Below are 221895 nucleotides of genomic sequence, written 5' to 3'. Positions count from 1 at the left end.
CGGGCCTTGATGTCGGCGGCGGGCAGGGTGCGGCCATCGGGCTGCACCATGTCCCAGGTCAGCGTGGCATCCACGACATAGTCCACCTCCCAACCCAGGTCCGAGGCATGGCGCGTGGTGGTCTCGCAGCACTGTTCTGTGCGGATGCCGCTCACGATGAGGCGCTGGATGCCATGGCGCGTGAGCCAGACATCCAGGCCCGTGCCCACCAGCGCGCTGTGGCGCGACTTGGTGAAGGTGGCCGCCGCGTCGAAGGCGGCCAGCCCGTCGAGCGCCCGCACATGGCCGGATTCGATGGCGAAGGCATTGCTGGCATCGGCCGGGCCTTCACTGTGGAACACGCGCACCACGGGGATGCCCTGCGCAACGCAGCCCTCGATCAGCGCGTTCTGCGCCGCCAGGTAGGCTGGCAGATCGTCCGCCGTGAAATAGGGGCGCTGGCGGAAGGATTCCTGCACATCAATCACAATCAGACAGTTTTTCATGGGAGTGGCCTTCGGCTTCGGGTTGCAATCCACGTATCTTCCGCCTGAAAAATCGTACCGTCCCAACAGGCCTGGACATCTATCGATCAATTTCCGCCATGACTTAGGGGTGAGCGGCGATGGTGGAGGTCGTCCATCTGCCAAATACCCCGGTTTTCAGGTCGAGTGGCTTCAAGGCAAAGGCCTGCTTGCTATTGATTGGATAGCGTCAGGCGGGTGAAGCCATAAGCTGCTATGGTGTATAGGGTTTTCCCTATATATGGATAGCACCCGCACATCTGCCCATGGCCCGCCGCTCTCGCCTCTTCTCGCTGTCCGCGCTCACCCGCGCCTACCAGCGCAACCTCAAGGCCTTCGAGAAGGCGGCCAAGCCCATGCGCAAGCAGGCCGCCAAGGCCCTCAGGGCCGTGCCCAAGCTGGCCACGGCGGCCCAGCCCATGCCGCGCTTGCGCACGGTGGCACCCCGGCCGCGCAAGCCCCGGCCGGTGGCGGGCGAGTGGCTGGCCGGCATTGCGCCCGGGCCTGCCGGTGCGCGGCGCTTTCACCTCTACATTCCCCCCGGCCTGGCACTCGGCAAGGGTGAGACCCTGCCGCTGCTGGTCATGCTGCATGGTTGTGGCCAGACCGGGCGCGACCTGGCGCTCAGCTCGCGCATGAATCGGCTGGCGGCGCGCAAGCGCTTTCTGGTGCTCTACCCCGAGCAGGAGCGGCTGGCCAATGCCCATGGCTGCTGGAACTGGTTCGAACGCCGCAATGGCAAGGCCGACGCCGAGGCCGCCACCCTGCTGGCGGCCGTGGACCAGGTGGCGCGCCGCCATCCGGTGGACCTGGACCGCGTGGCGGTGGCGGGCCTGTCGGCCGGCGCCAGCATGGCGGCCCTGCTGGGCGCCACCTACCCGGAGCGCTTTTGCGCCGTGGCCATGCACTCGGGCGTGGCCCCCGGCACGGCCGAATCGGCTGCCACGGCCATGGCCGCCATGCACGGCAAGCGCGAGGCGCACCTGCCCGATCCGCCGGGTGCCAGCGCCCTGGTGCCAGGCCTGCGCATCGACGGCACGCCCTTGCCGCGGCTGCCGCCCCTGATGATCCTGCACGGCGATGCGGACAACGTCGTGTCCTCGCGCAATGCCGCGGCCACGGCTGCGCTCTGGGCCGAGTCGCTGGGCGCGCGCGAGGGCATGGCGCGCACGCTGCAGCGCGGCAAGCGCCATGCCATGCGGGTGACGGAATACCGGGCGCGTTCGCGCAGCGTGGTGGTGGTGCGCGAAATCCTCGGCCTGGGCCACGCCTGGAGCGGTGGCACGGCCGATCTACCCTACAGCGATCCGGCGGGGCCGGATGCCTCGGCCCTGGTCTGGGCCTTTGTTTCGCGCCAGTTCATGCAAAAGTGAGCGATTGCTCACACCAGGCGCGCTGCAACCAGTTCCTTCTTCAGGTAGGCGTAGAACAGCGGGGCCGCTACCAACCCGGCGGGGCCGAATACTGCCTCGGCCACGAACATCACGCTGAGCAATTCCCACACGCCCATGTGCGTGCGCCGGCCCACGACCTTGGCGTTGATCACGTACTCGGCCTTGTGGATCAGGATCAAAAAGCCCAGGCAGGCCGCGGCCGCCAGCGGCGACACCGACAGGCCCACGATGGTGATCACCGCATTGCACAGCAGGTTGCCGACGATGGGCACCAGACCGGCCACGAAGGTCAGCGTGATCAGCACCGGGGTGTAGGGCAGCTCCAGCTTCCAGATGGGCAGCACGAACAGCAGGAACAGCGCCGTGAGCAGGGTGTTGAAGCTGGCGATCCAGAACTGCGCCGCGACGATCTGGCGGAAGGCCTCGCCCAGCAGGGTGATGCGCTGCTGCAAGGCGATGGCCAGGGGCCCGCGCGGCGGGGCCGGCGGCCGCACGGCCGCGAGCGCGCCGATCAGCAGGCCCACATAGGCAAACAGCAGCCCGGCCAGCCAGGCGCGCCCGGCCATGGCCAGGGCGCCGGCCTTGGCCCCCAGGTAGCTGGCGATGATGCGCTGGATCTCTGCTGCGCCCTCGGGCAGGTGGCTGGCCATGTCGGCCGGCAGCTTCAGGCGCAGCTCCAGCACCGTGCGCGCCATGTAGTCGAGCAGTTCGCGGTACTGCTGGGGCGCCTCCACCAGGTAGCCGCGTGAATGGGTGACACCGATGGCCAGCAGCACCAGGGGCGAGAGCATCACCACGGCTGCGGCGGCCAGTTCGGCCATGCGCGGCAGCACCGTGGCCTGCGGCGCCCCGCGGCGCTGGGCCAGTCGCGCCAGCCAGCGCGCCAGCGCCCGGGTGGCCAGGAAGCCCAGGCACACGCACAGCAGGCCAGGCAGCAGGTTGCGCCACATCACCAGCAGCAGCGCGCCGGCCATCAGCAGGTAGCTGGCCAGGGCCACGCCGCGGGGCAGCGGGCCGAAAGGGAGCGGACGGTCTGCCCCGGACAGGGTGGCCGGCACGGCAGGCGTGTCGGGCAGGGGTGCGGGCACGATGTCGGTGCCCGCTTCAGGCGGTTCCAGCGGTGGCTGCGCCATGGCGCTGGGCCGTCTCAGGCAACGACCACGGCGGCGCCGTCACCACGCGGTGCGATGGCACCGATGGTGTAGACCTTCTCGCCGGCAGCGGCCAGCGTGGCGGCCGTGGCGGCGGCGTTGGCGGCATCCACCACCACCACCATGCCGATGCCGTTGTTGAAGGTGCGGTTCATCTCGATGTCGTCGATGCCCGCGGTCTTCTGCAGCCAGGCGAACAGCTCGGTCTGGGGCCAGCTGCCCTTTTGCAGGTGCGCGGCCGTGCCTTCGGGCAGCACGCGCGGGATGTTCTCGAGCAGGCCGCCGCCAGTGATGTGGGCCAGCGCCTTGATGGGGTGGGCGGCCAGCGCGGCCAGCACGTTCTTCACGTACAGGCGCGTGGGCTCCATGATGGCCTGCTTGAAAGGCTTGCCGTCCAGCGTGGCAGGGGTGTCGGCGCCGGCGCGCTCGATGCACTTGCGCACCAGGCTGAAGCCGTTGGAATGGACGCCGTGGCTGGCCAGGCCCAGTACCACGTCCCCGGGCTGCACGTTCTGGCCCGTGAGGATCTTCGATTTTTCGACCGCGCCCACGGCAAAGCCGGCCAGGTCGTATTCGCCGGCGGGGTACATGCCGGGCATCTCGGCGGTTTCGCCGCCGATCAGCGCACAGCCGCTCAGTTCGCAGCCCCGGGCGATGCCGCCGACCACGGCGGCTGCCGTGTCCACGTCGAGCTTGCCGCAGGCGAAGTAGTCGAGGAAGAACAGCGGCTCTGCGCCCTGTACCAGAACGTCGTTGACGCTCATGGCCACCAGGTCGATGCCCACGGTATCGTGCATGTTCCACTCGAAGGCCAGCTTGAGCTTGGTGCCCACGCCGTCGGTGCCGGAGACCAGCACGGGTTCCTTGTAGCGCTTGGGTACTTCGAACAGCGCGCCGAAGCCGCCGATGCCGGCCAGCACACCTTCGCGCATGGTCTTCTTGGCCAGGGGCTTGATGCGTTCGACCAGCGCGTCGCCTGCGTCGATGTCAACGCCGGCGTCTTTGTAGGAAAGGGGAGTGGGGGTCGCGGAAGAGCTCATGGAGGGTGTGGGCTGGTAGGCCCGCAGGGCGGGCTGGAATCCGGGGATTTTAAGGGGCATCGCCGCGCCGGTCGCTCAGCCCTGCCCGGCCGGGGGCTTTGGCGCACGTGCGGCCCGGCGCGCCTGCAGCAGCACGCCGGCCAGCGCCAGGGCGGCAAACAGCATTCCGGCGGCAAACGTGGCGCCCGGGCCCCACCGGTCCCACAGCAGGCCCGCCAGCACGCTGGCCACCAGCAGTGCCCCGCCGCTGACCAGGTTGAACATGCCAAAGGCCGTGCCGCGCAGGTCGGCCGGGGCGGTGGCGGCCACCATGGTGGCCAGCAACCCCTGGGTCATGGCCATGTGCAGCCCCCACAGGGCAATGCCCAGCCAGGCCAGCACGCCGTGGCCGCGCCAGGCCAGCAGGGCGTCGGCGGCGATCAGCACCACCAGCCCCCAGGCCAGCAGCGTGGTGTGGCTCATCCGGTCGGACAGCCGGCCCAGTGGATAGGCACCGAGCGCGAACACCAGGTTCATGAGCACCAGCACCAGGGGCGTCCACGCCAGCGGCAGTCCGTCCTGCTGCAGGCGAAGGAGCAGGAAGGCCTCGCTGAAGCGGGCCAGGGTGAACACGGCGCCCAGCGCCACCACCCACCAGTAGCGTGGCTCCAGGCGGCGCAGGCTCTCGCGGCGAATCGGGTTGGTGCGGGGCGTGCCCGCGGGGCGCTCGGGCTCCCGCACGCCGACCAGCAACAGCAGCACGCACAGCACGGCAGGCAGCACGGCCACCCAGAACACGGCGCGAAAATCGTTGGCCCAGAGCAACATCAGCCCCATGGCGATCAGCGGGCCCAGAAAGGCCCCCACCGTGTCGAGCGACTGGCGCAGGCCGAAGGCGGCGCCCTGCATGCCGGGCGGCGCGAGGTCGGCCACCAGGGCGTCGCGCGGTGCGCCGCGAATCCCCTTGCCGACGCGGTCCAGCAGCCGGGCCGCCACCACCCAACCCACGGTGGAGGCCAGGGCAAACAGCGGTTTCGCGAGGGCACCCAGCCCGTAGCCGAGCACCGCCAGGGGCTTGCGGCGCCCCCACCAGTCGCTCAGCGCCCCCGAAAACACCTTGAGGACCAGTGCCGTGGCCTCGGCAACCCCTTCGATGATGCCCACGGTGAGCATGCTCACCCCGAGTGCCGCGACCAGGAAGACGGGCAGCAGGCTGTGGATCATTTCGGAGGAAATGTCCATGAGCAGGCTCACGAATCCCAGGGCCCAGATGCTGGCGGGAAGGCGTCGGGGGCGGGGCGGAAGGTCGGCCATGGGGGGCTTGGTGGATGGCAATGGAGGTGCGCCGCGTGGCGACGCCGACAGGAGACTAAAATCGGCCATATTGTCGCTGCCGGGATCTTTCGCCGAAGGACCCCCGGGGCAACGCATCGGCCTTGTGCCGCTACCTCCGCCGCGTTCCGCCGCAGTCACCTACGGCCGGACACTTTCAATGCCACCTGTGATGCCGCTGCTGATCCTTTCCCTGCCCGCCGCTCTTGCACCCACCGCCACGGGTTGGCCCCTGCCGCCCGGGTGCCGCGCATGAAGCAACTGGCGCTCGACATCGGCCTGGCCACGGGGCCTACGCTTTCCCGCTTCTTCGCCGGCCCGAACGAGGCTGCCCTGCAACACCTGCGCCTGGCCGCCGGCGTGGGCAGCAGCAACCCGGCCAGCCGCTCGCCCGTGCCCACCTATATCTGGGGCGAATCGGGCAGCGGCAAGTCGCACCTGCTCAATGCCGTGCGCCAGACGCTGCGTGAGCAGGGCGACGCCGTGGGCTGGCTCGACCCCTCCGTGGGCGAGCCACCCGAGTTCGACGAGGCCTGGTCCGCCGTGCTCATGGACGACGTGCACCTGTACAGCACCGCCCAGCAGGCCATGGCCTTCAACTGGTTCGTCAACGCCATCAGCCCGGCCAGCGGCAGCCAGCGCTGGGTCCTGGCCGCAGGCGACCTGCCTCCGGCCGACCTGCCGCTGCGCGACGACCTGCGCAGCCGCCTGGGCTGGGGCCATGTGTTCCAGCTGCAACTGCTGGGCGAGCCCGAGCGCCGCGCCGTGCTGCGCCAGGAGGCCGACGCGCGCGGTGTGTTCCTGAGCGACGATGTCATGGACTACATGCTCAACCGCTTCTCGCGCGACCTGGGTAGCCTCATGCAGCTGCTCGACCAGCTCGATGCCTACGCCCTGCGCGCCCAGCGCGCCATCACCATCCCGCTGCTCAAGGCGATGCTCGAGTCCGAATGAGCACGCACAGCCACCTGCCGGCGCCGGCCGGCACCTGACCGAATGACCACCCCCGATTCCCCGGCCACCCGCCACCGGCTCGCGCTGTTCGACCTGGACCACACGCTGCTGCCGCTCGACTCCGACTACGAATGGGGTGAGTTCACCATCCGCATCGGCTGGAACGATCCCGTCGAGTTCGCGCGCCGCAACGGCGAGTTCTATGCCCACTACCAGGCCGGCACCCTCGACGTGCACGACTATGTGCGCTTTGCCACCGAGGCCGTGCGCCTGCGTGGCCCCGAGGCGGCAGCCGCCGCGCACGAGCAGTTCATGCGCGAGGTCATCACCCCGGCGATCAAACCCCAGGCCCTGGCCCTGGTGCAGCAGCACCTCGCCGCCGGGGACGAGGTGCTGATCGTCACCGCCACCAACGAGTTCGTCACCACGCCGATCGCCCAGGCGCTCGGCGTGCAGCAGCTGCTGGCCGTGCAGCTGGCGCGCGGTGCGAACGGCTGGTACACCGGCGAGATCGACGGCGTTCCCACCATGCGCGAGGGCAAGGTCACGCGCATGGAGCAGTGGCTGGCCGAGCGCCGGCTCACCTGGGGCGATGTCGAAAGCACGTTCTACAGTGACTCGATGAACGACGTGCCCCTGCTCGAAAAGGTCGACCACCCCGTCGCCACCAACCCCGACCCGCGCCTGCGGGCGCTGGCCCAGGAGCGCGGCTGGCGCATACTGGACCTGTTTACTGCACACCCATGATCAAGAAGTTCATCGACAAACTGCTGGGCAAATCGACGCCCGGCACCTCGGGCGGCAAGCCGCATTTCGGCAAGCGCGAAGAGGTGCCTGCCACCGTGCACGGCATCAACCCCGAGCTGGTGGACCGCCGGGCCGCCGAGGTCGTGGCCACGCTCAAGCAGGCCGGCTACGAGGCCTACATCGTGGGCGGCGCGGTGCGCGACCTGCTGCTGGGCCTGCGCCCCAAGGACTTCGACGTGGCCACCAATGCCACGCCCGAGCAGGTCAAGGGGCTGTTCCGCCGCGCCTTCATCATCGGCAAGCGTTTTCGCATCGTGCACGTGGTGCACGGCCGCGGCCGCGAGCACGAGGTGATCGAGGTCTCGACCTTCCGTGCCTACCTGGACAACGCCGCGGCCGGCCAGGTCGCGGGCAACGAGAAGACCAGCAAGCAGCAGCTGTCGGGCATGCAGCATGCCGTGGACGCCAGCGGCCGCGTGCTGCGCGACAACGTCTGGGGCCCGCAGGACGAGGACGCCACGCGCCGCGACTTCACCGTCAACGCCATGTACTACGACCCGGTCAGCCAGGTCGTGGTGGATTACCACAAGGGCATCCAGGACGCCAAGAAGAAGACGCTGCGCATGATCGGCGACCCGGCCACGCGCTACCGCGAAGACCCGGTGCGCATCATCCGCGCCGTGCGCTTCGCGGCCAAGCTCAGCGCGCTGGGCTTCACCATCGAGGCCAAGACGGCCGCGCCGCTGGTGCAGTCGCAGACCCTGCTGGCCGACGTGCCGCAAAGCCGCATGTTCGACGAGATGCTCAAGCTGCTGCAGACCGGCCATGCCATCGCCACCATCGCCCAGCTCAAGAAGCTCGGCATGGCCAAGGGCATCTACCCGCTGCTGGACGTGGCGGTGGAGCGTGCCGACACGCCGTTCGTGAGCGCCGCCCTGGCCGATACCGACCGCCGCGTGGGCGAGGGCAAGCCCGTCGCGCCGAGCTTCCTGCTCGCCTGCGTGCTGTGGGAAGACGTGCGCAACGGCTGGGATGCACGCATGACCAACCAGCGCCAGCATGCCCTGCCCGCGCTGCAGGAGGCCATCGACGAGGTGTTCGACAAGCGCATCGGCGACGTCTCGGGCCGCGGCAAGCTGGCGGCCGACATGCGCGAGATCTGGGTCATGCAACCGCGCTTCGAAAAGCGCGTGGGCAGCACGCCGTTCGGCATGGTCATGCAGCCGCGCTTCCGTGCCGGCTTCGACTTCCTGCGCCTGCGCGCTGACGTGGGCGAGATCGGCGAGGCCCTGGCCGAATGGTGGCAGGACTTCCAGGCCGCCGACGATGACCGCCGCGAAGACCTGATGGACCAGGCCCGCGAAGAACAGAAGGCGCGCCAGCGCGTGGGCCAGCCCACGGCGCGCCGGGTGCCCAAGGCGGCGCCCACGGGCGAAGGCCAGGCGCCGCAAGCACCGAAGCCGCGTGCACCGCGTGCGGCCTCCGCCGACGGCGGGCAGGACGAGGGAGACGACTTCGGGCCGGACCACGGCGGCGATGCCGTGCCACCCGATGGCAGCGCCCCCAAGAAGCGCCGCCGCCGTCGCCGCAAGCCCACGGGCGGTGGTGGCGGTGAAGGCTCTGCCGCGCCTGCGGCCCAGTGAGCGCGCACGCCGGCATGGCTGTCGCGGCCTTCATCGGCCTGGGCGCCAACCTCGGTGACCGGGGCGCCGCGCTGCAGCAGGCGCTGGCCTCCCTGGCCGCCCTGCCGCAGACAGCAGTGCGCCAGGTCTCCTCGCTGTACCGCAGCGCGCCCGTGGATGCCGACGGCCCCGACTACCTGAACGCCGTGGCCGAGCTGGCCACCGGGCTGTCGCCCACGGCCCTGCTGCAGGCCCTGCAGGCCATCGAGGCGGCCGCGGGCCGCGAGCGCCCGTACCGCAATGCGCCGCGCACGCTGGACCTGGACATCCTGCTCTATGGCGACGAGGCCATCGCCACCCCCACCCTCACCGTGCCACACCCGCGCATGGACGAGCGTGCCTTCGTATTGCTGCCGCTGTCCGAACTGGCGCCTGCGCGCGTTGCGCCAAGCCAGCTGGCGGCCGTTGCCGACCAGCGCATCGAGCGCACAGACACCCTGCTCTGGCCAGTGGCAGGCGCCAGCCGCTAAACATTGCGGGGCAGCCGCGCGGCCAGCCCCTGCACCACCACCTCCGTCCAGGCCTCGAAGCCCGCATCCAGCGGGTGCGTGCTGCCGCTGCTCCAGCGCACCACGAAGGCCCGGTTGGCCATCTGCGGCAGGTGCCTGGCCAGGGTCGGGCAGGTCGCGCCGTCGACCTGCGCCAGGCGCTGCTGGTGGCCTGCGGCCCAGCCGTCGGGGTCGTCGTCGGGCTGCGGCGCCAGCTCCAGGGTCACGAAGCTGACCATGGCGGCAATCACCACGTTGTAGGCATCGAACAGGCCCTGGTCCGTGAAACCGGCCGATTCGAGCAGCGCCAGGATGCGGTCCAGCAGCAGCGGGTCCAGGCTGGCGTTGGAGACCAGCTGCGCACCCAGCACCGGGGCGATGCGCGGGTGCCGGTGCACGGCCAGCCGGTAGCGCGCGAACAGCGCGCGCAGCTCTGCCTGCCAGTCGCTGTGGGGCGCGGGTGGTTCCAACCCGCCCACGGCGGCCGTCACCGCACCGGCGATCAGCGCATTGCGGCCCCCGGGCACATGCCAGTACAGCGCCGTGGGGTACACGCCCAGCGACCGGGCCAGGTCGCGCACGCTGAACCCCTCCACCCCCCGCTGGTCGATGAGTGCCAGCGCGGCTGCCAGCACACTCTCGCGCGACAGGGGCGCGGCGGCTGCGGTCTCGGGGGCTACGGGGTTTTTGGTGCGGGCGCGGGGCATCGGCAAGGGGGCGAAGGCAGTTGTTGGCGGATTGTCGGGCATCCGGTGGCGCCGAATGCACCGCTTGCCAGATCGGCATCGCGGATCCATAATTTCTTGTACACCGTACAGGAAATCGCATGAACGCCACCCCCGCACCCTTGGACCACGCCCTGTTCCAGGCCGTGGAGAACTACCGCACACGCAACCCGCGCAGCGCTGCCCTGCTGGCCGAGGCCGAAACGGCGCTGCCCGGTGGCAACACCCGCAGCGTGCTGTTCCACGGCCCCTTCCCGCTGAGCATGGCGCGCGGCGCGGGCTGCAGGGTGTGGGATGCCGATGGCCACGAATACATCGACGCGCTGGGCGAGTTCACGGCGGGGCTCTACGGCCACTCGCACCCGGTGGTGCTCGCAGCCATCGAAGAAGCACTGCGCGGCGGCATCAACCTCTCGTCCCACACGGCGCGTGAAGGCCTGCTGGCGCACGAGATACAGCGGCGCTTTCCGTCCATGGAGCTGCTGCGCTTTGCCAACTCGGGCACCGAGGCCAACCTGCTGGCCCTGGCCGCCGCCAAGGCGCACACGGGGCGCAGCAAGGTGGTCGTGTTCGATGGCGCCTACCACGGCGGCGTGCTCACCTTCGCGGGCGGGGGCTCGCCGATGAACGTGCCGCACGATTTCGTGCTGGCGCGCTACAACGATGCCGACAGCGTGCGCGCGCTGGTGGCCGCGCACGGGCCGGACGTCGCCGCCATCCTGGTCGAGCCCATGCTTGGGGCCGGCGGCTGCATCCCCGGCGAGCCGGCCTTCCTGCAGGCGCTGCGCACCCTGGCCGACGAATGCGGCGCGCTGCTGGTGTTCGACGAGGTGATGACCTCGCGCCTGTCCTTCGGTGGCCGGCAGGCGCTGTTGTCCCTCCGCCCAGACCTCACCACCGCCGGCAAGTACCTGGGTGGGGGCATGTCGTTCGGGGTGTTCGGCGGGCGCCGCGACGTGATGGAGCGCTTCGACCCGCGACGCCCCGATGCGCTGGCCCACGCCGGCACCTTCAACAACAACGTGCTCACCATGGCCGCCGGCCATGCCGGGCTGATCCAGGTGCTGACCGCCGAGGTGGTGCAGGCGCTCAATGAGCGCGGCGAGCAGCTGCGCGCGCGCTTCAACGCCGTGCTGGAGCGCCATGGTGTGGACATGGCTTTCACCGGCACCGGATCGCTCATGACCCTGCACGCCACGGCCGCGCCGGTGCGCTCCCCCGCCGATCTGCAGGGCACCGACGGGCGCGCCAAGGACCTGGTGTTCTTCGGCCTGCTGGAAGAAGGTGTTTTCATGGCGCGGCGCGGGCTGATCGCGCTGTCCCTGCCGGTGGGCGATGCCGAATGCGATGCCCTGGTGGCCGCGCTGGAGGCTGTGGTGGTGCGCCACCGCGCCGTGCTGCCGGCCCGGGCATGAAAAAGGGCCCCGAAGGGGCCCTTGCAACAGAGACGCCGGGAATCAGTCGACCTTCGCACCCGAGGCCTTGACGACCTGCTGGTACTTGGCGCGCTCGCTGGCCATGAAGGTCTCGAACTGCGCGGGCGTGGTCGCCACCGGCTCGGCCAGCAACAGGCCGAAACGGGTCTTGGTTTCGGGCGCATTCAGCGCCGCGACGAAGGCCTTGTTGAGCTTGTCGATCACCGGCTTGGGCGTGGCCGCAGGCGCCACCAGGCCCCACCATGTGTCGATGGAGAAGCCCTTGAAGGTGTCCGACAGCGGGGGCACGCCCGGCAGGTTGGGGCTGGCAGCCAGCGAGGTCACTGCCAGGGCCTTGAGCTTGCCGGCGCGGATGTTGGGGGCTGCGGCGGCCAGGTTGTCGATGTTGAAGTCCACCTCGCCGGCCAGCAGGGCCAGCTGGGCGGGGTTGGCGCCGCGGTAGGGGATGTGCAGCGCGAAGATGCCGGCGCGCTGCTTGAACATCTCGCCGGCCAGGTGGCCGGCGCTGCCGTTGCCGCCGCTGCCGTAATTGAGCTTGGCGGGGTTGGCCTTGGCGTAGGCGATCAGGTCCGCCAGGTTGTTGATCTTGAGCTGCTCGGCCTTGGCGGCGTTGATCACCAGCACGTTGGGCACGCGCACCATCTGCGTGATGGCCGCGAAGTCTTTGGCCGCGTCGTAGGGCATGCGGCTGTACAGCCAGGGGTTCACGGCGTGCGTGGCGGTGGCCGAGATGCCGATGGTCAGGCCGTCCGGCGCCGCCTTGGCGATCGCATCGGCACCGATGTTGCCGCCGGCGCCGCCCTTGTTGTCGATGATCACCGTGCCCAGCGAATCGCGCACACGCTCGGCCAATGCACGCGCCGTCACGTCGATGGGGCCGCCCGGTGCATAGGGCACGATCAGGCGGATCGGCTGGCCCGAGTCCTGGGCCATCGCAGCGAGGGGAAGGGCAGCGGCCATGACGGCAGCGCTGGCGAGAAGGGTGGTGAGATTTCTGCGGTTCATGGCGCCATTGTGCAAAAAATGGAGTGTCCACTCCAGAATGGGTGGTCTTGGCGGCCGTGTCAGCCGTGCTTGTCGGCCTCGGAGGTGAAGGCGTCGGCAAAGAACTCCTCGGGCGGCAGGCCGCGCCGGGCGCTGTAGGCGTCGCGTGCCGATTCGACCACGATGGGCGCACCGCAGGCATACACCTGGTGGCCCGAGAGATCGGCAAAATCGTCCATCACGGCCTGGTGCACAAAGCCCGTGCGGCCGGTCCAGCCGTCTTCGGGCTGGGCGTCGGAGACCACGGGCACGTAGGTCAGGTGGGGCATCTCGGCCAGGCGCTGCTGTATCCAGTCGGCCATGTACAGGTCCTGCGGGCGGCGCCCGCCCCAGTAGAGCACCGTGGGCCGCGTGCTGCCCTTGAACTGCAGGTGCTCAATCAGCGCCTTGGTGGGCGCAAAGCCCGTGCCCGAGGCGAGCAGCACGATGGGCTTGTCCGAATCCTCGCGCAGGAAGAAGCTGCCGAACGGCCCCTCCACGCGCAGGATCTCCTTTTCCTTCATGGCGCCGAACACGTGGTCGGTGAAGCGCCCGCCCGCCATGTGGCGGATGTGCAGCTCCACTCCCGGGGCCTCGCCCTGGGTGTGCGGCGCATTGGCCATGGAGTAGGCGCGGCGCGCGCCGTCGCGCAGAATGAACTCGATGTACTGCCCCGCGTGGTAGCGGAAGGTGTCGGCCGCCGGCAGCTGCAGGCGCACCTGCATCACGTCGTGCGACTTCTTGATCAGGGTGGACACGCGCACCGGCATCTTCTTGACCGGGTAGGCGCTCTCGTCCGTGACCTGGCGCGATTCGAGCACCACGTCGGAAAGGGGCTTGGCGCAGCAGGTCAGCACGAAGCCGGCGGCCTCCTCGTCGGCGCTGAGGGCCTTGGACTGGTGATTGGCGTGGAACACCGCGCCGCTCAACTTCTTGCACTTGCAGGAGCCGCAGGCGCCATCCTTGCAGCCGTAGGGCAGGCCGACGCCGCTGCGAATGGCAGCGGACAGGATGGATTCATCGCCCTGTGCGGCAAAGGCGCGGCCGCTGGGCTGCACGGAAATCTGGAACGTGGACGTGGGGGCCGCCTCGGCGCTGGTCATGTTGTGGGTATCCTTGGGACGTATCTTCTTCGCGGACCCGATTTTGCCCTCAAACCAAAACCCCCTCGGCGCCCTGCCGGCGCGCTTTCGCCGTGAACGCCTGCTGATCGTGGGCTGCGGTGACGTTGGCCAACGCGTGGTGCGCCAGCTGCAGGCGCACGGTACGGCGGCTCCGCGCCTGCGCGTGCTGGCACTCACCTCCAGTCCGGCACGTGTGGACGGCCTGCGTGCGCGCGGCATCACGCCGCTGGTGGGCAACCTCGACGACGGCGCCACCCTGCGGCGCCTGTCGGGCGTGGCCACGCGGGTGATGCACCTGGCGCCGCCCCCCGGCGAAGGCGCCGGCGGCGACGCCTGGTGGCGCGACCCGCGCACCGTGGCGCTGGCGCGCGCGCTGCGCCTGCGCAGCCAGCCGGCCTCGCTGGTGTATGCCTCCACCAGCGGCGTGTATGGCGACTGCCAGGGCGCCCTGGTGCCCGAGACCCGGGCCCTGGCGCCCGCCACCCCGCGTGCACAGCGCCGCGTGAATGCCGAGCGCGCCGTGCGCCACCTGGGGCGCACGGGCGTGCGCGCCAGCATCCTGCGCATTCCCGGCATCTATGCGCCCGACCGCGAAGGCGGCACGCCCGAGGCGCGGCTGCGCAAGGGCACGCCGGTGCTGTTGGCCGAGGACGATGTCTACACCAACCACATCCATGCCGACGACCTGGCCCGTGCCTGCCTGCGTGCGCTGTGGAAGGGGCGCGCGCAGCGCATCTACAACGTGTGCGACGAAAGCCACATCAAGATGGGCGACTATTTCGACCTGGCGGCCGACCTGTATGGCCTGCCGCGTCCGCCGCGCCTGCCGCGCAGCACGGCGCAGGCCCAGTTGCCGGTCGTGCTGCTGAGCTTCATGAGCGAGTCGCGCCGGCTAGACAACCGGCGCATGCTGCAGGAGCTGGGCCTGCGGCTGCGCTACCCCACGGTGGCCGAGGGCCTGCGCACTTAGGTTCTCAGGGCCTTTCCAGGCTGTTCGACTGCTGGCGCGCACGCCAGTCGGTGGGGGCCGGGCCGGGACCATACTGCACCGGGCGCTCGTTGCGGGCCCGGTCGGCGGCAGCGCGGCGGTCGCGCTCCATCTGGTCACGCCGCGCCTGCTCGCGTTCCCGTTCCGCTTGCTGGTCGCGGCGTTCCTGGTCGCGCCGGGCGTTGTCTCGATCCCGTTCACGGCGCTCGCGGTCGGCCTGGTCGCGCTGCGCCTGGTCCCGCTGTGCCTGCTCGCGGTTGCGTGCATGGTCGTGCCGCTCCTGGTCGCGGCGGGCCTCTTCACGTTGCCGGTCGCGCTCCCGCTCCCGTTCCCTTTCCCGTGCCGACTCACGTTCCTGGTGGTAGCGGCGGTCGCGTTCCATCTGGTCGCGCAGGGCCGCTTCGCGGTACTCCTGGTCCCGCTGGTCCTGCTCGCGCTGGCGCTCGCGTTCCTGGCGGTCGCGCTCCATCTCGCGCGCCATGGCCTCCAGGCGCCATTCGCTGTCGCGCCGCGCGTCTTCCTCGATGCGGCGCATGCGGTCCATGGCCTCCGCATAGGTGGGGCGGATGATCGCAGGCGGCGTGCTGCCGGGGTGGGGCCGAACGGTCGCGGGCGGCGGGGCAGCCGCCTTGGATGGCGCCGCTTTCGGGGCAGCTCCCGCCGTGGCGGACCCGGGTGGAATGGGCGAGGGGTAGCTGGCCAGGTCGACGTGCTGCAGGCCGGGCAGGCCCGATGGGCGGTGCGCACCCACCGAGGTCGTGGTGGAAGACAGGGGCGCCGCCACCGTCGAATCCTGCACGGGTGCAGCGGCAGGGCCGGGTAGAGCCGCCGGGGTTGGCAGCGGCTGTACGGGAGAGGGCTGGCTGGCCAGACGGGCGTACTGCAGGGCGAGGGGATGTGCCGGGTAGGTGCCGCGCGGGGCGCAGGCGGCCAACGCCGCAGCGATCAGGGACAGGCATGCCAGGCGCACGGGCAAAGGGGTCATGGAGCTCCTTGGGCAACCGCCAAACGACGGCGGTGTTCGCTCTAGACGCGCGATGGGGCCGGGCGGTTGACGCCAGCGCCTGCGGTATTTGGGTGAGTGCCAGGGCCGCGCAGTGCCGTGCGGCGGGCGTGCCTGGGAGGAGGGGAAACAGCGCAGGACCGGGCTGCCCCGCAGGCCTCAGCAGGGCGCCTGTCCGCCGTTGGATCTGCAGACCCCGCCGGGGCCCGGGAAGCGCCCCGGGCCGCTGCGCGGATAGGTATTGCCCTGGTTGTCCGTGCAGCGGTAGTCCGAGCACTGCGTGAGCCGCGGAGGCTGCGGCTGGGGTGTGGTGGGGAAGGGCTGGGGAAACACGGCGGGCGGGTAGCCAGGGCCGTAGCGTGGTGGCACCACCACCACGCGCGGTTGCGCGGCGCGGGCGCGTTCGACCTCGGCATAGCCCTGGGGGCCCAGGCAATCGAGGTCCATCTGGCGCTGGGCGGCCTCCAGGCGCTGCCCTTGCTCCTGCGTGGAGCGTGGGCCCTCGCCAGCCAGCATGTCGTAGTTGCGGCGTGAGCGCGCGCACTCGGGCGAGCGCGCATAGTCCTGCGGCAGCGGGGCGTTGGCGGCGCGCGCACGGTTGCGATCTTCGGCACGCCGGGCCTCGGCCTGGGCCGCATCGTTCTCTGCCTGCAGGCGCTGCTGCTTGCGCTCCAGCGCCTCGGCGGAGAGCTGCCGGTCGAGCAGGATCTCTTCGGGCGTGCGGCGGGGCTCCACTTCACGGGTCGCCTCGCCGCTGCTGCAGGCCCCGTCGGTGTACGTCACCTTGCCGGTGCGCGCATCGGTACAGCGGATGACCTGGGCCTGCGCGCCCAGGCACAGCCAGGCCGTGCAAAGGCCAAGTACAAGGTGGCGGGCCAGGATCATCTCGCGTCCTGCGGAGCAGCCAGCCATTGCTCAGGGCTGTTCCTTGCTGTTCGATTGCTGGCGGGCACGCCAGTCGGTGGGTGCCGGGCCGGGGCCGTACTGGCGGTTGTCGCCACGCGACCGCTCTGCGGCTGCGCGCCGGTCGCGCTCGATCTGGTCGCGGCGTGCCTGCTCGGCCTGGTTGCGGCGGTCCTGGTCAGCCTGGTTGCGGCGCTCCTGGTCGCGGCGGGCGTTGTCGCGGTCGCGATCACGGTCCCGATCGCGGCGTTCACGCTCGGCCTGTTCGCGCCATTGCTGCTGAGCGCGCTCACGTTCCCGCTCGCGCGCCCAGTCGCGCTCGTCGCGGCGGTTGCCGTAGTACGCCGGCGGCGGCGCCACGTACACGGGCTGCGGCGAATGGTAGACCGGCGGCGAATCGTAGATGATCGTCGACGAGCTCGGCGGGTAGTAGGTGGGGGCGGGTGCGTAGTACGGGTCACCCGGTACCGTGGCACAGCCGGTCAGCACGGCGCCCAGGACCGTGGCGGAGAGAACGCGGGCGATGGTATTTGTCATATGGATTCAGACTCCCGGCGCACGGGGCGCGTTCCGCGTTGCAGGTAAAGGCCCGGAAAACAACACCACGATGGTGTTACATCCGCCAGGCCGCTTGCAACTTGACGTTTGAGCCCCGCATTTGGTTGACCGGACACCAGTTTGCCGCAGACAGGCGTGCCGCGATAGCCCTTGCGGGTAGGCCAAATGCCACTGGCCGGGTAGGTGCGTGACATCGTTCACGCCCCAAGGCCCGCGTTGCCGCTGGTTGCGCCGCCGCAGCAGCGCAGCGGCCCGGCAACGGGCTGTTTTCTTACTTGGGCAGCACGCGGCGGATGGTCTCCGCCAGGTCTTCGGCCACGAACTTGGCCACGTAGCCATCGGCGCCCACGCTGCGCACGTGGTCTTCGTTGGCCGAGCCCGACAGCGAGGAATGGATCACCACCGGCAGTCCGTGGAAGCGCGCGTCCTGCTTGATGTTGCGGGTCAGCGTGAAACCGTCCATCTCGGGCATTTCCAGGTCGGTCAGCACCATGGCCACGCGGTCCAGCACCGTCTTGCCTTCGGCCTCGGCACTCCGGGCGATCGCGTTCAGCCGGTCCCAGGCTTCCTTGCCCGACTTGACCATCTCGTAGGGCGCGTTCAGGGCCTTGAGCTCCTGCTCGATGAGCGAGCGCGCCACGAAGGAATCGTCGGCCGCCAGGATGATGCTGCCGGGCTTGAGCTTGAGCTTGGCGCCCACCTTCTCCTCGGTGACCTCGTGGCCGTCCGAGGGCGAGACCATCTGCAGGATGGCCTCCACGTCCAGCACCTGGGCCAGGCGCGACTCGTCGGTGTTGCCATCCAGGCGGGCAATGCTGGTCACCAGCTTGCCCTTGGCACCGCTGGTTTCGGCCGAGAGCACCTGCTTCCAGTCCAGGCGCACGATGTCTTCCACCGATTCCACGGCGAAGGCCTGCGTGGTGCGTGCGTATTCCGTCACCAGCATGATGTTCAGGCCGGTCTGGGGCTTGCAACCCACGATGGAGGGCAGGTCCAGCACGGGAATCACCTGGCCGCGCAGGTTGACCACGCCCAGCGAATGCGCCGTGGTACCGGCAATGGGCGTGATGCTGGGCATGGCCACGATCTCGCGGATCTTGAACACGTTGATGCCGAACAGCTCGGACTTGCCCAGCGCGTTGTCGGTGCCCAGGCGGAACAGCAGCAGCTCGAACTTGTTGGTGCTGGTGAGGTTGGTCCGCTCGTCGATGTCCTGCTGCACTGCTTTCATGGGAATGTCCTTTGCGCTGATACGCGCGTTTACAAATTCTAGGATCAGAACGGTGTGCGCAGCACGTTAAATTGTCAGGGCGTACCCGAATGGGGTCTGCCCACCCCCCAACGTCGCGGCGCCGAGACACTGCAGGTGCATGTTCCGTGCCGGCCTGCTGTTGTTGCTGTTACATATCGGCGAAACGCTGCGCACGGGCCCTTGGTGCCCTGGGAATGCCCTGGACATTTTGCTACAGGCCTGCCACCGGTCCATAGTGCAGCACGGTGGGAAAAGGGTCATAGAAATGGTGCAGCAGCGCCTTCCATTCCTGGTACTGCGGCGATTGGCGAAAGCCCACCTCGTGGTCCTCCAGGGTGTTCCAGCGCACCAGCAGCACATAGTCGTCCGGGCGCTCGATGCAGCGCTGCAGTTCGTGCGACTGGTAGCCCGGCATCGAGGCGATGATGCGCCGGGCCTGGGCAAAGGCCTGCTCGAAGGCACTGGTCTGGCCGGGGCGGATGGTGAGTTGGGCGATTTCCAGGATCATGGGACGGTCTGTTGGGGGTGGTGGGTGCAGCCTCGGTTGTACCCCAGACTCCCCGCTGGACTGCCCTGGGTCCAGGTTTTCTAGGCCGCGCTCGAGAGCGCGGTCGGTGCCGCCGCCCCTGCCGCGATCACCCCCAGCAGCGCCAGCATGGGTGCGTCCGAGGCGTCGCAGGCCAGGCCCATGTGCCGATCGAAGGCCAGCGCTCCGTCCAGCGGCCGTACCACCGCGTGGCGCGCATGGGCAGCGTGCGATTGCGGCACCACCGCCAGGCCGATGCCGGCATCGACCATGTGCAGCAGCAATTCCTCGCGGTCGGCGCTGGCGCGCACCGTGAGCGCAATGCCCCGCTCGGCCAGCAGGCGGATGAAGGACTGGTGCAGCGGGCAGTGGGGCCATTCGATCAGCGGCAGGCCCTTGAGGTCGGCCACGCCAAAGCGCTTCCTGAAGCGCAGCGGGTGCTGGCCGGGTACCAGCATCACATAGGGTTCGCGCCACAGGGGAAAGAAGGTGTCGCCGGGTGCCTTGCAATGCTCGGCCACCAGACGCAGCCGGGAGTCCTCGGCACTGGCGGTCAGGCGGACCAGGGCGTGGGGCAGGTGCTGCTCCAGCTGCGCCAGCAGCGGCGCGGCCGGGCCCACGAGCAGGGTGTCCTGCAGGAAGATGCGCAGGGTCTCGCGCGGCGCCTCGCGGAAGTCGCGCACCATGGCGCTCGCGTCCGCCAGCAGGCTGCAGGCGCGCGGGTACAGGCGGTGGCCCTCGGGCGTGGGCGCCAGGCCGCTGCGGCTGCGCTCGAACAGCATCGCGTCGAGCGCATCCTCCAGCCCCTTGATGGCCATGCTGATGGACGGCTGCGCCACGAAGCAGCGCCGCGCGGCCGCCGTCACCGAGCGTTCCTCGTAGGCGGCCACGAAGTAACCGAGCGCGCGCAGGTCAAACAGCATGCTGGCGGAAGGCTCTGCTTCCCACGGCGTTGTACTTGGTCGCCATGCGTCGAACGAGCGCGGCCTGGGCCAGCGACCGCCGCGCAAGGGCCGCCCCGCCGCGCTGGCGGTGTCCCCCTTCCCGAATGGCGCAGCCATTCGAGAGAAGGGGGAAGGCGCGAAGCGACTCAGGGGGTTGTTGTCTCATGCGATGGTGGTGACGTTTTCGCGGAAGTAGTCCACCTGGCCATCCCGTGAGTGGCTCACGATCCAGGTCAGGCTTTCCACCTCCCGCTGTTGTACCGCATAAAAGAAGCGCTGGTGGAACTGCGTGAGCACCCAGTCGTTGCCCAGCGGCTGGCTGTGGGTGTGCAGGATCTGCGTGCCCCGGGGAAACACCTCCACCGCCAGGCGCTGCAGCAGGGTGATCAGGCCCTGCTTGTCGCCGGCCACCTGCCAGCTGGTGTCGGCGCCGTCGCGGTAATGGTCGATGCGCAGGTCCACGTCGTCGGCCACCTGGGCCAGCAGGGTAGGCACGTCGCCGCGCGCAAAGGCGGCGATCACCTGGTCGATGGGGTAGGTGGGGGTGGCGGGGTTCGTCGTCATGGCAAGGCTCCTTGGGGGAAGAAAGAAGCCGCGACTGTAGGCAGGCCACTGCGCCCGCACAACGATGGAATTTATGGCCCGTGGCGATAAAAAACCGATGGATGTCCAGGGGCCCCTGCGGGGCTCAATCCAGCATGCCGGGGACCTGGCGCAGGTAACTGTGCAGCGCCGCAATCGCCTGGCGCACCTTGGCGGGCTGCGCGTCGCGCTGGGGCGTCACGGCCCAGACGTCGAGCGTGCCCAGATCCCACTGCGGCAGCAGGCGCACCAGGCGGCCCGATTGCAGTGCATCGTGCACGTCGCTGCTGCCCAGCATGGCCACGCCCAGCCCAGCTTCGCACATCTGCTGCAGCGAGAGCTGGTTGTTGCTGGCGATGCGCGGCTCCATGCGCAGCGCGCGCGCCTCGCCGTGGTGGTTGCGCAGCTCGGCGAACATGCCCTCGCCATCGCGCACCAGGCCCAGCCAGGCGTGCGAGAGCAGGGCGTCGGGGTGCTGGGGCAGGCCGTGGCGCGCCACCCAGTCGGCCGAGGCGCAGAGGTAGACGTTCATCGCGCACAGGCGCCGTGCCGCCCAGCTCGAATCCTGCAGCCGGCCAAAGCGCACGGCCAGGTCGACGCGGGCGTTGATGAGGTCGATGGGCGCGTCGTCCACCAACAGGCGCAGGCGCAGCGCCGGGTGGGCCGCCAGCATGTCACCCAGTGCCGGTGCGATGTGCCGGGCAAAGCCCACCGTGGCCGACAGGCGCAGTTCGCCGCTCGGTGCATCGCGCGAGGCCGCCAGTTCGGCCCGCGCCTGCTCGGCCGCCGCCCACATGGCCGCGCAGCGCGCGTGGTAGCGCTGGCCGGCCTCGGTCAGCGCCAGCTGGCGCGTGGAGCGGTGCAGCAGGGTCACGCCGCCATCGCTTTCGAGCTTGCGCACCTGCTGGCTCACGGCCGAGGTGCTCATGCCCAGGGCGCGCGCCGCCCCGCTCATCGAGCCGTGCTGCACCACGGCGGCGAACACGGCCATGCGTTTCAGGTCGTCCATAGGGTCTTTGTGAAGCTGTACTTCAAGGTGAAGGTGGTTTTTGGGCTCTACCGCCTTCTTTGACAAGCTCATATTCTCACTTCATCGCTTCAACCAACGGAGAATCCTATGAAAATCGCCCTGATCGGCGCCACCGGCTTTGTCGGCTCGGCCGTGCTCGAAGAACTGCTGCGCCGCCAGCACCAGGTGACCGCCCTGGCCCGCAACCCCGGCAAGATCGCCGCCCGCGAAGGCCTCACCGTGGTGCAGGCCGACGCGCAGGACGCCGCCCAGGTCGCCCAGGCCGTGGCCGGCCAGGACGCCGTGGTCAACGCCTACAACCCCGGCTGGACCGTGCCCGACATCCACGACCAGTTCCTCATTGGCACGCGCGCCATCTATGCGGGCGTGAAGCAGGCGGGCGTCAAGCGCCTGCTGGTGGTGGGCGGTGCGGGCAGCCTGTACGTGGCGCCCGGCGTGCAACTGGTGGATACGCCCAACTTCCCCGCCGAGTACAAGCCGGGCGCCCTGGCCGCCCGCGAGGCGTTCAACCTGATCCGCAATGAGAGCACGCTGGACTGGACCTTCCTCTCGCCCCCCATCCTGCTGGCCCCCGGCGAGCGCACCGGCCAGTACCGCCTGGGCACCGATGCACCGCTGATGAACGGCGAAGCCCCCGGCGGCATCAGCGTGGCCGACCTGGCCGTGGCCATCGCCGACGAGCTGGAGAACCCGCGCCACGTGCAGCAGCGCTTCACCGTGGCGAGCTGATCGCCTTCGGCCAGGGGGCTGAAAGGCACACGCCCGGCATCGCCGGGCGTTTTGCATTGTGCGCAGTGCATACACTCCCTGCTCCGTGTTGCCCCCTTCCTCCTGATGCAAGCCCTGTTGAACGCCATCGCCACGATGGCCCCCCTGCCCACCGACGCCCAGCGCGTGTTCCATGGCCGCGGCGGCCTGTACCCGGGCTGCGAGCACTGGGTGCTGGACGTCTTCCCGCCCGTATGGGTGCTCACCAGCTTCCAACCCGTGGCCGAGGAGGACCTGGCCACCGTCGGCACCGCCCTGGCCGCGCGCTGGGAGCAGTTGCACCCGGGCGAGCCGCTGAACTGGGTCTTCCAGACCCGGCACGAGGGCCGCAGCGAGACCCGGCTGATGGCCGGCAGCGTGCCCGACCCGCATGTGGTGAGCGAGCAGGGCGCGCGCTTTCGCGTGCACGTGGCCCGCGGCCAGAACCATGGCCTGTTCCTCGACATGGCCGAGGGCCGCCGCTGGGTGCGCGACTACGCCGCCGCGCGCAGCACCGACCGCTATGGCCTCAAGGTGCTCAACCTGTTCGCCTACACCTGCGCCTTCTCGGTGGTGGCCCTGCAGGCCGGCGCCAAGCAGGTGGTCAACGTGGACATGGCCCAGGGCGCCATCGCCATCGGCCAGCAGAACCACCAGCTCAACGGCCTCACCACCGGCGCGAGCTTCCTCGCGCACGACATCTTTTCCACATGGGGCAAGATCACGCGCGGCGGGCCCTATGGCCTGGTGATCGTGGACCCGCCGAGTTTCCAGCGCGGCAGTTTCGTCGCCACCAAGGACTACGCGCGCCTGATGCGCCGCCTGCCCGACCTGCTGATCCCGGGCGGCCATGCGCTGCTGTGCCTGAACGCGCCCGAACTGGACACGGCCTTTTTGCAGGACCAGATGCGCGAGATCGCGCCCGAACTGGAGTTTGTCGAGCGCGTGGCCAATCCGGCCGTGTTTGCCGATGTATCGGAGGAGCGCTCGCTCAAGGTGCTGGCCTACCGCATGGCGGACTGATCAGCCGCCGCTCACGTGGGAGTGTTCAAGGCGTGGTGTCGCCATCGATTCCCAGAATGGCACCGACCGAGCGCTCCAGTTCTGCCACCAGATCCGGGTCCATGTACTGGTACTCGTCGGGGATGTCGAGCACGTGGATGGGCTTGTGCGCAAGGACGCTGCCGAACTCTGCCAGGAGCCGGGATTTGTGCTTTTCTTCCATCACGAAGATGGCCTGGGCCCACTGCAAGTCCCGTTCGGACACGGGGTGCCGTGCGTTGGGGCTGGTGCCCGCAGACCGCACGGACAGCTGGGGATGGTTGCGCCAGACTTTTTCGGCGGTAGGACTGCGCCACTGGTTGCGGCTGCAGATGAACAGTACCTGCAGGCGCGGTTCGGGTGGTACCTCAGGATGGCGCTGGCGGTCTTGCAGCAGTGGGCCGGGAGGTGGTTCGCCAGCGGCGGCGAGCTGTTCAGGGCTGGGCGCCCGCGCGCGTTGCACGGCCTGGCGGTAGCGGATTTTCCAGTCCCGGTCGCGCTGGGGGTCAGGGGGCATGCACAAGAGGTCGCAGTGGGGTCATCGGCGGACTGTAGCGCCACTGCGACGTGTTTCCAAGCCGGGTGTGCGGCGCCTGCAACATCCCGGCAGGGTCATTGGATGGCGCGGGCGTGGCGCTCCTTGAGCTTCGCCACTTCCTTCACCTGCATTCGGAAGGCCGCCACGGCGTCTTTCGACTCTTCGTCCCAGGAATCGGTCTTCATGTGCTGCAGCACGGCCAGGAGTGCGTCGCTGAGCTGCCCGATCTGGCGGCCGTAGCTGCCCACGTCCTCGATGATCTTTTGCTCGAGCGCAGGGTCCGAGGACTTGCCCATGTTGATGTTGATGAGGCCCACCTGGCCCATCGTCATCTTCGTCCAGTACTGGAAGGCCTGGTTCACGGGGCCGGACAAGGGCATGTGGAAATCGGGCATGGCGCATCTCTCCTCTGAGGTTGGTGGCCGCAGAAGAAGGGATTGCAAGCCAAAAGCCGGCCAGCAGCCAGAAAATTCTGGCAATCCCCGGCCCGAGGCACGCCTCAGCCTGTGAACCAGCGCAGCGGCGCCAGCACCGTTTGCGGAAACAGCACCATGATGAACATCACGGCAAACTCGGCTGCCATGAAGGGCAGCACGCCGCGCGTGACCTCGTCCATCTTCATGCGCCCCACGCCGGCCACCACGTTCAGGATGGTGCCCACCGGCGGGGTGACCAGGCCGATCGAGTTGTTGATGATGAACAGCACGCCGAAGTAGACCGGGTCGATCCCTGCCGCCTTGATCACGGGCATCAGCACCGGCGTCAGGATCAGGATGGTGGGCGTCATGTCCATCGCGGTGCCCACCAGCATCACCAGCACCATGATCGCGATCAGCAGCAGGGTCTGGTTGCCCATGAAGGGCTTGAGCAGCTCGACCATCTGGGCCGGCAGGTTGGCCACCGTGATCAGCCAGGACGACACCATGGCCGCAGCCACGAGGAACATCACCACGGCGGTGGTCTTGGCCGCGGTGGTGAAGATCGGCAGCAGGGCGGACAGCGGCAGCTCGCGGTAGATCACGCTGGCCACGAACAGCGAGTACACGGCCGCCACCACGGCTGCCTCGGTCGGCGTGAAGACCCCCATGCGCAGGCCCACCAGGATGAACACCGGCAGCGTCAGGGCCCAGACCGATTCGCGGGCCGCGCGCCAGATCTCGGCCGCGCTCTTCTTTTCGGGCAGGGCGAGGGCCTCCTTGCGCCCCACCCACCACCAGGTGACCGCCAGGCCCATGCCGATCATGATGCCGGGAACAATGCCGGCGATGAACAGCTTGCTGATCGAGACATTGGCCGCCACGCCGAAGATCACGAAGCCGATGCTCGGTGGAATGATGGGGCCGATGACGCCCGAGGCCGCGATCAGCCCGCCCGACACCTCCTTCTTGTGCCCGGCCTTGACCATCATGGGCAGCAGCAGCGCCGTCAAGGCCGCAGCGTCGGCCACGGCCGAGCCCGACAGCGAGGACAGCAGGCACGCCGCCAGGATCACCACATACCCGAGGCCGCCCTTGACGTGCCCCACCAGGGCCAGTGCGAAGTTCACGATGCGCTGCGACAGGCCGCCCACGTTCATGATCTCGCCGGCCAGCATGAAGAAGGGCACGGCCAGCAGCGGAAAGCTGTCCGCGCCGTTGATGAAGTTCTGCGCCAGGATCTGGGCATCGAACAGGTCGAGCTGCCACATCAGCCCGACGCCCGCCGCCAGCAGCGCATAGGCGATGGGGATGCCCAGGGCCATGGCGCCGATCAGGCCGCCGAGAAAAATCAGCACGGTCATGCTCTTGCCCCTGGCTTGTGGTTGGCAGCGTTCTCGCGGGCGAGTTCGGCCTGCAGGGCCTCCAGCTCCGCCTGCTCTTCGGATTCCTTGACCATCACCAGGTCGTCCTCGCGGACCTTGCCGGTCAGTACCCGCAGCAACTGCAGCACCAGCAGGAAGCCGGCGCACACGGAGAACACCACGCCAGATGCATAGAAGAAGGCCATCGAGGCCCCGGTGACCGGTGCCTCCACGTCCCAGTTGATCACCATCTGCTTCCAACTTCCGACAAGGAAGAGCCAGGTGAGGTAGAGCATCAGCACCTGCCCGAGCACCATGCAGACTTTCTTGCCCTTGACGGGCAGCCGGGACACCAGCATGTCCGTGCCCAGGTGGGCGTTCTCCTTGAGGGCCGCCACAGCGCCCAGGAAGGTGATCCAGATGAACAGCCAGCGTGAGAGCTCTTCGCTGACCGTGATGCCGGAGTTGAAAACGTAGCGCAGCACCACGTTGCCGAAGACCAGCACCACCATCACGGCAAGCGCCAGCGCGATGAGCAGGTTGATGGCCCGCACGTAGCGGTCGATAAAGCTGTCGAGCATGCTTGGCTCCTTGTTGGCCGTGCTTCAGAGCTGCGTTGGGTTCAGCAGGCCGCGCGCCGCCAGGTTGGCGATGAAGGCCCTGATCCCGAAGCGCCACGGCGGGGCCGTCTCGCTGTGGGTCACAGTGTTGTGCAGGGCACCGAGCCAGGCGCTGTGGATGGTGACCTTGTCGCCCAGTTGGTGGGTGAAGCCGCCGCCGGGCTGGTCGCGGTCCTCGATGGGGGCGAACAGGGTGCCCAGGAACAGCATGAAGCCATCGGGGTACTGGTGCGCGGCCAGGGTCTGGGCCACCAGATCGGCCGGGTCGCGGCTGATGCTGGCCATGGTGTTGATGCCGCGCAGCGTGAAACCGTCCAGGCCCTCCACGCGCAGGTGCACGGTCTCGCTGCGCACCTGGTCCAGGCCGAAGCTGGCATCGAACAGGCGGATGAACGGACCGATGGCGCACGAGGCGTTGTTGTCCTTGGCCTTGCCCAGCAGCAGCGCGCTGCGGCCCTCGATGTCGCGCAGGTTGACGTCGTTGCCCAGGCTGGCGCCCACGATGTCCCCGCGGCTGTTCACCGCCAGCACCACTTCGGGTTCGGGGTTGTTCCAGGCCGAGTCGGCGCGGATGCCGATGTCCTCGCCCGTGCCCACCGAGGCCAGCACCGGGGCCTTGGTGAAGACCTCGGCGTCGGGGCCGATGCCCACTTCGAGGTACTGGGACCACAGGCCTTTTTGCTGCAGCAGGGCCTTCAGCGCCATGGCCTGGTCCGAGCCCGGCCGGATGTCGGCCAGGCTGTCGCCGATCAGGCCGACCACCTGGCTGCGCAGGCCTTGCGCGCGGCTGGCGTCGCCCCGGGCCTGCTCTTCGATCACGCGTTCGATCAGGCTGGCCGCAAAGGTCACGCCCGCGGCCTTCACCACCTGCAGGTCGCAGGGCGCCAGCAGCCAGGGGCGTGCGGTATCGCGCAGGCCAGGCTGGCTGTTGGCCAGCAGGTCGGGCACGCTGCACAGGTACTGGCCCGGGGTGGTCCGTGCTGCTTCGGCGGGGTCGGGCATGTCCAGCAGGGTGCTCATGGTGGGGTAGCGACCGCTCAGGTCGTAGACGCCATCGGCGCGCAGCGCCACCACGGCAGGGCCGGGGGGGCGGCCCGGCGTCCAGGCGCGGCCCACCAGGGTGCCGGCCAGGCCGTCGTCGGGCAGGGTATGGGCGTGCGTCGCCGCACCGGCCACGGCGGCCGCTGTTGTGTCACTCATCGGTAGTCCTTGAAAAGTTCGAGATCGGTGCCAACCCGCCTCGGGGCTGGTCAGTGGTTGTGGCGCGGCGTGTTCTCGGCAATGCGGCGGTAGTCGAGGGCAAAGTCCAGCGTGGCGCCGTCGACCAGTTGCCCGGTCTTCTCGCGGTACAGCGCCTCCCAGGGGGACTGGCTTCGGGGCACCGGCGGCGGTGGCAGCTCGCGGCGGCGGCGTGCAATCTCTTCGGGCGCCACCAGCGCATCGCAGCGGCCGGCCGCCAGATCGATGCGCAGGGTGTCGCCGCTCTGCAGCCAGGACAGGCCGCCGCCCACCGCGCTCTCGGGCGAGGCGTTGAGGATCGAGGGGCTGTCGGCCGTGCCCGACTGGCGTCCGTCCCCCAGGGTCGGCAAGGTGGTGATGCCGCGGCGGATCAGGGCGTCGGGCGGCTGCATGTTGACCACTTCGGCCGAACCCGGCCAGCCGATGGGGCCGGCGCCGCGCATCACCAGGATGCAGCCCTCGTCGATGCCCAGCGCCGGGTCGTTGATGCGTGCGTGGTAGTCGTCGGCACCATCGAACACCACGGCGCGGGCCTCGAAGATGCCTTCGGCACCGGGCCGGCTCAGGTAGCGCTGGCGAAAGGCCTCGGAAATCACCGAAGTCTTCATGATCCCGAAGTCGAACAGATTGCCCCGGAGCACCAGGAAGCCGGCCTTGTGCATCAGGGGCGCCTCGAAGGGGAAGATCACCTCGCGGTCGCGCGTCTCGCGGCCCTGCAGGTTGTCGGCCACGGTCTTGCCGGTCACGCTCAGGCAATCGCCGCGCAGGCGCCCGGCCTGCTGCAGCTCCCACATCAGTGCCGGCACGCCCCCGGCGCGAAAGAAGCGCTCGCCCAGGAACTTGCCGGCCGGCTGCATATTGAGCAGCAGCGGCAGGTCGTAGGCGTGTTCGGTCCAGTCCTCTGCCCGCAGGTCCACGCCGGCATGCCGCGCCATGGCCATGATGTGCACCTGCGCGTTGCTGGAGCCGCCGGCCACGCTGACCACCGACAAAGCATTGAGAAAGCTGTCGCGGGTCAGGACGCGCGAGGGCCGCAGGTCCTCGAAGGCCATCTCGACGATGCGCCGCCCGGTCTCGTACGCCATCTGGCCGCGTTCGCGGTAGGGCGCGGGGATGGCGGCACAGCCCGGCAACGACAGGCCCAGGGCCTCGGCCACCGCGTTCATGGTGGAGGCTGTGCCCATGGTGTTGCAATGGCCCGCAGAGGGCGCGCTGCTGCAGGCGCGCTGCAGAAATTCCTCCTCGCCGATCTCGCCGGCAGCCAACTGGCGGCGGCTGCGCCAGATCACGGTGCCCGAGCCCACGAGCTCGCCATCGTGCCAGCCATCCAGCATGGGCCCGCCCGACAGCACGATGGCCGGGATGTCCACGGTCGAGGCCGCCATGATCCCCGCCGGCGTGGTCTTGTCGCAGCCCGTGGTCAGCACCACGGCATCGATGGGGTAGCCATACAGGATCTCGACCAGGCCCAGGTAGGCCAGGTTGCGGTCCAGCGCGGCGGTGGGGCGGCGGCAGTTCTCGAAGATCGGGTGCACCGGGAATTCCATCGGAATGCCGCCAGCATCGCGGATGCCGTCGCGCACGCGCCGCGCCAGGTCCACGTGGATGCGGTTGCAGGGCGACAGGTCGCTGCCGGTCTGGGCAATGCCGATGATGGGGCGGCCCGAGCGCAGTTCCTCGGGCGTGAGCCCGTAGTTCATGAAGCGTTCGAGGTACAGCGCGGTCATGTCCGAGCGCGCGGGGTCGGCGAACCATTCGCGCGACCGGAACGGGCGGCGGGGTGTCTTGTGCATGGCGTGGCTTGAAAGGGGAAAGACAGGAGAGGCTTCGCGCCGGCGCGCGGCAGTGCCCGCGCCGGCCGGGACCGGATCACTTGGCGGTGCCGCGCACCTTGGCCAGCTCGGCGTTCAGCTCGCCGGTGGTCTCTTCACCGAACTCCTTGCCGTACTTGGCCAGCACCGGCTGCAGCTTGGCGCGCATGCGGGCCTGCTCGGCCGGGGGCAGCTCGGTCACCTGCATGCCCGCTTTCTTGAGCTCGCCCAGGGCCTTGTCGCCGAAGGCGCGGATGGTCTTGCGCTCGAACAGGGTGGCCTCGCGCGCGGCCTCCTGCATGATCTTCTGCTCCTGGGCCGAGAGGCCGTCCCAGGCCTTCTTGGAGATCAGCAGCACCCAGGCACTGTACATGTGGCGCGACAGCACCAGGTGCTTTTGCACCTCGTAGAACTTGCTCGACAGGATGGTAGCGGGCGGGTTCTCCTGGCCGTCCACGGCGGCCTGCTCCATCGCCGAATACAGCTCGGTGAAGGGCATGGGCGTGGCGTTGGCGCCCAGGGCGTTGAAGGTGTCCAGGAACAGCGGGCTCTGGATCACGCGCAGCTTCAGGCCGGCCAAGTCGTCGGCCTTGGTGATAGCGCGGCGCGAATTGGTGACGTGGCGAAAGCCGTTCTCCCAGAACCCCAGGCCCACCAGGCCTTTTTCCGGCAGCTTGGCCAGCAGCTTCTGGCCGAAGGGGCCATCGAGCACGGCATCGGCCTCCTGCTCGTTGTTGAAGGTCAGCGGCAGGTTCAGCACGCCGAAGGGCTTGATCAGCGACATCAGGGTCGAGCTGTCGGGCACCGTCATCTCCAGGGTGCCGCCGCGCAGCGCCGAGGTCATGGTCACATCGTTGCCCAGCGAGCCGCTGGCATACAGCCTGGCCACCAGCTTGCCGCCGCTCTTGGCCGACAACTGCTCGGCAAAGTGCTTGACGGCCAGTGCCTGGGGGTGGTCGTCGTTCAGGCCGATGCCGACCTTGAACACGTGTTCCTTGGTCTGCGCAGATACCGGGGCGGCCAGGGCGGCCATGAGCGTGGCCGCCAGGGCCAATGTTGTGAACTTCATGAATGTCTCCAAATATGGAATGGCTTGGACACGATGGGATGGCCCATCGGCACCTTCAGGTCTCTGGCGGACCCTCCTGGACGCAGGGCAGAGATTAGGTTTTGGGCCTGCCCGGGTCCACTCACTTTTTTGCTAGCATCCATTCCAAATGCTTATGACTTCAGGTCCGTTCCCGGGCAAGCCCCTGTCCATGGCCCAGGCCTGCGCGCGGCTGCGCTTTCGGCACCTGCAGTTTCTGGACATCCTGGGCCAGACACGCAACCTGCGCCTGACGGCCGAGCAGATGCACATCACCCAGCCGGCGGCCACCAAGATCCTGATGGACATCGAGGAGATCCTGGAGTCCCGCCTGTTCGAGCGTCTCTCGCGCGGCATGCGGCCCAACGAGCTGGGCCTTTTCACCTTGCGCTATGCCGCGTCCTCGCTGGCCGGGCACCGCAAATTCGTCGAGGAGTTCAATGCGCTCAAGCAAGGCGGGCATGGCCACCTCACGATAGGCGCCATCACGGGGTCCGCCGCGCACGTGCTGATCGCCTCCGTGGCCGAGATACAGCGGCTGCGCCCGCTGCTGGTGCTCAAGGTGCTGGAGCAGAGCAGCGACCAGCTCGTCGCCTGGCTGGAAGAGCGCAAGATCGACCTCATGATCGGGCGCTTCACCGACGATGCGCAGAGAACGCAGTTCCAGTACGAGCGCCTGTCCAGCGAGCCGCTGCAGGTGGTGGCGGGCGTGCACCACCCGCTGCGCGGCGCGCGCGACCTGGGCATGGCGGAGCTGTCCCACTGGCCCTGGATTCTCTACCCCGCTTCCACGGCCTTGCGCAAGGTGTCCGACGACATCTTCGGGCGCAACGGGCTGGCCCTCGCCTCGGGCGTGGTCGAGACCCCTTCCTTCCTGTTCGCGCTGGAGATGATGCAGGCCACCGACATGCTCTCGCTGCAGCCTTCGGCCCTGGTGGAACGCTACATCCACAAGGGGCTGCTGGCGCGCATCCCGGTGGAACTGCCGGACCGCATGCCGGACTACGGCCTCATCACGCGGCTGGGCGAGTCGCCCACGCCGGCCGCGCAGGCGTTCATCGACGTGCTGCGCGAAGCGGCGGCCCCGCCCACCGAGGCTGCACCGTGAGCGAGCCGCCTGCAGTACCCCAGGCGCTCCATCGATAACAAAAGGTTATTCGAAAATGGACGCGGCCACCGGCCAGTATGCTCTGCGCCCTTTCTCCCATTGAATCCTTGCGGGACCTCCCCCATGCCAGACGACCAGGACATCCCCGAACCCATCAACGAAGCGCGCCTGTGGAGCGACGAGCGCTGGATGGCGCGCGTCATCAAGAACGAGGACGACGATGGCTGGGCCGTGTCCATGACCCTGCACGGCGAGGCCGAGCCGGCGCTGGTGGGGCCCTGGACCATGGGGCGCGACAAGAAGAACCCCAAGCCGCTCGACGTCTCGGCGTTCAACACCCTGGTGAAGACAGCCAGCGAAGTGCTGCGCCGCCACGAGCAGCAGCTGCACGCCCAGCTCAACAAGAACCTCGCCATCACCACGGCGCAGGGCCAGCGCCTGCGCGTGGCGCTGGCCATCGTGCCCGACGAGGAGGGCGCCACGGCGACGCTGAGCGCACAGGACGAACTGGGCGAGGAGCTGGCGCGCGTGCCCGTGTCGCCCGGCTTCAAGCTCACCGTGGCGACTGCCACGGCCTGGGTCGAGGGCGGGTTCGAGAAGCCACGTTGACGGCGCTGCAGGTCCTGCAGGCGACTGCACGATCTCAGGGTTTGCCCTAGAATAAATCCGTCGGACTGAAAACCTTCGGTCCGGCAGCGTTCTCAGGGCGGGGTGCAATTCCCCACCGGCGGTATCTGTGCAGTCTTGGGCCATTCAGGGCAGTGCAGGAGCCCGCGAGCGCCTGCAGCAACTGGCTGGTGTCTTCGGATGCATGCCAGGAGCGGCGGGGTCAGCAGATCTGGTGCGATGCCAGAGCCGACGGTCACAGTCCGGATGAAAGAGATCGCGAAGCCATGGGCCCTGCCGCCGGTGTGGGCGCCCGCGTGGATGCATTGCCGCTTCGGTGCGGCCGGCCTTCGGGTCGGCGGGTGCTGCAGGTGCGGGCCCGCGCGTGCGCCATGCCGTGTGCAGACGCCTTGTTCGCGCGCGCCCTGATTCTGGTAATCCTTTTCTTTCGTACGAGAAAATCCATGAATCAGCCTCTCCCTCCCCATGCAGTCACGGCCATTGCCGGCAGCGGCGCCCCTCGCGGCGAACGCGTCGCGGTGATCTGCGCCAGCTGGCACCGGGACATCGTCCACCAGGCCCGCGATGCGGCCGTGGCGGAATTCGGCCGCAATGGCCTGCCTGCGGGCCAGGTCGAGCATTTCGACGTGCCCGGCGCCTTCGAGATCCCGCTTCTGGCCAAGAAGCTTGCGCAAAGTGGGCGCTATGACGCCATCGTGGCCTGCGCCCTGGTGGTCAACGGCGGCATCTACCGCCACGAGTTCGTGACCACGGCCGTCATCGACGGCCTGATGCGCGTGCAGCTCGACACCGAGGTGCCGGTGATGTCTGCCGTGCTCACGCCGCGCGACTTCCATGAGCACGAAGAGCATGTGCGCTTCTTCCGCGAGCACTTCGTGAAGAAGGGCACGGAAGTGGCCCAGGCCTGCCTGGCCACCATGGCCCATCTGCGCGCGCTGGAGCCAGCGCACGGGGATTGATGAACGGGTAGGCGGTCCGCTCCTCAGCCTGCTGCCAGCCTGGGGATCCGCTGCGAGGGCGCGATCTGGGCCCCGCTGCCCTGGGCCTGGCCTGCACCCGGGTGCAGGCGAAACACCGCCACGGCCTGCACCAGTTGCTGGGCCTGCACCTTGAGGCTGTCGGCCGCAGCCGCGCTTTCCTCCACGAGGGCCGCGTTCTGTTGCGTGGCCTGGTCCATCTGCGTGATGGCCTCGCCCACCTGCGACACGCCCAGGCTCTGCTCATTGCTGGCCGCACTGATCTCGCCCACGATGTCCGTCACGCGGCGGATCGATGCCACCACCTCGGTCATGGTGGCCCCCGCCTTGTCGACCAGGGTCGTGCCCAGCTCGACCCGCTCCACGCTGGCGTGGATCAGGCTCTTGATCTCCTTGGCCGCCTCGGCACTGCGGCCGGCCAGGCTGCGCACCTCGCTGGCCACCACGGCAAAGCCGCGGCCTTGCTCTCCGGCTCGGGCGGCTTCCACCGCCGCGTTCAGCGCCAGGATGTTGGTCTGGAACGCAATGCCGTCGATCACGCTGATGATGTCGGAGATCTTCTTGCTGCTGTCGTTGATGCCCTTCATGGTCTTCACCACCTCGGACACCACGTCACCGCCCTGCACGGCCACGGTGGAGGCATTGAGCGCCAGCTGGTTGGCCTGGCGGGCGTTGTCGGCATTGGCCTGCACGGTGGAGTTGAGTTCTTCCATCGAGGCTGAGGTCTCTTCGAGCGCACTGGCCTGCTGCTCGGTGCGGGCCGACAGGTCGTTGTTGCCCTGGGCGATCTCGGCACTGGCCAGGGCCACGCTGTCGGCATTGGTGCGCACATTGCTCACCACGCTGGACAGGCTGCCCTGCATGGCATACAGGGCGTTGAGCAACTGGGCGATCTCGTCCCGGCCGCGCACCTCGGTGGCCACCGTGAGGTCGCCGCCCGCCACGGCCTGCGACACCAGAACGGCATTGCCCAGCGGCTGCGTCACGGTGCGGCTGAACACGATGGCGCCGCCGATGCCCAAAGCGCACACCACCAGCATCACTGCCAGGCTGATGGTGGTGGCCTGCGATGCGGTAGCGGCCGCGCGGTCGGCCACACCGGTACTGGCCTTGCCGATCAGCTCGCCCGCCTGGTCGAGCAACTGGGAGGGCTCGCGGTCCATGCCCTGCACGGCCTTGTCGCCGGTTTCCACATCCTGCCCGGCGGCCTTGAAGGCCTCGAAACCCTTGCGGTAGGCCGCACCCATGCGCTCGTGGGCCTGCACGAACTTCGCCACATGCTCGCGTCCCTCGCCCGGGGGCAGGGCGGCCAGCAGCTTCTGCGCCTGGTCGCTGACCGACTTTTCCTGCTTTTCAAAGGCAGCCCAGTAGCGCGTGAGCTGGGCCGGGTCCTTGCCGCGGATCAGCACGTTCTTCCATTCCTGCACCTGCACCTTGAAGCCATTGAGCACATCCGACGCCATGCGTTCGTGCTGGAAGCTTTGCGCCACGGCGGTCTGGTAGGTATCGAGGGCCTGGTTCAGGCGGCTGATGCCGAACATGGCGGCTGCAAACAGCAGCAACAGCGACGCGGTAAAGGCCAGGGGGAGCTTGAGGCTGAGCTTCATGACGGGACTCCTTGGATTCCACAGATCACCGCAGCCTGGCAGTCGGGATGCCAGGGCACTCCACTGCATTATGGGCGTTGTAAATGTTTGTGTCCGGCTTTTTTGCGGGACTGGCCGGTATCTGGCCTGTGCCCCGGAATGCAAAAGGCCTGGCTTGCAAGGCCAGGCCTGGGAGGGTCGGGCGTGCGCCGTGGTTACAGAACGCCGGCCGCCCGGAGCTGCGCAATGCGCGCCGCATCCAGCCCCAGTTCGGCCATCACCTCGTCCGTGTGCTGCCCCAGCGCCGGTGGCGCATTGCGCAGCGTGGGCGGGTTGGCCGACAGGCGCAGCGGGCTGGCAACGCCGGTGATGTGGGCCACGCCGTCGCCAGCCTCGCCGTCCTTCCAGCGCGGCAGGGCCACGGCCAGGCCGCGTGCCTTGACCTGGGCATCGTCGAAGGCCTGGGCAATGGTGTTGATCGGGCCACAGGGCACGGCCTTGTCTTCGAGCAGGGCGATCCAGTCGGCCGTGGTGCGCGTGCGCGTCAGGGCTTCCATGGCCGGGATCAGCTCGGCGCGGTGCTTCACGCGCAGCGTGTTGCTGGCAAAGCGCTCGTCGCTGGCCCACTGGGGCTGGCCGGCGGCGGCGCAAAAGCGCGCGAACTGGCCGTCGTTGCCGATGGCCAGCAGCATGGCGCCGTCCTGCGTAGGGAAGTCCTGGTAGGGCGCCAGGCTTGGATGGCTGTTGCCCTGGCGCGTGGGTGCATTGCCCGTGGCCAGAAAGCCCGCGGCCTGGTTGGCCAGGATGGCCATGCCCACGTCCAGCAGCGACATGTCGATGTGCTGGCCTTCGCCGGTGCGGTGGCGCACGTTGAGCGCGGCGACGATGGCCGTGCTGGCGTAGACACCGGTGAACAGGTCGGTCAGTGCCACGCCCACGCGCAGCGGGCCGCCGCCGGGCTCGGCGTCGCCCCGGCCAGTGATGCTCATCATGCCGGTCATGGCCTGGATCATCAGGTCGTAGCCTGCACGCTCGGCGTACGGCCCGTCCTGCCCGAAGCCGGTGACCGAGCAGTAGACCAGGCGCGGGTTCAGCGCGCGCAGGCTGGCGTGGTCCAGGCCGTATTGCTGGAGGCCTCCCACCTTGAAGTTCTCGACCACGATGTCGCTTTGCAGCGCCATGTCGCGGATCAGCTGCTGCCCCTCGGGCGTGGCCATGTCGATGGTCACCGAGCGCTTGTTGCGGTTGCAGGCCGTGAAGTAGCTGGCCTGCGTGGTGTCATTGCCCTGTGCATCCTTGAGGAAGGGAGGGCCCCAGTGGCGCGTGTCGTCGCCCGCGCCGGGGCGCTCCACCTTGACCACGTCAGCCCCCAGGTCTGCCAGGATCTGCGTGCACCACGGGCCCGCCAGCACGCGCGAGAGGTCCAGGACTTTGATGCCATCAAGGGCGCCGACAGGAGGTGTGCTCATAGGATTCGATCAGGAACTGCAAATCGTGAAAGGACAGACGGCCGCCGCACAGGGTGCAGCGGCCGCGGTGGGACAAGGGGCGCTTGCGCGCCCTTGTCTTAGTTGCTGAAGGCGGCGATGCCGGTTTGGGCGCGGCCCAGGATCAGCGCATGCACATCGTGCGTGCCTTCGTAGGTGTTCACCACTTCCAGGTTCACCAGGTGGCGGGCCACGCCGAACTCGTCGCTGATGCCGTTGCCGCCCATCATGTCGCGGGCCAGGCGGGCGATGTCCAGCGCCTTGCCGCAGCTGTTGCGCTTGATCAGGGAGGTGGCTTCCACGGCAGCGGTGCCCTCGTCCTTCATGCGGCCCAGGCGCAGGCAAGCCTGCAGGCCGATGGCGATCTCGGTCTGCATGTCGGCCAGCTTCTTCTGGATCAGCTGGTTGGCGGCCAGGGGGCGGCCGAACTGCTTGCGGTCCAGCGTGTACTGGCGCGAGGTGTGCCAGCAGAATTCGGCCGCGCCCAGGGCGCCCCAGGCGATGCCGTAGCGCGCGCTGTTCAGGCAGGTGAAGGGGCCCTTCAGGCCCTGCACTTCGGGGAAGGCGTTTTCTTCGGGCACGAACACGTCGTCCATCACGATCTCGCCGGTCACGCTGGCGCGCAGGCCCACCTTGCCGTGGATGGCCGGGGCCGACAGGCCCTTCATGCCCTTTTCCAGCACGAAGCCGCGGATGGGGCCCACGGCGCCGCCTTCGGACACTTCCTTGGCCCAGACGACGAACACGTCGGCCACGGGGCTGTTGGTGATCCACATCTTGCTGCCCTTGAGCTTGTAGCCGCCGTCCACCTTGTAGGCGCGCGTGGCCATGCTGCCGGGGTCCGAGCCGTGGTCGGGCTCGGTCAGGCCGAAGCAGCCGATCCACTCGCCGCTGGCCAGCTTGGGCAGGTACTTCTGGCGCTGGGCTTCGGTGCCGAATTCATAGATGGGCACCATCACCAGCGAGCTCTGCACGCTGGCCATGGAGCGGTAGCCCGAGTCCACGCGCTCGACTTCGCGGGCGATCAGGCCGTAGGCCACGTAGTTCAGGCCGGGGCCGCCGTACTGCTCGGGGATGGTGGGGCCGAGGAGGCCCACTTCGCCCATCTCGCGGAAGATGGTGGTGTCCATCTTCTCGTGGCGGAAGGCCTCGAGCACGCGCGGGGCCAGCTTGTCCTGGCAGTAGGCCGCGGCTGCATCGCGCACCATGCGCTCGTCGTCGCTCAGTTGCTGGTCGAGAAGAAAGGGGTCGTCCCAATGGAAGGCGGCGTTTTTGGCCATGGTGTGTGTCTCCGTGAAGATGCAGGTGAAAGAGGAGGGCACGGTGCGGGGCCGTGCTGCGAATGGATGCCATGGTAGGCCTGCACCGGCCTGGCAGCAAGCGAGTTCTTTTCATCCAGAAATGCGTTTTTGGAATGTATGGAATACTGGATACCTGGGCGACTCGCCTGTGGATCCCTGGCACCACGGTTTCTAAAGTTCCTCTTCAGCATGCGCCGTAACATCCCCTCCACCCAGGCCCTGGCCTGTTTCGAAGTCGCCGCCCGGCACGAGAGCTATACCCGTGCCGCGCAGGAGCTGTCGCTCACGCAAAGCGCCGTGTCGCGCCAGATCCAGGCGCTGGAAGAGTTCCTGGGCGTGGCCCTGTTCCGGCGCACGCGCCATGGCGTGGTGCTCACGCCCGCTGGCGCGCACTACGGCCGCCAGGTGGCGCGCTGGCTGCAGGGGCTGGAGCGCGACACCCTGGACGTGATGGCCCACCAGGGCCAGGGCGGCACGCTGTCGCTGGCGGCGGTGCCCACCTTTGCCACGCGCTGGCTGATACCGCGCCTGCCGCAACTGGCCCAGCAGCACCCCGACATCGTGGTCCACATCGAGACGCAGACCCGCCCCTTCTTGTTCGCCGACACCCCCTTCGATGCCGCGTTGTACGCCGGCACGGCCGAGCAGGTGGCCAACTGGCCCGGCATCACCGCGCAGTTGCTCATGACCGAGGACGTGGTGCCCGTGTGCAGCCCGCGTCTGCTGGAGGCCGCCGCCCAGCGCGGCCTGGGCCGCGCCTACCAACCCGTGGCCCCCCAGGTGCTGACCGAGCTGCCGCTATTGCAGCAGAGCACGCGCCCTTATGGCTGGCGCCAGTGGTTCGAGGCCATGGGCGTGGACGCACCGCATGCGCTCGATGGCCCGCGCTACGAGCTGTTCTCCATGCTCGCCGTGGCCGCCACCTGCGGCCTGGGCGTGGCGCTGATCCCTCCTTTGCTCATCGAGGCGGAGCTGGCGCGCGGCGAACTGGTGGTGGCGTGCAACCAGCCGCTGCAGGGCGAGCGCGGCTACTACCTCATCCGCCCCGCGCACGCGCAGTCGCCGGTACTGGCGGCGTTTGCGCAGTGGCTGCGCGAGGCGGCGGGCGCGCAGGACTCCTAGGACTCTGTCCCTGGGGCTGCCACCGCTTGCGACTTCCTGCGGACAGGTCTACGCTGGCGGTGCGGGCAATAACGAGCAACCACAGTAGGGCAGGGGCCACGTCCTCCCGGGTCCTACAGGCCGATTGGAAAGATGGACGGAACGTATGCGCGGTGCGCGGGTCACACCCAGTGTGTGGCGTCGGGGAGGCATTCCCGCGCCATGCAGGCACCTCATACCTTCACTATTTCATCAAGGAGCCGTCATGACATTGAACGCGAACTACAGCCCCGTCTACCATGCCCCCCATTTCGAGCCCACGGTGGACGAACTCGCCGCCTTGAAGCACCTGGAGATGGAGAACATCAGCGTCACCTCGGCGCTGAAGGAGCATGTGTCCGGGCGCTTGTACGAGCACGGCTTCATTGCCAAGAATGCACACGGCCAGCTGACCATCACCGACACCGGCCGCCACCTGGTGCGCCGGCAAAACAACTGATTGCCCCCCTTAGGCGCTTCGCGCCTCGGTGCCTCCGCCAGAGGCGGCGGCCCTTGCGCGGCGGCACTGGCACAGGCCGCGTCAGTGGCTTCGGCTGGGGTGTTGCGCCACGGCGTACTGCGCCTACATACCGGGGCTGAAGGTCGTCGCACAATGGCAGGCACAGGAGGCCATGATGCAAGACCCGCAGGAAGAAAACGTTTTCGGTGAGTACGACGGATCCACCTACTCGGCCACGCTGCGCGAGCAGGCGGGCCGGTACTACTGCAGCAACCTGGTGATCGATGGGCACAACACCCTCGTGACCAACGATGGCTGGGCCAGCCGCGAAGAGGCCATGCAGGCGCTGGACGAGATCGCCTCGGGCGCGCGCAAGCCTTAGCCCGGCGTCTCGGGCCGGCTGCAGCGCCCATGGGCCCGGGGTGTCGCATCCTGTGGCGATGCCTCGGTTCGTCCCCGTTACTGGTCCATTTCCTTGAAAACCTCCGCCGCCGTGCGGAAGGAGTCGATCGCGGCGGGCACCCCGCAGTAGATCGCTGTCTGCAGGAACACCTCCTTGATCTCGTCGCGCGTCACCCCGTTGTTGAGGGCGCCGCGCACGTGCAGCTTCAGCTCGTGCGGCCGGTTCAGCGCCGTCAGCATGGCCAGGTTCAGGAACGAGCGCGTCTTGCGGTCCAGCCCCGGCCGGTTCCACACATCGCCCCAGCAGTACTGGGTGACCATCTCCTGCATGTCGATGTTGAAGTCGGTCGCATTCCGGATCGCGGCGTCCACGTACTCGGCGCCCAGTACCTCGCGGCGGGTGGACAGGCCCTGTTCGAACAGGGTGGGGTTCTGCGGTGCTAAGGCTCGTGTCATGAAAGAAGCTCCTGAATTGCTGGCGAGGGACTGGAAAAAACAGCGCAGATGGGCGCCGTGATTAAAATACAATAAGATTGTCAGACAATCATATGGCAGATCCGTGCAAGAAGGCAACCACCGTATGCTTGTCCGACAATCTGTTTGCAGGAGGATCCGCTAGGATGCCGCGATGACCGCCATGCTCCGTGTGCCCCGTGAAGAGACCTCCCTGCGCGAGCGCGCCACCAGCGCACTGCGCCAGGCCATCCTGGACGGGGAGTTCTCGCCCGGCCAGAAGCTCTCGGAGCGCGAGCTGTGCGAAAGCCTGGAGGTCAGCCGCTCCTGCGTGCGCGAATCCTTGCAGCACCTGCAGGCTGAGGGGCTCATCACCATCGTCCCGCACCGCGGTCCCGAGGTGAGCACGATCTCGCCCAAGGAAGTGCGTGACATCTACGACGTGCGCGCCCACCTCGAAAGCCTGGCCGCCAAGGCCTTTGCCCTCCAGGCCTCACCCGAACAGGTGCGTGCCCTGCGCGCCAAGCTCAACGAACTGGCCAAACCCGCCCTGGCGCAGGACCGGGCCCGGCTGCTCCAGGCCAAGAACCAGTTCTACGAAATCCTCGTCGACGGCTGCGGCAACCTCGTCGCCGGCCAGATGCTGCGCCAGCTCAACAACCGCGTGACGGTGCTGCGCCGCATCTCCATGGCCCAGCCCGACCGGTTGCCGCACACGCTGCAGGAACTCAATGCAATGGTGGCGGCCATCGAGCGCGGCGATGGCGAGGCAGCAGCCCGGCTGTCGGCCGCGCACGTGCAGAAGGCGGGGGAGAACGTGCTCCGGAGCATGGAGCACAAGCCGTAGCAGGCGGGCTGGTCCGCCTGTCTATTCTCTGGTGAAACGCAGCAGCAGTGAGCTGGTCGCAGGCGCGATCACCAGCTCGCCCTCGATGAAGCCGTACAGCCGCCCCTCGGGTCCGGCGGAATAGAGTTCATTGCCGTCGATGCGGTAGAGCTGGTGCTCACCATCGCGCACATACTCGTCGCCATCGACCACGCCCACCAGTCGCCCGGACGGGTCGGTCACATTCCATCGGCCTGTTTCGAACATTGAAAGACCTCCCGGTTGCCGGCTTCGCGGCGCCACAGCAGCATTCATGTCAGGAAGGGGGACGTCTCCAGCCCTGTCTGACGCCGCAGGGTGGGGAACCGTCGCCACAGCGATGACTCTGGGCGGACTGTAACAGTCCCTGGTACGTGTGCAAAGGGCAGAAGCTGGACGGCCAGGTGTGCTGCCCTGATGGGGGCGTGGGTATCAATACACCGAGATCTTACCCGCGGGGTACCAGCGCCAAGCTCCCTGCACAAGCGTGGGCCGTTCGCTATCGAGCTCCCACACCTGCTGCCGCTCCAGCGACTCTTCGCTGCCGGTGCGCAGTTTGCAGCGCGCCTCGAAGCGGATGTGAACGAGGTGGAACCGCGCGCCCACGGAGTCTGGCTGGCGCTTGGGCGGGTGGACCTTGCTCAGGGTGCAATTCGAATCCCGGTACTCGGCGTTGAACCGCTCGGCCACTTCCTGCTGGGTGGGATAGTCTGGCTCGCCGCAGCCTGCCAACAGCAGTGCGGCCAGCGCCAGCAGCCCACTGCGGCGGATGGATCGTTGGATGGTTTTCACTGTTCGCCCTCTCTGTGCGCATGCTACCCGGTTGGCCGTATTCAGGTCGCGGAGCCAGATGGGGAATGTGGCGGAATGCTGCAGCCCGCTTATTCGACCTTCGTGGCGGTGGAAGGGTCTAAACCACCGGGTGCAATCTCCCCCGGAATCGGCGGCGCGGGGATCTCCACAGCGGATGTCATTGGGCCAATAACTTGGCCGAGGGTTGAGTTCACCATGAGCGCCAGCCGTTGAACCCGGCACGCTGCCGGATGCGCCACGCGGGCCCGACCAGCAGCGCCATCAGAGGCGTGATCATCAGCAGGACGATGAACCAGTGTGTGGGGCTAACGTTCCCATGTTGACTCCTCTTTCAGACAATGTATCAGGTGCTCTCTCGCCCCCCTTGTGTGAAACATTCCGGTACCCAAATATGGACCAGACTGGTAGAATTTCCAGCTGTTTACTGTATTTTTATGCAGTATTTTTACCAACTGGAGGATTTGACATGGCGTATTCTGCGTTTGCAGTCGCGAATGCCTTCATCCAGCGGGCGAAGGAGAAGGGGTTCAACTTGTCGCCCATGAAGCTGCAGAAGCTCATGTACTACGCTCAGGTGTGGCATTTGAAGGTAGCGGGCGAGCCGCTGCTCGACGACAACTTCTGCCGTTGGAAGTTTGGTCCTGTCGTGCCTTCCGTGTACCACGAGTTCAAGGATTACGGATTTCGCTCCATCGGCTCGATGGCTACTACCCTGGTAGACGACGAAGATGGCGAAAGCTATGCAGTGATCCATCCCAAAATTCCCCTAGAGGACACGGCGTCGTGGGGACTGATCGATGCGGTTGTAAAGCGCTACGCGCGAGTCGATGCCCAAACGTTGTCGCAGATGACGCATAAGGAAGGCTCCGCGTGGTTCGTCGGGCTGCACGAGGGTACCGCTGATGGAAGCGTCATCACGCACACGCAGATGCGTGAGGAAACTTCGCTTTGAGTTCGTCTGAGGGGATTGATGAACCGCCAGAGGTCTCGCGCTCTGGCAGCGTCCCTCAAACGGAAGCTGATTGGCTTTCAAAATTTCCTTCCACCCGCGTCCCGCAGACTACTCCGGCCGAACCAACTGAGCAAGAAGACGCTCCTCCCGACGCCAAAGGTGGCCCAAGGAAGGTTGATTCTCTTGAAGAACAGCAAATTGAAGACCAGAAGCAGAATCGTGAGCTTCGTGAGGTCTTCGCTCATAAGGCCTATACATTGGCCTTTTGGTGTCTCTGGTGCTGGGGATTAATGATCACAGCCGTGGGCCTCGTGAATGGCGTTCGAGGCAAGGACCTGTGGAGCGACCAAGTCATCATTGCGGTCACCACCGGCGTGACCGTGAGTGTGCTGGCCGCTTTCCTGGGTGTGATCCGGGGCCTGTTTCCGAACGGCCAGCCCAAAGAGTCGTCGAAGGATTCGAAGAAGGACGACAAGTAGAGCCCGCCGCGCGCGGGCTTTTTCACGCCTATAAACCTGCGGAGAGAGAGGGGGCCCTGATGAGCTACCAAGCTACTGTTTTCAATGTGATGATCGCTTCACCAGGAGACGTCGCGTCTGAGCGTGCGATAGCCCGCGAAGTGATGCATGAGTGGAACGCAGTGCATGGCGGCTCTAGGCGCATCGTGTTATTACCTGTTGGCTGGGAATCCCATTCCTCGCCCGAGATGGGTAGTTCGCCACAGGCGATCATCAATCGACAAGTGCTTGAGAGGTGCGATCTTTTGATGGGGATTTTTTGGACGCGTCTGGGTACGCCGACCGCTGATCACCAAAGTGGAACTGTCGAAGAAATTGAAAAGCACATCGCCGCGGGTAAGCCAACCATGCTGTATTTCTCAAGTCAGCCAGTCGCGCCTGACAGCGTTGACTTGGAGCAGTACGCGAAGCTGAAAGCTTTCAAGTCATCCTGCCAAAGCCGCGGGCTCTACCAAGCCTATGACAGCCATGGTGACTTCAAAGAAAAGTTTTATCGTCACCTCCAGTTGAAAGCCAACGAAGATCCGCTTTTTTTGTCTGTGACGGCAGCGACTGAGACTACAGTCAAGTCTTCTGACACTACGCTGCCGTCACTGACCGCTGAGGCTCGAGTGCTTTTGAAGCAAGCGAGCTTGGACCCGAATGGCTTGATTCTGTACGTCCAGAGCAACACCCATGTGACGTTCATTGCCAAAGGGACGGAGTTGTTGAACACAAATTCACGTCGTGAAGCAGCGGTATGGGAGGAAGGTCTTACGCAGTTGTTGCACCACGGTTTCGTAACCGCTAAAGGTGTGAAAGGCCAAGTATTTGAAATCACTGCCATGGGGTACAGGGTCGCCGACATGATCGAACTTTAGTAGGAGTGGTAAGCGCAAGCCGTACTAAGTTAAGGATTACGCCTACGCTGGACAAGCGTTCTAGGCCGCCCAATGTCTCCTTTTCCCAAGGAGCAAGCCATGGCCACCGACCCCAAAGACCACCCCCTGCACCAAGTGCCGGACAACCTGCCCCGGCCGCCGGGCGACCTGCCTCCCAGCCCAGCACCGGAGCACCCGAACGAGCAGCCCGACCCAAAGGCGCCTGACACGGCGCCGTAGGAGCGGATGCCTCTCAGGACGGTTCGCCCTCTTCAGGGAAATGCTGGGCCGCCAGGGCGTTGCCGAGCTGCTGGCGAAATTCAGCCAAAACACGAGCGCTGTGTAGCGTACTGTCGAAGTCGAACTCTGCCGGCTTGCCGTTTCCGGGCTGTCTCGACGGATTAGGTTTTGTGACGAGAGCTTCAGGGTTGGTGGCGAGGATGATGCTGATCCACTCATCCGCGAGTTCGTAAGCGCGGGAGGCGTTGTCTTGGGCCATGGTGTCGTCCTCTCTCAACTGTTGAAGGACGACCATGCTATCCCGCTACCGTGATGCACCCTAGTGGTGTTTGTCACCAGCACGGGGACGGGGCAACCTCTGCTGCATGAGGCCACTACTACACGTTCCCGCCATCGCGCCGCGCTCGGGCGTCCTCGATCTGCTTGGGCAGGGTGTAGAGGTAGGTGAGCAGGAAGTACGTCAAGTTGTGCATCTGATCGGTGACCTCCTGGGTCGCATCGTCGTCCCCGTGCACCGCATCATTTCCGTCCAAGCGCAGATCGTGTGCCCACGCTTGAATCTCGGGGGTAATAAGGTGCTGCGCCGCCATCTTGTCGATCCGCTTCTCGATCTTCCACGCTTCAATGTCAGGAGAGAGTTCTTTCAGTGCGAGTTCCATGCATCGGCGATAGGAGCCGCATGCTGCGTTCCAGAGCTCAGCTCGACGAGCTTTAGCAGCTTCAATGTAGGCCTTCGCCACCCGATCAGGAACATTTGGCGGAGCTTCCAAGACTTCAGGCTTAGGCCACAAGCCCAACTTCCCGTATTTCTGCACTTCAAAAAGATTTCCTTGAACTTGGAGTATTGCCCCTGCATTACCAAAAGAGTTACCCGCCTCGAATTTGGCAATAACCGGCTCGTCGCACCTGCCGCAAAGTCCAACAACTGTGGACCGCGTAGACTTTTTGTGCAGCAGGCTGGCGTGCAAGTTGAAAGTCATATTTTCTGCGCCGCAGTGCGGGCAAGTCATCACAAGGACAGCCATGAACAACACCCTCTCAAGAATCTTTTCTGACGATCAGGCTATCACGGAGACCCTGGAAGGGCCAGAAGGATTCCGCCTGCAGCGCCTGGTGGACCTCTACCGAACCAGCGGCGACAAGGATGCTTTCGTGTGCACCTTAGCGGCAAGGGCCATGCTCGAGCATCAGCAACTGCAGATCACCAAAAGGCAGGCGTGCAAGCCGCGCCGGCAGAGTTAGCGATCTGTTTGGCACTCCGCCGATCTAATGGCATTTAGGAACTATCACGCAACGGGGGGTGATCCCGAAGTGATGGCCTGCCCCAGCAATGTGTATCCGCTCATGCCGAGCTCGTAGATCTCCTTCCCGAACTTCACGATCTTCGAGCCACTTTCCGCTACCTTCGCAGCTTTCGAAATAAGGTCCATCCCCTTGGCTACAGCGCTCTGCACCTCAGGTCCGGCTTTCGCGACTTCGGCCACCAACTCCTCTGGCACATTCCTCATTTCACCAGACTGCTTGTTCACCGCGTCGACGATGGGTTGCACTCCGTTCACTCGATAGAGCATTAGGGCGATGCGCAGTTCTTCCAGTTGGCCTTCGAGCAAAGCTCTCAGCGCGGCAGGCAGCTCGGCGCTCTGCAGCAGAGCCTCCTGATCCGAGATTGCCTGTACTAAACTGGCTAGGACATCGGGGTCAACGTCGTTCTCGTCGAGCTTACCCAGAGCCCAAGCCATCCAACCAAGACTTGAGCGGACTTCAGCAGCGGTGACCCTTGCGTGAACCGTTCCCCATTGCTGATGCAAATAAGCGGTTTGAAATGCGTCTGCAATGCCAACGGTCGCTCTTCGATAGAGTGTTTCTGGAACGTTCAACTGTTTTAGCTTGGCTTCCAGCGTTCGTATCTCTCTGCGGACTGCCTGAAGCGCAAGCATGACGGTGTCATCGCCTGCCGCAGTGCCCCCACTCTCCAGCCACGCATTCCAGCCCTTGATTTGGGGGTCGGTGTGAGCCACAGAGCTAAAGGTTTCCACCACTGTCAATACTCGGGATGCCGGGTTCATAAAACTCCTCCTCTTTGTACTCTAGCAGGGCGCACCTCAAGCCCCTGTAGGGTTTGCCGCCCCTCCGCCCTGGGGGAAGACTGCGGGGCATGGCCCAAAATGCTTTCTCCGATCCCAGCTACGGCGCTGACATGGCGCCGCCTCCCGCCCAGTCGGCGAACCCTTTTGCGGACCCGAACTATGGGGCGCCGCCCAAGAAGCGCAACCTCGCCGCTTTCGCCAACGACACGGTGATCGAGGTCGCCAATGCGGCAGCCGGCGGCGTGTCGGCTGCGGCCAACTTCATCCAGCCCGGCAACCAGGTTTCCAACTGGATCGACAAGAACATCATCCAGGAGGGCGAGGCCAAGCAATCGGACGCCACCAAGGCCGCCAAGCAGCAGTTTCGCCATGAGGTGGCCAGCGCCGAGGGCGTGGGCGACGAACTTGGCGCCGTGGGCCGCTGTTTGGCGCAGAACCCGATCCTGTCGGGCGCGCAGGCCGTGGGCAGCTTCGTGGGCCTGGGCGTGGCGGTGAAGGGCGGCAATGCCCTCACATGGCTGACCGGCGCCAGCGCTCAGAACGTGGCGCGTGGCGGGCTGGCGGGCGGTGCGGCGGCGGGCGCGACCAAGCGCCATGCCAGCGTCATTCTTTCCGTTGTTGGTGGTGTCGGTGGAATGGTGAGCGCTGAGTGCTTGATGGGAGGCGCCAAAGGCTTCGGCGGCAATGCACTGTGGCGCGCAGTTGCCGGCCGGCGAGATGCGCGACGACGCCACAGGCTGCCACCACGACTTGCCGCGCTGCAAAAAATCTCAAGATGAAGGTAAAACAGCCACCAGAGGGGCGGGCGGTGGCGCATTCCGGAGGCTTCGCTATTTCCATTTTGCGGAACTGAGCGCGGAATACATTCCTAAAACCATAGCAAGCAAGCCATGGTGCCCGGGGCCGGAATCGAACCGGCACGCCTTGCGGCGGGGGATTTTGAGTCCCCTGCGTCTACCAATTTCACCACCCGGGCAGGGAATTCGTGAAGACTCAAATTATGGCACAGTAGGGCGCATGAAATATCCGACGATTGAAGACGCGATTGGCAAGACGCCGCTGGTGGCGCTGCAGCGCATTGGGGCCGCAGACAACGCCGCGCGCGGCAATGTGATCCTGGGCAAGCTCGAAGGCAACAACCCCGCAGGTTCGGTGAAAGACCGGCCGGCGCTGTCCATGATCCGCCGTGCCGAAGAGCGCGGCGACATCCGCCCCGGCGACACGCTGATCGAGGCGACCTCGGGCAATACCGGCATCGCGCTGGCCATGGCGGCCGCGATCAAGGGCTACCGCATGGTGCTGGTGATGCCCGAAGACCTGTCGGTCGAGCGCGCCCAGACCATGAAGGCCTTTGGCGCCGACCTGGTGCTCACACCCAAGAGCGGCGGCATGGAGCATGCGCGCGACCTGGCCGAGGCCATGCAAAAGCGCGGCGAAGGCAAGGTGCTCGACCAGTTCGCCAATGCCGACAACCCGCGCATCCACTACGAGACCACGGGCCCCGAACTGTGGGAGCAGACCGACGGGCGCATCACCCACTTCGTGAGCGCCATGGGCACCACGGGCACCATCACGGGCGTGTCGCGTTTCCTCAAGGAAAAGAACGCCGGCATCCAGATCATCGGCGCGCAGCCGCAGGATGGCTCGCGCATCCCCGGCATCCGCAAGTGGCCGCAGGAATACCTGCCCAAGATCTTCGACCCGCGCGCTGTGGACGAAACCGTGAACGTGAGCCAGGACGATGCCGAGGACATGGCCCGGCGCCTGGCGCGCGAAGAAGGTATCTTCGGCGGCATCTCGGCGGCAGGGGCCTGCTGGGCGGCGCTGCAGCTGTCGCAGCGCGTGAGCAATGCGACCATCGTCTTCGTGGTCTGCGACCGGGGCGACCGCTACCTCTCCACCGGTGTGTTCCCTGCGTGAAGCAGCAGGACTACCCCCTGAGTCGCTTCGCGCCTTCCCCCTTCTCTCGAATGGCTGCGCCATTCGGGAAGGGGGACACCGCCAGCGCGGCGGGGCGGCCCTTGCGCGGCGGTCGCTGGCTTCGGCCGCGCGCTGTTTGACGGTGTGGGCACTTTGATGAATAGTTGATGCTATAAAATAAAGAGCAAAATGCACTACGAAACCCGTTTCTGCACCCACTGCGGCACGCCGCTGGCACTGATCACCGTGGCCGAGGACGGCGGGGACAAGCAGCGCCTGCGCTGCCCCGCCTGCGGCTGGACGCACTGGAACAACCCCACGCCGGTGCTGGCCGCCATCGTGGAGGTCAATGGCCAGGTGCTGCTGGCGCGCAACGCGGCCTGGCCGGCCAAGATGTTCGCGCTGATCACCGGCTTCATGGAAGCGGGTGAATCGCCGATGGAAGGCATCGCCCGCGAGGTCAAGGAAGAGACCAATCTCGACGTGACCGCCACCACGCTGGTGGGGGCGTACGAGTTCCTGCGCATGAACCAGGTCATCATCGCCTACCATGTGGTGGCCCAGGGCGAGGTGAAGCTCTCCCCCGAACTGGTGGACTACCGCATGTACGACCTGGCGGACCTGAAATGCTGGCCTGCGGGCACCGGCTATGCGCTGGCCGACTGGCTGCGCACGCGCGGGCACGAGCCGGTGTTCTTCAGCGCCGAAGAAAATGCCGAGCGACGCCGCGGCCTGGACCTGCCGCCAAAGGACTGACGACCATGGACATCCACAAAGAAATCGACACGCGCGGCCTGAACTGCCCCCTGCCCATCCTCAAGGCCAAGAAGGCCCTGGCCGACCTGGCCAGCGGCCAGTTGCTCAAGGTGGTGGCCACCGATGTGGGCTCGGTGCGCGACTTCCAGGCCTTTGCCAAGCAGACCGGCAACGAGCTGGTGGAGCAGAGGACCGAAGGGGCCGACGACACCAAGGAGTTCATCCACGTCCTGCGCCGCAGGTAACGGCGACGGTAGGGAGGGAGCGAAGCGAGAACCTCGCTCCCCCACAAAAAGTCCTCCAGCTGCGTTTGCGGCGGGAGGACTTTTTTCATGGGGTCTGCCGCATCGGTTGCGGCACGGGGATCCGCCTTACAGGCTCAGCCCCTTGAGGTATTCACGGAAGTGGGCGCCCACCTGCGGGTGCTCCAGCGCCAGTTCCACCGTGGCTTCGAGGAAGCCTTCCTTGCTGCCGCAGTCGTAGCGCTTGCCTTCGTACTGGAAGGCGTAGACGGCCTCGTGCTGCATCAGGCGGGCGATGCCGTCGGTGAGCTGGATTTCGCCGCCCACGCCGCGCGGCTGGTTGCGGATCTCGTCGAACACGCCGGGGGTGAGGATGTAGCGGCCGGCCACGCCCATGCGCGAGGGCGCCACATCGGCCTTGGGTTTCTCGACGATGCGGTCGATGCGGATCAGCGGGCCCCCGGCGGATTCACCGGCCACGATGCCGTACTTGTGCACCTGGTCCTCGGGCACCTCCTGCACGGCGATGACCGAGCGGCCCTGCTGGCGGAAGGCCGCGGCCATCTGCGCCAGCACGGGCTGGCCGCCCTTGGGGCCGACCATCAAATCGTCGGCCAGCAGCACGGCGAACGGCTCCTTGCCCACCAGGGGCTCGGCGCACAGCACGGCATGGCCCAGGCCCAGCGAGCGCGGCTGGCGCACGAAGGCGCAGTCCATGTCGTCGGGCTGCACCGAGCGCACCAGGCTCAGCAACTCCTGCTTGCCGGCGGCTTCGAGTTCGCTTTCGAGCTCGTAGGCGGTGTCGAAATGGTCCTCGATGGCGCGCTTGCTGCGCCCCGTCACGAAGATCATGTGGCGGATGCCGGCGGCATAGGCCTCTTCCACAGCGTACTGGATCAGCGGCTTGTCCACCACGGGCAGCATCTCCTTGGGCGATGCCTTGGTGGCAGGCAGAAAGCGTGTCCCCAGGCCGGCAACGGGGAAAACGGCTTTGCGGATGGCGGATGCAGCGGTCATGGGGCTCCTTGCAAGAACAATGGTGGAAAAGAAAGAGGGCAGGGCCCGGCGTGGAGCCGGGCATTCTGCCCTCAGTATGGCCGGGTTTTTACCCCAGTCGTGTCAGCTGATCGCGCAATCGGCCCAGCGTGGCGGTGAAGTCGGCGATGCGCTTCTTGGCCTCGTCGATCACCGCGGGCGGGGCCTTGGCCACGAAGGCCTCGTTGCCGAGCTTGGCGTTGGCCTTGGCCAATTCGCCCTCCAGGCGCGCGATTTCCTTGGAGATGCGGGCCTTCTCAGCCGCGACGTCGATCTCCATGTGCAGGCACATGCGCGCCTCGCCCACCACGGCCACGGGTGCCGCCTGTGCGGCGCCGGCCCAGGCGGCCTCGTCGTCGAACACCTTGACCTCGCTGAGCTTGGCCAGCGACTGCAGCACCGGGGCCACGCCGCGCATGAAGTCGGTGTCGCCCACGGTGTACAGCGGCAGGCGCGTCGATGGCGAGACGTTCATCTCGCCACGCAGCGTGCGGCAGGCGTCCACCAGGCCCTTGACGCGCTGCATGTGCGCGATGGCGGCCTCGTCGATCTTGCTCGGCTGGGCCTCGGGGTAGCGGGCGATGCTCACCGAATCACCGGGCAAGCCGGCCACGGGCGCCACCGTCTGCCACAGGGCCTCGGTGATGAACGGGATGATCGGGTGGGCCAGGCGCAGGATGGCTTCGAGCGTGCGGATCAGCGTGCGGCGCGTGGCGCGCTGCTCGGCCTCGGTGCCGGTCTGGATCTGCACCTTGGCGATCTCCAGGTACCAGTCGCAGAACTCGTTCCAGACGAAGTCATAGATCGTGTTGGCCACGTTGTCCAGGCGGAACTCGGCAAAGCCCTTGGCGACTTCGGCCTCGGTCTTCTGCAGCAGCGACGCAATCCAGCGATCCGCCTGGCTGAAGTGCATGTAGCCGTGGGCGGGGCCGCCGGGCTGGCACTCTTCCTTGGTGTGCTCCTTGAGGCCGCAGTCCTGGCCCTCGCAGTTCATCAGCACGAAGCGGCTGGCGTTCCAGAGCTTGTTGCAGAAGTTGCGGTAGCCCTCGCAGCGCTTGCTGTCGAAGTTGATGCTGCGGCCCAGGCTGGCCAGCGCCGCGAAGGTGAAGCGCAGCGCATCGGCACCGTAGGCGGGAATGCCCTCGGGGAATTCCTTTTGCGTGTTCTTGCGCACCGTGGGTGCGGTCTCGGGCTTGCGCAGGCCGGTGGTGCGCTTGTCCAGCAGCGGGTCGAGCGCGATGCCGTCGATCAGGTCCACCGGGTCGAGCACGTTGCCCTCGGACTTGCTCATCTTTTTGCCCTGCGCGTCGCGCACCAGGCCGTGGATGTACACGTGCTTGAACGGCACGCGGCCCGTGAAGTGCGTGGTCATCATGATCATCCGGGCCACCCAGAAGAAGATGATGTCGTAGCCCGTCACCAGCACGCTGCTGGGCAGGTACAGGTTGTAGTCGTCCGTGGGGCCGTCGCCTTGCTCGGGCCAGCCCATGGTGGAGAAGGGCACCAGGGCGGACGAGTACCAGGTGTCCAGCACGTCCTCGTCGCGGCGCAGGTTGGCCGTCCCAGTTAGGCGAGCTGTGTTCGCTTTGGTGTCCTCGCCCGCCGCTCTTTTGGCTGTGATGTACTTTTCTAAAGCCTCTTGCTCGTTGCGGGCCACGATCACATTGCCGTCTTCGTCGTACCAGGCTGGGATCTGGTGGCCCCACCACAGCTGGCGGCTGATGCACCAGTCCTGGATGTTGTTCATCCACTGGTTGTAGGTGTTCACCCAGTTCTCGGGCACGAACTGCACCTCGCCCGTGGCCACCGCGTCGATGGCTTTTTGCGCAATGCTCTTGCCCGTGGGGTCCTGCTCGCTCACCTTGCTCATGGCCACGAACCACTGGTCCGTGAGCATGGGCTCGACCACCTGGCCGGTGCGGGTGCAGATGGGCACCATGAGCTTGTGCTTCTTGGTCTCCACCAGGGCGCCCGAGGCTTCCAGGTCGGCCACGATGGCCTTGCGCGCCACGAAGCGGTCCAGGCCGCGGTACTTTTCAGGGGCGTTGTCGTTGACGGTGGCCTGCAGCGTGAGCACCACGATCATCGGCAACTGGTGGCGCTGGCCCACGGCATAGTCGTTGGGGTCGTGCGCGGGCGTGACCTTGACCACGCCGGTGCCGAACTCCTTGTCCACATAATCGTCGGCAATGATCGGGATCTCGCGGCCCACCAGGGGCAGCACCACGTTCTTGCCGATCAGGTGGGTGTAGCGCGTGTCCTCGGGGTGCACCATCAGCGCCACGTCGCCCAGCATGGTTTCGGGGCGGGTGGTGGCCACGGTGAGGCTGCCGGAACCATCGGCCAGGGGGTAGGCGATGTGCCACAGCGAGCCATCCTTCTCCTCGTTCTCGACTTCCAGGTCGGACACGGCGGACTGCAGCTTGGGGTCCCAGTTCACCAGGCGCTTGCCGCGGTAGATCAGGCCCTGCTCGTAGAGCTTCACGAAGGTGTCGGTCACCACCTTGGAGAGCTTGTCGTCCATGGTGAAGTACTCGCGGCTCCAGTCCACGCTGTCGCCCATGCGGCGCATCTGCGTGGTGATGGTGTTGCCGCTCTTTTCCTTCCACTCCCAGACCTTGGCGACGAAGTTCTTGCGCGCCTCGGGCGGGGTGGGGCCCATGTCGTGGCGGCTGATGCCCTGCTCCTGCAGCTGGCGCTCCACCACGATCTGCGTGGCGATGCCGGCGTGGTCGGTGCCGGGCACCCAGGCCGTGTTGAAGCCGCGCATGCGGTGGTAGCGCGTGAGGCTGTCCATGATCGTCTGGTTGAACGCATGGCCCATGTGCAGCGTGCCCGTCACATTGGGTGGCGGCAGCTGGATGGAGAAGGCCGGCTCGCCCGCCTGCGCCGTGCCGGTGCCCCGAAAGCCCGCTACACCGTAGCCACGGCGTTCCCATTCGGGCCCCCAGTGGGCCTCGAGGGCAGCGGGTTCAAAGGACTTGGAAAGGCTGTCGAGGCCGGTTTGTTGCAGGGGCGAGCTCATGGGTGGGGCTGGTGGTGGAGGCTGCCCGGTCGGGCCGCCTTCCGCTTTCGAGAGGGTGGACCGGCCATTTTAAGGCAGCGGCAAGGGCCGTCCGGCAGGCGCCCGCGCAGGCAGCCGACGGGCGGGTTTTGGCGGGTGTTCGCCTTTCAGCCGGGCCTTGCCGCCACTTATCCAATTGTTACCTTGTGCGACTGGCAGAAAGCAGGTGTTTATTGATAATCCGGCGCGAAGGGGTGGGGAAGTGGCGCGCTGCGGGCGTGCCTGGCCCCCTTTTTTGCTTCGCCGGATCCCACAAAACCATTCCAACTGTCCGCTCCCGTATGAACATCTCCTCCGCCCTGCGCCTGGGCCTGGCCAAGGTCTTTGCCTATTCGCTGCTGTCGCTGTTCCTGATCCCGCTGGCCGCCTACCTGTTCACCGGCTACGCGCAGCGCGACGAGGACACGCAGTTCATCACCCGCATCGGCCAGCGCATCGACGCCGAAAAAGGCATGCCGGCGGCCGAAAAGCAGGCCCGCAAGGACTTCTACCGTGCCAACCCGCCGTCCCGGGTGTGCAGCAACCCCGCGGCCGAGGTGCAGGAGTACCGCGAGGCGGTGTGCGAGCGGTACGGCGAGCTGTGGCAGTTCAACCTGGTGCGCAAGGCCTCGCTGTGGACCCTGGTCGCCGGCGTGGTGCTGCTGGCGGCGGTGCTGGGCCTGGGGGCGCTGGCCTTCGTGGACCGCAAGATGCAGTACACCAGCTTCGTCACCGGCTGGCACCTGACCACCTGGTCCAGCGCGGCCTCGCTGGTGGTGCAGGGGGCGCTGGCGGTGTGGCTGTCGTTCTGGCTCACCGCCTTCTTCTTCCAGAAATACTCGCCCAAGCTCATCATCTTCGTGGGCATCGCGGTGGCCATCGGCGTGCTCATGGCGATCAAGAGCATCTTCACGCGGGTGCAGCTGCACAACGGCGTGGACGGCGAACTCGTGGCCGAGGCCGATGCGCCCATCCTGTGGAAGCGCATCCGCCACATGGCAGAGCGCTTGAAGACCGAGCCGCCCAAACACATCGTGGCCGGCATCGACGCCAATTTTTTCGTGACCGAGGCGCCGCTCACCGTGGGCAACCGGCAGCTCACCGGGCGCACCCTGTTCGTGAGCATCCCCCTGCTGCGCCTGCTGGACCAGCAGGAGGCCGATGCCGTCCTGGGCCACGAACTGGCCCACCTGCGCGGCGGCGACACGAAGAGCAGCGCCCTGCTCGGCCCCAAGATCAGCCAGTACGACCACTACCGCCATGCCATGCGCACGGGCGGCCTCTCGGCCGTGGTCTCGCCGCTGCTGGACATGTACCGCATGATCTTCGAGGTCGCGCTGGCGCGCGAGAGCCGCGAGCGCGAGTTCAAGGCCGACCGCATTGCCGCCCGGCTGATCTCGCCCAACGCCATCGCGCAGTCGCTGGTGAAGATCGCGGCCTATGCGCAGTACCGCTCCAAGATCGAGCACGAGCTGTTCGGCCAGAACCGCCGGCACGATGCCGCACTGGGCATTGCGAGCTACGTGGCCCAGGGCCTGCCGCCCTATGCCGCGTCCACCGATTTCCTGTCGGAGATGAAGACGGCCAACGTGCCGCACCCGTTCGACTCGCACCCGGCCATGACCGAGCGCATGCGCGCCGTGGGCGTGAACCTGCCCGAGAGCGCCTACGGCGCCATCGTCGTGCGCCAGCCCGCCAGCACCTGGGCGCAGCAGATCCTCACCGCCGATGCCATCGAGCAGCGCATGTGGGGCGCCTACGAGCAGGCCTTTGCCGCCGACCACGAGCGCAGCCTGGCCTACCGCTACGAGCCCGCCACCGACGAAGAGCGCGCGCTGGTGCTGCAGTACTTTCCGCCCGTGGTGTTCGCCTTGAAGGGCAGCGACACGGTCACGGTGAGCATCGACGGCATCAGCACCTCGGCCGACGGCACCACCATGTTCTGGGATGCCGTGAAGGCGCTGGAATTCAAGGAAAGCAGCTTTGGCAACGCGCTGGTCGTGACCCACCCCGAGAAAAATGCCCTGGGCCTGGGCGCCAAGACCAGCAAGATCAAGCTGGCCGGCCTGAAGAAGGAAAAGGACGACTTCAACGCCACCGTGGGCCACTACTGGCAGCGCCACCAGATCATGCGCGCGCACCAGACCGAGGGTTGAGCCGGAGCGAACCAGAGCCCGCCAGGGCGAAGGGGCGGGGCGCCGCGCCCTGCACAGCACGGCCACGGCACAGGGTATCCACCCATGGCCGCCCCACCGGCACGGCGCAGCATCGTGCTGCCCGCCACGGCATATGCATATACCCAGGAAATCCCTGACGTTCCACGTTCACGGAATGCGTGATGCGAGTGAACTTGTGCAGTGTGCCACGCTCTATCCCTGCATGGGCAGGCCCTGAAAAAAGCGTTGCGCACCTACACGAATTCCCTGTTCAAAGGCAGGCCGTGGTGCTACAAAGGACCGGAGCCGTTAGCGATTACTACTGCAACACCGTGGCACCACCGAGCACGCCGGGGGCCACCACAGGAGGTCGTATGGATGCCATCAGCAGTTTCGCCTCGCGTTACGCCCGTAGCCGCGAAGAGGAAATGTCGATCGACGAATACCTCGCGGAATGCAAGCGCGATCCCATGGTCTATGCCACGGCCGCTCAGCGCATGCTGGCCGCCATCGGCGACCCCGAGATGGTGGACACGCGCAACGACCCGCGCCTGTCGCGCATCTTCGCCAACAAGGTGATCAAGCGCTACCCCGCGTTCGCCGAGTTCTACGGCATGGAGGATGCGATCGAGCAGGTGGTGAGCTTCTTCCGCCATGCCGCGCAGGGGCTGGAGGAGCGCAAGCAGATCCTCTACCTGCTGGGACCTGTGGGCGGTGGCAAGAGCTCGATCGCCGAGCGGCTGAAATACCTGATGCAGAAGGTGCCGTTCTACGTGCTCAAGGGCTCGCCCGTGAACGAGTCGCCGCTCGGCCTGTTCGACGCGGTGGAGGACGGTGCGGTGCTCGAAGAGCAGTTCGGCGTTCCCCGGCGCTACCTGCAGCGCGTGCTCTCGCCCTGGGCGGTCAAGCGGCTCGAGGAGTTCGGTGGCGACATCCGCCAGTTCCGCGTGGTCAAGCGCTACCCCAGCATCTTGAAGCAGGTGGGCGTTGCCAAGACCGAGCCCGGCGACGAGAACAACCAGGACATCTCCAGCCTGGTGGGCAAGGTCGATATCCGCAAGCTCGAAACCTTTGCCCAGGACGACACCGACGCCTACAGCTACAGCGGTGGCCTGTGCCTGGCCAACCAGGGGCTGCTCGAATTCGTGGAAATGTTCAAGGCGCCCATCAAGGTGCTGCACCCGCTGCTCACCGCCACGCAGGAGGGCAACTACAAGGGCACGGAAGGCTTCGGTGCCATCCCGTTCGATGGCGTGGTGCTGGCCCACAGCAACGAGAGCGAGTGGAAGGCCTTTCGCAACAACAAGAACAACGAAGCCTTCCTGGACCGCATCTACATCGTCAAGGTGCCGTACTGCCTGCGCGTGAGCGAGGAGATCCGCATCTACGACAAGTTGATCCGCGAGTCCTCGCTGGGCAATGCCGTGTGCGCGCCGGGCACGCTCAAGATGATGTCGCAGTTCGCCATCCTGACGCGCCTGAAGGAGCCTGAGAACTCCAGCATCTTCAGCAAGATGCAGGTGTACGACGGCGAGAGCCTCAAGGACACCGACCCGCGCGCCAAGAGCTACCAGGAGTACCGCGACTACGGCGGCGTGGACGAGGGCATGACCGGCATCTCCACGCGCTTTGCGTTCAAGATCCTGTCCAAGGTGTTCAACTTCGACAGCGCCGAGGTCGCCGCCAACCCGGTGCACCTGATGTATGTGCTGGAGCAGCAGATCGAGCGCGAGCAGTTCGCCGCCGAGCTGGAGACCAAGTACACCAGCTACATCAAGGAGTTCCTCTCGCCGCGCTATGCCGAATTCATCGGCAAGGAGATCCAGACGGCCTACCTGGAGAGCTACAGCGAGTACGGCCAGAACATCTTCGACCGCTACGTCACCTACGCCGACTACTGGATCCAGGACAACGAGTACCGCGACACCGACACCGGCGAGGTGTTCGACCGCGGCGCGCTCAACGCCGAGCTCGAGAAGATCGAGAAGCCCGCAGGCATTGCCAACCCCAAGGACTTCCGCAACGAGATCGTCAACTTCGTGCTGCGCGCGCGCGCCAACAACCAGGGCAACAACCCGAGCTGGACCAGCTACGAGAAGCTGCGCCTGGTGATCGAGAAGAAGATGTTCTCCAACACCGAAGAGCTGCTGCCGGTCATCAGCTTCAACGCCAAGGGCAGCGCCGAGGAGGCGCGCAAGCACGAGGACTTCGTCACCCGCATGGTGGAAAAGGGCTACACGCCCAAGCAGGTGCGGCTGCTGTGCGAATGGTACCTGCGCGTGCGCAAGAGCAGCTAGCGCCACCGCAGACAGACAAGCGCTTGAAGGTTTTGCCAGTGCATCCCACCGGGGCGCTGGCCCATGATGGGGGGCAAGGGATGGCATTGCAAATCATCGACCGCAGGCTCGCCGGCAAGAACAAATCGGTGGGCAACCGCGAACGCTTCGTGCGCCGCTTCAAGGAGCAGATCGCAGAGGGCGTGCGCCGGGCTGTGTCGCAGCGCGACATCCGCAACATCGAGCAGGCCGAGAACATCACCATTCCGAAGAAGGACATCGGCGAGCCCGCGTTCCACCATGGCCGGGGCGGCATCCACGACCGGGTGCACCCGGGCAACGCCGAGCATGTGCGCGGCGACCGCATCCAGCGGCCCCAGGGCGGCGGGGGCGGCGGGGGCGGTTCGCAGGCCAGCGACAGCGGGGAAGGGGAGGACGATTTCACCTTCACCCTGACCAAGGAAGAGTTCATGCAGCTCTTCTTCGAGGACCTGGCACTGCCCAACCTGCTGCGCACGCACATCGGCGAGACCCCCAAGTACAAGCCGCGCCGCGCCGGCTACAGCCAGAACGGCATTCCCAACAACCTGGCGGTGCTGCGCACCATGCGCGGGGCGCTGGGCCGGCGCATCGCCCTGGGCCAGTCGGCGCACCGCGAGCTGGCGGCGCTGCAGCTGCAGCTCGAGGCCCTGGTGGACGCCGGCGGCGGCAGCGGCGACGAGGCAGGTGCGCTGCGGCTGCGCATCGACGAGCTCAAGGCGCGCACCGGCCGCATCCCCTACCTGGACCCCATCGACCTGCGCTTTCGGGCCCGGGTGCAGGTGCCCGTGCCCAACAGCCAGGCGGTGATGTTCTGCCTGATGGACGTCTCGGGCTCCATGGACCAGGCGCGCAAGGACCTGGCCAAGCGCTTCTTCATCCTGCTGTACCTGTTCCTCACGCGGCACTACGAGAAGATCGACATCGTCTTCATCCGCCACCACACCCAGGCGGCCGAGGTCAACGAGGAGCAGTTCTTCCACTCCACCGAGAGCGGGGGCACGGTGGTCAGCAGCGCGCTGGTGCTGCTCGACCAGATCATCCGCGCGCGCTACCCCGCAGGGGACTGGAACATCTACGTGGCCCAGGCCAGCGATGGCGACAACTTCACCAACGACAGCGGCAACTGCCGCAACCTGCTGGTGGACCGCATCCTGCCGCTGGCGCGCTACTTTGCCTACGTGCAGGTGGCCCAGGAAGAGCAGAACCTGTGGGAGGAGTACAGCCAGCTGGTGCCGCTGTTCCCCCACTTCGCCATGCGCAAGGTGTCCGAGCAGGGGGATATCTACCCCGTGTTCCGCGACCTCTTCAAGAAGGAGGGGGTGCAGGTATGAACCACTCCATGGCCCAATACCCGGTGCTGGAACGCCGCATGCGCGACAACCCGTGGAAGACTGCCATCGTCGGCGAGCGCCGCCACCGCACCGTGCCCGAGCAGCCCCTGCCTGCCGGGGCACGGCCCGCGCAGCCCCTGCCCGATCCCAGCGACTGGACCTTCGAGCTGATCGATCGCTACCACGCGGCCATCGCCGCCACCGCCGAGCGCTTCGGCCTCGATACCTACCCCAACCAGCTCGAGGTCATCACCGCCGAGCAGATGATGGACGCCTATTCCAGCGTGGGCATGCCGGTGAACTACCGCCACTGGAGCTACGGCAAGGAGTTCCTGGCCACGGAGCGGCGCTACCGGCGCGGCCACATGGGCCTGGCCTACGAGATCGTCATCAACTCCAACCCCTGCATCAGCTACCTGATGGAGGAGAACACCACCGCCATGCAGGCGCTGGTGATCGCCCATGCCGCCTACGGGCACAACAGCTTCTTCAAGGGCAACTACCTGTTCCGCATGTGGACGGATGCCTCCTCCATCATCGACTACCTGGTGTATGCCAAGGACTACGTGGCCCAGTGCGAGGAGCGCTACGGCTTCGACGAGGTGGAGCGGCTCATGGACTCCTGCCACGCGCTGGCCAACTTCGGCGTGGACCGCTACCGCCGCCCGTCCAAGAAGAACCTGGCGCGCGAGCGCCAGGAGCGCGAACAGCGCGAGTCCTATGCCCAGCAGCAGGTCAACGAGCTGTGGCGCACCCTGCCCACGCGCCCCGGCAAGGACGGTGCGGCGCAGGAGAGCAACCGCTTTCCGAAGGAGCCGCAGGAGAACATCCTGTACTTCATCGAGAAGAACGCGCCGCTGCTGGAGCCCTGGCAGCGCGAGATCGTGCGCATCGTGCGCAAGATCGCGCAGTACTTCTACCCCCAGCGCCAGAGCCAGGTCATGAACGAGGGCTGGGCCACCTTCTGGCACTACACACTGCTGAGCACGCTCTACGACGAGGGCTACCTGAGCGACGGGGTGATGGTCGAGTGGCTGGGCTCGCACACCAACGTGATCTTCCAGCCCCCCGTGGGGCACCGCGCCTACAGCGGCATCAACCCCTACGCGCTGGGTTTTGCCATGTACCGCGACATCCAGCGCATCTGCCAGAACCCCACGCCCGAAGACAAGCGCTGGTTCCCCGACATCGCGGGCGCCCCCTGGCTGCCCACGCTCGACCATGCCATGCGCAACTTCAAGGACGAGAGCTTCGTCGGCCAGTACCTGAGCCCGCACCTGATGCGCGAGATGCGCCTGTTCGCCCTGCACGACGACGCCCGCGTGAACGAGCTGGTGGTCAGCGAGATCCACGACGAGAACGGCTACCGCAACCTGCGCCAGATGCTGTCGCAGCAGTACGACCTGGGCACGCGCGAGCCCAACATCCAGGTGTGGAACGTGAACCTGCGCGGCGACCGCAGCCTGACCCTGCGCCACACCCAGTACCAGGGGCGCCCGCTGGGCGAGGACACGCAGGAGGTGCTGCGGCACGTGGCGCGCCTGTGGGGCTTCGGCGTGCAGATTGAGAGCGTGGACGCCTACGGCAACCACCCGATGCTGCTGCACTCGGTGCCTGCACCCACCGAATGAGCGCGCACTAGGCGGCCAACTCCTCGTACCCAAACATGGACTTGGCCTCCAGGTACTCCTCGAAGCCCATGCGCCCCCATTCGCGGCCGTTGCCCGACTGCCGGTAGCCGCCGAACGGCGCCGCGTGGTCGGCCCGGGCCCCGTTGATATGCACCATGCCGGCACGCAGGCGCCGGGCGATGCGGCGGGCATGGTCCAGGTCGGGCGCGCTCACACCCGCCGACAGGCCGTAGACCGTGTCGTTGGCGATCGCGATGGCCTCTTCCTCGCTGCCATAGGGCAGGATGCAAAGCACCGGGCCGAAGATTTCCTCGCGCGCGATGGCCAGGGTGTTGCGCACGTTGGCAAACACCGTGGGCTGCACGAAATAGCCTTGCTCCAGGCCTGGGGGCCGCTCCAGCCCGCCGGTGGCGAGCTGTGCGCCTTCGTGCAGGCCGGTGGCGATGCATTCGCGCACCTTGCCGTACTGCACGGCGTTGGCCACCGGGCCGAGCGTGGTGGCCGCGTCGCGCGGATCGCCCATGCGCAGCGACTGCGCCACGTCCACCGCGATGGCCGTGGCGGCATCGTGCAGGTGCGCGGGCACCAACAGGCGCGTGGGCGCATTGCACGACTGGCCGCTGTTGCGAAAGCACTGCAGCGCCGCCTGGCGGATCGTGGCCGGCAGGTCGACGCCGTCCACCACGATGTGGGGCGACTTGCCACCCAGTTCCTGCGCCACGCGCTTGACGGTGTCGGCCGCCGCCTTGGCCACGGCCACGCCGGCCCGCGTGGAGCCGGTGAAGGAAACCATGTCGATGTCGGCATGCGCCGCCATGGCCGCGCCCACGCCCGGCCCGTCGCCGTTCACCAGGTTGAACACGCCCGGCGGCACCCCCGCCGCGTGCAGCACCTGCGCGAACAGCAGGGCCGACAGCGGTGCCGTCTCGCTGGGCTTGAGCACCACGGTGCAGCCCGCGGCCAGCGCGGGCGCCACCTTGCAGGCGATCTGGTTCATGGGCCAGTTCCAGGGCGTGATCAGGCCGCACACGCCGATCGGCTCGCGCGCCACGCGGGTGCGGTTCACCACCTCGTCGAAGGCATAGCCCGCCAGCACCCGGGCCGCCTGCTTCAGGTGCGACAGGCCCGCCACCGCATGCGCCTGGCGGGCCAGCGTGATGGGGGCCCCCATCTCCAGCGAGATGGCCATGGCGATCTCGTCCATGCGGCTTTCGTAGGCGGCGATCACGGCGTGCAGCACGGCCAGGCGCTGCTCCCGGCCCTGGGCGGCCCAGGCCGGGAAGGCGCGGCGCGCGGCAACCACCGCATGGTCGAGGTCGCGTGCATCGCCCAGCGCGATGCGCGCCACGGGCTGTTCGGTGCTGGGGTCGATGACGTCCTGCGTGCGCGTGCCCAGGGCGGGTACCCAGGCGCCATCGATGTAGAAGTTGCGGTGTTCCTGCATGGTGCTCAGGCGATGGTCTGAAGCGCCGCGCGGATGCTGTTCGCCACCTCGTGGATCTGTGCCTCGCTGATCACCAGCGGGGGCGAAAGCACCAGCGTATCGCCCGAGTTGCGGATCAGCACGCCGGCCTCGAAGCAGGCCGCATGCACGGCATTGCCGCGTGCACCGGCGGCGCCAGCGCGCGGCGCCAGGTCCACGGCACCCAGGAGGCCGATGTTGCGCACGTCCACCACGTGCGGCGCATCGCGCAGGGCGTGCAGCGCGGCCTCCCACACCGGGGCGATGGCCTGCACGCGCGCGTCCAGACCCAGTTCCTCGTGCACGTCCAGCGTGGCCAGGCCGGCCGCGCAGGCCAGCGGATGGGCCGAGTAGGTGTAGCCGTGGAACAGCTCGATCATGCTGGCCGAGCCCTGCATGAAGGCCTCGTAGACCGCATTGCCCGCGACCACGCCGCCCATGGGCACGGCACCGTTGGTCATGCCTTTGGCGCAGCAGATCAGGTCCGGCGTGACGCCGAAGGCCTGGGCACCGAAGGCGGCGCCCACGCGCGCAAAGCCGGTGATGACCTCGTCGAAGATCAACAGGATGCCGTGCTGCGTGCACAGCTCGCGCAGGCGCTGCAGGTAGCCCACGGGCGGCGGGTACACGCCGCCCGAGCCGGTCACGGGCTCGACGATCACGGCCGCGATGGTGGCCGGGTCGTGCACCAGGAACAACTGCTCCAGCGCATTCGCGTAGTGCGCGCCCGTGGGCGGCTGGCCGCGCGAGAAGCGCGCGTCCGCGTCGTAGGGCAGGGGCAGGTGGGCGGTGTCGGGCAGCAGCGGGCCGAAGTCGCGCTTGTGGCGCCCGATGCCGGCCACCGACAGGCCGCCGAAGCCCATGCCGTGGTAGCCCTTGGCGCGGCCCACCAGCAGGGTGCGGCGCGCATCGCCGCGCGCCTGGTGGTAGGCGCGCGCGATCTTGAGCGCCGTGTCCACCGCCTCGGAGCCCGAGTTGGTGAAGAACACATGGTCCATGCCATCGGGTGCCAGGTCGGCGATGCGCCGGGCCAGCGTGAAGGCGGCCGGGTGGCTCATCTTGAACGACGAGACGAAGTCCATGCGGCCCGCGGCCTCGCGGATCGCCTCGGTGATGCGCGGCTGGCCGTGGCCGGCGTTGCAGCACCACAGGCCGGCCATGGCGTCGAGCACCTGGCGGCCATCGTCGGTGGTGTAGTGCATGCCCTGGGCGGCGGTGAACAGCATGGGCTGCTGCTGGAACTGGCGCTGGGCGGTGAAAGGGAGCCAGAAGGCGGTGTCGTTGGGGGCGCTGGGGTGGGGGGCGGAGGTCATGGGGCTTTCGGTGAGGGCTGCAATTTCCGTCATTATGTTTTTTGTTTAAACAAAAATCAATGCGGGTGGGTTGCAATAACTGACGCGATCCAGCCCAGTGCCCCCGCGCAAGGGCCGCCCCGCCGCAAAGGCGGCGTTTCCAACCTGGGGAGGCGTCCCCCTCAGGGGGGGGAGGCGCGAAGCGCCTCAGGGGGAGTCAATTTAGGAGGTCGCAAACGGCTGGCCACGTCCAGATGGCGCAGCATCAGCAAGGCAGCCAGTTCCTGGTCGCCCGCCTGCATGCGGTCCAGCATCTCCAGGTGCTCGCGGCAGTTCACCTCCATGCGCTCGCGGCCGTATTTCCAGTCGTAGTTGGACAGGCGGCGCAGGCGGTTCTGGCGCTGGATGTCCATGTGGAAGAAACGGTTGCCCGAGGCGGCCGCCACGCCCTCGTGGAAGGCCGCATTCATCTCGAAGAAGGCGATGCTCGACGACTCCTCCGACAGCGTGCGCAGAAACGCCTCGTGCTGCTGGCGCATGTCCTGCGCCCAGGCGGCAGGCAAGGCAAATCCGGGCTCGCGGATGGCCGCGGGCTCGATCACCATGCGGTAGCGGTAGCTCTCGTGGCGCACGCTGGCGTCCCAGGCGCCCGTGGCAAAGCGCCAGCCGTAGCCAAGCTTGGGCTCGATGGCGCCGAGGTCGGCCAGGCGCTCCAGCGCATTGCGGATGGCCGGGCGGCCCAGGTCGTAGGCTTCCATCAGCTCCTTCTCGGAGACGTATTCGCCCAGGTTGCCATGCTGGCGGTCGTAGGCGATGCGCCTGAGCAGTTCGTCGCTGCCGTCGGCCGCCTCGCGGGCGGGCGCGGGCAGGGGCGGTACCTGCAGCAGTTCCACCCCGCGGTGCGGCTTGCGCTCGGCAAAGCCCTGCTGCGCGAGGTGGTCAAGCGCGGCGCGCACCGGCGTGCGCGAGACGCCCAGGCGCTCGGCGAGCTGGTTTTCATTGAGGCGCGCACCGGCTGCCAGGCCGTCCTCGTGGATGAGGCGGCTGATGCGGTCGGCCAGCTCCAGATGCAGGGGGGTAGAAACCATAGCTTGAAACAGTTGATGTTTTTTATTCTACAAAATACAATTCAATCCATCGATCGATGATCGCTCACTCCACCCATCGCCATGGACCAGACTTTCCCTTGGGGCGCCCAGCAGCCCATTCCTTCCTGCCCGCTGATCGAGGTCCGCGGTGCACCGCGCGAGCGTGGCCGCCAGTATGGCGAACAGGCCAAGGCGCGCATCCTGCGCGGCATCGAACATTACTCCACCCAGCTGGAGGGCAGCCAACTCGGCTGGCCCGAGATCGGCACGCTGGTGAAGACCTTCGAGCCGACCATCGAGGCCTTCGATGCCGCCTACCTGGATGAGATGCGTGGCATCGCCGAGGGGGCCGGCGTGTCGTACGAGGCCGTGGTGATGCTCAATGCGCGCACCGAGATCCTCAAGCTCGCCGACCGCCGCCGCAAGGGCCAGCCCGCGCAGATCGACCCCGATGGCTGCACCGGCGTGGTGGCCATGCCCGAAGCCACGGCCTCAGGCCGCGTGATCCATGCCCAGAACTGGGATTGGAAGGCCGAGTGCGCCGAAACCGCCGTGGTGCTGCGTGTGCTGCGCGACGATGGCCCGGATATCCTGACCTTCACCGAAGCCGGGGGGCTGGCCCGCTCGGGCATGAATTCTGCGGGCATCTCCATCACCGCCAACTATCTGGAGTCCGACCGTGACTACCGCCAGCTCGGCGTGCCGCTGGCCCTGCTGCGCCGCAAGGCGCTGGAGCAGGTGCAGCTGGCCCTGGCCATGCGCATCGTCTACTGCACGCCCAAGTCGGCGTCCAACAACGTGATGGTCTCGCACGCCACCGGCGTGGCCATCGACTTCGAGTGCGCGCCCGACGAGACCTTCCAGATCCACCCGGAGCGCGGTGTCATCGTGCATGCCAACCACTTCCAGAGCCCGATCGCGCTGGCCAAGGTCAAGGACATGGGCATCGTGAACACGCCCGACTCGCTCTACCGCGACCTGCGCGTGCGCGCGCTGGTCGAGCCGCACATCGGTGCGCTTACGCGCGAGCACATCAAAGCCGCGCTGTTCGACGACTTCCAGTCGCCCTGGTCGGTGTGCCGCCCGCCGCGCCCCAACTCCAGCAGCAACCTCTCGGCCACCGTGGCCATGGTGGTGATGGAGCCGGCCCTGGGCGAGATGGAGGTGGCCATGCTGCCCGCGCTCAGCCGCAGTTTCCAGGCCTACCGCCTGGACCTGGAGCGCCAGCTGGCGCTGGCCTGAGCGCGCCCGCCGCCCCTCCGCTCGCCTGCCCCCCGAAGAAAGGACCCCGAGATGACTACTGCCCCCTCGCGCTGGCTGTCCAGAGGCCTGGCCCTGCTCGCCGGCTTGTGCACGTTCGGCCTGGCCCAGGCCCAGCCGCAGGCCGATACCCTGCGCATCCGCCTGAATGCCGACATCCGCTCCACCGACCCCGGCGTCAACCGCGACAACAACACCGACGCGGTGATGATGCACGTGCTCGAAGGCCTGGTGGCCTACCGCGAGGACGCCTCCGTGGCGCCGCTGCTGGCCCAGTCGGTCAGCACCTCGGCTGACGGCAAGACCTACACCTTCAAGCTGCGCCAGGGCGTGAAATTCCACAACGGCGCGCCGCTCACGGCCGATGACGTGCTCTTCGCCTGGAACCGCTACATGGTCCCGGCCAACAACTGGCGCTGCCTGGCCGAGTTCGACGGGCGCGGCCTGGCCAAGGTGCTCAAGGTGGAGGTGCCCGATGCCGGCACCGTGGTCTACACGCTGGACAAGCCCTCGGCCCTGTTCCTGGCGACGCTGGCGCGCGTGGACTGCGGCGGCACCGGCATCTACCACCGCAGCTCGCTCGAGGCCGACGGCAAGTGGCGCGAGCCCGTGGCCACCGGGCCCTACAAGCTCGGGGAGTGGAAGCGCGGCCAGTACATCGAGCTCTTGCGCAACGACGGCTATGCGGCGCTGCCCGGCCCGCGCGACGGCAACACCGGCGCCAAGATCGCCGAGACGCCCAAGGTGCGCTTCATCATCATCCCCGATGCCTCGGCCGCCAAGGCCGCGCTGTTCTCGGGCGGCATCGACCTGAACTACGACATCAACGACGAGGACATGGCCGAGTACAAGGGCCGCAAGGACGTGCTGATGGAAACCCAGGCCACCATGAACGTGCAGGGCCTGCTGTTCCAGACGCGCGACCCGCTGCTCAAGGATGCGCGCATCCGCCGCGCCATCGCGCTCGCGCTCGACATGCCCGAGCTGGTGGCCGCCGTCACCTCGGGCAATGCCCCGCCCAGCCGCTCGGTCGTGCCCACGCCCAGCGCCTTCTACAAGAAGCCGCAGGCCGCCGTGCCGCCGCGCAACCTGGCGCTGGCCAAAAAGCTGCTGGCCGAGGCCGGCTACAAGGGCGAGCCCATCAAGATCCTGGCCACCAAGCGCTACAACAGCGTGTTCAACATCGCCGTGCTGACCCAGGCCATGGTGCAGGAGGCGGGCATCAAGGCCGAGGTCGAGGTGCTCGACTGGGCCACGCTGCTCGACCGCTACACCAAGGGCAGCTACCAGGCCATGGCCTTCACCTTCTCGGCCCGGCTCGACCCGGCCCTGTCGTACGAGATGGTGACCGGCCCCAAGGACAAGCAGCCGCGCAAGGTGTGGGACGAACCCCTGGCGCACGAACTGCTGGCCAAGAGCATGGAAACCAGCGACGTGGCCCAGCGCCAGGCCTTGTTCGACAGGCTCGAAGCCCGCATGCGCGAGGATGTGCCGGCGATCTTCATGTACTCGGCCGTGAACACCAGTGCCGCCCGCTCCTACGCCAAGGGCTACAAGGGCTGGGCGCTGGGTACGCCGCGGGCCTGGGGCGTGGCGCTGCGCGCCCCGTGAAGCCGATGGCCTGCTGACCGGATTCACACACCATGGGTTCCTCCTTCCCCGCCTATGTCGGCCGGCGCCTGCTGTGGACGCTGCCGACCCTGTTTCTCGTGAGCCTGATGGTCTTCGTGCTCATGCGCCTGGTGCCGGGCGATCCGGCGCTGCTCATCCTCGGTGACAGCGCCACGCCCGAGCAACTGGCCGACCTGCATGCCCAGTTCGGGCTCGACCGGCCGATCCCCGTGCAGTTCACGCTGTGGCTCGGCAAGATGCTGCAGGGCGACCTGGGCCACTCCATCACCAGCGGTGAGGCCGTGCTGCCGCTGCTGCTCGAGCGCTTCCAGGTAAGTGCCGCCATCGTGCTCGTGGCCGTGGCCCTGGCCGCGCTGCTGGCCGTGCCCGCCGGCCTGCTGGCCGCGTGGAAGCAGAACAGCGTGCTCGACACCATGGTGGTGGCCGCCGCCACGTTCTTCCTGTCCATTCCGAGCTTCTGGCTGGGCCTGCTCCTGCTGCTGTTCGTGGGCCTCAAGCTCGGCCTGGTGCCGGTGGTGGGCTACGTGCCCTTCAGCGAGGACTGGCGCTCGGCGCTGTCCTTCCTGGTGCTGCCGACCATCACGCTGGCGCTGATCGAGCTCGGCATCCTGACCCGCATGGCGCGTGCCAGCGCCGTGGAGGTGCTGCGCCTGGAGTACGTGACGCATGCGCGCGCCAAGGGCCTGTCGGAGCGGCGCGTGCTGCTGCGCCATGTGCTGCCCAATGCGTTTGCGCCCACCTGGACCATGATCGGCCTGGTGCTCGGCAACCTGCTGGGCGGCATCGCGGTGCTGGAGACGGTGTTCACCCTGCCCGGCCTGGGCCGTCTGCTGGTGGACGCGATCTTTGCGCGCGACTACCCCGTGGTGCAGGGCTGCCTGCTGTTCACGGCCGCCATCTACGTGCTCGTCAACCTCGTGGTGGACCTGTGCTATCCCCTGTTCGATCCCCGGGTGTCCGCGTCATGATGATGATCAAGCGCTTGATGAAACGTCTGCGTACCAATGCCCTGGTCGGGGGCCTGCTGGTGGCCCTGGTGGGCGCCATGGCCCTGCTGTCGGTGTTCTGGACCCCCTACAACCCCATGGGCGTGGCGCTGCGCCAGCGGCTGCAGCCGCCCTCGGGCACCTACCTGCTGGGCACCGACGAATTCGGCCGCGACATCCTCTCGCGCCTGATGGCCGGGGCCGGCACCAGCCTGGTGGTGGCCGCACTCACCGTGGCGCTGGCGCTGGTGCTGGGCGTGGTGATCGGCCTGGTGGCCGGCTACTTCCGCGGCTGGCTGGACCGGGTGCTGATGGTCTTCAACGATGCCATGCTGGCCTTCCCCGGCATCCTGCTGGCCCTGGGCGTGATGGTCATCGTGGGCGCCAACCAGTGGGGCATCATCGTCGCGCTGGGCCTGGCCTATGCGCCCACGGCGGTGCGCGTGGTGCGCGGTTCGGTGCTGTCGCTGCGCGAGAAGGAGTACATCGAGGCCTCCGAGGTCATCGGCAACTCCGGCCTGCGCACGGTGTTCGCGCACATCCTGCCCAACTGCGTGGCGCCCCTGGTGGTGCTGGCCACGTCGATGTTCGGCTGGGTCATCCTGGCCGAGAGCGCGCTGAGCTTCCTGGGCCTGGGCGTGCCGCCGCCCGCGCCCACCTGGGGCAACATGCTGGCCTCGGGCCGGCCCTACATCGAGACCGCCGCCTGGCTGGGCATTGCGCCCGGTGCCTGCATCGCGCTCACGCTGCTCGGCGTGAACCTGCTGGGCGATGCGCTGCGCGACTGGCTCGACCCGCGCATGGAGCACCGCTGATGCGGCCATCGTCCTACCCCTTGGCGGAAAGAACCGACATGACGACCGAGAAGAACCCGTTGCCGCTCTTGTCCGTGCGTGAGCTCACGGTGCACGGCCCCCACGCCCGTCCGCTGCTGGACGCCGTCTCCTTCGACGTGCCCGCCGGTGGCGTGGTGGCCCTGGTGGGCGAGTCGGGCAGCGGCAAGACCATGGCCGGGCGTGCCGTGATGGGCCTGCTGCCGCCCCAGGTGCGCCAGAGCGGCGGCAGCGTGCTGCTGCAGGGCCGCGACGTGGGCACGCTGTCGGCGCAGTCGCTGCGCGCTTTGTGCGGCTGCGACGTGGGCATGGTGTTCCAGGAGCCCATGGTCTCGCTCAACCCCGCGATGACCATTGCCGAGCAGCTTTTCGAGGGCCTGCGCCTGCACGAGAAGGTGAGCACGGCCCAGGCGCGCGAGCGCGCCATCGCCATGCTGCGCCGCGTGCAGATCGCCGACCCCGAGCGCTGCCTGGCCGCCTACCCGCACCAGTTCTCGGGCGGCATGCGCCAGCGCATCATGCTGGCCTCGGTCATGCTGCTCAAGCCGCGCCTGTTGATCGCCGACGAGCCCACCACGGCGCTCGATTCGCTGAGCCAGCGCGAGGTGATGGAGATCATGGCCGAGCTCACGCGCACCGAGGGCACGGCGGTGCTGCTGATCACGCACGACCTGGGGCTGGTGGCGCGCTACGCGCAGTCGGTGGTGGTGCTCGAAAAGGGCCGGCTGGTCGAGGCCGGCGCGGTGCGCAGTGTGCTTACTGCGCCGCGCCAGGCCTATACCCGAAGCCTCATCGAGGCACTGCCCCAGCGCAGCGCCCAGCGCCCGGCGCGCCCCGTGCAGGCGCCGCTGATCGAGGCCCGGGACGTGCATGTGAGCTTTCCGGGCGCGCGCCAGGGTTGGCTGTCCAAGGCCGCGCCCAAGCTGGCGGTGCGCGGGGTGTCGCTGGCCATCCAGCCGGGCGAGGTGGTGGCCGTGGTGGGGGGCTCGGGCTCGGGCAAGACCACACTGGGCCGCGCCATGATCGGCCTGTTGCCCGTGGCGGGCGGCGACGTGTGCTTTCGCGGCACTTCGCTGGGCCAGGCCGATGCTGCCGGGCGGCGCGAGTTCCGGCTGGCCTGCCAGCTGGTGTTCCAGGACCCGTACTCTTCGCTCGACCCGCGCCAGCGCGTGCGCGACATCGTCGCCGAGCCGCTGCGCCACGGCCCGCTGCTCACGCGCGATGCCCTGCAGGCCACGGTGGATGCCATGCTGGCCGAGGTGGGTCTGGCCGGCTTTGGCGAACGCTACCCGCATGCCCTGTCGGGCGGCCAGCGCCAGCGCGTGGCGATTGCGCGCGCCCTGGTGCGCAAGCCCGCCTTCGTGGTGGCCGACGAGCCCGTTTCGGCCCTGGACATGACGATCCAGAAGCAGGTGCTGGAGCTGCTCCGGCGCCTGCAGGCCGAGCGCGGCTTCGGCTGCCTGTTCATCTCGCACAACCTGGCCGTGGTGTCCGAGATCGCCGACCGCATCATCGTGATGGAGAACGGCCGCATCGTCGAAGAGGGCAGCGTGGCCGACATCTTCGACCGGCCGCAGCAGCCCTATACGCGCGCGCTGCTCGAAGCCGCCACCACCAGCGACCTGCTGGCGGAGCTGGACGCTGCGTAGCTACCGGCCTGTGCAGCAATGCAAAAGGCGCCGCCCGAAAGGGTGGCGCCTTTTCCTTTTGCGGCGGGGCAGGCTTCAGCCCTTGGCGAATTCCGGCCGGTCGTTGCTCTGGGGCTTGAGCGGCTCGGCCGCCTTGCCCTCGGCGCGCTCCTTGCGCCACTGCTCCTTGCGGGCCGTCCATTCCTTCAGGCGGGCGTGGGCCACGGTGCTGTCCTTTTCCATGGCCTGTGCATCGGCGAGCTGCGCGGTCAGCTCCAGGCGGATGCCGTTGGGGTCGAAGAAGTAGATGCTCTTGAAGATGTGGTGGTCGGTCACGCCCAGCACCTCGATGCCGAAGGCTTCCAGGCGCGCCTTGGTGTTTTCCAGTTCCTGCACCGTGTCCACGCGGAACGAGATGTGGTTGACCCACAGCGGCGTGTTGGGCGAGGGCTCGGCCTTCACGTCGTCGCCCAGGTCGAAGAAGGCGATGAAGGAGCCGTCCTTCAGGCGAAAGAAGAAATGCGTGTAGGGGCAGTACTCGCCCGTGCTGGGCACGTAGTCGCTCTGGATGATGTGGTACAGCGGCAGGCCCAGGATGTCTTCATAGAACTGGCGGGTTTCCTCGGCGTCGCGCGCCTTATAGGCGTAATGGTGCAGCTGCTGGACGGCAGCAGGTGCGGGCAGGCTGGCGAGGTCGGGCTTCAGAACGGCATTCATGCGTTGTCTCCTTGGTCGGTGGTGAAATTCTACTATTCGTAATTGATTTACGTAAAGAGAATTTTGAAGGCGTGGGTATTTGCGGTACATTGCGCTCCTCGCCAAACCACCCGAGGTGTCTTCACCGATGCGCCTGTAAGCCCGCTTTCACGCTGTTCCGCCCTGGCCTTGGCACAGGTGCGGTTGTGTGGTGACCGTGGAGTGCTTCAGGCATGGCGACGACCAACGATTTTTCGGGCCCCCGCGCCCGTGGCGGCAGCAGGGCTGCCGCCGCTTCCTCCTTTTCTTCCTTTTCCCCGCTCCAGTTCCAGGACGTCACCTGGGTGCTGCCCGATGGCCAGCCGCTGTGGAACGCCCCGTTGACGGTGGCCCTGGGCGCCGGCACCGCGGGCATCGTGGGCGCCAACGGCGTGGGCAAGAGCGTGTTCCTGCAACTGCTGCTGGGCCGGCTGCAGCCCACTGCCGGCACGGTGCTGCACAGCGCACGCCTGCATGCCGTGGCGCAGGAGGTGCAGGGCGGCCCCGGCAGCACCGTGGCCGACCTGGCGGGCCTGGCACCCGTGCTGCGCGCGCTGGAGCGCCTGGAGGCGGGCCAGGGCAGGCCCGAGGACCTGCTGCAGGCCGATGGCCAGTGGGACCTGCCCGCGCGCTGGCAGCGCGCCCTGCTGGCGCTGGGCCTGGGGCACCTGCCAGGCGACGGCGACGCGGCCCGCCTGAGCGGCGGCGAGCGCATGCGCGTGGCGCTGGCCGGGGCCTTTGTCTCGGACGCCCAGGTGCTGGTGCTCGACGAACCCACCAACCACCTGGACCGTCGTGCACGGCGCTGGCTGCTGGAGCAGTTGGCCGCACGCCAGGGCGGTGCGGTCGTGGCTAGCCATGACCGGGAACTGCTGGGCGTGGTGGATGCCATCGTGGAACTGGCGCCCGCCGGGCTGCGGCGCTACGGAGGGAACTGGGCCTTGTATGCGGCGCAGCGGTACCAGGAGCGGGCCGCAGCGCAGGCGGCGCTCGACCATGCACGCACCGAGCGCGAGCGGGGCCGCAAGGCGCTGCAGCGTGACCACGAAGCGCAGCAGCGCCGCGCCGCGCAGGGGCGCCGGGTGGGGCGCACGGCCAACCTCGCGCCCATCCTGCTGGGCCGCATGAAGAACAGTGCCGAAGCCCATGCCGGGCGCGAGCACGAGCGCCAGCAGGAGGCGCGCGACCAGCTGGATGCGACCGTGCGCGAGGCCGTGCGACAGGCCCCGGCCCCCACCCCCGTGGCGCTGGCCCTGCCGCAGAGCACGGTGCCCGCCGGCAAGCAGGTGCTGGCGCTGGAGCAGGCGCGCGCGCCGTTCGCACCGCCCACGCTGGCGGCCATCGACGGCGCATGGCACGGCCCGGTGCGCATTGCCATCACCGGCCCCAATGGCTGCGGCAAAAGCACCCTGCTGCGCCTGGTGGCCGGGCAGGTGGCACCTGCCTCGGGCCGGGTAGTGCGCGGCGTGCGCGCGACCTGGCTGGACCAGCACAACGCGCAGTTGCTGCCGCCGCACGCGAGCGTGCTGCAGCGTCTGGCCGAACTGGGCTCGCCCCTGCCCGAGGCCACCTTGCGCACGCGCCTGGCGCAGCTGGGGCTGGATGCCGACCGCGTGCAGCGGCCCGCGGGCGTGCTCAGCGGCGGCGAGCGCACCAAGGCCGCGCTGGCCTGCGCGCTGTGGGGCGGCGAGCCGGCGCAGATGCTGCTGCTGGACGAGCCCACCAACCACCTGGACCTGGCCTCGGTGGAGGCCTTGCAGGCAGCGCTGCAGGGTTTCACGGGAGCCCTGCTGGTGGCCTCGCACGACCTGCATTTCCTGTCGGCGCTGGCGCCCACGCATGTCTGGGCATGGCATGCCGAAGGCTGGCGGCCCGATGCCCGCCTGGCATGAAAAAAGCCACCCGCGGCCATGCCGCGGGTGGCTTGTGCGGACCGGAAAGTCCGTGGTGGATTACTGCTTGATGGCTTCGATCTGCACCACCAGGCGCACGTTCTTGGGGAAGCCGTACTGCACGCCGTAGTCCAGGCCCCACTGGGTGCGGTCGATGGTGGCTTCGAAGTCGCCGCCGCAGACTTCGCGCTTGAGCATGGGGCTCTGGTAGCAGGTGAACTGCGTGGCCTTCAGGGTCACGGGGTTGGTCTTGTCCAGCAGCGTCAGCTGGCCGCTCACTTCGCTGACCTTGTCGCCGTTGAAGGTGAACTTGTCGGAGACGAACTTGATGGTGGGGTACTTGGCGGCGTTGAACAGGTCAGCGCTTTGCAGGTGCTTGTCGAAGGGCGGCGTGCCCGAGTTGATGGAGGTGGTGTCCACGGTGATCTCCACCTTGCCGGTCTTGCCGGCGCGGTCGAACTGCACGGTGCCTTCCTTCTTGTCGAAGCGGCCGCGGTTGGTCGTGGCGCCGAAGTGGCCGATCTCGAAGGTCACGAAGGTGTGCGTCGGATCGATGGCGTACGCGGCGCTCTGGGCCTGGGCTGCGCCCGTGGACAGAACGGCGGCTGCGGCCAGGGCGAGCAGGGCGAACGAAGACTTGCGCATGTAAACAACTCCTGAAAAAGGAAGGGTCAAGGGAAAGGAAACGCGAAAGGAAAGGGTGCGGTGATCAGAGCTTGGCCACGCCGGTCAGCGCGAGCTTGAACTTGACGGTCACGTCGTCGGCCACCATGGAGGTGTCGGCCCACTCGTTCTCGCCGATCTTGAAGGCCAGGCGCTTGATCGGCAGGGTGCCGGTGGCCGTGGTGGTGGCGCCGCTCTGGGCCAGCGTCACGGGCACGACCACGTTCTGCGCATTGCCCTTGATGGTGAGCTTGCCGGCCACTTCGAACTTGCCGCCGCCAAGCGCCTTGATGGTGGTGGATTCGAACGCGGCCTGCGGGAACTTGGGCACGTTGAACCAAGTGGCCTTGGGCAGCTCGGCGTCGGTCTCGCGCGAGCCCAGTGTGGCGCTGCCGGTGTCCACGGTGAAGCTGATCTTGCTGGTGTCGGGCTTGGCCGGATCGAACGCCACCTTGGCATCGAACTTCTTGAAATGGCCCTCGAGCGGCACGCCCATCTGGCGCGCGGTGAACTGCACCTCGCTCTGCGCGGGGACCAGTTGCTGCTGTGCGAAGGCGGACGGTGCGGCCAGCACGGCGGCACCCAGCACGAGGCTCGAGACGAAGGAAGATGCTTGCATGGAGGCTCCTGAAAAATCGGTGCGAAAGAACGGGGAAGGGGGGAGGGCTCAGCGCGGGCCGGGCAGCATGCGGCCGATCAGGCCGTCGCGGTCGATGAACTGGTGCTTGAGCGCGGCGGCCACGTGCAGCACCACCAGGGCGGCCATGGTGCAGGCGGTGTACAGGTGCCAGGGCTTGATGGCCTCGGCCAGTTCCTTGTTCACGGGCACGAAGTCGGGCAGTTGCCACAGGCCCAGGAAGACGATGGGAAAGCCCGCCGCCGAGCTGTAGGCCCAGCCGATCAGCGGCACGGCCAGGAACAGCAGGTACAGCAGGCCGTGCGTGGCGTGGTGCGCCAGGGCCTGCCAGCGCGGCATGGCCTGGACCATGGCGGCCGGCAGGGCCGGCGGGCGGTGCGTCGCGCGCCACAGGATGCGCAGCACGGACAGCGTGAGGATGGTGACGCCGGCCCATTTGTGCCAGTTGTAGAGTTTGAGGCGTGCTGGCGAGAAGGGCAGGCTGGTCATGTACAGGCCGACGCAGAAGGCGCCGATCAGGGCCAGGCCCAGCACCCAGTGCATCAGCATGGCGGTGCGGGTGTAGCGGGCCGGTCGGCTGGTGGAGGGCGGCGTGGAGTGGGGCATCGTGGTGGGATCGGCAGTGGGGTGGCGGGCAGGGGTGGGCAGCAAGCGGTGGGTGCAGTTTTTTTCGGGCTGGCGCATCCTTCGCTGCCCCGCACGCCGCACCCTGTGCCGTGCGCACAAGGCTCCGCGATGAGCGCAGTGTAGGAAGCTGCCAGCGCGTTCGGCTTCAGCAGGATTGATGCTTCAGTTCAAAAAAACTGAATTGATAGGGGGTTTGCGCTCAAAGTTCCCTCTTGTTCGCCAAAAGGCGGGCGCAGAGAGATGGCCGGTAGATGGCCAGGGGATGGGCGGGCACCCTCGCCTGCCCGGTCAGCGGGCGAGTGCGGCTTTTTTCCAGGCCTCGGCGGCGGCGGGCTCGTCGCCCCGCTGCTCGGCCAGTTCCGCCAGGTGGCGCCAGGCGCTGGCGCGCAGGCTGGCGTCGGACAGCTGGTGGGCCGCCTGGGTCAGCAGCTGCTGGGCCTTGCCCCAGAGCTGGCGCTTGAGGCAGGCCATGCCGGCCAGGTACTGCAGGCGCGCATCGCGCGGGTTGGCCTGCTGGGCGGCTTCGATGCGGGCCAGCCAGGCGGCGTCCACGGCATCCAGGCCCGACTCGAGCGCGCGCACCAGCTTCAGGGCATGGTGTTCGGCCAGCGCGTCGGGCAGTTCCGCCATGCGTTCCCATACCGGCTGTAGCCAGGCGCGCACCTGGTTGGCATCGCCGCCCAGGGCGGCCATGCGTTGCGCGGCCTGGATGGCCAGCTCGGGCATGTTGCGCTCGGCGGTTTCCAGGTCGTCCCAGACGCGGCGCAACTGTGCTGTGTCGTGGGCGCTGTGGATGAGTTCGGTGGCCAGGCCGCGCACGATGCTCTGCGCCGCCGTGGGCGAGAAGGCGCGGTGCTTGGCCAGCAGGCGGGCCGTGTCCAGTGCCTCCTGGGTGCGGCGGGCCAGCCGCGTGGCCTTGAGCTTGATGCGCAGCGCCAGGGTGCGGCGTGCGGCGCCTTGGGGCAGGGAGGCCAGCCATTCGAGGGCGGCATCGGCGTCGCGGTCGTCCAGCGTCCAGCGCGCGGCGCGCATCTGGGCGCCTTCGCGCAGCTCCTGCTCCAGCGCGGTGCCGCGCGCGGGCGCGTCTTCGAGCGCGCGCTGCAGGTGGCTGTCGCGCGTGGCGGTGTCCTGCAGGGCATGGGAGCCTTCGGCCGCCACCAGGTGGGCCAGCGAGCGCAGCTGGTGGCTGTGCGGCACCGATTCGCCCGCGGCGGCCAGCGCGTTTTCCTGGGCCAGTGCGGCCACGGCCGCCTTGCGCGAACGGATGAAGCGCCCGCCCAGCAGGTGCGTCATGGCGTCGAGCAGCGCGCTGTGCATGGCGCGTTCCTTTTGCTGCACGCGCCAGCGGCGCGCCTGGTGCGGCAGCTCCAGCAGGGCCGCCAGGGCCCGCAGGGCGGCATGCACAGTGACGAAGCCGCCCACGAGCAGCAGAACCACCATGTTCAGCGACAGGTCGACCCGGTACGGGGGCCAGTAGAGGGTGACGGTGCCCTGGTTGTTGCCCGCAAACAGCGCAGCCGCGACGGCCACGCCAAACAACGCCAGGAGCCAGAGTGCTGCGCGCATGCGTGCTGCCCTCTTTCAGCGCCCCGCCGCGGCCGTGGCCAGGGCGGAGAGTGCTTCATCCGGGCGCGGCAGTTCGGCGGCCTTCATGCCGGCCTGTGCCTGCTGCAGCACCGTGGCGGCCGTCTGCGTGCGGCGCGAGGCCGGGTCGAAATACTTGTTGACGGCGGCGGTGGCTGCGGCGAGGTCGGCGCGGGCCGAGTCGAACTGCCGCGCCAGCACACCCAGGCGCGCATTGAGCAGCTTGAGCTTGAGGTTTTCGCGCAGAAAGAAGGTCTGCTCGGGGGCCAGCAGGATGGCCTCGGGCTGGTCCACCCGGCTCACGCGCACCAGGTTGCGGGCCTCGTCGCGCACCACCTCCCAGCTGCGCTGCAGCGTGGCCTGCCACCAGGGCGTGTCCGCACTGGGTGCGGCGCCGGCAGGGGCCGAGGCGATCAGGCGCCGGCTGGCTGCGGCCTGGGCCACGGCGTTGAGCACGGGCAGCTCGTCCACCTGGCGCACCAGATCGTCCAGGCGCGCCAGCAGGCCGGCGGTGTCGGTCACCTGGGCCCGGTTGATGCGCTCGATGTCCCGGCCGATGGCGCGCTGCACGGGCGCCAGGCGTGGCTGGGCGGCGCGCTCGATGCGTTGGTCGGCGGTCTTGAGCGCTGCCAGCAGCGGGTCCAGGCTGCCCGTGAGCTGGGCCTGCTGCTGCGCCAGGCGGATGGCGGATTCGATGTCCACCACCAGGTTTTCGTCGCGCGAGCGCGACAGGCTCTGCATCAATTCCTCGAGCTGGCTGCGCTGCAGGGCCACTTCGCTCACGCGGGCTTCGGCCACGGAGAGGCGGGCGGCGGTCTCGCGCACCAGCTCTTCGGCCTGGCGGGCCATGGTGCGCGCCTCGATCGCCAGGGCGCCCGAGTCGGCTGACTGGCGCGCCAGCTGCTCCTGGATCACGCTCAGCTTTTGCCACAGCAGCCCGCTGCTGGCCACGGCCGCCACGGCCAGCACGCCCGCCAGCAGGGTGGGCAGGCTGCTGCCGCGCACCACCACCGCAGGCGGTTGCGCAGCGGCTGCGGCGGGGGTGGAGGGGGCTGCAGTGGGCAGGTCGTGGGGGGGCGCGGAACTCATGGGGCCGATTCTATCGAGGCCACCACGTCTTCCAGCGCCGGACGACACTCCCTTACATGGCCAAAGCCCATGGCGCGCGCGGTCTGGGCGATGCGCGGGTGCGTGGCCAGGGCCCGTGCCGGTGCAAAGGACCGGCCGGGCAGGGCCTCGGCCAGGTGGGCCACGGCCTCGGAGCTGCTCAGCAGCCACAGCGAGCCGTCCTGGAGGGCGGCCTCTGCCAGCGCTGCCTGGTCAGGGGTGAACCGGGGGGCTGCGCGCTCGTAGGCCACGGCCCAGTCCACCTGGCCGCCCGCGGCCTGCACCTGGCGCGCCAGCCAGTCGCGGCCCGAACCCTCGGACGACTCATGCACCCCGGCCGAGCGGCCGCGCACGATGAGCACGCGGTCGCCAGACCGCACCTGGGCGCCCACCTGCTGCCAGAGCGATTCGGAGTCGAACTGCGGGGCATCGGCAGCGGGGCCATCGATGGCCGCGGGCGGTAGGCCCAACTGCTCCAATGCGCGCGCCGTGCCCGGGCCGGGGGCCCAGGCGCGGGTGCCGGCCGGCAGGGGCGGGGCGCCATGCAGGAAATGCAGCGCTGCATTGCTGCTCACGAACATCAGTGCGCGGTAGCCGGGCGCCTGGGCAAGGCGCTGGAGCGCAGCGGCCATAGCCTGCTGGGCCGAGGGGTCGGTACAGGGGCCGATGGCGATCAGCGGCAGGGCCGTGGCGGCCCATCCGCGCGCGGTGAGCTCTGCCACCCACTGTGCCGCCTCGCGCTCGGGGCGCGTGACGATCACCCGGGGCGCTGTGGAGGGCATGTCAGCCAGCGGTGGAGGCGGGGTCCACGCCCCGTGCACCACCCGCGCGCAGGCGCCGGGCGATCTCGTCGCCCAGGGCCTCGGCCTGGGCCAGGGTGGCCACGGATGCACTGGCCTGGGCGCGCACCAAGGGTGCGTGGGCGTCTTCGGGGTCGCCCCAGGCCGCGTCGAGCTGCAGCGTGCCGTTGGCGCCCAGGGTGCCATGCGCCGCCAGGGGCATGGAGCAGCTGCCGCCCATGGCGCGGCTCACGGCGCGCTCGGCGGCCACGGTGAGCCAGGTGGCCTGGTGGGCCAGCGGCGCCAGCGCGGCGATGAGGTCCTGCCGCTCGCTACGCACCTCGATGCCCAGGGCGCCCTGGCCGGCCGCGGGCAGCATGGTGGTGGGCTCGAAAGCCAGGCGGATGCGTGATTCCAATCCCAGGCGCTTGAGGCCGGCGGCCGCGAGCACGATGCCGTCGTACTGGCCTTCGTCGAGCTTGCGCAGGCGCGTGTCCAGGTTGCCGCGCAGCGGCTCGATCTTCAGGTCGGGCCGCAGCGCCTGCAGCAGCACCTGGCGGCGCAGGCTGGAGGTGCCGACCACGGCGCCCTGCGGCAGTTCGTCCAGGGAGGCGTAGCGAGGGGAGACAAAGGCATCGCGCGGGTCCTCGCGCTCCATCACGCAGGCCAGGGCAAAGCCCTCGGGCAGCTCCATGGGCACGTCCTTGAGCGAGTGCACGGCGATGTGGGCGCGGCCCTCTTCGAGCGCCACTTCGAGCTCCTTGACGAACAGGCCCTTGCCGCCCACCTTGGACAGCGACCGGTCCAGGATCTGGTCGCCCTTGGTGGTCATGCCCAGCAGCTCCACGGTGTGGCCGCGGGCCTGCAGCAGGGCCTGCACGTGCTCGGCCTGCCACAGGGCCAGGCGGCTTTCGCGCGTGGCGATGATGATGGGATGGGGCAGGGGGCGCGCGGCGGAGCTCAAGATTCGTAACCTGTTTGTAATCATTCAGGGGCGGGCGATGCTAGCATGCGCCCGCACTAGCAGGGTGATGCCTGCAGGCCGCCGCCCCCCATTCCCGGAGACCCTCGCATGAAACGATCCGACAAGGACCAGCCCCTGATTGACGACATCCGCCTGCTTGGCCGCATTCTGGGGGACGTGATCCGGGACCAGGAGGGTGTGGCCGCCTACGAGCTGGTGGAGCAGGTGCGCAAGCTCTCCGTGGCCTTCCGCCGCGATGCCGACCAGGAGGCCGACCGCGCGCTCAAGAAGCTGCTCAAGTCCCTGTCGGGCGACCAGACGGTGAGCGTGATCCGCGCCTTCACCTACTTCAGCCACCTGGCCAACCTGGCCGAGGACCGCCACCACATCCGCCGCCGCGCCGTGCACGAGCGTGCGGGCGACACGCAGGAGGGCAGCATCGAGGTTGCCCTGTCGCGCCTGCGCTGGGCCGGCATCGCGCCCAAGACCATCTCGCAGACCCTGGCCGGCAGCTATGTGGCGCCGGTGCTCACGGCCCACCCGACCGAGGTGCAGCGCAAGAGCATCCTCGATGCCGAGCGCGACATCGCCCAGCTGCTGGCTGCGCGCGACGACATCCAGGTGCGCGCCCAGCTGTACAACACCGCCAAGGACGCGCTCACCCCGCGCGAGCTGGCTGCCAACGAAGCGCAACTGCGCGCCCGCGTGGCCCAGCTGTGGCAGACGCGCCTCTTGCGCTACAGCAAGCTCACCGTGGCCGACGAGATCGAGAACGCCCTGTCGTACTACGAAGCCACCTTCCTGCGCGAGATCCCCAAGATCTATGCCGACCTGGAGAGCGAGCTCGGCCAGTACCCCGTGCACAGCTTCCTGCGCATGGGCCAGTGGATCGGCGGCGACCGCGACGGCAACCCCAACGTGACCGCGCAGACCCTGCAGTACGCCCTGGGCCGCCAGGCCGAGGTGGCGCTGCGCCACTACCTGACCGAGGTGCACTACCTGGGTGGCGAGCTGTCGCTGTCGGCGCGGCTGGTGCAGGTCTCGGCCGAAATGGAGGCCCTGGCCGCGCGCTCGCCCGACACCAACGAGCACCGCCAGGACGAGCCCTACCGTCGCGCTCTGACCGGCGTCTATGCGCGCCTGGCCGCGTCGCTCAAGGAGCTGACCGGCGGCGAGGCGGCGCGCCACGCGGTGGCGCCGCAGAACCCCTATGTGAGCGCCGAGGCTTTCCTGGCCGACCTGCGCGTGATCGAGGCATCGCTCCGGTCGCACCATGGCGAGGCATTGGCCGCCGAGCGCCTGCACCCGCTGATCCGCGCCGTGCAGGTCTTCGGCTTCCACCTGGCCACGGTGGACCTGCGCCAGAGCTCCGACAAGCACGAGGAGGTGGTGGCCGAGCTGCTGGCCACGGCCCGCATCGAGACCGCATATTCCACCCTGGCCGAGACAGACAAGCGCGCCCTGCTGCTGCGCCTGCTCAACGATGCGCGCCCGCTGCGCGTGGTGGGTGCCAGCTATTCGGACCATGCCCGCGGCGAGCTGGCCATCTTCGAGGCGGCGCTGGCCATGCGCCAGCGCTATGGGCACGAGGCCATCCGGCACTACATCATCAGCCACACCGAGACGGTGAGCGATTTGCTCGAAGTGCTGCTGCTGCAAAAGGAAGTCGGGCTGATGCGCGGCACGCTGGACGGCGACGCACGCAACGACCTGATCGTGGTGCCGCTGTTCGAGACCATCGAAGACCTGCGCAACGCTGCGCCCATCATGCGCGAGTTCTATGCCCTGCCCGGCGTGGCAGGCCTGGTGCACAGGAGCGGTAGCGAGCAGGACATCATGCTCGGCTACTCCGACAGCAACAAGGACGGCGGCATCTTCACCAGCAACTGGGAGCTGTACCGCGCCGAGATCGCGCTGGTGGAGCTGTTCGACGAACTGGCCACCAACCACGGCATCCAGCTGCGCATGTTCCATGGCCGTGGCGGCACCGTGGGCCGCGGCGGCGGCCCGAGCTACCAGGCCATCCTGGCCCAGCCGCCCGGCACCGTGCGCGGCCAGATCCGCCTGACGGAGCAGGGCGAGGTCATCGCCTCCAAGTACGCCAACCCCGAGATCGGCCGGCGCAACCTCGAGACCCTGGTCGCCGCCACGCTCGAGGCCACGCTGCTGCAGCCCACCAAGCCGGCCACCAAGGCCTTCCTGGAGGCCGCCGCGCAGCTCTCGCTGGCCAGCATGGCGGCCTACCGCGCGCTGGTCTACGAGACCCCGGGCTTCACCGAGTACTTCTTCAACTCCACGCCGATCCGCGAGATCGCCGAGCTCAACATCGGCTCGCGCCCCGCATCGCGCAAGGCCAGCCAGAAGATCGAGGACCTGCGCGCCATCCCCTGGGGCTTCAGCTGGGGGCAGTGCCGCCTCACGCTGCCGGGCTGGTTCGGCTTCGGCGCAGCCGTAGATGCCTTCGTCAATGCCGAGGGCAAGGACCCCAAGGCGCAGCTGGCGCTGCTGCAGAAGATGTACCGCCAGTGGCCGTTCTTTCGCACGCTGCTGTCCAACATGGACATGGTGCTGGCCAAGAGCGACCTGGCCCTGGCCTCGCGCTACAGCGAGCTGGTGACCGACGCGCGCCTGCGCAAGAAGGTGTTCACCGCCATCGAGGGCGAGTGGCAGCGCACGGCCGAGGCGCTCACGCGCATCACCGGCGACAAGCAGCGCCTGACGCACAACGCCGCGCTGGCGCGTTCCATCAAGCACCGCTTTCCCTACATCGACCCGCTGCACCACCTGCAGGTCGAGCTGGTGCGCCGCTGGCGCGCGGGCCAGGGCGACGAGCGCGTGCAGACCGGTATCCACATCTCGATCAACGGGATCGCCGCCGGCCTGCGCAACACGGGCTGAGCTGGTCGGGCTGAGCGGGTTCAGCCACTTTGCCATCCTGGTGCCCGCCTGCTAGCATGGGCCTGACCGCAGTGCGCGGCAGGGAGGGCATGGTGTGGGCATTGATATGGCTGCCCTGAAGCTGCGGCTGTCGCTGCGGCTGCAGGCCGTTGCACGCGCGGATTCCATGCGCGCCATCCGCGAGGGGCTGCTCTGGGTGCTGCCCTGCCTCATGGTGTCGGCGGTGTTCCTCGTCTCGTCGGTGCTCACGCGCATGCTGGGCCTGCCCACCGAGACCACCGACCTGCTGGCCGGCCTGCATGCCGAGATCAGCCGCATCCTGCCCCTGCTGATCGCCGCGTCCATCGGCTACATGCTGGCCATACGCCACAGCCTGCCGCGCCTGCCCGTGGCCTTCCTGTGCTTTGTCTACGTGGCGCTGGCGGCCTACCTGCTGCGCGGGCAGCCGCGCGCCGCCGCCACGCTGGTGCTGTTCATCGCCATCGCCTCGCCCATCGTCAACGTGCCCATCATGGCCCGGCTGATGCGGGTGCGCTGGCTGCAGCTGTCGCGCGGCTCCCTGGTCAGCGACAACGTGGAAGACGCCATGAACATGGTGCTTCCCGGGGTGCTGACGGCGGGGCTGCTGGTCGGGGTGCTGACCCTGCTGCAGCAATGGCAGGGCCTGGCGCACTGGAGCCTGCCCCTGGACGTGGTGGACCCGGACCGGCCCTACCTGAATGCCGTGGCGATCACGGGCATGAATTCTCTGCTGTGGTTCTTCGGCATCCATGGCTACCATGCGCTGCAGCCGCTGTTCCAGGTGCTGGAGCTGGCCGTGGGGTGGAATGCCATCGAGGTGCTGGCGGACCAGCCGCCACACTACCTGCTCAACGCCGGACTGCTGGGGGCCTTTGCCTTCATCGGCGGGGCGGGGGGCACCCTGTCGCTGGTGATGGCCGTGCTGTGGCGCGCGCGCGGCCCCGGTCTGCGCCTGCTGGCCCTGGCCAGCCTGCCCATGGCCCTGCTGAACGTGAACGAGCTGCTGCTGTTCGGCATTCCACTGATACTCAACCCGCGCCTGCTGCTGCCGTTCATCCTGGTGCCGGCCGTCAATGCCTGCCTGGCGCTCGCGGCCGTGCAGGCGGGCTGGGTGCCGGTGGCCACCATGGCCATGCCGTTGAATGCCCCGGTGCTCTTCAACGCCTATGCCAGCACCCAGGGCGCGTGGCCCGCTGTTGCGCTGCAGCTGGCGCTGGTGCTGCTGGGGGCCTGCATCTATGCGCCGGCAGTGCGGGCACTGGAGCGCCACAACGCCACCACGGTGCACCTGCCGGGGCTGGACACCACCTTCTCGCGCCTGCAGGAGCAGGGCCGCCTGTATGCCAGCGACCCGGTGGTGCTGGCGCAGCAGCGGCAGGCGGGGCGCGAGGAACTGCTGGCCCAGGTGCGGCGCATGGGCGAGTACGAATTCTTCCTGGAGTACCAGCCCCAGGTGTCGCCGCGCACCGGCGAATGCGTGGGCTGCGAGGCACTGCTCAGGGCCCGCGATGCCCAGGGGCGCACGCAGTCCCCCGGGGCTTTCCTGGCGTGGTTGACCGAGGCCGGGCTCATGAAGGATGTCGACCTGTGGGTGGCCGGTGCCGCCCTGCAGCAGTACCGGCACTGGCGCAATGCGGGCTTCGTGCTGCCCATCTCGATCAACGTCACGGGGCCCACGCTCATGTCGGCCGAGCATTGCCGGCGGCTGGTGGAGTTGATCGCGCCCGCGGCCGGCTGCATCAGCGTCGAGATCACCGAGGATGCGCTGGCCGCGGACGTGGGCCAGATGCGCGACGCCATCACCCGCATCCACGCCGTGGGCGCCCAGGTGGCCATCGACGACTTCGGCACCGGGTACTCGTCGCTCAGCTACCTGCACGCCTTTGCGGTGGACACGATCAAGATCGACCGCAGCTTCGTGGTCGCCAGCGCCGAGCCGCGGGGTGCGCGCCTGCTGCAGGGCCTGCTGCACTTCTGCCAGAGCCTGGAGGTCGGCATCGTGGTGGAAGGGGTGGAGACGCCCGCGCAATTGCAGGCGCTGCCCGGCGGCATGGACCTGCAGGTGCAGGGCTGGTACTACGGCCGTGCGATGGGCGCCGCCGACCTGCCGGCCTTTGTGCAGCGCTGCGCGGCAGGTGTGGCGACCCCGGTGGCGTGACGGCACACCTTGCCGTGCGCCGCCGGCCTCAATCCCCCAGGAGCTCGCCCACCGCTTTCAGGTCTTCCACGCGGTCGCAGACCGCCTTCACGGCCATCATGACCGGAATGCCCAGCAGCAGGCCCCACAGCCCCCAGAGCCAGCCCCAGGCGAGTACGCTGACGAACACGGCCACGGGGCTCATGCTGCTGGTGCGGCTGGTGAGCCAGGGCGTGAGCAGGTTGCCGATGAGGGTGTGGATGACCAGCGAGGCGCCGCCGATGGCCAGGGCCATGTCGATGGTGCCGAACTGCAAAAAGGCCACCAGCGCCGAGGCGCCGGCCGTGAGCGCCGAGCCGATGTAGGGCGCCAGGTTGAGCACGCCGGCCACCACGCCCCAGACGGCGGCGTTCTCCAGGCCCAGTGCCCAGTAGGCGAAACCCGTGGCCACGCCCACCAGGATGCTGGTGAACACCTGCACCAGCAGGTAGCGCTGGATCTGGCCGGTGATGTCGTCGAGCACCTGCATGGTGATGTTGCGCCGCTCCAGGCTGCTGCCCGCGATGCGCACCAGCTTCTGGCGGAACAGGTTGCCCGAGGCCAGGGCGAAGTAGGTCAGGAACACCACCACCGTGAGCTGGCCCAGGGCCGACACCAGGCCCATGGTGCCGCTCCACAGGTAGTCGCGGATGTTGAAGGGCGGGCGCTCCACCACCACGCGCTGCACGCCGCGCCGGGCCGGGGCGGCGGTGCTGTTCTCGGCGGCGGCCTGCTCGATCTGGGCGGCGGCCTTCTGCATGGTGTCCAGCGTGCTGGGCATGCCGGCGCGCGCGCGCAGGTTGTCGCGCACCTTCTTGGCGGCCACGGGCAGCGAGTCGACGAGCTGCACGGCCCCGTCGCTCAGCGACCAGGCCGTGCTGGCCAGGCCGCCCACCAGCGCGACCAGCAGCACGGCGGCGCCCAGCGGGCGGGGAATGTGCCAGCGGCGCAGCACGTTGACGGCAGGGCGCAATGCCGTGGTCAGCAAGAGGCTGAGCATCAGGGGGATGAAGACCGCGCTGGCCCAGTGCAGCAGCGCCACGCTGGCAAACAGGGCCAGCAGCGCCAGGGACAGGTTGCGCACGTCCACCGGCATCTGCAGCATCAGCGGGGCGGGGGGCGGGGGGGGCGCCGGGGTGGATGCGCTGGCGGGGTCGGCTGCGGCAGGGTCGCGGTCGGGTTCCGGTTGCGGCGTCGCGGCCGGGGCCTGCAGCTCGCCGGGCTCCGTCACCGCGCTCGCGGCGGCCACCGGTGGCTCCGGCGGCGGCAGGTCGGGGGATGGGACAGGGGGGCTTGCGGGGGCGGGCGCGGCGGTCATGCGGGGGATTGTCATGCACTGTGAGCAAATGTTGTGTAGGTGCCCGCGCCAACGCAACAGCCGGCAGGCGCCTGCCGCGCAAATGCAACGCAATTGCCTCGCTATTCGCGCGATGGGGGTGGCGCCGGGCCGCTAGCATGGCTGCATGCAAGTTGAACCATTGCCTGGCGGCCTGCCGCAGGGCCCCTCCGAACGACGACTGCCCGCCGTGCAGTCCGGCATGGCCGCACCCACGCAGGGCAATGCCCGCGCCCGGCCCGTCGTGCACCGTGTGGTCGTGCCGCTGCTGGCCGTGGCCTCGCTGCTGGCCGCGGGCTGCTCGTCGCTCGACGTGCCGCGGGCCGACAACTACCCGGCATCGAACCAGAAGAAGGCACGTGCCGTGCACCACTGGGACGTGCTGGCCGACGACGTGGCCACACGCATCTCCGACAAGATCCGCAACTGGCCGGCGGGCGAGCACCCGATCTACGTGTCCGCCTCGGGCGACACGAGCTTCAACAACGGCTTTCGCAAGCTGCTGATCACCCGCCTGCTGGACCGCGGCGTGGTGCTCACCAACCAGCCCTCGGCCGTGACCCTGGCGTTCGAGACCCAGCTGGTGCAGCACCCGGGCCGCGTCTCCAACAGCCTGCCCATGCCCCTGACCCGGCTGGCCCTGGGCGTGGGCGTGGCGCGCGACTGGGTCCACCGGGCTCCCAGCGCCACCTCCATCGTCGCCGGGATGACCGCGATCGGGGCCCTGGCCGATGCCGCGCAGTACACCACCGACGGCCCCGCCGCGGGCGGCCCGACGCGCACCGAGGTGCTCATCACGACCTCGCTGGAAAGCGGCGACCGCTACCTGGCGCGCACCTCCGACGTGTACTACATCGAACAGGACGACGCCGTGCTCTACCAAGTGCAGCAGCCGCCACCTCCGCCGCCCCCGCCGCCACCGCCGACCCCGGTCAAGACCTGGCAGGTGGTGAGCCCGCCGATGATGGTGGTGGCGCCATGATGCGGCGCAGCCTGTTGCGCGCCGCCGGGGCGCTGCTGCCGGTGCTGGCCCTGTCGGGCTGCGCCTCCTACTACTACGGCGACAAGGCCGGTGGCAGTGGTGGCGGGCTCATGGACCTGATCACCCCCACGACCATCGAGCGCAACCACCGCGCAGCGGATGCGCTGCTGCTGCAGGTGCCGCTGGACCCGCAGCACGCCGTGCTGGTGGCCACGCTGGTGAATGTGGACCGCCTGAACGAGTCCTCGCGCCTGGGGCGCATCTTTTCCGAGCAGATCGGCTCGCGCCTGGTGCAGCGCGGCCTGCGCGTGACCGAGCTCAAGCTGCGCGAGAACGTGGCCATGCAGCGCGGCACCGGCGAGTTGCTGCTCTCGCGCGAGGTGCGCGAGGTGAGCCGCGCGCACGATGCGCAGGCCGTGGTGGTGGGCACCTACGCCGTCTCGACCACCACGCTGTTCATCAGCCTCAAGATCGTGAACCCGGTGGGCAACACCGTGGTGGCGGCGCACGACTATGCGATGCCCGTCGACGAGAACGTGCGTTCGCTGCTGGCCGCGCGGTAGATCGCGCGCCAGGAAACCTTCCTCCAGCAAAAAGCCCCGCACGGCACGGCCGGCGGGGCTTTGGTATTTGTGGGCGGCCCGGCATCGCCGGGCAGCGGGTCAGTGCAACATCAGGGCGCCAGCGTTCTTGCTCTTGCCGGCGCGGGCGGGCGGGTTGCACAGGCCGCAGGTGTAGTGGCGGTTTTCGTAGAGCTCGGTCACGAAGTGGCCCTTGCAGTCGGCGCACTGGGTGCGGGTGAGCATGCCGGCGTCCACGAACTTCACCAGGCGCCAGGCGCGGGTGAAGGACAGCAGGGGTTCGATCTCGGCGGTGGTGACCTGCTCGTTGTACAGGCGGTAGGCCTTGGTCAGCAGTTCCACCGAGTCCAGGTCCACGCCCTTGGACAGGTATTCGTAGATGTTCAGGAACAGCGAGCTGTGGATGTTTTCCTGCCAGGTCAGGAACCAGTCGGTCGAGAAGGGCAGTTGGCCCTTGGATGGCGACTTGCCGGCGATCTCCTTGTACAGGCGGATCAGGCGTTCATACGACAGCGTGGTTTCCGACTCCAGCACCTGCATGCGGGCCCCCATGCCGATCAGCATCGCGGCGCGTTCGATCTGCTTGGATTCGTTGAGTACGCTCTTGGCTGGGGCTTTGGCGGCGGCAGTCGTGGTCATGGCAGGCTTTCGAAGGAGGCGGTGAACAAGCGGGGCGGGCTGCAGGGAGGCTCGGTGCTCAGAGCACTTCCGACACGCGGCTGGCCATCAGGATGTTGGCGTGCAGGGTGTTGGTGGCTTCGTTGCCCACCTTCTTGGCCGTGTGGTTGGTCAGCAAGCTCCAGACCAGGTTGTCGTCCACGCGGAAGCTGCAAAGAAGCGTGTTTCTGGAGGCCAGTTTCAGCACTTGGGCGGCCGACAGCGATGCCAGAATATCGGCAGCGTCTTCGTTCATGCCCAGGCGGAACACTGCTTCTGCCTTGTCGTGGCGAATCAGGTTCTGCGCCAGCATCAGGTAGGTCAGGTTGGCTTCGCGGATCTCGGCGAGCAGTTGTTCGTTGGTCATGGCGGTGGTTCCTTTGTTCCAGTTCCGGGGCTTCGCCTTGCCATGCTGTTTGCATGTTTTGCGTGATCCGGTGAAATGGATTGTGAAACCAGGCCAATCAAAAATTAAGTCGGCGTTGCTCTGTGCAGCGTGTCTGGTTCAGGGGTAGTTCGTGTAGGAATTTGCCTTACAGACACCGAAGGTCCGGTACTACCCCACAGAGCGCCACGGCCTGCTGCCGCAAGGCGGTCAGGCCGCCAGCAACCGGCTCAGCCGCGTTCCACCGGGCGCGAAGAATCGCTCACCCATTCGCTCCAGCTGCCGGCAAAAAGCGCGGTTTTCCCGAGCCCGGCGACCTCCATGGCGATCAGATTGGGCAGGGCGCTCACGCCGCTGCCGCACTGGTGCACCACGCTGGCCGGATCGCGCCCCTGCAGCAGGGTGTCGAACTCGGCGCGCAGCACGGCGGCGGGCTTGAATTGGCCGTCGGGGCCGATGTTGTCCACGAAGGGGCGGTTCAGGGCGCCGGGAATGTGGCCGGCCACCGGGTCCAGCGGCTCCACCTCGCCGCGGTAGCGCGGGGCGGCGCGCGCATCCACCACCGTCTGGCCGGGCTGCTGCAGGTGGGCCAGCACGTCGCTGGCCGTGGCCAGGCGGCGCAGGGGTTCCTTGAGTTCGAAGTTGGACTGGAAGTGCGCGGGCTCTTCACCGCTGGCGACTGCGCCACCCGCGGCCTGCCAGGCCTGCAGGCCGCCGTCGAGCACGGCCACGGCATCGTGCCCGGCCCACTTGAGCATCCACCACAGGCGGCCACAGTAGTTGGCGCCCTGGCGGTCGTACACCACGGCCTGCATGCCGTTGGCAAAGCCCACGCTGGACAGCCAGATCGCAAAGCGTTCGCGGCTGGGCAGCGGGTGGCGGCCGCCCGATGCGGGCTTGTCCGCCTCCTGGGCGGTGACCACGGCGCCCGATGCGCCGGGCACGCCGTGCTTGGCGCTCAGGTTCTCGTTCAGGTCCGCATACACCGCGCCGGGGATATGGGCCTGGGCGTATTGCTGCGCACCGGCGGTGGACTGCGTCAGGTCGAAGCTGCAGTCGAACACCATCAGGGGGGTGCCGCTGGCGGCCAGCGATTGCAGTTCGGTAGCGGAGATCAGGGTGGTGTAGGTCATGGCAGCGGGTGGTCAGTCGACGAAAGGGATGCCTTGCATTGTGAAAATGTTGGTGCCCAGAGTCGTATCAATGTTCTTCCGCGGGGGTTCCAGGGGCGGCGCGGGCGCGCAGCACGGTGGCCGCGATGCCGCTGCCCACGATGAGCACCATGCCGGCCCAGGCGATGGGCGGCAGCACGTCGCCGAACAGCGTCACGCTGTAGATGGCGGCGAAGACGATGCCCGAATACTGCAGGTTGGCCACCACCAGGGTGCCGCGCTGGGTCTTGGCGCTGGCGTAGGCCTTGGTCATGCACAGCTGGCCGCCGGCGGCCAGGATGCCGATGGGCAGCAGCCACAGGGCCTGCCAGCCCGGCCACGCCGAGGTGCCGGTGAACAGCAGGGCCACGCCGCCGGCCACTGCCGAGCCCAGCGCGAAATAGAACACCGTGCGCGACTCGGGCTCGCCCAGGCGCGACAGGGCCACCACCTGCATGTAGGCAAACGCGGCCGACAGGCCCGACATCAGCCCGATCATGCCGGCGAAGGCCTGGTTCTGGTCCAGGCTGGGACGCAGCATCATCACCACGCCGACGAAGCCGGTGAGCACGGTGACGATCAGCGTGCCCTGCAGTGCCGGGCGCGGCGTGGCGGCCGAGGGGCGCCAGGCCAGCAGGGTACCGCCGACCAGGAAGGCGGCGATCCACACGCTGCTCATGTAGTTCAGGGTCATGGCCGTGGCCAGAGGCAGGTGGGCGATGGCATAAAACCAGGCCCCCAGCGAGACCACGCCCACCGAGCTGCGCCAGGCATGCATGCCCGGGTAGGCGGTGCCCAGCGAGACCTTCTGCGAGCGCGCCAGCAGCCACAGGATGCCCATGCCGATGAGGCCCCGGTAGCAGACCAACTCGGCCGCATTGAAATGGGCCGAGGCGATCTTCACGCACACCCCCATGCTCGCAAAGAGGAACGCGGCCAACACCATCCAGAGGGCTTGCATGGGAAAATCAGGACTCGAAAATGAAAATAGCTGCCGTGCTTGGAACGCAAGCACTGGCAGCTATTGTAATGAGAGCATTCCGGCTGAACCCGAAGACTCGGGGAGGTTTGCGACGCTGTTCAGCGCTTCGGTACAACCTCGCCCATCGCAGCCCTGTACCACTCGTGGAAATGCTGCATGCCATCTTCCATCGGGCTCTGGTAAGGACCCACTTCGTTGTCGCCGCGTGCCAGCAGGGCCTTGCGGCCGGCGTCCATGCGCTCGCCGATCTCGTCGTCCTCGATGCAGGTCTCCATGTAGGCGGCCTTCTGCGCTTCGACGAACTCGCGCTCGAAGGCGGCGATCTCCTCGGGGTAGTAGAACTCCACCATGTTCAGCGTCTTCGTCGGGCTGATGGGGTGCAGCGTGGACACGGTGAGCACGTGCGGGTACCACTCCACCATGATGTGCGGGTACAGCGTGAGCCAGATGGCGCCGTGCTTGGGCGGCTTGCCCTGGCGGTAGGCCAGCAGGGCCTCGTGCCAGCGCTCGTACACGGGGCTGCCGGCCTTGCCCAGGCGGTTGGCCACGCCCACGGTCTGCACCGAGTAGTTCTTGCCGAACTCCCAGCGCAGGTCGTCGCAGGTCACGAAGCTGCCCAGGCCCGGGTGGAAGGGGCCGACGTGGTAGTCCTCGAGGTAGACCTCGATGAAGGTCTTCCAGTTGTAGTTGCACTCGTGCAATTCCACATGGTCGAGCACGTAGCCCTCGAAGTCGAGGTCGGCGCGCGGGCCCATGGCATCGAGATCGGCGGCTACGTCATAGCCGTTGTCCTCGAACAAAAGGCCGTTCCACTCGCGCAGGGGGTAGTTGTTGAGGTTCAGGCAAGGGTCGTCGGCAAAGTGCGGCGCACCCAGCAGTTCACCCTTGGCGTTGTAGGTCCAGCGGTGCAGCGGGCACACGATGTTGCCGCCCGCGCTGCCCTTTTGCTGGGTGTGCAGCGAGCCGCGGCCCTTGAGCATCACGGCCTGGCGGTGGCGGCAGACGTTGGAGACGAGCTCCACCCCGCCCTGGGCATTGCGCACCAGGGCACGGCCCTCGGCCTCGTGGGGCAGGGTGTGGTAGTCGCCCGCATGGGGTACGGCCAATTGGTGCCCCACATAGCGGGGCCCGCGCTGGAAGATGGTGTCCAGCTCGCGCTGGAACAGCGCTGGGTCAAAGTAGCTTGAAACTGGTAGTTGGCTTGCGGCCTGCTGCAGTTGAAGACTTAAATCAGACATGGGTGACCTGACCTAAAGACTCCCCACAGGGAGGTGTGCCAGGGGGCACATCTGGAGGAAAAAAAGAAACCGGCGCATAGGCCGGCTGGACGAGAATGGGATTATAGCCAATGGGGTTATTCCGCCGCCCCATTCCCGCACCCCCCCTGCGTGTATTGGCAAGCGGGCTGCGGCCCGCGCCCGGATGGGGCAGGCAGGGGTTCGGCCGGCCCGCGCCCTGGTGGCGTGGTTGCGGCCGGGCGGTCGCCGTCCGGACCGGCTGCGCCCGCCAAACCGGGGACCTGTGGGCAGGAGCGCCATGCGCTGGGCCTAAAATCAGCGGTTTTTCCATTCGCGGTGCTTGTCCACCGCCTCCACCCATGCCCAAGGCCCCCGCCACCGCCGCGCCCCCTGCAGAACCCGCCAGCTATGAAGCGGCGCTGGAAGAGCTGGAGCAACTTGTGGGCCGGATCGAGTCGGGCCAGTTGCCCCTGGACCAGATGCTCGCGGGCTACCAGCGTGGCGCCGCGCTGCTGGCCTTCTGCCGCAAGCGCCTGGACGCCGTGCAGGACCAGATCAAGGTGCTGGACGAAGGCGGCCTGCATGCCTGGACGCCCGAATGAGCGCGGCGCCCGTGGTGAATTCCCCCATCGACCTGGCTTCCTGGAGCCAGCGCCACCTCTCCCGCGTCGAGGAAGCCCTGTCCCGCTGGGTGGGCGAGGGCGCGCCCGCCGGCCTCGGTGAGGCCATGCGCTATGCGGTGCTCGACGGCGGCAAGCGCCTGCGCCCGCTGCTGGTGCTGGCGGCCGAGGAGGCGGTGTGCAGCGGTGCCGACATCGCGGCTTCGGCGCATGCCGTGTCCGATGGGGCGGCGCTGCGCGCCGCCTGTGCCGTCGAGCTGATCCATGCCTATTCCCTGGTGCACGACGACATGCCGTGCATGGACAACGACGTGCTGCGCCGGGGCAAGCCCACGGTGCACGTGCAGTTCGGCGAGGCCCAGGCCCTCCTGGCCGGCGATGCGCTGCAGGCCTTTGCCTTTGAACTGCTCACGCCCGACGACGGCAGCGTGCCCGCCGCGATGCAGGCCACCCTGTGCCGTCTGCTGGCGCGCGCGGCCGGCTCGGCCGGCATGGCCGGCGGCCAGGCCATCGACCTGGCCAGCGTGGGCCTGGCCCTGACCGAAGACCAGTTGCGCCACATGCACCGCCTGAAGACCGGCGCACTGCTGCAGGGCAGCGTGATGATGGGCGTGGCCTGTGGCCCGGCGGACGCGCGGGCGCACGAAGCCCTGTCCGACTACGGCGCCGTGATGGGCCTGGCCTTCCAGGTGGTGGACGACATCCTCGACGTGGTGGCCGATTCCGCCACGCTGGGCAAGACCGCCGGCAAGGATGCCGCGAGCGACAAGCCGACCTACGTGTCCCTGCTCGGCCTGGCACCCGCGCAGGCCTATGCCCGCGAGCTGCAGGTGCAGGCCCACGCCGCCCTGGCGCGCAGCGGCCTGGCCGACACCCGCGCTCTGGCCGCCCTCGCCGACATGGTGGTGGACAGGACGCATTGATGGCTCTGGCAAGGCTCTCCCGGCCCATTGGTACGATGCATGAAGACGCAGGCGCCCGCTGGCGCATGGCGCTTGCCTCGTGAGCACTGATCGACTCCAAAAAGAATAGCAAATGTCCACGACCTCCTATCCCCTGCTGCAGACCGTGAACGACCCGGCGGACCTGCGCGCCATGCCGCGGGCCGACCTCAAGGCCCTGGCCACCGAGCTGCGCGCCTTCGTGCTCGAAAGCGTGTCGCAGACGGGCGGGCACCTGAGCTCCAACCTGGGCACGGTGGAGCTCACCGTGGCCCTGCACCATGTGTTCAACACGCCCGAGGACCGGCTGGTGTGGGACGTGGGCCACCAGACCTACCCGCACAAGATCCTGACCGGCCGGCGCGACCGCATGAACACGCTGCGCCAGATGGGCGGCATCTCGGGCTTTCCGCAGCGCGCCGAGAGCCCCTACGACACCTTCGGCACGGCGCATTCGAGCACCAGCATCTCGGCCGCACTGGGCATGGCGCTGGCCGCCAAGGTCAAGGGCGAGAACCGCCATGCCGTGGCCATCATCGGCGACGGGGCGATGACGGCCGGCATGGCCTTCGAGGCGCTGAACAACGGCGGCGTGGCCGATGCCAACCTGCTGGTGGTGCTCAACGACAACGACATGAGCATCAGCCCGCCCGTGGGGGCGCTCAACCGCTACCTGGCCCAGCTCATGAGCGGCCAGTTCTACGCGGCCGCCAAGAACGTGGGCAAGACCGTGCTGCGCCCGGTGCCACCGCTGCTGGAGCTGGCCAAGCGCTTCGAGCAGCAGGCCAAGGGCATGGTCGTGCCGGCCACGCTGTTCGAGAAATTCGGCTTCAACTACATCGGGCCCATTGACGGGCACGACCTCGACTCGCTGATCCCCACGCTCGAGAACATCAAGAGCCTCAAGGGCCCGCAGTTCCTGCACGTGGTCACCAAGAAGGGCCAGGGCTACAAGCTGGCCGAGGCCGACCCCGTGGCCTACCACGGCCCCGGCAAGTTCGACCCGGCCGTGGGCCTGGTCAAGGGCACGGCCAGCCCCAAGCAGACCTTCACCCAGGTCTTCGGCCAGTGGCTGTGCGACATGGGGGCGCACGACCAGCGCCTGGTGGGCATCACCCCGGCCATGCGCGAAGGCTCGGGCATGGTGGAGTTCGAAAAGCGCTTTCCCGAGCGCTACTACGATGTGGGCATTGCCGAGCAGCATGCCGTCACCTTCGCGGCCGGCATGGCCTGCGAGGGCCTCAAGCCCGTGGTGGCGATCTACTCGACCTTCCTGCAGCGCGGCTACGACCAGCTGATCCACGACGTGGCGCTGCAGAACCTGCCCGTGGTGTTCGCGCTCGACCGTGCGGGCCTGGTGGGGGCCGATGGCGCCACGCATGCGGGCGCCTACGACATTCCCTTCGTGCGCTGCATCCCCAACATGAGCATGGCCTGCCCGGCCGATGAGCGCGAGTGCCGCCAGTTGCTGTCCACCGCCTTCGAGCAGGACCACCCCGTGGCCGTGCGCTACCCGCGTGGCAGCGGGGCCGGCGTGGCGCCGCTGGCCGGGCTGGAAGGCCTGCCCTTCGGCAAGGGCGAGATCCGCCGCGAGCGCAAGGCCGCTGCTGGCGAGGCCGGTCCGCGCATCGCCATCCTGGCCTTCGGCACCCTGCTGTACCCTGCGCTCGAGGCGGGCGAGGCCCTGGATGCCACCGTGGCCAACATGCGCTGGGCCAAGCCCGTCGACGTGGAACTGCTGCGCGATGTGGCCGAGCGCCACGACGTGCTGGTCACGGTGGAAGAAGGCGCCACCATGGGCGGTGCCGGCAGTGCCGTGACCGAGGCGCTGAACGCGGCCGGCATCGTGCGCCCGGTGCTGCAGCTGGGCCTGCCCGACGCGTTCATCGAGCATGGCGACCCGGCCAAGCTGCTGTCGCTGCAGGGGCTCGATGCCGCGGGCATCGAGCGTGCGGTGCGGGCCCGGTTCCCCGGCTGAGCTGGCTTCTCCGGCGCGGCCTGGCAGCGCGCAGGTGCTGTCGAAAACCCGCACAGCACCCTGGCGGGGCACCTCCTACAATGCAGGCGCGCTGCATTGATCTGCACGCGCGCCCCTGCGCAGCACGCATCGCTGCCGCATCCACCCCCCCGCGGAAACAGGAGAGAAGTCGTATGCATCGCCGTTCGCTCATCAAGCACACCGGCCTGGCGGGTGTACTGGCCTCTGGCGTCGCGCCGGCCGTGCATGCCCAGGCCACGCTGCGGTGGCGCATTGCATCGAGTTTCCCCCGCACCTCGGACAACATCTTTGGTGGCGCCCAGGTGTTTGCCAAGGCGGTGCGCACCCTGTCCAATGGCAAGTTCGAGATTTCCGTGCACCCCGGTGGCGAGCTGATGCCGCCCTTCGACGTGGTGGATGGCGTGCAGAGCGGCACGGTGGAGATGTGCCATGCCGTGCCCTACTACTTCTACAGCAAGAACCCGGCGTTTGCGCTCGGTTGTGCCGTGCCCTTCGGTTTCAATGCGCGCCAGATGAGCGCCTGGATGCTGCACGGCAACGGGCGCCGGCTCATGAACGAGTTCTATGCCGGCTTCAACATGGTGAGCTTTGCCTGCGGCAACACCGGCACGCAGATGGGCGGCTGGTTCCTGCGCGAGGTCAAGACCCCGGCGGACTTCAAGGGCCTCAAGATCCGCGTGGGCGGCGGCCTGGTGGCCGAGGTCATGCAGCGCCTGGGTGCCATCCCCCAGAGCCTGCCGGGTGGCGAGATCTACCAGGCCCTGCAAAAGGGCAGCATCGATGCCGCCGAATGGATCGGGCCCTACGACGACCAGAAGCTGGGCTTCAACAAGGTGGCGCCGTTCTACTATTACCCCGGCTGGTGGGAGGGCGGGCCCGAGGTGGACCTGTTCGTGAACAAGAAGGCCTACGACGCCCTCACGCCGGACTACCGCTTCATCATCGAAGCCGCGGCCTCCTATGCGCATGCCGACATGCTGGCCCGCTACGATGCGCTCAATCCCAACGCGCTCAAGCAGCTGGTGGCTGCCAAGACCAAGGTGCTGCCGTACTCGCAGGTCATCCTGGACGCCGCGTTCCGTGCATCGATGGAGGCCTTTGCGCACAACGATGCCAGAAGCCCCGAGTGGAAGAAGATCTACGCCGACATGCGCAACTTCCAGCGTGACCAGATACTCTGGTTCCGCTTTGCCGAGGCGCGCTACGACACCTTCATGTCGGCACAGAAGATCTGACCCTCCCTGAGTCGCTTCGCGCCATTCCTCCACGGGGGCGCAGCCCTCGGTGTGGGGCGGTCTTTGCACGGCTGCCCTGGCGTGGGGCGCGCCAGTCTCAAGCACCTTCAGCGGATGCTTGCAGAACCCTGAAGCCCTCGCGCAGGGGGCGGGCTTTCACGGGAAAACCCGCAAATCCACGGGGGGGCATGTTCCTACAATCAATCGGGCTAGAAGGTTCTTGGCCGCGGGCGACCCGCCTGCATGCCAGGGTGTGCAATCACAAGTATTCGGAGAGAACTCATGGATCGTCGTTCAATCATCAAGCATGCCGGTATTGCCGGTGTCCTCGCCGCCGGTGTCGCACCGGCCGTGCATGCGCAGGCTGCCGTGCGCTGGCGCCTGGCATCGAGCTTCCCCAAGCCCCTGGACACCATCTACGGCGGTGCCGAAGTGTTTGCCAACGCGGTCAAGGCCATGTCCGGCGGCAAGTTCGAAATCTCCGTGCATGCCGGTGGCGAGCTGATGCCTCCCTTCGGCGTGGTGGACGGCGTGCAGCAAGGCTCCGTGGAAGCCTGCCACACCGTGCCTTACTACTTCTACGGCAAGAACCCCGCGTTCGCCATCGGTTCGGCCATTCCCTTCGGCATGAACGCACGCCAGATGAACGCCTGGATGATGCACGGCAACGGCCGCAAGCTGATGGACGAGTTCTATGCAGGCTACGGCATGCTGAGCTTTGCCGGCGGCAACACGGGCACCCAGATGGGTGGCTGGTTCCGCAAGGAAATCAAGTCGGTCGCCGACCTCAAGGGCCTGAAGATGCGCCTGGGTGGCGGTCTGGTCGGTGACGTGATGACCAAGCTGGGCGTGGTGCCCCAGAGCCTGCCTGGCGGCGAAATCTACCAGGCGCTCGAAAAGGGCACCATCGACGCCGCCGAGTGGGTGGGTCCTTACGACGACCAGAAGCTGGGCTTCAACAAGGTCGCGCCCCACTACTACTACCCCGGCTGGTGGGAAGGTGGTCCTGAAGTGGACTTCTACATCAACAAGAAGGCCTTCGACGCACTCACGCCCGAAAACAAGGCCATTGTGGCTGCCGCATCGGCACAGGCTGCATCCGACATGCTGGCCAAGTACGACGCCCGCAACCCCGTGGCCTTGAAGCAGCTGATCGGCGCCAAGATCAAGCTCCTGCCCTTCACCAAGGATGTGCTCGACGCCTCGTTCAAGGCATCGCAAGAGGTGTACGCCGAGAACGACGCCAAGAGCCCCGAGTGGAAGAAGATCTTTGCCGACTTCCGCGCCTTCCAGCGCGACCAGGTGGCATGGTTCCGCGTGGCCGAAAGCCGTTTCGACAGCTACATGCAGACCGTCAAGCTCTGATACGGCCCCGGCCTGTCATTGCTGCCAAAAACCGCGCTTCGGCGCGGTTTTTTTATGCGCCATTTTCATGCGGCATGTACGGCAGGCTGGCCGCCCAGAAGACGCCTGCCGACGCGCTGACGGCCGCGCCCAGCGCGCACACCCCGCTCCAGCCCCAGGCTGCGAAGACGGCGGGGGAGGCTGCGGCACCGAGCCCGCTGCCCGCGGCATAGAACAGCATGTAGCAGCCCACCAGCCGTCCATGCAGGCCCGCGTCGCCGCGCAGGACGAGGGCCTGGTTGGTCACGTGGATGGCCTGGCCGCCCAGGTCCAGTGCCACCACGCCCAGCACCAGCCACCCCAGTGAATGCGGCATGAGCCACAGCGGCAGCCAGGCCGCGAGCAGCAGCGCCAGCGCGCCTGCGGTGGCACGCTGGGCCAAGCCCCGGTCGACCCAGCGCCCGGCACGCGTGGCGGCCAGCGCCCCGAGGGCCCCCACCAGGCCGAAGGCGCCGATGGCCGTGTGCGACAGCGCATGGGGCGCCCCGCGCAAGGGGAGCACCATGGCGCTCCAGAAGATGCTGAAGGCCGCGAACATCAGCAGGGCGAGCGTGCCGCGGATCTGCAGCACCCGGTCGGTGCGCAGCAGGGTCAGCATGGAGCCGACCAGGGCCGGGTAGGCGAGCCCGCCTGCGGACGACGGCGCGGGAGGCAGCGCGCGCCAGAGCAGGGCCATGAGGGCCAGCATGGCCAGCGCCGCGGCGGTGTAGACCCCGCGCCAGCCCACCAGGTCGGCCAGCAGGCCTGACGCCACCCGCGCCAGCAGCAGGCCGATGACCACGCCGCCCTGGGCGGCACCTACTACGTGGCCCCGCTCCTGCGGCGCCGCGGCGGTGGCCGCGAAGGCGATCAGCCCCTGGGTCATGGCCGTGCCCAACAGGCCCAGGCACAGCATGCCCGCCAGCAAGGTTGCGGCAGAGGTGGCCGCGGCCGTGCCGAACAGCGCTGCGACCAGGGCGGCGCATTGCCACAGCATCAGGCGCCGCCGGTCCATGCTGTCTCCAAGGGATACCAGCAGCACCAGGGCCAGGGCGCAGCCCGCCTGTGTGGACGCCACCACCGCGCCGATGGCGGCAGGGCGGATCCCGAAGTCGGCCGCCAGCGCATCGAGCAGGGGCTGGGCGTAGTAGACATTGGCGACACAGAGCCCGCTGGCGCAGGCGAACAGCGCCACCAGGGCACGGGGCATGGTGGCCGCTGTGGACAGGGGTTGGGGCATGGATCAAGCAATCTAGTTTCAAATAAAGACCAGTTTGATTCTAGGCAAACCAGTCTTAAAATGAAACCTGTTCCCGCAAAAACACCCCTGCGGGCAGTGCCATCACCGAGGAGTCACCATGTCCCAGCGCAAGCATGCAGTCGCCGAAACCTGTCCCGTGGCGCGTTCGGTCGACCTGATCGGCGACGGCTGGAGCCTGCTGATCGTGCGCGACGCCTTCGACGGAACGCGCCGTTTCGGTGACTTCCAGCGCGGCCTCGGCGTGGCCCGCAGCATCCTGGCCGAACGCCTGCGCAGATTGGTAGAAGAGGGCATCCTGGCCGTGCAGCCGGCATCCGACGGCACCTCCTACCAGGAGTACGTGCTCACGCCCCGCGGCGAGCAGCTGTTTGCGGTGGTGGTGGCCCTGCGCCAGTGGGGTGAGCAGCAGCTCTTCCAGCCGGGCGAGGCCCGTTCGCAGCTGCTGGAGCGGGCCACGGGGCAGGAGCTTGCTCCCATGCAGCCGCGCGGCGCCGATGGCCAGGTGCTCGGCCCCTGGCAGGCGGTGGTGCGCAAACCTACCGCCCCATGAAAAAACCGCGCCAGGGCGCGGTTTCGAGGGGATGGGGGAGGAGCTCAGAAGCTGCGGAAGGCCTTGAGCTCGGCGCTGACGCGCTCGAATTCCTGGATCAGCGCGGGCGTGGCGCCGTAGAACACGGTGAACTTGCCGGCCAGCGTGCGCACGTACAGGCGCGGTGCGATCAGCCAGCCCAGGCCGCGCACGCGGATCAGCTTGGCGTAGGCCAGGTCGTCGAAGGGCAGGGCCTTGTCCCAGACCCAGCGCTGGTGCAGGCCGTCCTTGCTGATGCGTGTGCGGCTGACCATGATGCTCCACCAGGTCCAGGCCATGAGCACCAGGCCGGCGATGAACCAGCCCGCGCCGTTGCTCACCCCTGTGCTGGAACCCAGGGCGCCGCGCGACCACAGCTGGGCGAACCAGAGGGCGCAGCCGCCCACGATCACCGTGGCCAATGCCCGGAAGGTCGGCGAGAACGCCGAGCCTGCCACCTCGCCCCCTTCGGGGGTGAAGCGAAAGGGCTCCGGCATGGACATGGGGGTCTGGTTCAGCATGGACAGGGTTGCCACTTGCGTTCTCACTGCTTGGCGTCGGAGCCCGCAGGCGCCGCGGCAGCCGGTGCGGCATCCGAGGCCGCCGGAGCGGGGTCACCGAACGGGTTCTCACCCGCGCCCGAGGAGTTGGAGTCGGAGTTCATCAGGTCGTCGGCGGGCACCTCGATCTGCACCTTGTCGGTGTCGATGACCTCGGCCTTGGGCAGGAACATGGTCACCGTCTGGGGCACGAAGATCACGATGGTCACCAGCAGCAGCTGCATGATCACCCAGGGGATCGCGCCCATGTAGATGTCGCTCGACAGGATGGGCTTGGGAATGCGCCCCTCCTTGAACAGGGTGTTGGAGATGCCGCGCAGGTAGAACAGCGCGAAGCCGAAGGGCGGGTGCATGAAGCTGGTCTGCATGTTCACGCACAGCAGCACGCCGAACCAGATCAGGTCGATGCCGAGCTTGTCGGCCACCGGGCCGAGCATGGGCAGGATGATGAAGGCGATCTCGAAGAAGTCGAGGAAGAACGCCAGGAAGAAGATGAACAGGTTCACCGCGATCAGGAAGCCGATCTGCCCGCCGGGCAGGCCCGACAGCATGTGCTCGACCCACTTGGCGCCGTCCACGCCCTGGAACACCATCGAGAACACGCGCGCACCGATCAGGATGAACACCACCATGGCCGTCAGGCGCATGGTGCCCTGCATGGCTTCCCACATCAGGGCCCAGGTCAGGCGCTTGTGGATGGCTGCCAGGATCATGGCGCCCACCACGCCCATGGCGCCGGCTTCGGTCGGTGTGGCGATGGCGGTGTCGATACCCGGCAGGCCGCCCATGGAACCCAGCACGGCGAAGATCAGCAGCGCCGAGGGAATGATGCCGCGCAGGCACTTGAGCCACAGCTTGGCGCCGGACATGGTGCGCGCTTCCTTCGGGATGCCGGGGATGTAGTGGGGCTTGAACACTCCCAGCATGAAGGTGTAGCCCGCGAAGATCAGCACCTGCAGGATGGAGGGGCCCCAGGCGCCGCGGTACATGTCGCCCACCGAGCGGCCGAGCTGGTCGGCCATGACGATCAGCACCAGCGAGGGCGGCACCAGCTGGGTGATGGTGCCCGAGGCGGCCAGCACGCCGGTGGCGTAGCGCATGTTGTAGCCATAGCGCACCATCACGGGCAGCGAGATCAGGGCCATGGCGATCACCTGGCCGGCCACGGTGCCGGTGATGGCGCCCAGGATGAAGCCCACGATGATGACTGAGTAGCCCAGGCCGCCGCGCACGGTGCCGAACAGCTGGCCCATGGAGTCGAGCATGTCCTCCGCCAGGCCGCACTTCTCGAGGATGGCGCCCATGAAGGTGAAGAACGGGATGGCGAGCAGCAGTTCGTTGCTCAGGATGCCGAAGATGTTGATCGGCAGGTTGGACATGAAGACGGCCGGGAACCAGCCCATCTCGATGGCGAAGAAGCCCGAGGCCAGCCCGAGGGCGGCCAGGGAGAAGGCGACGGGGAAGCCGATCAGCATCACCAGCACCAGCCCCGCGAACATGATCGGGGCAAAGTTTTCCATATGCATTTTGTTGTTCCTGAGTATCCGGGAATGGGGGCGCAGTCGGTGCGCTAGCGGGCGGGGCGGGCCGGCGGGCTGCGCAGGGAGGACTGCTGTGTCACGATGGGGTGTTCATCGGCCCTGGTTATTGCACCGGCTTTTCATAGTGGGTGTTCATCTGGTAGATGCCTTGCAGATGGGCCACCCGCTTGACGATCTCGGAGACACCCTGCAGGAACATCAGGCCAAAGCCCACCGGCAGCAGCAGCAGCGCGGGCCAGCGGATCAGGCCGCCCGAGTTGCCCGACATCTCGCCCGAAACGAAGCCACGCAGGAAGAAGGGCCAGCTCAGGTAGGCGATCAGGCCCATGGCCGGCAGCAGGAACAGCGCCAGGCCCATGATGTCCACGTAGACCTGCTTGTTGCCGCGCAGCTTGCCGTAGATGATGTCCACGCGCACATGCTCGTTCATGTACAGCACGAAGGGTGCGCCCATCATCACCGTGGCGGCGAACAGGTACCACTGGATCTCCAGCCAGGCGTTGGAGCTGTAGTCCAGGCCGTAGCGGACGAAGGCATTGCCCGCCGAGATCATGGCCGCCGCAAGCACGGTCCATGTTGCCACCTTGCTGAGCTGGCTGGAGATCCAGTCCATGCCCAAAGCCAATTTGAGAAGTGCTGACACCTTGTGTCTCCTGGGGTTTTGAAAAGAGCGCAGACGCACCCGAAGCGCTGCCGGGTGTCTGAAAGTAACGCGGATGGTACCCCCTGGGCGCTGAAGAAAGCCTGACGCGCGGGGATAGGGTTTTCCTCAGGCACCCCCCACCGGCGCCTTGCCAGTGCGGGCCTTGCCGCCTGGGCGCCCGGCTTTGCGGCGTCAGGTCCGTGCAGGCTTGGGCCGGGCAAACTGCCACCAGGGCAGCACGGCGCTCATGGACAGCACGTCGCCGCAGTGCATGGGCGCATAGCCGGGCAGGGCCGCCATCTGCGCCTGCCAGGCCGTGGTCTGCAGCAGGTCGCGCAGCGCCTGGGTGGCCGGCTGCTCCAGCGTGGATTTGAGGCAGGCCAGGTGGTAGCGCTCCTGCGCCAGGGGCACGAAGCCCAGGCCCCGGGCGTGGGCCGCCAGCTCGATGCCCATGCCCACGTCGGCCGCGCCGGCCGCCACCGCCTGGGCCACGGCCGTGTGCGAGGGTTCGTGGCGCTCATAGCCCTGCAGGTCGCCAGGGCCGAGACCCGCTTGCGTCAGCAGGTCGTCCAGCAGCACGCGCGTGCCGGTGCCCAGGGGCCGGTTCACGAAGCGCACGCCCGGGCGGGCCACGTCGGCCAGCGTCTGCAGGCCCAGTGGGTTGCCGCGCGCGACGATCAGCCCCTGGGTGCGCTGGGCAAACCCGATGATCTTGTGGCGCCCCGGTCGCAGCAGCGGCTTGTAGGTGCGGGCGGCCAGCGAATCGGCGGCGGGTGTCTCCCGCGTATGGAAGCCGGCAATCGTGCACCGGCCTTCGTTGAGCGCGCGGATCGCATCCACGCTGCCGGTGAAGCGGATGTCCAGGTGCAGCGCGCCGGTTTCGCCCGGCGTGGCCGCATAGGCACGCAGCGCCGCCAGCGCATCGTCATGGCTGGCATACATGGTCAGCACATGCGCCTGGTCGTCGAAGGCCACGGCGAAGGCCCGCTCCAGGTCGGCATGCAGGGCGGCGATCTGCGGCGCCAGCCGGGCCTGGGCCTGGCGTTCGGCCCACAGCAGCTTGGCGCCGAACTCGCTGAGCTGCGCGGACTGCCCCTTGCCCCAGATGATCAATTCACCGCCCAGCTGCTCCTCCCAGCGCTTGAGGGCGCCCCAGACATGGCGGTAGGACAGCTTCAGCGCACGCGCCGCGCCGGAGATGGAGCCCTGCTCGGCCACCGCCTGCAGCAGTTCGGGCAGGGGGTTGCGGATCTGGGTGTCGCCCGCATCGCGGCTGAGCGTGTAGTGAAGTTGGACCCTATGCACGGCCGTTCATATCGCTGGAGAAGAAGGAGGTCCATACGATAGCCCAAGCATGTCCACCCTGACGCAAAGCGCCGCCACCGCCCTTGAACTGACCCTGTCGGGGGATCCGGCGCTGTGGACCATCGTCGGCCGCTCCCTGTCGGTCAGCGCCACGGCCTGTGCGCTGGCCTGCGCCGCGGGCCTGGTGCTCGGGGCCTGGCTGGGCGTGGCCCGGTTCGCCGGCCGGGGGGCGGTGCTGGCGGTGCTCAACACCCTGCTCGCCGTGCCCTCGGTGGTGGTGGGGCTGGTGGTCTACCTGCTGCTGTCGCGCAGCGGCCCGTTCGGTGCGCTGGGCTGGCTGTTCAGCTTCAAGGCCATGGTGCTGGCCCAGGCCATTCTGGTGCTGCCGGTGGTCACCGCGCTCACGCGCCAGGTGGTGGAAGACGCCGAGCGCGCCCATGGCGAGCAGCTGCGCTCGCTGGGGGCCGGCCCGTTGCTGCGCAGCCTGCTGCTGGCCTGGGACGAGCGCTATGCGCTGCTCACGGTGCTGATCGCCGCGTTCGGCCGCGCCATCTCCGAAGTCGGCGCGGTGATGGTCGTGGGCGGCAACATCGATGGCTTCACCCGCGTCATGACCACGGCCATCGCCCTCGAGACCAGCAAGGGCGACCTGCCGCTGGCGCTGGCGCTGGGCCTGGTGCTGCTGGGCGTGGTGCTGGCACTGAACGTGCTGATCGCGCTGCTGCGCCGCTGGCGCGAGCGGGTCGATGGCGGTGCCTCCGACGCTCTGGCGGGGGTGGCGGCATGAGGCATCCCGAGCCCCAGCCCGTGGCCATGCCGCCCGTCCTGTCCCCGCTGATCGAACTGCAGGGCGTGGCCGTGCGCTACGGCCGCGTGCAGGCGCTGGCCGACATCGACCTGCGCATTGCCCCGGGTGAGCGCGTGGCCCTGGTGGGGGCCAACGGCAGCGGCAAGAGCACCCTGCTGCGCGTGCTGCACGGCCTGGTGCCGCCCAGTGCCGGCCAGGTGCGGTGCGACGCGGCGCAGCGCCAGGCCATGCTGTTCCAGCGCCCGCACATGCTGCGCACCAGTGCCCAGAACAATGTGGCGCTGGCGCTGTGGCTGCGCGGCACGCGCTGGCGCGAGGCCCGGGCCCAGGCCCTGGTAGCGCTGCAGCGCGTGGGGCTCGAGGCCATTGCTGCGCAGAACGCGCGCACCCTGTCGGGCGGCCAGCAGCAGCGCGTGGCGCTGGCGCGCGCCTGGGGCCTGCGGCCCGGCGTGCTGCTGCTCGACGAGCCCACGGCCAGCCTGGACCCGCATGCCAAGCGCGAGGTCGAGGGCCTGATGGCCGACCTGGCAGGCAGCGCGGTGCAGGCAGGCGGCAGCATCCAGGCGGTGACCATGGTGTTCAGCAGCCACAACCTGGGCCAGGTCAAGCGCCTGGCCAGCCGCGTGGTCTACCTGGAGCAGGGCCGCATCGTGGCCGCCCTGCCGGTGCACGAGTTTTTCAACGGCCCCCTGCCGGAGGCCGCGCGTTTGTTCGTCAAAGGAGAAATAGGATGAGACAACCCACGATGGCCCGCCGCCACCTGCTCTTGGTTCCCTCTGCGGTCGCACTGGCCCTGGCCCTGTCGCATGGCGCGGCATTTGCGCAGGCCACGATCACCATGGCCTCCACCACCTCCACCGAGCAGTCGGGCCTGTTCGGCCACCTGCTGCCGGAGTTCAAGAAAGCCAGCGGCATCGACATCAAGGTGGTGGCCCTGGGCACCGGCCAGGCGCTGGACATGGCGCGCCGCGGCGATGCCGACGTGCTCTTCGTGCACGACCAGGTGGCCGAGGAGAAGTTCGTGGCCGATGGCTGGGGTGTCAAGCGCTACCCGGTGATGTACAACGACTTCATCCTCGTGGGCCCCAAGGCCGACCCGGCGGGTACGCAGGGCAAGGACATCGTCGAGGCCCTGAAGAAGCTGGCGGCCGGCAGCGCCCCCTTCATCTCGCGCGGTGACAAGAGCGGCACGCACGCCGCCGAGCTGCGCTACTGGAAGCTCGCGGGCGCCGAGGCGGCCAAGGGCGGCGGCTACAAGGAATGCGGCTGCGGCATGGGCCCGGCGCTGAACATCGCTGCCTCCAGCGGCGCTTACGTGCTGGCCGACCGCGGCACCTGGCTCAACTTCAAGAACCGCGCCGACATGGTGGTGCTGGTCGAGGGCGACACGCGCCTGTTCAACCAGTACGGCGTGATGGTGGTCAACCCGGCCAAGCACCCGCAGGTCAAGGTGCAGGACGCGCAGAAGTTCGTGGACTGGGTGGTCTCACCCAGTGGGCAGGCCAGCATCGCCGCCTACAAGATCGGCGGCGAGCAGCTGTTCTTCCCCAACGCTGGCAAGTAGGGGTGGGCCCGCGCCATGCACCGCTGGATGCCCAGGGCCCAGGCGGCGGGGGCCATGCTGGCCATGGCGGGCTGCGCTAGCCCGCCGGCCGAGCCGGCCGCTGCGCCCGCGGCGCTGCAGGTCTATGCTGCCGGCAGCCTGCGCGAGGTGTTCACCGAGGTGGCCGCCGCGCACCAGGCGCGCACGGGCCAGCCGGTGGAACTGAGCTTCGGCGCCTCGGGACTGCTGCGCGAGCGCATCGAGCAGGGTGCGCCGGCCCAGGTGTTCGCGTCGGCGGATACGCAGCACCCGGCACGCCTGGCGGCCCGGGGCGGCTGGCAGGCGCCCGTGGTGTTCGTGCGCAACGGCCTGTGCGCCCTGGCCGCCGAGCAGGTCCGCACCACCCCCGCGACCCTGCTGGCCACCCTGATGCGGCCCGATATCCGGCTGGGTACCTCCACGCCGCTCGCCGACCCCTCGGGCGACTATGCCTGGGAGCTGTTCCGCCGTGCCGAGGCGGTGCAACCGGGGGCCTTCGCGGTGCTGGAGGCCAAGGCATTGCAGCTCACCGGCGGTGCCAGCTCGCCCAAGCCACCCGCCGGGCGCGGCACCTATGCCTGGGTCATGGAGCAGGGGCAGGCCGATGTCTTCCTGACCTACTGCACCAACGCCATGGCCAGCCAGCGGGAGCTGCCGCGCCTGCAGGTGGTACAGGTGCCGCCCGCGCTGCAGGTGGGCGCCGCCTACGGCGTGTCGGTGCGTTCGGGGGCTCCGCCTGCAGCGCATGCATTCGTGCGCGCACTGCTCTCGGAATCCGCCCAGGCGGTGTTCAAGCGGATGGGCTTTGCGGCGCCCTGACCGGCGTTCAGAATTCCAGAGAAGGCTTGGCCACCATGAGGTAGAACACCACCACCATGGCCACGAAGGCCGGGTAGCCCAGCGCCTCCCACCAGCGGGCGTAGCGCCAGTAGGTGGGGGGCAGGGCGTCGCTGCCGGCGTCGGCCGCCTGCTGGGCCAGTGCGCGCATGCGCAGCTGCAGCCACACCACGGGCAGCCAGCACAGGCCGGCCAGCACGTACAGCGCGAGCGAGACGGCGAGCCAGGGCGTGGACAGGGGCAGGCCTGCCATGTGCGCCATGGCCAGCCCCGTGGCGGGCTGGATGAACACCGTGGGCGTGGTGAACCACCAGTCCGCCCGCACCACCAGCCGCGCCACCACGGCCTGGGCCTGCAGGTTGCCGCTGCGGTTGGCAAAGAACATGTAGTAGGCCGAGCCCAGGCCCGTGCCCACCAGCAGCACGCTGGAGACGATGTGGATCCACTTGAGGGTCAGGTACAGGCTCATGGTCGGGGGTCGTCGCGCAGCAGCACCACCAGGATGGCGGCGATGGGCAGGTTCTTGGTCAGCGGGCCGAAGGGGTGCAGCCACCACCCGGGCTCGATGGCGGTGGCCAGCAGCGTCATCACCCCCATCAGCAGCAGCGCAGCGGCATAGGCCACGCGGCCGGGCCACAGAGCGATCCACAGGCCCACCACGGCGTCGGCGGCGGCGCCGGCCAGCACCAGGGCGGTGACGATCTGTGGGCTGTTGAAGGGCAGGGTGGCCAGCAGCTGGCGGCTTTGGCCGTCGAGCTCCCAGACGCTGACGACCGCCGTGGCGAGCCAGACGAAGACCAGGCTGTAGCGCAGCAGGCGGCGGTGGGCGTCGCTCATGGTGCTGGGGCCTCTTCTTCCACCACGTCCGTCACCATGCCCCATTTCGTGAACTCGGGCGCAAAGGCCGCCAGCGGCAGCAGGCTGGTGCTGGTGTGGGCGCCGACCGGAAGGACGGCATGGTCTCGCGCGAGCTGGCGCGCCAGCAGGATGGCGGCCATGCAGGGGATCTCGGGGCCGTGGTCGTTGTCGGCGGCGATGTGCCAGGCTCGGCGCCGCGGTGCGCCCTGTGCATCGGCACCGGCCACGCGCACCACCATGCCGCCCAGCGGCGTGCCCAGGAAGTCGAACACCCCGCCCGTGCGGTGCATGAGCCCGGCCAGGCGCTCGGGGCGCCGCAGCACGCCCCAGGCGCGCAGCGCGGCGATGGCAGCGAAGGCGCGCTGGGCCAGACCCACTTCGAGTGCGGCGCGAAAGTCCACCCGCTGCGTGACGCGGTAATGGGCCGGCAGCAGCTCCAGGTCGGGGATGTCGCAGACCGCCGCCAGGCGCGGGCGCAGGCGCTGGAACCGCACCAGGGTGGGCGCCGCCCAGCCGAGCCGGTTCTGCCAGCGGCCGTCCTCCCAAACGGGGATGGCCTCGCCGCAGTAGCTGAGCACGGCTGCCAGGGTGGCCTGGCCGCGCGGCGCGCGCTGGGCCGGGGCGATGCAGATGTCGATGCTGTCGATGCGCTGCCAGCCGGCGCACAGCTGGTCCACCACCGCCGAGGACAGGGCCGGCACCGTGCTGGCGCCGCAGACCGCCGTGCGCCCCGCCGCCGTGAACCGGGCGTTCAGGGCCGCCGGGAAGTCACAGACGAAGCGGCGCCCGTCGGCCAGGTCGATGTAGTGCGCACCGGCTTCGGCGGCCGCCTCGGCCACCGCATAGCCCTGCGCCTGGAACGGCCCTGCCGTGTGGACCACCAGGCCCACGCCGAGCGCCCTCAAGGCCTGCACCAGGCCGGGCGCGCTGTGGTCCAGCGCGACGCCCTGGGCACCCGGGCCCAGCGTGGCCGCCAGGGCCTGGGCCTGGCCGGCGCTGCGGCCGGCCACCAGCAGGTGGATGCTCGGGTCGCCGGCCAGTGCGCGGCAGATGCGGGCGCCGAAGTTGCCATAGCCCCCCAGCACCAGGGTGGTCAGTGCAGCAGTGCTCATCGGCGGGCCCCTTGGGGCTGCATCCATGCGGCAGCCGCCGCAGGGGGGGCGTGGGGTTCGGGGGATTCCGGGGATTCGGTCGTGTCCGCCTGGGCCCGCAGTGTGGCCAGGTGCTGGGGCCACTGGGCCTGGTTCCAGCCGGGCACGTCGGCAGCCGGCATGGGCCTGCAAAAGACATAGCCCTGGATGGTGGGCAGGCCACAGGCCGCCAGGGTCTGCAGCTCGGCCGGGCTCTCGACCCCTTCCACCACCACCGACAGGCCGAACTCGCTGGCCAGCGCGCCCACGTGCCGCAGCAGCGACTGGCGCCGCGGGTCCTGGGCCAGTTGGCGCATGAACAGGCGGTCGCATTTGATGCCGGCAATCGGCAGGTCGGCCAGCATGCCCAGGGAGGAGTAGCCGGCGCCGAAGTCGTCCATCAGCACGCCCACGCCGATGGCCTGCAGTCGGCGGATGGATTCGAGCATGCGCGGGCCGCTGGCGATCAGTGCGTGCTCGGTCAGCTCCAGCTTGAGGGCGCTGCCGGGCAGGGCACGGCGCGCGAGCTCGGCCTGCAGCCAGGGCGCGAAATCCTCTTCGAGCAGGGTGGCCGGTGCCACGTTCACGCTGAACTTCGCAGCCGCCATGCCTGCGCTGCGCCATTGGCAGGCCCAGGCCATGGCGTTGGTCAGGATCAACCGGTCCACCAGGGGCGTCTTGCCCTGCAGTTCGCAGACCAGCAGGAAGGCCTCGGGATGGATGGGCCCCAGGAGCTCGCTGCGCACCCGCAGCAGCGCCTCGAACTGCACCTCGCCGCTGTCCAGGTCGGCAATCGGCTGGAAGTGCAGGACCAGTTGCTCGGGCAGCAGCAGCTGCGGCAGCTGGTCCGCGATCAGCGACAACTGGATGTCTCCCTCGGGCGCCTGCACTTCGTAGCTGGAGGTGCGCATCAGCGACAGGCCGCGGCGCAGCAGCTGCTGGCGCGCCTGGTCGAAGCGCATGTTGCTCAGCTGCTCGGTGGCGATGGCCATGCCGAACAGCAGCACGATCACCAGCAGCGCCACCCCGTCGGTGGGCGCGGCGCTGTCGGGCCATTCCAGGGGAAAAGTGTTCACCAGCAGCCAGTGCAGCACCAGGATGGCGGCGCCGGCCAGGAGCTTGTCCTGCCATTTCTGGGGAATGTAGATGCGCGTCAGGGCCTTCATCTTGGCCGCGCGGTGGCGTATGGAGGTGTAGGCGGCGATGCCGATGGCCGTGGCCAGGGCCAGCACGACGGCCAGGCCGTTCACCCGCGCATAGCTCGATACGTAGCCTTCGGAGATGGTGAAGTGTGCGGCCAGCATGCCCAGCGACAGCCCGGTCCCGGCCAGCAGGATGCGCGCCTTGCTGGTGCTGGTGCTCAGCGTGGGGACCGTCAGCCGCGCACTCAGCGCCATGATGACCAGGCCCGTGAGCGCGGGCACCAGGCCCAGCATGTGGCCGGCCAGCTCGGCATACATGAGCATGCCCACCACGTCCAGCGCCCACACGACGCAGCCGATGCACAGGGCGGCATGGGATGCGCTGATGCGCCGGCTCGACGGGTCGATGGCAAAGGCCGTGTGCTCCACGAGCCGCTGGCACACGTGCACGACCAGCGAGGCGAAGATCCAGAACAGCAGGCTGTGCAGCAGCGGCGGAAAGCCCACCGCGAACACCTGCGTGGCGTCATGCCCGATTGAAAACATCCTGACCCTTCCCCCCAAAATCTTGTGCAGTCATCATACGACCTGCCCATGTCGGGGCGGCTGGACCCAGGAACTGGGCCGCCATTTCAGCGGTGCATGGCGCTGCACGCCATGCCCGCGCCGCGAAACTGGCACGGCCCAAGCCAGTGCTGCTGCGCGGCGCCACAGGGGGCATCAATTGACGATGGCGACGCCCTTGACCTGGGCGAAGACGGCCTTGCCCGGCACCAGTGCCAGGGCCTGGGCCGAGCGCTGTGTCACCCGCGCCAGCAGCCGCGTGGGGCCGGCATCGAGCGCCACCATGCACTGCCCGGGACTGTCGGCGTCGACCTGCACCACCGTGGCGGCCAGGATGTTGAGGATGCTGGTGTCCACCTGCTCGGCCAGGGTCAGGCTCACATCGCGCGCCTGGATGCGCAGGCGCACCGGCGTGCCGGCCGGCCGCTCCGTGGGGCTGGCCAGCAGCAGCTGGCCGCCGGCGAACTGCACGCTGGTGATGTGGTCGTGCGCGTCATGGCGCAGCACCGTGCCCTCCACCACCGAAGCCGCTGCATCGCCGTGCGCCAGCGGCAGGTCCAGGCGCACCAGCATGTCCTCGGTGCGCCCGCTAGCCAGCACCCGGCCGTCCTGCATCAGCACCATGTGCGCGGCCAGGCGCGCCACCTCGTCGATGGCGTGGCTCACGTAGAGCACGGGTATCTCCAGCGCCTGGTGCAGCCGTTCCAGGTAGGGCAGCACCTCGGCCTTGCGTTGGGCGTCCAGCGCGGCCAGGGGCTCGTCCATCAGCAGCACGCGCGGGCCGGTGGCCAGGGCGCGGGCCATGGCCACTCGCTGGCGCTCGCCGCCCGAGAGGGCATGGGGCCTGCGGTCCATCAGGTGGGCGATGCCCAGCAGGTCCACCGCCTGGTCCAGCGCCACGGTGTGCTGCCGCTCCCGGGGCGTGCGCCTGCGGCCATAGTCGATGTTGCCGCGCACGCTCAGGTGCTCGAACAGGCTGGCCTCCTGGAACACATAGCCCAGCGCGCGCTGGTGCGTGGGCCGCCAGATGCGCTGGCCGTCGTCCTGCCAGACCTCGCCGTTGACCACCACGCGGCCCGGCTCGGCCCGCGCCAGCCCCGCGATGGCGCGCAGGCTGGTGGTCTTGCCGCAGCCCGAGGGGCCGAACAGGGCGGTGACGCCGCGCCCGGGCAGCGTGAGGTCCACATCGAGCGTGAAGCCGCCGGGGCGGGTGAGCACCAGGCGGGCGGAAATCTGGTCGTCTGCAGCCATCAGGACACCATGGACGCGCGGCGGCGCGTGAGGTTCAGGCCCAGCAGCACCAGGAAGGAGAAGGCCACCATGCCGCCCGCCAGCCAGTGCGCCTGGGTGTATTCGAGGGTTTCCACGTGGTCATAGATCTGCACCGAGACCACGCGCGTCACGCCCGGGATGTTGCCGCCCAGCATGAGCACCACGCCGAACTCGCCCACCGTGTGGGCAAAGCTCAGGATGGCCGCGGTGATGAAGCCCGGGCGCGCCAGCGGAAGTGCCACGGTGAAGAACCGGTCCAGCGGCCCGGCGCCCAGCGTCGCTGCCGCCTCGAGCGGCCGGGTGCCGATGGCCTCGAACGCCGCCTGCAGCGGCTGCACCGCGAACGGCAGCGAATAGATCAGCGAGCCCGCCACCAGCCCCCAGAAGGTGAAGGGCAGGGCGCCCACGCCCAGCCACTGCGTGAACTGCCCGATGGGCCCGTTGGGGCCCATGGTCACCAGCAGGTAAAAGCCGATCACCGTGGGCGGCAGCACCAGCGGCAGCGCCACCACGGCCGACACCGGCCCGCGCCAGCGCGAGGGCGTGTGCGCCAGCCACCAGGCCAGCGGCGAGCACAGCACCAGCAGCAGCGCCATGGTGGTGCCCGCGAGCCGCAGCGTGAGGCCGATGGCCGCAAGGTCGGCGCTGGAAAAGGGCATGGACAGTGGAGAGGGATCGTGCAGGGAACTGGTTAGAAACTATAGCCGTAAGATTTGATGATGGTTTTGGCCTTGTCGCCCTTGAGGTACTGCATCAGCGCCGTCGCCGCCGCATTGCCCTTGCCGGTCTCCAGCAGCGCCGCATCCTGGCGGATCGGCTCGTGCATGTCTGCCGGCACCTGCCAGGCCGAGCCCTGGGCGATCTTGCCGTCCACCATCACCTGCGACAGCGCCACGAAGCCCAGTTGCGCATTGCCCGTGGCCACGAACTGGTAGGTCTGCGCAATGTTCTCGCCCTGCACGAAGCGCGGCTGCAGCGTGGCGGTGAGCCCGAGCTTGTCCATCACCTGCGTGGCGGCCAGGCCGTAGGGGGCCAGCTTGGGGTTGGCGATGGCCAGGTGCTTGAAGTCGCCGGTCTTGAGCACGGCGCCCTTGGCGTCCACATAGCCGTCCTTGGCGCTCCACAGCACCAGCGTGCCGATGGCGTAGGTGAAGCGCGAGTTGGCCACCACCTTGCCTTCGCGCTCGAGCTTGGCCGGCGTGGCGTCGTCGGCCGACAGCAGGATCTGGAACGGTGCGCCGTTGGTGATCTGCGCATAGAACTTGCCCGTGGCACCGAACGACAGCTCGGCCTTGTGGCCGGTGTCGGTCTCGAAGGCGGCCGCGATCTTCTGCATGGGCGCGGTGAAGTTGGCGGCCACGGCCACCGACACCTGCTCGGCATGGGCCGTGGCGGCGGCAGCCAGGGCCAGGCTGAGAACGGAGAGGAGGCGGGTGGTGGGCATCTGCATGGCGGTAGGGCGCGCAAGCGCTGTTCATTGATGGAATAGCGAAAGTATAAAAGCAGGCGCCGTGGCGCGCTGGCAGCCCTTGTGGCGCGTGGCGGTATTCGGGCCGCATCCCCTACACTGTGTCCACCATGCTGATGTTCCCCACCGAAATCCTTGCCGCCTACCTTGTTGCCGTGATCGTCGTGGTCTTTGCGCCGGGGCCGGACAACATCCTGGCCATCAGCCGCGGCCTGAGCCAGGGGCGCCTGGCGGCGGTGCTGTCCTCCATCGGTGCGGGCCTGGGCATCATGGTGCACACGGTGGCTGCCACGCTTGGGCTCACGCTGATCGTGCAGGCCTCGCCGCTGGCCTTCTGGGCCGTGAAGATCGCCGGCGCGGCCTACCTGCTGTACCTGGGGTACAAGGCGCTGACCTCGGGCAACCTGATCTCGTTCGCGCCGGCCGCGCGCCAGCCGCTGGCCAAGGTGTTCGGCGTGGGCCTGTTCTCCAACGTGCTCAACCCCAAGCCGGGGCTGTTCGTGCTGGCCTTCATCCCGCAGTTCGTCGACGCATCGCGCGGCCCCGTGGCCACCCAGATGCTGGTGTACGGCGCCATCTTCGCGGTGCTCACGGCGATCATCTTCTCGGTGCTGGGCAGCTGCGCGGCGCAGCTCTCGGGCTGGCTGGCGCGCCGCCCGCGTGCCACGAAGTGGCTCAATACCGGCGCGGGCGTCACCTTCATCGCCTCGGGCATTTCGGTGCTGGCACTGGGCAACCGGCGCTAGGCAAGGCACCGCGCCCCGATGCCCGGCAACCCTCCCGTTTCCTTTGCGGGCGCGCTCAGCCATGACATGGCCGACAAGCGCATCGCCATCCTGCGCGAGATCGGCGCGGGCGGCTCGATCTCGCAGGCGGCGCGCGCCGTCGGCGTGAGCTACAAGGCCGCCTGGCAGGCGCTCGACACCCTCACCAACCTGGCCGGCACGCCCCTGGTGGACCGTGCCGTGGGCGGTGCCGGCGGCGGTGGTGCGCAACTGACCGACGCCGGCCACCAGCTGCTGGCCGCGGCTGACGCCATGGCCGAAGCGCGCAGCGCCGTGCTGGCCCGCTGGGAGGGCAGGGCGGGCCCTGCGGCAGCGCGCCTGGCGGTGCGCACCAGCATGCGCAACCAGTGGCCCTGCACGGTGCAGCGGTTGGAGCCTCTGGGCCAGATCGTGCGCGTGCACCTGGGGCGGGCCGAGGGTGAGGAGGTGGCCTTCCTCAGCGCCCGCATCACGCTGGAGAGTGTCGAACTGCTGGGCCTTGCGCCCGGCCTGGCGGTGCAGGCCCTGTGCAAGGCCACGGCGGTGCGCGTGGAGCGCGCCGGCAAAGACATGCCACTAGGCCAACCCGGCATCTGCCGCCTGCCCGCCAGGGCAGTGCGCGTGGTGCGGGGAGCGTCGGGGGATGAAGTGTCTGCGGAGCTGGACGGGGGCGTCCAGATGGTGGGCTTTGCTGCCCCCGACAGCGGCCTGCGTGCCGGCAGCCGGGTGCTGGTGGTGGTGGAAGACAACGCGGTGGTGATCGCGCTGGCCCAGGGCTGAGCGCGACTCAATGCCCCTTCGGGGCTCCCAACTTGCGGTACACCGTGGCCCGGCTGATGCCCAGGGCGCGCGCCGCCTCGGCCACATTGCCGCGCGCCTCCTGCACCGCCTGGCGGATGAGCGCGGTTTCCGCCGCGCGCAGCGGTGCCGCCGCCACGGCAGGCGCCGGCGTGGGGGGCAGCAGGGGCCGCAGGATACTGCCCTGCCGGGGCGCCAGCGCCAGGCCCTGCAGGCGCAGGCCCGACCACAGTGGCAGGTCCAGCGGCGCGGCGCCCGCATTCTGGCGCTGCGCAGCATCGAACAGCAGGGCCCAGGGCAGGGCCAGCAGTTCACTGGCATGGGCCCGGGTGCCCGGCGCGCGCAGCGGCTGGGGCACCAGCTGGCGCGCCGTGCGGTTGCTGCCCAGCAGGTAGCCGTCGGCGTCCAGCAGCACCAGGCCGTCGCCTTCGCCGCCCAGCGTGCTGCCGGGCCAGTTCAGGCGCAGCAGCAGGGCATGGGGGCGCTGCAGCAGCAGGGCGTCCTCGATGGCGCGGGCCGAGCGGTCCACCAGGTGGCGCAGTTCGGGCCGTTCGGGCACGTCCACGCCCGTCAGGTCCAGCATGCCGGCGCAGCGGCCCTCGGGGTCGAACAGCGGCGCACCGGCGCAGCTGTAGTGGGTGTTGTCGTCGAAGAAGTGCTCGCCCCGGTGCAGCCACACGGGCTGCAGCTCGGCCAGCGCGGCGCCGATGGCGGTGGTGCCCACGGCCGCTTCCGACAGGTCGATGCCCACGCGGCCAATGGCATGCACGCGCGCGTCGCGGTGGTCGATGGCGCCCTGTACGTCCACCACCACGCCGCGCGCATCGGTGAGCACCGCGAAGTAGTGCATGCCGGCAATGGCCCGCGTGAGGTGGCCCAGCACCGGCTGCGCGGCCTGCAGCAGATGGCGGTGCTGCTCGGCCACGCCGCGCAGCGTGGCCGCGCTCACTTGGTCGAAGGCCACGCGCTGGCGCGGCGACTGGCCCTGCGCCAGGCAGCGCTGCCACGAGCGCACGATCCAGGGCTCGATGCCCAGCGCGGCCGGCACCTGGCCCTGGCTGAACAGGGCGGTGCGGGCGCGGGCGATCAGGGCCTGGCGCTCGTCGGGTGGTGGCGTGACGGCAGCAGCAGCGGCGGACAGCATGGCGGACTCCCGTGGGGTGGCGGGCCGGTGCACCCACTGCGGGGTGCTTCGGTGTGCAGTGCGCATGATGCGCGGGCGGTGCACTGCAACATGTTTCATTTTGAGAATATCCGCCGCCGCGCGCCGCCAAGCTAGGGTTGACCCTAGGAATCCGGCCCCGCGCCCGGCCCAAGATGCGGCTTGCAGATCCAGCCAACACCCTCTCGAGGAGACAGCCAGATGCAAGTCCAGTTCACCGTCAACGGCCGTGCGGCCAGCGTTGATGTCCCCCCCAACACCCTGCTGGTCCACGCGCTGCGAGAGCACCTGCTGCTCACCGGCACGCACGTGGGCTGCGACACCAGCCAGTGCGGCGCGTGCACTGTGCACGTCAACGGCCGCGCGGTTAAATCCTGCGCCATGCTGGCCGTGCAGGCCCAGGGCGCCGAGGTGCAGACCATCGAGGGCCTGGCCGCAGCCGACGGCACCATGCACCCCATGCAGGCGGCCTTCAAGGAGTGCCACGGCCTGCAGTGCGGCTTCTGCACCCCCGGCATGGTGATGAGCGCGGTGGACCTGTGCACCCACCACCCCAAGGCGGACGAGGGCGAGATCCGCGAGCTGCTGGAGGGCAACATCTGCCGCTGCACCGGCTACCAGAACATCGTGCGTGCCGTCCAGCACGGCCAGAAGGCCATGGCGTCGGCCTGAGCCCCCGTCCAGAACTCACACACCAGGAGACAAGACCATGGGTGCTTCCGACTTTTCCAAGCTGCCGCACATCGGCGAGGCCCTGCGCCGCAAGGAGGACTACCGCTTCCTCACCGGCGCGGGCCAGTACACCGACGACGTGGTGCTGGCCGCGCAGAGCCACGCCGTGTTCGTGCGCTCGCCGCATGCGCATGCGCGCATCAACAGCATCAACACCGACGCCGCGAAGGCCGCACCCGGCGTGCTGGGCGTGTTCGTGGGCACCGACGTGGCGGCCGACAACATCAACGGCCTGCCCTGTGGCTGGCTCATCACCAGCACCGACGGCCAGCCCATGAAGGAGCCGCCGCACCCCATCCTGGCGCAGGGCAAGGTGCGCTACGTGGGCGACCACGTGGCCATGGTCGTGGCGCTCACGCAGCAGCAGGCGCGCGATGCGGCCGAGCTGGTGGAGGTGGATTACGACGTGCTGCCCGCCGTGGTCCACGTGGCCGATGCCGCCGCCGGCAAGGTGGCTGGCGCCGGCCTGCATGACATCGCCGAAGACAACCATTGCTACAAATGGGCCATCGGCGACAAGGGGGCGGTGGACTCGGTGTTCGCCAGCGCCGCGCACGTGACGAAGCTCGACCTGGTCAACAACCGCCTGATCCCCAACGCGATGGAGCCGCGCACGGCCATTGGCTCCTACAGCCGGGCCAACGACGAATACACGCTCTACGTGAGCAACCAGAACCCGCACGTCGAGCGCCTGTTGATGACCGCCTTCGTGATGGGCCTGCCCGAGCACAAGGTGCGCGTCATCGCGCCCGACGTGGGCGGCGGCTTCGGCTCCAAGATCTTCCTGTACGCCGAGGACGTGTGCCTGACCTGGGCCGCCAAGAAGCTCAACCGCAACATCAAGTGGGTGGCCGACCGCAGCGAGGCCTTCCTCTCCGACGCCCATGGCCGGGACCACGTGAGCCATGCCGAGATGGCCATGGACAAGGACGGCAAGTTCCTGGCCATGCGCGTGCACACCGACGCCAACCTGGGTGCCTACCTGTCGACCTTCGCCACGGCCGTGCCCACCATCCTCTACGCCACCTTGCTGGCCGGGCAGTACACCACCCCGCAGGTCTACGTGGAGGTGGACGCCTGGTTCACCAACACTGCGCCGGTCGATGCCTACCGCGGTGCGGGCCGGCCCGAGGCCACCTACCTGCTCGAACGCCTGGTCACGCGCTGCGCGTGGGACATGGGCCTGTCGCAGGACGAGATCCGCAAACGCAACTTCATCACCACCTTTCCCTACCAGACGCCGGTGGCGCTGCAGTACGACGTGGGCGACTACCACGCCTGCATGACCCAGGCCCAGGAGCTGGCCGACGTGGGCGGCTTCGAGGCGCGCAAGAGCGCCAGCGCCGCCAAGGGCTTGCTGCGCGGCGTGGGCTACAGCAGCTACATCGAGGCCTGCGGCATCGCGCCGTCGAACATCGCCGGCGCCCTGGGCGCACGCGCCGGCCTGTTCGAATGCGGCGAGGTGCGCGTGCACCCCACGGGCAGCGTGACGGTGTTCACCGGCTCGCACAGCCACGGCCAGGGGCATGAGACCACCTTTGCCCAGGTGGTGGCGGCGCGCCTGGGCATTCCGGTGGAGAACGTGGACATCGTGCACGGCGACACCGGCCGCGTGCCCTTCGGCATGGGCACCTACGGCTCGCGCTCCATCAGCGTGGGCGGCGCGGCCATCATGAAGGCGCTGGACAAGATCGAGGCCAAGGCCAAGAAGATCGCGGCCCACCTGATGGAAGCCAGCGACGCCGACATCGACTTCAGCGGCGGCGAGTTCAGCGTGCGCGGCACGGACAAGAAGATCCCCTTCGGCCAGGTGGCGCTCACGGCCTACGTGCCGCACAACTACCCGCTCGACAAGCTCGAACCGGGGCTCAACGAAACGGCTTTCTACGACCCGACCAACTTCACCTTCCCGGCCGGCACCTACATCTGCGAGGTGGAGGTGGACCCGATGACCGGCTCCACCCGGGTGGACCGCTTCACCGCGGTGGACGACTTCGGCACCATCATCAACCCCATGATCGTCGAGGGCCAGGTGCATGGTGGGCTGGTGCAGGGCATCGGCCAGGCGCTGATGGAGAACTGCGTGTACGACCGCGAAACCGGCCAACTGCTCACCGGCAGCTTCATGGACTACGCCATGCCGCGTGCCGATGACTTCCCCGAGTTCAAGCTGGGCCATGTCTGCACGCCCTGCACGCACAACCCGCTGGGTACCAAGGGCTGCGGCGAGGCCGGCGCCATCGGCTCGCCGCCCGCGGTGATCAATGCCTTGCTCGACGCCCTGCGCCCGCTGGGCGTGAAGGAATTCGACATGCCCGCATCGCCCCACCGGGTGTGGGAAGCCATCCAAAGTGCCAAAGCCTGAGGAGACGCACACCATGTATGCATTCACCTACGAAACCCCGGCCAGCGTGGCCGATGCGGCGCGCCTGGCGGCTGCTGGCGGCAAGCCCATCGCGGGCGGCCAGAGCCTGCTGCCCTCGATGCGCCTGCGCCTGGCCAACCCCGGCCAGGTGGTGGACCTCAATGGCATTCCCGAGCTGGCCGGTATCCGCCGCGAAGGCAATGCCCTGGTGATTGGCGCGATGACCCGGCATATGGACGTGGCCGCGAGCGCGGAGGTCAAGGCCGCCATCCCGGCCCTGGCCGACCTGGCCGCGCACATCGGCGACCGCCAGGTGCGTGCCCGCGGCACGCTGGGCGGCTCGGTGGCCAACAACGACCCCGCGGCCTGCTACCCCAGCGCCGTGCTGGGGCTGAACGCCACCGTCATCACCGACCAGCGCGAGATCGCGGCGGACGACTTCTTCGTGGGCATGTACACCACGGCGCTGCAGGAGGGCGAGCTGATCACCGCGATCCGCTTCCCGATCCCGAAGCGCGCGGCCTACCTCAAATTCAAGCAGGCAGCCTCGCGCTTCTCGCTGGTGGGCGTGTTCGTGGCGCAGACCGACGCCGGCGTGCGCGTGGCCGTCACCGGTGCCGCCAGCAGCGTCTTCCGCCAGCAGGCGCTGGAAGCCGCGCTGAACCAGGACTTTTCGGTGGCTTCGGCCGCGGCGGTGAAGGTGGACGCCAGCGACCTGAACACCGATATCCACGCCAGCGCCATCTACCGTGCCAACCTGATCAGCGTGCAGACGCAGCGGGCCGTGGCCCAGATGCTGGGTTGACGCCTTGCCACCCGAGCTGGCCTCCATCGACGACCTGGTGCAGGCCCTGCAGCGCGTGGGCTATTTTGCCGACCGGCGCCTGGCGACCGCCGTGTTCCTGGCGCTCCGGTTGCAGCGCCCGCTGCTGCTCGAAGGCGAGCCCGGCGTGGGCAAGACGGCGCTGGCCAAGGCCCTGTCCGAGGTGCTGGCGCGCAGCCTGATCCGCCTGCAGTGCTACGACGGGTTGGAGCAGCGCGAGGCGCTGTACGAGTGGAATTACGCGGCCCAGCTGCTGCACATGCGTGCCGCCGAACTGGAACCAGGGGGCGCAAGAGACATCGAAGCCGAGGTCTACCAGGAGCGCTACCTGATCCGCCGCCCCCTGCTGCAGGCGCTGCAGGCGCCAGCCCCGGGCGCCGTGCTGCTGGTCGATGAGGTGGACCGCGCCGACGAGCCCTTCGAGGCCTTTCTGCTCGAATACTTGGGCGAGTACCAGGTCAGCATTCCCGAGATCGGCACGGTGCGCGCCACGGCCACGCCGGTCACCCTGCTCACCAGCAACCGCACGCGCGACCTGCACGACGCCGTCAAGCGCCGCTGCCTGTACCACTGGCTCGACTACCCCGAGCGTGAGCGCGAGCTGGCCATCGTGCGCGCCCAGGTGCCCGGCGCCAGCGAGGCCCTGGCCGCCCAGGTGGCCGACTTCGTGCACCGGCTGCGCAGCCAGCCCTTTGCCAATGCCTTCCAGCGCGCGCCCGGCATCGCCGAGAGCGTGGAATGGGCCAAGGCGCTGGTGGCGCTCGACACCCTGGTGGTGGACCCCGAGATCGTCTCCGACACCGCCGGCATCCTGTTCAAGCAGCGCGAGGACGTGGCCGCGCTCACGCAGGACATGGCCGCCGAGCTGCTCAAGCCCCAGGACGCCGAGGCCTGAGATGGTGGGCGCTTCCTCCACGGCGGCCGCCTCTCAGCTCGGCGACGCGCGCACCGGCAAGCTGGCCGACAACCTCGCGGGTTTTGGCCGCACCCTGCGCCGCGCCGGTGTGCGTGTGGACGCTGCGCGCATGGCCCTGGCCCAGCAGGCGGTGCTGCTGGTGGGCCTGCAGCGCCAGGACTTCAGCGCCGCGCTGGAGGCCGTGCTGGTCAGTCGCGAGCAGGACCGCCTGGTGTTCCGCGAGCTGTTCGACGCCTACTTCAAGAACCCCAACGTGGCGCAGAAGCTGCTGGCCCAGATGCTGCCCAGCGCGGAATCGAAGGCCGAGCCCGTGAAGCGCCGCCCGCGCGTGAGCGAGGCGCTGGCGCCTGTGCGCGCCGCGCGCAAGGCCCCGCCGCGCGAGGAGGACAAGGTCGACTTCGACGCCGCCATGACCGCCAGCGACCTCAGGCGCCTGCACCATGCGGATTTCAACCAGCTGTCCGCCAGCGAATACCGGCTGGTGGAGCAGCTGGCGCGCGACATTCCGCTGCCACTGCCCGACTTTGCCGCGCGCCGCACCCGCCCCGGTGCGCGCGGCAACCGCCCGCACTGGCCCGGCGCCATGCACCAGGCCGCGCGCACGGGTGGCGAATTCTTGCAGGTGCCGCTGCTGCAGCGCCGCCGCCAGCCCTTGCCGCTCTTGGTGCTGGTGGACGTGTCGGGCTCCATGGAGCGCTATGCGCGCCTGCTGCTGGCCTTTTTGCACGCCGCCACCGCGCCGCGCAGGGCAGGGGCCTTGCGGCGCGACGTGTTCGCCTTCGGCACCGGCCTGACCGACCTGAGCCCAGCCTTTCGCCTGGCCGACACCGATGCCATGCTGGAGGCGGCCAGCCACGCCATCGCCGACTTTGCCGGCGGCACGCGCATGGGCGAGAGCCTGCGCGCCCTGCGCCAGCAGCATGCGCGCCGGCTCGTGGGGCGGCGCACCCTGGTGCTGCTCATCACCGACGGCCTCGACACCGGCGCGCCCGAGCTGCTGGCGCAGGAGCTGGCCTGGCTGCGCCGCCACTGCGCGCGCCTGCTCTGGCTCAATCCGCTGCTGCGCTTTGGCGGCTATGCGCCCACGGCGCGCGGCGCATCGGTGCTGCACCGCGAGGCGCACGGCATGCTGGCCGTGCACGACCTGAGCCGCCTGCAGGACCTGGCCGGCAGCCTGGCGGCCGTGCTGCGGCAATGACGCCACCGACCCGACTGAATCACCGAGGAATCAATCACCATGGAAATGCAAGCCAGCCGCACCCTTGCCGCCAGCCAGAGCCAGGCCTGGGCAGCGCTCAATGACCCCGAGGTGCTCAAGCTGTGCATCCCCGGCTGCGAGAAGATCGAGCCCACGGGCGAGAACCAGTACAGCGTGGCCATGGCGCTCAAGATCGGCCCGGTCTCGGCCAAGTTCGCGGGCAAGATCACGCTCTCGGACATCGTGCCGCCCGAGAGCTATACCATCGCCTTCGATGGCTCGGGCGGCGTGGCCGGCTTCGGCAAGGGCAGCGCCCAGGTGCGGCTCGCAGCGCTGCCGCCCGAGGGCGCGCAGGAGCGCTGCGAACTGCACTACACCGTGCACGCCACCGTGGGCGGCAAGATCGCCCAGCTGGGCCAGCGCCTGATCGACGGCGCCGCCAAGGGAATGGCCGAGGATTTTTTCAAGCGCTTCGACAACGAGATGCAGCGCCGCCATCCGCCCGCCGCGGGGGAGAGTGATGCCGACCCCCCCGACACCGTGCCTACTGAAATCCCCACCCAGCCGGGCGAGGACGCCGGGCCTGCTAGCGGCTTCGTGCCGAGCCAGCGGGCGGGCCTGCAGCCTGCAGGCGGCCCCGAGTCCCAGGGCGGCGGCATGCCCGTCTGGGTCTGGGTCGCCGGCGCCGTGGCCTTGGTCGCGCTGGCCTGGTGGCTGAACTAGCGGTATCCCTCGGCGCACGGAACCGCCGGGCCTTGGGCACAATCTACGCACGATGACGATGGAAAACCTCGATGTGATGGTGCTGCGCTCCCTGCACGGCTGGCGTGCGGCAGGGCGGCGTGCGCTGCTGGCCACGGTGGTGCGCACCTGGGGGTCTTCGCCCCGGCCCGTGGGCTCGATCATGGCGCTGTGCGACGACGGTGCGGTGGTGGGCTCGGTTTCGGGAGGCTGCATCGAGGACGACCTGATCGACCGCCACACCCGCGCCTATGCGCAGGAGCGCGCCGGGGCCACGGGGCACGAACACCGCATTCCCCAGGGCCCGCCGTCCTTCGTCAAGTACGGCATCACGGCCGACGAGGCGCACCGCTTCGGCCTGCCCTGCGGCGGCACGCTGGAACTGCTGCTCGAATACGATCCCGACCCCGCCCGCCTGGCCGAGCTGATCTCCGCGCTTGAAGCCGGGCGCCTGGTGCGCCGCACGGTGCGCCTGGCCGATGGCGCGGTGGCCCTGGCCATGGCCACGGAGCCTGCCGAGCTGGCTGTGGACGGGCAGGAGCTGACCAACACCTTCGGCCCCGAGTACCGCATGCTCATCATCGGCGCGGGCCAGATGGCCGAGTACCTGGCCACCATGGCCCTGTTCAATGGCTTCGCCGTGACCGTGTGCGACCCGCGCGAGGAGTACCGCCATGGCTGGAAGGTGCCTGGCGCCACCCTGGTGAGCGCCATGCCCGACGACGTGGTGGTGGATTTCAAGCCCGACCGGCGCAGCTGCGTGGTGGCGCTCACGCACGACCCCAAGCTCGACGACCTGGCGCTGCTGGAGGCCCTGTCCAGCGAGGCCTTCTACGTCGGCGGCATCGGTTCGCGGCGCAACAACGAGGCACGGCGTGCGCGCATGATCGAGCACTTCGAGCAGACCGAGGCCAGCCTGGCGCGTCTGCGCGGGCCCATCGGCATCTACATTGGCAGCAAGACACCGCCCGAGATCGCCGTAAGCGTGATGGCCGAGATCCTGGCCGTGAAGAACGGCGTGGCCCTGCCGCGCGTGATGGAAGTGGCCCAGGCCAAGAACGACCGCGACGTGGCGCACAACGATCCCGGGCCGCTGGTCTGTGCGGTGGTGAACCGCTGACCGTTGTTTCAGCGGTTGCGGGTCTGCAGCTCCCGCTGCACATGCTTCAGCAACCCCTCGCAGGCATCCTCCACCAGGTCCAGCACGTCATCGAAGCCGGTGGCGCCGCCGTAGTACGGATCGGGTACCACGGGACTGTCCATGCGCAGGCAGAACTCCGTGAGGCGCCGGAGCTTGTGGGCATGCTGGGGCGGGCACAGGTCCTGCGCCATGGCCAGGTTGTCCCAGTCCATGGCGAGAACCAGGTCGTGCGCTGCGAAGTCGGCCAGCAGCATCTGCCGCGCCTTCAGGTCCGACAGGTCGTAGCCGCGCCGGGTGGCGTGCTTTTGCGAGCGGTGGTCCGGTGGCTCACCCGGGTGGTAGTTGTGCGTGCCGGCCGAGTCCACGCGCACCCGGTCAGCCAGGCCCGCCGCCTGCACGCGGTGGCGGAACACGCCATGCGCCGTGGGGCTGCGGCAGATGTTGCCCATGCAGAGAAAAAGGACCGAATAGCCGGTTGTTGTTGGTGCCATGTGTGCCCTCAATGCAGAACGGCCCCGTGGGGGCCGTTCAGGAGTGTCGCATGGCGGCGATCAGGCGTGCACCTTCTCGTGCTTGGCGTCGTGGTAGGCCAGGGTACCGCGCGTCACCACGCGGTCACCGGCCAGCACGGCACCGGCCTCGTGCTCGGGCGCGCCCTTCAAGCGATCGTAGAGCGGCGCGAAGTCGATCTTGGCCAGTTCCAGCAGTTCGTCCAGGTGGCCCAGCACGAAGTAGGTTTCCTGGAAATCATCGATGCGGTAGTTCGTCTGCATCACGCGTTCCAGTTCGAAGCGCACGCGGTTGGGCGAGTCGCTCTCGACCGAAAAGCGCGTCTCGCTGGCCGACGAGGCGATGCCCGCGCCGTAGATGCGCAGGCCGTCGCTCTGCTGCACCAGGCCGAACTCCACCGTGTACCAGTACACGCGTGCCAGCTTCTCCAGCACGCCCAGGCGGCTGGCGCGCAGGCCGCCTTCGCCATAGGCCTGGATGTAGTCGGCGATCACCGGGTTCATGAGCATGGGCACATGGCCGAACACGTCGTGGAAGACGTCGGGCTCTTCCAGGTAATCGAGCTCATGCGGCTTGCGGATGAACTGGCCGGCCGGAAAGCGCCGGTTCGCCAGGTGGCCGAAGAACACGTCGTCGGGCACCAGGCCCGGCACGGCCACCACTTCCCAGCCCGTGCGCTTCTTGAGCACCTTGGACATCTGCTCGAAGTCGGGGATCTGCTCGGGCCCGATCGGCAGGTCCTGCATGCCGTGGATGAACTCGTCGCAGGCGCGCCCGGGCAGCAGTTTGGACTGCCGCTCGAACAGGGTGCGCCACACGCCGTGTTCCTCTTTCGTGTAATTCGCCCAGCCCTGGTCGATGGTCCAGTCGGGCCGTTCGGGGGCGTGCGCGTCCCCGGCCGCCAGGCCGTGCTTGGCGGTTTCCTTGAGCTGCTGCAGCATGTGTGTCTCCTGGGCCGTCTATGCCGTGAAGGCTGCGGCGATGCGGTTCATCAGCGTGGCCATCTCGATGTCCTTGGCCGAGATGCCGTCCACGTCGTGCGTGGTCAGCGTGACCGACACGCGGTGGTAGACGTTGGACCACTCGGGGTGGTGGTTCATGCGTTCCGCAAGCAGGGCCACCTGGGCCATGAAGCCGAAGGCCTGCACGAAGTCGGCAAACTGGAATGCGCGCGTGAGCACGCCTCCGCGCTCGGCGCCGTGCGTCCAGCCGGCCAGGGCGGGCAACTGCGCCGCCAGCTGCTCGGGCGTGAGCTTCATGCCGTTTCCTTGGCCACGGCCTTGTCGCCCACGTCCAGCACGCCGCGGTTGATCTGGTCGCGCTCCAGCGACTCGAACAGCGCCTTGAAGTTGCCTTCGCCGAAGCCCTCGCGGTAGTTGCCCTTGCGCTCGATGAACTCGAAGAACACCGGGCCCAGCATGGGCTGGGAGAAGATCTGCAGCAGCAGGCGCGGCTGGCCGCCTTCGGTCGTGCCGTCCAGCAGGATGCCGCGGGCCTGCAGCTCGCCCACGGGCTGGCCGTGGCCGGGCAGGCGCTTTTCCAGGTTCTCGTAGTAGACCTCGTTGGGTGCGGTCAACAGCGGGATGCCGGCCATCTGCAACTGGTCGATGGATTCGAGCAGGTTGTCGGTGAGCAAGGCGATGTGCTGGATGCCCTCGCCGTTGAACTGCATCAAAAACTCTTCGATCTGGCCGCCGCCCTGGCGCGACTCCTCGTTCAGCGGGATGCGGATCAGGCCGTCCGGCGCCGTCATGGCCTTGGAGGTCAGGCCGGTGTACTCGCCCGAGATGTCGAAGTAGCGGATCTCGCGGAAGTTGAACAGCTTGGTATAGAAGTCGGCCCAGTAGGCCATGCGGCCACGGTAGACGTTGTGCGTGAGGTGGTCCACCACCTGGAAGCCGTGGCCCTTGGGGTGCAGGTCCACGCCGGGCAGGAACTCGAAGTCGATGTCGTAGATCGATTTGCCGTCTTCGAAGCGGTCGATCAGGTACAGCGGCGCGCCGCCGATGCCCTTGATCGCAGGCAGGCGCAACTCCATCGGGCCGGTCGGGATCTCGACCGGCTGGGCGCCCAACTCCAGGGCGCGGTTGTAGGCCTTGTGTGCATCGCGCACCCGGAAGGCCAGGCCGCAGGCCGCGGCGCCATGCTCGCCAGCGAAGTAGGCGGCGTTGCCCGGCTCGTTGTTGACGATGAAGTTGATGCCGCCCTGGCGGTAGAGCAGCACGTTCTTGGAGCGGTGCTTGGCCACCAGCGAAAAGCCCATCTTCTCGAACATCGGCTCCAGCAGGCCGGGCTTGGGCGAGGAGAATTCCACGAACTCGAAGCCGCACAGGCCCATGGGGTTGTCAAACAGGTCGCTCATACATCGTCTCCAGAAGGGGGCAGCCGTGGGTCGGCCGGGGGTATGGAGACTGTAGAGAGGGTGGGGCGCATTTATCTTGCAAGTTCGGCACGCGCTGGCCCGGTATGCGCTCGATTCATGCGAAAAATCAAATGCAGAGCATGTGAAAAGCTCTGAATCCACGATTGGCGCAAACTTGCTGCTTGTTCGGGCGGCAGGCCCCTTGCGCGAGAAGCCCTGCCGCCATGTCGGCATCGCGGGGCGCCGGGCGCCCTGCAACTCCGGTTCAGCCCATGACTACCGGGCCACCCTTCTGGATGCCGCGCTGGTAGGCGGGCCGGGCTTCCATGCGCTTCTTGTAGGCCTGGATGTGGGGGCAGGCGCCGGCCTTGCTGGAGCGCGACAGGGCGGCTTCCACCGCAAAGCTCATCTGGAAGTCGGCCATGGTCAGGTGCTCGCCGGCAAACCAGGTGTTCTTGCCCAGGTGGTCTTCCATGAAGTCCATGGCGGTGTTCACGTTCGGGTCCACCATCTTGTCGAGCACCTTGCCACACAGCGCCTTGGCAATCGGTTTGACGAAGAAGGGCATGGGCTGGCGCGGGATGGTCATGAACACCAGCTTCATCACCAGCCAGTTCATCAGCGAGCCCTCGGCGTAGTGCATCCAGAAGCGGCACTGGCGGTACTCGGGCGTGCCGCGTGCGGGCTGCAGGTGGGCCAGCTCGCCCGTGGCCTGCGCGCCATAGGTTTCCACCAGGTATTCGATGATGGCGGCCGACTCGGCGATCACCTCGTCGCCATCCGTGATCACGGGCGACTTGCCCAGCGGGTGGATCTTCTTGAGCTCGGGCGGGGCCAGTTTGGTGGCCTTGTCGCGCTGGTAGATCTTGAGCTCGTAGGGCACGCCCAGTTCTTCGAGCAGCCAGAGGACGCGCTGCGAGCGCGAGGTTTCAAGGTGGTGGACGGTGATCATGGCCGGATCTTAGGGCCTGTTCCCTGTCTTTTTGATGCCGGCAGTGTCGCCTGCACGATGCTGCGGCCAAACAGCCGCCGCTGCACTCAGTGGGCGTGTTGCCGAACGTCCACATGCTCGCGCAGGTAACGGGCGATGGCCTGGAGCACGCCGGCCAGGTCGCGCTGCACCGTCTCGAAGTGGGCGTTGCGCTCGCGGCTGGCCTCGTCCATGTAGACCGGTCTGCGGATCTCCACCTGCATGCTGTGCCGCTGCTGCGCGGGCTGGCCGATGCGGGCGATGAGCTGCACGCCCTTGTAGGGGTCGTTGCGCGCCACGGTGTAGCCACGGGATTTCAGTTCCTTTTCGACCAGCTCCACGAACGCCGGTTCGCAGGTGGTGCCGTCGCGGTCGCCCAGCACGAAGTCGGCCAGCGGGTGCACGCTCTGGATCTGCAGGCGCTCGTAGGCGTTGTTGGGCATGGAGTGCAGGTTCAGGTGCCAGACGGCACCGAAGCGCGCATGCGCCCGCGCGATGGCGGCCGCCAGCGCCGCATGGTAGGGCTGGTAGCAGCGCGCAATCCGGGCCTGTACCTCGGCCACGGTGAGCTTGCGGTCGTAGATGGGTGTGGCGGCGTTCACGTTGCGCCAGATGAGGCCATAGCCCAGGCGGGTCTTTTCGCCGGGCGCCAGCGGCGTGGGCCATGGCGCGTCCAGCAAGGCCGGGTCCAGGTCGTCGAGCGTGCGGTTGGCATCGATGTAGCTGCGCGGGAAGTGTGCTTCCAGCAGGGTGGCGCCGACCTCGGGTGCTGCCTGCCAGAGTGCCTCCACGTGTGTGTCCTCGGCCGCGCGCAGCAGGGCGCGCGGCACTGCGTGGCCGAAGTCCGTGGGGTAGGTGGTGCCGCTGTGCGGCGAGTCGCAGACCAGGGGAATGGCCGGCGTCACTGGTGCATGCAAGGTGAAGGTGGGGGCGTCGCTGTGCAGGTCCATGGGCATCATTCCGCAGTCAGTTTGGCGACCTTGGCCACGCGGGCATAGCGGTCCAGCGCCTGGCGAATCTGCACGCCGAATTGTGCGGGCGTGCCCGGGATCAGCGTGGCGCCGGCCTCGTCCATCTTCTTGATGAAGTCGGGGTGCTTCATGGCCGCGTGGATCGCCTGGTTGAGCCGGTTGACCACGGGCGTGGGCGTGCCCGCGGGCGCCACCACGCCGAACCAGCCGCCGGCCCCCATTTCCTTGAAGCCCAGGTCGCCGTAGGTCGGCACATCGGGCAGCAGGGGCGAGCGGGTGTCGGAGAGCACGGCCAGCGCCCGCAGGCGCCCGGCCTTGATGTGCGGCAGCGCCGACGGCAGGTTGTCGGTGATGCCATCGACCTGGCCCGCCACCGCGTCATTGAGCGCCATGCCCGCGCCCTTGTAGGGGATGTGCAGCAGCTGGATCTTGGCCAGGCTGGAGAAATGCTCCACGTTGGCATGCCCGAGCGAGCCCGTGCCCGGGGATGCGAAGTTGTACTTGCCCGGGTTGGCCTTGGCCAGCGCGATGAACTCCTGCATCGTCCTGGCGGGGAAATTGGCATTCACCGCGAACACGCTGGGCACCGTGGCCACGTTGGAGACCGGGGTGAAATCCTTCACGGGGTCGTACTTCATGCGGCTGCCGTAGGCCGCTGCGTTGGAGCCGTGCGTGCTCATGGTGGCCATGCCCAGGGTGTAGCCGTCGGCACGGGCCTTGGCCACCTGCTCCATGCCCAGCGAGCCGCCGGCTCCGGCCTTGTTCTCCACCACGATGGGCTGGCCGAGCTCGCGCCCGGCGAATTCGGCGATCAGCCGCGCCGCCAGGTCGGTGGAGCCGCTGGGTGCAAAAGGCACGATCAGTTTGATCGGGCGGTCCGGGAATGCGGCTTGAGCATGCACCGCGCCAGCCAGCGGTGTCAGGGCGAGGGCCAGCAACGCAGCCCTGCGGTGGAGGGAAGAAGGGAGGCGGATGCTTGCCATGGTGGGGGTTCTCTCGGTGACCAAAGGGTGCCGGCAAGTCTCTGGCGAACAGCCGGCCGCGGCAAACGACACTCCGGCATTCCTGTATTACCATTGGTCATACAACTCCCCACCTGGTTGCACCATGCGCCTGCATTCGCCGTCGATGTCCGAGCTGCACGCCTTCGTCACCGTGGTGCGCACGGGCAGCTTTTCGCGCGCCGCTGACGAGCTGTGCGTGACCCAGGGCGCCATCAGCCGGGCCGTGGCGCGGCTCGAGGGCCACTATGGCAAGGTGCTGCTCAAGCGCAGCGCGCAGCAGATGCAGCTGACCGAGTCGGGCGAGCAATTGCTGGCGGCCGTGCGCGAGCCGCTGGCCGCGATCGAGGCGGCCAGCGAGGCGCTGCGCGTGGGGCCCTCACGCACCACCGACCTGGTGCTGTCCGTGGTGCCCACGCTGGCCAGCGTGTGGCTGGTGCCGCGCCTGCCGGACTTCCAGGCCCGGCACCCGGAGGTGCGCGTGCGCTTCGTCCCCTACCGCAAGGACGAGGATTTTTCGGGTCCCACGCCGCATGCCGCCATCCTTACGGGCCTCGGTCCGGCGCAGTGGCCGGGATGGGAGTGCGACTACGTCATTGGCCGTGAGGTGGTGCCGGTGTGCCACCCGGCGCGCGCCGCCCGGCAGCGCTGGCAGCACCCGGCGGAGCTGGCCGCCGAGCCGCTGCTGGCCCATTCCACCTCGCCCGGCAACTGGGCGCAGTGGTTGCGGGCCGCAGGCGCCACCGGGGCCGAGCCCGAGCTGTCGACGGTGTTCGACCAGGTGTCCATCCTGGTCCAGGCGGCCATGGCCGACATGGGGGTTGCGCTGGTGCAGCGCTGCCTGGTGCGGGCCGAACTCGATGCCGGCCGCCTGGTCACGCCGTTCGACCTGCCCATCAGCCTGCAGCGCGGTTACTTCCTGTGCCGCCTGCCCGGGCGCCGGGCAGCAGCCAGCCTGCCGGTCTTTCGCCAGTGGCTGCTGGAGATGGCACGGCAGGACATTGCGGCCATGCCTGCGTGACGGGGGGCCAGGGTGTGTCGCAAGCCGGCCCGGAAAGCAAAAAGCCCTCGCGAGAGGGCTTTTTTGCAAGGTGCCGGCCGCAGCCGACCCGTGGCGATCTGGCGATCAGCCGCCCTTCTTGGAGCGCTTGCCAGGGTTCTTCTTGCTGCGCGTGGCAACGCCGCGCTCCAGGCTCACGCGTTGGCCGCGGCCGCCGGTGGGCAGGGTGTAGCCAGCCACGGGCGTGGGGCGGGGGGTGCGCTTGCGGTCTGCTTCGGTAACGATCTTGTTGCCCATGGAAATTCTCTGGAAAAAGATTGGTGGAAAAACGCATATTAGGCCATAGGTCGGCACAAAAGCCCAGAACTGCAGTTTTTCCGGGCCCGCACCAGGGTGGTTGCAGGCCCTATTTGCCGGCAAACCGGGTGGCAAAAGCCGCCCCGTGGTCGGTGGACAGGGCCTCGCGGCAGTGGTGCGGCAGCACGAAGCCGCGGCCTGCGTCCTCCACCGCCCTGGTGCGTATCACGGGCGGTTGGGCCCGCACGCCACCGAAAATGGTGGCAAACGCCACGTCGGCCGCGTCGCGCCCGGTGCCAAAGCGGATCAGCCCCATGGGGATGGCCGTGCCCGAGGGGTCGAACAGGTACCAGCGATCGCCCAGGTAGGCCTCCACGTAGGCATGGAAATCGGGCGGCCCCAGGTTCGGGTCGGCGCCGTAGTCCGTGCCGGTGGTAAAGCGCGCCGGGATGTTCACTGCACGGCACAGCGCGATCATCAGGTGGGCGAAGTCGCGGCACACGCCGACCTTTTCCACCAGGGTATCGACGGCCGAGGTGTTGGAGTTGGAGGTGTTGGACGTGAAGGCCACGTGTTTTTGCACCCAGTCGCGGATGGCCTGCACCCGGCTGTGGCCCTGCCAAAGGGCTCCGAATTCGCTGAGCGCCAGGCGCAAAAGCCGGTCGGACTGGCAGTAGCGGCTGGGGTAGATGTAGCCCATCACATCCTGCGGCAGCCGCCGGATCGGTACTTCGGCCAATTGCGAGGGATCGGTGCAGTGGTGGCTGATGTCCACCGTGGCCGAGTAGGCCACGCTCAGCGGCCCGGGCTCGCCGTGCAGGCGCAGGTAGCGGTTGCCCGTGGCGGGGTCGGTGTGGATCTGCTGCGGCACGTCCTGGTTGATGACCAGCCGCTCGTTGCTGATCGCCTGGCTCGGTGTGTGGGCCGCGTGGATGTTGAACACGAAGTCGGCGCCGTACTGGTCGATCTCGTAGTTCAGCTCGATCTCCAGCTCCAGCCGCACCTTGGTATGGGCCATGAACGGGGCGGCCGTGGCAGGCAGGGGGGCGGCTGATGCCGGGTGCAGGGAGATGCCCGGCTGCGGCTGCTGGGACAGGTTGCCGGCTTCGCCATTGGCGGCAACGAACGGCAGGCGGGCTGCCAGGGGATTGAAGGGGGTTGCGATGGAGGACGCTTGCGCGAGCATGGTGGAGTCTCTCTGGAAGGGCTCGCGGCCTGCCACACCGGCATACCGCAGCACCACTGTCAGAGTAGGCGCCTGCCAGGGGTTTGTATGTAGGCAGACCGCCTGTCACCCCTGCAACCGGCGCTTACGCGCGGCGGGCAACCAGGCAATCAGTCCACCCCGAAGGCCTCGCGCAGGGCGCCGCAAAAGGCGCTGCCACCGCTGATGGACAGGGTGACGGTGGTGCGCGCCGGGGCCGGTGTGCCTGCATGCACCGCAATGGTGCTGCTGGTGCTGTCGAATGCCAGCGCCAGCGGCGTTGCCACTTCCTGCACGGCAGAGAGGTCGTAGTCCCATTCACCGCCCTCGTCCGCCGGGCCCTGCGTGCCAGGGAACTGTGCGTGCGCCCATGCCAGCACCTGCGCGATCTCGGCCTGCACGGCCGGCAGCTGCGCCGGGCTGGCGGCTGCCATCGCATCGAAGGTGCCCGTGCCCTCGTAGTCTTCGCTGTAGTCGAAATCCAGGTAGTTCAGGGGCATGGCGGCAGTGGGACAGGGCGGGAAAGGGCGTGCATTGTCTCAGCGGGGCGCGCGAATTCCTAGAATCGGCGTTTTCCTTGCCTTGCCCGGAACCCGAATCCATGCCCACCCCCCTGCTGCAGATCGACCGCCTGCGCTTTGCCTACCCCGAAGTCCCGCTGTTCGACGGCCTGTGTGCCCAGGTACCGCCTGGTGCCACCCTGGTGCTGGGGGCCGACAGCAGCGGCAAGACCACGCTCATGCGCCTGCTGGCCGGGGAGCTGGCCGCTGGTGCGGGCGAACTGGTGCTGCAAGGCGTTTCCCTGCAGGCGGCGCCGGCCGCCTACCGCGCCCAGGTGTTCTGGGGCGACCCGCGCTCCGGGGCGCTGGACGAGCAGGGGGTGCAGGACTGGCTGGCCGCGCTGCCCGCCCGCTACCCGCGCTTCGATGCGGCCGCACTGGCCCGGCACATCGAGGGCTTCGACCTGCAGGAGCACTTGGCCAAGCGCTTCCTGATGCTGTCCACCGGCACGCGGCGCAAGGTGTGGACGGCCGGGGCCCTCGCCTCGGGTGCCGCGCTCACGCTGATCGACGAGCCCGTGGCAGGGCTGGACAAGCCCTCCATCCAGTACCTGCAGCAGGCGCTGGCCGCCCTGGCAGGCGAGGCGGACCGGGCCATCGTGGTCGCGCACTACGACGCGCTGGCGGGCGTGCCCTGGCAAAGCACCATCGCACTGCCCGACCGGTGAAGCCTGGGCGCTGACACGGGCATGCCAGCGGACATGCCCGGCCAGGGCCGCCCGCCCGCGTGCGGCGCGCACTACTGCCGTCGTGCAGCGCAGCCCAGTGCCTTGTGGAGCGCATCCACATAGGCCTTCATCGTCGTGCCGCTGCCGTCTGCCAACTCGTCCGGCAGCACGACCAGGAACTCGTCTTCGAGATGCATGGTGAGGCCGGGCAGGCGCTGGTCGCTGGCGCCCAGGTCTTCCACCAGGCGCAGGCCGGGTTGCAGGCGGGTCTTCGGGATCTTGAGGATGCGGACGATCGCCTGTTCGATGGCCGGGGCGGCCTGGTCGCATTTGGCCGTGTTGTGGGCGCCGGCGCCCTGGCCAAAAGCCGGGGCGTGCAGAAGGCCTATGGCGCAGCAGAGCAAAACGGGCGCCAGCCAGGTGGGGGCGGCGGTGCGAAGCGTTGGCACGGGAAATGGCATGGCTTGTCGGTGGGCAGGGCAGGGCAAGGATGGCTGGCTGGCAGGGTCGCGCCGGGCGCTGCGCGCAACCCGGGGGCGGCCCCGAAAAGACCGCGGCAAGATCGTACACGCCATGGCCACCCCGCGCGCCGGCCCGGCTGCCCTGCCGCAGCGCCCCGTCCGTCCACGATCGTTTCGGCCCCCGCAAACGCGTGGTTCATTCCACAATGCAGAAAGCTGCTCGGCAAACCTTTTGGCAAATACCAGCGCCCTGCAGCACCGCATGCAAAGCCCTAAACTGGTGGGCTGGGCCGCGTCGGTGGCCTTTTTTTGGATATCCCTTCCCATGGACGCCCTGCTTTTCGCCCCCGTTGCCGTGGCCATCGCGCTGACGCCCGGCCCCAACAATTTCTGCGGCCTCAACAACGGCATCCGTGCCGGTGTGGGTGCGGCCCTGGTGGGCACCATCGGGCGGGCGGCGGCGTTTGCGATCTTTCTCACCGTGTCCGCCGTGGGCCTGGGGGCCATGCTGCTGGCGTCGGAAGCCGCCTTCACCGCCGTGAAGTGGGTGGGCGCCTGCTACCTGTTCTGGCTGGGCTGGCGCGCCTGGCGCAGCCGCGAGTTCAATGGCCTGGAGGTGGCCGATGGCGCCGAGGTGGCGGCCACCGGTGCGGCGCCGGTGCGCATGTGGTCGCTGGTCACGCAGGAATTCCTTTTGGGCATCACCAACCCCAAGGCCATCATCCTGTTCGCGGCCATCTTTCCGCAGTTCATCGACCCCACCCAGCCGGCGGCGCACCAGTTCCTGGTGCTGGGCAGCGTGTACCTGGCGGCCGAGTTCGTGGCCACGGCGGTGTATGCGGCCAGCGGGCGGCAGATCCGCCGCTTCATCCGCACCTCGCGCGGCGTGGTGCGCCTGAACAAGGCCACGGGCGGCTTCTTCATGGGCGCGGGCGGCCTGCTGCTGGCCACCAACCGCTGAGCCACACTGCGCTGGGTTTCTGCCTTGAAAACGCCGTAAAGCGGGGGTAAAGGCAGGGTAAATCCCGGCGCATGGGCTCCGGAGTGTCGCGGCGGGTGGCTACCATAGCCACGAATCCATTTGTTACGCCCACGATGCTGTCCCTTCGTTCTTCGCTTCGGCCCGCGCGGCCCTTCCTGCACCAGCAAGGGCGCGCCCTGTGGTGGGTGCTGCTGCTGGTGCTCATTGCGGCCGCCGTGGGTGGGGGGCTGTGGTGGAAGCAGCGCCAGGCGGCGCCGGCGCAGGCCGATGCGCCTGCGGGGCGCGGCGGCCCGGGCGGTGCCGGTGGCCGGGGGCCGGCACGCTTCAGTGCAGGCGGGCAGACGCAGCCGGTGTCGGTCGGTGTGGTGCGGCGCCAGGACGTGCGTGTGCAGGTCAATGCCATCGGCACCATGAGCGCACGCGCCACGGCTGTGGTGCGCGCCAAGGTCAGCGGCGAGCTGACCAGCCTGCGCTTCAAGGAGGGCGAGGAGGTCAAGGCCGGCCAGTTGCTGGCCGAAATCGACGCCCGCAGCTACCAGGCATCGCTGAGCCAGGTGCAGGGCAACCTCGCGCGCGACCAGGCCCTGCTCAAGAACGCGCAGCTCGACCTCAAGCGCTACCAGGACCTGCTGGCCAAGGACTCGATCGCCAGCCAGCAGGTGGACACCCAGGCCGCCCAGGTTCGCCAGCTCGAAGGCACGGTGGCCGCCGACCAGGCCCAGGTGGACGCCGCCAAACTGCAACTGAGCTACACCCGCATCACCGCGCCCATCGCCGGGCGACTGGGCCTGCGCCAGGCCGACCGGGGCAACGTGGTCGGCCCCTCGGACGCCAACGGCATCGTCACCATCAACCTGGTGCGTCCCATCGACGCGGTGTTCTCCGTGCCCGAGGCGCACCTGGCGCAGATCAACCAGCGCCTGGGTGAGGGCGCCGAGCTGCCCGTGGAACTGTGGGACCGCGAGCAAAAGCGCCGCCTGGGTCGCGGCAAGGTGGGGGCGCTGGACAACGCCATCGACGCCACCACCGGCACCATCAAGGTCAAGGCCACCTTTGGCAATGAGGATGGCACGCTGTTCCCGAACCAGTTCGTCAACGTGCGCCTGCAGGTCAACCTGCTGCAGGACGCGCTGACCGTGCCCGGCACGGCCATCCAGAACAACTACGTCTACCTGGTGCAGCCCGATGGCACGGTGACGCAGCGGCGCATCCGCGTGGGTGTGGCCGACGGCGACCGCGTTGCGGTGGAAGGCGAACTCAAGGACGGCGACCAGGTGGTGGTGGACGGCATCGACCGCCTGCGCGAAGGCGCCAAGGTGGCCGTGATCGATTCGGGCGCGGCCGCGCGTGCCGACGAGGCCGCGCAGGATTCCGGCGCCCGCCGCGCCGCGATGATGCGCAACCTGACCCAGGAAGAGCGCGACAAGCTCGCCAAGATGACGCAGGAAGAGCGCCGTGCCTTCTTCCGCAGCAAGCGCAGCCAGCCCGGCGCGGCTGGGCCTGCAGGGGCCGCTAGCGGGACGGTGGGTGGCGAGCCCACTACCACGGCTCCGGTGCCTGCAGCATCAGCTGCCTCAAGGCCTGCCGGCGGCCGATCCTCCGGTGCTGCGCCCGATGGTGCGGCGCGCGCGGCCCCCGGTTCCGGTGTGGAATCGGGCGGCGCCCGGCGCGCCGAAGGCGGTGAGCCCGACGGCGAGCGCCGCCCCGGCATGTCGCCCGAGGTGCGGGCCCTGCTCGAAAAGATGAGCCCCGAGGAGCGCCAGAAGCTGCAGGCCATGGCGCCCGACGAGCGCCGTGCCTTCATCCGCGGCAAGATGCAGGCGGCCGGGATTGCGGCCCCTGGCGCAGCGGCCTCGCGCTGATGCGGTCCCGACCACCCTGAAGCGGGCACCGCCCCCATGAACCTTTCGCGCATCTTCATCCTGCGCCCCATCGCCACCTCGCTGCTGATGGTGGCGCTGCTGATCGCCGGCCTGCTGGCCTACCGGCTGCTGCCCATCTCGGCCCTGCCCGAGGTGGACTACCCCACCATCCAGGTCACCACGCTGTACCCGGGCGCCAGCCCCGACGTGATGACCTCCAACGTCACCGCGCCGCTGGAGCGCCAGTTCGGCCAGATGCCGGGCCTCGCGCAGATGTCCTCCACCAGCTCGGGCGGGGCCTCGGTCATCACCCTGCGCTTTGCACTCGACATGGCCATGGACGTGGCCGAGCAGCAGGTGCAGGCGGCCATCAACGCCGGCAGCAACCTGCTGCCCAACGACCTGCCGATGCCGCCGATCTACAGCAAGGTGAACCCGGCGGACGCACCCATCCTCACGCTGGCCATCACCTCGCCCTCGCTGCCGGTGATCCGCGTCAACGACCTGGTGGAGAACCGCCTGGCGCCCAAGCTCTCGCAGGTCAAGGGTGTGGGCCTTGTGGCCATCGCGGGCGGGCGCCGGCCGGCCGTGCGCATCCAGGTCAACCCGGTGGCGCTGGCGGCCGTGGGCATGACGCTCGAAGACGTGCGCAGCATGATCGCCGCGTCCAACGTCAAGCAGGCCAAGGGTGGCTTCGACGGCCCGGCCCGCGCCTCGACCATCGATGCCAACGACCAGCTGCAGTCCGCCGCCGAGTACCAGAACCTGGTGATCGCGCTGCGCAACGGCACGCCCGTGCGCCTGCGCGACGTGGCCACCACCGTGGACGATGCCGAGAACACCCGCCTGGCCGCCTGGGCCGGAACGCCCGACACCGGTGCGCGCGCCGGCGTGATCCTCAACATCCGGCGCCAGCCCGGCGCCAACGTGATCGAGACGGTGGACCGCATCAAGGCCCTGCTGCCCCAGCTGCAGAGCACGCTGCCGGCCTCGCTGGACGTGCAGATCCTGACCGACCGCACGGTGACCATCCGCGCTTCGGTCAAGGACATGCAGGTGGAGCTGGCCCTGGCCATCGGCCTGGTGGTGGCGGTGATCTTCGTCTTTTTGCGCAGTGCCTCGGCCACGCTCATCCCCAGCGTGGCGGTGCCGCTGTCGCTGGTGGGCACCTTCGGCATCATGTACATGGCGGGGTTCTCGATCAACAACCTCACCTTGATGGCGCTGACCATCTCCACCGGCTTCGTGGTGGACGATGCCATCGTGATGATCGAGAACATCGCGCGCTACGTGGAGGAGGGCGAGCCCCCGTTGCAGGCCGCGCTCAAGGGCGCCAAGCAGATCGGCTTCACCATCATCTCGCTGACCATCTCGCTGATCGCGGTGCTGATCCCGCTGCTCTTCATGGGCGACGTGGTGGGCCGGCTGTTCCACGAATTCGCGATCACCATGGCCGTGGCCATCCTGATCTCGGCCGTGGTTTCGCTCACGCTGACGCCCATGCTGTGCGCGCGCCTCTTGCGCCACACGCCCGAGGAAAGCCATGGCCGCCTGTACCAGGCCACGGGCCGCTTCTTCGACCGCACCATCGCCCAGTACGGGCGTGCGCTGCAGTGGGTGCTGGGCCACCAGGGGCTCACCTGGGTCGTGTTCATCGCCACGCTGGCGCTCACGGTGCTGCTGTACATGGTGGTGCCCAAGGGCTTCTTCCCGGTGCAGGACACGGGCACGCTGCAGGCCACCACCGAGGCCGACCAGTCGATCTCGTTCGCCGCCATGGCCGAGCGCCAGCAGCAGCTGGCCGAGCGCATCCTGCGCGACCCGGCGGTGAAAAGCGTCTCGTCCTTCATCGGCGTGGACGGCGCCAACACCACGCTCAACACCGGCCGCCTGCTGATCGACCTGAAACCCCATGGCGAGCGCGACAAGGCGTCCGCCGTGGTGCGCCGCCTGGCCGACGACACGGCCGACCTGCCGGGCATCCGCCTGTACGCCCAGCCGGTGCAGGACCTGACCATCGAAGACCGCGTGGCGCGCACGCAGTACCAGCTGCTGATCTCCTCGCCCGATTCCGCTCAGCTGCAGGCCAGCACCGCCGACCTGGTGCGCCGCATGCGCGGCCTGCCGCAACTGGCCGACGTGGCCAGCGACCTGCAGAGCCAGGGCCTGCAGGCCTTCGTGCAGATCGACCGGGCCCAGGCCAGCCGCCTTGGCGTGACGGTCTCGGGCATCGACACGGCGCTGTACAACGCCTTCGGCCAGCGGCTCATCTCCACCATCTTCACCCAGTCCAACCAGTACCGCGTGGTGCTGGAGGTGGCGCCGCAGTTCAAGGTGGGGCCCGAGGCGCTGAACAACATCTACGTCACCTCCACGGCCGGCAAGCCGGTGGCGCTGTCCACCGTGGCGCGCATCGAGGAGCGGCCCATGGCCCTGGGCGTGAACCACGTGGGCCAGTTGCCCGCGGCCACCATCTCGTTCAACACCGCGCCCGGCGTGGCGCTGGGCGATGCGGTCAAGGCCATCCAGGCCGAGCAGGCGGCCGCCAAGGAGGCAGGGCTGCTGCCGCTGTCGGTGGAGACCAGCTTCCAGGGCGCGGCGCTGGCCTTCCAGGCCTCGCTGTCGAACACCCTGCTGCTGATCCTGGCGGCGGTGGTCACCATGTACATCGTGCTCGGTGTGCTCTACGAGAGCACCATCCATCCGGTCACCATCCTCTCCACCCTGCCCTCGGCCGGCGTGGGCGCGCTGCTGGCGCTGCTGGTGACGGGGCTCGACGTGGACATCATCGCCATCATCGGCATCGTGCTGCTGATCGGCATCGTCAAGAAGAACGCGATCATGATGATCGACTTCGCGCTGGAGGCGCAGCGTGACCAGGGCCTGTCCGCACGCGAGGCCATCTACCAGGCCTGCCTGCTGCGCTTTCGCCCCATCCTGATGACCACGCTGGCCGCGCTGCTGGGCGCCCTGCCGCTCATGCTGGGCACCGGCGTGGGCAGCGAGCTGCGCCATCCGCTGGGCGTGACCATGGTCGGCGGCCTCATCGTGAGCCAGTTGCTCACGCTGTTCACCACGCCGGTGATCTACCTGACCTTCGAGAACGCGGCCGAGCGCTGGCGCGCACGGCGCGCCGCCAAGGCCGCCGCGGCGCAGGGGGAAAGCCATGCACAGGGCTGACGCTGCCGTGGTGGGTGACAAGGGCATGCCATGAGCCTGTCCACCCCCTTCATCCACCGGCCCATCGCCACCATGCTGCTCACCATCGGCCTGGCGCTGGCGGGGGCGGTGTCGTACTTCCTGCTGCCCGTGGCGCCGCTGCCGCAGGTGGATTACCCGACCATCTCGGTCTCGGCCAGCCTGCCCGGGGCCAGCCCGGACACCATTGCCGCCACCGTGGCCACGCCGCTGGAGCGGGCGCTGGGCGCGATCGCGGGGGTCAATGAAATCACCTCGCGCTCCACGCTGGGCAGCACCTCCATCACGCTGCAGTTCGACCTGAGCCGCACGGTGGACAGTGCCGCACGCGACGTGCAGGCGGCCATCAACGCCTCGCGCACGCTGCTGCCCACGGGCATGCCGAGCAACCCGACCTACCGCAAGGTGAACCCGGCGGATTCGCCCATCATGATCCTGGCGCTTACGTCGGAATCGCTCACGCGCGGGCAGATGTACGACGCGGCCTCCACCGTCATGGCGCAAAAGCTCTCGCAGGTCGAGGGCGTGGGCCAGGCCTCCATCAGCGGCGGCGCGCTGCCGGCCGTGCGCGTGCAGCTCGACCCGCTGCGCCTGGCGGCCAACGGCGTCTCGCTGGAGCAGGTGCGCGCGGCCATCACCAGCACCAATGCCAACCGCCCGCTCGGTTCGGTGGAGCGCGAGGACCACTACTGGCAGGTGACCGCCAACGACCAGGCCCGCGTGGCGGCCGACTACGCGCCGCTGGTGCTGCGCTGGAAGGACGGCAACGCCATCCGCCTGGCCGACGTGGCCCAGGTCACCGACTCGGTGCAGGACGTGCGCAACTTCGGCGTGGCCAACGGCAAGCCGGCCATCCTGCTGCAGGTGTACAAGCAGCCGGGCGCCAACATCCTCGAAGCCGTGGAGCGCGTGCGCGCGCTGCTGCCGGCGCTCAAGGCCTCCATCCCGGCGGCCATCGACATCGAGATCGTCTCGGACCGCACGCCCACGTTGCGCGCCTCGGTCAAGGAGGTGGAGCGCGCCCTGGTGATCGCCGTGGCGCTGGTGATCATGGTGGTGTTTTTGTTCCTGCGCAATGCGCGTGCCACGCTCATCCCCAGCGTGGCGGTGCCGGTGTCGCTGGCCGGCACCTTCGGCATCATGTACCTGGCGGGCTACACGCTCGACAACCTCTCGCTGATGGCGCTCACGGTGGCCACCGGCTTCGTGGTGGACGATGCCATCGTGGTGCTCGAGAACATCATGCGCCACATGGAGCGCGGCAAGACCGCGCTGCAGGCCTCGCTTGACGGGGCGCGCGAGATCGGCTTCACCGTGGTGTCGATGAGCATCTCGCTGATCGCGGTGTTCGTGCCCATCCTGTTCATGGGCGGCATCGTGGGGCGGTTCTTTCGCGAATTCGCCATCGTCATGTCGGCGGCCATCCTGGTGTCGCTGCTGGTCTCGCTGACCACCACGCCCATGATGTGCGCGGTGCTGCTCAAGCAGCACCGGGCTCCCAAGGCGCCCAGCCACTCCCGCTGGGCGCGTTTTTCGCGCTGGGTCGACCGGCTGCAGGAGCGCGGCCTGCGCGCCTACCGCCGCAGTCTGGCCTGGTGCCTGCGCCACCAGCCGGTGGTGCTGCTGGTGCTGGCCGGCGTGGTGGCGAGCAACGTCTACCTGTACACCGCCATCGACAAGGGCTTCATGCCCGAACAGGACACGGGCCGCATCTCGGGCTTCATCCGGGCCGACCAGGCCACCTCGTTCCAGGCCATGGAGCAGCGGCTGCAGCGCTTTCTGGCCATCGTGCAGGCCGACCCGGCCGTGGAGCATGTCACGGGCTTCACGGGCGGCTGGCAGCGCAACGCGGCGATGATGTTCATGTCGCTCAAGCGCGGGCCGGGGCAGGAGAGCTCCGAGGCGGTGATCAGCCGCCTGCGCGAGCAGCTCAAGAACGAACCCGGTGCGCGCCTGTTCATGACGCCCCAGCGCGACATCCGCATCGGCGGGCGGCAGAGCAGCGCCTCGTTCGACTACACGCTGCAGGCCGACGACATCGCCGAGCTGCGCACCTGGGAGCCGCGCATCCGCCAGGCCCTGTCGCAACTGCCCGAGCTGGAGGACGTGAACAGCGACGTGCAGGACTACGGCCTGCAGACCACGCTGGTGATCGACCGCGACGCCGCCTCGCGCATGGGCCTGTCGGTGGCCACCATCGACGCCACGCTCAACGACGCCTTCGGCCAGCGCCAGGTGGGCGTGATCTACAACCCGCTCAACCAGTACCGCGTGGTGATGGAGGCCGCGCCCCAGTATTTGCAGGACCCCGAGACGCTGCGCAGCTTCTTCTTCGTGAACAACCTGGGCCAGCAGATCCCGCTCACGGCCTTTGCACGCATCACGCAGACCAACACGCCGCTGTCGGTCAGCCACGACCGGGGTACGCCGGCCAGCACGGTGAGCTTCAGCCTGGCGCCGGGCGTCTCGCTGTCGCAGGCCACCGACGCGGTGCACAACGCGGTGTCGGAGCTCGGCGTGCCGGTGGGCATCCGTGGCACCTTCGGTGGCACGGCCGGGGCCTTTCAGGACGCGCTGGCCGGCCAGCCCCTGCTGATCCTGGCGGCCATCATCACCATCTACCTGGTGCTGGGCATCCTGTACGAGAACCTGGTGCACCCGCTCACCATCCTGTCCACCCTGCCGTCGGCCGGCGTGGGGGCGCTGCTGGCGCTGATGCTGTTCAAGACCGAGTTCTCGCTGATCGCGCTGATCGGGGTGATCTTGCTCATCGGCATCGTCAAGAAGAACGCCATCATGATGATCGACTTCGCACTGGTGCGCCAGCGCGGCGGCCACGTGAGCGCCGCCCAGGCCATCTACCGCGCCTGCAACCTGCGCCTGCGCCCGATCCTCATGACCACCATGGCCGCGATTTTCGGCGCGCTGCCGCTGGCCCTGGGCAGGGCCGATGGTGCCGAGCTGCGCCAGCCCCTGGGCATTGCCATCGTGGGCGGGCTGCTGTTCAGCCAGGTGCTCACGCTCTATACGACGCCCGTGGTCTACGTGGCGCTGGACCGCCTGCGCGCCCGCGTGCTGCGCATGGCGCGCCGCTGGCGCAGGCCGCAGCACCCGGCACAGGGTGCTGCCGTTGCGCTTCAAGGAAACGATTGATGCCTTCCCCTACCTCCCATTCCACTCCTGCACGCCTGGCGCTCTCGCTCGCGGTGCTGGCCCTGCTCGGTGCCTGCGCCAGCCAGCCGGCCTACGAGCGCCCGGCCGTGGACATCCCTGCGGCCTACAAGGAAAGCAGCGCTGCCGCCCAGGGCCTGTGGCAACCGGCCCAGCCTGGCGGCGACCAGGCCGTGCCGGCCGCATGGTGGTCGCTGTATGGCGATGCCACGCTCGATGCCCTGCAAACACAGGCCGCCGCGGGCAACCAGAACATCGCGCAGAGCGTGGCACGCCTGCGCGCTGCGCAGGCTGCGGTGTCCAGCAGCAGCGCCAGCCTGCTGCCCAGCCTGGGTGCCAGCGCCAGCAGCTCGCGTTCGCGCAGCGGCAGCACGCTGCAGGCCGACGGCAGCAGCAATGCGCGCGTGGGCACCAGCCATTCGCTGGGCTTGAACGCCAGCTGGGAACTGGACCTGTGGGGCCGCATCTCGGGCACGGTGGATGCGGCGCGCGCCAGCGCCCAGGCCAGCGCCGACGACCTGGCCGCCATGCGCCTGTCGGTGCAGGCCACGGTGGCGCAGACCTACTTTGCGCTGCGCGCCGCCGAGGCCCAGGCCCGGCTGCTGCGCGAGACGCTGGACGCCTATGCGCGCAGCTGGGAGCTCACGCGCAACCGCCAGGCCGCCGGCGTGGCATCGCTGGCCGACGTGGCCCAGGCCGAGGCGCAGTACAAGAACACCCAGGTGCAGCTGCTCGAATCCGAGACCAACCGCAGCCAGCTCGAACATGCGCTGGCCGCCCTGGTGGGCCAGGCGCCCGCGGCCTTCAGCCTGCCGGCCACGGCCGAGCTGCCGGTCCCGCCGCCCGTGCCTGCGCAACTGCCATCGCAACTGCTCGAGCGCCGCCCCGACATCGCCGCCGCCGAGCGCCGCGTGGCCGCCGCCAATGCACAGATCGGCGTGGCGCGCGCCGCCTTCTTCCCGGCGCTCACGCTGTCGGGCTCGGCCGGCTACCGGGGCTCCGAACTGGGCGACCTGCTGCGCGCACCCAACCTGTTCTGGTCGCTGGGCCCGGCGCTGGCGCTTTCGCTGTTCGACGGCGGCGCGCGCAATGCCGCCGTGGAGTCGGCCCGCGCCAGCAACGACCTGGCCGCCGCGAGCTACCGCCAGACCGTGCTCACGGCGCTGCAGGAGGTGGAGGACAACCTCACGGCCGCCACCGCGCTGGCGCAGGAGCAGCAGCTGCAGGCCGAGGCCCTGGCCGCCGCCCAGCGCGCGCTGGACGTGGTGAACAACCAGTACCGCGCGGGCACCGTGGGCTTCCTCAACGTGATCACGGCCCAGGCCTCGGTGCTGTCCTCGCAGCGCAGCCTGATCGACGTGAAGAACCGCCGCCTGGTGGCCGTGAACACGCTGCTCAAGAACGTGGCGGGGAATTGGGAGCCGTTGGGGAAGTGAAGCACCCCCTGAGTCGCTTCGCGCCTTCCCCCTCTCTCATATTGCTTCGCAATCTGGGAGGGGGACGTCCCCAGTGCGGCGGGGCGGCCCCTGCACTGGGGCACTGACTTTTGGCCGCGCCGGTGTCATGGGGGGTGGGTGGCGCGGGCAAGGCCCAGTGCAGATTCGGCAATGGAAAGTGTGGTTTCATCGGCCCCGGGTCCCTGGTACAGCGCTGGGCCGCATTGCGTGTGCAGGTCGGTTACGGCGGTGAAGCAAGCGCCGGCGGTGGTTGGGATGCGGGGGGGGGGCTGGTCATTCTGCGAGTGATCCGCGTGACAGCGCGCCCTCGTCCAGGATCCACGCGCGGAAGGCCGCGAACGCCGGCAGGTCCAGCCTGTCGGGCCGGTAGCACAGGTAGTGGCCCTGGTCCACGCGCACCGGGCTGCCGCAGGGGCTGAGCAGCGAGCCTTCGGCCACCTCCTTTTGCACCAGCAGGGCGGGTACCAGGCCGATGCCCAGGCCGTTGAGCGCGGCCTGGATCAGGGCCGAGTACTGGGCGAAGCGCGGGCCCGCCAGGGTCTGCACCTCGGGCACGCCATGCTGCGCGGCCCATTGCCGCCAGGCCGTGGGCGCGCCCTCGTGGTGCAGCAGCGTGTGGCCCAGGATGTCGGTGGGCTGGGCGATGCGGTGGCGCCCCTCGACCAGGGTGCGCGCCACGATGAGCACGAACTCGCGCCCCGCGATGTATTCGGACACCACGCCCGGCCAGCCATCGGGGCCGTAGCGGATGGCGGCGTCCACGCCGGCAGGGATGCCGTCGCTGGGCTCCAGGTGGCGGCTGAAGCTCAGCATCACATGGCGGCTTTGCTGGCTGAAGGCCGGCAGCCGCGGGATCAGCCATTTGGTGAGGAAGGTGGGCACGCTGGCCAGCGTGAGCAGGCCCGCGCCTGCGTCACCCGAGCGCGCCTCGAAGGTGGCTGCCTCGATGGCGCGCAGCCCGCCCGAGATCTTCTGCCAGTACACGCGGCCCTGGGGCGTGAGCTCCACGCCGCGCCCGTTCTTTTGCAGCAGCTGGCGGCCCAGGAAGGCCTCCAGCCCCGCCACCTGCTTGCTGACCGCGCTGGCCGTGATGCACAGCGCGCCAGAAGCCAGGGTGATGCTCTGGTGGCGCGCCACGGCGTCGAAGGCCAGCAGTTCCTGGATAGTGGGGCAGTCGCGTTTCATAGCCGGGGTTGATGAAAGCTGTGTGAAAAACGTTTTCCAATTGCTCAAGTGTCCTCATCCAGGTTTCACCCATGGCGGGGCGGTCTCTCCCTAGAATTTGGCCAGTGCTGCAGCGCGCCCTTCAATGGAAGCTAGCGCATCCGGAAAGTATGCCGGTAATTTGGAGATGGGAGACAACAAGGTGATCCGCGGTATTTCCCTGGTCTACGGCCTGTACCTGCTGCTGCCCATCGCGTTGCTGCTGGTGGGCAGCGTGGGCGGCAGCTGGACGAATACGCTCCTGCCCAGCGGCATCACCGGCCAGTGGTACCAGGACCTGTGGCTGGACAGCTCGTTCCGCAAGGCCTTCGTGAGCAGCCTGGTGGTGGCGCTGTCGGCCTGCGCCATCAACACCGTGCTGGCGCTGCCGCTGGCCTGTGCGCTGTACCACGGCGCACGGCGCGGTGGGGGCCTGGCCGCGCGCATCGTGAGCGCCATGCCCGTGGCGGTGCCGGCCATCACCCTGGCTTTCGGCTACATGGTGGTGTTCAACACCGACCTGGCGCCCTGGCTGGGCTCCATGCCGCTGCTCATCGCCGCGCACGCCATCCTCACGCTGCCCTACCTCACCAATGCGCTGCTGACCGACCTGCGCCACCTGGACCTGCACCGGCTGGAGCAGGCCGCCGCCACGCTGGGCGCCTCGGGCTGGCAGCAGTTCACCGGCATCGTGCTGCCCAGCCTGCGCCAGAGCCTGCTCAGCGGGCTGGTGATGGTGGCCGCCATCTCGGTGGGCGAGTTCGGCGTGTCCAACCTGCTCACCAGCTTCCAGAACCGCACCTACCCGGTCGTGCTGCTGCAGGCCTTCTACGGCGCCACGGGCTTTGCCTGCGCCGCTACGGTGATCCTGCTGGTGCTGGCCGGCGCATCGGCCCTGTTGTCCTCTTCCCTCGTCCAAGCCCGCAAAGACCGCCCATGAGCCTCGTCCTCGACAACGTCAGCTACCACTACCCCGGCAGCACGCATGGCCTGCACGGTGTGTCCCTGGATGTGCGCGCCGGCGAGTTGGTGGCGGTGATCGGGCCCAGCGGCTCGGGCAAGTCCACGCTGCTCCAACTGGTGTCGGGGCTCACGACCGGCCACACGGGCCGCATTTTCTTCGGCGGGCAGGACATGACCGCCACGCCTGTACACCAGCGCCGCATGGGCATGGTGTTTCAGAGCTATGCGCTGTTCCCGCACCTGTCGGTGCTGGACAACGTGGCCTACGGCCTCAAGCTGCGCAAGGTGGCCATGGCCGAGCGCCACCGGCGCGCGCAGGAGCTGCTCGGCATCGTGGGCCTTGCGGGCTACGCGCAGCGCGGCATTGGCCAGCTCTCGGGCGGGCAGCAGCAGCGCGTGGCGCTGGCGCGGGCCCTGGCCATCGACCCGCAGGCCCTGCTGCTCGACGAGCCGCTCTCGGCCCTGGACGCCAGCGTGCGCGGCCACCTGCGCGACGAGATCCGCGCCATCCAGCAGCGCTTTGGCGCCACCACCTTGCTGGTCACGCATGACCAGGAGGAAGCCCTGGTCATGGCCGACCGCGTGGCCATGCTCAAGGATGGCCGGCTGCTGCAGATCGCCACGCCGCGGGAAATCTACGAGCAGCCCGCAAGCTGCGCAGTCGCCGAATTCGTGGGCCTGTCCACCATCCTGCCCGGCAAGGTCAGCGCGCCGGGCCGGGTGGACCTGGGCTTTGCCGAGCTCATTGCCCACACGGGCGGCCGGGCCGTGGGCACGGCGCTGCACGTGATGGTGCGGCCCGAGCATGTGCGCCCCGACCCTGCACCCGGCAGCGTGAACCGGCTGGAGGGGCGCACCGGTGCCCAGCGCTATCTGGGCGCGCTCACGCGCTACGACTTCGCCGTACCGGGTGCGGACAAATCATTTCTCGCCGAGTCGGCCCTGCCGGCGGCCGAAGCGATTGCGATTGCCCCCGAGCACATCCGCCTGCTCGACCACTGATTTCCGCCGTTTCTCTCCCCACCCTTTCCACCGAGGAGTCCTCACCATGCAACGCAGACAACTGATCCAGGCCGCCGGCGCACTTCCCCTGGCAACGCTCGCCGCACGCACCGCCTTTGCCTTCGATGGCCCCGAGCTCTATGCGGGCGAGAAGGCCTTGTACGCCGAGGCGCAGAAGGAAGGCCTGTGCGTATCGTTCGACACGGGCCCCGAGTGGGCCAACTGGAAGTCGCTGTTCCGCGACTTCAAGAAGCGCTACCCCGAGATCGAGCTGACCTACAACGACATCGGCTCGGCCGCGACGGTGGTCGCGCTGGAGAAAACCAAGCGCCGCCCGCAGGCCGACACGGCCTACTATTTCGCCGCATCCGCGGTGGACGCTGCGAAGAAGGACGTGGTCGCGCCCTTCAAGCCCGTCAACTTCGACAAGCTGCCGCTCGTGTTCCGCGAGGCCGAGGGCCGCTGGTTCACCATCCACACGCTGAACATCGCCTTCCTGGTCAACAAAAAGCTGGTGAAGAACGTGCCCACCGGCTGGGCCGATCTGCTCAAACCCGAGTTCAAGAACACCGTGGTCTACCTGGACCCGCGCTCCACCGGCATCGGCCAGGTGCTGACCTTCGCGGCGGCATACGCCCACGGCGGCAGCGTGGACAACGTGCAGCCCGGCACCGACTACCTGGGCAAGCTGCATGCCGCCGGCAACGTGCTGCGCGTGGAGGGCACCACGCCCTACGCCAAGTTCCTCAAGGGCGAGATCCCCGTGTGGATCAGCTACGAGAACGACGGCCTCAAGGCCAAGCACGTGGACGGCATGGGCGATGCGGTGGAGGTGGTGATCCCCAAGGAGGCCAGCGTGGCCGCGCCGTATGCCATCAGCCTGGTCAAGAACGGGCCCAACCCCAACGCCGGCAAGCTCTGGCTCAACTTCATCATGAGCGAGGCGGGCCAGTCGCTGTTCGCCCAGGGCTTTGTGCGCCCCGCCGTGCCGGGCACGCCGCTGTCTGCCGACGTGGCCGCCAAGATGCCGGCCGCGCCGCAGATCCGCCCGCTCGACGTGGTCAAGGCCTCCGAGCGCAAGGCCGAGGTGGACCGCCTTTGGGCGCTGGCTGCGCTGGGCAACAAGTAGGCAGGCCGCCCGCATGCGACGCTTTGGCGCCTGGCCCGCGTGGGTCTTCATGGCGCTCTTCTTCGCGGTGCCCCTGGCGGCGCTGCTGCCCGAGGCCTTTGGCGGCGGGGGCAGCGCCTTCGCGCGGCTGTTCGGCAACCCGCTGTTCCTGGGCGCGCTGCGCAACACGCTGGCCCTGGGGCTGGCGGCGGGGGCCGTGTCGGCGCTGGTGGGGACCTGTATCGCCATCGAGCTGGCCCGCCAGCCCGCGGCGCGGCGCCAGTGGATGATGGCCCTGCTGGGCCTGCCGCTGGCCTTCTCGGGGCTGGTGATCGCCTACGGCTTCATCCTGGCCTTCGGACGCGCGGGCTTCGTCACGCAGCTGCTGGCGGGCCTGGGCGGCGACCCGGCGGTGATCGGCAGCTGGATCTACAGCGTCTCGGGCCTGGGCGTGGCCTACGCCTACTACCTGATCCCGCGCGTGGCGCTGTCGCTGTACCCGGTGTTCGTGAACCTGGACCTGCGCCCCGCCCAGGCCGCGCGCACGCTGGGCGCATCGCGCGCGTGGGCCTTCTGGGACACGGTGGTGCCCGAGGTCGCGCCCTCGGTGCTGTCCAACGCCTGCATGGTGGCGGCGATCGCCATGGGCACCTATGGCACGGCGCTGGCGCTGGTGGGCACGCAGCTCAACATCCTGCCGCTGATGCTGCTGGCGCAGGTCAGCGACGGCGGCTCGGATTTCGCGGTGGCAGCGGCCCTGTCGCTGGTGCTGATGGTGGTGTGTGTGGTGGTGATGGGAGTGGGTGATGTCCTTACGCGAAAGCGCGAGCGCCGTGCAGGCCATTGAAGCGTGGCCGGTGCCGGTGGTGCAGGCGCTGCAGCGCCTGGCCCTGAAACAGCAGGGCCCGGGGCGCCACCGCCAGCCGGTGGCCGTGATCGGGCCCGGCGATGCCGGCGTGGCCGAGTGCGCCGCCGCCCATGCCGTGGCCCATGCGCTGGCGGGCGCCGGCATGGTGATCATCTGCGGTGGGCGCGGCGGTGTCATGGCCGCGGCGTCGCGCGGTGCCACCGAGGCCGGCGGCATGGCCGTGGGCATCCTGCCCGAGGACGACGACGCCAACGCCAACGAGTGGCTGAGCGTGGCCGTGCCCACCGGCATGGGCGAGATGCGCAACGCCATCATCGCGCGCAGCGGCGTGTGCCTGGTGGCCATCGGCAGCAACCTGGGCACCCTGTCCGAGATGGCCCTGGGCCTCAAGTGGGGCAAGCCGGTCTTCGAACTCTACGGCGGCGTGCAGTTGCCCGGGGCCGTGCCGGCCAGCGATGTGCACGATCTGCTGGCCAGGGTGCTGGCCTGCCTGCTCGCATAGCGGCTCAGTCGTCGGACTCCAGCGTCACGTCCAGCGCATCTTCGAGCGCCCACAGCGCGTCGTCGCTCAGTGCGCCCACGAAGACGCGCAGGCCGTCGCTCCATTCCACCACGCAGGCAACGCGCCCGGGCTGCACATAGGCGCGCATCTCGTTGACCGTGCCGACATGGCGCCATCCGGCCTGCAGCGCGGCCTCGGTGCCAGGCCCCGCCAGCCCGGACGCGCCATGCGGCAGGGCCTCGCCAAAGCCGCACTGCCAGACCAGCAGGGTGGCGATGAACTCCGAGCAGCTGTCGCACACCGGGTGCCACTCGGTGGCATCGCCGGTGGTGGTGATCCATATGGGCGGGTCGTCACCCGCGCCGGGTCCGCAGTCCACGCCATAGCGCACCACGTCCTGGTTCTCCTCCACGAAGACCAGCTTGCCTTCCTGCACGCTCCAGTCGGCCGGCGGCAGGAACTGGTCGTACACGGTGGTGACATCGTGCGCGTTGCCGGCCAGCAGGTAGAACTCGCGCAGCGCGCGCGGTGCGGCGAGGCCCAGGGCCTGCTCGGCCTTGGTGATGGCATGCGGGTCCACCGCGTCCGTGGGCCGGAGCGGGCGGCCCAGCAGCTGGAACAGGTCGGGGTAGGGCAGGCGGGGCAGGGGGGCGTCGGTGCTCATGGCGCCATGGTGCCAGAGCCGCGCGCCAGGCTGCGCGCGACGCGCTCGGTGGCTTCCTGCAGATAGGCGCGCAGGCTGGGCGGCTCCAGCACCTCGAACTCCACCTGCAGCGCCAGCAGCCAGTACACCAGCGTGCCCTGCTGATGGGCGCCGCAGGCCAGCACGCAGCGCTCGGCGTCCAGGGCCTGCAGCACCCCGGCCGAGGCCGGAATGCGCCGCGCCATGGTGGCCAGGGGCTGGTGCAGCACGACGCGGGCCTGCTGCGGAAACTGCGACAGTGCCACCGAGCGCGCGACATAGGCCCGGAGGTCGCCCCCGTCCGGCCCGGGGCGCGGCGCGAAATGGGCGCCGGCCACGGCATCGCCCGCCATGCGGTCGATGCGAAAGCTGCGCCAGTCGCTGCGCGCCGGGTCCCAGGCCACCAGGTACCAGCGGTGCCCGGTGTGCACCAGGCCCTGGGGCTCCACCGTGCGCTGGCTGGCCTGGCCTTTGGCGTCCAGGTAGGCGAAGGCCACCCGCAGCTGGTCGCGGCATGCCGCGGCCAGCACGGCGAGCGCCGCGGCCTGCACCGTGGGGCCCATGTGCTCGGTGGGCAGGATGGCCGAGCGCAGTGCGTCGATGCGCTTGCGCAGGCGCGTGGGCATCACCTGCTCGAGCTTGACCAGGGCGCGCAGCGAGCTTTCCTCCACCCCGCCCACGGTGCCGGCCGTGGCCATGCGCAGGGCAATGGCCACGGCCAGCGCCTCCTCGTCGTCGAGCAGCAGCGGCGGCAAGGCCTGGCCGGCGCGGAAGGCATAGCCGCCGGCCACGCCGCTGCTGGCGTGGATGGGGTAGCCCAGCTCGCGCAGCCGGTCGATGTCGCGGCGCAGGGTGCGCGGGTGGATTTCCAGGCGCTCGGCCAGCTCGGGGCCGGTCCAGTGGCTGCGCGTCTGCAGCAGGGAGAGCATGCGCAGGAGGCGGGAAGACGAGGACAGCATGGAAATGAATGTACGTCGAATCGAGGGCGGAATCTGTCCGCAATGCATCCTACATTGCATCCGCGTTCACGGCGCAGTGCCGAAACGGATCGATCCCCTCAACGAACCCCTTCAAGGAGCCTTCCATGTCCATCGTCCTCTACTGGCACCCCATGTCCAGCGCCACCCCCATTGCCAACGCCCTGGTCGAACTCGGCCTGCCGCACGAACGCGTCACGCTGGACCTGCAGGCCGGCGACCAGCGCCGCCCCGAGTTCCTGGCGCTGAACCCCAACGGCAAGGTGCCCACCGTGGTGGTGGACGGCAACCCCATGTTCGAGACCTTGGCCATCCACTTCTGGCTGGCCGGCAAGTACGGTGTGGAGCGCGGCCTGTGGCCCAAGGAGGACACGCCCGAACGCCTGCAGGCCATGTCCTGGGCCACTTGGGCCTACGTGACCTATGGCGCCGTGCTGGTGCGCCTGCAACTGTCCACGCAGGGCGACGCGGCGCTGCGCAGCGAAGTCTGGGCGGAGGCGGCGCGCAGTGGCCTGGACCAGTTGCTGGCCCTGCTCGATGCACGCCTGGCCGCCCAGCCCTGGATGATGGGTGCCGACTACTCGCTGGTGGACCTGATCGTGGGCGCGGTCATTGGCTACAGCGCCTACATCGGTGCGCCCGTGGCCTCGCACCCGCATGTGCAGGCGTGGCTGGCGCGGGTGCAGGCGCGCCCGTCCATGCAATTGAAGGCCGACTGACTAGAGCAGCAGGAACGCTGCGGCCGCCACTGCCGTCGGCAGCAGCGCACCCAGCAGCAATCCGCCCATGCCCACCGTGCCGTCGGCAAAACCGCCCTTGACGAGGGCGATGCCGGCCGGGTTGGGTGCGTTGGCGATCACCGTGAGCCCGCCGCCGGCCACCGCGCCTGCGACCAGCATGTACTTGGCCGGGTCCGAGATGCCTTCGATCAGCGAGCCCAGGTAGGTCAGCGCGGCGTTGTCGGTCACCGCCGTGAGGCCCAGGGCCCCGGCGAACAGCGCCAGCGGCTGCAGGCCCGAGACGATGGGCTGCAACCACCACTGCTGCATGCCGCCCAGCACCACCAGGCCCGCGAGGAAGAAGCCCACGAGCAGCGCCTCCTTGAGGATCAGCGGGCTCTGGTGCCGCGCGTAGGCCTGGGTGTAACCCAGGAACATCAGGAACAGCGCCAGGAACACCACCGGGTGGTGGGCCGACAGCACCACGCCCGCCAGCAGCGCCAGGTGCACGGCCACCACGGCCAGGGGCACGGGGGGCAGCGAGCGCGCGGTGGCCGGTGGGTCCGCCAGCAGGTGGGGGCGCAGCACGGCGGCGCAGACGGTGGCGTTGAGCAGCACGGCCAGCGCGGCTTTCCAGCCGAAGGTGGCGAACATGAAGGCGCTGTCCCACTGCCAGGTGCCGGCCACCATCAGCACCGGTGGTGCGGCATACGAGGTGAGCGTGCCGCCGATGGACACGTTGACGAACAGCGTTCCCAATGCGAAGTACTTCACGCGCTCGGGCACCGCCGGGCGGAAGATCTGCGGCGCCAGCATCAGCGCGGCAATGGTCATGGCCGCCGGCTCGGTGACCAGCGAACCGAGCAGCGGCACGGCGGCCAGCCCCAGCCAGGCGCTGGCCAGCGGCGTGGGCAGGGGCATGCGCCGGGCCGTGGCATCCACCACGGCGGCGACTGTGCGCAGCACCGGGCTGGAAGCGGCGATGACCATCACCACGAAGACGAACAAGGGCTCGGTGTAGTTGCGCGATTCGGCGTAGCGCAGCGCTTCGCCGCCGCCCGAGACGGCGGCCATGGCCAGCACCAGCACGATGGCCCAGAAGCCGAAGACGACTTCGACCTCGCCCAACAGGTGGAACAGGCCGGCATGGCGCGGGTGGTGGTGGGACAGCCGCTCGAACAGCGGGGCGGCAAAGGTATGGAGCAGGGCCAGGCCGAAGATGGCGGCCGCTGTCCATTGGATGGCATGGGTATGCATGGCGAAAAGGTTCCAGTCGCAACAAGGCCGCGTGGCGGCCCGACCGACGCTGAACCTGCCGCGCCCCTGTGGCGCGTACACCCAGCCTTGATTTTACCAGACGGGCGCGCCCGGGCTCACATCGCCTTGAACAGGTGCGCGTACAAGCGGCTCACGGCCAGCTTCTCGGGGCGGCCCGAGAGGGCCAGGTGCAGCTTGCCGGCCTCGTCGCGCGTCACGGTGGTGATGGCGCTGGCGCGCACCAGGGTGCTGCGGTGGATCTGCCAGAACACGTTGGTATCGAGCTGCTCGGTGAGCTCCTTGAGCGGCGTGCGGATCAGGAACTCGCGCGCGGCCGTGAGCACGCGCACGTACTTGTCGGCGGCCTCGAAGTACAGCACCTCGGCCACCGGCACCATGTGGATCTGGCTGCCGCTGCTGGCCTGGATCAGCGTGAGCGGCCCGGCGGCCGCAGGGCCGCTGGCCGGTGCTGCGGCCGCGACGCCGGGCGCCGCCAGCAGGTGGCGCAACTGGGCCATGGTGGCTTCGAGGGCATTGGCCGTGGGGGCCTGGGCGGCCAGGGCCTGCTGCAGCTTCTGCACCGTTTTCTGCAGCCGCGCCGCCTGCACGGGCTTGAGCAGGTAGTCCACGGCCTGCGCCTCGAAGGCCTGCACGGCGTACTGGTCGTAGGCCGTCACGAACACCAGGGCCGGGAAAGGTTTGTCCCCGGGCCAGGCGTCGGCCAGCTCCACGGCGGCGTCGAGACCGCTCTGGCCTGGCATGCGGATGTCGAAGAACAGCACTTCGGGCTGCAGCGCCAGTGCCTGGCGCACGGCCGAGAGGCCATCGCCCACGGTGGCGGCGACCTGCAGTTCCGGCCAGGCGCGGGCCAGCTCCTGCTGCAGCGCTGCCGCCAGCAGGGGTTCGTCTTCGGCGATCAGGGCGCGTGGCGCTGCGGTGGTGTTCATGCGGGGGTGCTCAGGGGGTAGGTGATGGTGGCACGCGTGCCCTTGGGCGTGTTCGCCGCCAGCACGAAGTGGCCGGCCGCGCCATGCAGCGTGGCCAGGCGCTCGCGCACCTGGGCCAGGCCGAAGCTGGTGCCCGGTGCCGTGGCGGCGGCGGTTGGGAGGGTGCCCAACCCCGCGCCGGTGTCGCGCACCTCCAGCACCAGCAGTGTCCTGCCCGCAGGGCCGGCCTGCGTGCGCGCCTGCACGGTGATGTGGCCGCCTTCCACCTGGGGCTCCAGCCCGTGGCGGATGGCGTTTTCCACCAGCGGCTGCAGCAGCAGCGGGGGCACGGGCACCTCGCGCAGGGCCTCGGGCAGGTCCAGCGTGTAGGCCAGGCGCGGGCCCATGCGCACGGCCATGAGCTCCAGGTAGTCGGTCAGGCGCTGGAATTCATCGGCCAGCGGGTGCTGGGTGCTGCGCGATGCGCTGAGCGTGGCGCGCAGGTAGGCGATCATGCGGTCCAGCATGTCCTGCGCGCGCACCGGGTCGGTGCCGATCAGCATGCGCAGGTTGGCCAGGGTGTTGAACAGCATGTGGGGTTCGAGCTGCGTTTCCAGCAGCTTGAGCTGGGCCTCGGTGGCCTGGCTGTGCACCTCGGTCATGCGCGCCTGCAGCCAGGCGCTCTTGCCGCTGACGTAGAAGTAGTAGCTGATCACGGTGCCGGCCATCACGGTGATGCCGATGGAGATGCGCAACTGCGCGCGTCCTCCGCTTTCCCACGACGACTGGCCACACCACCAGTCTCCTACCAGTGTGCCGCCCAGGTAGCCCAGCACGATGGCCACCACGGGCAGCGCTATGGCCGATACGCCCTGGGGCCAGCCGAATTCCTTGCTGGACGGAAACAGGTGGCGCCCGAAATCGATCAGGGCCCAGCTCAAAGTTCCAATGGAAAGCGAGTAGCGTGCCGGGATGTCATAGGACTTCTCGGGCTGGAAGGCGTATTGGATGGCCGAGATCGCCAGGCAGAAGGCCAGGGTCTGCAGCAGGCGCTGCAGCTTGTCGAGCCAGTCGATCTTCATGGCGTGCCGCGGCCTGTGCAGTCAGCGGCCACTGCCGTCGCGCTGGCGCAGCAGGCGCTCGCGCTCTTTTTGCACCATGCGCTCGCGCAGGCCGCTGCCGGTGCCCAGGATGAACACCGAGACGCCATGCAAGGCCAGCCCCAACCCCCAACCCAGCAGCGGGTACACCGACCAGGGGCGGTTGCCGAAGCCGTAGCGCGACATGGAGAACACGATCAGGTTGACCACCACGTAGAGGACGGCATGCATGTACCAGCCGAGCTTGGCGCCGGCGCGTTTGCGGGCGAGCTGCTCGATGGCTTCGGGGGTCAGGGGTTCAGTCATGGATGGGGTGATTCTAGGCCGCAGCGTGGCGGCGGCGCCATGCCGCGCCGGGCAGCCGCAGGGTGCATGCCAGCAGCAGGGCCGATGCCCTGCGGCACGCCATCCTGCGCAGCGGGTGGCCCTGCGGCAGTGCGCCAAGCAGGGCGAGCAGGGTGATGACCGACAGCATGGGCCTGTTCCGGACCGGGCGGCGCGCTTACGGTGCCTTGGCCTGCACGGGCGCAGGCACCAGCAGCTGCTGCTCGAAGTAGCGCACGATCTTCGTGTCCACCGCGCGCATCTGGCCGCGGTCGAAACCGGGCGGGTCGCCCAGCAGGCGCACGGCCAGGGCCGGCAGGCGATCTGGCGGCGGCGGGGGCGAAAGCAGCGCGCCGTGGCCGGCGTCGGGCAGGGCGGCCAGCACGGTGCAGCGCTCGGCGCAGGCCTTGATCACCCGGTCGCTGTGAAAGCGCGGCACCAGCCACAGATCCTTGCTGGCAGTGATCAGCGCCAGCGGGACGCGCGGTTTGGCCAGCGACTCCATGTCGAAGTCTGCCGCGGCCGGCACGCCCGACACCACGGCCGCGATGCGGGGCTCCTCGTGCGCCTGCCATGTGGCATCGTCAAAGCGCTGGCGGATCACGCCCAGGGCCACGCTTTTCTTCACGCCGTCGAGGAAATTGCCCTTGAGCTCGGTGAACAGGCCCACGCAGGTGGCGAAGTCGTCGGCGATGTGGGCCTCGCAGTGCTGCTTGAACAGCGCCGGGGACCAGCGACCGCCGGCCAGGCTCAGCGCCGTGTGGCCGCCGGCGGACATGCCGTACATGCCGACCCGGTCGAGCGAGAGCAGGGGCGCCAGCGCGGCATCGGCCGCCACGGCATCGATGGCGCGCGAGACCTCGGCGGGGCGCTTCTTCCAGCTCTCGGGACCGGGGGTGGAGGGATCCTTGGCGTTGTCGCTCGCATGCTCTGGCATGGCCACCACGAAGCCGGCGCCCACCAGGGTGCGCGCAAGATCGGAGTGCACCCAGGGGTTGCCCCCTGAGCCGTGCGAGACCACGACCAGGCGGCCATTGCCCGGCATCGGTGCGCCCTGCCAGGCGAGCTGCAGCTTGAACGGGCCGCGTTGCAGGGACTGGTCGGCGGCACTGCTGGGGTAGTACACGGTGACCGGGCCATCGCCCTGCAGTCCGGCGATCTCCTTGAGTCCGACCCCTGCCTGGGCCAGGCTGGCGGTCAGGGCGAGCAGGCCCGCCCATGCCAGGTGGATGGATTGGTGCATGGTGGTTGTCTCCTGCGCCCGCGTTCAGGGGCGGTTGTTGTTGTGGGCGATGCGCTCGCGCTCGGACTGGACCATGCGTTCGTGCCAGTTCGAGCCACCGGCCAGGAAAAACACCACCATGCCGTGCACCAGCAGGCCGATGCCCCAGCCCGCGGCGGGGAACACCGCCCAGTGCCGGCCGCTGGACAGCGACAGCGATACCAGCAGCAGGTTGACCAGCACATACACGGTGGCGTGGATGAACCAGCCCAGCTTGGCGCCGGCGCGCCGGCGGGCCAGGTTTTCGATGGGGTCGCTCGACAGGGGGTAGCGGCGGGACATGGTGGATCTCCTTGGAATGAAGGGTGGCTGGGCAAGTACTGCGGATCAGGCGGTGGCGGGAGCGGATGCGGCGGTTGCGGCCTGGGGGGCCAGGGCCATGCGCCACAGGCGGGCCGAGCGGGCGATGAACAGGCCGTTGAACACGCCGTAGAGCGCGGCGATCTGCAGGTCGAAGGTGGCGTCGTGCGCCAGGGCAGGCTGCATGGCCATCTCGATGCCGACCAGGTACTTGGTCAAAAAGATGCCCAGGATCAGCAGCAGGGGCAGGGGGCTGCCGGGCAGCTGGAAGCTGCGCGAGGCGGCCTGGTACTGCGTGCCGGCCGGCGTGGCGGGCATCAGCGCCAGGGCGATGGTGGCCACGGCGGCGGCCGCGGCCAGCCAGGCGGCCAGGGTGCCCAGCACCTGGCCCGAGCTGCCGAAGGCCGACACCAGTCCATAGGCCGAGAACAGGGTCATGGCCACGGGCATCACGGCGACGCGGGTCAGGCTGGCGGTGCGGGCCACCAGCTGGCTCGCGCCCAGGGCGACAAGTGCGGCGAGCAGGCCCCAGACCCAGGTGGGGGTCTTCTGCAGGACGGTGCCAAGGGCTTCGGGGTGGTGGATGAGAAGGTCGATGATCATGGCGTTGCTCCGGTGAGGGGGACGAAAAATGGGCGGTGGGTGGGTAGGTGGTCAGGCAATGCCCAGCTGGCTCCAGAGCCACTGGCCGAGCAGGCGGTTGGGCAGCAGGGTGAAGGCGCCGGCCACGAGGCACGAGCCGACATAGGTGCCCTGCATGATCCGGCGGTGCGCCGTCACGTTGCCGCGCACCAGGAAGTAGAACGACAGGGCGATCAGGCCCAGGGTGACGGGAACCAGCAGGTGGATCACGCCAAAGCCCGCCAGACGCGGACCCTTGTCGCCGCTGATGAACACGGCCGATACGGCGACCATCAGCATCAGCGTGACCCAGGCATACCCGGCTGCGCGGTGCAGGCGAGGGCGCTGGTCGCGGCTCCTGCGGGCCCACAGGGCCAGCGGTCCGATGGCGACGGCAACCAGCGCGGCGGCCATGTGGATGGCGATGACGGGGGTGATCTGCATGGTGGGGCTCCTGGAGGCAGGTTTCAGCGATGGGCGTACTGTGCCGATCGCCCCCCGGGCCTGCCACCGGCCTGCGATGAAATGCAGGCGCAATGGAGCGAAATGCAGCGGACCGGAGCGGAATGCAGGTGTTCCGGCGGTCGCCGGGGGCGGGCGGGCAGGGATAATCGGCACTTTTTTGCAGGCCCTCCAGGGCCAAAGGACGCGCGTGGACCTCGTTTTGCTGGCCAAGGCTGCCCTCATGGGCGTGGTCGAAGGCCTGACCGAATTTCTCCCCATCTCATCCACCGGCCACCTGATCCTGGCGGGCTCCCTGCTCGGCTTCGACGATGCCAAGGCCAAGGTGTTCGACATCGCCATCCAGACCGGCGCCATCTTCGCCGTCATCCTGGTCTACTGGCAGAAGATCCGCGCCACCCTGGTGGCCCTGCCGCGCGAGCGCAGCGCGCAGCGCCTGGTGCTCAACGTGCTCATCGGCTTTTTGCCGGCGGTGGTGCTGGGCCTGCTGCTGGGCAAGGCCATCAAGGCGCACCTGTTCATCCCGGTGGTGGTGGCCAGCACCTTCATCCTGGGCGGCTTCGTGATCCTGTGGGCCGAAAAGCGCCCGGCGGGCGCCACCCGTATCCACGAGGTGGACGACATGAGCCCGCTCGACGCGCTCAAGGTCGGCCTGGTGCAGTGCCTGGCCATGGTGCCGGGCACCAGCCGCAGCGGCGCCACCATCATCGGCGGCATGCTGCTCGGGCTGTCGCGCAAGGCGGCCACGGATTTCTCGTTCTTTCTGGCCATGCCCACCTTGATCGGCGCCGGGGTGTACAGCCTGTACAAGGAGCGCGCGCTGCTGTCGGTGGCCGACATCCCGATGTTCGCCACCGGGCTGGTGTTCTCGTTCTTCAGCGCCTGGCTGTGCGTGCGCTGGCTGCTGCGCTACATCAGCAGCCACAGCTTCGTGCCGTTTGCCTACTACCGCATCGTGTTCGGCATGGTGGTGCTGATCACGGCCTGGGGCGGATGGGTGCGCTGGGCCGAGTAGCGGGAACGCCCCAGCCATGTGGGGGCTGCGAAGGTGATAAGCTGTAACGTGTGGTTGCGTTGTCCTGCAGCGCCCACCCTGCTTTCGCTTGGCCAATAGATGATCCTTGCCCCGGGACTTTCGCCACATGACGCCAGATGAGCCAGAAAGATTGCTCCGCCGTGCCAGGCATACCGACTGGTCCAAGGACGAGTTGCTCGAACTGATCACCAAGAGTGCGGGCGCCACCCTGGCTGCGGTGGACCGGGGCCTGCAGATGGTCTATGTGAACGAGGAGTACGCGCGCTGGTTCGGCAGTACGCCCGAGCTGCTCTTGGGCAAGACCCTGGTCGACCTGTATGGCGAGCACGACTGTGCCCGCTTCATGCCCTTCGTCGAGCGCGTGCTCAGCGGCGAGCGCGTCCAATACCAGCGGCTGCTGCGCACCCCGTACGGCTTTGACGAGTGGCGCACGATCTGCCTGACGCCCTGGCCCGCACGCAATGGCGTCATCGACGGTTTCATCACCACCGCGCTCGATGTGCATGAACTGCAGGTGACCATGAACGCCCTGCGTGCCGCCAACCAGCGGCTGTCGTCACACATGGAAAACAGCCCCCTGGCGGTGCTGGAGATGGACCAGGACCTGCGCCTGCTGCACTGCTCGCAGCGGGCGGTGCAACTGATGGGCTGGCTCCCCGTGGCGCACCTGGAGGGGCGATCGCTCACGCAGCTGCTGGGCCACACCTCGGACGAAGGCCTGCACGAGGCGCTGCAGCGCCTGCAGGAGGGCCAGGAGGCGCAGAACCGGGCCGAGACCTCCTTTACGCGCCAGGATGGCTCCGAGGTGCACTGCGAGTGGTTCAACTCCGCGCTGACCGACGCCGAAGGGCGGGTGACGTCCATCATGGCCCTGGTGCAGGATGTCTCGGCCAAGATACAGATCGCGCGCCAGCAGCAGTACCTGGCCAACCACGATTCACTGACGGGCCTGTACAACCGCGCGGCCTTCCACAGCCGCCTCGAGCAATCGCTGGCCCGGGTGCGCCAGCACGCTGCCGGCTCGGTGGCGCTGCTGTTCATCGACCTCGATGGCTTCAAGGGCGTGAACGACACGGAAGGCCACCGTGCGGGTGACGAGGTGCTGCGCATCGTGGCCCGGCGGCTGGCGGCCACGGTGCGCGGCGAGGACACCATGGCACGGCTGGGGGGCGACGAGTTCCTGGTCATGCTGGACCGCGAGGTCACGCGCGACGTGACCGATGGCATCGGCCAGCGCATCATCGAAGCGCTGCAGGAGCCCATGTGGGTGGAGGGCCGCGAGCTGCGCATCGGTGCCAGCATCGGCGTGGCGGTGCACCCCCCGCTCGAGGGGGAGACCGACGCCCTCATGAACCGCGCCGACCAGGCCATGTACGCCGCCAAGCGCGCGGGCAAGGGCCGGCTGCACTACGCGCAGCGCGAGCTGCAGCAGACCTGACCCAGGCCCCTGGGCCCGCCCTGCGGGAACCCCGGGGTGTGGCTGGGCTACGACTCTTTCCTGGGCAGGCGGATGCTCTGCTGGAATTTGAAGAAATTGGTTGGGTCGTACTCCTGCTTGGCCTGCTGCAGGGTCGGGTAGGCGGGGCCCCAGTAGGCCTCTTCGAAATCCTGCAGGCTGGCGTCGGGGTAGTTCTGGTACACGTGCCCGTTCAGGAAGGGTTGCACGAGCTTCATGAAGCCGGCCAGCCAGGCCTCGGTCTGCGCGCGTTCGGCCGGGTTGCGCCAGAACACGTCCGCCACCAGGTCGGCATCCACGCGGCGGTGGATGAAGGCACTGGCCTCGATGGGGTAGCGGTTGATGGCACCGCCATAGGGCTCCAGGTAGGCCAGCGACCACTGGTTGGGCGAGGTCAGAAAGTAGTCGATGATGGACTGCCAGTCCGCCGTGGTGAGCGGGCGGCTGATGTAGCCCGAGGCCTTGCTCTCGGCAATGCCGTCGGGCAGGTTGTCGGGCAACGAATAGGGGTGGTCTTCGAGCCAGATGTTCATGTCCGGGTAGGTGCCGGTCTGGTCCACCAGCAGCTGGGCGCTGGGGATGTCCAGGAGCGGGGCGATCGCCTGCAGGCCGGCCTCGCGCGTGCCGCAGAACATGCCCTGCACCATGGCCACCGGCTTGCCGCCGTAGTAGCCCAGGTTCATCATGTAACCGAGCGCGTCGGGCGCACCGCTTTGCATGTACCGCTGCTGCATCATGGTCAGAACGTTGGCGGCCTGGGACATGTCCCAGCCGATGGACCAGGCCCACACGGTGTCCAGCGGCACCATGCTGTAGGTGACCTGCAGCAGCACGCCGAAGTTGCCGCCCGTGCCCCCGCGCATCGACCAGTACAGCAGCGGGTTCTCGCTCTCGCTGGCGTTCACGATGCTGCCGTCGGCCAGTGCCACGCGCAGCGACTCCACCAGGTCGCTCTGGATGCCGTAGCGCCGCGAGGTGTAGCCGTAGCCCCCACCCTGCACGAAGCCGCCCACGCAGACGCTGCCGCAGGCGCCGGTGGGCACGTGCCAGCCGGTGTGGTTCATGGCGCCGTTGAAGTGGTCGAAGTCGGTGCCCGGCCGCACGTACACGCGCTGGTTCGGCGGGTCCAGCACCACGCCCTGGATGCCGCTCAGGTCGATCACCATGCCGTTGTTGACCGAGTAGCCGGCCGTGCTGTGGCCGCCGCAGCGCACGGCCACGGGCACCTTGTACTTGCGCGCCACGGCCAGGCACTCGATCACGTCGTTCTCGACCGCGCAGTAGACGATGATCTTGGGGAACGACTGGAAGGCGGGGTTCGATTCCTGGCGGGCCGTGTTGTAGTCGGGGCTCGATGGCAGCACCACCCGGCCCACCAGCATGTGCTCCAGATGGGCCAGCGATTCCAGCGCGATGGCGGTGTCGGAGGTCTCGCCGGCGTCTCCCGCCGCATCGGCTGCCGAGGCGGCCAGGGCATGGAATTGCGCGACACGCGCGGCTTTGGCAATGCGGGCGGGACTTTTGCGATGGGCCATGGCACAGGATCCGTACAGAGGTTGCGAGGTCTCCTGTGTACCGGAACGCCCAGCGTTTGACCAGCAATGGATTCCCCAAGTGCCCGCAGGCCCTGCTGACCCTATGCCGATGACAGTGCCAGGTCCCCGGTATTGCGGCGCAGGCAGAACTTGCCGCTCTGCTTGCCGCTGTACATGGCGGCATCGGCGAGCTTGAGCAGGCCGGCGGCATCGCTGCTGTCGTCGGGTGCGATGGCATAGCCGACGGTCAGTCCCACATGGACCTGGATGCTCCCCAGCGAGAACGGCAGGCGGAAGGCCTCGAGCAGCTTGAGCCCCAGCTCCTGCGCCTGCTGGGCGCTGCCCAGGTGCCCGGCCATCACCACGAACTCGTCGCCGCCCAGGCGCGCGACCACGTCGCTTTGCCGCACGTGGCCCTGCAGGCGGCGCGTCACGGCCACCAGCAGTTCGTCGCCGACATCGTGGCCGTGCTGGTCGTTCACGGGCTTGAAGCCATCGAGGTCCATCATGTAGACGGCCAGCAGGTCGCCCTTGCTGCTGCGGGGCAGGGCGGCTGCGAGGGCCATGTTCAGGCCACGCCGGTTGGGCAGGCCGGTGAGCGGGTCGGTGTGGGCCAGCGAATGCATGGCGTCGCGCTCGCGGTTGGCATGCAGCGCCTCCAGCTGCAGGGCATGCGTGCGCAGGCCCAGCACGCGCATGAACAGCAGCATGTCGATGGTGGCGCCGAACTGGAAGGAGTGCAAAGTCCAGAAGTTGACCGGTACCCAGCCGTTGATGACGCCGATCATCACCGCCGTGGTCACGAAGTAGATCAGCCAGGCCGCCAGCAGGCTGGTGCCCACGCCGTCGCCTGCGAGGGCCTTGCGCACCGCGCCCGGGATGCCCATGAGCGCGGGCACCAGGCCCAGGATGCTCACGATGGCGGCAATGGCGCGGGTGCTCAGCACATCCAGGCTGTAGGCGATGCCCAGCACCACGCACAGCGCGGCGCCGCAGCGCATGGCGCGCAGGAAGCGGCTCTTGGGCTGGTCCCCCGCCAGGGCCTGGCTGATGAACAGGAAGGACCCGCAGGTGGCCAGCAGCGCCGAGAGGCCCGCCGCATGCTCGGTGAACCACAGGCTGTTGCTCCACAGGTACTGCCGGCCAATGCCGAACAGGTGCAGCGAAAACATCAGGCTGCCCGTGATCAGCAGCGCGTAGAAGATGAACAGCGGCTCGCGCAGGCTGGTCCACTGGGCCAGGCTGTAGATCAAAAGGCACAGCGCCAGGCCGGTGAGCACGCCCTGCAGCATCTGCTCGTCCACCGCGGTGGCAAGCATGGCCGACGACTTGTTGAGCGTGATGGGCAGGATCATGGCCGCCCGGGTTTCCACGCGCATCAGCAGTTCGTAGGCCTGGCCTGGCAGCAATTCGAGCGCCACGGCATGCGAGCGGCTTTGCAGCGGCCGCTCCGAGTACGGCTGCAGGCTGCCCAGCACGACGTGCCTGGTCACATGGCCCGCGCTGAGAACGTAGACGTCGACCCGGTTCAGGTCGGGGTGGTTGATGTCCAGCGTCCAGCGGCCGTCGGAGGTCAGGTGCACCGCCAGCGGCGCGCGCAGCCAGATGGCGTCCGAGCGCACGCCCAGCGTGGCGCCCCGGGAGGGCGGGGGCACGAAGTCACCGGCACGGGCCTGCACCTCCTCCAGGCCGAGCTTGAGCGTGGGATCGGAGAGCATGCGCACCGCCGGCCATACCTCGATCGACGCGGCGCTGTCGTGCAGCACCAGGGGCTGCGCCGAATGGGCCTTGCCTGCGCCGGCCAGCAGGCCCAGCAGCAGCACCAGGCATGCCGCGGCCCTCCACCAGCTGCGCAGTGCGGGCAGCGGGTGGGCGTGGGGGTGGTGCAACAGGGCTCGCATGGTCGTCAGGAGGCGAGGGCAACGGCACCATCGCCACGCAGCAGGCAGTGCTTGCCGGTCTGCTTGCCCTTGTACATCGCGGCGTCGGCCTTGCCGATGAGCTCGCGCACATCCTTGCCGTCGAAGGGGGCCAGCACGTAGCCGATGGTCAGGCCCACGTGCAGGCGCAGGTTGCGCGGCGTGAACGGCTCGCTGAACGCATGCAGCAGGCCTTCACCGATCTCCCGGGCCTGCTCGGGCCGCGTCAGCTGGGGAGCCAGGATGATGAATTCGTCACCGCCCGGGCGGGCCACCAGGTCGGTCTGGCGCCGCACGTTGGCCGACAGGCGCTGCCCCACCGCCACCAGCAGCTCATCGCCCACGTCGTGGCCGTGCGTGTCGTTGACGGGCTTGAAGCCGTCCAGGTCCAGCAGGAACACCGCCACCATGCGCTCGGGCGCGCACTGCTGGAGTGCCGAGTTCAGCGCGATCTGCATGCCGCGGCGGTTGGGCAGGCCCGTGAGCGGGTCGGTGTGGGCCAGCGAGCGCATGGCATCGCGCTCGCGCAGGGCATCGAGCGTGGCGCGGCGCAAGGCCTCCGAGCGCAGCCCCAGCACGCGCAGGAAGAGCAGCATGTCCACGGTGGCACCGAGCTGGAAGGCATGCAGAGTCCAGAAATTCACCGGCACCCAGCCCTGGACCAGGGCGGCCATCATGAGGGCGGCGGCGCCGTAGACGGTCCATGCCACCAGCAGCGTGGCACCGATGGGGTCTCCCCGGCGCGCCTGGCGCAGCGCGGCGGGCAGGCTCAGCAGGCTCGGCGCCATGCCGAACAGGCTCATGAAGAGGGTGGCTGCCTTGACGCTCAGCAGGTCGAAGGCGAAGGCCAGGCATACCAGGGCCGTGAGTGCGGCGCCGCCCTGCATGGTGCGGGCATAGCGGCTGTGCGGGGCGTCGCCCGCCATGGCGTGCCGGAGAAAGAGGAAGGAACCTGCCAGCGCCACCAGGCCGAAGATGATGGCCCCGTGCAATTCCATCCACACACTGCCCGGCCAGAGGAACTGCACACCGATACCGAAGAACTGCAGGGAAAAGCCGGCACTGCCCAGCACCACCAGCGCATAGCAGGCGAACAGGCGGTCGCGCTGGCCCACCCACTGGAGCAGGCTGTACAACAGCAGCCAGAAGGCCAGGCCGTTGAGCAGGCCCTGCAGCATCTGCTCGCGCAGGGCCATCTTCAGGCGGTAGGGGGCTTCGCTGACCGTGATCGGCAGGATCATCGGCCCCGGCGTGCGCACACGGATCAGCACCTCGTACGCCTGCCCGGCCTGCAGGTTCAGGGCCAGGCCCGGCGTCCGGCTGGCGCCCGCGGCCTTGCCGGGCGCGCGCAGGTAGCCCAGCAGCGCCTGCTGCAGCACCTGGCCCTGGCTGGTCAGGTAGATGTCGACCTCCTGCAGGGCGCCGTAGTCGAGGTTGACGATCCACTGGTTCGTGGGGGCCTCGGGCACGGCCAGCGGAATGCGCAGCCAGATGGCCTCCTTGTGCGCTCCGATCGAGCCGCCGCGGCGGGGCGGCTCCTCGAAGCGGTCGAGTCTGCCCAGCATGTCGCTGGCCGTGAGTTCGCGCGAGGCATCGGCCTGCAGGGTGGCCACGCTCCAGGCGTCCAGGCTCTGGGCGTCGGGGCTGAGCACGAGCGGCGTGGCGGCACGCGCCGGCAGCCCCTGGAGCATGAGCAGGCACAGCACCGCGATGGCCGCCATCGAACGCATGAACCCGTGCAGCACGCTCATCGGGTGTCCAAAGGGCTGGCCAGCCGCCCAGGGCCTGTCGTGCGCCATCGGGGTGGCGCTGGCAGCCGGTGCCAGGCATCGGCAATGCGAAGGAGCAGGGCGCTGGACATGGTGGTCAGGGGGCTGAGCGCAAGGTCGGTGACTGCAGGCCTGGGTGGCTTGGGCTGACCAGTATGCCTCTGGAACGGGACCTCAGGCCACACAGTGTGCCAACCAGGGGGGCGGGGCTCGTCAGGCGCATGGAGATCAGGCCGGCAGTGCCATGCTGGCATCGTTGCGGATCAGGCAATGCTTGCCGCGTTGCTTGCCCTGGTACATGGCGGCGTCGGCCAGGCGGATCAGTTCGCGGGGCTCGGCGGCATCGATGGGAGCCAGGGCATAGCCGATGGTCAGGCCCACATGCATCTGCAGGTGGCTCATCACGAACGGCTCCCGGAACGCGTGCAGCAGCGCGTTGCCCAGATCCTCGGCCTGCTCGGCGCGGACCAGGTCGGCGGCCATGATGATGAATTCGTCGCCCCCGAGGCGCGCCACCACATCGGTCTTGCGGCGCACATGGTCCTGCAGCCGGTGGCTCACGGCCACCAGCAGGTCGTCGCCCACGTCGTGGCCATGCAGGTCGTTGATGGGCTTGAAGCCGTCGAGGTCCAGCAGGTACACCGCCACCAGGCGGTTGGGCGCGCACAGCGAGATGGCCGAGTTCAGCGCCAGCTGCAGGCCGCGCCGGTTGGGCAACCCCGTGAGCGCATCGGTATAGGCCAGGGCCCGCATGGCGTCGCGTTCGCGCAGCGCATCGTCGGTGGCGGTGCGCAGCGCATCGGTGCGCAGGGCCAGCACGCGCAGGAAAAGCAGCATGTCCACCGTGGCGCCGATCTGGAAGGAGTGCAGGGTCCAGAACGACAGCGGGGCCCAGCCCTGCACCAGGCCCACCATCACGGCGGCCGCGACGAAGTAGGCGATCCAGGCGGCCAGCAGCGTGGTGCTCACGGTGTCGCCCTGGCGCACCCGCTTCAAGGCCAGCGGCAGGCTCAGGAGCGAAGGCAGCGGGCCGAAGATGCTCAGGAAGGCCGTGGCCTGCCGGGTGTCGATCAGGTCGGTGAGGAAGGCCAGGCCCACCAGGCCGCACAACATGGCCCCGCCGCGCATGATGGCCAGGAAGCGGCTGCGTGGGTTGTCTCCCACGAGCGCATAGCCCATGAACAGAAACGAAGCCCCCAGGGCCAGCAGCCCGGCGGCGCTGGCGGCGTGGACCTCCATCCAGTGGTTGTTGCTCCACAGGAACTGGCTGCCGATGCCGAAGAACTGGATCGAAAAGCCTGCGCTGCCGACCACCAGCAGGGCATAGAAAAGGAACAGCTTTTCGCGCTGGCTGGCCCACTGGGTCAGGCTGTAGACCACCAGGCACAGGGCCAGGCCGGCCAGCAGGCCTTGCAGCATCTGCTCGCGCAATGCCAGCGGCAGCAGCACCGGGGCCTTGCTGACTACCAGCGGCACGATCATCGCGCCCCCGGTGCGCACGCGCACCAGCAGCTCGTACTGCTGGCCGGGCTGCAGGTTCAACATCATCGACGGCGTGCGCCCGCGCAGCGGCCGGTCGGAGAAGGGGCGCAGATTGCCCATCAGGGCCTGCTGGACCACCGCGCCGTCCGAGGCGAGGTAGACGTCCACCTCGTTGAGCACGGGGTAGTCGATGCTCAGGATCCAGGGATGGGCCGGCGCCTGGGCCACCGACAGCGGCACGCGCAGCCATACCGCATCCTGGCGCACGCCCAGGGTGCCTTCCGCCCCGGTAGGACTGGTGAATTCGGGCAGGCGCGCCAGCATGTGCTGTACCGTGAGGTGCCGGCTGGCGTCGGGCAGCACGCGCACATGGGGCCAGGCGTTCACCGAAGGTTGTTTTTCGTCCAGCACCAGCGGCTGCACGGCCGGGGCTGCCGCTGCGGCCAGCGCCGGCCAGAGCAGGGCCAGGGCCAGCCAGGCCATCCACCACCGCCATGCGCCGCGCCACGCAGGCGGCGGGCCTGCGTGTCCTGCCGGTGGGCGGCGGGAGGCGATGGGGTGGCGGGCCATGGGGCTACGCCGTCTCCTGCGCCGTGGCAGCAGGCTGGGGGGCGGCGGCGGCCGCCGGGCGGGCGCTGGCGGCCAGCTTCAGGCTCCAGGTGCCGTGCGTGGTCAGGCGGTCCTCGATGCGGTTGATCCACTTCGGTACATGGGGGTCGTCGCTCCAGTTGTGCACCACCCCGTCCACCTGGTTGAGCAGCTCGCTGGGCAGCTGCAGCGGCCGGGTCTGGCTCATCAGCACGCGGCTCATGAAGTGGTAGCCCAGGATGCGCGTGAGCGTGCGCACGATGGAAAAGCGCGGCAGCACCAGGCGCAGCACCCAGTCGACGACCCGGGCCACCAGCAGCACGCCCCAGAACAGCAGGGCCGAGGACCAGGGCACGGGCTGGGTCAGGCCCAGGTCGCCCGCCGTGGCCTTGCCGCACAGGAAGCGCGTCATCAGCTGCGGAAAGGGCTTGGCGATGTTCCAGGGGATGGAGTTGGCCATGGTGGCCATGAGTGCCTGCCCCAGGCCGGGCCGCGGGTCGGGGCTCACCGGCTCGGCGCGGCCACGGGCCTGCATGCGGGCCATCAGTTCCTTGCCCTCGTCCATGGTCTCGACCATCAGCCCGCGCTCAATGCCCAGGATGTGGCCGACCACATTCCAGGCGTGCAGGTAGGCCTCCTCGTCATGCGCCGGCAGGCCGATGCCCAGGCGGCGCATGCTGCGCAGGAACACATAACCGAAGGTGAGCAGCGTGTAGGCCAGCTCTTCCTGGTTGCAAGGCAGGCCGTCGTCGGCCAGGTCCCAGCCGCGTGCGAACAGCGCCTGGTACATGCTGGGCTGGGGCGGCAGGCCCGGCAGCCCGCCCAGCTTGCCCGCGCCGACGATGTTCGGATGCGTCAGCAGGTCCTTCACGGCCGATTCGGGCGTGCCGCGCAGGATCAGGTTGCGGATGGTGGCGTGGATCAGGCGCACCTTGAGGATCTGTGCCACGCCGGCACCGTCCGGGCGGGTCAGCCCGCCGTGCATCATCACCGGGAAGATCATGGCCGCCGTGGAGCGGATGCGGTACTCGGTGTGCTGCTCGAGCTGGCCCGCGGTGTGCAGCACGCTCGACAGGTCGGGGATCACATAGCACTCGGGCAGGCTGGCGCAGAACAGCAAGATGCACGAGAGTGCGCCATGGTCGAAGAAGATCTTCTCGGCGCGCTCGATCTTGCGCGCGTCGGCCCATTCGGGCAGTACCTGGCCCTGGGCCAGGTAGTCCTGCAGCGCATCGGCCATCTCCTTGGTCACGCCATCGCCTGTGGCTGTCCAGCCGTCGATGCTGGCGTTGGTGGTCCACTCGCCGAACAGGTGGTTGACGGTCTTGATGTGCGCCCACTGCGGCGCAGTGGGCGGGGGCAGCTGTGCTGGCCAGGGGCCCAGGATGGCGTCGATGGTTTGGTCGGCCAGCGGATCGGCATGCTGCTGCATGGAGGCCAGGGCCGCATCGGAAATGGCAGGCGTGGGGTTCTTGCTCATCAGACGGCCTTCAGCTGGTTGCGCCAGCGCTGCAGGCCGGCGAGGGCGCACAGCAGCGGGATGCCCATGGCAAACGGGGCGATGGACTTGATTTCCACCGGATGGCCCAGGAACACCTGGAACACGATGCCGGCGCTGTAGATGCCCAGCGGCACGGTGGCGTGGCGCGGGAGGAAGTTGACCGAGCCGGCCTTGAGGGGCATCTTGCGCGTGGAAAAGCGGAAGGCGCACAGGATGCAGAAGCTCACGAAGACCCAGCCGAAAAAGCCCTGCACTGTCTCGCCGAACCAGGCGCCATCGGTCTTGGTCATGATCCAGGCCTTGAGCACGTACACCAGGTAGGGGTCGGCACCCAGGTCGAAGGCGGTGACGATCATCGCCGCCAGGAACGAGAGGAAGACCGCATTGCCCACCCCGGGCGCGCCATCGACCGGCGCCTGCCAGACGATGAGGTTGCTGATCACATAACCGGCATAGGTCAGCGCGAACCACATCATCGGGATGACCACGGGCACGCCGACGAAGCGCAGGCCCAGCACCTCGGTATAGGTGTAGCTGCCGAAGAACCAGCCGTGGGTGCTGCCCATCTGCTCGGCGAACCAGCCAAGGGAGACAGAAATCGCCAGGAAGCGCAGCGCGGCGGACGCCCCGAGGAGCCGCGTGGCACTGGCCCAGGTGGCGGCGAACATCAGCACCGAGGCAATGGCGATGGCCAGGGTGACGGCTTTACCGGGGCCGATGGAGGTGTAGATCAGTCCGGCGGATACCAGCCCGAAGATCAGCACCGGCAGGCGGACGGTCAGCAAATTGGAAGCAGGCATGAATCATGTACACGCTGTTACAAAACCCCAGTGTAGGGGATTGTTGCGACACATCCCCCGCTTTTTTGACCTGAGAATCCGCCAACAGCGCGCTTTTCCCCCTCTATTTATCGGTTCACGCATTGTGGTGCCAATTGCGCGGACCCGTGAATAGACAGGAATGATTAGAAGCCCCCCCATTCAGGGGGGGCTCCATGTGCCAACCGGCCTGCGTGCCGGCTGCAGGGAGCCGGTGCAGCGAGCGGTGCCTAGCCGTGTGCGGCCACGGCGGCCAGGTTCAGCAGCGAGGCCTCGATGGCCGCGGCCGTGGCCAGGGGCTGCTCCATGGGAAACAGGTGGCTGCCGTCGAGCATCATGGTGCGCCCTTCGGTGATGCGCAGCGTCATGGCCATGCCCACCTGCTTCATTTCTTCGGAGTCGCGTCCGCCGATGAATGCCGCAGGGCACTGCAGCGGGTGCCTGGCGAGCAGGCGGCCCAGGTTGTGGGGCAAGGTGTTGTAGATGGCGGTCTCCACCGCACGGTCGAAGCCCAGCACGCGCTTGCCGTCCTGGTCGGCCAGGCCATGGGTGATGTAATCCTGCAACACTTCGGGGTGCCAGCGCGCAAACGCCTTCTTGCGGCGAAAGTGCTCCAGGGCTTCCTCGTTGCTGGCCCAGGAAAAGCGCCGCTGCCGGCTGACCTTGCCGGGCGAGATGGAGCCCACGACCTGGGTGCGCTTGGCGACGTCCAGGGCATTGGCGCGCCAGCCGCCGATCAGCGGCGAGTCGATGAGCAGCACGCCGCGCACCAGGTGCGGGTGGCGCGCCGCCGCCATCACGCTCAGGAAACCGCCCAGCGAGTGCCCGACCAGGAACACCGGCTCCCCCAGGCGCTGCACCTGCGCACCGGCAAAGTCGGCCAGGTGCTGCACCAGGAGCGGCCAGTTGTTGGACACCGGGTACTGGGGTTCATGCCCGAAGCGCTCCACTGCGCTGATGTCGAAGCCGCGTTGCCGCAGGAGCTTGAAGAGAAGGCGGTAGGTGCCCGCAGGGAAACTGTTGGCGTGCGAGAAGACGATCGGGAGCATGGAAGGCGGGAAGTCCGGGGCGCGCGGGTGCGCCGGGCGATCGGCGCCCGGCCGCCTGCGTGCACCCTCAGATGAGTTTGTCCAGGTGGTTGGTGATCTTCTTGAGCGGCTTGCTGCGCGACGGGTTGACCATGATGGGCACGGTCGTGTCGCCGCCGCCCCAGGCGGGATCTTCGATGCTGTCGAACACCTGGCGCAGCTTCTGGCCCCAGCTGTCGTGCAGCATGCGGAAGTAGGGGTTGTGCTCGTCGATGCAGATGATCTTGTCGGTGGCGAAGCGGTCCACCTCGTAGACCACCAGGTCCAGCGGCAGGCCCACCGAGAGGTTGGACTTGAGCGTGCTGTCCATGGACACCAGGGCGCACTTGGCGGCCTCGTCCAGCGGGGTCTCGGGCGTGAGCACGCGGTCGAGCACGGGCTTGCCGTACTTGGACTCGCCGACCTGGAAGTAGGGCGTCTCGGACGTGGCCTCGATGAAGTTGCCGGCCGAGTACACCTGGAACAGGCGCATGCCCTCGCCCTTGATCTGGCCGCCGAAGACCATGGACACGTTGAAGTCCACGCCCGAGCGCTTGAGCGCCGCGCCATCGCGCTCGTGCACATGGCGCACGGCGGCACCCAGCACGCGCGCGGCATCGAACATGCTCTTGGCGTTCCAGATGGTGATCGGCTCTTCCTCGTCGCGGTCGATGATCTGCTCGGTCTGCAGGATCTCGCGCACCGACTGCGAGATCGACAGGTTGCCGGCGGACAGCAGCACCATGAAGCGGTCGCCCGCCTTCTCGTACAGCATCATCTTGCGGAACGAGCTGATCTGGTCCAGGCCCGCATTGGTGCGGGAGTCGGACAGGAAAACCAGCCCGGCATTGAGTTTGATGGCGACGCAATACGTCATGGAAGGCTTAAGTCGGCAAAAAGGGAAGCATTGTGGGGAGCCTTCGAAGGGACGAAGGACTCTGTGACCAGCGCCGCCTGGCGTTTCAAAAACAATAGCAAACCTGCCAATCGGCGCCGCAGCAAGGCCTGATTTTATGGCCAATCCTGCTGCCCTGGCATTTCTGCGGGCCAAGCGCCCGTGCGTGGGCCCATGTCCGACACCGCCACGGCGTGTTTTCCGACAAGGCTGCGCAGGCCGTTCCTTACTATCATTCACAAATCACACTTGAAAGCAGCATCTTGTTCAACTTTCCTACCCTTGCAAGCCCTGCGCTCCTGGCGCGCAGCGTCCTCCTGGCTGCGGCCGTTTCGCTGACCGCCTGCGGGGGCGGGGACAGCAAGAGCGATGGGGACGGTGGCGGGGGCACAACCCCGCCACCGGTTGCCACGGCCGGCGAACTCAAGTCGGCCGCGCTGCTCAACACCATCACTCCGGCACAGATCACCGAAGCCCTGGCCAAGGACGCCTCCAAGGTACAGGGCATCGTGCCGCGCTACTCCGTCACTTCCTACCGGCTGGAGTACACCACCTCCGATGCCCAAGGCCGCGAAGTGCGCGCCTCGGGCCTGGTCAGCGTGCCCGTCAAGGCACTCGGTGCCAGGAGCCCGGTGCTGGGCTACCAGCACGGCACCATCTTCACCAGCGCCGAGGCGCCGAGCAACAACGCCGTGGGCTCCGAGGTGGCGGTGGTGATGGCCTCGCTGGGCTACATCGTGGTGGCGCCGGACTACGTGGGCTATGGCGTCTCCAAGGGCACGCCCCACCCTTACCTGCTATCGGCCCCCACGGCCGCCGCCACGCTGGACATGCTTACGGCCGCCCGCACCTGGCGCGGCCAGGGCAATGCGGCCGACAACGGCCAGCTGTTCCTGACCGGTTATTCCGAGGGCGGTTACGCCACCATGGCGGCCCACCGCGCCCTGCAGGCCAGCAATGCACCCGAGCGCCCGGCGCTGCGCATGGTGGTGACGGGTGCCGGGCCCTACAACGTGCAGGCCACGCTCGACGGGCTGGTGAATGTGGTGCGCGATCGCGAGCCCGTGATCGGCGCGCTGATCAACCCCGGCTTTTTGCGCTACCTGGGCGGCAGCGTGCAGCGCGAGGTGCGGCGCCTGCTGCTGCGTGCCTTGTTGCCCGGCGATGCCGACGTGAGCTTCGACAACCAGTTCATCGACAACTTCCTGGCCGATGACGTGCAGGCCGTGGCCCGCGTGAGCAGCGTGCACGACTGGAAGCCCCAGGTCCCCGTGCGCCTGTACCACGGCCGCGACGACGTCACCGTGCCCTATGGCAGCTCGGTCACCACCTTGCAGGCCATGCGCGCCCAGGGCGCGGGCGACCTCGTGACCCTAACCGACTGCACCGCCGTGCCTTCGAGCCACGTCGGCTGCGTGCCGCCGTTCATCAACTTCATGCTGGGGCAACTGGCCCCGCTGGCGCAGGACCTCTGACGCCTGGATGCATGCCGCCCGGGGCAGGGCGGCATCTTCAGCCCTCCTCGCCCCCGGGTGCCTCGCCAAGCCGCGCGATCACCGCATCGAGCGTGGCGTACAGCTGCTCTATGAACTCCACCCCCATCTCCTCTTCCAGCGCACGGTAGGTCGCCTCGATCGTGGGCGCTAGCCGGGCCGCCAGCGCCTTGCCCTGGGGCGTCACCGACACCATCACCCGGCGCTGGTCATGCTCCAGCCGCTCGCGCAGCACCAGGCCCAGGTCCGCCATGCGCGCCAGGATGCCGGCCAGGCTCGGGCTCGACAGGCGGCAGATGTCGCCGATCTGGCGCGGCTCCAGCGGCCCGTGGTCGAGCAGGGCGCGCACCACACGCCATTGCTGCTCGGTCAGGCCGACGGTGTGAAGAATGGGCCGAAAGCGTGCGAAGACGCTTTCGCGTGCCTGCAGGAACAGGAGCGGCAGGTTGCGGTGGACCAGTTGCGGTGGTGGGGAATCCATGGGGCGAAATCATCCTCGAAAGCAGGGGAGCAGGTCACAGCCGCCGCGACACCCCTCGGTACAAACCCGAACGAAAAGGAGCCGGCGGTCCATTGACTTACTAGCATGTTAGTAAATAAACTACTCACATGTTAGCAATGTACCAGACCCCGCAACACGCCCCATGCCGAATGGAGTTCGACGTCGCGCCTTTTCGACTGTCCGGCGTCGTCTATGGCGCCTTGCTCAACCACGCACCCGCCCTGGCCGCGATGGAGGCTGCCGCCCACAAGCCGCCCTACAACACCGCACCGGTCGCACCGGTTCTCTACATCAAGCCGCGCAATACGTTGGCCGGCCATGGCGACGCCATCGTGGTCCCAGGGGATGTGCCGGAACTGGAGGTCGGCGCCTGCCTGGGCATCGTGATCGGTCGCACTGCCTGCCGCGTGCCCGAGGGGCGGGCGCTGGAGCATGTGGCCGGCTACACCATCGTGGGCGACATCAGCGTGCCGCACGGTTCGTTCTACCGCCCCTCGATCCGCTTCAAGGCGCGCGACGGCTTTTGCCCCATCGGGCCCCGCATGGTGCCGCGCAGCGAGATCGCCGACCCCGATGCGCTCGCGGTGCAGGTCCATGCCGATGGCGCACTGGTACACGGGACGAGCACGGGCGGGCGCATTCGCCCCGTGGCACGGCTGCTGGCCGAGGTCAGCGCCTTCATGACCCTCTCGCCTGGCGACGTGCTGCTGCTGGGCGCCTCGGCCGGGGCGCCGCGTGTGCGGGCGGGGCAGCAAACCCGTATCGAGATCGACGGCCTGGGCCAGCTCGACAACCATTTCGTTGCCGAAGGAGCTCTTCCATGAAGAAGGCCAGGGTTGCCTACGCAGGTGCCATCCATGAGGCCATGCCCCACGGAGAAAAGATCCGCCTGGCCGATGGCCGGGTGGTGGCAGAAGACGCCGTGGCCTGGCTGCCGCCCTTCGAGGTCGGCACCCTCATCGCGTTGGGCCTGAACTATGCCGACCACCTCAAGGAGCTGTCGGGCGAGCTCACCGTCACCGCCAAGGACGAGCCGCTGGTGTTCCTCAAGGGCCCGGGCACGCTGATCGGCCACCGTGGCCAGACGCGCCGCCCGGCAGGCGTGGCCTTCATGCACTACGAGTGCGAACTGGCCGTGGTGATCGGCCAGACCGCGCGCCATGTCGCCAAGGCCGACGCCCTGCAGCATGTGGCCGGCTACACCGTGTGCAACGACTACGCGATCCGCGACTACCTGGAGAACTGGTACCGCCCCAACCTGCGCGTGAAGAACCGCGACACCTGCACCGTGCTCGGCCCCTGGTTCGTGGACGCGGCCGACGTGCCCGACCCGCACGACCTCACGCTGCGCACCCTGGTCAACGGGCAGGTGACCCAGCAGGGCCACACCGGCAACATGGTCAACGACATCCCCGAGCTGATCGCCTACCTGAGCAGCTTCATGACGCTGCGCGCGGGCGACGTGATCCTGACCGGCACGCCTGAGGGCGTGGTCAACGTCGACGTGGGCGACGAGGTGGTGACCGAGATCGACGGCATCGGCCGCCTCGTCAACACCATCGTGGGCGACGAAGCCTTCGGCATCTAATCAACATCTGGAGACCTGATCCCATGCGCATAGACCACCTGATCGCCGGCAAACCCGTAGCGGGCCGCGAGTACTTCGAGACCGTCAATCCTGCCACGCAAGAGGTGCTGGCCGAAGTCGCCAGCGGCGGCGCGGCCGAGGTGAACGCGGCCGTGGCCGCCGCCAAGGACGCCTTCCCCGCCTGGGCCGGCCTGCCCGCGCCCGAGCGCGCCAAGCTCATCCGCAAGCTCGGCGACCTGATCGCGGCCGAGGTGCCGCAGATCGCTGCCACCGAAACGCGCGACACCGGCCAGGTCATCGCCCAGACCGGCAAGGCGCTGATCCCGCGCGCGGCCGACAACTTCTACTACTTTGCCGAGATGTGCACCCGCGTGGACGGCCACACCTACCCCACGCCCACGCACCTCAACTACACGCTGTTCCACCCCGTGGGCGTGTGCGCGCTGATCTCGCCGTGGAACGTGCCCTTCATGACCTCCACGTGGAAGGTGGCGCCGGCGTTGGCCTTCGGCAACACGGCGGTGCTCAAGATGAGCGAGCTGTCGCCGCTCACAGCCGCGCGCCTGGGCCAGCTGGCGCTCGAAGCCGGCATCCCGGCCGGCGTGCTCAACGTGGTGCACGGCTTCGGCAAGGAGGCGGGCGAGCCGCTGTGCGCCCACCCCGACGTGCGCGCCATCTCCTTCACCGGCTCCACGGCCACGGGCAACCGCATCGTGCAGGCGGCGGGCCTGAAAAAGTTCAGCATGGAACTGGGCGGCAAGAGCCCCTTCGTGGTCTTCGACGATGCGGACCTGGACCGCGCGCTCGACGCCGCCGTGTTCATGATCTTCTCGAACAACGGCGAGCGCTGCACCGCGGGTTCGCGCATCCTGGTGCAGAAGTCGATCTACGCCGACTTTGCCGAGAAGTTCGCGGCGCGCGCCCGGCGCATCACCGTGGGCGACCCGATGGATGACAGGACCATCATCGGCCCCATGATCAGCCCGGCCCACCTGGCCAAGGTGCGCAGCTACATCGAACTGGGCCCGAAGGAAGGCGCCACGCTGCTGTGCGGCGGGCTGGAGGCGCCGGAGCTGCCGGCCCATCTGCACAAGGGCAACTTCGTGCGGCCCACCGTGTTCGCCGATGTGGACAACCGCATGCAGATCGCGCAGGACGAGATCTTCGGCCCCGTGGCCTGCCTGATCCCGTTTGCCGACGAGGCCGAGGCCATCCGCCTGGCCAACGACACGCAGTACGGCCTGTCGAGCTATGTGTGGACCGAGAACATCGGCCGTGCCCACCGCGTGGCCGCGGGCATCGAGGCCGGCATGTGCTTCGTCAACAGCCAGAACGTGCGCGACCTGCGCCAGCCCTTCGGCGGCACCAAGGGCAGCGGCACCGGGCGCGAGGGCGGCAGCTGGAGCTACGAGGTGTTCCTGGAGCCCAAGAACGTCGCCGTCTCGCTGGGCAGCCACCACATTCCACACTGGGGAGTCTGAGCATGGGTATCCTCGCCCTCGCGGCCAAGATCACGCATGTGCCGTCCATGTACCTGAGCGAGCTCGACGGCCCGCGCAAGGGCTTTCGCCAGGCGGCCATCGACGGCCACGTGGAGATCGGCCGGCGCTGCCGCGAACTGGGCGTGGACACCATCGTCGTGTTCGATACGCACTGGCTGGTGAATGCCAATTACCACATCAACTGTGCGCCGCGCTTCGGGGGCGTGTACACCAGCAACGAGCTGCCGCACTTCATCAGCAACCTGCCCTACGCCTTCCCGGGTAACCCCGAGCTGGGCCAGTTGCTGGCAAAGGCCTGCTGCGCCCAGGGCGTGGAGACGCTGGCCCACCCAGCGACCACGCTGGCGCCCGAGTACGGCACCCTGGTGCCCATGCGCTACATGAATGCCGACCAGCACTTCAAGGTGGTCTCGGTCTCGGCCCTGTGCCAGGTGCATTACCTCAACGACAGCGCACGCCTGGGCTGGGCCATGCGCCAGGCCATCGAGGAGCAGTACGACGGCACCGTGGCCATCCTGGCCAGCGGCAGCCTGAGCCACCGCTTCGCGCAGAACGGCACGGCGCCCGACTTCGCCACGAAGATCTGGAGCCCCTTCCTCGAGACGCTGGACCACCGCGTGGTCGAGATGTGGCAGGCGGGCGACTGGGCCACCTTCTGCGCCATGCTGCCCGAGTACGCAGCCAAGGGCCATGGCGAGGGCTTCATGCACGACACGGCCATGCTCATGGGTGCGCTGGGCTGGTCGGACTACACCGGCCGCGCCGAGGTGCTCACGCCGTACTTCGGTGCCTCGGGTACGGGGCAGATCAATGCCGTGTTCCCGGTCACGCCGCAGACGGGTGCTGCGGTGCCCGGGCCGCAGGCATCGGCGGGTGGCCAGCCATCGGCCGGCCGGCTGTGAGGAGCGCGCCATGCCCCACCTGGTGATCCTCTACACCCCCGACCTGGACCGGCCCGTGGAGCAGGGCGGTAGCGACTTGGGTGCCCTGTGCCGGGCCCTGGCGGGCGCCATGCGCCGGCAGGTGGACGAGGCGGGCAAACCCGTCTTTCCCGCCGGTGGCATCCGCGTGCTGGCCTACCCGGCCGCGCACCACGCGGTGGCCGATGACGGCGAGGCAGAGCCCGCCGGCGGCCCATCGCCGGGCTACGGCTTCGTCTACCTCAACCTGCGCATGGGGCGCGGTCGCAGTGCCGCCACGCACCAGGCCGTGGGCCAGGCCTTGTCGACCGTGGCGCAGGCGCACTTCGCACCGCTGCTCGCGTCGCGTCCCATCGGCGTCACCCTGCAGATCGACGAGGGCCCCGAGGTCTTCGACGCCAAGCACAGCTCCCTTCACCCCCTGTTCAACAAGCCTGCACAGGGCTGACCCTCCATGCTCTCCAACGACACCATCGCCTCCCTGGCGCAGCAGCTCTACCAAGCGCGCAAGCAACGCACGCAACTGCGCCACTTCTCCGCCAAGTACCCCGAGATGACCATCGAGGACGGCTATGCCATCCAGCGCGCATGGGTGCAGCTCGAACAGGCCGATGGCCGCAGCATCAAGGGCCGCAAGATCGGCCTGACCTCGCGCGCCATGCAGCAGGCCAGCCAGATCACCGAGCCCGACTACGCGCCGCTGATGGACGACATGTTCTTCGACGCGGGTGGCGACATCCTGTTTGAGCGCTTCATCGCACCGCGCGTGGAGGTGGAGCTGGCCTTCATCCTGGCGCGGCCGCTCAAGGGCCCGGGCGTGACGCTGTTCGATGTGCTCTCGGCCACCGACTACGTGGTACCGGCCATCGAGATCATCGACGCGCGCATCGAGCAGTTCGACCGCGATACCCGGGCCATGCGCAAGGTGTTCGACACCATCTCCGACTTTGCCGCCAATGCCGGCATCGTGCTCGGCGGGCGGCCCGTGAAACCCCTGGACGTGGACCTGCGCTGGGTGGGCGCGCTGCTGCACAAGAACGGTGTGATCGAAGAGACGGGCCTGGCGGCCGCCGTGCTCAACCACCCGGCCACGGGCGTGGCCTGGCTGGCCAACAAGATCGCGCCGCACGGCGAGCAGCTCAACGCCGGCGACGTGGTGCTGGCCGGTTCCTTCACGCGGCCCGTGGCCGCCGTGCAGGGCGACAACTTCCACGTGGACTACGGGCCGCTGGGCTCGGTCTCCTTCCGATTCGTGTGAAGGCCACACCATGCAGCAGATCCCCGAGAACCATTTTCGCAACGCGCTGCGCGCGGGCCGGCCGCAGATCGGCCTGTGGGTCGGCCTGGCCGATGCCAACGCGGCCGAGGCCCTGGCCGGCTGCGGTTTCGACTGGCTGCTGCTCGATGGCGAGCACGCGCCCAACGACGTGCGCAGCGTGCTCGACCAGTTGCGGGCCGTGGCCCCGTACCCGGTGCAGCCTGTGGTGCGCCCGGTGCAGGGCGACGTGGCCCTGGTCAAGCAGTACCTGGACGTGGGCGCGCAGACCCTGCTCGTCCCCATGGTCGACACGCCCGAGCATGCTGCGCTGATGGTGCGCGCCATGCGCTATGCGCCCGAGGGCATGCGCGGCATGGGCGCGGCGCTGGCGCGTGCCTCGCGCTGGAACCAGGTGGAGGACTACCTGAACCGCGCCAATGGCCAGATGTGCCTGCTGGTACAGGCCGAGACACCGCTGGCCCTGCAGAACCTGCAGGCCATCGCCGAGACCGAGGGCGTGGACGGTGTCTTTTTCGGCCCGGCCGACCTGTCCGCATCCATGGGCTACCGGGGCCAGCCCGGGCATCCCGAGGTGCAGCGCGCCATCCTCGATGGCATCGCCACCGTGCGCCGCGCCGGCAAGGCCGCCGGCATCCTGATGGCCGACCGGGCGCTGGCCCAGACCTACCTTGACGCCGGGGCACTGTTCGTCGCCGTGGGGGTGGACACCACGCTGCTGGTGCGTGCCGCGACCGAGCTGGCCTGCCACTTTGCCAGGCGCCCAGCCATCCAGGCCGTGCCGGGCGTGGCAAGCCCTTACTGAGCACACCGCCTGTCAGGCCATCGCCATCGCTCAAATTTAGTCAGTGAGCTAGTTAATTAATTACCTTGAAAAGCGCCTTCCCTGCCAACAACCCGTGAGGAGACAAGCCATGCCAACGATCCATCCCAGCCGCCGCTCGGCCCTGTGCGCCGCCGCCGCGCTCGCCATCCCCTGCCTGTCCCCGGGCGCCAGCGCCCAGGAGCGCCGCCCGCTCGAATGGGTGGTGGGCATGTCCCCCGGGGGCGGCACCGACATCGTCGCCCGCACCGTCGCCGACCAGATGGGCAAGACGCTGGGACAGACCATCGTGGTGGTCAACAAGCCGGGTGCCGCGCACAACATCGCGGCCGACTACGTGGCACGCTCGTCCACCCCCGGCAACCTGCTGCTCACGGGCGACTATGCGGTGCTGGCCACCAACCCCTGGCTGTACAGCAAGCTCAGCTACAACGTGGACAAGGACCTGGCCTCGGTGGGCATGCTGGTGCGCTTTCCGCTGATCCTGGTGGTGTCGCCCAAGCTGCCGGTGCGCAACTTCCAGGAATTCGTGGCCTGGGCCAAGGCCCAGCCCGAGGGCGTCAACTTCGCATCGCCGGGTGCCGGCACGCCGCACCACCTGGCCATGGAACTGCTGCGCCAGCGCACGGGCCTGAAGATGACGCACGTGCCCTACCGCGGCGTCACCCCCGCCATCCAGGACATCATGGGCGGCCAGGTTCCCTTCATGTTCGTCGAGTCGGCCGGCGGCATGCCCAACATCACGGGCGGCAACCTGCGCGCCATCGCGGTGGCCAGCAGCAAGCGCATGGCCACGCTGCCCGAGGTGCCCACGCTGATGGAGCAGGGCCTCAAGGATTTCGAGGCCTTTGCCTGGCAGGGCCTGTCGGTCAACGCCTCCATGCCCGCTGCCGAGGTGCAGCGCCTGAACGCCGCCCTGCAGCAGGCCCTGAACTCGACCCCGGTGAAGGCCCGCTTCCAGACCCTGGGCGTGGAGGCCGTTCCCGGCACGCCCGAGGAGATGAATGCCTACGCCAAGGTTGAGCGCGCGCGCTGGGGCCAACTCATCAAGGACATCGGCTTGAAGCTGGAGTGAGGCTCCCTCACCCCACCAGCTTCTTGAGCTGGTAGAGCGCGTCGAGCGCCTCGCGCGGGCTCAGCGCATCGGGGTGGATGGTGGACAGCAGGGCCTCGACCGGGCTCGCGCCTGCGCTCTCGGGCATGGCCGGCACGGCAAACAGGTCCACCTGCAGTTCGTCCTCGCCTGCGCGCTCTTCCAGCGCGGCCAGCGCGTGGCGTGCGTGGTTCAGCACCGGGCCGGGCACGCCCGCGAGCTTGGCCACCTGGATGCCGTAGCTGCGGCTGGCAGGGCCGGGCTGGATCTCGTGCAAAAACACGATGTCGGCACCCGCCTCGGCCGCGCTCACATGCATGTTGACCGCGTGTTTCGCCTTGGCGGGCAGCTCGGTCAGCTCGAAATAGTGCGTGGCGAACAGCGTGAAGGCGCGCGTCCTGTCGTGCAGGTGCGTTGCGATGCCGCTGGCCAGGGCCAGGCCGTCGAAGGTGCTGGTACCGCGGCCGATCTCGTCCATCAGCACCAGACTGTGCGGTGTGGCGGCGTGCAAAATCTGCGCGGCCTCGGTCATCTCCAGCATGAAGGTCGACTGCGCGTTGGCCAGGTCGTCGGCCGCGCCGATGCGGGTGTGGATGGCGTCGATGGGCCCCAGGCGGCAGGCGCTGGCCGGCACGTGGCTGCCCATGCTGGCCAGCAGCACGATGAGCGCCACCTGGCGCATGTAGGTCGACTTGCCGCCCATGTTGGGGCCGGTGATGACCTGCATGCGCGTGTTGGCGTTCAGGCGCGTGTGGTTGGCGATGAAGCTGCCGGCCGAGACCTCGGCCAGGCGCGCCTCCACCACCGGGTGGCGGCCGTCCTCGATCTCGATGCAGGGTTCGGCCACGAACTGCGGCGCGCACCAGTTCAGCGTGAGCGAGCGCTCGGCGAGGGCGCACAGCACGTCCAGGGCGGCCAGCGCCTGGGCCAGGCGGGTGAGGGCCGGTACATGCGGCTGCAGCTGGTCCAGCACCTGCTCGTACAGCCATTTCTCGCGCGCCAGCGCACGCTCGTTGGCTGACAGCGCCTTGTCCTCGAAGGTCTTGAGCTCGGGCGTGATGAAGCGCTCGGCGTTCTTCAGGGTCTGGCGGCGGCGGTAGTCATCGGGCACCTTGTCCAGGTTGCTGCTGGTCACCTCGATGTAGAAACCGTGCACCTTGTTGAACTGCACGCGCAGGTTGGCGATGCCGGTGCGGGCCTTCTCGCGCGTCTCCAGGTCGAGCAGGAAGTCGTCGCAGTTGGTCTGGATGGCGCGCAGCTCGTCGAGCTCGCTGTCGAAACCCGTGGCCATGACGCCGCCGTCGCGCACCAGCGCCGCGGGCTCCTCGGTGATGGCGCGCTGCAGCAGCTCGGGGCAATCCACCGGCGGGTGGAGCTGTTCGAAGATCTCCGCCAGGTAGGGCTCGGCGGCCTGGCCGGCACGGGCCAGCAGGGCCGCCTTGTGCAGCGTCTTGCACAGGCCCACCAGTTCGCGCGGGCGCACCTGACGCAGGGCGATGCGCGCGGTGATGCGCTCCACATCGCTCACGCCCTTGAGTTCGCCGCGCAGCGTGGCCCAGGGGCCGGCGCCGCCACCCGACCCGCCGGCACCGCGCAGCGCCGTGGTGGCGGCCAGGCGTCGGCGCGCTGCGGTGCGGTCGCGCGGGGGCTCCAGCAGCCAGGTCTTGAGCAAGCGGCTGCCCATGCCGGTCATGCAGGTGTCGAGCAGCGAGAACAGGGTGGGCGCATCCTCGCCGCGCAGCGTGCGGGTGATCTCCAGGTTGCGGCGCGTGCTGGCCGGCAGGTCGATCAAATCGTCGCCGCGCTGCACCTGCACGCTGTGCACATGGGTCAGCGTGCGGCCCTGGGTGTGCTCGGCATAGGCCAGCAGGCCCGCTGCGGCAGCATGGGCCTGGGTCAGTTCCTGCGCGCCCCAGGCCTGCAGGCTGGCGGCGCCCAGGTGCTCGAGCAGCTTGCGCTCGCCCAGCGTGGCGTCGAACTGCCAGTCGGGCCGGGGGCCCATGGGGCAGGTGAAGGCGCCGCCCTGGCGCAGCACCTGCAACTGCTGCTCGAAGCGCTCGGTCACGCCGGCGCTGTAGATCACCTCGCTGGGCGCCACGCGCGCCAGCCAGGCGCCGACCTCGTCCTGTGTGCACTCGGCCAGGTACACGCGGCCCTGCGTCACGCTCAGCCAGGCCAGGCCAGAGCGCCCGCGCGGGCCCTGGTGCACGGCCAGCAGCATGGATTCGGCCTTGTCCGAGAGCAGCTCGGTATCGGTCAGCGTGCCGGGGGTGACCACGCGCACCACCTTGCGCTCCACCGGCCCCTTGGCCGTGGCCACGTCGCCCACCTGCTCGCAGATGGCGACCGACTCGCCCATCTTGATCAGCCGGCCCAGGTAGTTCTCCAGCGCATGGAAGGGCACGCCGGCCATGATGACGGGCTGCCCGCCGGACTGGCCGCGCTGGGTCAGCGTGATGTCCAGCAGGCGCGCGGCCTTTTCCGCGTCGGCATAGAACAGCTCGTAGAAGTCGCCCATGCGGTAGAAGACGAGCGTGTCCGGGTGCGCAGCCTTCAGCGTGAAGTACTGCTGCATCATGGGGGTGTGCGAGGATATGTCTGCTTTATCCATTTAAATCAATGACTTGGCGGCATGGGGCCAGCGCTTGGGGTAATTCTGGCGCAATTCGGTATGGTGCGCGGGGCCGTATTCTCGCCCGCCGCACGAGGTGGCCCCACCTGGAGTGCCGGGGGCTGGGTAAGGAGCCCCGCAATGCGAGGCAGCCCCCCGCCGCAGCGGGGGGCTTTGTGGTTGACAACGGGCCCTGTGGCCGCGGCCCCACCGGCCCCATGGGTTGTCTTGCGGCTGTTGCGATCAACGGCGGCCGCCTGCGCCAGGATGGACGGCCGGGTGCGCGTCACGCAGCGGCAAGCCGCTCCTTGGCCAGCTTGGTGCCCGCTGCCAGCGCTTGCAGCTTGCGCCACGCCACGTCCCGCCCCATCGGCGCCAGACCGCAATTGGTGCACGGAAACAGCCGCTCCTTGGGCACGAACTCCAGCGCCCGGGCTATGGTGTCGGCCACTTCCTCGGGCGTCTCGACCACGTCGCTGGCCACATCGATCACGCCGACCATCACGTCCTTGCCGTCCAGCAGCTTCATCAGGTCGGGCGGCACATGGGAGTGGATGCATTCCAGGCTCACCTGGTCGATGCTGCTCTTGGCCAGGGCAGGGAACACCGCCTCATACTGGCGCCATTCGTCGCCCAGGGTGCTCTTCCAGTCGGTATTGGCCTTGATGCCGTAGCCGTAGCAGATGTGCACCGCCGTCGTGCAGGTCAGGCCCTGCGCCGCGCGTTCGAGCGCCTGCACGCCCCAGTCGGCGGCGTCCTTCATGTAGACGTTGAACGCGGGCTCGTCGAACTGGATGATGTCCACGCCATCGGCCTGCAGCGCCAGGGCTTCCTGGTTGAGCAGTTCGGCAAACGCGAAGGCCATCTTCACCTTGTCGCCATAGAAGCGGTCGGCCACGGTGTCGACGATGGTCATCGGGCCGGGCAGGGTGAACTTGAGCTTCTTCTTCGTGTGGGCGCGCGCCAGCTGCGCCTCGAAGGCGTGCACCCGGCCCTTCAGGCGCAGGGCCGAAACCACCTGCGGCACCATCGCGTCGTAGCGGTTGTCGCGGATGCCCATCTTCACCTTGTGCTCGAAGTCGATGCCCTCGACCTGCTCCAGGAAGCCGTGCACGAAATGCTGGCGCGACTGCTCGCCGTCGCCCACGATGTCCAGGCCGGCGTCTTCCTGGGCCTTGATCCACAGCAGGGTCGCGTCGGCCTTGGCCTGGCGCAGCGCATCGCCTTCGGCCATCCACTGGGGCCAGAGCTTGTTGGTTTCGGCCAGCCAGGCGGGCTTGGGCAGGCTGCCGGCGATGGAGGTTTCAAACATCTGAAAATTCCTTTGAAGCAAAGAGGGATGGGGTGAGCATATGCTGAGGCCGTTGGGTATCAGAGCGCACAGGTGGCAGCCCATTGTTCAAGAACGTTCTTGTACGGCTTGATGAAATGCTCTTGTGCAAATTTCCCCTGCGTTACGGCCAGCTGGCTGCGTTCCTCGCGGTCGTAGACAATCTGGGTCGACGAATAATCCTGGTTCTTCAGGCTCGGCTGGTAGATTTTTCCGGCGGCTGAATTGGCGTTGTAGATTTCGGGGCGATAGATCTTCTGGAAGGTTTCCATGGTGCTGATGGTGCCGATCAACTCCAGGTTCGTGTAGTCGCCCAGAAGGTCGCCGTGACAGTAGAAAGCCAATGGCGCAACGCCATTCGGCGGCATGAAGAATCGCACCTGCATCCCCATTTTGGCAAAGTACTGGTCGGTCGAGGACAGTTCATTCTGCTGGTACTCGACACCCAGCACCGGGTGCTGGTTTCCGGTGCGCTGGTAGGTCTTGCTGGTCGAGGCGCTGATGCAGATGACCGGGGGCTTGCCGAAGTGCTGCTTGTAAAGGGCCGAGTTGGCAAACTGCTGGAACAGCTTGCCATGCAGGTCGCCAAAATCGGCCGGCGTGCCGAATTCCGTGCGATGGGCGTTGTATTCCGGAAGCACGACGCTGAAGTCGTAGTCGCGCACGTAGGAGGAGAAATTGTTGCCCGCGATGCCGTCGATGCGCTTGTTGGTTTTCTTGTCGAGGATGCAGGTTTTGAGGATCTCGATCAGCGGAAACGCACCACCGCTGCCCTTGGCGCCAAGACTCATCTCGACGGAGATGATCTCCAGTTCCACCGCGTAGCGGTCTCCCGTCGGATTGTCCCAATGCGCCAGGTCATTGAAGCGGTTGTCGATCATCCGCAGCGTGTTGCGCAGGTTCTGCTGCCGGCTCGTTCCGCGGGCCAGGTTGGCAAAGTTGGTGGTGATGCGCGTGCTGTCCGATGGCTGGTAGTTTTCATCGAAGCTGATGCTATTGAGGTGAAAGGCAGGTTCTTGGTGCATGGCGATGGGGTGGGCTGATTAGGGGGAGGAGGGGCGGTTCATGGCTCAGGCCAGCACCACGTCTTCGGCCTGCAAGGGCCTGGCGTGCCGCGCCAGTTCAAGGAGTGGCATTGCCCGTTGGACTGCCAGCCGGGCCCGCTCGATCAGGGCTTCGCTCTGCAGCCGGTGGTCGGCGAAATCGGGGTCTGTGGCATAGACGCCCAGCGGCAAGGTGCGCGCCTGGAAGAAGCTGAACAACGGCCGCAACTGGTGGTCGATGACCAAGGCATGGCGCTCGCTGCCACCGGTGGCCGCCAGCAAAACGGGCTTGTCGACCAGGGCGTCCTGGTGGACGAAGTCGAAGAAGTGCTTGAACAGCCCCGTGTAGGCGCCCCGGTACACCGGTGTTGCCACCACCAGAACGTCGGCTTGCTCGACCGTGGCCAGCGCCCGCTCCACCGTGTCGGGCAGTTGCGAGCGCCAGACCGCGCCGGCCCACTGCGGTGCGAGCTGGCCCAGTTCGACCAGGCGCTGTTCGCACGGGAGTTCGTCGGCGATCAGGTCCAGCAGATGCCCTGCCAGGGTTGCAGCCTTGGAGGGACGCTGCAGCCCGCCAGAAACCGCGACGATGCGCAGGGGTGGATGTGCCGTGTTTGCTTTCATGGGGTGGATGCTAGTGGTGGTTATCGATGAAGTAAAATGGTCTTATTTCATAAATCCATGAAAACGGATCATCTGAATGCTTGAGCGAATCCACCTCAGCATCGTCCAGCAGGTCGAAAAACAAGGGTCGTTGACGGCCGCTGCAGGCGTGCTGAACCTGACCCAGTCGGCCCTGAGCCACAGCATGAAGAAGCTGGAGCAGCAACTGGGCACCGACATCTGGTTGCGCGAAGGCCGCAGCCTGCGCCTGACGCAGGCCGGCCAGTACCTGCTGGCGGTGGCCAACCGGGTGCTGCCGCAACTGGATCTGGCTGAGGAGCGCCTGGGCCAGTTCGCGCAGGGCGAGCGCGGTGCGCTGCGCATCGGCATGGAATGCCACCCGTGCTACCAGTGGCTGCTCAAGGTGGTGTCACCCTACCTGGCCGCATGGCCCGACGTGGATGTGGACGTGAAGCAGAAATTCCAGTTCGGCGGGATCGGCGCGCTCTTCGGCTACGAGATCGACCTCCTGGTCACGCCCGACCCGCTGTTCAAGCCCGGGCTGAAGTTCGAGCCCGTGTTCGATTACGAGCAGGTGCTCGTCGTGGCCAGGGGCCATGCGCTGGCCGGTGCAGCCTACGTGAAGCCGCAGCAACTCACCCAGGAGGTGCTCATCAGCTACCCCGTGGACATCGAACGCCTGGACATCTACAACCAGTTCCTGCTGCCCGCCGGCGTCACGCCCAGGCGCCACAAGGCCATCGAAACCACCGACATCATGCTGCAGATGGTGGCCAGCGGCCGCGGTGTGGCCGCCCTGCCGCGCTGGCTGGTCGAGGAGTACGCGGCCAAGATGGACGTGGTGCCCGTGCGGCTGGGTGCGCGCGGCATCGCCAAGCAGATCTTCCTGGGCGCACGCGAGGCGGAGACCGCCATCGATTACGTGCGGGCCTTCATCGAACTGGCCCGCCAGCCTGCCGCGGCCTTCGCCATTGCGCAAAGCGCCAAACGCTGAACGCCGCGATCGAACGCAAACCGCTGGTGTCGCGTTCGATTGCCCGGGCCGAGCCCCTTTGCACCCTAGGCCGGGATGAAGGTCCCGTGAAAGCCCAGCGGCACCGCCCGGTCCATGCTGCCCTGGGCCAGCGGGCCCTGGGCCAGCCGGCGCGCGTCGAACACCGAGAGCAGCGTGCGCCGGCGGAGTAGGTCCAGCGCCGTGCCCACCAGCCAGCCCTCGCCCTCCTTGGCGCTTGCGCTGCGGGCGGGGATGAACACATGCTCCTCGACCATCACGTCGGCGCCGTAGCGGTAGCGGTCCACCTTGCCGCTGTCCAGCTGGAGGCGCGCCACGCAGTCGAAGCCCGGGCGGTTCGACACGGCCACGCGTTCGGCCATGAAGAGCTCTGTGTGCCGGCGGCCGACGAAGCGCGGGTCGATGCGCGGGAACTCGGCGTGGTGCGCCTGCAGGGTCTGCCGCGCGCGGCCGCTGCGCGTATCGAGCTCCACCCGGGCCACGGCATGTGCCGGCTCGCCGCCGAACTCGCCACGCATCAGCGCGCGAAAGCCCTGGACCACGCCCGAGGCATCCTGCGTGCGGACGTAGTCGAGGTGGATGACGCCGTTCCGGTCCTCCCAGGCATTGCCGGTATGGAACAGGAAGCCGGTGGGCAGCTCCATCCATTGCGGCTGGTCGAGCCGGTCCTTGTGCAGCACCAGGGCCCGCATGCCCAGCTCCGGCCTCCAGACGTGGCTGTCCATGAAGGTGCTGCCCGCATGGGCCCGCTCCCGATCGAAGATGAGCGGCGGCAGCAGAAACACCAGGTGCTGCTCGGTCACCGCGAAGTCATGCACCATGGCCATGTCCGGCACCTTGAGCGTGGCGGTGCGCACCTGTCCCTGGGCCGAGACCTGGTAGATCGACAGCAGGCCGTGTGTGCTGCTCACGCCGAAATTCCACAGGCTGCCGTCGGCACCGATCTTGGGGTGGGCCGAAAACGGCATGCCCGCATGTTCCGGCGTCCAGGTCTTGAGGCCGCCGGTTTCCAGCGTCCGGGCATCGAACAGGGTGGCCGAGCCGCCCTCCCACAGGGCCAGGGTCTCGCCCGCGTGGTGCACCACGCTGGTGTTGGCCACGTTGCCCGCGTCGGCCGTGGGCATGGGGCTGGCGCCGGCCACCTCGGTGCCGAAGCTGTGGTACAGGCGGCGGCCGGCCGCGTTCTCGGCCACAAACTTCTGCGTGCGCAGGAAGCGTCCCTGGTGCGTGATGCCCTGGTCGCCAAAGCGGTACTGCTGGATCATCCCGTCGCCATCGAACCAGTGCTGGTAGCGCACCTCGTCCAGGCTGTGCTGCGCGGGGCCGTTGCGCAGCAGGGTGCCGCGCAGGTCCCGGGGCAGCTTGCCGCGCAGCTGCATCGGCTCGGGCGCCAGGTCGGCCTGCAGGCCCTCGAAGCCCAGGGTCCAGGGCGCGCGGCTGCGCTGCTGGTTGAAGGCGCTCAGCGTGGACCCGGCCTCGGGTCCGCCGGCGTTTGCGGCGAAAGACAGAACGGGCAGCGCGGTCAGCGCGCTGCCGGCGGTTCCCAGGGCCAGGGATTGGCAAAAGAGGCGGCGGTCCATGTGCGTGTTCCTTGTGCGCCGTGCAGTCAGCGCAGCTGGATGGTGATCGTGGTGTCCTGCTGCAGATCCACGGCCGCATCCTGGAAACGGGGCGGGCCCATGTTGCCCTGGGCGTCGCGGCTGAAGCCGGTGCGCTCCTGGGGGATGCCGACCAGGTTGGTATCGAGCTTGCCGTTGCCGTTCTCGTCCTGGTAGATCGACAGCGCGTAGCTGCCGGCGGGCAGGTCGCGCAGCACCATCACGGCCTTGTCGCCCGCCACCGGGGCCATCCCGCTCTGCACGGCCTTGCTGAACTGGAGCCAGCCGTCGGCAGACCCGTAGACCGCGCCCAGCACGGGCCCCTTGTCCGCCTTGGTGTTCTTCACCTCCACGGTGAGGTCGAGCGCGTGCGCGTTGCCCAGGGCCAGGACGGCGCCGGCCAGCGCCAGTGCCCGTGCCGTGCGCGGGAGGAAGGGGGTCGCCAAAGGGCGTGAAGCCATCGTCATGGGGAAGTTCTCCAGGGTGGGGATGGAGACACCGCGTCTCCAGTGACCGCACTCTAGGAAGGCCCTGGCCGTGCCGCCACCGGCGTGCGACGAAGTGGCGCTGGCGGGGCGCGAAAGGGGCTGGTCGGGGCGCCGGTGGCAGGCGGCCTTCGTCCCCCACAGCCGGGCACCGGCCCGGGCTGCAGGCGGGCCCGCACACAAATAAGAATGCCCCGGCGGCAGAACGTGGGAACATGCGCCTGTACCACCGGGGAGGTAACTGCCCGAATGGGTGATTCAGGTTTGTTACGTTTTGACATACTTTGCGGTGTACATTGGTGGCTGCCGCCGCCATGACAATGTGCGGTCCATCGTTGTGAGAGGTTTCAGAGCGACTGTGATTTCTGCCGAACTCCTGACCGATCTGTTTGCGGGTGCCAGCGAAGACTTCGTGGAGTCTTCGGCGCAGGTGCGCCTGCAGGCCCTCCTCGATGCCGTGCCCGTGGCACTGATGGAATTCCGCCCGCAGGATGGGCGGCTGCTTTTGCGCGCCGCCAACTCCGCTGCGCGGCGCATGCCCGGCCTGGGCGGCGTGCGGGTCAGCGGCGCCGATGCGGTCGACGTCTTCGACCTGTTGGCGGGCACCAGGCTCGTGGACCAGCTGCAGACCGTGGCTCGCACCGGCGTGCTGCTCGAGTGCCGCCAGGTGGCGCGCGAGCCGGGGCGGCTGCTGGTGGCCTGGGACGTGTCGGCACGCCGGCTGGACAACGGCTCCATCGTCGTCACGGTGCGCGATGCGAGCGAGGCCGAGAGCCTGCGCGCCGCGCTGGCCGCTGCCGAACATGCGCTGCAGGATGTGCGGCGCGAGTTGCGCGAGCAGACCGATGTGTTCAACACCATGGAGAGCCTGGCCCAGACCGGGCACTGGCGGCGCATCGAGGACCCGGGCGAGACGGTGCTGCTGTGGTCCCCCGGCCTGTGCGACATCGCCGGCGTGGAGCGCCAGGAGTGGATGAGCCCCGAGCGGGCCGTCAGCGGCATCCTGGCCGAGGACCGCCATGTGTTCGAGACCGCGCGCGAGCGCGGCACCGGCGCCGATGTCGAGTACCGCTGGAAGCGCCCGGATGGCGAGATCCGCTGGATGCGCTCGCGCGTGCGCCGCCTCACGGCCAAGGACGGCATGCGCGTGGACATGGGCGTGGTGCAGGACGTGACCGACGAGCGCCGCGCTGCCGAGCAGCTGCGTGAGCAACTGCTGTTCATCCAGCGCATTGCCAGCCGCATCCCGGGCTTCATCTACCAGTACCGCCTGCACCTGGACGGTGTCACCAGCGTGCAGTACATCAGCGACGCGGTGCGCGACTTCATGGGCGTGGAGCCGCACGAGGTGACGGCCGACCATGGCGTGCTCTCCAACTGGGTGCTGGCCGAGGACCGGCCGGTGCTGCAGCGCTCGGCCCTGCAGTCGGTGCGCAAGCTCGTGCCCTGGCAGTGCGAGTACCGGGTGCGCATGCCCGATGGCAGCATCCGCTGGCACATGACGAATGCCGTGCCGCACCGCGAGGCCGACGGCTCGGTGGTCTCGCATGGCTTCACCATGGACATCACCGACCGCAAGCGCGCAGAGCAGGAGATCGAGCGCCTGGCGTTCTACGACGCGCTCACGGGCCTGCCCAATCGGCGCCTGCTGCTGGACCGCCTGCAACGCTCCATCGCCGCCTGCCAGCGCAGCAAGAACCTCGGTGCCCTGCTGTTCATCGACCTCGATAACTTCAAGGACCTCAACGACACCCTGGGCCACGACATGGGCGACCAGTTGCTGTCCCAGGTCGCCACCCGGCTGGTGGGCAGCGTGCGCGAAGCCGACACCGTGGCGCGCTTTGGCGGCGACGAATTCGTCGTCATGCTCGACAACCTGAACCCCGAGCTGCAGGACGCCGCCGCCCAGGCCGAAACCGTCGCCGAAAAACTCCTGGCCAGCCTGAACCAGCCCTTCGCCCTCGGGGGCCAGCAGCACTACAGCACCCCCAGCATCGGCATCACCCTGTTTGGCGACGAACGCCTGTCGGTCGACGAACTCCTCAAACGGGCGGACCTCGCCATGTACCAGGCCAAGGCCGCCGGGCGCAACACCCAGCGCTTCTTCGACCCGGACATGCAAGCGGCCGTCAACGCCCGCTCCAACCTGGAAGCCGACCTGCGCCAGGGCCTGGCCCGGAGCGAGTTGCTCGTGCACTACCAGCCCGTCGTCGACCACCAGGCACGCCTCGTAGGCGCCGAAGCCCTGGTGCGCTGGCGCCACCCCCAGCGCGGCATGATCAGCCCCGGCGACTTCATCCCCCTGGCCGAGCAGACCGGCCTGATCCTCCCACTGGGCCAGTACGTGCTGGAAACCGCCTGCAGGCAACTCCAGCGCTGGAGCCAATCGCCCGCCACCGCCCAGCTGTCCATCTCGGTGAACGTCAGCGCGCGCCAGTTCAGGCAACCGGGCTTCGTCGCCGAAGTGCTGGGCACCTTGAAGGACTGCCAGGCCCGGCCCCAACTGCTCAAGCTGGAACTCACCGAAAGCCTGCTGCTCGGGGACATCGAAGACACCATCGTGCGCATGGAACAGCTCAAGGCCGAAGGCGTGGGCTTCGCGCTCGATGACTTCGGCACCGGTTACTCGTCCCTGTCCTACCTCAAGCGGCTGCCGCTGGACCAGATCAAGATCGACCAGAGCTTCGTGCGCGACGTGCTCAGCGACCCCAACGATGCGGCCATCGTGCGCACCATCCTGGCGCTGGCCAAGAGCCTGGATTTGCAGGTGGTGGCCGAGGGGGTGGAGACGACGGGGCAGCTGGGGTTCCTTCGGCTGCATGGCTGCGAGGGGTTCCAGGGCTATCTGTTTGGCAGGCCTGTGCCGGTGGAGGAAATCGATGCAATGCTGGATCCGACGCGTTGATGATGATCCATGGGCGGTACCCCCGCCTGGCGGAGGCTGCGCATGGCGCAGGTGAGCAAGAACGACGGTGGTGGAAGATTCCTGGATCGCGTGCTCGAACGCGATCCCGCCTGGACGCGGGGCCTGGCACTGGTGGTGGCGCTGTCGCTGCTCGGCGCCTGGCTGGTGGTGCAGGCGGTGGTCTACTGGCGCGGCCAGGAGCGTGCGCTGGAGCGCACGCGCATCGTGCAGCAGGCGGCCGATGCGCTGATCACGCAGACCACGGGGGGCGGCCTGATCGGTGCCGTCTCGCTCATGGGCCTGAGCGAGCCCCAGCTCAAGGACATGGCGCGCGGCTACACGCCGCCGGACGATCCGGGCTCGCTGGCGCGGCTGGCCGTGGCACGCGGGCGATTCCTGATCAGTGGCGTGTACGTGATGTCGGCCGATGGCACCGTGGTCGCGCACGAAACCGCCGGTGAGCGGGCGACCGGCTCGAACCTGGCGTTTCGCCCCTACTTCCAGTCCGCCATGAAGGGCGCCATCAGCGTCTATGCGGCCATCGGCGTGAACAGCCAGGAGCGGGGCCTGTACTATGCGGCGCCCCTGTACGAGACCGACTCGCCCACCAGCACCATCATCGGGGTGGTGATGTTCAAGGTGGGCTTCGAGGTGGTCGATGCGCTGCTGGCGAGCACCGGCATCCCGGCCCTGCTGCTGTCACCCCAGGGCGTGGCCTTCTCGTCCACCCGGCCCGAATGGCAGTTCGCCGTGGCGCCGCCGCTCACGCAGGCGCGCATCGACGCGATCCGTGCATCGCGCCAGTTCGGGCGCCATTTCGAGAACGGCGTGGCCTCCGCCCTGCCGTTTGCACCCGATGCCAGCGAGGTGCTGCTCAATGGGGTGACCTATGCGGTGGCGAGCCGCGGCATCGAGTGGAACGACCCGGGGGGCCAGTGGCAGCTGGTGGTGCTCGACGATGTCAGCACCCTGGTGCCCACCCTGCTGCGCTGGCAGGTGGGCGCCGCCGCCTTTGTGCTGCTGGCCCTGCTCGGGCTGCTGCTGCTGGATCTGCTGCGCAGCCGCGCACGCATGGCAGTAGCGCTGGAGCGTTTCCGGGTGCTGGGCGCGGCGCTGGAGAGCAGCCCCGTGGCGGTGGTCATCACCGATGGGGAGGGGCGCATCGACTGGGTGAACCCCCAGTACGAGCGCAACACCGGCTATGCGCTGGACGAGGTGCGCGGCAAGAAGCCGTCCATCGTCTCCACCGACCAGACGCCGCCGCAGACCTACAAGGACATGTGGGCCACCTTGCTGTCGGGCCGTTCCTGGCGCGGCAGCTTCGTGAACCGGCGCCGCGACGCGAGCATCTACCACGACGAGGCCACGCTGTCGCCCGTGTTCGATGAACGCGGCAAGCGCATCGCCATCGTCGGGCTGCACGAGGACGTCTCGGAGCGCATGCGTGCGCAATCCGAACTGGAGCGGCGCGAGCGCCTGCTCAACGAGCTGCTGGAGCAGCAGACGGCCATCTTCGACAATGCGCCGCCGATCCTGCTGGTCTGCGAAGGGCAGTTCCGCCAATTCAATCCGGCCTTCGTGGAGCTCATGCGCGGCACGGCTTCGCAACTGCTGGGCGGCGAGGTGACCACGCTGTTCGGCGACCAGGCGCAGTCGGACAGCTTCACGGCGCTCATCGCGCAGCGGCTGGCTTCGGGCCAGGCGCTGCGCGAGCGGGCCACGCTGCGCCGCCTCGATGGCAGCAGCTTCGAGGCCCGGCTGGCCGGGCGGCGCATCAACATGGAGGGCTACCGCTCGGCCTCCATCTGGGTCATCGAGGACGTGACCGAGGCGCGCAAGGGCGAGATCGCCATCCAGCAGGCCAACGAGCGGCTGGAAATCGCCCAGGAGGCCGGCAAGGTGGGCGTGTTCGATATCGACCTGGTCGCCGATACCGTGGTCTGGTCCGACAAGCTCGTGTCCATGCTGGGCCTGCCCGCCGGCACGCAACCCATGGGGCTAGGTTACTGGCTCGATCGCCTGCATCCGGATGACCGCGAAGAAGCCAGCGCGCACTTCAGGGCCAGCCTGGAAGGCGGCGCTACCGATCTGCGCAACTCCTGGCGCATCGTGCGCCCGGACGGCGAGGTGCGCTGGTTCCTGCTGGCCGCGCGCATCCTGCGCGACGATGCGGGCCGTGCGGTGCGCGTGGTGGGCGTGAGCGTGGACATCCAGGACCAAAAGCAGCTCGAGGAGCAGGTGGAAGAGCAACTGGGCTTCCAGCAGGCGCTGATCGATGCGATTCCCGTGCCGCTGTTCTACAAGGGGGCGGACGGGCGCTACATCGGCTTCAACCGCGCCTACGAGCAGGCCTTCGGGGTGCGCCGCAGCGACCTGGTGGGCAAGACGGTGCTCGACCTCGACTTCCTGCCGCCCGAGCAGCGCACGCGCTTCCAGGGCGACAACCTGCAGGCGATGAACGGGCTGGACTCGGTGCACCGGGAAGTGGACCTGCCGTATGCCGACGGACAGGTGCACCACACCCTGTTCTGGCTGCACGCCTTCGCGCGTGCCGACGGCTCGCCCGGCGGCGCCATCGGCACCTTCGTGGACATCACCGACCGCCAGCGTGCCGAGGAGGACCTGCGCCGCGCCAAGGAGCTGGCCGAGGAGTCCACGGCACTCAAGTCCAACTTCCTGGCCAACATGAGCCACGAGATCCGCACGCCGATGAACGCCATCATCGGCATGTCGCACCTGGCGCTCAAGTCGGGACTGAACACGCGCCAGCACGACTACGTGAGCAAGATCCAGCAGGCCGGCCAGCACCTCCTGGGGGTGATCAACGACATCCTGGACTTCTCCAAGATCGAGGCGGGCAAGCTCACGGTGGAAAAGCAGCCCTTCGTGCTTGACCGCATGCTTGAGAGCGTGACCGACGTGGTCGGCTACAAGGCCGGGGCCAAGGGGCTGGAGCTGGTGTGCGACGTGGCCGCCAACGTGCCGCCCAACCTCTTGGGCGATTCGCTGCGCCTGGGCCAGATCCTGATCAACTTTGCCAACAACGCGATCAAGTTCACCGACCAGGGCGAGATCAGCATTGCCGTGCGGTTGCTCGAAGAGAGCGAAAAGCGCGTGAGCCTGCGTTTCGAGGTGCGCGACACGGGCATCGGCCTCACGGCCGAGCAGATGGGGCGCCTGTTCGAGAGCTTCCAGCAGGCCGACACCTCCACCACGCGCCGCTATGGCGGCACCGGCCTGGGCCTGGCCATCTGCAAGAGCCTGGCCGAGCTGATGGGCGGCGAGGTCGGGGTGATCAGCGAGTTCGGCAACGGCTCGACCTTCTGGGTCAGCCTGCCGCTGGAGCGCGGCGCACCGGCCCGGGTGGTGCTGCCGCCACCGGACCTGGTGGGGCGCCGGGTGCTGGTGGTGGACGACAACCACACGGCGGCCACGGTGCTGTCGGACATGCTTCAGGCCATGGGCTTCGAGGTCGAGCAGGCCTATTCGGGCCTGCAGGCGCTGGAGATCCTGCGCGAGGCCATGGCCAAGAACCGCTTTTTCGGCCTGCTGCTGCTCGACTGGCACATGCCGGGCATGGATGGTGTCGAGCTGGCCGGGCACATCCGCAGCCTGGGCATGCCCCAGGTGCCGCAGATGCTCATGGTCACGGCCTACGGGCGCGAGGACGTGATGCGCGCCGCGCGCGCGCAGGGCATCGAGACGGTGCTGATCAAGCCCGTGAATGCCTCGCTGCTGCTCGAGACCCTGATGCAGCCGCTGGAGCATGCCCTGCCCGCGCTGCAGCGCCAGTACGTGCCGCCGCCCGTGGCCGACGAGCTGCCGCTGGCCATCCGCGGTGCGCGGGTGCTGCTGGTCGAGGACAACGAGCTCAACCAGATGGTGGCCGTGGAGCTGCTGCGCGATGCGGGCTTCGACGTGGATGTGGCCGGCAACGGGCAGGTGGCCATCCAGCGGCTGCACGAGGACAGCTACGACCTGGTGCTGATGGACATGCAGATGCCCGTGATGGACGGCGAGACGGCCACCCGGCACCTGCGCGCCGACCCGCGCTTTGCGCGCCTGCCCATCGTGGCCATGACGGCCAATGCCATGGACGCCGACCGCCAGCGCTGCTTTGATGCCGGCATGAACGACCACGTGGCCAAGCCCATCGACCCGGCCGCCCTGTGGAAGGCACTGGCGCGCTGGATACAGCCGCGGCCCGGGCTGGGCGTGCCCCAGGGATTGCCGCCGCCGCCGCTGCGCAACGGCGCTGGCGTGCCACCGAGCCCCCCCAGGCCCGTGGCCTGGCCCCTGGTGGCGGGGCTGGATACGGCGCTGGGGCTGCAGCGTGCCCTGGGCAAGCCCGCGCTCTATGGCGACATGCTGGGCCGGTTCGCGCAAGGGCAGGCGACGGTGGTGCGTGAGATGCAGGCTGCGCTCGATGCAGGCGAGGTGGGCCTGGCGGAGCGCCTGGCGCACACGCTGCGTTCGGTGGCCGCCAACATCGGTGCGCAGCCCGTGGCAGACCGCGCCTACCAGCTCGAAGACCTGCTGCGCAAGGGCCCGCAGCCGCCAGAGACCACCGCCCCCTTGCTGGCGGCGCTGGATGCGGTGCTCGCGCCCCTGATCGGCGCGCTGGAGCAGTGGCTTGCCAGTGCGCCGGGCCTGGGCGATGCCGACGGTGCGGTGCCGACCAAGGCCCCCGCGGAGCTGCTGCACCAGCTGCGCACGCTGTTGTTGCAGGACGACCCGGCAGCCGCCGAGTTTTTGCAACACAATGCCATCGTGTTGGAGGGATTCCTGGACCCGGTGTTCAAGGCGGTGGATGTGCACATTCGGAACTTTGATTTCGAACAGGCGCTGGATACCATCGCCTCTGTGGTCCCCGAGCCGCCGTCCTCGCCTGATTCCGCCACCGCCCCCTGAATGGTTCCCCCTTCGCAGGAAAGCCCATGGACAACGCGCCCTTCGCTTCTCAGCAGCCGACCCTTGTGGACAAGCCGATTGCCACGGTACTGGTGGTGGACGATACGCCCGACAACCTCACGCTGATGGGCAGCCTGCTGCGTGAGCACTACCTGGTCAAGGTTGCCAACCACGGGGAGAAGGCGCTCAAGATCGCTCAGTCGGGCACGCAGCCCGACCTCATCCTGCTGGACATCATGATGCCCGAGGTGGATGGCTACGAGGTCTGCCGGCGCCTGAAGGCATCGCCCTCCACGCGCGACATCCCGGTGATCTTCCTCACGGCCCGCTCTGACCCCGATGACGAGCGCATGGGCCTGGCGCTGGGCGCTGTGGACTACATCACCAAGCCGATCAGCCCGCCCATCCTGCTGGCGCGCGTGAACACCCACCTGGCGCTCAAGGCCACGGCCGACTTCCTGCGCGACAAGAGCGCCTACCTGGAGCGCGAGGTGGCCCTGCGCACGCTGGAGGTGCAGGCCATCCAGGACGTGACCATCATGGCCATGACCTCGCTGGCCGAAACCCGCGACAACGAGACCGGCAACCACATCCGGCGCACCCAGCTGTACGTGAAGACGCTGGCCGAGCGCCTGCGCCACCACCCGCGCTTCGAGCATGTGCTCAACGACCGCATGATCGACCTGCTGTACAAGTCGGCGCCGCTGCACGACATCGGCAAGATCGGCATTCCGGACAGCATCCTGCTCAAGCCCGGCAAGCTCACGGTGGAAGAGTTCGAGGTCATGAAGACCCACACCACGCTGGGTCGCGCCGCCATCGAGGATGCCGAAAAGCGCCTGGGCATGCGCGTGGCGTTCCTGAGCGTCTCCAAGGAGATCGCCTACAGCCACCAGGAAAAGTGGGACGGCTCGGGCTACCCGGAGGGCCTCGCGGGCGACGCCATTCCCGTGTCGGCCCGGCTCATGGCCGTGGCCGACGTGTACGACGCGCTGATCAGCAAGCGCGTGTACAAGCCCGCCTTCTCGCACGACCAGGCCTGCAGCACCATCGTGCGCGGCCGGGGCTCGCACTTCGACCCGGACATGGTCGATGCCTTCGTGGACATCGCCGAAGACTTCCGCGTCATCGCCCATAAGTACCCAGATCCGGGGTGAGGGCAGGGCGGCGCACAGCCGCCCTGTGGATCCATCAGAGCGGGGCGCTCTGGTCCTGGCCGTCCTGGCCTTCAGCCGCCGCCTCGGCAACCGGGGCGGCGTCGGAATCGCCACTGTCGGTGGTTGCCTGGCGCACGGCCGCCTTGTCGCCAGCGCTCGCGAACTTGCTGTACTTGCCCAGGATGGGCACCAACTGGCCATAGATGCGGGGCGTGCCGGCCAGGCACTCGCGCTGCTCCAGGAACTCGGCCTCGCCCGTGAAATTGCCCACCAGGCCACCGGCCTCGGTCACCAGGAGCGAGCCGGCGGCAATGTCCCAGATGGACAGGCCGGTCTCGAAGAAGCCGTCGGTGAAGCCCGCAGCCACGTAGGCCAGGTCGAGCGCGGCAGAGCCGGGGCGGCGCAGGCCGGCCGTGCGCTGCATCACGTCGGCCATCATGTTCATGTAGGCCTTGAAGTTGTCGCCCGGGCGGAAGGGGAAGCCCGTGGAGATCAGGCAGTCCTTGAGCTGGGTGCGCTTGCTCACGCGGATGCGGCGCTCGTTCATGTAGGCGCCACGGCCCTTGGTGGCGGTGAACAGGTCGTTGCGCGAGGGGTCGTAGATGACCGCCTGCTCGATCTTGCCCTTGACGGACAAGGCGATGCTCACGCAGTACACGGGAAAGCCGTGGATGAAGTTGGTGGTGCCGTCCAGCGGGTCGATGATCCAGACGAATTCCGAATCCTTGGCGCCGTATTCCGAACCCGACTCCTCGGCCAGGATGCCGTGGCCGGGGTAGGCCGTCAGCAGGGTTTCGATGATGATCTTCTCGGCCGCGTGGTCCACCTCGGTCACAAAGTCGTTCACCTGCTTTTGCGAGATGCGCACGGCCTCCACGTCGAGGGCCGCGCGGTTGATGATGGCGCCGGCGGCGCGTGCGGCCTTGATGGCCACGTTGAGCATGGGGTGCAGGTTGGACGACATAAATTGTGGTTTCAAGCAGTGCGCCGGCAGGGGGCGCCTTGCGAAAGAGGAGCGTGGACCACCGCCCGGCGATGCGGGCGGCGACAATAGGGCGCTAATTTTACCTGCTTTGCCGTTTTTTGTCCCGGTTTGGGGCTTATCCGGCGCCCTGTTACCCCATGAAGACCCGTTTTGTCCTGATCAACACCAGCCATGCCGGCAATGTGGGCGCCGCCGCGCGCGCCCTGAAGACCATGGGCTTCGACGACCTCGTGCTGGTCGAGCCGCGCTGGGCCAACGTGCTGCGCCGCGAGGAGACCATCCAGCGCGCCAGCGGCGCCCTGGACGTGCTGGACAAGGCGCGCATCGTCGCCACGCTGGACGAGGCGCTCGACGGCATGAGCCACCTGTGCGCCACGGCCATGACGCCCAGGGACTTCGGTCCGCCGACCCGCTCGCCGCGTGAGCACTTTGCGCAACTGACCGCCCCCAGAGCGGTGGATGCTCCGCTGGAGTCGGGCGTGGCCTTCCTGTTTGGCTCCGAGCGCTTCGGCATGGCCAACGAAGACGTCTACCGCTGCCATGTGGCGCTCTCGATCCCCACGAACCCCGGTTTCGGCTCGCTGAACCTGGGCGCGGCCATCCAGGTCGTTGCCTACGACTGGCGCATGGCGCTGGGCGGCTTCGGTGCGCAGGCGGAGTCCGCGCCCGCCCCGGAACGCGAGGTGGCCGATGCCGCCCAGGTGGCCGGCATGCTGGCGCACTGGGAGCGGGCGCTGGTGGACATCGGCTTCCTCGACCCGGAGGCGCCCAAGAAGCTCATGCCGCGTTTGAACCAGCTTTTCAACCGCGCGCAACTGGGGGCCGAGGAAATCCACATCCTGCGTGGTGTCGCAAAAGCCATGATCGAGACGGCGCAGGCAAAGCGCTAGACTGCATTTCCATATTCCAAAAACAACCATAGCCATGTTTGCACGCCTGCGTTCCGACATCCAGTGCATCCTCGACCGCGACCCCGCTGCGCGCAGCACCTGGGAGGTGATCACCTGCTACCCCGGCCTGCACGCCATCTGGCTGCACCGTCCGGCGCACTGGTGCTGGGGACACGGCTTCAAGTGGCTGGGGCGCTTCATCTCGCACATCGCGCGCTGGCTCACGGGCATCGAGATCCACCCGGGCGCGAAGATCGGCGAGCGCGTGTTCTTCGACCACGCCATGGGCGTGGTGGTCGGCGAGACGGCCGAGATCGGCGACGGCTGCACCATCTACCAGGGCGTGACCCTGGGCGGCACCTCGCTCTACAAGGGCGCCAAGCGCCACCCGACGCTGGGCAAGGACGTGGTGGTGAGTGCCGGCGCCAAGGTGCTGGGCGGCTTCGAGGTCGGCGATGGCGCCAAGATCGGCAGCAATGCCGTGGTCATCAAGCCCGTGCCGGCCGGGGCCACGGCCGTGGGCATCCCGGCGCGCATCATTCCGTCCAAGGCCGGCCAGAGCGCCGATGTGACCGAGCCGCAGTCGCGCAAGTTCACGGCCTATGGCATCACGCAGGAGGACGACCCGCTGTCGCAGGCCATGCGGGGCCTGATCGACAACGCCTCCTCGCAAGAGCACCAGATCATGCTGCTGTGGCAGGCCATCGAGAAGCTCTCGACGGCGGCACCGGCCACCAAGGACTGCGTGCCCTGCGACGCAGCGACCACCGAGCAGTTCGAGGCCGGCAAGCTCAACGAACTGGTGGGCAAGTAAGCCTGGCCCCGGGCCTACTGCTTGAGGAAGCGGCGGTAGACCGCCCGCGTCTCGGCCTCGAAATAGCGCCCGGCGGTCTGCCTGGACAGCTCCGAAGTCTCCTGCCAGCCAAAGAAGATGATGGCGTCGTAGCTGTCGGAGATCTGCAGTTCCGTCTGCATGAACTCGCGAAAGGCCTGTTTGTCCCAGGCGGGCTCGCGAAAGGCCTGGGCGATGTACCAGGTCTCCACCTTGGGCTGTGCGGCCCGCGCGAGGGCCGGCAGGGTGCGCGACCAGTCGTGCAGCGCGCCGGTGGTGGCCTTGTCGCCGAGCCAGTAGGTGGTGGTGCCCACCCAGTCCACCAGCGCGATCGCCCGCGCGATGAAGGGCATCACCTGGGGATGGCCGAAGGTGGCATGCGGGCTGAACGACAGGCCGATCTTCACCTGCGGCAGGCGCTGGCGCACCAGCGCGGCGGCGCGCCGCAGATCGTCGAGCTGCGCCAGGTACTCCACCGGGTCGTCCGCCACCAGCGAGGCCTTGAGGTACATCTCGTCGAGCAGGTACACATAGACGCCGGGCTGCAGCAGGTCGGCATTCCTGGCGATGTAGGCCTCCAGCACGGCGGGGGCGTCGCCCACCAGGCGGGCAGCCCCCTTGTCGGAGATGGTGAACAGGAACAAAAAGTCCAGCATGTTGGTCTTGCCGGCCTTCTGGATCGCGCGCGAGGTTTCCAGTGCGCCGCCGTAACCGCCGTAGCCGGCATTGGTCATGAGGTCCGAGGTGGCCACCTGCTCGGGTGTGCCGAAGATCTCGCCCACCAGGCGTGGGGGTGGTGGCGTGGGGCCGTCGCTGCTGCTGCCGCCGCCACCGCCGCAGGCAGTGAGCAGGGCCACCAGGGCGAGCTGGAGAAGAAGTCTTTTCTTCATCATGCGGTCGGTGAGTGGGTGAAGTGGATCTGCCGGCCAGTCTAGGACGGGTGCATGCCACTTCCTTGTGACCGGGCGCACCTGCGCCGGTCAAGAACCGCATCCCTGGTTACCAAATGCAAACCCGGCGCTGCGCGCCAGGCCCACGCGGCTCAGCGGCTGCGCACTGCGCTCTTGGGCCGAAAGGCCTTGCAGACCTCGTCGCGGGTTTCGAGGTAGGGGCCGCCGATCAGGTCGATGCAGTAGGGCACGGCGGCGAAGATGCCGGGCACGACGGGGCTGCCGTCGGCAGCGCGCAGGCCTTCCAGCGTCTCGGCAATCGCCTTGGGCTGGCCGGGCAGGTTGATGACCAGGCTCTGCCCGCGCACCACCGCCACCTGGCGCGAGAGGATGGCCGTGGGCACGAATCGGAGGCTGATCTGGCGCATCTGCTCGCCAAAGCCCGGCATTTCCTTGTGGGCCACGGCCAGCGTGGCCTCGGGCGTCACATCGCGCAGGGCCGGGCCGGTGCCGCCGGTGGTGAGCACCAGGCTGCAGCCCGCGCTGTCCACCAGCTCGATCAGCGTGGCGCTGATGTCCGCCTGTTCGTCAGGGATCAGCCGGGACTCGAAGGTGACGGGGTTGCACAGTGCGCGCGTGAGCCAGTCCTGCAGCGCGGGCAGGCCCTTGTCCTCGTAAACGCCGCTGCTGGCGCGGTCGCTGATGGAGACGATGCCGATGCGCACGGGGTCGTGCGCGGCGGCTGCTTCAGTCATCGCCATCGTCCTCTTCCTCTTCTTCATCGCCAGCGGGGGCGCCGCCCAGGTGCTCGCGCACCAGCTGGAACAGCTCGCGGTAGGCGCGGCCCTTGCGCGGCGCCAGGCCTTGCGACACGGCGGCCTTGTCGGCCGGTGGTGCATCCTTGCGCGCCTGGCGGATCAGGGCGCGCAGCTGCTGGGTGTCGGTATCGGGGTGCTCGGCCATCCAGGGGGCCAGGGCCTCGTCATCGGCAATCAGGCGGTCGCGCCAGTGCTCGGCCAGGTGCAGGGCCAGCTTGTCGTCGGCCGAGCCCTTGTGCTGCTCTTCGAGCGCCTGGCGGGCGGCCTCGACCACGCTGGGCTCGAGCTTGCGCATGAGTTTGCCCACGTACTGCATCTGGCGGCGCTTGCCTTCGAAGTTGGTGATGCGCTTGGCCTCGGCCAGCGCATCTACCAGCTTGTCGGGCAGGCCCACCTTGTCGAACAGATCGGTGCGCAGGGTCAGAAGCTCCTTGCCCAGGTCCTGCAGGGCATCGCTTTCGCGCTTGAGATCGGTTCGGCTGGCATCGGGCGTGCCTTTGAGTTCGGCCTTGAGCTGAAGGTCCAGTTCGCTGCCTTCGGCAACGAAATGGCCCTTCACAAAGTAGCCTTTTTTGGGTTTGCGTGACATGGGTGGGGGCAAAAGGGAGGTGGCGCAGCGCGCGCCACAGCGGCAAGTATCATAGCTGCCGCTATGAATAAACCCTCCATCCGCGCTCCGCGCGCCCCCGGCACCCCGGTGGCTGCCGCCTCCGCCACCCCTGACAACGGCTTCAGCTACAGCCGTCCGTTCTTCGAAGAACTGGTGGACCGCGCCCTCGCGCATGCCAAAAAGCTGGGCGCCACCGACGCTGGTGCCGAGGCCTCGGAAGGCTGCGGCCTCTCGGTCAGCGTGCGCAAGGGCGAGCTCGAGACCGTGGAGCGCAACCGCGACAAGTCGCTCGGCATCACCGTCTACATCGGCAACCGCCGCGGCAATGCCAGCACCTCCGATTTTTCCAGCAAGGCCATCGAGCAGACGGCGCAGGCCGCCTACGACATTGCCCGCTTCACGGCCGAAGACCCGATGGCCGGCCTGCCCGATGCCGACGACATCGCGCCCACGGACACGTACCGCGACCTGGACCTGTTCCACCCCTGGTCCATCGACAGCGAGCAGGCCGCGAAGATAGCCATGGAATGCGAGGCCGCCGCGCTGAAGTCTAGCCGCCGCATCACCAACAGCGAAGGTGCGGGCGTATCGGCCCAGCAAAGCCATTTCTTCAGTGCCCACACGCGCGGTTTCCGCGGTGGCTATGCCTCGTCGCGCCACAGCTTCTCGGTGGCGCCCATCGCCTCGCTGCCCGGCCGCAACGCCGAAATGCAGCGCGACGCCTGGTACAGCTCCATGCGCGATGCGGCCGAGCTGGCCTCGCCACAGGCCGTGGGCCGCTACGCCGCCCAGCGGGCCCTGTCCCGCCTGGGCAGCCGCAAGATTCCCACCACGCAGTGCCCGGTGCTGTTCGAATCCACCCTGGCCGCGGGCCTGCTCGGCGGCTTCGTGCAGGCCGTGAGCGGCGGCGCGCTCTACCGCAAGAGCAGCTTTTTGCTCGACTCGCTGGGCAAGCGCGTGTTTCCCAAGCACATCGACATCGAAGAGGACCCCTTCATCCTGCGCGGTAAGGGCAGTTCGCCCTTCGACGATGAAGGCGTGCGCGTGGCACCGCGCAAGGTGGTCAAGGGCGGGCGCGTGGAGGGCTATTTCCTGTCCACCTACTCGGCGCGCAAGCTGGGCATGAAGACCACCGGCAATGCCGGCGGCTCGCACAACCTGACCATGACCTCGCGCCTGACCCAGGCCAGCGACGACCTCGACGCCATGCTGCAAAAGCTGGGCACGGGCCTGTTCGTGATCGAGCTCATGGGCCAGGGCGTGAACTACGTGACCGGCGACTACTCGCGCGGCGCGAGCGGCTTCTGGGTCGAGAACGGCCGCATCGCCTACCCGGTGCACGAGATCACCATCGCCGGCAACCTCAAGGACATGCTGCAGGGCATCGAGGCAGTCGGTGCCGACACCTACAACTACGGTGCCAAGTCCGTGGGCTCCATCCTCGTGAACCGCATGAAGGTGGCGGGCAGCTGACAGAGGCCCGCTGCCACCTTACCCATCAGCGTGCCGGCGCGGAACGCTGATGCTTCCTTTTCCCGGTGGCGGGGCAGGCCTGCCACCACCGCTGCCAGGTCGAGGGGCATGGGCGCACGCCTGGCCAGCCGTGCAAGCGCCGGTGGCACCGTGCGCCGGTGGGCAGGAGGGTCACAGCGTTTTGGTCAGCGTGACGATCACGCGCGACTTGTTCACGGGACCGAAGTAGTCCTTCTTGGTGGCGCCCACCACGGCAGCGCCCAGCGACAGGCCCGAACCGAAGTCGTAGGCACCGCCGACGCTGTAGTCCAGGTAGTTGGGGGCAGCGATGTCGCCACCGAAGCGCGTGTAGCCCACCGAGGCCTTGGCAGTGATCTTGGGTGCCACTTCCTGCGCGAACGCCAGGTTCAGGTAGCCGGTGTTGCGGCCCTTGAAGCCAGGACCGGCGTAGGCGAAGTAGTCCTTGGACAGGGTGTGCGAGTACTTGGCCGTCACGGGACCGAAGGTGGCCGCGCCATAGACTTCGGTGGTGTTGCCGTTGCTGTTGCCGGGGTAGATGTAGGTCAAGAGGCCCACGTCCAGGTCGACGGAGCCGGCCTTGAACTTGTAGCCGCCGTAGATGTCGGACTCGATGGAATTGCCCGACAGCCAGTCGACGCTGGAGTTCCAGTTGCCGACATAGAAGCCGGATTCGCCGAAGGCGTAGTCGAAGCCACCCTGGATCGCGGGCTTGACGGCCCGGGCCTTGGAGACATCCTGGTCCTGGCCACGGAACTTGTAGTTGGTGGTCAGGCTGACGTTGCCCGTCAGCTGGGCGCTGGCCAGAAGGGGGAGAGCGGCCACTGCAGCCGTGAAGAGCACTTTGGGGGACAGCATTTTCATGAAACGATTCGCAGAAAGAGGTGAGCGCGCAAGCGTAAAAAAGACGGCGTATAAAGTCCGTAAAAAATGCGCTCGTTTCCGTAAATGTTGCCCGGGCCACACAGCGACATGAGCCTTTGATTGCACGGCACGATCCCGGTGGCACCATGCCAGGCATTGGAACTGCGAGGTGCCCAGGTGTTGATCAATTGTGTGGTGTACGAGGATGGCACCAAGCTGGCAGACATCCCCGTGAGCGAGATCCGTGAGCACATTTCACTGCCCGGTTGCTTCGTGTGGGTGGCTCTTCAGGACGCGACCCCTGAAGAGCTCGATGAGTTGCAGCGGGAGTTCGGCTTGCATCCGCTGGCGGTGGAGGATGCGCGCCATGGGCACCAGCGGCCCAAGGTGGAGGAGTACGGCGCCTCCCTCTTCGTCGTTCTTCATTTGCTCGAGTCCAGTGGAACTGCGGATGCGGTTTGCCGGCTGGGCGAGCTGAATGTGTTCGTGGGCAAGAACTACCTGGTGTCGGTGCGCAACCACAGCGAACGCGGCTTCCTGGAGGTGCGCGAACGCTGCGAACGCGAGCCCGCGCTGCTGCGCAACGGACCAGGCTTCGTGCTCTACGCCTTGATGGACGCAGTGGTGGACCGCTACTTCCCCGTCATCGACGCGTTCGAGGTCGAGCTCGAAACGATCGAGCAGCAGATCTTCACCCAAGGTGCCGCGCGCACCAGCATCAAGCGGCTGTATGGGCTCAAGCAGCGCCTCACCGTGCTCAAGCACGCCATCGCGCCTCTGCTCGAAGGTGCCGCGAAGCTCCATGGCGGGCGGGTGCCGCAGATCTGCCTGGGTTCGCAGGAGTATTTTCGGGACGTGGTCGATCACCTCGATCGCATCAATGCCTCCATCGATGCCATCCGCGACACGATCGCGACGGCCATCCAGGTCAATCTCTCCATGGTCACCATCGAGGATGGCGAGGTCGTCAAACGCCTGGCCGCATGGGCCAGCCTGTTTGCCGTGTGCACGGCATTCGCCGGCATCTGGGGCATGAATTTCGAGCACATGCCAGAGCTCAAATGGCGCTACGGCTATGCGGCTGCGCTCACGCTCATCGCGGGTACCTGTGGCTACCTCTACTACCGCTTTCGCAAGGCGGGTTGGTTGTAGGTGGTACTCCTGCCTGGGGCGCGTGAACCGATAGCCTGAAGGCTCTGCGCGAGCCCCATCCGGCGGCCCGATTTTTACGGCATTTTTACGCTCCACGGGGCAGTCTGTGCACACTTTTTACGGCGACATCTTGAGAATCAAACACACGTTTTGATGCAGGAGTTGTCGATGGACGTCGTATGGGTCCGCCGCAGTAGCGGCATTGTGGATAGTCATGGCGGAAGCCGTGATCCTGCTGGGCAAGTTCGGCCCGGCCAAGGGGGAGCGGGCATGATCGGCGTAGAAGTTCTATATGGCTTTGGGGCACTTGTGGCCATCGCCTTGCTGGCCTACCTCGTGTTCGCGCTGATCTGCGCAGAGGAGTTCTGACATGGACGCCTTTGCATGGGGCCTCCTTGGGCTCTTTCTGGCTGTGCTGGGCCTCTTGGCATGGCCTCTTGGCAAGTTCCTTGCCGCGTTGTGCGACGGCAGGCTCCCGAGTTGGATGCACGCTGTCGAAAAGCCGCTGTACAAGTTGGCCGGTGTAGCGTCGGACCAGTCGATGCACTGGCGCGCCTATGCGCTGGCACTGCTTGCATTCAACGCCATTGGCGCGTTCGTGGTGTATGGCCTGCAGCGCTTTCAACACCTGCTGCCGCTCAACCCGCAGGGCATGGCGGCCGTGTCCGGCGATTCCTCGTTCAACACCGCGGTGAGCTTCGTGGCCAATACCAACTGGCAGGGCTACGCGGGCGAGGCCACCATGAGCTATCTCACGCAGATGCTCGGACTGTCGGTGCAGAACTTCTTCTCGGCTGCCACCGGCATCGCCGTGGCGTTTGCACTGGCACGTGGCTTTGCCGCGCGGCGCACGGACGGGCAGGGCTTTGTCGGCAACTTCTGGACCGACGTGACGCGCATCACGGCCTGGGTGCTGGTGCCGATCTCCTTTGTGATTGCGTTCATCCTTGTCGGGCAGGGCGTCATCCAGAACTTCGACGCCTACAAGGACGTCACGACGATGGAGCCAACGGCCTACTCGGTTCCCAAGCTGGACGAAGCCGGGCAGCCCGTCAATGGCGCGGATGGCACCTCGGTGATGGAGGACAAGACCACCACGACGCAAACGCTCGCCATGGGTCCCGTGGCTTCGCAGGAGGCCATCAAGATGCTGGGTACGAATGGCGGCGGCTTCTTCAACGCCAACTCCGCCCACCCCTACGAGAACCCGACGGCGCTGGCCAACTTCCTGCAGATGCTGGCGATCTTCCTGATCCCTGCTGCGCTGTGCTTTGCGTTTGGGCGCGTCGTTGGCGATCAGCGCCAGGGCATCGCCATCCTGGCGGCGATGACGATCCTGTTCGTTGTCGCGGTCATCGCCGTGATTCCGGCGGAGCAGGCGGGCAATCCGCAGTGGACTTCGCTGGGCGTTGACCAGTCCGCCAGCGCCTTGCAATCGGGCGGCAACATGGAGGGCAAGGAGGTTCGCTTCGGCATCACGGCGTCCGCGCTCTTCGCGGCCGTCACCACGGCGGCGTCGTGCGGTGCCGTGAATGCCATGCACGACTCGTTCACGCCCCTGGGCGGCATGGTTCCCCTGGTGCTGATGCAGTTGGGTGAGGTGGTCTTCGGCGGCGTCGGCACGGGCCTGTACGGCATGCTGGTGTTCGCCATCCTCGCGGTCTTCATGGCCGGCCTCATGATTGGCCGCACGCCGGAGTACCTGGGCAAGAAGATCGAGGTGCGCGAGATGAAACTCACCTCGGTCGCCATCCTGGTGACGCCCATCCTGGTGCTGGTGGGCACGGCCATTGCAGTGAGTGCGGACGCAGGCAGGGCGGGCATTGCCAACCCAGGCGCCCATGGCTTCTCGGAAATCCTCTATGCGCTGACTTCCGCTGCCAACAACAACGGCAGCGCCTTCGCCGGCCTGTCGGCCAACACGCCGTTCTACAACGTGCTGCTGGCCTTGGCGATGTGGTTCGGGCGCTTCGGCGTGATCGTGCCGGTGCTGGCCATCGCCGGCTCGCTGGCGGCCAAGAAGCGCCTGCCCGCCACGGCGGGAACCATGCCCACCCATGGCCCGCTTTTCGTGGTCCTGCTGATCGGTACGGTGCTTCTCGTGGGTCTTCTCAACTATGTGCCTTCCCTGGCGCTGGGCCCGGTGATCGAGCATTTGATGCTCTGGGCCAAGTGAGGGTTTGCTGATGACTACTAAAAAATCTTCCATTTCGTTGCTGGACCCCGCGCTGATGAAAACAGCGCTGTGGGGTGCCCTGGCCAAGCTCAGCCCCATGGTGCAGTGGCGCAACCCGGTGATGTTCATCGTCTACATCGGCAGCATCTTCACGACGCTGCTGTGGGTGCATGCGCTCAACTCGCCGCAGGATGCGAGCATGCGCCCGGCGTTCGTGCTGGCGATCACGGTGTGGCTCTGGTTCACCGTGCTGTTCGCGAACTTCGCGGAAGCCCTGGCCGAAGGCCGCAGCAAGGCGCAAGCCGCATCGCTGCGCGGGCTGCGCAAGGAAACCTGGGCCAAGAAGCTCAAGGAACCGGTCCATGGCTCCACCTTCCTGCCCGAGCAGGCCACCAACCTGCGCCGCGGCGACGTGGTGCTGGTGGAGACCGGTGACGTCATTCCCTTGGACGGCGAAGTGATCGAAGGCGTGGCCTCCGTCGACGAAAGCGCCATCACCGGCGAATCGGCACCGGTGGTGCGCGAGTCGGGCGGCGACTTCTCCGCGGTCACGGGGGGCACCCGCGTGCTTTCCGACTGGCTGGTGGTGCGCATCTCGGTGAATCCGGGCGAGTCGTTCCTGGACCGGATGATCGGCATGGTGGAAGCCGCCAAGCGCCAGAAGACGCCCAACGAGGTGGCATTGACCATCCTGCTGGTGGCGTTGACGATCGTGTTCCTGGTCGTCACTGTCACCCTGCTGCCGTTCTCGCTGTTCAGCGTGCAGGCATCGCAGGCCGGAACGGTCGTTTCGCTGACCGCCCTGGTGGCCCTGCTGGTGTGCCTGATCCCGACCACGATTGGCGGTTTGCTGTCTGCCGTCGGTGTGGCCGGCATGAGCCGCATGATGCAGGCCAACGTGATCGCGACTTCCGGCCGCGCTGTGGAAGCGGCTGGCGACGTGGACGTGCTGCTGCTCGACAAGACCGGCACCATCACGCACGGCAACCGCCAGGCCAGCACCTTCCTGCCTGCCCCGGGTGTGACGCCGGCACGCCTGGCACGCGCCGCCCTGCTGGCCTCCCTGGCCGATGAAACGCCCGAAGGGCGCAGCATCGTCGAGCTCGCCCGCCGCGCCAGCGTGGACGAAAAGAACCCGGAGGGCGTGGTGCTGGTGCCCTTCACCGCGCAAACGCGCATGAGCGGCGTGGACTTGCCGGCCGATGGCGCCACCGGCCGGGCTGCGACGATGCTGCGCAAGGGCGCGGTGCAGGCGATCGCTCGCCATGTCGAAAGCCTGGGCGGCACCATGCCGCGTGAAGTGAACACGGCCGCCGACCAGGTCGCCCAGCGCGGCAGCACGCCCCTGGTGGTCACCGAGGGCAACCAGGTGCTGGGCGTGGTCGAGCTCAAGGACGTCGTCAAGGCGGGCATCAAGGAACGCTTCATCGAACTGCGCCGCATGGGCATCCGCACGGTGATGATCACCGGCGACAACAAGCTCACGGCCGCCTATATCGCCGCGGAAGCCGGCGTCGATGACTTCCTGGCCGAGGCCACCCCGGAGGACAAGCTCGCGCTCATCCGCAAGTACCAGTCCGAGGGGCGCCTGGTCGCTATGACCGGCGATGGCACCAACGATGCACCCGCGCTGGCCCAGGCCGACGTGGCGGTGGCGATGGGCAGCGGAACCCAGGCCGCCAAGGAAGCTGGCAACATGGTCGACCTGGACTCCAACCCGACCAAGCTGCTGGAGGTCGTCGAAACCGGCAAGGCGCTGTTGATGACCCGTGGATCCCTGACGACCTTCTCGATTGCGAACGATGTGGCGAAATACTTCGCCATCATTCCCGCGATCTTCGTGTCGACCTACCCGCAGCTGTCGGCCCTCAACGTGATGCAGCTGGCGAGCCCGTCGTCTGCCATCCTGTCGGCGGTGATCTTCAATGCGCTGGTGATCGTGTTCCTGATCCCCCTGGCATTGCGGGGGGTGCGCTATCGCCCGGTAGGCGCTGCCGCGCTGCTGCGCCGCAACCTGGCGATCTATGGATTGGGGGGCCTGCTGGTACCCTTCGTCGGCATCAAGCTGATCGACTTGATGCTCGTGGCCGTTGGCCTGATTTGAGGAGCTTGTGATGAAAGACATTCTTCGCCCCGCCATCGTGGTGTTCGCCGCCCTGAGCGTGCTCACCGGGTTGCTGTATCCCCTGGCCGTCACGGGTGCCGCCAAGGCGGTGTTCCCCCATGAGGCGGCGGGCAGCCTGGTGCAACGCAACGGCCAGGCGGTGGGTTCGTCGCTGATCGGCCAGAACTTCTCCGATCCCGGCCATTTCTGGGGCCGGCCATCGGCCACGGCAACCATGCCCTACAACGCCACCGCCTCGGGCGGGTCCAACCAGGGCCCGCTGAACCCCGCGCTGAACGACGCGATCAAGGCACGCGTGGAGGCATTGCGCGCGGCCGACCCTGGCAACACGGCGGTGGTGCCGGTGGACCTGGTCACGGCCTCCGCCAGTGGCCTGGATCCCCACATCAGCCCGGCGGCAGCGCAGTACCAGGCGGCACGCGTCGCACGCGTGCGCAATGTGCCGGTGGCCAACGTCACCGCGCTGGTCGACCAGCACACGGAGCGCCCGCTTCTCGGCCTGCTCGGCGAGGCGCGGGTGAACGTGCTGGCACTGAACCTCGCCTTGGACAATGTGCGATAGCGCCATGTGCTGCTGCCTCTGCATGCCGGGACCCGCACGCTTTGCCGTGAAGCGGAGCGCGCATGGCTGAGGTGCAGCGCCCGGACCCCGATGCGCTGATTGCGCAGCTGCGCGCGCAGGAGGATCAGACCCGCCGCGGCAAGCTGCGCATCTACTTTGGTGCCAATGCCGGCGTGGGAAAGACCTGGGCCATGCTCAGCGCAGCCCAGCGCGAGCGCAGCGCCGGCCGTGACATCCTGATCGGTGTGGTGGAAACACACGGCCGGGCCGAGACGGCAGCCTTGCTCGGCGGATTGCAGGCATTGCCTCTCAGGGAGGTGGAGTACCGTGGCCGGCTCCTTCCTGAATTTGACCTGGACGCGGCCCTTGCACGCAAGCCGGCCATTCTCCTGGTGGATGAGCTCGCTCACTCCAACGTGCAAGGCTCCCGCCATGCCAAGCGCTGGCAGGATGTCCAGGAACTGGTCGCCGCGGGCATCGACGTGTGGACCGCTCTCAATGTCCAGCACCTGGAAAGCCTCAATGGGACTGTGGGTGCGATCACCGGAATCCGGGTGCATGAAACGGTGCCCGATACGGTGCTGGACGACGCGGACGAGGTGGTGCTGGTCGATGCCACACCGGACGAGCTGATCGCCCGCCTGGGGGCGGGCAAGGTCTACGTGCCCCAGCAGGCCGACCGTGCTGCGCGCAGCTTCTTTCGCAAGGGCAACCTGATCGCGCTGCGGGAAATCGCGCTGCGCCGCACGGCCGAGCATGTGGAGGACGACGTGCTGGGCTGGCGCATCGAGCAGTCGGGGGGCGCCGGCGGCGGCGTGGCAGGCGCCTGGAACACTTCGGGCAATATATTGGCCTGCGTCGGACCGCACGAAGACGCCGCGCAGACGGTGCGCACGGCCGCGCGCCTGGCGGGCCAGCTCAATGTGAAATGGCATGCCGCCTATGTCGAGACGCCCCGGTTGCAGCGATTGGAGGCGAAGCGGCGTGACAGGATTCTGGCGGTGCTGCAATTGGCGCAGGAGCTCGGCGCCGAGACCGCGGTCCTCACGGGCGACCAGGTGGCGCCGGTGCTGGCCGCCCAGGCGCTGCATCTGAACTGTGCAACGGTGGTGCTGGGCCGGCCCGCAGCGCCGCAGCGGTGGCAAAAATGGCTTCCGGCCAGGCACGTGGGACGAGAGCTTGCAACGCTGGCCCCCTCGCTGGACATCGTGGAAACCGCGCATGCAGGCAGTTCCAGGCGACTGCCCCAGGCGCTGGGCAGCCACCGATCTGGTGTGGATGCGCTGGAGACGGACGACGCCGCGCAGCCGCGCTGGCAGGCATTTCTGTGGGCGCTGGGCGCCAGCATTGCGGTCTCCCTGCTGGCGGCGCTGTTGCATGGCGTGCTGGAGCTGACCAACATCGTGATGCTGTACCTGGTCGGGGTCGTCGGTGTGGCCATGCGCTTCGGCCGGCTGCCCGCAGCCATGGCGGCACTGCTCAACGTGCTGGCCTTCGATTTCTTCTTCGTCTCGCCGCGCCTGTCGTTTGCGGTGAGCGACGTGCAGTACATCGTCACGTTTGCCGTCATGCTCGGGGTCGGTCTGCTGGTGGGGCAGCTCACCGCCGGCCTGCGCTTCGCGGCAGGGGTATCGAACAGCCGGGAGCGGCGTGCCCAATCCTTGTTCGAGCTCACGCGCGAGCTGTCCGCAGCCCTCGAAACCAGCCAGGTCATCGAGATCGGGGCTTCTGCGGTCCAGGAGCATTTCGGCGGGCGGGCCGTGGTGGTGGCCATGGACGGGTCGGACAACCTGCACTACCCCGAAGGTCTCCCGGACGGATTCGACAAGAGCGTGGCCGACTGGACGCTGCGCCAGGGCCAGAGTGCCGGGCTCGCCACCAGCACGCTTGCGGCGCAGACCTGGCGCTATGTGCCGCTGAAAGCACCCATGCGGGTCCGCGGCGTGCTGGCATTGGAGCCTGCGCATCCGCGCTGGCTGCTCATTCCCGAACAGGCCCAGCAGCTCGAGACGCAGGCCCGGCAGATCGCCATTGCGCTCGAACGCGTGCACTACGTCGATATTGCGCAGAAGGCGGTGCTGGACGTCGAATCCGAGCGGCTGCGCAATGCGCTGCTGGGCGCCGTGTCGCATGATGTGCGCACCCCGCTCACGGCACTCATCACGTTGGCTGAAACGCTCAAGGCATCGCCACCGCAGGAGCGCGATGCGGTGGCGCAAGCCATCGTGCACCAGGCGCACCAACTCAATGCGCTGGTCAGCAACCTGCTGGACATGGCACGCCTGGAGAGTGACGTGTCGGGCCAGAGCGTCAGCCTGCGCCGCGACTGGCAATCGGTTGAGGAAGTCGTCGGCGCTTCCATCCGTGCCGCCAAGGCAGCACTGGGGGACGTGGCCGTGCGCACGGAGATTCCTGCCGACCTGCCCCTGGTGGAGTTCGACGCCGTGCTCATCGAGCGCGTGCTCGTCAACCTCCTGGAAAATGCCGCCAAGTACGGGGCTCCCCCCATTGCCGTGAAGGCGTCCACGACCGAGAGCAGCCTGGTGCTGGAGGTGACGGACCACGGGCCTGGCCTGCCTCTTTCCGTGCGCGGCAAGGAGCACACACTGTTTGAAAAGTTCACCCGGGGACAGGCCGAGTCCGCGACGCCGGGGGTGGGTCTGGGCCTGGCCATCTGCAAGGCGGTGGTGCATGCGCATGGCGGCACCATCTCGGCCACCAGTGCACCGGGTGGTGGCGCACAGTTCACGGTCACCCTTGCACGGCGCGAACCCCCGCCCGAGCCCGATTTTGAAGACCTGGAACGGGGCCCTGCCGGCTCTTGATGCAATGCAAATACGTACTGTGTTGGTGGTCGAAGATGAGCCCCAGATTCGGCGTTTCGTGCGCAGCGCCCTGGAGGCCGAGGGCTGGCAAGTGAACGAAGCGGCGACCCTGCGCGAGGGCCTGTCCGCGGCGGGTACCCGCCAGCCGGACCTGCTGGTGCTCGACCTGGGCTTGCCCGATGGGGATGGCATCGATCTGATCCGCGACGTGCGCGGCTGGTCGGCCGTGCCGATCATCGTCCTCTCGGCGCGCACGGACGAGGCCGACAAGATCAACGCGCTGGATGCGGGGGCAGACGACTACCTTACCAAGCCCTTCGGTACCGGTGAACTGCTGGCACGGGTGCGTGCGAACCTGCGCCGGCCACGTGCGGCCACAGGCAATGGCCTGGCTGTCGACGGGGTGGAGCCGGCATTCCAGTTCGGGGATGTCGAGGTGGACCGCACGGCACGCGTGGTGCGCAAGGCCGGTGTCGAGGTCCATCTGACGCCTACCGAGTACCGCATGCTCCTGGTGCTCGTCACCAACGCGGGGCGCGTCATCACCCAGAAGCAACTGCTGCGCGAAGTGTGGGGGCCGATGCGCTCGGACCAGAGCCACTACCTGCGCATCTACATGGGGCATCTGCGGCAAAAGCTGGAGGCGGATCCGGCCCAGCCGCGCCATCTGCTGACCGAGTCCGGTGTGGGATACCGGCTGTTCGTCTGAGTGAGCACTGCATCTGCGGGCCGCAGGCATGTTCGCGTGCCGCGCAACGAAAAATTTGATGGCGATTTGACGGCAAGGCCCTCCGTTTTTACGAAGGTTTTACACCGAACTTCCTAGACTGGATGCATGTTCAACACCTGCCAGGCAAGCCCTCCCAGCGAGGCTGCTCCTGGCGACAGACATGCTGCAGAAATGCCACAGCACCCGCCTGCACCGGATACAGGCACTCCCCTTTCCCGAAGGGGGCTTCGATCCCAATCCATTGGTAGAGCTGCCCCTGGTCACCGCATGCGCCAACGCGCAGGGCTTGCGGACCACGCTGCATGCCGCACTGGGATCGCGATTGCGCGGGTACGGCCTGGCCCTGGACACCTTGCGCCAGGTGGCGACGCTCAGCCTGCATGTGCACCAGGACGATGTGGAGCAGGCGATGCGTTGCCTGATGGCCGCATTGCCCACGGCCCAGTTCGGACGGATTGCCAGGACCGCCGGGCACGAGGTGCGTCGATGCCATTGAAGCGCGTTCGTGTCGGCGCGAAGCCGGCCATTGGGGCCGGTGCCGTGGCCTGCCCGCATGGCGGCTTGTTTGAAAGGCTGTGCCATGGATGACTGGCTGCACATGCTGCTTGCCCTGCTGGTGCTGGTGATCCCGATTGCAACGGGATGGCTGGCCTTGACCTGGTCCGATCGCAGGGCGCGAAAACCCTGCCGGGGCTTGCGATGAAACCGGCCATCCGGGGCAGCGAGGTCGGGCTGGCCAGCATGGACGATTTGGCAACGCTGGACAGCCTGGAGCGTTCGGCATTCGAGGGGGACCGGATTTCCCGCAGGAGCTGGCAGCGGATGCTGACCAGTTCTTCTGCGCGTGTCCTGGTCAGCAGGTCTGCGGACAGCCTGAACGGTGCCTGCGTGGTATTGCGCCGCAAAGGCTCTTCGGTGGCGCGCCTGTACTCCATTGCGGTGGCTCCTGCGTCGCGCGGCGCGGGGATCGCAGCGAAGCTGCTGGGCGCAGCGCTGAGCGATGCCCGGCGCTCGGGGTGCGCAGTGCTGCGGCTGGAAAGCCGTCTGGACAATGCGGCTGCGCACCGCCTCTTCGAGCGCCATGGGTTCTCGCCATCGGGGCGCAAGGCGGCCTACTACGAGGATGGCGAGGACGCCCTGTGCTTTCAGCGGGACCTGTTCGACGGAGCGCTGACGCAGGGTGGCGCTGCGCACCGGGTGCGCCACTACGCCCAGACGCTCGATTTCACCTGCGGACCCTGCGCGCTGCTGATGGCCATGTCGGCGATGGACCCTTCCACGCCCGTGCACCAGGCCGCAGAGATTCGCTTGTGGAGAGAGGCCACCACGGTCTTCATGGCTGCCGGCCATGGCGGCTGTGGGCCATTCGGGCTTGCGCGTTCTGCGCTTCGGCGCGGCTTCGAGGTGTCGGTGTATGCCGCCGCTGGCGCATCGCTGTTCATGGACAGCGTGCGCGACCCGCACAAGAAGGACGTCATCCAGCTGGTGGAGAACGACTTCCGGTCCGAGCTGGTGGAGCACGGGGTTCCCATCTACGCCCGGCCCGTGTCCCCCGAGAGCCTGATCGACCATCTGCGCGCTGGGCGACTGCCCATCGTGCTCATCAGCCTGTGGCGGCTCCACCGGGAGAAGACACCCCATTGGGTGGTGATCGTCGGCTTCGACGGAGCCGTGTTCCGCATCCTCGATCCCATGGCCCGCTCCAGTGATCCCGATGGAGGCATGTCCATCAGCCTGGGTGAATTCAAGAAGATCGCCAGGTACGGGCGCCGAAGGCGTACCGCGGCGATCGTCCTCTCCGGAAAGAAATAAATTGTCCTCAGAACACGTGATCGTTGTAGAGAAGCTGGCCGACTTCCGATGGGATGACCCGGAACTCAAGGTCATCACCGCAGACCAGTTCGTCGCAGAGGAGCCTGGCGCCCGTGGGCAACTGCGCAAGGTCACCAACCTGTGCCGGACCTACGGGTACCTGAGCATGGGGTACTACTGCTCCCTGCTCGCGGAGGCCCGGGGCGACCGCGTGACCCCGAGCGTGGACACCATCCTGAGCCTGCAGCGCAAGCGCATGCCACCGGCCGCTCTGGCCCAGCTCAACCGGCTGATCGGCCCGCTCAGGGAAATACCCAGGTCGGTGAACACCTTGACGCTGCACGTGTTCTTCGGTGTCATCGAGGACCCGGCCCTGGCAGCACTGGCGCGCAAGAGTTTCGAGCTGTTCCGCTGCCCGTTGATGGAGATCACGCTGGAGCGGCAGGAGCAGTCCCTGAGCTGGCAGATTGGCGACATGCAGGCGCTGGACCTGCGCGATGTGGATGCGGCGCGCGATGGGGTCTTCGTGCAGGCGCTGCGCCAGTACACACGCCGCAGCTGGCGCCCCATGATCGCCATGCCCTTGCCGAGGATGGACCTGGCCGTCTTGCACGACCCCGCCGACCCGCTGCCGCCGTCCAGCCTCAAGACGCTCAGGAAGCTGGTGGACGTGGGACAGGACATGGGCATCGCCGTGGAGCTCATCGAGAAGAAGGACTTCTCGCGCCTGACCCAGTTCGACGCGCTCTTCATCCGCGAGACCACGGCGGTCACGCACCACACCTTCCAGTTCGCCAAGAAGGCCGTGGCCGAGGGCATGCCTGTCATCGACGACCCGGTCTCCATCCTGCGTTGCACCAACAAGGCGTTCCTGGCCGAGATCCTGCGCGAGAACGCCATCGCGACGCCCATGACCCACATGGCCAGCCGGCGCACCATCGGCGACATGCACCACCGGCTGACCTACCCGCTGGTCGTGAAGGTGCCCGATGGGGCATTCAGCCGCAGCGTGAAGAAGGCCGACAACTTCGAGCACCTGCAGGAGATTGCGAAAGACATGCTCAGGGAGTCCGAAATCATCCTGCTGCAGGAGTTCATGTACACGGACTTCGACTGGCGCATCGGCGTGCTCGCGGGGCAGCCGGTCTTTGCGGCAAAGTACTTCATGTGCGATGGCCACTGGCAGATACTGCAGCACGCCGACAACGGAAAATACACCGAAGGCCGGGTGCAGGCCGTGCCCCTCGACGAGGTGCCGCCCGAGGTTCTGCATGCCGCAGTGCGCTCCACGCGGCTGGTGGGCAACAGCTTTTACGGCGTGGACCTGAAGTCCACTGCGTCCGGCGTGTATGTCATCGAGATCAATGACAATCCCAACCTCGACGTCGGCGTGGAAGACGCGGCCCTGGGCGATGCGCTGTATGGGGTGCTGCTCTCGCATTTCCTCCAGCAGGTGGAGCAAAGGTTCAACCCAGGCACGCTACGGCCGGTCACCCAAGGCGCACCATTTCTCGCCTTGGCTGCCGGGTAGCCAAGAATGGGCGCTTCGCTTTGCTTCGCTCCGTTCAGGCGGCTGCGGCGGGCCTTGCTGCCCAGGTGTCCTTCTTGCCGCGCATGCCCACGGGCAGCGCCAGCCCCACGCGGTGGCGCGACAGGGTGCCGGCAGGTTCCAGGTGGGCGAGCATCAGCGTGGCGGCGTCGGCATACGGGACGATCATCTCCGGCACCTTGGATGCGAACACCAGCAGGAGCAGGGGGGCCGGCAGCGCGCTGGCAAAACCCGCAATGCGCACCGGCAGTTGCTCCGTGGACACCCGCATCCGTGCCAGGCCGAGCGCGGCCTGCTCGACCATGGGGCCGGGGCACAGCATGCGCCAGTCCAGCGGCGATGCGCAGATGCGCTCGTAGTTCTTGCCGTGCGGCCAGTACGTGTCGCGCACCTTGGGCAGGGCCACGCCCTTGCGGCCGGTCTGGCCGATGTCCAGCGCCGCGGCGCCGCCCAGGAACCAGCAGACGGGTCGCTCCACGGCGGGCAGCGACTCGACGCCTTCGACGATGCGCTCCACCAGGTCCACGAAGACCTGGCCCTCGGTGACCATGCCCGCGCAGTTGATGAGTGCGTCGTGGCCGCGCACGATGCTTGCCAGGTCTCCCGTGGCGATCTGGCCGAGGTCGGCCTGGTGCACGGTGACCAGCGATCGGGTCTCTGCGGGCAGCTTGGCGGGGTTGCGGACCAGCACGGAGACCTGGTGGCCGGCGGCGACGGCCTGTTCGAGCACGTGGCGGCCGAGGGAGCCGGTGGCGCCGAGGATGAGGATGCGTTTCATGGGGTCTGGATGGGTTGGTGTGGAGGGCTTCGAGAGCCTGGCCGCGATCATTCCATGCAGTCCCTTGGAAGTCATCGCCCCTTGCTGTGATGTGGTGGCGGGGTGGTGAATTTGTTCACGGCCTGGGTTGCATTTGTTGTCTTGGTTGTTGGCGCCTTTTTGGGGGGCTTGGCGGGGTTTGTGATGGATTTCACGGATCGTTTGTTGTGGTGGTTGTGTGCTTTTTTTGAGGGCGGGAGCCGGGATGTGCGCCCGGCGGCGCAGTAACTTTCTCTTGGGCCGCCAAGAGAACGTCACCAAAGAGAAGGCGGCCCCCAGTCTGCGTCCCCCGTTCGCCCTGTCGGGCGAACGGGGGCAACCTGCGATGCTCGGAACTGGGGTGGTGCCGCAGAACTCGCTGCGTTCTTCGAACTCCGCTCAGACAGCTGC

At 68.2% G+C, this 221895-nt stretch carries 205 protein-coding genes, 1 tRNA gene, 1 pseudogene and 1 riboswitch (1 of these 208 only partly in view); of the genes and pseudogenes, 99 read left to right on the top strand and 108 right to left on the bottom strand.

Annotated elements, in window-relative coordinates; translation table 11 throughout:
- A protein-coding gene (locus AC07PF_RS23840; RefSeq protein WP_007848957.1) for a cysteine hydrolase family protein crosses the window boundary here: on the bottom strand, positions 1 to 485 show its 5' portion. 82 nt of this gene lie to the left of the window's left edge; only the first 485 of its 567 coding nucleotides appear in the window; it begins with the start codon at positions 483 to 485; its stop codon lies beyond the left edge, outside the window.
- Between the two features lie 284 nt (positions 486 to 769).
- On the opposite strand from AC07PF_RS23840, the gene AC07PF_RS23835 reads away from it, so the two are divergent.
- On the top strand, positions 770 to 1876 hold the full coding sequence (locus AC07PF_RS23835) for an extracellular catalytic domain type 1 short-chain-length polyhydroxyalkanoate depolymerase (protein ID WP_494613507.1): 1107 nt from the start codon (positions 770 to 772) through the stop codon (positions 1874 to 1876).
- Between the two features lie 8 nt (positions 1877 to 1884).
- Here AC07PF_RS23835 and AC07PF_RS23830 read toward each other — a convergent pair whose 3' ends face one another.
- From AC07PF_RS23830 to AC07PF_RS23820, 3 genes are all read right to left on the bottom strand, one after another.
- Positions 1885 to 3030 (bottom strand): AI-2E family transporter, encoded by a 1146-nt coding sequence (locus AC07PF_RS23830; protein ID WP_007848952.1) that lies wholly within the window; start codon positions 3028 to 3030, stop codon positions 1885 to 1887.
- Between the two features lie 14 nt (positions 3031 to 3044).
- A complete protein-coding gene (gene purM, locus AC07PF_RS23825) occupies positions 3045 to 4088 on the bottom strand; it encodes a phosphoribosylformylglycinamidine cyclo-ligase (RefSeq protein ID WP_035202055.1) in 1044 nt (347 codons plus the stop codon).
- Between the two features lie 75 nt (positions 4089 to 4163).
- Positions 4164 to 5381, bottom strand: a complete 1218-nt coding sequence (locus tag AC07PF_RS23820; RefSeq protein ID WP_007848947.1) for an MFS transporter — start codon at positions 5379 to 5381, stop codon at positions 4164 to 4166.
- Positions 5382 to 5651: 270 nt separating this feature from the next.
- On the opposite strand from AC07PF_RS23820, the gene hda reads away from it, so the two are divergent.
- The 4 genes from hda to folK are packed head-to-tail and all read left to right on the top strand — an operon-like array spanning position 5652 to position 9252.
- Entirely contained in the window at positions 5652 to 6353 is a 702-nt protein-coding gene (gene hda / locus AC07PF_RS23815) for a DnaA regulatory inactivator Hda (RefSeq protein WP_007848944.1), read from the top strand.
- Between the two features lie 42 nt (positions 6354 to 6395).
- Positions 6396 to 7100 (top strand): histidinol-phosphatase, encoded by a 705-nt coding sequence (locus AC07PF_RS23810; protein ID WP_494613506.1) that lies wholly within the window; start codon positions 6396 to 6398, stop codon positions 7098 to 7100.
- The gene (gene pcnB, locus AC07PF_RS23805; protein ID WP_494605070.1) at positions 7097 to 8743 is read left to right on the top strand and encodes a polynucleotide adenylyltransferase PcnB; all 1647 of its coding nucleotides are present in this window, start codon (positions 7097 to 7099) and stop codon (positions 8741 to 8743) included. The genes AC07PF_RS23810 and pcnB overlap by 4 nt, the downstream gene beginning before the upstream one ends.
- Before the next feature lie 14 nt (positions 8744 to 8757).
- A complete protein-coding gene (folK, locus tag AC07PF_RS23800; RefSeq protein WP_494605276.1) occupies positions 8758 to 9252 on the top strand; it encodes a 2-amino-4-hydroxy-6-hydroxymethyldihydropteridine diphosphokinase in 495 nt (164 codons plus the stop codon).
- Here the strand turns inward: folK and AC07PF_RS23795 are convergent.
- Positions 9249 to 9977: a TetR family transcriptional regulator gene (locus tag AC07PF_RS23795; protein WP_494613527.1), complete on the bottom strand. Its 729-nt coding sequence runs from the start codon at positions 9975 to 9977 to the stop codon at positions 9249 to 9251. The genes folK and AC07PF_RS23795 overlap by 4 nt on opposite strands.
- 119 nt (positions 9978 to 10096) lie before the next feature.
- On the opposite strand from AC07PF_RS23795, the gene AC07PF_RS23790 reads away from it, so the two are divergent.
- Complete coding sequence (locus AC07PF_RS23790) at positions 10097 to 11410, top strand: aspartate aminotransferase family protein (protein WP_494613505.1); 1314 nt, start codon at positions 10097 to 10099, stop codon at positions 11408 to 11410.
- 42 nt (positions 11411 to 11452) lie between these two features.
- Here the strand turns inward: AC07PF_RS23790 and AC07PF_RS23785 are convergent, their stop codons facing one another.
- Both AC07PF_RS23785 and AC07PF_RS23780 read right to left on the bottom strand, forming a co-directional pair.
- Positions 11453 to 12436 (bottom strand): Bug family tripartite tricarboxylate transporter substrate binding protein, encoded by a 984-nt coding sequence (locus tag AC07PF_RS23785; RefSeq protein WP_007859734.1) that lies wholly within the window; start codon positions 12434 to 12436, stop codon positions 11453 to 11455.
- 59 nt (positions 12437 to 12495) lie between these two features.
- A complete protein-coding gene (locus tag AC07PF_RS23780) occupies positions 12496 to 13557 on the bottom strand; it encodes a CDP-6-deoxy-delta-3,4-glucoseen reductase (protein ID WP_494613504.1) in 1062 nt (353 codons plus the stop codon).
- A 43-nt stretch (positions 13558 to 13600) separates the two neighbouring features.
- Here AC07PF_RS23780 and AC07PF_RS23775 point away from each other — a divergent pair, with 43 nt between their 5' ends.
- Positions 13601 to 14548, top strand: coding sequence for an SDR family oxidoreductase (locus AC07PF_RS23775; RefSeq protein WP_494613503.1), 948 nt, complete (start codon positions 13601 to 13603; stop codon positions 14546 to 14548).
- Positions 14549 to 14552: 4 nt separating this feature from the next.
- Here the strand turns inward: AC07PF_RS23775 and AC07PF_RS23770 are convergent, their stop codons facing one another.
- From AC07PF_RS23770 to AC07PF_RS23735, 8 genes are all read right to left on the bottom strand, one after another.
- Positions 14553 to 15551, bottom strand: coding sequence for a hypothetical protein (locus AC07PF_RS23770; RefSeq protein WP_494613502.1), 999 nt, complete (start codon positions 15549 to 15551; stop codon positions 14553 to 14555).
- Between the two features lie 177 nt (positions 15552 to 15728).
- Positions 15729 to 16454: a DUF4124 domain-containing protein gene (locus tag AC07PF_RS23765; protein ID WP_494613501.1), complete on the bottom strand. Its 726-nt coding sequence runs from the start codon at positions 16452 to 16454 to the stop codon at positions 15729 to 15731.
- A gap of 30 nt (positions 16455 to 16484) precedes the next feature.
- Positions 16485 to 17009 (bottom strand): hypothetical protein, encoded by a 525-nt coding sequence (locus AC07PF_RS23760; protein WP_494605054.1) that lies wholly within the window; start codon positions 17007 to 17009, stop codon positions 16485 to 16487.
- A 292-nt stretch (positions 17010 to 17301) separates the two neighbouring features.
- Entirely contained in the window at positions 17302 to 18261 is a 960-nt protein-coding gene (locus tag AC07PF_RS23755) for a chemotaxis protein (protein WP_007859746.1), read from the bottom strand.
- A 232-nt stretch (positions 18262 to 18493) separates the two neighbouring features.
- Positions 18494 to 18790 carry an antibiotic biosynthesis monooxygenase family protein gene (locus tag AC07PF_RS23750; RefSeq protein WP_494613500.1) on the bottom strand — a complete coding sequence of 99 codons (297 nt, stop codon included), beginning with the start codon at positions 18788 to 18790 and terminating at the stop codon, positions 18494 to 18496.
- Between the two features lie 80 nt (positions 18791 to 18870).
- Positions 18871 to 19731 carry a LysR family transcriptional regulator gene (locus AC07PF_RS23745; RefSeq protein WP_494613499.1) on the bottom strand — a complete coding sequence of 287 codons (861 nt, stop codon included), beginning with the start codon at positions 19729 to 19731 and terminating at the stop codon, positions 18871 to 18873.
- A 183-nt stretch (positions 19732 to 19914) separates the two neighbouring features.
- On the bottom strand, positions 19915 to 20316 hold the full coding sequence (locus tag AC07PF_RS23740) for a hypothetical protein (RefSeq protein ID WP_007861387.1): 402 nt from the start codon (positions 20314 to 20316) through the stop codon (positions 19915 to 19917).
- 124 nt (positions 20317 to 20440) lie between these two features.
- Entirely contained in the window at positions 20441 to 21343 is a 903-nt protein-coding gene (locus tag AC07PF_RS23735; protein ID WP_007861380.1) for a LysR family transcriptional regulator, read from the bottom strand.
- Positions 21344 to 21451: 108 nt separating this feature from the next.
- Here AC07PF_RS23735 and AC07PF_RS23730 point away from each other — a divergent pair, with 108 nt between their 5' ends.
- Together AC07PF_RS23730 and AC07PF_RS23725 are read left to right on the top strand one after the other, a co-directional pair.
- Complete coding sequence (locus tag AC07PF_RS23730; protein WP_494613498.1) at positions 21452 to 22093, top strand: NAD(P)-dependent oxidoreductase; 642 nt, start codon at positions 21452 to 21454, stop codon at positions 22091 to 22093.
- 105 nt (positions 22094 to 22198) lie between these two features.
- Positions 22199 to 23134, top strand: a complete 936-nt coding sequence (locus tag AC07PF_RS23725; RefSeq protein WP_494613497.1) for a class I SAM-dependent methyltransferase — start codon at positions 22199 to 22201, stop codon at positions 23132 to 23134.
- Between the two features lie 25 nt (positions 23135 to 23159).
- On the opposite strand, the gene AC07PF_RS23720 is transcribed toward AC07PF_RS23725, so the two are convergent.
- From AC07PF_RS23720 to AC07PF_RS23690, 7 genes are all read right to left on the bottom strand, one after another.
- Positions 23160 to 23501, bottom strand: coding sequence for a low molecular weight protein tyrosine phosphatase family protein (locus AC07PF_RS23720; RefSeq protein WP_494613526.1), 342 nt, complete (start codon positions 23499 to 23501; stop codon positions 23160 to 23162).
- Between the two features lie 263 nt (positions 23502 to 23764).
- On the bottom strand, positions 23765 to 24085 hold the full coding sequence (locus tag AC07PF_RS23715; protein WP_494613496.1) for a hypothetical protein: 321 nt from the start codon (positions 24083 to 24085) through the stop codon (positions 23765 to 23767).
- A gap of 104 nt (positions 24086 to 24189) precedes the next feature.
- On the bottom strand, positions 24190 to 25470 hold the full coding sequence (locus tag AC07PF_RS23710; protein ID WP_494613495.1) for a TRAP transporter large permease subunit: 1281 nt from the start codon (positions 25468 to 25470) through the stop codon (positions 24190 to 24192).
- The gene (locus tag AC07PF_RS23705; protein WP_145695266.1) at positions 25467 to 26051 is read right to left on the bottom strand and encodes a TRAP transporter small permease; all 585 of its coding nucleotides are present in this window, start codon (positions 26049 to 26051) and stop codon (positions 25467 to 25469) included. Before AC07PF_RS23705 ends, AC07PF_RS23710 begins: the two co-directional genes overlap by 4 nt.
- Before the next feature lie 24 nt (positions 26052 to 26075).
- Positions 26076 to 27290, bottom strand: coding sequence for a fumarylacetoacetate hydrolase family protein (locus tag AC07PF_RS23700; RefSeq protein WP_494613494.1), 1215 nt, complete (start codon positions 27288 to 27290; stop codon positions 26076 to 26078).
- Between the two features lie 50 nt (positions 27291 to 27340).
- The gene (locus AC07PF_RS23695) at positions 27341 to 29122 is read right to left on the bottom strand and encodes an IlvD/Edd family dehydratase (RefSeq protein ID WP_494613493.1); all 1782 of its coding nucleotides are present in this window, start codon (positions 29120 to 29122) and stop codon (positions 27341 to 27343) included.
- Positions 29123 to 29198: 76 nt separating this feature from the next.
- Entirely contained in the window at positions 29199 to 30209 is a 1011-nt protein-coding gene (locus tag AC07PF_RS23690; RefSeq protein ID WP_145695269.1) for a TRAP transporter substrate-binding protein, read from the bottom strand.
- A gap of 148 nt (positions 30210 to 30357) precedes the next feature.
- Here AC07PF_RS23690 and AC07PF_RS23685 point away from each other — a divergent pair, with 148 nt between their 5' ends.
- The 3 genes from AC07PF_RS23685 (at position 30358) to AC07PF_RS23675 (ending at position 32921) form a co-directional block, all read left to right on the top strand.
- A complete protein-coding gene (locus tag AC07PF_RS23685) occupies positions 30358 to 31335 on the top strand; it encodes a LysR family transcriptional regulator (protein ID WP_494613492.1) in 978 nt (325 codons plus the stop codon).
- A 123-nt stretch (positions 31336 to 31458) separates the two neighbouring features.
- Entirely contained in the window at positions 31459 to 31944 is a 486-nt protein-coding gene (locus tag AC07PF_RS23680) for a hypothetical protein (protein ID WP_494613491.1), read from the top strand.
- Positions 31945 to 32028: 84 nt separating this feature from the next.
- Positions 32029 to 32224, top strand: a riboswitch (FMN riboswitch).
- Positions 32225 to 32405: 181 nt separating this feature from the next.
- Positions 32406 to 32921, top strand: a complete 516-nt coding sequence (locus tag AC07PF_RS23675; protein ID WP_145695270.1) for a 6,7-dimethyl-8-ribityllumazine synthase — start codon at positions 32406 to 32408, stop codon at positions 32919 to 32921.
- Positions 32922 to 32944: 23 nt separating this feature from the next.
- On the opposite strand, the gene AC07PF_RS23670 is transcribed toward AC07PF_RS23675, so the two are convergent.
- From AC07PF_RS23670 to AC07PF_RS23660, 3 genes are all read right to left on the bottom strand, one after another.
- Complete coding sequence (locus AC07PF_RS23670) at positions 32945 to 34546, bottom strand: methyl-accepting chemotaxis protein (protein WP_494613490.1); 1602 nt, start codon at positions 34544 to 34546, stop codon at positions 32945 to 32947.
- A 194-nt stretch (positions 34547 to 34740) separates the two neighbouring features.
- The gene (locus AC07PF_RS23665) at positions 34741 to 35994 is read right to left on the bottom strand and encodes a CaiB/BaiF CoA transferase family protein (RefSeq protein WP_494613489.1); all 1254 of its coding nucleotides are present in this window, start codon (positions 35992 to 35994) and stop codon (positions 34741 to 34743) included.
- Between the two features lie 98 nt (positions 35995 to 36092).
- Positions 36093 to 37292 (bottom strand): acyl-CoA dehydrogenase, encoded by a 1200-nt coding sequence (locus AC07PF_RS23660; protein ID WP_007855513.1) that lies wholly within the window; start codon positions 37290 to 37292, stop codon positions 36093 to 36095.
- A gap of 210 nt (positions 37293 to 37502) precedes the next feature.
- Here AC07PF_RS23660 and AC07PF_RS23655 point away from each other — a divergent pair, with 210 nt between their 5' ends.
- From AC07PF_RS23655 to AC07PF_RS23645, 3 genes are all read left to right on the top strand, one after another.
- The gene (locus AC07PF_RS23655; RefSeq protein ID WP_494613488.1) at positions 37503 to 38435 is read left to right on the top strand and encodes a LysR family transcriptional regulator; all 933 of its coding nucleotides are present in this window, start codon (positions 37503 to 37505) and stop codon (positions 38433 to 38435) included.
- A gap of 244 nt (positions 38436 to 38679) precedes the next feature.
- Complete coding sequence (locus tag AC07PF_RS23650; RefSeq protein WP_007855510.1) at positions 38680 to 38913, top strand: hypothetical protein; 234 nt, start codon at positions 38680 to 38682, stop codon at positions 38911 to 38913.
- 172 nt (positions 38914 to 39085) lie between these two features.
- Positions 39086 to 39295: a hypothetical protein gene (locus AC07PF_RS23645; protein WP_494613487.1), complete on the top strand. Its 210-nt coding sequence runs from the start codon at positions 39086 to 39088 to the stop codon at positions 39293 to 39295.
- Positions 39296 to 39372: 77 nt separating this feature from the next.
- Here the strand turns inward: AC07PF_RS23645 and pcaC are convergent, their stop codons facing one another.
- On the bottom strand, positions 39373 to 39771 hold the full coding sequence (gene pcaC / locus AC07PF_RS23640; protein ID WP_494613486.1) for a 4-carboxymuconolactone decarboxylase: 399 nt from the start codon (positions 39769 to 39771) through the stop codon (positions 39373 to 39375).
- Between the two features lie 172 nt (positions 39772 to 39943).
- Here pcaC and AC07PF_RS23635 point away from each other — a divergent pair, with 172 nt between their 5' ends.
- Positions 39944 to 40615: a GntR family transcriptional regulator gene (locus tag AC07PF_RS23635; protein WP_494613485.1), complete on the top strand. Its 672-nt coding sequence runs from the start codon at positions 39944 to 39946 to the stop codon at positions 40613 to 40615.
- Positions 40616 to 40636: 21 nt separating this feature from the next.
- Here AC07PF_RS23635 and AC07PF_RS23630 read toward each other — a convergent pair whose 3' ends face one another.
- Positions 40637 to 40861 (bottom strand): hypothetical protein, encoded by a 225-nt coding sequence (locus AC07PF_RS23630; protein ID WP_007855501.1) that lies wholly within the window; start codon positions 40859 to 40861, stop codon positions 40637 to 40639.
- A gap of 204 nt (positions 40862 to 41065) precedes the next feature.
- Positions 41066 to 41425, bottom strand: a complete 360-nt coding sequence (locus tag AC07PF_RS23625) for a hypothetical protein (protein ID WP_494613484.1) — start codon at positions 41423 to 41425, stop codon at positions 41066 to 41068.
- A gap of 487 nt (positions 41426 to 41912) precedes the next feature.
- On the opposite strand from AC07PF_RS23625, the gene AC07PF_RS23620 reads away from it, so the two are divergent.
- From AC07PF_RS23620 to AC07PF_RS23610, 3 genes are read left to right on the top strand one after another with little or no spacing between them, the layout of a single operon-like run.
- Complete coding sequence (locus AC07PF_RS23620) at positions 41913 to 42398, top strand: Panacea domain-containing protein (RefSeq protein ID WP_494613483.1); 486 nt, start codon at positions 41913 to 41915, stop codon at positions 42396 to 42398.
- The gene (locus AC07PF_RS23615; RefSeq protein WP_494613482.1) at positions 42395 to 42877 is read left to right on the top strand and encodes a hypothetical protein; all 483 of its coding nucleotides are present in this window, start codon (positions 42395 to 42397) and stop codon (positions 42875 to 42877) included. Before AC07PF_RS23620 ends, AC07PF_RS23615 begins: the two co-directional genes overlap by 4 nt.
- Positions 42878 to 42936: 59 nt before the next feature.
- A complete protein-coding gene (locus AC07PF_RS23610; protein ID WP_494613481.1) occupies positions 42937 to 43776 on the top strand; it encodes a DUF4062 domain-containing protein in 840 nt (279 codons plus the stop codon).
- A gap of 253 nt (positions 43777 to 44029) precedes the next feature.
- On the opposite strand, the gene AC07PF_RS23605 is transcribed toward AC07PF_RS23610, so the two are convergent.
- Together AC07PF_RS23605 and AC07PF_RS23600 are read right to left on the bottom strand one after the other, a co-directional pair.
- Positions 44030 to 44275, bottom strand: coding sequence for a hypothetical protein (locus AC07PF_RS23605; protein WP_494613480.1), 246 nt, complete (start codon positions 44273 to 44275; stop codon positions 44030 to 44032).
- Positions 44276 to 44393: 118 nt separating this feature from the next.
- A complete protein-coding gene (locus AC07PF_RS23600; RefSeq protein WP_494613479.1) occupies positions 44394 to 44996 on the bottom strand; it encodes a DUF4145 domain-containing protein in 603 nt (200 codons plus the stop codon).
- Between the two features lie 43 nt (positions 44997 to 45039).
- Here AC07PF_RS23600 and AC07PF_RS23595 point away from each other — a divergent pair, with 43 nt between their 5' ends.
- Entirely contained in the window at positions 45040 to 45258 is a 219-nt protein-coding gene (locus AC07PF_RS23595; protein ID WP_494613478.1) for a hypothetical protein, read from the top strand.
- Positions 45259 to 45302: 44 nt separating this feature from the next.
- Here AC07PF_RS23595 and AC07PF_RS23590 read toward each other — a convergent pair whose 3' ends face one another.
- The gene (locus tag AC07PF_RS23590; RefSeq protein WP_494613477.1) at positions 45303 to 46082 is read right to left on the bottom strand and encodes a hypothetical protein; all 780 of its coding nucleotides are present in this window, start codon (positions 46080 to 46082) and stop codon (positions 45303 to 45305) included.
- Between the two features lie 89 nt (positions 46083 to 46171).
- On the opposite strand from AC07PF_RS23590, the gene AC07PF_RS23585 reads away from it, so the two are divergent.
- Positions 46172 to 46882 (top strand): hypothetical protein, encoded by a 711-nt coding sequence (locus AC07PF_RS23585; RefSeq protein WP_494613476.1) that lies wholly within the window; start codon positions 46172 to 46174, stop codon positions 46880 to 46882.
- 112 nt (positions 46883 to 46994) lie between these two features.
- Here the strand turns inward: AC07PF_RS23585 and AC07PF_RS23580 are convergent.
- A tRNA-Leu gene (locus tag AC07PF_RS23580) sits at positions 46995 to 47079 on the bottom strand.
- Positions 47080 to 47120: 41 nt separating this feature from the next.
- On the opposite strand from AC07PF_RS23580, the gene cysM reads away from it, so the two are divergent.
- From cysM to AC07PF_RS23565, 3 genes are all read left to right on the top strand, one after another.
- Positions 47121 to 48023 (top strand): cysteine synthase CysM, encoded by a 903-nt coding sequence (gene cysM, locus AC07PF_RS23575; protein WP_007855477.1) that lies wholly within the window; start codon positions 47121 to 47123, stop codon positions 48021 to 48023.
- 189 nt (positions 48024 to 48212) lie between these two features.
- The gene (locus AC07PF_RS23570; RefSeq protein ID WP_007855476.1) at positions 48213 to 48779 is read left to right on the top strand and encodes an NUDIX hydrolase; all 567 of its coding nucleotides are present in this window, start codon (positions 48213 to 48215) and stop codon (positions 48777 to 48779) included.
- 5 nt (positions 48780 to 48784) lie between these two features.
- Positions 48785 to 49024 (top strand): sulfurtransferase TusA family protein, encoded by a 240-nt coding sequence (locus AC07PF_RS23565; RefSeq protein WP_007855475.1) that lies wholly within the window; start codon positions 48785 to 48787, stop codon positions 49022 to 49024.
- 126 nt (positions 49025 to 49150) lie between these two features.
- On the opposite strand, the gene galU is transcribed toward AC07PF_RS23565, so the two are convergent.
- Both galU and AC07PF_RS23555 read right to left on the bottom strand, forming a co-directional pair.
- Positions 49151 to 50038, bottom strand: a complete 888-nt coding sequence (gene galU, locus AC07PF_RS23560) for a UTP--glucose-1-phosphate uridylyltransferase GalU (RefSeq protein WP_007855474.1) — start codon at positions 50036 to 50038, stop codon at positions 49151 to 49153.
- Positions 50039 to 50126: 88 nt separating this feature from the next.
- The gene (locus AC07PF_RS23555) at positions 50127 to 53081 is read right to left on the bottom strand and encodes a valine--tRNA ligase (protein ID WP_494613475.1); all 2955 of its coding nucleotides are present in this window, start codon (positions 53079 to 53081) and stop codon (positions 50127 to 50129) included.
- 320 nt (positions 53082 to 53401) lie between these two features.
- On the opposite strand from AC07PF_RS23555, the gene AC07PF_RS23550 reads away from it, so the two are divergent.
- The 4 genes from AC07PF_RS23550 (at position 53402) to AC07PF_RS23535 (ending at position 60535) form a co-directional block, all read left to right on the top strand.
- Positions 53402 to 55255, top strand: a complete 1854-nt coding sequence (locus tag AC07PF_RS23550; RefSeq protein ID WP_494613474.1) for a M48 family metallopeptidase — start codon at positions 53402 to 53404, stop codon at positions 55253 to 55255.
- A gap of 374 nt (positions 55256 to 55629) precedes the next feature.
- Positions 55630 to 57552 carry a PrkA family serine protein kinase gene (locus tag AC07PF_RS23545; protein WP_007855471.1) on the top strand — a complete coding sequence of 641 codons (1923 nt, stop codon included), beginning with the start codon at positions 55630 to 55632 and terminating at the stop codon, positions 57550 to 57552.
- A gap of 80 nt (positions 57553 to 57632) precedes the next feature.
- The gene (locus AC07PF_RS23540) at positions 57633 to 58904 is read left to right on the top strand and encodes a YeaH/YhbH family protein (RefSeq protein ID WP_494613473.1); all 1272 of its coding nucleotides are present in this window, start codon (positions 57633 to 57635) and stop codon (positions 58902 to 58904) included.
- Between the two features lie 38 nt (positions 58905 to 58942).
- Positions 58943 to 60535, top strand: a complete 1593-nt coding sequence (locus AC07PF_RS23535) for a SpoVR family protein (protein ID WP_494613525.1) — start codon at positions 58943 to 58945, stop codon at positions 60533 to 60535.
- Between the two features lie 7 nt (positions 60536 to 60542).
- On the opposite strand, the gene AC07PF_RS23530 is transcribed toward AC07PF_RS23535, so the two are convergent.
- The 3 genes from AC07PF_RS23530 to AC07PF_RS23520 form a co-directional block, all read right to left on the bottom strand.
- On the bottom strand, positions 60543 to 61979 hold the full coding sequence (locus tag AC07PF_RS23530) for an aldehyde dehydrogenase family protein (protein ID WP_494613472.1): 1437 nt from the start codon (positions 61977 to 61979) through the stop codon (positions 60543 to 60545).
- A 5-nt stretch (positions 61980 to 61984) separates the two neighbouring features.
- Complete coding sequence (gene aptA / locus AC07PF_RS23525; protein ID WP_494613471.1) at positions 61985 to 63310, bottom strand: omega-aminotransferase AptA; 1326 nt, start codon at positions 63308 to 63310, stop codon at positions 61985 to 61987.
- A gap of 161 nt (positions 63311 to 63471) precedes the next feature.
- On the bottom strand, positions 63472 to 64377 hold the full coding sequence (locus AC07PF_RS23520) for a GntR family transcriptional regulator (RefSeq protein WP_494613470.1): 906 nt from the start codon (positions 64375 to 64377) through the stop codon (positions 63472 to 63474).
- A gap of 81 nt (positions 64378 to 64458) precedes the next feature.
- Between AC07PF_RS23520 and AC07PF_RS23515 the strand changes: the two genes are divergently transcribed.
- From AC07PF_RS23515 to AC07PF_RS23495, 5 genes are read left to right on the top strand one after another with little or no spacing between them, the layout of a single operon-like run.
- The gene (locus AC07PF_RS23515) at positions 64459 to 65619 is read left to right on the top strand and encodes a C45 family autoproteolytic acyltransferase/hydrolase (RefSeq protein ID WP_494613469.1); all 1161 of its coding nucleotides are present in this window, start codon (positions 64459 to 64461) and stop codon (positions 65617 to 65619) included.
- Positions 65620 to 65670: 51 nt separating this feature from the next.
- On the top strand, positions 65671 to 67248 hold the full coding sequence (locus AC07PF_RS23510) for an ABC transporter substrate-binding protein (RefSeq protein ID WP_494613468.1): 1578 nt from the start codon (positions 65671 to 65673) through the stop codon (positions 67246 to 67248).
- Positions 67249 to 67280: 32 nt separating this feature from the next.
- Positions 67281 to 68237, top strand: coding sequence for an ABC transporter permease (locus AC07PF_RS23505; RefSeq protein WP_007858982.1), 957 nt, complete (start codon positions 67281 to 67283; stop codon positions 68235 to 68237).
- Positions 68238 to 68254: 17 nt separating this feature from the next.
- Complete coding sequence (locus AC07PF_RS23500) at positions 68255 to 69070, top strand: ABC transporter permease (protein WP_035205771.1); 816 nt, start codon at positions 68255 to 68257, stop codon at positions 69068 to 69070.
- 38 nt (positions 69071 to 69108) lie between these two features.
- A complete protein-coding gene (locus tag AC07PF_RS23495; protein WP_494613467.1) occupies positions 69109 to 70737 on the top strand; it encodes a dipeptide ABC transporter ATP-binding protein in 1629 nt (542 codons plus the stop codon).
- 75 nt (positions 70738 to 70812) lie between these two features.
- Here AC07PF_RS23495 and AC07PF_RS23490 read toward each other — a convergent pair whose 3' ends face one another.
- Positions 70813 to 71433: a VOC family protein gene (locus AC07PF_RS23490; protein ID WP_007858971.1), complete on the bottom strand. Its 621-nt coding sequence runs from the start codon at positions 71431 to 71433 to the stop codon at positions 70813 to 70815.
- Positions 71434 to 71645: 212 nt separating this feature from the next.
- Here AC07PF_RS23490 and AC07PF_RS23485 point away from each other — a divergent pair.
- Together AC07PF_RS23485 and AC07PF_RS23480 are read left to right on the top strand one after the other, a co-directional pair.
- Positions 71646 to 72243, top strand: a pseudogene (locus AC07PF_RS23485) (ATP-binding cassette domain-containing protein); the annotation flags it as partial.
- A gap of 332 nt (positions 72244 to 72575) precedes the next feature.
- Positions 72576 to 73343, top strand: a complete 768-nt coding sequence (locus tag AC07PF_RS23480; RefSeq protein ID WP_494613524.1) for an ATP-binding cassette domain-containing protein — start codon at positions 72576 to 72578, stop codon at positions 73341 to 73343.
- A gap of 60 nt (positions 73344 to 73403) precedes the next feature.
- On the opposite strand, the gene AC07PF_RS23475 is transcribed toward AC07PF_RS23480, so the two are convergent.
- From AC07PF_RS23475 to hemC, 7 genes are all read right to left on the bottom strand, one after another.
- A complete protein-coding gene (locus AC07PF_RS23475; protein WP_494613466.1) occupies positions 73404 to 73988 on the bottom strand; it encodes a YceI family protein in 585 nt (194 codons plus the stop codon).
- 64 nt (positions 73989 to 74052) lie between these two features.
- Positions 74053 to 74625, bottom strand: a complete 573-nt coding sequence (locus AC07PF_RS23470) for a YceI family protein (protein WP_007858965.1) — start codon at positions 74623 to 74625, stop codon at positions 74053 to 74055.
- Between the two features lie 48 nt (positions 74626 to 74673).
- Positions 74674 to 75249 (bottom strand): cytochrome b, encoded by a 576-nt coding sequence (locus AC07PF_RS23465; protein WP_494613465.1) that lies wholly within the window; start codon positions 75247 to 75249, stop codon positions 74674 to 74676.
- A gap of 309 nt (positions 75250 to 75558) precedes the next feature.
- The gene (locus AC07PF_RS23460; protein ID WP_494613464.1) at positions 75559 to 76836 is read right to left on the bottom strand and encodes a heme biosynthesis HemY N-terminal domain-containing protein; all 1278 of its coding nucleotides are present in this window, start codon (positions 76834 to 76836) and stop codon (positions 75559 to 75561) included.
- A 15-nt stretch (positions 76837 to 76851) separates the two neighbouring features.
- Positions 76852 to 77943 carry a uroporphyrinogen-III C-methyltransferase gene (locus AC07PF_RS23455; RefSeq protein ID WP_494613463.1) on the bottom strand — a complete coding sequence of 364 codons (1092 nt, stop codon included), beginning with the start codon at positions 77941 to 77943 and terminating at the stop codon, positions 76852 to 76854.
- Positions 77940 to 78743, bottom strand: a complete 804-nt coding sequence (locus AC07PF_RS23450) for a uroporphyrinogen-III synthase (RefSeq protein WP_494613462.1) — start codon at positions 78741 to 78743, stop codon at positions 77940 to 77942. Before AC07PF_RS23450 ends, AC07PF_RS23455 begins: the two co-directional genes overlap by 4 nt.
- Position 78744: 1 nt before the next feature.
- Positions 78745 to 79728, bottom strand: coding sequence for a hydroxymethylbilane synthase (hemC, locus tag AC07PF_RS23445; RefSeq protein ID WP_494604986.1), 984 nt, complete (start codon positions 79726 to 79728; stop codon positions 78745 to 78747).
- 84 nt (positions 79729 to 79812) lie between these two features.
- Here hemC and ppc point away from each other — a divergent pair, with 84 nt between their 5' ends.
- Together ppc and AC07PF_RS23435 are read left to right on the top strand one after the other, a co-directional pair.
- Positions 79813 to 82602, top strand: coding sequence for a phosphoenolpyruvate carboxylase (gene ppc / locus AC07PF_RS23440; RefSeq protein WP_007858953.1), 2790 nt, complete (start codon positions 79813 to 79815; stop codon positions 82600 to 82602).
- Positions 82603 to 82708: 106 nt separating this feature from the next.
- A complete protein-coding gene (locus AC07PF_RS23435) occupies positions 82709 to 84781 on the top strand; it encodes an EAL domain-containing protein (protein WP_494613461.1) in 2073 nt (690 codons plus the stop codon).
- A gap of 28 nt (positions 84782 to 84809) precedes the next feature.
- Here AC07PF_RS23435 and AC07PF_RS23430 read toward each other — a convergent pair whose 3' ends face one another.
- Positions 84810 to 86132, bottom strand: a complete 1323-nt coding sequence (locus AC07PF_RS23430; RefSeq protein ID WP_494613460.1) for an AI-2E family transporter — start codon at positions 86130 to 86132, stop codon at positions 84810 to 84812.
- 205 nt (positions 86133 to 86337) lie between these two features.
- On the opposite strand from AC07PF_RS23430, the gene AC07PF_RS23425 reads away from it, so the two are divergent.
- Entirely contained in the window at positions 86338 to 87117 is a 780-nt protein-coding gene (locus tag AC07PF_RS23425; RefSeq protein ID WP_007853383.1) for a hypothetical protein, read from the top strand.
- On the top strand, positions 87114 to 87680 hold the full coding sequence (locus AC07PF_RS23420; protein ID WP_494613459.1) for a FlgO family outer membrane protein: 567 nt from the start codon (positions 87114 to 87116) through the stop codon (positions 87678 to 87680). The genes AC07PF_RS23425 and AC07PF_RS23420 overlap by 4 nt, the downstream gene beginning before the upstream one ends.
- A gap of 99 nt (positions 87681 to 87779) precedes the next feature.
- On the opposite strand, the gene flhC is transcribed toward AC07PF_RS23420, so the two are convergent.
- The 5 genes from flhC to AC07PF_RS23395 form a co-directional block, all read right to left on the bottom strand.
- Positions 87780 to 88337: a flagellar transcriptional regulator FlhC gene (gene flhC / locus AC07PF_RS23415; protein ID WP_007853388.1), complete on the bottom strand. Its 558-nt coding sequence runs from the start codon at positions 88335 to 88337 to the stop codon at positions 87780 to 87782.
- A 58-nt stretch (positions 88338 to 88395) separates the two neighbouring features.
- The gene (gene flhD / locus AC07PF_RS23410; protein WP_007853391.1) at positions 88396 to 88722 is read right to left on the bottom strand and encodes a flagellar transcriptional regulator FlhD; all 327 of its coding nucleotides are present in this window, start codon (positions 88720 to 88722) and stop codon (positions 88396 to 88398) included.
- Positions 88723 to 88970: 248 nt separating this feature from the next.
- Positions 88971 to 89873, bottom strand: coding sequence for a sulfurtransferase (locus AC07PF_RS23405; RefSeq protein WP_145695297.1), 903 nt, complete (start codon positions 89871 to 89873; stop codon positions 88971 to 88973).
- Between the two features lie 67 nt (positions 89874 to 89940).
- Positions 89941 to 90852, bottom strand: coding sequence for a DMT family transporter (locus tag AC07PF_RS23400; RefSeq protein WP_007853396.1), 912 nt, complete (start codon positions 90850 to 90852; stop codon positions 89941 to 89943).
- Between the two features lie 119 nt (positions 90853 to 90971).
- The gene (locus AC07PF_RS23395; RefSeq protein ID WP_494604977.1) at positions 90972 to 92111 is read right to left on the bottom strand and encodes an aromatic ring-hydroxylating oxygenase subunit alpha; all 1140 of its coding nucleotides are present in this window, start codon (positions 92109 to 92111) and stop codon (positions 90972 to 90974) included.
- Positions 92112 to 92470: 359 nt separating this feature from the next.
- Here AC07PF_RS23395 and xseB point away from each other — a divergent pair, with 359 nt between their 5' ends.
- The 5 genes from xseB to AC07PF_RS23370 all read left to right on the top strand — a co-directional run bounded on the left by xseB (position 92471) and on the right by AC07PF_RS23370 (position 98271).
- Complete coding sequence (gene xseB, locus AC07PF_RS23390; protein ID WP_007853400.1) at positions 92471 to 92713, top strand: exodeoxyribonuclease VII small subunit; 243 nt, start codon at positions 92471 to 92473, stop codon at positions 92711 to 92713.
- The gene (locus tag AC07PF_RS23385; protein WP_007853401.1) at positions 92710 to 93654 is read left to right on the top strand and encodes a polyprenyl synthetase family protein; all 945 of its coding nucleotides are present in this window, start codon (positions 92710 to 92712) and stop codon (positions 93652 to 93654) included. Before xseB ends, AC07PF_RS23385 begins: the two co-directional genes overlap by 4 nt.
- Before the next feature lie 112 nt (positions 93655 to 93766).
- Positions 93767 to 95650 (top strand): 1-deoxy-D-xylulose-5-phosphate synthase, encoded by a 1884-nt coding sequence (gene dxs / locus AC07PF_RS23380; RefSeq protein WP_494613458.1) that lies wholly within the window; start codon positions 93767 to 93769, stop codon positions 95648 to 95650.
- Between the two features lie 173 nt (positions 95651 to 95823).
- On the top strand, positions 95824 to 96906 hold the full coding sequence (locus tag AC07PF_RS23375; RefSeq protein WP_007853405.1) for a TRAP transporter substrate-binding protein: 1083 nt from the start codon (positions 95824 to 95826) through the stop codon (positions 96904 to 96906).
- 282 nt (positions 96907 to 97188) lie between these two features.
- The gene (locus tag AC07PF_RS23370) at positions 97189 to 98271 is read left to right on the top strand and encodes a TRAP transporter substrate-binding protein (protein ID WP_494613457.1); all 1083 of its coding nucleotides are present in this window, start codon (positions 97189 to 97191) and stop codon (positions 98269 to 98271) included.
- Between the two features lie 52 nt (positions 98272 to 98323).
- Here the strand turns inward: AC07PF_RS23370 and AC07PF_RS23365 are convergent, their stop codons facing one another.
- On the bottom strand, positions 98324 to 99529 hold the full coding sequence (locus AC07PF_RS23365; protein ID WP_494613456.1) for an MFS transporter: 1206 nt from the start codon (positions 99527 to 99529) through the stop codon (positions 98324 to 98326).
- A gap of 118 nt (positions 99530 to 99647) precedes the next feature.
- On the opposite strand from AC07PF_RS23365, the gene AC07PF_RS23360 reads away from it, so the two are divergent.
- Positions 99648 to 100100, top strand: a complete 453-nt coding sequence (locus tag AC07PF_RS23360) for a winged helix-turn-helix transcriptional regulator (protein WP_494613455.1) — start codon at positions 99648 to 99650, stop codon at positions 100098 to 100100.
- 44 nt (positions 100101 to 100144) lie between these two features.
- On the opposite strand, the gene AC07PF_RS23355 is transcribed toward AC07PF_RS23360, so the two are convergent.
- The 4 genes from AC07PF_RS23355 to AC07PF_RS23340 form a co-directional block, all read right to left on the bottom strand.
- The gene (locus AC07PF_RS23355) at positions 100145 to 100639 is read right to left on the bottom strand and encodes a hypothetical protein (RefSeq protein WP_007853414.1); all 495 of its coding nucleotides are present in this window, start codon (positions 100637 to 100639) and stop codon (positions 100145 to 100147) included.
- A gap of 23 nt (positions 100640 to 100662) precedes the next feature.
- Entirely contained in the window at positions 100663 to 102204 is a 1542-nt protein-coding gene (locus tag AC07PF_RS23350) for a TRAP transporter large permease (RefSeq protein ID WP_007853416.1), read from the bottom strand.
- A 118-nt stretch (positions 102205 to 102322) separates the two neighbouring features.
- Positions 102323 to 102862 (bottom strand): TRAP transporter small permease subunit, encoded by a 540-nt coding sequence (locus tag AC07PF_RS23345; protein WP_007853420.1) that lies wholly within the window; start codon positions 102860 to 102862, stop codon positions 102323 to 102325.
- Between the two features lie 192 nt (positions 102863 to 103054).
- Positions 103055 to 104167 carry a substrate-binding domain-containing protein gene (locus AC07PF_RS23340; protein WP_494613454.1) on the bottom strand — a complete coding sequence of 371 codons (1113 nt, stop codon included), beginning with the start codon at positions 104165 to 104167 and terminating at the stop codon, positions 103055 to 103057.
- A 49-nt stretch (positions 104168 to 104216) separates the two neighbouring features.
- On the opposite strand from AC07PF_RS23340, the gene AC07PF_RS23335 reads away from it, so the two are divergent.
- From AC07PF_RS23335 to AC07PF_RS23320, 4 genes are read left to right on the top strand one after another with little or no spacing between them, the layout of a single operon-like run.
- Complete coding sequence (locus AC07PF_RS23335) at positions 104217 to 104954, top strand: ABC transporter permease (RefSeq protein WP_494613453.1); 738 nt, start codon at positions 104217 to 104219, stop codon at positions 104952 to 104954.
- A 38-nt stretch (positions 104955 to 104992) separates the two neighbouring features.
- Positions 104993 to 105709 (top strand): ABC transporter ATP-binding protein, encoded by a 717-nt coding sequence (locus AC07PF_RS23330; RefSeq protein WP_494613523.1) that lies wholly within the window; start codon positions 104993 to 104995, stop codon positions 105707 to 105709.
- Entirely contained in the window at positions 105706 to 106539 is an 834-nt protein-coding gene (locus AC07PF_RS23325) for an ABC transporter substrate-binding protein (RefSeq protein WP_494613452.1), read from the top strand. Before AC07PF_RS23330 ends, AC07PF_RS23325 begins: the two co-directional genes overlap by 4 nt.
- Before the next feature lie 15 nt (positions 106540 to 106554).
- A complete protein-coding gene (locus AC07PF_RS23320; RefSeq protein ID WP_494613451.1) occupies positions 106555 to 107376 on the top strand; it encodes a molybdate ABC transporter substrate-binding protein in 822 nt (273 codons plus the stop codon).
- A 7-nt stretch (positions 107377 to 107383) separates the two neighbouring features.
- On the opposite strand, the gene AC07PF_RS23315 is transcribed toward AC07PF_RS23320, so the two are convergent.
- The 7 genes from AC07PF_RS23315 to modA form a co-directional block, all read right to left on the bottom strand.
- Positions 107384 to 107863, bottom strand: coding sequence for a DUF2269 family protein (locus AC07PF_RS23315; protein WP_007853439.1), 480 nt, complete (start codon positions 107861 to 107863; stop codon positions 107384 to 107386).
- The gene (locus AC07PF_RS23310) at positions 107860 to 108231 is read right to left on the bottom strand and encodes a DoxX-like family protein (RefSeq protein ID WP_494613450.1); all 372 of its coding nucleotides are present in this window, start codon (positions 108229 to 108231) and stop codon (positions 107860 to 107862) included. Before AC07PF_RS23310 ends, AC07PF_RS23315 begins: the two co-directional genes overlap by 4 nt.
- Positions 108228 to 109364 (bottom strand): saccharopine dehydrogenase family protein, encoded by a 1137-nt coding sequence (locus AC07PF_RS23305; RefSeq protein WP_494613449.1) that lies wholly within the window; start codon positions 109362 to 109364, stop codon positions 108228 to 108230. Before AC07PF_RS23305 ends, AC07PF_RS23310 begins: the two co-directional genes overlap by 4 nt.
- Complete coding sequence (locus AC07PF_RS23300; protein WP_494613448.1) at positions 109361 to 111070, bottom strand: EAL domain-containing protein; 1710 nt, start codon at positions 111068 to 111070, stop codon at positions 109361 to 109363. The genes AC07PF_RS23305 and AC07PF_RS23300 overlap by 4 nt, the downstream gene beginning before the upstream one ends.
- A 174-nt stretch (positions 111071 to 111244) precedes the next feature.
- Positions 111245 to 112339: a molybdenum ABC transporter ATP-binding protein gene (gene modC, locus AC07PF_RS23295; RefSeq protein ID WP_494613447.1), complete on the bottom strand. Its 1095-nt coding sequence runs from the start codon at positions 112337 to 112339 to the stop codon at positions 111245 to 111247.
- Positions 112339 to 113019 carry a molybdate ABC transporter permease subunit gene (gene modB, locus AC07PF_RS23290; RefSeq protein ID WP_494613446.1) on the bottom strand — a complete coding sequence of 227 codons (681 nt, stop codon included), beginning with the start codon at positions 113017 to 113019 and terminating at the stop codon, positions 112339 to 112341. Before modB ends, modC begins: the two co-directional genes overlap by 1 nt.
- A 32-nt stretch (positions 113020 to 113051) precedes the next feature.
- A complete protein-coding gene (gene modA / locus AC07PF_RS23285) occupies positions 113052 to 113810 on the bottom strand; it encodes a molybdate ABC transporter substrate-binding protein (protein ID WP_494613445.1) in 759 nt (252 codons plus the stop codon).
- 128 nt (positions 113811 to 113938) lie between these two features.
- Here modA and AC07PF_RS23280 point away from each other — a divergent pair, with 128 nt between their 5' ends.
- On the top strand, positions 113939 to 114574 hold the full coding sequence (locus AC07PF_RS23280; protein ID WP_494613444.1) for a LysE family translocator: 636 nt from the start codon (positions 113939 to 113941) through the stop codon (positions 114572 to 114574).
- 18 nt (positions 114575 to 114592) lie between these two features.
- The gene (locus AC07PF_RS23275) at positions 114593 to 115372 is read left to right on the top strand and encodes a TOBE domain-containing protein (RefSeq protein WP_494613443.1); all 780 of its coding nucleotides are present in this window, start codon (positions 114593 to 114595) and stop codon (positions 115370 to 115372) included.
- A gap of 7 nt (positions 115373 to 115379) precedes the next feature.
- Here AC07PF_RS23275 and AC07PF_RS23270 read toward each other — a convergent pair whose 3' ends face one another.
- Complete coding sequence (locus tag AC07PF_RS23270) at positions 115380 to 116534, bottom strand: helix-turn-helix domain-containing protein (protein WP_494613442.1); 1155 nt, start codon at positions 116532 to 116534, stop codon at positions 115380 to 115382.
- Between the two features lie 219 nt (positions 116535 to 116753).
- On the opposite strand from AC07PF_RS23270, the gene AC07PF_RS23265 reads away from it, so the two are divergent.
- Genes AC07PF_RS23265 through AC07PF_RS23235 form a run of 7 tightly spaced genes read left to right on the top strand, consistent with a single transcriptional unit; the run spans position 116754 to position 124447 of the window.
- Entirely contained in the window at positions 116754 to 117224 is a 471-nt protein-coding gene (locus tag AC07PF_RS23265; RefSeq protein WP_494604945.1) for a (2Fe-2S)-binding protein, read from the top strand.
- Between the two features lie 37 nt (positions 117225 to 117261).
- Positions 117262 to 119649: a xanthine dehydrogenase family protein molybdopterin-binding subunit gene (locus AC07PF_RS23260; RefSeq protein WP_494613441.1), complete on the top strand. Its 2388-nt coding sequence runs from the start codon at positions 117262 to 117264 to the stop codon at positions 119647 to 119649.
- Between the two features lie 13 nt (positions 119650 to 119662).
- Positions 119663 to 120454, top strand: a complete 792-nt coding sequence (locus AC07PF_RS23255; RefSeq protein ID WP_007853463.1) for an FAD binding domain-containing protein — start codon at positions 119663 to 119665, stop codon at positions 120452 to 120454.
- Positions 120455 to 120458: 4 nt separating this feature from the next.
- Positions 120459 to 121367: an AAA family ATPase gene (locus AC07PF_RS23250; RefSeq protein ID WP_494613440.1), complete on the top strand. Its 909-nt coding sequence runs from the start codon at positions 120459 to 120461 to the stop codon at positions 121365 to 121367.
- 1 nt (position 121368) lies between these two features.
- Positions 121369 to 122586, top strand: coding sequence for a vWA domain-containing protein (locus AC07PF_RS23245; protein WP_494613439.1), 1218 nt, complete (start codon positions 121369 to 121371; stop codon positions 122584 to 122586).
- A gap of 39 nt (positions 122587 to 122625) precedes the next feature.
- Positions 122626 to 123309: an SRPBCC family protein gene (locus tag AC07PF_RS23240; RefSeq protein WP_494613438.1), complete on the top strand. Its 684-nt coding sequence runs from the start codon at positions 122626 to 122628 to the stop codon at positions 123307 to 123309.
- 58 nt (positions 123310 to 123367) lie between these two features.
- Positions 123368 to 124447: an XdhC family protein gene (locus tag AC07PF_RS23235; RefSeq protein ID WP_494613522.1), complete on the top strand. Its 1080-nt coding sequence runs from the start codon at positions 123368 to 123370 to the stop codon at positions 124445 to 124447.
- An 8-nt stretch (positions 124448 to 124455) separates the two neighbouring features.
- On the opposite strand, the gene AC07PF_RS23230 is transcribed toward AC07PF_RS23235, so the two are convergent.
- The 7 genes from AC07PF_RS23230 to AC07PF_RS23200 form a co-directional block, all read right to left on the bottom strand.
- Positions 124456 to 124959: a low molecular weight protein-tyrosine-phosphatase gene (locus AC07PF_RS23230; RefSeq protein ID WP_494613437.1), complete on the bottom strand. Its 504-nt coding sequence runs from the start codon at positions 124957 to 124959 to the stop codon at positions 124456 to 124458.
- Between the two features lie 60 nt (positions 124960 to 125019).
- Positions 125020 to 125919, bottom strand: a complete 900-nt coding sequence (gene phhA / locus AC07PF_RS23225) for a phenylalanine 4-monooxygenase (RefSeq protein WP_494613436.1) — start codon at positions 125917 to 125919, stop codon at positions 125020 to 125022.
- Positions 125920 to 125937: 18 nt separating this feature from the next.
- Positions 125938 to 126237 carry a 4a-hydroxytetrahydrobiopterin dehydratase gene (locus AC07PF_RS23220; protein WP_494613435.1) on the bottom strand — a complete coding sequence of 100 codons (300 nt, stop codon included), beginning with the start codon at positions 126235 to 126237 and terminating at the stop codon, positions 125938 to 125940.
- On the bottom strand, positions 126234 to 127340 hold the full coding sequence (gene hppD / locus AC07PF_RS23215) for a 4-hydroxyphenylpyruvate dioxygenase (protein WP_007853486.1): 1107 nt from the start codon (positions 127338 to 127340) through the stop codon (positions 126234 to 126236). Before hppD ends, AC07PF_RS23220 begins: the two co-directional genes overlap by 4 nt.
- Positions 127341 to 127605: 265 nt before the next feature.
- Positions 127606 to 128292 carry a glutathione S-transferase family protein gene (locus AC07PF_RS23210; protein ID WP_494613434.1) on the bottom strand — a complete coding sequence of 229 codons (687 nt, stop codon included), beginning with the start codon at positions 128290 to 128292 and terminating at the stop codon, positions 127606 to 127608.
- A gap of 86 nt (positions 128293 to 128378) precedes the next feature.
- Complete coding sequence (locus AC07PF_RS23205; protein ID WP_494613433.1) at positions 128379 to 129260, bottom strand: N-formylglutamate amidohydrolase; 882 nt, start codon at positions 129258 to 129260, stop codon at positions 128379 to 128381.
- Positions 129261 to 129265: 5 nt separating this feature from the next.
- Complete coding sequence (locus AC07PF_RS23200) at positions 129266 to 130264, bottom strand: tripartite tricarboxylate transporter substrate binding protein BugE (protein WP_494613432.1); 999 nt, start codon at positions 130262 to 130264, stop codon at positions 129266 to 129268.
- Between the two features lie 124 nt (positions 130265 to 130388).
- Here AC07PF_RS23200 and AC07PF_RS23195 point away from each other — a divergent pair, with 124 nt between their 5' ends.
- Positions 130389 to 131303, top strand: a complete 915-nt coding sequence (locus AC07PF_RS23195) for a LysR substrate-binding domain-containing protein (protein WP_494613431.1) — start codon at positions 130389 to 130391, stop codon at positions 131301 to 131303.
- A 105-nt stretch (positions 131304 to 131408) separates the two neighbouring features.
- On the opposite strand, the gene AC07PF_RS23190 is transcribed toward AC07PF_RS23195, so the two are convergent.
- The 3 genes from AC07PF_RS23190 to AC07PF_RS23180 form a co-directional block, all read right to left on the bottom strand.
- Complete coding sequence (locus AC07PF_RS23190; RefSeq protein ID WP_007853534.1) at positions 131409 to 131579, bottom strand: hypothetical protein; 171 nt, start codon at positions 131577 to 131579, stop codon at positions 131409 to 131411.
- A gap of 109 nt (positions 131580 to 131688) precedes the next feature.
- Complete coding sequence (locus AC07PF_RS23185) at positions 131689 to 132597, bottom strand: transglutaminase-like domain-containing protein (protein ID WP_494613521.1); 909 nt, start codon at positions 132595 to 132597, stop codon at positions 131689 to 131691.
- Positions 132598 to 132914: 317 nt separating this feature from the next.
- Positions 132915 to 133283 (bottom strand): hypothetical protein, encoded by a 369-nt coding sequence (locus tag AC07PF_RS23180; protein WP_494613430.1) that lies wholly within the window; start codon positions 133281 to 133283, stop codon positions 132915 to 132917.
- A gap of 101 nt (positions 133284 to 133384) precedes the next feature.
- Between AC07PF_RS23180 and AC07PF_RS23175 the strand changes: the two genes are divergently transcribed.
- On the top strand, positions 133385 to 134011 hold the full coding sequence (locus AC07PF_RS23175; protein ID WP_494613429.1) for an ABC transporter ATP-binding protein: 627 nt from the start codon (positions 133385 to 133387) through the stop codon (positions 134009 to 134011).
- Between the two features lie 71 nt (positions 134012 to 134082).
- Here the strand turns inward: AC07PF_RS23175 and AC07PF_RS23170 are convergent, their stop codons facing one another.
- Complete coding sequence (locus AC07PF_RS23170) at positions 134083 to 134460, bottom strand: hypothetical protein (RefSeq protein ID WP_494613428.1); 378 nt, start codon at positions 134458 to 134460, stop codon at positions 134083 to 134085.
- A gap of 337 nt (positions 134461 to 134797) precedes the next feature.
- Here AC07PF_RS23170 and AC07PF_RS23165 point away from each other — a divergent pair, with 337 nt between their 5' ends.
- From AC07PF_RS23165 to AC07PF_RS23145, 5 genes are all read left to right on the top strand, one after another.
- Positions 134798 to 135433, top strand: coding sequence for a LysE family translocator (locus AC07PF_RS23165; RefSeq protein ID WP_494613427.1), 636 nt, complete (start codon positions 134798 to 134800; stop codon positions 135431 to 135433).
- A gap of 134 nt (positions 135434 to 135567) precedes the next feature.
- Positions 135568 to 137316 carry an efflux RND transporter periplasmic adaptor subunit gene (locus AC07PF_RS23160; RefSeq protein ID WP_494613426.1) on the top strand — a complete coding sequence of 583 codons (1749 nt, stop codon included), beginning with the start codon at positions 135568 to 135570 and terminating at the stop codon, positions 137314 to 137316.
- A 36-nt stretch (positions 137317 to 137352) separates the two neighbouring features.
- Positions 137353 to 140496: an MdtB/MuxB family multidrug efflux RND transporter permease subunit gene (locus AC07PF_RS23155; protein WP_494613425.1), complete on the top strand. Its 3144-nt coding sequence runs from the start codon at positions 137353 to 137355 to the stop codon at positions 140494 to 140496.
- Positions 140497 to 140526: 30 nt separating this feature from the next.
- Positions 140527 to 143667, top strand: a complete 3141-nt coding sequence (locus tag AC07PF_RS23150; protein ID WP_494613424.1) for an efflux RND transporter permease subunit — start codon at positions 140527 to 140529, stop codon at positions 143665 to 143667.
- Entirely contained in the window at positions 143667 to 145121 is a 1455-nt protein-coding gene (locus AC07PF_RS23145) for an efflux transporter outer membrane subunit (protein WP_494613423.1), read from the top strand. The genes AC07PF_RS23150 and AC07PF_RS23145 overlap by 1 nt, the downstream gene beginning before the upstream one ends.
- Before the next feature lie 294 nt (positions 145122 to 145415).
- Here AC07PF_RS23145 and AC07PF_RS23140 read toward each other — a convergent pair whose 3' ends face one another.
- Positions 145416 to 146327, bottom strand: coding sequence for a LysR substrate-binding domain-containing protein (locus AC07PF_RS23140; protein ID WP_494613422.1), 912 nt, complete (start codon positions 146325 to 146327; stop codon positions 145416 to 145418).
- A gap of 166 nt (positions 146328 to 146493) precedes the next feature.
- Between AC07PF_RS23140 and AC07PF_RS23135 the strand changes: the two genes are divergently transcribed.
- The 5 genes from AC07PF_RS23135 to AC07PF_RS23115 are packed head-to-tail and all read left to right on the top strand — an operon-like array spanning position 146494 to position 150788.
- The gene (locus AC07PF_RS23135) at positions 146494 to 147285 is read left to right on the top strand and encodes an ABC transporter permease (protein WP_494613421.1); all 792 of its coding nucleotides are present in this window, start codon (positions 146494 to 146496) and stop codon (positions 147283 to 147285) included.
- Complete coding sequence (locus tag AC07PF_RS23130) at positions 147282 to 148310, top strand: ABC transporter ATP-binding protein (protein WP_494613420.1); 1029 nt, start codon at positions 147282 to 147284, stop codon at positions 148308 to 148310. The genes AC07PF_RS23135 and AC07PF_RS23130 overlap by 4 nt, the downstream gene beginning before the upstream one ends.
- A gap of 46 nt (positions 148311 to 148356) precedes the next feature.
- Complete coding sequence (locus AC07PF_RS23125; protein WP_494613419.1) at positions 148357 to 149439, top strand: extracellular solute-binding protein; 1083 nt, start codon at positions 148357 to 148359, stop codon at positions 149437 to 149439.
- Between the two features lie 13 nt (positions 149440 to 149452).
- Entirely contained in the window at positions 149453 to 150265 is an 813-nt protein-coding gene (locus AC07PF_RS23120) for an ABC transporter permease (protein ID WP_494613418.1), read from the top strand.
- Complete coding sequence (locus AC07PF_RS23115; RefSeq protein ID WP_494613417.1) at positions 150225 to 150788, top strand: TIGR00725 family protein; 564 nt, start codon at positions 150225 to 150227, stop codon at positions 150786 to 150788. The genes AC07PF_RS23120 and AC07PF_RS23115 overlap by 41 nt, the downstream gene beginning before the upstream one ends.
- A 4-nt stretch (positions 150789 to 150792) precedes the next feature.
- Here AC07PF_RS23115 and AC07PF_RS23110 read toward each other — a convergent pair whose 3' ends face one another.
- Together AC07PF_RS23110 and AC07PF_RS23105 are read right to left on the bottom strand one after the other, a co-directional pair.
- Positions 150793 to 151452: an SMI1/KNR4 family protein gene (locus AC07PF_RS23110; protein WP_494613416.1), complete on the bottom strand. Its 660-nt coding sequence runs from the start codon at positions 151450 to 151452 to the stop codon at positions 150793 to 150795.
- Positions 151449 to 152429 (bottom strand): helix-turn-helix transcriptional regulator, encoded by a 981-nt coding sequence (locus AC07PF_RS23105; RefSeq protein ID WP_494613415.1) that lies wholly within the window; start codon positions 152427 to 152429, stop codon positions 151449 to 151451. The genes AC07PF_RS23110 and AC07PF_RS23105 overlap by 4 nt, the downstream gene beginning before the upstream one ends.
- A gap of 125 nt (positions 152430 to 152554) precedes the next feature.
- On the opposite strand from AC07PF_RS23105, the gene AC07PF_RS23100 reads away from it, so the two are divergent.
- Positions 152555 to 153166 (top strand): glutathione S-transferase family protein, encoded by a 612-nt coding sequence (locus AC07PF_RS23100; RefSeq protein WP_494604875.1) that lies wholly within the window; start codon positions 152555 to 152557, stop codon positions 153164 to 153166.
- On the opposite strand, the gene AC07PF_RS23095 is transcribed toward AC07PF_RS23100, so the two are convergent.
- The 9 genes from AC07PF_RS23095 to AC07PF_RS23055 all read right to left on the bottom strand — a co-directional run bounded on the left by AC07PF_RS23095 (position 153167) and on the right by AC07PF_RS23055 (position 159420).
- Positions 153167 to 154423: a putative Na+/H+ antiporter gene (locus AC07PF_RS23095; protein WP_494613414.1), complete on the bottom strand. Its 1257-nt coding sequence runs from the start codon at positions 154421 to 154423 to the stop codon at positions 153167 to 153169.
- 116 nt (positions 154424 to 154539) lie between these two features.
- Complete coding sequence (locus AC07PF_RS23090; RefSeq protein ID WP_145695341.1) at positions 154540 to 155370, bottom strand: LytR/AlgR family response regulator transcription factor; 831 nt, start codon at positions 155368 to 155370, stop codon at positions 154540 to 154542.
- Complete coding sequence (locus AC07PF_RS23085) at positions 155367 to 156431, bottom strand: histidine kinase (protein WP_145695342.1); 1065 nt, start codon at positions 156429 to 156431, stop codon at positions 155367 to 155369. Before AC07PF_RS23085 ends, AC07PF_RS23090 begins: the two co-directional genes overlap by 4 nt.
- 21 nt (positions 156432 to 156452) lie before the next feature.
- Positions 156453 to 156755 carry a 2TM domain-containing protein gene (locus AC07PF_RS23080; RefSeq protein ID WP_007853606.1) on the bottom strand — a complete coding sequence of 101 codons (303 nt, stop codon included), beginning with the start codon at positions 156753 to 156755 and terminating at the stop codon, positions 156453 to 156455.
- 13 nt (positions 156756 to 156768) lie between these two features.
- Positions 156769 to 156924: a hypothetical protein gene (locus AC07PF_RS23075; protein WP_007853609.1), complete on the bottom strand. Its 156-nt coding sequence runs from the start codon at positions 156922 to 156924 to the stop codon at positions 156769 to 156771.
- 27 nt (positions 156925 to 156951) lie between these two features.
- The gene (locus AC07PF_RS23070; RefSeq protein ID WP_145695343.1) at positions 156952 to 158016 is read right to left on the bottom strand and encodes an alpha/beta hydrolase family protein; all 1065 of its coding nucleotides are present in this window, start codon (positions 158014 to 158016) and stop codon (positions 156952 to 156954) included.
- Between the two features lie 24 nt (positions 158017 to 158040).
- Positions 158041 to 158337: a 2TM domain-containing protein gene (locus AC07PF_RS23065; protein WP_145695344.1), complete on the bottom strand. Its 297-nt coding sequence runs from the start codon at positions 158335 to 158337 to the stop codon at positions 158041 to 158043.
- A 45-nt stretch (positions 158338 to 158382) separates the two neighbouring features.
- Positions 158383 to 158958, bottom strand: a complete 576-nt coding sequence (locus tag AC07PF_RS23060) for a DUF6622 family protein (RefSeq protein ID WP_007853630.1) — start codon at positions 158956 to 158958, stop codon at positions 158383 to 158385.
- 51 nt (positions 158959 to 159009) lie between these two features.
- On the bottom strand, positions 159010 to 159420 hold the full coding sequence (locus AC07PF_RS23055) for a DUF2306 domain-containing protein (RefSeq protein ID WP_494613413.1): 411 nt from the start codon (positions 159418 to 159420) through the stop codon (positions 159010 to 159012).
- A 208-nt stretch (positions 159421 to 159628) separates the two neighbouring features.
- Here AC07PF_RS23055 and AC07PF_RS23050 point away from each other — a divergent pair, with 208 nt between their 5' ends.
- The gene (locus AC07PF_RS23050) at positions 159629 to 160453 is read left to right on the top strand and encodes an undecaprenyl-diphosphate phosphatase (protein WP_007853636.1); all 825 of its coding nucleotides are present in this window, start codon (positions 159629 to 159631) and stop codon (positions 160451 to 160453) included.
- Positions 160454 to 160580: 127 nt separating this feature from the next.
- Positions 160581 to 161912 (top strand): diguanylate cyclase domain-containing protein, encoded by a 1332-nt coding sequence (locus AC07PF_RS23045; RefSeq protein WP_494613412.1) that lies wholly within the window; start codon positions 160581 to 160583, stop codon positions 161910 to 161912.
- A 47-nt stretch (positions 161913 to 161959) separates the two neighbouring features.
- Here AC07PF_RS23045 and AC07PF_RS23040 read toward each other — a convergent pair whose 3' ends face one another.
- The 8 genes from AC07PF_RS23040 to AC07PF_RS23005 form a co-directional block, all read right to left on the bottom strand.
- Positions 161960 to 163465 (bottom strand): FAD-binding oxidoreductase, encoded by a 1506-nt coding sequence (locus AC07PF_RS23040; RefSeq protein ID WP_007853641.1) that lies wholly within the window; start codon positions 163463 to 163465, stop codon positions 161960 to 161962.
- 101 nt (positions 163466 to 163566) lie between these two features.
- Entirely contained in the window at positions 163567 to 165366 is a 1800-nt protein-coding gene (locus tag AC07PF_RS23035) for a diguanylate cyclase domain-containing protein (RefSeq protein ID WP_494604857.1), read from the bottom strand.
- A 5-nt stretch (positions 165367 to 165371) separates the two neighbouring features.
- Complete coding sequence (locus AC07PF_RS23030) at positions 165372 to 167135, bottom strand: diguanylate cyclase domain-containing protein (protein WP_494613411.1); 1764 nt, start codon at positions 167133 to 167135, stop codon at positions 165372 to 165374.
- 246 nt (positions 167136 to 167381) lie between these two features.
- Positions 167382 to 169118, bottom strand: a complete 1737-nt coding sequence (locus tag AC07PF_RS23025; protein WP_494613410.1) for a diguanylate cyclase domain-containing protein — start codon at positions 169116 to 169118, stop codon at positions 167382 to 167384.
- A 91-nt stretch (positions 169119 to 169209) separates the two neighbouring features.
- Complete coding sequence (locus AC07PF_RS23020) at positions 169210 to 170703, bottom strand: oxygenase MpaB family protein (RefSeq protein ID WP_494613409.1); 1494 nt, start codon at positions 170701 to 170703, stop codon at positions 169210 to 169212.
- A complete protein-coding gene (locus AC07PF_RS23015; RefSeq protein ID WP_145695351.1) occupies positions 170703 to 171524 on the bottom strand; it encodes a carotenoid biosynthesis protein in 822 nt (273 codons plus the stop codon). The genes AC07PF_RS23020 and AC07PF_RS23015 overlap by 1 nt, the downstream gene beginning before the upstream one ends.
- 248 nt (positions 171525 to 171772) lie before the next feature.
- Entirely contained in the window at positions 171773 to 172591 is an 819-nt protein-coding gene (locus AC07PF_RS23010; RefSeq protein WP_007853652.1) for an alpha/beta fold hydrolase, read from the bottom strand.
- A gap of 67 nt (positions 172592 to 172658) precedes the next feature.
- Positions 172659 to 173486 carry a proteasome-type protease gene (locus tag AC07PF_RS23005; protein ID WP_007853654.1) on the bottom strand — a complete coding sequence of 276 codons (828 nt, stop codon included), beginning with the start codon at positions 173484 to 173486 and terminating at the stop codon, positions 172659 to 172661.
- A gap of 281 nt (positions 173487 to 173767) precedes the next feature.
- Here AC07PF_RS23005 and AC07PF_RS23000 point away from each other — a divergent pair, with 281 nt between their 5' ends.
- Positions 173768 to 174979 carry an alpha/beta hydrolase family protein gene (locus tag AC07PF_RS23000; protein WP_494613408.1) on the top strand — a complete coding sequence of 404 codons (1212 nt, stop codon included), beginning with the start codon at positions 173768 to 173770 and terminating at the stop codon, positions 174977 to 174979.
- A gap of 37 nt (positions 174980 to 175016) precedes the next feature.
- Here the strand turns inward: AC07PF_RS23000 and hpaR are convergent, their stop codons facing one another.
- Entirely contained in the window at positions 175017 to 175478 is a 462-nt protein-coding gene (gene hpaR, locus AC07PF_RS22995) for a homoprotocatechuate degradation operon regulator HpaR (protein WP_179683993.1), read from the bottom strand.
- Between the two features lie 170 nt (positions 175479 to 175648).
- Here hpaR and AC07PF_RS22990 point away from each other — a divergent pair, with 170 nt between their 5' ends.
- The 8 genes from AC07PF_RS22990 (at position 175649) to AC07PF_RS22955 (ending at position 182683) form a co-directional block, all read left to right on the top strand.
- Positions 175649 to 176323 (top strand): fumarylacetoacetate hydrolase family protein, encoded by a 675-nt coding sequence (locus AC07PF_RS22990; protein WP_494613407.1) that lies wholly within the window; start codon positions 175649 to 175651, stop codon positions 176321 to 176323.
- The gene (locus tag AC07PF_RS22985; protein WP_494613406.1) at positions 176320 to 177087 is read left to right on the top strand and encodes a fumarylacetoacetate hydrolase family protein; all 768 of its coding nucleotides are present in this window, start codon (positions 176320 to 176322) and stop codon (positions 177085 to 177087) included. Before AC07PF_RS22990 ends, AC07PF_RS22985 begins: the two co-directional genes overlap by 4 nt.
- 23 nt (positions 177088 to 177110) lie before the next feature.
- Entirely contained in the window at positions 177111 to 178568 is a 1458-nt protein-coding gene (gene hpaE / locus AC07PF_RS22980; protein WP_494604841.1) for a 5-carboxymethyl-2-hydroxymuconate semialdehyde dehydrogenase, read from the top strand.
- Between the two features lie 2 nt (positions 178569 to 178570).
- The gene (gene hpaD, locus AC07PF_RS22975) at positions 178571 to 179491 is read left to right on the top strand and encodes a 3,4-dihydroxyphenylacetate 2,3-dioxygenase (protein ID WP_494613405.1); all 921 of its coding nucleotides are present in this window, start codon (positions 178571 to 178573) and stop codon (positions 179489 to 179491) included.
- 10 nt (positions 179492 to 179501) lie between these two features.
- The gene (locus tag AC07PF_RS22970) at positions 179502 to 179957 is read left to right on the top strand and encodes a 5-carboxymethyl-2-hydroxymuconate isomerase (protein WP_494613404.1); all 456 of its coding nucleotides are present in this window, start codon (positions 179502 to 179504) and stop codon (positions 179955 to 179957) included.
- Positions 179958 to 179963: 6 nt separating this feature from the next.
- Complete coding sequence (gene hpaH, locus AC07PF_RS22965) at positions 179964 to 180767, top strand: 2-oxo-hept-4-ene-1,7-dioate hydratase (RefSeq protein ID WP_494613403.1); 804 nt, start codon at positions 179964 to 179966, stop codon at positions 180765 to 180767.
- A gap of 10 nt (positions 180768 to 180777) precedes the next feature.
- On the top strand, positions 180778 to 181590 hold the full coding sequence (gene hpaI, locus AC07PF_RS22960) for a 4-hydroxy-2-oxoheptanedioate aldolase (RefSeq protein WP_494613402.1): 813 nt from the start codon (positions 180778 to 180780) through the stop codon (positions 181588 to 181590).
- Positions 181591 to 181699: 109 nt separating this feature from the next.
- Entirely contained in the window at positions 181700 to 182683 is a 984-nt protein-coding gene (locus AC07PF_RS22955; protein WP_494613401.1) for a Bug family tripartite tricarboxylate transporter substrate binding protein, read from the top strand.
- A gap of 7 nt (positions 182684 to 182690) precedes the next feature.
- Here the strand turns inward: AC07PF_RS22955 and mutS are convergent, their stop codons facing one another.
- The 4 genes from mutS to msuE all read right to left on the bottom strand — a co-directional run bounded on the left by mutS (position 182691) and on the right by msuE (position 188309).
- Positions 182691 to 185312: a DNA mismatch repair protein MutS gene (mutS, locus tag AC07PF_RS22950; protein ID WP_494613400.1), complete on the bottom strand. Its 2622-nt coding sequence runs from the start codon at positions 185310 to 185312 to the stop codon at positions 182691 to 182693.
- 286 nt (positions 185313 to 185598) lie between these two features.
- Positions 185599 to 186624, bottom strand: coding sequence for a methionine synthase (locus tag AC07PF_RS22945; protein ID WP_494613399.1), 1026 nt, complete (start codon positions 186622 to 186624; stop codon positions 185599 to 185601).
- Positions 186625 to 186683: 59 nt separating this feature from the next.
- A complete protein-coding gene (locus AC07PF_RS22940) occupies positions 186684 to 187667 on the bottom strand; it encodes a DUF1852 domain-containing protein (RefSeq protein ID WP_494613398.1) in 984 nt (327 codons plus the stop codon).
- 45 nt (positions 187668 to 187712) lie between these two features.
- The gene (gene msuE, locus AC07PF_RS22935) at positions 187713 to 188309 is read right to left on the bottom strand and encodes an FMN reductase (RefSeq protein WP_494613397.1); all 597 of its coding nucleotides are present in this window, start codon (positions 188307 to 188309) and stop codon (positions 187713 to 187715) included.
- A 76-nt stretch (positions 188310 to 188385) separates the two neighbouring features.
- Here msuE and AC07PF_RS22930 point away from each other — a divergent pair, with 76 nt between their 5' ends.
- Complete coding sequence (locus AC07PF_RS22930; RefSeq protein WP_494613396.1) at positions 188386 to 189303, top strand: LysR family transcriptional regulator; 918 nt, start codon at positions 188386 to 188388, stop codon at positions 189301 to 189303.
- A gap of 65 nt (positions 189304 to 189368) precedes the next feature.
- Here the strand turns inward: AC07PF_RS22930 and AC07PF_RS22925 are convergent, their stop codons facing one another.
- Both AC07PF_RS22925 and AC07PF_RS22920 read right to left on the bottom strand, forming a co-directional pair.
- Positions 189369 to 190901, bottom strand: coding sequence for a carotenoid oxygenase family protein (locus AC07PF_RS22925; RefSeq protein ID WP_494613395.1), 1533 nt, complete (start codon positions 190899 to 190901; stop codon positions 189369 to 189371).
- A gap of 26 nt (positions 190902 to 190927) precedes the next feature.
- On the bottom strand, positions 190928 to 191386 hold the full coding sequence (locus AC07PF_RS22920) for a DUF2141 domain-containing protein (RefSeq protein ID WP_494604826.1): 459 nt from the start codon (positions 191384 to 191386) through the stop codon (positions 190928 to 190930).
- 376 nt (positions 191387 to 191762) lie between these two features.
- Between AC07PF_RS22920 and AC07PF_RS22915 the strand changes: the two genes are divergently transcribed.
- From AC07PF_RS22915 to AC07PF_RS22905, 3 genes are read left to right on the top strand one after another with little or no spacing between them, the layout of a single operon-like run.
- A complete protein-coding gene (locus AC07PF_RS22915) occupies positions 191763 to 194309 on the top strand; it encodes a sensor domain-containing protein (protein WP_494613394.1) in 2547 nt (848 codons plus the stop codon).
- A gap of 42 nt (positions 194310 to 194351) precedes the next feature.
- On the top strand, positions 194352 to 199220 hold the full coding sequence (locus AC07PF_RS22910) for a PAS domain S-box protein (protein WP_494613520.1): 4869 nt from the start codon (positions 194352 to 194354) through the stop codon (positions 199218 to 199220).
- 26 nt (positions 199221 to 199246) lie between these two features.
- Positions 199247 to 200377 (top strand): response regulator, encoded by a 1131-nt coding sequence (locus tag AC07PF_RS22905; protein WP_494613393.1) that lies wholly within the window; start codon positions 199247 to 199249, stop codon positions 200375 to 200377.
- Between the two features lie 34 nt (positions 200378 to 200411).
- On the opposite strand, the gene AC07PF_RS22900 is transcribed toward AC07PF_RS22905, so the two are convergent.
- Positions 200412 to 201341 (bottom strand): inositol monophosphatase family protein, encoded by a 930-nt coding sequence (locus AC07PF_RS22900; RefSeq protein WP_494613519.1) that lies wholly within the window; start codon positions 201339 to 201341, stop codon positions 200412 to 200414.
- Positions 201342 to 201499: 158 nt separating this feature from the next.
- On the opposite strand from AC07PF_RS22900, the gene AC07PF_RS22895 reads away from it, so the two are divergent.
- A complete protein-coding gene (locus AC07PF_RS22895; protein ID WP_494604816.1) occupies positions 201500 to 202252 on the top strand; it encodes an RNA methyltransferase in 753 nt (250 codons plus the stop codon).
- Positions 202253 to 202286: 34 nt separating this feature from the next.
- Positions 202287 to 203066 carry a serine O-acetyltransferase gene (cysE, locus tag AC07PF_RS22890; protein WP_007856437.1) on the top strand — a complete coding sequence of 260 codons (780 nt, stop codon included), beginning with the start codon at positions 202287 to 202289 and terminating at the stop codon, positions 203064 to 203066.
- 14 nt (positions 203067 to 203080) lie between these two features.
- On the opposite strand, the gene AC07PF_RS22885 is transcribed toward cysE, so the two are convergent.
- From AC07PF_RS22885 to yjgA, 3 genes are all read right to left on the bottom strand, one after another.
- Positions 203081 to 203977, bottom strand: coding sequence for a hypothetical protein (locus AC07PF_RS22885; RefSeq protein ID WP_494613392.1), 897 nt, complete (start codon positions 203975 to 203977; stop codon positions 203081 to 203083).
- Positions 203978 to 204126: 149 nt separating this feature from the next.
- Entirely contained in the window at positions 204127 to 204735 is a 609-nt protein-coding gene (gene mog, locus AC07PF_RS22880; protein WP_494613391.1) for a molybdopterin adenylyltransferase, read from the bottom strand.
- Positions 204722 to 205381 carry a ribosome biogenesis factor YjgA gene (gene yjgA, locus AC07PF_RS22875; protein WP_007856433.1) on the bottom strand — a complete coding sequence of 220 codons (660 nt, stop codon included), beginning with the start codon at positions 205379 to 205381 and terminating at the stop codon, positions 204722 to 204724. Before yjgA ends, mog begins: the two co-directional genes overlap by 14 nt.
- Before the next feature lie 63 nt (positions 205382 to 205444).
- Between yjgA and pmbA the strand changes: the two genes are divergently transcribed.
- Positions 205445 to 206875 carry a metalloprotease PmbA gene (gene pmbA, locus AC07PF_RS22870; protein WP_494613390.1) on the top strand — a complete coding sequence of 477 codons (1431 nt, stop codon included), beginning with the start codon at positions 205445 to 205447 and terminating at the stop codon, positions 206873 to 206875.
- A 171-nt stretch (positions 206876 to 207046) separates the two neighbouring features.
- Here pmbA and AC07PF_RS22865 read toward each other — a convergent pair whose 3' ends face one another.
- Complete coding sequence (locus AC07PF_RS22865; protein WP_494613389.1) at positions 207047 to 207757, bottom strand: TorF family putative porin; 711 nt, start codon at positions 207755 to 207757, stop codon at positions 207047 to 207049.
- Between the two features lie 177 nt (positions 207758 to 207934).
- On the opposite strand from AC07PF_RS22865, the gene AC07PF_RS22860 reads away from it, so the two are divergent.
- From AC07PF_RS22860 to AC07PF_RS22815, 10 genes are all read left to right on the top strand, one after another.
- A complete protein-coding gene (locus AC07PF_RS22860) occupies positions 207935 to 208909 on the top strand; it encodes a magnesium and cobalt transport protein CorA (RefSeq protein WP_494613388.1) in 975 nt (324 codons plus the stop codon).
- Between the two features lie 270 nt (positions 208910 to 209179).
- Positions 209180 to 209278 (top strand): K(+)-transporting ATPase subunit F, encoded by a 99-nt coding sequence (kdpF, locus tag AC07PF_RS22855; RefSeq protein ID WP_007858021.1) that lies wholly within the window; start codon positions 209180 to 209182, stop codon positions 209276 to 209278.
- Position 209279: 1 nt separating this feature from the next.
- Positions 209280 to 211085: a potassium-transporting ATPase subunit KdpA gene (kdpA, locus tag AC07PF_RS22850; RefSeq protein ID WP_494613387.1), complete on the top strand. Its 1806-nt coding sequence runs from the start codon at positions 209280 to 209282 to the stop codon at positions 211083 to 211085.
- Positions 211086 to 211095: 10 nt separating this feature from the next.
- Entirely contained in the window at positions 211096 to 213189 is a 2094-nt protein-coding gene (gene kdpB / locus AC07PF_RS22845) for a potassium-transporting ATPase subunit KdpB (protein WP_494613386.1), read from the top strand.
- 10 nt (positions 213190 to 213199) lie between these two features.
- Positions 213200 to 213772 carry a potassium-transporting ATPase subunit KdpC gene (gene kdpC, locus AC07PF_RS22840; protein ID WP_494613385.1) on the top strand — a complete coding sequence of 191 codons (573 nt, stop codon included), beginning with the start codon at positions 213200 to 213202 and terminating at the stop codon, positions 213770 to 213772.
- A 62-nt stretch (positions 213773 to 213834) separates the two neighbouring features.
- A complete protein-coding gene (locus AC07PF_RS22835; RefSeq protein ID WP_494613384.1) occupies positions 213835 to 216597 on the top strand; it encodes a DUF4118 domain-containing protein in 2763 nt (920 codons plus the stop codon).
- Between the two features lie 4 nt (positions 216598 to 216601).
- A complete protein-coding gene (kdpE, locus tag AC07PF_RS22830; protein WP_494613383.1) occupies positions 216602 to 217306 on the top strand; it encodes a two-component system response regulator KdpE in 705 nt (234 codons plus the stop codon).
- Positions 217307 to 217487: 181 nt separating this feature from the next.
- The gene (locus AC07PF_RS22825; RefSeq protein ID WP_494613382.1) at positions 217488 to 217823 is read left to right on the top strand and encodes a hypothetical protein; all 336 of its coding nucleotides are present in this window, start codon (positions 217488 to 217490) and stop codon (positions 217821 to 217823) included.
- A gap of 146 nt (positions 217824 to 217969) precedes the next feature.
- The gene (locus AC07PF_RS22820) at positions 217970 to 219139 is read left to right on the top strand and encodes a GNAT family N-acetyltransferase/peptidase C39 family protein (protein WP_494613381.1); all 1170 of its coding nucleotides are present in this window, start codon (positions 217970 to 217972) and stop codon (positions 219137 to 219139) included.
- Between the two features lies 1 nt (position 219140).
- Positions 219141 to 220670 (top strand): RimK family ATP-grasp domain-containing protein, encoded by a 1530-nt coding sequence (locus tag AC07PF_RS22815; protein ID WP_494613380.1) that lies wholly within the window; start codon positions 219141 to 219143, stop codon positions 220668 to 220670.
- 34 nt (positions 220671 to 220704) lie between these two features.
- Here the strand turns inward: AC07PF_RS22815 and AC07PF_RS22810 are convergent, their stop codons facing one another.
- On the bottom strand, positions 220705 to 221466 hold the full coding sequence (locus tag AC07PF_RS22810; RefSeq protein WP_494613379.1) for an NAD(P)-dependent oxidoreductase: 762 nt from the start codon (positions 221464 to 221466) through the stop codon (positions 220705 to 220707).
- Positions 221467 to 221895: the final 429 nt, after the last annotated feature.

The organism is Acidovorax sp. GW821-FHT10A04 (genome assembly GCF_059415825.1).
This window is presented reverse-complemented; position numbering and strand designations above follow the sequence as displayed.

Bases quoted from the DNA above. Each gene is read 5' to 3' on its own strand.
- AC07PF_RS23835 (WP_494613507.1), top strand. From the start codon at position 770: ATGGCCCGCCGCTCTCGCCTCTTCTCGCTGTCCGCGCTCACCCGCGCC.
- AC07PF_RS23830 (WP_007848952.1), bottom strand. From the start codon at position 3,030: ATGGCGCAGCCACCGCTGGAACCGCCTGAAGCGGGCACCGACATCGTG.
- purM (WP_035202055.1), bottom strand. From the start codon at position 4,088: ATGAGCTCTTCCGCGACCCCCACTCCCCTTTCCTACAAAGACGCCGGC.
- AC07PF_RS23820 (WP_007848947.1), bottom strand. From the start codon at position 5,381: ATGGCCGACCTTCCGCCCCGCCCCCGACGCCTTCCCGCCAGCATCTGG.
- hda (WP_007848944.1), top strand. From the start codon at position 5,652: ATGAAGCAACTGGCGCTCGACATCGGCCTGGCCACGGGGCCTACGCTT.
- AC07PF_RS23810 (WP_494613506.1), top strand. From the start codon at position 6,396: ATGACCACCCCCGATTCCCCGGCCACCCGCCACCGGCTCGCGCTGTTC.
- pcnB (WP_494605070.1), top strand. From the start codon at position 7,097: ATGATCAAGAAGTTCATCGACAAACTGCTGGGCAAATCGACGCCCGGC.
- folK (WP_494605276.1), top strand. From the start codon at position 8,758: ATGGCTGTCGCGGCCTTCATCGGCCTGGGCGCCAACCTCGGTGACCGG.
- AC07PF_RS23795 (WP_494613527.1), bottom strand. From the start codon at position 9,977: ATGCCCCGCGCCCGCACCAAAAACCCCGTAGCCCCCGAGACCGCAGCC.
- AC07PF_RS23790 (WP_494613505.1), top strand. From the start codon at position 10,097: ATGAACGCCACCCCCGCACCCTTGGACCACGCCCTGTTCCAGGCCGTG.
- AC07PF_RS23785 (WP_007859734.1), bottom strand. From the start codon at position 12,436: ATGAACCGCAGAAATCTCACCACCCTTCTCGCCAGCGCTGCCGTCATG.
- AC07PF_RS23780 (WP_494613504.1), bottom strand. From the start codon at position 13,557: ATGACCAGCGCCGAGGCGGCCCCCACGTCCACGTTCCAGATTTCCGTG.
- AC07PF_RS23770 (WP_494613502.1), bottom strand. From the start codon at position 15,551: ATGACCCCTTTGCCCGTGCGCCTGGCATGCCTGTCCCTGATCGCTGCG.
- AC07PF_RS23765 (WP_494613501.1), bottom strand. From the start codon at position 16,454: ATGATCCTGGCCCGCCACCTTGTACTTGGCCTTTGCACGGCCTGGCTG.
- AC07PF_RS23760 (WP_494605054.1), bottom strand. From the start codon at position 17,009: ATGACAAATACCATCGCCCGCGTTCTCTCCGCCACGGTCCTGGGCGCC.
- AC07PF_RS23755 (WP_007859746.1), bottom strand. From the start codon at position 18,261: ATGAAAGCAGTGCAGCAGGACATCGACGAGCGGACCAACCTCACCAGC.
- AC07PF_RS23750 (WP_494613500.1), bottom strand. From the start codon at position 18,790: ATGATCCTGGAAATCGCCCAACTCACCATCCGCCCCGGCCAGACCAGT.
- AC07PF_RS23745 (WP_494613499.1), bottom strand. From the start codon at position 19,731: ATGCTGTTTGACCTGCGCGCGCTCGGTTACTTCGTGGCCGCCTACGAG.
- AC07PF_RS23740 (WP_007861387.1), bottom strand. From the start codon at position 20,316: ATGACGACGAACCCCGCCACCCCCACCTACCCCATCGACCAGGTGATC.
- AC07PF_RS23735 (WP_007861380.1), bottom strand. From the start codon at position 21,343: ATGGACGACCTGAAACGCATGGCCGTGTTCGCCGCCGTGGTGCAGCAC.
- AC07PF_RS23730 (WP_494613498.1), top strand. From the start codon at position 21,452: ATGAAAATCGCCCTGATCGGCGCCACCGGCTTTGTCGGCTCGGCCGTG.
- AC07PF_RS23725 (WP_494613497.1), top strand. From the start codon at position 22,199: ATGCAAGCCCTGTTGAACGCCATCGCCACGATGGCCCCCCTGCCCACC.
- AC07PF_RS23715 (WP_494613496.1), bottom strand. From the start codon at position 24,085: ATGCCCGATTTCCACATGCCCTTGTCCGGCCCCGTGAACCAGGCCTTC.
- AC07PF_RS23710 (WP_494613495.1), bottom strand. From the start codon at position 25,470: ATGACCGTGCTGATTTTTCTCGGCGGCCTGATCGGCGCCATGGCCCTG.
- AC07PF_RS23705 (WP_145695266.1), bottom strand. From the start codon at position 26,051: ATGCTCGACAGCTTTATCGACCGCTACGTGCGGGCCATCAACCTGCTC.
- AC07PF_RS23700 (WP_494613494.1), bottom strand. From the start codon at position 27,290: ATGAGTGACACAACAGCGGCCGCCGTGGCCGGTGCGGCGACGCACGCC.
- AC07PF_RS23695 (WP_494613493.1), bottom strand. From the start codon at position 29,122: ATGCACAAGACACCCCGCCGCCCGTTCCGGTCGCGCGAATGGTTCGCC.
- AC07PF_RS23690 (WP_145695269.1), bottom strand. From the start codon at position 30,209: ATGAAGTTCACAACATTGGCCCTGGCGGCCACGCTCATGGCCGCCCTG.
- AC07PF_RS23685 (WP_494613492.1), top strand. From the start codon at position 30,358: ATGCTTATGACTTCAGGTCCGTTCCCGGGCAAGCCCCTGTCCATGGCC.
- AC07PF_RS23680 (WP_494613491.1), top strand. From the start codon at position 31,459: ATGCCAGACGACCAGGACATCCCCGAACCCATCAACGAAGCGCGCCTG.
- AC07PF_RS23675 (WP_145695270.1), top strand. From the start codon at position 32,406: ATGAATCAGCCTCTCCCTCCCCATGCAGTCACGGCCATTGCCGGCAGC.
- AC07PF_RS23670 (WP_494613490.1), bottom strand. From the start codon at position 34,546: ATGAAGCTCAGCCTCAAGCTCCCCCTGGCCTTTACCGCGTCGCTGTTG.
- AC07PF_RS23665 (WP_494613489.1), bottom strand. From the start codon at position 35,994: ATGAGCACACCTCCTGTCGGCGCCCTTGATGGCATCAAAGTCCTGGAC.
- AC07PF_RS23660 (WP_007855513.1), bottom strand. From the start codon at position 37,292: ATGGCCAAAAACGCCGCCTTCCATTGGGACGACCCCTTTCTTCTCGAC.
- AC07PF_RS23655 (WP_494613488.1), top strand. From the start codon at position 37,503: ATGCGCCGTAACATCCCCTCCACCCAGGCCCTGGCCTGTTTCGAAGTC.
- AC07PF_RS23650 (WP_007855510.1), top strand. From the start codon at position 38,680: ATGACATTGAACGCGAACTACAGCCCCGTCTACCATGCCCCCCATTTC.
- AC07PF_RS23645 (WP_494613487.1), top strand. From the start codon at position 39,086: ATGATGCAAGACCCGCAGGAAGAAAACGTTTTCGGTGAGTACGACGGA.
- pcaC (WP_494613486.1), bottom strand. From the start codon at position 39,771: ATGACACGAGCCTTAGCACCGCAGAACCCCACCCTGTTCGAACAGGGC.
- AC07PF_RS23635 (WP_494613485.1), top strand. From the start codon at position 39,944: ATGACCGCCATGCTCCGTGTGCCCCGTGAAGAGACCTCCCTGCGCGAG.
- AC07PF_RS23630 (WP_007855501.1), bottom strand. From the start codon at position 40,861: ATGTTCGAAACAGGCCGATGGAATGTGACCGACCCGTCCGGGCGACTG.
- AC07PF_RS23620 (WP_494613483.1), top strand. From the start codon at position 41,913: ATGGCGTATTCTGCGTTTGCAGTCGCGAATGCCTTCATCCAGCGGGCG.
- AC07PF_RS23610 (WP_494613481.1), top strand. From the start codon at position 42,937: ATGAGCTACCAAGCTACTGTTTTCAATGTGATGATCGCTTCACCAGGA.
- AC07PF_RS23605 (WP_494613480.1), bottom strand. From the start codon at position 44,275: ATGGCCCAAGACAACGCCTCCCGCGCTTACGAACTCGCGGATGAGTGG.
- AC07PF_RS23600 (WP_494613479.1), bottom strand. From the start codon at position 44,996: ATGACTTTCAACTTGCACGCCAGCCTGCTGCACAAAAAGTCTACGCGG.
- AC07PF_RS23595 (WP_494613478.1), top strand. From the start codon at position 45,040: ATGAACAACACCCTCTCAAGAATCTTTTCTGACGATCAGGCTATCACG.
- AC07PF_RS23590 (WP_494613477.1), bottom strand. From the start codon at position 46,082: ATGAACCCGGCATCCCGAGTATTGACAGTGGTGGAAACCTTTAGCTCT.
- AC07PF_RS23585 (WP_494613476.1), top strand. From the start codon at position 46,172: ATGGCCCAAAATGCTTTCTCCGATCCCAGCTACGGCGCTGACATGGCG.
- cysM (WP_007855477.1), top strand. From the start codon at position 47,121: ATGAAATATCCGACGATTGAAGACGCGATTGGCAAGACGCCGCTGGTG.
- AC07PF_RS23570 (WP_007855476.1), top strand. From the start codon at position 48,213: ATGCACTACGAAACCCGTTTCTGCACCCACTGCGGCACGCCGCTGGCA.
- AC07PF_RS23565 (WP_007855475.1), top strand. From the start codon at position 48,785: ATGGACATCCACAAAGAAATCGACACGCGCGGCCTGAACTGCCCCCTG.
- galU (WP_007855474.1), bottom strand. From the start codon at position 50,038: ATGACCGCTGCATCCGCCATCCGCAAAGCCGTTTTCCCCGTTGCCGGC.
- AC07PF_RS23555 (WP_494613475.1), bottom strand. From the start codon at position 53,081: ATGAGCTCGCCCCTGCAACAAACCGGCCTCGACAGCCTTTCCAAGTCC.
- AC07PF_RS23550 (WP_494613474.1), top strand. From the start codon at position 53,402: ATGAACATCTCCTCCGCCCTGCGCCTGGGCCTGGCCAAGGTCTTTGCC.
- AC07PF_RS23545 (WP_007855471.1), top strand. From the start codon at position 55,630: ATGGATGCCATCAGCAGTTTCGCCTCGCGTTACGCCCGTAGCCGCGAA.
- AC07PF_RS23540 (WP_494613473.1), top strand. From the start codon at position 57,633: ATGGCATTGCAAATCATCGACCGCAGGCTCGCCGGCAAGAACAAATCG.
- AC07PF_RS23535 (WP_494613525.1), top strand. From the start codon at position 58,943: ATGCGCGACAACCCGTGGAAGACTGCCATCGTCGGCGAGCGCCGCCAC.
- AC07PF_RS23530 (WP_494613472.1), bottom strand. From the start codon at position 61,979: ATGCAGGAACACCGCAACTTCTACATCGATGGCGCCTGGGTACCCGCC.
- aptA (WP_494613471.1), bottom strand. From the start codon at position 63,310: ATGACCTCCGCCCCCCACCCCAGCGCCCCCAACGACACCGCCTTCTGG.
- AC07PF_RS23520 (WP_494613470.1), bottom strand. From the start codon at position 64,377: ATGGTTTCTACCCCCCTGCATCTGGAGCTGGCCGACCGCATCAGCCGC.
- AC07PF_RS23515 (WP_494613469.1), top strand. From the start codon at position 64,459: ATGGACCAGACTTTCCCTTGGGGCGCCCAGCAGCCCATTCCTTCCTGC.
- AC07PF_RS23510 (WP_494613468.1), top strand. From the start codon at position 65,671: ATGACTACTGCCCCCTCGCGCTGGCTGTCCAGAGGCCTGGCCCTGCTC.
- AC07PF_RS23505 (WP_007858982.1), top strand. From the start codon at position 67,281: ATGGGTTCCTCCTTCCCCGCCTATGTCGGCCGGCGCCTGCTGTGGACG.
- AC07PF_RS23500 (WP_035205771.1), top strand. From the start codon at position 68,255: ATGAAACGTCTGCGTACCAATGCCCTGGTCGGGGGCCTGCTGGTGGCC.
- AC07PF_RS23495 (WP_494613467.1), top strand. From the start codon at position 69,109: ATGACGACCGAGAAGAACCCGTTGCCGCTCTTGTCCGTGCGTGAGCTC.
- AC07PF_RS23490 (WP_007858971.1), bottom strand. From the start codon at position 71,433: ATGAATGCCGTTCTGAAGCCCGACCTCGCCAGCCTGCCCGCACCTGCT.
- AC07PF_RS23480 (WP_494613524.1), top strand. From the start codon at position 72,576: ATGAAGAACAGTGCCGAAGCCCATGCCGGGCGCGAGCACGAGCGCCAG.
- AC07PF_RS23475 (WP_494613466.1), bottom strand. From the start codon at position 73,988: ATGCGCAAGTCTTCGTTCGCCCTGCTCGCCCTGGCCGCAGCCGCCGTT.
- AC07PF_RS23470 (WP_007858965.1), bottom strand. From the start codon at position 74,625: ATGCAAGCATCTTCCTTCGTCTCGAGCCTCGTGCTGGGTGCCGCCGTG.
- AC07PF_RS23465 (WP_494613465.1), bottom strand. From the start codon at position 75,249: ATGCCCCACTCCACGCCGCCCTCCACCAGCCGACCGGCCCGCTACACC.
- AC07PF_RS23460 (WP_494613464.1), bottom strand. From the start codon at position 76,836: ATGCGCGCAGCACTCTGGCTCCTGGCGTTGTTTGGCGTGGCCGTCGCG.
- AC07PF_RS23455 (WP_494613463.1), bottom strand. From the start codon at position 77,943: ATGAGTTCCGCGCCCCCCCACGACCTGCCCACTGCAGCCCCCTCCACC.
- AC07PF_RS23450 (WP_494613462.1), bottom strand. From the start codon at position 78,743: ATGCCCTCCACAGCGCCCCGGGTGATCGTCACGCGCCCCGAGCGCGAG.
- hemC (WP_494604986.1), bottom strand. From the start codon at position 79,728: ATGATTACAAACAGGTTACGAATCTTGAGCTCCGCCGCGCGCCCCCTG.
- ppc (WP_007858953.1), top strand. From the start codon at position 79,813: ATGAAACGATCCGACAAGGACCAGCCCCTGATTGACGACATCCGCCTG.
- AC07PF_RS23435 (WP_494613461.1), top strand. From the start codon at position 82,709: ATGGCTGCCCTGAAGCTGCGGCTGTCGCTGCGGCTGCAGGCCGTTGCA.
- AC07PF_RS23430 (WP_494613460.1), bottom strand. From the start codon at position 86,132: ATGACAATCCCCCGCATGACCGCCGCGCCCGCCCCCGCAAGCCCCCCT.
- AC07PF_RS23425 (WP_007853383.1), top strand. From the start codon at position 86,338: ATGGCCGCACCCACGCAGGGCAATGCCCGCGCCCGGCCCGTCGTGCAC.
- AC07PF_RS23420 (WP_494613459.1), top strand. From the start codon at position 87,114: ATGATGCGGCGCAGCCTGTTGCGCGCCGCCGGGGCGCTGCTGCCGGTG.
- flhC (WP_007853388.1), bottom strand. From the start codon at position 88,337: ATGACCACGACTGCCGCCGCCAAAGCCCCAGCCAAGAGCGTACTCAAC.
- flhD (WP_007853391.1), bottom strand. From the start codon at position 88,722: ATGACCAACGAACAACTGCTCGCCGAGATCCGCGAAGCCAACCTGACC.
- AC07PF_RS23405 (WP_145695297.1), bottom strand. From the start codon at position 89,873: ATGACCTACACCACCCTGATCTCCGCTACCGAACTGCAATCGCTGGCC.
- AC07PF_RS23400 (WP_007853396.1), bottom strand. From the start codon at position 90,852: ATGCAAGCCCTCTGGATGGTGTTGGCCGCGTTCCTCTTTGCGAGCATG.
- AC07PF_RS23395 (WP_494604977.1), bottom strand. From the start codon at position 92,111: ATGTCTGATTTAAGTCTTCAACTGCAGCAGGCCGCAAGCCAACTACCA.
- xseB (WP_007853400.1), top strand. From the start codon at position 92,471: ATGCCCAAGGCCCCCGCCACCGCCGCGCCCCCTGCAGAACCCGCCAGC.
- AC07PF_RS23385 (WP_007853401.1), top strand. From the start codon at position 92,710: ATGAGCGCGGCGCCCGTGGTGAATTCCCCCATCGACCTGGCTTCCTGG.
- dxs (WP_494613458.1), top strand. From the start codon at position 93,767: ATGTCCACGACCTCCTATCCCCTGCTGCAGACCGTGAACGACCCGGCG.
- AC07PF_RS23375 (WP_007853405.1), top strand. From the start codon at position 95,824: ATGCATCGCCGTTCGCTCATCAAGCACACCGGCCTGGCGGGTGTACTG.
- AC07PF_RS23370 (WP_494613457.1), top strand. From the start codon at position 97,189: ATGGATCGTCGTTCAATCATCAAGCATGCCGGTATTGCCGGTGTCCTC.
- AC07PF_RS23365 (WP_494613456.1), bottom strand. From the start codon at position 99,529: ATGCCCCAACCCCTGTCCACAGCGGCCACCATGCCCCGTGCCCTGGTG.
- AC07PF_RS23360 (WP_494613455.1), top strand. From the start codon at position 99,648: ATGTCCCAGCGCAAGCATGCAGTCGCCGAAACCTGTCCCGTGGCGCGT.
- AC07PF_RS23355 (WP_007853414.1), bottom strand. From the start codon at position 100,639: ATGCTGAACCAGACCCCCATGTCCATGCCGGAGCCCTTTCGCTTCACC.
- AC07PF_RS23350 (WP_007853416.1), bottom strand. From the start codon at position 102,204: ATGCATATGGAAAACTTTGCCCCGATCATGTTCGCGGGGCTGGTGCTG.
- AC07PF_RS23335 (WP_494613453.1), top strand. From the start codon at position 104,217: ATGTCCACCCTGACGCAAAGCGCCGCCACCGCCCTTGAACTGACCCTG.
- AC07PF_RS23325 (WP_494613452.1), top strand. From the start codon at position 105,706: ATGAGACAACCCACGATGGCCCGCCGCCACCTGCTCTTGGTTCCCTCT.
- AC07PF_RS23320 (WP_494613451.1), top strand. From the start codon at position 106,555: ATGCACCGCTGGATGCCCAGGGCCCAGGCGGCGGGGGCCATGCTGGCC.
- AC07PF_RS23315 (WP_007853439.1), bottom strand. From the start codon at position 107,863: ATGAGCCTGTACCTGACCCTCAAGTGGATCCACATCGTCTCCAGCGTG.
- AC07PF_RS23310 (WP_494613450.1), bottom strand. From the start codon at position 108,231: ATGAGCGACGCCCACCGCCGCCTGCTGCGCTACAGCCTGGTCTTCGTC.
- AC07PF_RS23305 (WP_494613449.1), bottom strand. From the start codon at position 109,364: ATGAGCACTGCTGCACTGACCACCCTGGTGCTGGGGGGCTATGGCAAC.
- AC07PF_RS23300 (WP_494613448.1), bottom strand. From the start codon at position 111,070: ATGTTTTCAATCGGGCATGACGCCACGCAGGTGTTCGCGGTGGGCTTT.
- modC (WP_494613447.1), bottom strand. From the start codon at position 112,339: ATGGCTGCAGACGACCAGATTTCCGCCCGCCTGGTGCTCACCCGCCCC.
- modB (WP_494613446.1), bottom strand. From the start codon at position 113,019: ATGCCCTTTTCCAGCGCCGACCTTGCGGCCATCGGCCTCACGCTGCGG.
- modA (WP_494613445.1), bottom strand. From the start codon at position 113,810: ATGCAGATGCCCACCACCCGCCTCCTCTCCGTTCTCAGCCTGGCCCTG.
- AC07PF_RS23280 (WP_494613444.1), top strand. From the start codon at position 113,939: ATGCTGATGTTCCCCACCGAAATCCTTGCCGCCTACCTTGTTGCCGTG.
- AC07PF_RS23275 (WP_494613443.1), top strand. From the start codon at position 114,593: ATGCCCGGCAACCCTCCCGTTTCCTTTGCGGGCGCGCTCAGCCATGAC.
- AC07PF_RS23270 (WP_494613442.1), bottom strand. From the start codon at position 116,534: ATGCTGTCCGCCGCTGCTGCTGCCGTCACGCCACCACCCGACGAGCGC.
- AC07PF_RS23265 (WP_494604945.1), top strand. From the start codon at position 116,754: ATGCAAGTCCAGTTCACCGTCAACGGCCGTGCGGCCAGCGTTGATGTC.
- AC07PF_RS23260 (WP_494613441.1), top strand. From the start codon at position 117,262: ATGGGTGCTTCCGACTTTTCCAAGCTGCCGCACATCGGCGAGGCCCTG.
- AC07PF_RS23255 (WP_007853463.1), top strand. From the start codon at position 119,663: ATGTATGCATTCACCTACGAAACCCCGGCCAGCGTGGCCGATGCGGCG.
- AC07PF_RS23245 (WP_494613439.1), top strand. From the start codon at position 121,369: ATGGTGGGCGCTTCCTCCACGGCGGCCGCCTCTCAGCTCGGCGACGCG.
- AC07PF_RS23240 (WP_494613438.1), top strand. From the start codon at position 122,626: ATGGAAATGCAAGCCAGCCGCACCCTTGCCGCCAGCCAGAGCCAGGCC.
- AC07PF_RS23235 (WP_494613522.1), top strand. From the start codon at position 123,368: ATGGAAAACCTCGATGTGATGGTGCTGCGCTCCCTGCACGGCTGGCGT.
- AC07PF_RS23230 (WP_494613437.1), bottom strand. From the start codon at position 124,959: ATGGCACCAACAACAACCGGCTATTCGGTCCTTTTTCTCTGCATGGGC.
- phhA (WP_494613436.1), bottom strand. From the start codon at position 125,919: ATGCTGCAGCAGCTCAAGGAAACCGCCAAGCACGGCCTGGCGGCCGGG.
- AC07PF_RS23220 (WP_494613435.1), bottom strand. From the start codon at position 126,237: ATGAAGCTCACGCCCGAGCAGCTGGCGGCGCAGTTGCCCGCCCTGGCC.
- hppD (WP_007853486.1), bottom strand. From the start codon at position 127,340: ATGAGCGACCTGTTTGACAACCCCATGGGCCTGTGCGGCTTCGAGTTC.
- AC07PF_RS23210 (WP_494613434.1), bottom strand. From the start codon at position 128,292: ATGATCACCGTCCACCACCTTGAAACCTCGCGCTCGCAGCGCGTCCTC.
- AC07PF_RS23205 (WP_494613433.1), bottom strand. From the start codon at position 129,260: ATGGACCTGCACAGCGACGCCCCCACCTTCACCTTGCATGCACCAGTG.
- AC07PF_RS23200 (WP_494613432.1), bottom strand. From the start codon at position 130,264: ATGGCAAGCATCCGCCTCCCTTCTTCCCTCCACCGCAGGGCTGCGTTG.
- AC07PF_RS23195 (WP_494613431.1), top strand. From the start codon at position 130,389: ATGCGCCTGCATTCGCCGTCGATGTCCGAGCTGCACGCCTTCGTCACC.
- AC07PF_RS23190 (WP_007853534.1), bottom strand. From the start codon at position 131,579: ATGGGCAACAAGATCGTTACCGAAGCAGACCGCAAGCGCACCCCCCGC.
- AC07PF_RS23185 (WP_494613521.1), bottom strand. From the start codon at position 132,597: ATGGCCCATACCAAGGTGCGGCTGGAGCTGGAGATCGAGCTGAACTAC.
- AC07PF_RS23180 (WP_494613430.1), bottom strand. From the start codon at position 133,283: ATGCCCCTGAACTACCTGGATTTCGACTACAGCGAAGACTACGAGGGC.
- AC07PF_RS23175 (WP_494613429.1), top strand. From the start codon at position 133,385: ATGCCCACCCCCCTGCTGCAGATCGACCGCCTGCGCTTTGCCTACCCC.
- AC07PF_RS23165 (WP_494613427.1), top strand. From the start codon at position 134,798: ATGGACGCCCTGCTTTTCGCCCCCGTTGCCGTGGCCATCGCGCTGACG.
- AC07PF_RS23160 (WP_494613426.1), top strand. From the start codon at position 135,568: ATGCTGTCCCTTCGTTCTTCGCTTCGGCCCGCGCGGCCCTTCCTGCAC.
- AC07PF_RS23155 (WP_494613425.1), top strand. From the start codon at position 137,353: ATGAACCTTTCGCGCATCTTCATCCTGCGCCCCATCGCCACCTCGCTG.
- AC07PF_RS23150 (WP_494613424.1), top strand. From the start codon at position 140,527: ATGAGCCTGTCCACCCCCTTCATCCACCGGCCCATCGCCACCATGCTG.
- AC07PF_RS23145 (WP_494613423.1), top strand. From the start codon at position 143,667: ATGCCTTCCCCTACCTCCCATTCCACTCCTGCACGCCTGGCGCTCTCG.
- AC07PF_RS23140 (WP_494613422.1), bottom strand. From the start codon at position 146,327: ATGAAACGCGACTGCCCCACTATCCAGGAACTGCTGGCCTTCGACGCC.
- AC07PF_RS23135 (WP_494613421.1), top strand. From the start codon at position 146,494: ATGGGAGACAACAAGGTGATCCGCGGTATTTCCCTGGTCTACGGCCTG.
- AC07PF_RS23130 (WP_494613420.1), top strand. From the start codon at position 147,282: ATGAGCCTCGTCCTCGACAACGTCAGCTACCACTACCCCGGCAGCACG.
- AC07PF_RS23125 (WP_494613419.1), top strand. From the start codon at position 148,357: ATGCAACGCAGACAACTGATCCAGGCCGCCGGCGCACTTCCCCTGGCA.
- AC07PF_RS23120 (WP_494613418.1), top strand. From the start codon at position 149,453: ATGCGACGCTTTGGCGCCTGGCCCGCGTGGGTCTTCATGGCGCTCTTC.
- AC07PF_RS23115 (WP_494613417.1), top strand. From the start codon at position 150,225: ATGTCCTTACGCGAAAGCGCGAGCGCCGTGCAGGCCATTGAAGCGTGG.
- AC07PF_RS23110 (WP_494613416.1), bottom strand. From the start codon at position 151,452: ATGAGCACCGACGCCCCCCTGCCCCGCCTGCCCTACCCCGACCTGTTC.
- AC07PF_RS23105 (WP_494613415.1), bottom strand. From the start codon at position 152,429: ATGCTGTCCTCGTCTTCCCGCCTCCTGCGCATGCTCTCCCTGCTGCAG.
- AC07PF_RS23100 (WP_494604875.1), top strand. From the start codon at position 152,555: ATGTCCATCGTCCTCTACTGGCACCCCATGTCCAGCGCCACCCCCATT.
- AC07PF_RS23095 (WP_494613414.1), bottom strand. From the start codon at position 154,423: ATGCATACCCATGCCATCCAATGGACAGCGGCCGCCATCTTCGGCCTG.
- AC07PF_RS23090 (WP_145695341.1), bottom strand. From the start codon at position 155,370: ATGAACACCACCGCAGCGCCACGCGCCCTGATCGCCGAAGACGAACCC.
- AC07PF_RS23085 (WP_145695342.1), bottom strand. From the start codon at position 156,431: ATGAAGATCGACTGGCTCGACAAGCTGCAGCGCCTGCTGCAGACCCTG.
- AC07PF_RS23080 (WP_007853606.1), bottom strand. From the start codon at position 156,755: ATGACTGAACCCCTGACCCCCGAAGCCATCGAGCAGCTCGCCCGCAAA.
- AC07PF_RS23075 (WP_007853609.1), bottom strand. From the start codon at position 156,924: ATGCTGTCGGTCATCACCCTGCTCGCCCTGCTTGGCGCACTGCCGCAG.
- AC07PF_RS23070 (WP_145695343.1), bottom strand. From the start codon at position 158,016: ATGCACCAATCCATCCACCTGGCATGGGCGGGCCTGCTCGCCCTGACC.
- AC07PF_RS23065 (WP_145695344.1), bottom strand. From the start codon at position 158,337: ATGTCCCGCCGCTACCCCCTGTCGAGCGACCCCATCGAAAACCTGGCC.
- AC07PF_RS23060 (WP_007853630.1), bottom strand. From the start codon at position 158,958: ATGATCATCGACCTTCTCATCCACCACCCCGAAGCCCTTGGCACCGTC.
- AC07PF_RS23055 (WP_494613413.1), bottom strand. From the start codon at position 159,420: ATGCAGATCACCCCCGTCATCGCCATCCACATGGCCGCCGCGCTGGTT.
- AC07PF_RS23045 (WP_494613412.1), top strand. From the start codon at position 160,581: ATGACGCCAGATGAGCCAGAAAGATTGCTCCGCCGTGCCAGGCATACC.
- AC07PF_RS23040 (WP_007853641.1), bottom strand. From the start codon at position 163,465: ATGGCCCATCGCAAAAGTCCCGCCCGCATTGCCAAAGCCGCGCGTGTC.
- AC07PF_RS23035 (WP_494604857.1), bottom strand. From the start codon at position 165,366: ATGCGAGCCCTGTTGCACCACCCCCACGCCCACCCGCTGCCCGCACTG.
- AC07PF_RS23030 (WP_494613411.1), bottom strand. From the start codon at position 167,135: ATGAGCGTGCTGCACGGGTTCATGCGTTCGATGGCGGCCATCGCGGTG.
- AC07PF_RS23025 (WP_494613410.1), bottom strand. From the start codon at position 169,118: ATGGCCTGGCTGGCCCTGGCCCTGCTCTGGCCGGCGCTGGCCGCAGCG.
- AC07PF_RS23020 (WP_494613409.1), bottom strand. From the start codon at position 170,703: ATGAGCAAGAACCCCACGCCTGCCATTTCCGATGCGGCCCTGGCCTCC.
- AC07PF_RS23015 (WP_145695351.1), bottom strand. From the start codon at position 171,524: ATGCCTGCTTCCAATTTGCTGACCGTCCGCCTGCCGGTGCTGATCTTC.
- AC07PF_RS23010 (WP_007853652.1), bottom strand. From the start codon at position 172,591: ATGCTCCCGATCGTCTTCTCGCACGCCAACAGTTTCCCTGCGGGCACC.
- AC07PF_RS23005 (WP_007853654.1), bottom strand. From the start codon at position 173,486: ATGACGTATTGCGTCGCCATCAAACTCAATGCCGGGCTGGTTTTCCTG.
- hpaR (WP_179683993.1), bottom strand. From the start codon at position 175,478: ATGGATTCCCCACCACCGCAACTGGTCCACCGCAACCTGCCGCTCCTG.
- AC07PF_RS22990 (WP_494613407.1), top strand. From the start codon at position 175,649: ATGGAGTTCGACGTCGCGCCTTTTCGACTGTCCGGCGTCGTCTATGGC.
- AC07PF_RS22985 (WP_494613406.1), top strand. From the start codon at position 176,320: ATGAAGAAGGCCAGGGTTGCCTACGCAGGTGCCATCCATGAGGCCATG.
- hpaE (WP_494604841.1), top strand. From the start codon at position 177,111: ATGCGCATAGACCACCTGATCGCCGGCAAACCCGTAGCGGGCCGCGAG.
- hpaD (WP_494613405.1), top strand. From the start codon at position 178,571: ATGGGTATCCTCGCCCTCGCGGCCAAGATCACGCATGTGCCGTCCATG.
- AC07PF_RS22970 (WP_494613404.1), top strand. From the start codon at position 179,502: ATGCCCCACCTGGTGATCCTCTACACCCCCGACCTGGACCGGCCCGTG.
- hpaH (WP_494613403.1), top strand. From the start codon at position 179,964: ATGCTCTCCAACGACACCATCGCCTCCCTGGCGCAGCAGCTCTACCAA.
- hpaI (WP_494613402.1), top strand. From the start codon at position 180,778: ATGCAGCAGATCCCCGAGAACCATTTTCGCAACGCGCTGCGCGCGGGC.
- AC07PF_RS22955 (WP_494613401.1), top strand. From the start codon at position 181,700: ATGCCAACGATCCATCCCAGCCGCCGCTCGGCCCTGTGCGCCGCCGCC.
- mutS (WP_494613400.1), bottom strand. From the start codon at position 185,312: ATGGATAAAGCAGACATATCCTCGCACACCCCCATGATGCAGCAGTAC.
- AC07PF_RS22945 (WP_494613399.1), bottom strand. From the start codon at position 186,624: ATGTTTGAAACCTCCATCGCCGGCAGCCTGCCCAAGCCCGCCTGGCTG.
- AC07PF_RS22940 (WP_494613398.1), bottom strand. From the start codon at position 187,667: ATGCACCAAGAACCTGCCTTTCACCTCAATAGCATCAGCTTCGATGAA.
- msuE (WP_494613397.1), bottom strand. From the start codon at position 188,309: ATGAAAGCAAACACGGCACATCCACCCCTGCGCATCGTCGCGGTTTCT.
- AC07PF_RS22930 (WP_494613396.1), top strand. From the start codon at position 188,386: ATGCTTGAGCGAATCCACCTCAGCATCGTCCAGCAGGTCGAAAAACAA.
- AC07PF_RS22925 (WP_494613395.1), bottom strand. From the start codon at position 190,901: ATGGACCGCCGCCTCTTTTGCCAATCCCTGGCCCTGGGAACCGCCGGC.
- AC07PF_RS22920 (WP_494604826.1), bottom strand. From the start codon at position 191,386: ATGACGATGGCTTCACGCCCTTTGGCGACCCCCTTCCTCCCGCGCACG.
- AC07PF_RS22910 (WP_494613520.1), top strand. From the start codon at position 194,352: ATGGCGCAGGTGAGCAAGAACGACGGTGGTGGAAGATTCCTGGATCGC.
- AC07PF_RS22905 (WP_494613393.1), top strand. From the start codon at position 199,247: ATGGACAACGCGCCCTTCGCTTCTCAGCAGCCGACCCTTGTGGACAAG.
- AC07PF_RS22900 (WP_494613519.1), bottom strand. From the start codon at position 201,341: ATGTCGTCCAACCTGCACCCCATGCTCAACGTGGCCATCAAGGCCGCA.
- AC07PF_RS22895 (WP_494604816.1), top strand. From the start codon at position 201,500: ATGAAGACCCGTTTTGTCCTGATCAACACCAGCCATGCCGGCAATGTG.
- cysE (WP_007856437.1), top strand. From the start codon at position 202,287: ATGTTTGCACGCCTGCGTTCCGACATCCAGTGCATCCTCGACCGCGAC.
- AC07PF_RS22885 (WP_494613392.1), bottom strand. From the start codon at position 203,977: ATGATGAAGAAAAGACTTCTTCTCCAGCTCGCCCTGGTGGCCCTGCTC.
- mog (WP_494613391.1), bottom strand. From the start codon at position 204,735: ATGGCGATGACTGAAGCAGCCGCCGCGCACGACCCCGTGCGCATCGGC.
- yjgA (WP_007856433.1), bottom strand. From the start codon at position 205,381: ATGTCACGCAAACCCAAAAAAGGCTACTTTGTGAAGGGCCATTTCGTT.
- pmbA (WP_494613390.1), top strand. From the start codon at position 205,445: ATGAATAAACCCTCCATCCGCGCTCCGCGCGCCCCCGGCACCCCGGTG.
- AC07PF_RS22865 (WP_494613389.1), bottom strand. From the start codon at position 207,757: ATGAAAATGCTGTCCCCCAAAGTGCTCTTCACGGCTGCAGTGGCCGCT.
- kdpF (WP_007858021.1), top strand. From the start codon at position 209,180: ATGATCGGCGTAGAAGTTCTATATGGCTTTGGGGCACTTGTGGCCATC.
- kdpA (WP_494613387.1), top strand. From the start codon at position 209,280: ATGGACGCCTTTGCATGGGGCCTCCTTGGGCTCTTTCTGGCTGTGCTG.
- kdpB (WP_494613386.1), top strand. From the start codon at position 211,096: ATGACTACTAAAAAATCTTCCATTTCGTTGCTGGACCCCGCGCTGATG.
- kdpC (WP_494613385.1), top strand. From the start codon at position 213,200: ATGAAAGACATTCTTCGCCCCGCCATCGTGGTGTTCGCCGCCCTGAGC.
- AC07PF_RS22835 (WP_494613384.1), top strand. From the start codon at position 213,835: ATGGCTGAGGTGCAGCGCCCGGACCCCGATGCGCTGATTGCGCAGCTG.
- kdpE (WP_494613383.1), top strand. From the start codon at position 216,602: ATGCAAATACGTACTGTGTTGGTGGTCGAAGATGAGCCCCAGATTCGG.
- AC07PF_RS22825 (WP_494613382.1), top strand. From the start codon at position 217,488: ATGCTGCAGAAATGCCACAGCACCCGCCTGCACCGGATACAGGCACTC.
- AC07PF_RS22820 (WP_494613381.1), top strand. From the start codon at position 217,970: ATGGCTGGCCTTGACCTGGTCCGATCGCAGGGCGCGAAAACCCTGCCG.
- AC07PF_RS22810 (WP_494613379.1), bottom strand. From the start codon at position 221,466: ATGAAACGCATCCTCATCCTCGGCGCCACCGGCTCCCTCGGCCGCCAC.